This window comes from Ahrensia sp. 13_GOM-1096m, from assembly GCF_000620605.1.
Classification (GTDB): domain Bacteria; phylum Pseudomonadota; class Alphaproteobacteria; order Rhizobiales; family Rhizobiaceae; genus Ahrensia; species Ahrensia kielensis.
Genome location: NZ_JIAX01000012.1, coordinates 115343 through 297957, shown reverse-complemented (window position 1 = coordinate 297957; position 182615 = coordinate 115343). Strand labels below are relative to the sequence as shown.

Annotated in this window: 182 protein-coding genes and 6 pseudogenes (1 of these 188 cut by a window edge); 79 read left to right on the top strand and 109 right to left on the bottom strand. The window is 48.3% G+C overall.

Annotated features, from left to right (window positions below; translation table 11 throughout):
* Window positions 1-106 precede the first annotated feature (106 nt).
* Window positions 107-499: a MerR family transcriptional regulator gene (locus N530_RS0110880; protein ID WP_026480722.1), complete on the bottom strand. Its 393-nt coding sequence runs from the start codon at window positions 497-499 to the stop codon at window positions 107-109.
* A gap of 44 nt (window positions 500-543) precedes the next feature.
* On the opposite strand from N530_RS0110880, the gene N530_RS18650 reads away from it, so the two are divergent.
* The 9 genes and pseudogenes from N530_RS18650 to N530_RS0110840 all read left to right on the top strand — a co-directional run bounded on the left by N530_RS18650 (window position 544) and on the right by N530_RS0110840 (window position 7385).
* A complete protein-coding gene (locus N530_RS18650) occupies window positions 544-936 on the top strand; it encodes a hypothetical protein (RefSeq protein ID WP_051540900.1) in 393 nt (130 codons plus the stop codon).
* Entirely contained in the window at window positions 933-1145 is a 213-nt protein-coding gene (merF, locus tag N530_RS0110875) for a mercury resistance system transport protein MerF (RefSeq protein WP_051540899.1), read from the top strand. Before N530_RS18650 ends, merF begins: the two co-directional genes overlap by 4 nt.
* Window positions 1142-2046, top strand: a pseudogene (locus N530_RS19525) (NAD(P)/FAD-dependent oxidoreductase); the annotation flags it as partial. The gene merF and the pseudogene N530_RS19525, both read left to right, overlap by 4 nt.
* Window positions 2032-2550 (top strand): hypothetical protein, encoded by a 519-nt coding sequence (locus N530_RS19520; protein ID WP_371179704.1) that lies wholly within the window; start codon window positions 2032-2034, stop codon window positions 2548-2550. The pseudogene N530_RS19525 and the gene N530_RS19520, both read left to right, overlap by 15 nt.
* Window positions 2551-2995: 445 nt before the next feature.
* A complete protein-coding gene (locus tag N530_RS0110860; protein WP_026480720.1) occupies window positions 2996-3301 on the top strand; it encodes a YciI family protein in 306 nt (101 codons plus the stop codon).
* Window positions 3302-3775: 474 nt separating this feature from the next.
* Window positions 3776-4954, top strand: coding sequence for an AraC family transcriptional regulator (locus N530_RS18645; RefSeq protein WP_026480719.1), 1179 nt, complete (start codon window positions 3776-3778; stop codon window positions 4952-4954).
* A gap of 93 nt (window positions 4955-5047) precedes the next feature.
* Entirely contained in the window at window positions 5048-5479 is a 432-nt protein-coding gene (locus N530_RS0110850) for a DUF6326 family protein (RefSeq protein ID WP_026480718.1), read from the top strand.
* A 287-nt stretch (window positions 5480-5766) separates the two neighbouring features.
* Window positions 5767-6852 carry a serine hydrolase gene (locus N530_RS17925; protein ID WP_051540898.1) on the top strand — a complete coding sequence of 362 codons (1086 nt, stop codon included), beginning with the start codon at window positions 5767-5769 and terminating at the stop codon, window positions 6850-6852.
* A 107-nt stretch (window positions 6853-6959) separates the two neighbouring features.
* Window positions 6960-7385 carry an EAL domain-containing protein gene (locus N530_RS0110840; protein ID WP_026480717.1) on the top strand — a complete coding sequence of 142 codons (426 nt, stop codon included), beginning with the start codon at window positions 6960-6962 and terminating at the stop codon, window positions 7383-7385.
* A 184-nt stretch (window positions 7386-7569) separates the two neighbouring features.
* Here the strand turns inward: N530_RS0110840 and N530_RS18880 are convergent, their stop codons facing one another.
* A complete protein-coding gene (locus N530_RS18880; protein ID WP_051540897.1) occupies window positions 7570-7803 on the bottom strand; it encodes a PRC-barrel domain-containing protein in 234 nt (77 codons plus the stop codon).
* A 919-nt stretch (window positions 7804-8722) separates the two neighbouring features.
* On the opposite strand from N530_RS18880, the gene N530_RS0110825 reads away from it, so the two are divergent.
* A complete protein-coding gene (locus N530_RS0110825) occupies window positions 8723-9148 on the top strand; it encodes a type II toxin-antitoxin system PemK/MazF family toxin (protein ID WP_026480715.1) in 426 nt (141 codons plus the stop codon).
* Window positions 9149-9833: 685 nt separating this feature from the next.
* Here the strand turns inward: N530_RS0110825 and N530_RS0110810 are convergent.
* From N530_RS0110810 to N530_RS0110800, 3 genes are read right to left on the bottom strand one after another with little or no spacing between them, the layout of a single operon-like run.
* A complete protein-coding gene (locus tag N530_RS0110810) occupies window positions 9834-10610 on the bottom strand; it encodes a gamma-glutamyl-gamma-aminobutyrate hydrolase family protein (RefSeq protein WP_026480714.1) in 777 nt (258 codons plus the stop codon).
* Window positions 10611-10638: 28 nt separating this feature from the next.
* Window positions 10639-11613, bottom strand: coding sequence for an amino acid ABC transporter permease (locus N530_RS0110805; protein ID WP_026480713.1), 975 nt, complete (start codon window positions 11611-11613; stop codon window positions 10639-10641).
* Window positions 11614-11623: 10 nt separating this feature from the next.
* Window positions 11624-12460 carry a transporter substrate-binding domain-containing protein gene (locus tag N530_RS0110800; RefSeq protein ID WP_026480712.1) on the bottom strand — a complete coding sequence of 279 codons (837 nt, stop codon included), beginning with the start codon at window positions 12458-12460 and terminating at the stop codon, window positions 11624-11626.
* Here N530_RS0110800 and N530_RS17915 point away from each other — a divergent pair.
* A complete protein-coding gene (locus tag N530_RS17915; protein ID WP_081773943.1) occupies window positions 12426-13547 on the top strand; it encodes a LysR substrate-binding domain-containing protein in 1122 nt (373 codons plus the stop codon). The two genes, N530_RS0110800 and N530_RS17915, sit on opposite strands and share 35 nt — an antisense overlap.
* A 289-nt stretch (window positions 13548-13836) precedes the next feature.
* Here the strand turns inward: N530_RS17915 and N530_RS0110790 are convergent, their stop codons facing one another.
* The 6 genes from N530_RS0110790 to N530_RS0110765 form a co-directional block, all read right to left on the bottom strand.
* Window positions 13837-14865 (bottom strand): DUF475 domain-containing protein, encoded by a 1029-nt coding sequence (locus tag N530_RS0110790; RefSeq protein WP_026480711.1) that lies wholly within the window; start codon window positions 14863-14865, stop codon window positions 13837-13839.
* 28 nt (window positions 14866-14893) lie between these two features.
* Complete coding sequence (locus N530_RS0110785) at window positions 14894-16498, bottom strand: ABC transporter ATP-binding protein (RefSeq protein WP_026480710.1); 1605 nt, start codon at window positions 16496-16498, stop codon at window positions 14894-14896.
* Complete coding sequence (locus N530_RS0110780) at window positions 16495-17340, bottom strand: ABC transporter permease (protein ID WP_018690374.1); 846 nt, start codon at window positions 17338-17340, stop codon at window positions 16495-16497. The genes N530_RS0110785 and N530_RS0110780 overlap by 4 nt, the downstream gene beginning before the upstream one ends.
* Before the next feature lie 22 nt (window positions 17341-17362).
* Window positions 17363-18277: an ABC transporter permease gene (locus N530_RS0110775; protein WP_018690373.1), complete on the bottom strand. Its 915-nt coding sequence runs from the start codon at window positions 18275-18277 to the stop codon at window positions 17363-17365.
* A gap of 56 nt (window positions 18278-18333) precedes the next feature.
* Window positions 18334-19845: an ABC transporter substrate-binding protein gene (locus tag N530_RS0110770; protein WP_051540894.1), complete on the bottom strand. Its 1512-nt coding sequence runs from the start codon at window positions 19843-19845 to the stop codon at window positions 18334-18336.
* 86 nt (window positions 19846-19931) lie between these two features.
* Window positions 19932-20582: a GntR family transcriptional regulator gene (locus N530_RS0110765; RefSeq protein WP_026480708.1), complete on the bottom strand. Its 651-nt coding sequence runs from the start codon at window positions 20580-20582 to the stop codon at window positions 19932-19934.
* A gap of 375 nt (window positions 20583-20957) precedes the next feature.
* Between N530_RS0110765 and N530_RS0110760 the strand changes: the two genes are divergently transcribed.
* The 4 genes from N530_RS0110760 to N530_RS0110745 all read left to right on the top strand — a co-directional run bounded on the left by N530_RS0110760 (window position 20958) and on the right by N530_RS0110745 (window position 24520).
* Window positions 20958-21752 carry an HpcH/HpaI aldolase/citrate lyase family protein gene (locus tag N530_RS0110760; protein ID WP_026480707.1) on the top strand — a complete coding sequence of 265 codons (795 nt, stop codon included), beginning with the start codon at window positions 20958-20960 and terminating at the stop codon, window positions 21750-21752.
* Window positions 21753-21876: 124 nt separating this feature from the next.
* Window positions 21877-23118, top strand: a complete 1242-nt coding sequence (gene otnK, locus N530_RS0110755; protein WP_026480706.1) for a 3-oxo-tetronate kinase — start codon at window positions 21877-21879, stop codon at window positions 23116-23118.
* A complete protein-coding gene (gene otnC / locus N530_RS0110750) occupies window positions 23115-23765 on the top strand; it encodes a 3-oxo-tetronate 4-phosphate decarboxylase (protein ID WP_026480705.1) in 651 nt (216 codons plus the stop codon). Before otnK ends, otnC begins: the two co-directional genes overlap by 4 nt.
* A complete protein-coding gene (locus tag N530_RS0110745) occupies window positions 23762-24520 on the top strand; it encodes a hydroxypyruvate isomerase family protein (protein ID WP_026480704.1) in 759 nt (252 codons plus the stop codon). Before otnC ends, N530_RS0110745 begins: the two co-directional genes overlap by 4 nt.
* 504 nt (window positions 24521-25024) lie before the next feature.
* Here the strand turns inward: N530_RS0110745 and N530_RS18640 are convergent.
* The 10 genes from N530_RS18640 to N530_RS0110690 all read right to left on the bottom strand — a co-directional run bounded on the left by N530_RS18640 (window position 25025) and on the right by N530_RS0110690 (window position 33165).
* Window positions 25025-25336 carry a transposase gene (locus tag N530_RS18640; protein WP_081773942.1) on the bottom strand — a complete coding sequence of 104 codons (312 nt, stop codon included), beginning with the start codon at window positions 25334-25336 and terminating at the stop codon, window positions 25025-25027.
* Between the two features lie 24 nt (window positions 25337-25360).
* On the bottom strand, window positions 25361-25798 hold the full coding sequence (locus N530_RS18635) for a transposase (RefSeq protein WP_162150953.1): 438 nt from the start codon (window positions 25796-25798) through the stop codon (window positions 25361-25363).
* A 278-nt stretch (window positions 25799-26076) separates the two neighbouring features.
* Window positions 26077-27273: an N-acetylglucosamine-6-phosphate deacetylase gene (nagA, locus tag N530_RS17905; protein ID WP_081773941.1), complete on the bottom strand. Its 1197-nt coding sequence runs from the start codon at window positions 27271-27273 to the stop codon at window positions 26077-26079.
* The gene (nagB, locus tag N530_RS0110720) at window positions 27236-28018 is read right to left on the bottom strand and encodes a glucosamine-6-phosphate deaminase (RefSeq protein WP_026480701.1); all 783 of its coding nucleotides are present in this window, start codon (window positions 28016-28018) and stop codon (window positions 27236-27238) included. The genes nagA and nagB overlap by 38 nt, the downstream gene beginning before the upstream one ends.
* Window positions 28015-28914 carry an ROK family protein gene (locus N530_RS0110715; RefSeq protein ID WP_026480700.1) on the bottom strand — a complete coding sequence of 300 codons (900 nt, stop codon included), beginning with the start codon at window positions 28912-28914 and terminating at the stop codon, window positions 28015-28017. The genes nagB and N530_RS0110715 overlap by 4 nt, the downstream gene beginning before the upstream one ends.
* Window positions 28901-29590, bottom strand: a complete 690-nt coding sequence (locus tag N530_RS0110710; RefSeq protein WP_026480699.1) for an N-acetylmannosamine-6-phosphate 2-epimerase — start codon at window positions 29588-29590, stop codon at window positions 28901-28903. Before N530_RS0110710 ends, N530_RS0110715 begins: the two co-directional genes overlap by 14 nt.
* 2 nt (window positions 29591-29592) lie before the next feature.
* Window positions 29593-30867, bottom strand: a complete 1275-nt coding sequence (locus N530_RS0110705) for a TRAP transporter large permease (RefSeq protein WP_026480698.1) — start codon at window positions 30865-30867, stop codon at window positions 29593-29595.
* A complete protein-coding gene (locus N530_RS0110700; protein ID WP_026480697.1) occupies window positions 30864-31343 on the bottom strand; it encodes a TRAP transporter small permease in 480 nt (159 codons plus the stop codon). The genes N530_RS0110705 and N530_RS0110700 overlap by 4 nt, the downstream gene beginning before the upstream one ends.
* A gap of 57 nt (window positions 31344-31400) precedes the next feature.
* Window positions 31401-32363, bottom strand: a complete 963-nt coding sequence (locus N530_RS0110695) for a sialic acid TRAP transporter substrate-binding protein SiaP (RefSeq protein ID WP_026480696.1) — start codon at window positions 32361-32363, stop codon at window positions 31401-31403.
* A gap of 46 nt (window positions 32364-32409) precedes the next feature.
* Window positions 32410-33165 (bottom strand): FCD domain-containing protein, encoded by a 756-nt coding sequence (locus N530_RS0110690; protein ID WP_026480695.1) that lies wholly within the window; start codon window positions 33163-33165, stop codon window positions 32410-32412.
* Between the two features lie 195 nt (window positions 33166-33360).
* On the opposite strand from N530_RS0110690, the gene N530_RS0110685 reads away from it, so the two are divergent.
* A complete protein-coding gene (locus tag N530_RS0110685) occupies window positions 33361-34257 on the top strand; it encodes a dihydrodipicolinate synthase family protein (RefSeq protein ID WP_026480694.1) in 897 nt (298 codons plus the stop codon).
* A gap of 105 nt (window positions 34258-34362) precedes the next feature.
* Here N530_RS0110685 and N530_RS0110680 read toward each other — a convergent pair whose 3' ends face one another.
* The 4 genes and pseudogenes from N530_RS0110680 to N530_RS19515 all read right to left on the bottom strand — a co-directional run.
* On the bottom strand, window positions 34363-35064 hold the full coding sequence (locus N530_RS0110680; RefSeq protein WP_026480693.1) for an FCD domain-containing protein: 702 nt from the start codon (window positions 35062-35064) through the stop codon (window positions 34363-34365).
* Between the two features lie 128 nt (window positions 35065-35192).
* A complete protein-coding gene (locus N530_RS0110675) occupies window positions 35193-36353 on the bottom strand; it encodes an N-acetylneuraminate epimerase (RefSeq protein WP_051540892.1) in 1161 nt (386 codons plus the stop codon).
* A 136-nt stretch (window positions 36354-36489) separates the two neighbouring features.
* Window positions 36490-37150, bottom strand: a pseudogene (locus N530_RS18875) (integrase core domain-containing protein); the annotation flags it as partial.
* A gap of 3 nt (window positions 37151-37153) precedes the next feature.
* Window positions 37154-37414: pseudogene (locus N530_RS19515) on the bottom strand (helix-turn-helix domain-containing protein); the annotation flags it as partial.
* On the opposite strand from N530_RS19515, the pseudogene N530_RS19355 reads away from it, so the two are divergent.
* Window positions 37336-38022, top strand: a pseudogene (locus tag N530_RS19355) (IS110 family transposase); the annotation flags it as partial. The pseudogenes N530_RS19515 and N530_RS19355 overlap by 79 nt on opposite strands.
* 246 nt (window positions 38023-38268) lie before the next feature.
* On the opposite strand, the pseudogene N530_RS17895 reads toward N530_RS19355, so the two are convergent.
* Window positions 38269-38533 (bottom strand): annotated as a pseudogene (locus tag N530_RS17895) (transposase); the annotation flags it as partial.
* Between the two features lie 467 nt (window positions 38534-39000).
* A complete protein-coding gene (locus N530_RS0110640) occupies window positions 39001-40665 on the bottom strand; it encodes a GMC family oxidoreductase (protein ID WP_026480689.1) in 1665 nt (554 codons plus the stop codon).
* A 165-nt stretch (window positions 40666-40830) separates the two neighbouring features.
* Between N530_RS0110640 and N530_RS0110635 the strand changes: the two genes are divergently transcribed.
* Window positions 40831-41757 (top strand): LysR family transcriptional regulator, encoded by a 927-nt coding sequence (locus N530_RS0110635; protein ID WP_026480688.1) that lies wholly within the window; start codon window positions 40831-40833, stop codon window positions 41755-41757.
* On the top strand, window positions 41754-42041 hold the full coding sequence (locus N530_RS17890) for an FCD domain-containing protein (RefSeq protein WP_155851970.1): 288 nt from the start codon (window positions 41754-41756) through the stop codon (window positions 42039-42041). Before N530_RS0110635 ends, N530_RS17890 begins: the two co-directional genes overlap by 4 nt.
* Before the next feature lie 118 nt (window positions 42042-42159).
* Here the strand turns inward: N530_RS17890 and N530_RS0110625 are convergent, their stop codons facing one another.
* The 6 genes from N530_RS0110625 to N530_RS0110600 all read right to left on the bottom strand — a co-directional run bounded on the left by N530_RS0110625 (window position 42160) and on the right by N530_RS0110600 (window position 48847).
* Window positions 42160-43188, bottom strand: a complete 1029-nt coding sequence (locus N530_RS0110625; protein ID WP_026480687.1) for a polysaccharide deacetylase family protein — start codon at window positions 43186-43188, stop codon at window positions 42160-42162.
* Window positions 43189-43517: 329 nt separating this feature from the next.
* Window positions 43518-45017 carry a UxaA family hydrolase gene (locus N530_RS0110620; RefSeq protein WP_026480686.1) on the bottom strand — a complete coding sequence of 500 codons (1500 nt, stop codon included), beginning with the start codon at window positions 45015-45017 and terminating at the stop codon, window positions 43518-43520.
* 1 nt (window position 45018) lies between these two features.
* On the bottom strand, window positions 45019-46020 hold the full coding sequence (locus N530_RS0110615; protein ID WP_026480685.1) for a zinc-binding alcohol dehydrogenase family protein: 1002 nt from the start codon (window positions 46018-46020) through the stop codon (window positions 45019-45021).
* Between the two features lie 11 nt (window positions 46021-46031).
* Entirely contained in the window at window positions 46032-46817 is a 786-nt protein-coding gene (locus N530_RS0110610; protein WP_018689282.1) for an ATP-binding cassette domain-containing protein, read from the bottom strand.
* A gap of 60 nt (window positions 46818-46877) precedes the next feature.
* The gene (locus tag N530_RS0110605; protein WP_026480684.1) at window positions 46878-47819 is read right to left on the bottom strand and encodes an ABC transporter substrate-binding protein; all 942 of its coding nucleotides are present in this window, start codon (window positions 47817-47819) and stop codon (window positions 46878-46880) included.
* A 41-nt stretch (window positions 47820-47860) separates the two neighbouring features.
* The gene (locus tag N530_RS0110600; protein WP_051540903.1) at window positions 47861-48847 is read right to left on the bottom strand and encodes an ABC transporter permease; all 987 of its coding nucleotides are present in this window, start codon (window positions 48845-48847) and stop codon (window positions 47861-47863) included.
* Between the two features lie 173 nt (window positions 48848-49020).
* Here N530_RS0110600 and N530_RS0110595 point away from each other — a divergent pair, with 173 nt between their 5' ends.
* Window positions 49021-49926, top strand: coding sequence for a GntR family transcriptional regulator (locus N530_RS0110595; protein WP_026480682.1), 906 nt, complete (start codon window positions 49021-49023; stop codon window positions 49924-49926).
* Here the strand turns inward: N530_RS0110595 and N530_RS0110590 are convergent.
* Complete coding sequence (locus N530_RS0110590; RefSeq protein WP_026480681.1) at window positions 49923-50903, bottom strand: aldo/keto reductase; 981 nt, start codon at window positions 50901-50903, stop codon at window positions 49923-49925. The genes N530_RS0110595 and N530_RS0110590 overlap by 4 nt on opposite strands.
* Window positions 50900-52012 (bottom strand): D-mannonate oxidoreductase, encoded by a 1113-nt coding sequence (locus tag N530_RS17885; RefSeq protein ID WP_035266873.1) that lies wholly within the window; start codon window positions 52010-52012, stop codon window positions 50900-50902. Before N530_RS17885 ends, N530_RS0110590 begins: the two co-directional genes overlap by 4 nt.
* A gap of 108 nt (window positions 52013-52120) precedes the next feature.
* Here N530_RS17885 and N530_RS0110580 point away from each other — a divergent pair, with 108 nt between their 5' ends.
* From N530_RS0110580 to N530_RS0110570, 3 genes are all read left to right on the top strand, one after another.
* The gene (locus tag N530_RS0110580; protein WP_035266871.1) at window positions 52121-52975 is read left to right on the top strand and encodes an amidohydrolase; all 855 of its coding nucleotides are present in this window, start codon (window positions 52121-52123) and stop codon (window positions 52973-52975) included.
* Window positions 52972-53346, top strand: a complete 375-nt coding sequence (locus N530_RS0110575; protein ID WP_155851969.1) for an L-rhamnose mutarotase — start codon at window positions 52972-52974, stop codon at window positions 53344-53346. Before N530_RS0110580 ends, N530_RS0110575 begins: the two co-directional genes overlap by 4 nt.
* A gap of 246 nt (window positions 53347-53592) precedes the next feature.
* Entirely contained in the window at window positions 53593-54687 is a 1095-nt protein-coding gene (locus tag N530_RS0110570; protein ID WP_026480678.1) for a diguanylate cyclase, read from the top strand.
* A 42-nt stretch (window positions 54688-54729) separates the two neighbouring features.
* Here N530_RS0110570 and N530_RS0110565 read toward each other — a convergent pair whose 3' ends face one another.
* Complete coding sequence (locus N530_RS0110565) at window positions 54730-55212, bottom strand: DUF6428 family protein (RefSeq protein WP_026480677.1); 483 nt, start codon at window positions 55210-55212, stop codon at window positions 54730-54732.
* A gap of 78 nt (window positions 55213-55290) precedes the next feature.
* On the opposite strand from N530_RS0110565, the gene N530_RS0110560 reads away from it, so the two are divergent.
* On the top strand, window positions 55291-55611 hold the full coding sequence (locus tag N530_RS0110560; protein WP_026480676.1) for a helix-turn-helix transcriptional regulator: 321 nt from the start codon (window positions 55291-55293) through the stop codon (window positions 55609-55611).
* Window positions 55612-55721: 110 nt separating this feature from the next.
* A complete protein-coding gene (locus N530_RS0110555) occupies window positions 55722-56009 on the top strand; it encodes a hypothetical protein (protein WP_026480675.1) in 288 nt (95 codons plus the stop codon).
* 11 nt (window positions 56010-56020) lie between these two features.
* Here N530_RS0110555 and N530_RS0110550 read toward each other — a convergent pair whose 3' ends face one another.
* From N530_RS0110550 to N530_RS0110520, 7 genes are all read right to left on the bottom strand, one after another.
* Window positions 56021-57154, bottom strand: a complete 1134-nt coding sequence (locus N530_RS0110550) for a RuBisCO large subunit C-terminal-like domain-containing protein (protein ID WP_026480674.1) — start codon at window positions 57152-57154, stop codon at window positions 56021-56023.
* Entirely contained in the window at window positions 57154-58158 is a 1005-nt protein-coding gene (locus tag N530_RS0110545; protein ID WP_018689271.1) for a transketolase family protein, read from the bottom strand. The genes N530_RS0110550 and N530_RS0110545 overlap by 1 nt, the downstream gene beginning before the upstream one ends.
* Window positions 58159-58212: 54 nt before the next feature.
* On the bottom strand, window positions 58213-59139 hold the full coding sequence (locus N530_RS0110540) for a transketolase (RefSeq protein ID WP_026480673.1): 927 nt from the start codon (window positions 59137-59139) through the stop codon (window positions 58213-58215).
* Window positions 59140-59213: 74 nt separating this feature from the next.
* Window positions 59214-59657: an RbsD/FucU family protein gene (locus N530_RS0110535; RefSeq protein WP_026480672.1), complete on the bottom strand. Its 444-nt coding sequence runs from the start codon at window positions 59655-59657 to the stop codon at window positions 59214-59216.
* Window positions 59658-59731: 74 nt separating this feature from the next.
* Window positions 59732-60760, bottom strand: a complete 1029-nt coding sequence (locus N530_RS0110530) for a substrate-binding domain-containing protein (RefSeq protein WP_018689268.1) — start codon at window positions 60758-60760, stop codon at window positions 59732-59734.
* 48 nt (window positions 60761-60808) lie between these two features.
* The gene (locus N530_RS0110525; protein WP_018689267.1) at window positions 60809-61825 is read right to left on the bottom strand and encodes an ABC transporter permease; all 1017 of its coding nucleotides are present in this window, start codon (window positions 61823-61825) and stop codon (window positions 60809-60811) included.
* 12 nt (window positions 61826-61837) lie between these two features.
* Window positions 61838-63337, bottom strand: coding sequence for a sugar ABC transporter ATP-binding protein (locus N530_RS0110520; protein ID WP_026480671.1), 1500 nt, complete (start codon window positions 63335-63337; stop codon window positions 61838-61840).
* A 120-nt stretch (window positions 63338-63457) separates the two neighbouring features.
* Between N530_RS0110520 and mtnK the strand changes: the two genes are divergently transcribed.
* From mtnK to N530_RS0110500, 4 genes are all read left to right on the top strand, one after another.
* The gene (gene mtnK / locus N530_RS0110515) at window positions 63458-64720 is read left to right on the top strand and encodes an S-methyl-5-thioribose kinase (RefSeq protein WP_026480670.1); all 1263 of its coding nucleotides are present in this window, start codon (window positions 63458-63460) and stop codon (window positions 64718-64720) included.
* Window positions 64717-65847, top strand: a complete 1131-nt coding sequence (mtnA, locus tag N530_RS0110510) for an S-methyl-5-thioribose-1-phosphate isomerase (RefSeq protein ID WP_026480669.1) — start codon at window positions 64717-64719, stop codon at window positions 65845-65847. The genes mtnK and mtnA overlap by 4 nt, the downstream gene beginning before the upstream one ends.
* Before the next feature lie 2 nt (window positions 65848-65849).
* Window positions 65850-66830 carry a sugar-binding transcriptional regulator gene (locus tag N530_RS0110505; RefSeq protein ID WP_026480668.1) on the top strand — a complete coding sequence of 327 codons (981 nt, stop codon included), beginning with the start codon at window positions 65850-65852 and terminating at the stop codon, window positions 66828-66830.
* Window positions 66831-66903: 73 nt separating this feature from the next.
* Window positions 66904-68961 carry a bifunctional aldolase/short-chain dehydrogenase gene (locus tag N530_RS0110500; RefSeq protein WP_026480667.1) on the top strand — a complete coding sequence of 686 codons (2058 nt, stop codon included), beginning with the start codon at window positions 66904-66906 and terminating at the stop codon, window positions 68959-68961.
* 51 nt (window positions 68962-69012) lie between these two features.
* Here the strand turns inward: N530_RS0110500 and N530_RS0110495 are convergent, their stop codons facing one another.
* Complete coding sequence (locus N530_RS0110495; RefSeq protein ID WP_026480666.1) at window positions 69013-69873, bottom strand: DMT family transporter; 861 nt, start codon at window positions 69871-69873, stop codon at window positions 69013-69015.
* Window positions 69874-70008: 135 nt separating this feature from the next.
* On the opposite strand from N530_RS0110495, the gene N530_RS0110490 reads away from it, so the two are divergent.
* The gene (locus N530_RS0110490; RefSeq protein WP_026480665.1) at window positions 70009-71397 is read left to right on the top strand and encodes a PLP-dependent aminotransferase family protein; all 1389 of its coding nucleotides are present in this window, start codon (window positions 70009-70011) and stop codon (window positions 71395-71397) included.
* 10 nt (window positions 71398-71407) lie between these two features.
* On the opposite strand, the gene N530_RS17880 is transcribed toward N530_RS0110490, so the two are convergent.
* From N530_RS17880 to N530_RS0110460, 6 genes are all read right to left on the bottom strand, one after another.
* Window positions 71408-72316, bottom strand: coding sequence for a carbohydrate kinase family protein (locus tag N530_RS17880; protein WP_051540891.1), 909 nt, complete (start codon window positions 72314-72316; stop codon window positions 71408-71410).
* The gene (locus N530_RS0110480; RefSeq protein ID WP_026480664.1) at window positions 72313-73368 is read right to left on the bottom strand and encodes an ABC transporter ATP-binding protein; all 1056 of its coding nucleotides are present in this window, start codon (window positions 73366-73368) and stop codon (window positions 72313-72315) included. The genes N530_RS17880 and N530_RS0110480 overlap by 4 nt, the downstream gene beginning before the upstream one ends.
* A 3-nt stretch (window positions 73369-73371) precedes the next feature.
* The gene (argH, locus tag N530_RS0110475) at window positions 73372-74856 is read right to left on the bottom strand and encodes an argininosuccinate lyase (protein ID WP_026480663.1); all 1485 of its coding nucleotides are present in this window, start codon (window positions 74854-74856) and stop codon (window positions 73372-73374) included.
* Between the two features lie 54 nt (window positions 74857-74910).
* On the bottom strand, window positions 74911-75798 hold the full coding sequence (locus N530_RS0110470) for a carbohydrate ABC transporter permease (RefSeq protein ID WP_026480662.1): 888 nt from the start codon (window positions 75796-75798) through the stop codon (window positions 74911-74913).
* The gene (locus N530_RS0110465; RefSeq protein ID WP_026480661.1) at window positions 75798-76691 is read right to left on the bottom strand and encodes a carbohydrate ABC transporter permease; all 894 of its coding nucleotides are present in this window, start codon (window positions 76689-76691) and stop codon (window positions 75798-75800) included. Before N530_RS0110465 ends, N530_RS0110470 begins: the two co-directional genes overlap by 1 nt.
* 75 nt (window positions 76692-76766) lie before the next feature.
* Window positions 76767-78023: an extracellular solute-binding protein gene (locus tag N530_RS0110460; protein WP_026480660.1), complete on the bottom strand. Its 1257-nt coding sequence runs from the start codon at window positions 78021-78023 to the stop codon at window positions 76767-76769.
* Between the two features lie 121 nt (window positions 78024-78144).
* On the opposite strand from N530_RS0110460, the gene N530_RS0110455 reads away from it, so the two are divergent.
* From N530_RS0110455 to N530_RS17875, 3 genes are read left to right on the top strand one after another with little or no spacing between them, the layout of a single operon-like run.
* On the top strand, window positions 78145-79299 hold the full coding sequence (locus tag N530_RS0110455) for an ROK family transcriptional regulator (protein WP_035266868.1): 1155 nt from the start codon (window positions 78145-78147) through the stop codon (window positions 79297-79299).
* Window positions 79300-79312: 13 nt separating this feature from the next.
* Window positions 79313-81625, top strand: a complete 2313-nt coding sequence (locus tag N530_RS0110450; RefSeq protein ID WP_026480658.1) for a PIG-L family deacetylase — start codon at window positions 79313-79315, stop codon at window positions 81623-81625.
* Entirely contained in the window at window positions 81609-82496 is an 888-nt protein-coding gene (locus N530_RS17875; protein WP_051540890.1) for a DMT family transporter, read from the top strand. The genes N530_RS0110450 and N530_RS17875 overlap by 17 nt, the downstream gene beginning before the upstream one ends.
* A 33-nt stretch (window positions 82497-82529) precedes the next feature.
* On the opposite strand, the gene maiA is transcribed toward N530_RS17875, so the two are convergent.
* Genes maiA through hmgA form a run of 6 tightly spaced genes read right to left on the bottom strand, consistent with a single transcriptional unit; the run spans window position 82530 to window position 88295 of the window.
* A complete protein-coding gene (maiA, locus tag N530_RS0110440; protein WP_026480657.1) occupies window positions 82530-83156 on the bottom strand; it encodes a maleylacetoacetate isomerase in 627 nt (208 codons plus the stop codon).
* Window positions 83153-83338 carry a DUF2783 domain-containing protein gene (locus tag N530_RS0110435; RefSeq protein WP_026480656.1) on the bottom strand — a complete coding sequence of 62 codons (186 nt, stop codon included), beginning with the start codon at window positions 83336-83338 and terminating at the stop codon, window positions 83153-83155. Before N530_RS0110435 ends, maiA begins: the two co-directional genes overlap by 4 nt.
* Complete coding sequence (locus N530_RS0110430) at window positions 83339-84949, bottom strand: FAD-dependent oxidoreductase (RefSeq protein ID WP_026480655.1); 1611 nt, start codon at window positions 84947-84949, stop codon at window positions 83339-83341.
* Between the two features lie 5 nt (window positions 84950-84954).
* Complete coding sequence (locus N530_RS0110425) at window positions 84955-85905, bottom strand: MBL fold metallo-hydrolase (RefSeq protein WP_026480654.1); 951 nt, start codon at window positions 85903-85905, stop codon at window positions 84955-84957.
* Entirely contained in the window at window positions 85898-86911 is a 1014-nt protein-coding gene (locus tag N530_RS0110420; protein ID WP_026480653.1) for a fumarylacetoacetate hydrolase family protein, read from the bottom strand. Before N530_RS0110420 ends, N530_RS0110425 begins: the two co-directional genes overlap by 8 nt.
* Before the next feature lie 22 nt (window positions 86912-86933).
* Window positions 86934-88295, bottom strand: coding sequence for a homogentisate 1,2-dioxygenase (gene hmgA / locus N530_RS0110415; RefSeq protein WP_026480652.1), 1362 nt, complete (start codon window positions 88293-88295; stop codon window positions 86934-86936).
* Between the two features lie 67 nt (window positions 88296-88362).
* Here hmgA and N530_RS0110410 point away from each other — a divergent pair, with 67 nt between their 5' ends.
* Complete coding sequence (locus N530_RS0110410) at window positions 88363-88803, top strand: MarR family winged helix-turn-helix transcriptional regulator (protein ID WP_026480651.1); 441 nt, start codon at window positions 88363-88365, stop codon at window positions 88801-88803.
* A 17-nt stretch (window positions 88804-88820) separates the two neighbouring features.
* Here N530_RS0110410 and hppD read toward each other — a convergent pair whose 3' ends face one another.
* Window positions 88821-89945 carry a 4-hydroxyphenylpyruvate dioxygenase gene (gene hppD / locus N530_RS0110405; protein ID WP_026480650.1) on the bottom strand — a complete coding sequence of 375 codons (1125 nt, stop codon included), beginning with the start codon at window positions 89943-89945 and terminating at the stop codon, window positions 88821-88823.
* Window positions 89946-90071: 126 nt separating this feature from the next.
* On the opposite strand from hppD, the gene N530_RS0110400 reads away from it, so the two are divergent.
* Complete coding sequence (locus tag N530_RS0110400) at window positions 90072-90530, top strand: Lrp/AsnC family transcriptional regulator (protein WP_026480649.1); 459 nt, start codon at window positions 90072-90074, stop codon at window positions 90528-90530.
* A 1-nt stretch (window position 90531) separates the two neighbouring features.
* On the opposite strand, the gene N530_RS0110395 is transcribed toward N530_RS0110400, so the two are convergent.
* From N530_RS0110395 to N530_RS17865, 3 genes are all read right to left on the bottom strand, one after another.
* A complete protein-coding gene (locus N530_RS0110395; protein ID WP_026480648.1) occupies window positions 90532-91221 on the bottom strand; it encodes an HAD-IA family hydrolase in 690 nt (229 codons plus the stop codon).
* A 32-nt stretch (window positions 91222-91253) separates the two neighbouring features.
* A complete protein-coding gene (locus N530_RS18625; protein ID WP_051540889.1) occupies window positions 91254-91967 on the bottom strand; it encodes a response regulator transcription factor in 714 nt (237 codons plus the stop codon).
* A gap of 180 nt (window positions 91968-92147) precedes the next feature.
* Entirely contained in the window at window positions 92148-93179 is a 1032-nt protein-coding gene (locus tag N530_RS17865; RefSeq protein WP_035266865.1) for a LacI family transcriptional regulator, read from the bottom strand.
* 261 nt (window positions 93180-93440) lie between these two features.
* On the opposite strand from N530_RS17865, the gene N530_RS0110380 reads away from it, so the two are divergent.
* The 6 genes from N530_RS0110380 to N530_RS0110355 all read left to right on the top strand — a co-directional run bounded on the left by N530_RS0110380 (window position 93441) and on the right by N530_RS0110355 (window position 99568).
* Complete coding sequence (locus tag N530_RS0110380; protein ID WP_026480647.1) at window positions 93441-94673, top strand: ABC transporter substrate-binding protein; 1233 nt, start codon at window positions 93441-93443, stop codon at window positions 94671-94673.
* Window positions 94674-94743: 70 nt separating this feature from the next.
* The gene (locus N530_RS0110375; protein ID WP_026480646.1) at window positions 94744-95673 is read left to right on the top strand and encodes a carbohydrate ABC transporter permease; all 930 of its coding nucleotides are present in this window, start codon (window positions 94744-94746) and stop codon (window positions 95671-95673) included.
* Window positions 95666-96571 (top strand): carbohydrate ABC transporter permease, encoded by a 906-nt coding sequence (locus N530_RS0110370; protein ID WP_026480645.1) that lies wholly within the window; start codon window positions 95666-95668, stop codon window positions 96569-96571. Before N530_RS0110375 ends, N530_RS0110370 begins: the two co-directional genes overlap by 8 nt.
* A gap of 3 nt (window positions 96572-96574) precedes the next feature.
* Window positions 96575-97663 carry an ABC transporter ATP-binding protein gene (locus N530_RS0110365; RefSeq protein ID WP_026480644.1) on the top strand — a complete coding sequence of 363 codons (1089 nt, stop codon included), beginning with the start codon at window positions 96575-96577 and terminating at the stop codon, window positions 97661-97663.
* An 18-nt stretch (window positions 97664-97681) separates the two neighbouring features.
* Window positions 97682-98446, top strand: coding sequence for a sugar phosphate isomerase/epimerase (locus N530_RS0110360; protein ID WP_026480643.1), 765 nt, complete (start codon window positions 97682-97684; stop codon window positions 98444-98446).
* Window positions 98447-98449: 3 nt separating this feature from the next.
* Window positions 98450-99568 carry a Gfo/Idh/MocA family protein gene (locus N530_RS0110355; protein ID WP_026480642.1) on the top strand — a complete coding sequence of 373 codons (1119 nt, stop codon included), beginning with the start codon at window positions 98450-98452 and terminating at the stop codon, window positions 99566-99568.
* Between the two features lie 71 nt (window positions 99569-99639).
* On the opposite strand, the gene N530_RS0110350 is transcribed toward N530_RS0110355, so the two are convergent.
* From N530_RS0110350 to N530_RS17860, 5 genes are all read right to left on the bottom strand, one after another.
* The gene (locus N530_RS0110350; RefSeq protein ID WP_026317389.1) at window positions 99640-100527 is read right to left on the bottom strand and encodes an ABC transporter permease; all 888 of its coding nucleotides are present in this window, start codon (window positions 100525-100527) and stop codon (window positions 99640-99642) included.
* A 5-nt stretch (window positions 100528-100532) separates the two neighbouring features.
* Window positions 100533-101816, bottom strand: coding sequence for an ABC transporter permease (locus tag N530_RS0110345; RefSeq protein ID WP_035266863.1), 1284 nt, complete (start codon window positions 101814-101816; stop codon window positions 100533-100535).
* Window positions 101817-101908: 92 nt separating this feature from the next.
* Window positions 101909-103045 carry an extracellular solute-binding protein gene (locus tag N530_RS0110340; RefSeq protein WP_026480640.1) on the bottom strand — a complete coding sequence of 379 codons (1137 nt, stop codon included), beginning with the start codon at window positions 103043-103045 and terminating at the stop codon, window positions 101909-101911.
* A gap of 88 nt (window positions 103046-103133) precedes the next feature.
* The gene (locus N530_RS0110335; protein ID WP_026480639.1) at window positions 103134-104228 is read right to left on the bottom strand and encodes an ABC transporter ATP-binding protein; all 1095 of its coding nucleotides are present in this window, start codon (window positions 104226-104228) and stop codon (window positions 103134-103136) included.
* 142 nt (window positions 104229-104370) lie between these two features.
* Window positions 104371-104712, bottom strand: a complete 342-nt coding sequence (locus tag N530_RS17860; RefSeq protein ID WP_051540888.1) for a hypothetical protein — start codon at window positions 104710-104712, stop codon at window positions 104371-104373.
* Between the two features lie 55 nt (window positions 104713-104767).
* Between N530_RS17860 and N530_RS0110325 the strand changes: the two genes are divergently transcribed.
* The 4 genes from N530_RS0110325 (at window position 104768) to map (ending at window position 107969) form a co-directional block, all read left to right on the top strand.
* Window positions 104768-105772, top strand: a complete 1005-nt coding sequence (locus tag N530_RS0110325; RefSeq protein WP_026480638.1) for an RluA family pseudouridine synthase — start codon at window positions 104768-104770, stop codon at window positions 105770-105772.
* Window positions 105773-105935: 163 nt separating this feature from the next.
* Window positions 105936-106844, top strand: coding sequence for an RNA polymerase sigma factor RpoH (gene rpoH / locus N530_RS0110320; protein ID WP_026480637.1), 909 nt, complete (start codon window positions 105936-105938; stop codon window positions 106842-106844).
* 149 nt (window positions 106845-106993) lie between these two features.
* Complete coding sequence (locus tag N530_RS0110315; protein WP_026480636.1) at window positions 106994-107200, top strand: ParD-like family protein; 207 nt, start codon at window positions 106994-106996, stop codon at window positions 107198-107200.
* Between the two features lies 1 nt (window position 107201).
* Window positions 107202-107969, top strand: a complete 768-nt coding sequence (map, locus tag N530_RS0110310) for a type I methionyl aminopeptidase (RefSeq protein ID WP_026480635.1) — start codon at window positions 107202-107204, stop codon at window positions 107967-107969.
* A gap of 41 nt (window positions 107970-108010) precedes the next feature.
* Here map and N530_RS17855 read toward each other — a convergent pair whose 3' ends face one another.
* Window positions 108011-110281 (bottom strand): hypothetical protein, encoded by a 2271-nt coding sequence (locus N530_RS17855; protein ID WP_035266861.1) that lies wholly within the window; start codon window positions 110279-110281, stop codon window positions 108011-108013.
* Window positions 110282-110318: 37 nt separating this feature from the next.
* Window positions 110319-111614 (bottom strand): adenylosuccinate synthase, encoded by a 1296-nt coding sequence (locus N530_RS0110300; RefSeq protein WP_026480634.1) that lies wholly within the window; start codon window positions 111612-111614, stop codon window positions 110319-110321.
* A 181-nt stretch (window positions 111615-111795) separates the two neighbouring features.
* Between N530_RS0110300 and N530_RS0110295 the strand changes: the two genes are divergently transcribed.
* Entirely contained in the window at window positions 111796-112713 is a 918-nt protein-coding gene (locus N530_RS0110295; protein ID WP_051540887.1) for a DMT family transporter, read from the top strand.
* Window positions 112714-112933: 220 nt separating this feature from the next.
* On the opposite strand, the gene serA is transcribed toward N530_RS0110295, so the two are convergent.
* The 13 genes from serA to N530_RS0110225 all read right to left on the bottom strand — a co-directional run bounded on the left by serA (window position 112934) and on the right by N530_RS0110225 (window position 127793).
* Window positions 112934-114529 carry a phosphoglycerate dehydrogenase gene (serA, locus tag N530_RS0110290; protein WP_035266922.1) on the bottom strand — a complete coding sequence of 532 codons (1596 nt, stop codon included), beginning with the start codon at window positions 114527-114529 and terminating at the stop codon, window positions 112934-112936.
* Between the two features lie 75 nt (window positions 114530-114604).
* Window positions 114605-115771: a phosphoserine transaminase gene (locus tag N530_RS0110285; RefSeq protein WP_026480631.1), complete on the bottom strand. Its 1167-nt coding sequence runs from the start codon at window positions 115769-115771 to the stop codon at window positions 114605-114607.
* A 182-nt stretch (window positions 115772-115953) separates the two neighbouring features.
* Window positions 115954-116802: an outer membrane protein gene (locus N530_RS0110280; protein ID WP_026480630.1), complete on the bottom strand. Its 849-nt coding sequence runs from the start codon at window positions 116800-116802 to the stop codon at window positions 115954-115956.
* 310 nt (window positions 116803-117112) lie between these two features.
* The gene (gene glmM, locus N530_RS0110270; protein ID WP_026480629.1) at window positions 117113-118453 is read right to left on the bottom strand and encodes a phosphoglucosamine mutase; all 1341 of its coding nucleotides are present in this window, start codon (window positions 118451-118453) and stop codon (window positions 117113-117115) included.
* A gap of 144 nt (window positions 118454-118597) precedes the next feature.
* On the bottom strand, window positions 118598-120526 hold the full coding sequence (gene ftsH / locus N530_RS0110265; RefSeq protein WP_026480628.1) for an ATP-dependent zinc metalloprotease FtsH: 1929 nt from the start codon (window positions 120524-120526) through the stop codon (window positions 118598-118600).
* Between the two features lie 141 nt (window positions 120527-120667).
* Entirely contained in the window at window positions 120668-121732 is a 1065-nt protein-coding gene (tilS, locus tag N530_RS18620; protein WP_051540886.1) for a tRNA lysidine(34) synthetase TilS, read from the bottom strand.
* Window positions 121733-121783: 51 nt separating this feature from the next.
* Window positions 121784-122650, bottom strand: a complete 867-nt coding sequence (gene ybgF / locus N530_RS17845; RefSeq protein WP_051540885.1) for a tol-pal system protein YbgF — start codon at window positions 122648-122650, stop codon at window positions 121784-121786.
* A gap of 138 nt (window positions 122651-122788) precedes the next feature.
* Window positions 122789-123268, bottom strand: coding sequence for a peptidoglycan-associated lipoprotein Pal (gene pal / locus N530_RS0110250; RefSeq protein ID WP_035266916.1), 480 nt, complete (start codon window positions 123266-123268; stop codon window positions 122789-122791).
* Window positions 123269-123496: 228 nt separating this feature from the next.
* Window positions 123497-124780, bottom strand: coding sequence for a Tol-Pal system beta propeller repeat protein TolB (tolB, locus tag N530_RS0110245; RefSeq protein WP_371179703.1), 1284 nt, complete (start codon window positions 124778-124780; stop codon window positions 123497-123499).
* Between the two features lie 101 nt (window positions 124781-124881).
* Window positions 124882-125952, bottom strand: coding sequence for a cell envelope integrity protein TolA (locus N530_RS0110240; RefSeq protein WP_026480625.1), 1071 nt, complete (start codon window positions 125950-125952; stop codon window positions 124882-124884).
* 4 nt (window positions 125953-125956) lie between these two features.
* Window positions 125957-126403, bottom strand: coding sequence for a protein TolR (gene tolR, locus N530_RS0110235; RefSeq protein ID WP_026480624.1), 447 nt, complete (start codon window positions 126401-126403; stop codon window positions 125957-125959).
* Window positions 126404-126408: 5 nt separating this feature from the next.
* Complete coding sequence (gene tolQ / locus N530_RS0110230) at window positions 126409-127104, bottom strand: protein TolQ (RefSeq protein WP_018689218.1); 696 nt, start codon at window positions 127102-127104, stop codon at window positions 126409-126411.
* 206 nt (window positions 127105-127310) lie between these two features.
* On the bottom strand, window positions 127311-127793 hold the full coding sequence (locus N530_RS0110225) for a YbgC/FadM family acyl-CoA thioesterase (RefSeq protein WP_026480623.1): 483 nt from the start codon (window positions 127791-127793) through the stop codon (window positions 127311-127313).
* On the opposite strand from N530_RS0110225, the gene N530_RS0110220 reads away from it, so the two are divergent.
* Window positions 127792-129099 (top strand): glycoside hydrolase family 5 protein, encoded by a 1308-nt coding sequence (locus N530_RS0110220; protein WP_051540883.1) that lies wholly within the window; start codon window positions 127792-127794, stop codon window positions 129097-129099. The two genes, N530_RS0110225 and N530_RS0110220, sit on opposite strands and share 2 nt — an antisense overlap.
* Here N530_RS0110220 and N530_RS0110215 read toward each other — a convergent pair.
* The 5 genes from N530_RS0110215 to ruvC all read right to left on the bottom strand — a co-directional run bounded on the left by N530_RS0110215 (window position 129096) and on the right by ruvC (window position 132324).
* Window positions 129096-129650: a peroxiredoxin-like family protein gene (locus N530_RS0110215; RefSeq protein WP_018689215.1), complete on the bottom strand. Its 555-nt coding sequence runs from the start codon at window positions 129648-129650 to the stop codon at window positions 129096-129098. The genes N530_RS0110220 and N530_RS0110215 overlap by 4 nt on opposite strands.
* A gap of 89 nt (window positions 129651-129739) precedes the next feature.
* Window positions 129740-130783, bottom strand: coding sequence for a Holliday junction branch migration DNA helicase RuvB (gene ruvB / locus N530_RS0110210; protein WP_018689214.1), 1044 nt, complete (start codon window positions 130781-130783; stop codon window positions 129740-129742).
* Window positions 130783-131178 carry a hypothetical protein gene (locus N530_RS0110205; RefSeq protein ID WP_026480621.1) on the bottom strand — a complete coding sequence of 132 codons (396 nt, stop codon included), beginning with the start codon at window positions 131176-131178 and terminating at the stop codon, window positions 130783-130785. Before N530_RS0110205 ends, ruvB begins: the two co-directional genes overlap by 1 nt.
* A gap of 22 nt (window positions 131179-131200) precedes the next feature.
* Window positions 131201-131815, bottom strand: a complete 615-nt coding sequence (ruvA, locus tag N530_RS0110200; RefSeq protein ID WP_026480620.1) for a Holliday junction branch migration protein RuvA — start codon at window positions 131813-131815, stop codon at window positions 131201-131203.
* On the bottom strand, window positions 131812-132324 hold the full coding sequence (ruvC, locus tag N530_RS0110195; protein ID WP_018689211.1) for a crossover junction endodeoxyribonuclease RuvC: 513 nt from the start codon (window positions 132322-132324) through the stop codon (window positions 131812-131814). Before ruvC ends, ruvA begins: the two co-directional genes overlap by 4 nt.
* 273 nt (window positions 132325-132597) lie before the next feature.
* On the opposite strand from ruvC, the gene N530_RS0110185 reads away from it, so the two are divergent.
* Entirely contained in the window at window positions 132598-133362 is a 765-nt protein-coding gene (locus N530_RS0110185) for a sulfite exporter TauE/SafE family protein (protein WP_081773938.1), read from the top strand.
* 18 nt (window positions 133363-133380) lie between these two features.
* On the opposite strand, the gene N530_RS0110180 is transcribed toward N530_RS0110185, so the two are convergent.
* Both N530_RS0110180 and N530_RS0110175 read right to left on the bottom strand, forming a co-directional pair.
* Window positions 133381-134871, bottom strand: a complete 1491-nt coding sequence (locus N530_RS0110180) for a methyl-accepting chemotaxis protein (RefSeq protein ID WP_026480617.1) — start codon at window positions 134869-134871, stop codon at window positions 133381-133383.
* Window positions 134872-135006: 135 nt separating this feature from the next.
* Window positions 135007-135759 (bottom strand): YebC/PmpR family DNA-binding transcriptional regulator, encoded by a 753-nt coding sequence (locus N530_RS0110175; RefSeq protein ID WP_018689207.1) that lies wholly within the window; start codon window positions 135757-135759, stop codon window positions 135007-135009.
* 303 nt (window positions 135760-136062) lie between these two features.
* On the opposite strand from N530_RS0110175, the gene N530_RS0110165 reads away from it, so the two are divergent.
* The 3 genes from N530_RS0110165 to N530_RS18615 all read left to right on the top strand — a co-directional run bounded on the left by N530_RS0110165 (window position 136063) and on the right by N530_RS18615 (window position 137651).
* A complete protein-coding gene (locus N530_RS0110165; protein WP_026480615.1) occupies window positions 136063-136347 on the top strand; it encodes a hypothetical protein in 285 nt (94 codons plus the stop codon).
* 89 nt (window positions 136348-136436) lie between these two features.
* Complete coding sequence (locus N530_RS17840) at window positions 136437-136760, top strand: hypothetical protein (RefSeq protein ID WP_018689204.1); 324 nt, start codon at window positions 136437-136439, stop codon at window positions 136758-136760.
* Window positions 136761-136853: 93 nt separating this feature from the next.
* Window positions 136854-137651, top strand: coding sequence for a GGDEF domain-containing protein (locus N530_RS18615; protein WP_051540882.1), 798 nt, complete (start codon window positions 136854-136856; stop codon window positions 137649-137651).
* A gap of 31 nt (window positions 137652-137682) precedes the next feature.
* On the opposite strand, the gene N530_RS0110150 is transcribed toward N530_RS18615, so the two are convergent.
* The 5 genes and pseudogenes from N530_RS0110150 to N530_RS0110130 form a co-directional block, all read right to left on the bottom strand.
* Window positions 137683-138504, bottom strand: a complete 822-nt coding sequence (locus N530_RS0110150; RefSeq protein ID WP_018689202.1) for a YmdB family metallophosphoesterase — start codon at window positions 138502-138504, stop codon at window positions 137683-137685.
* A 9-nt stretch (window positions 138505-138513) separates the two neighbouring features.
* Entirely contained in the window at window positions 138514-139071 is a 558-nt protein-coding gene (locus N530_RS0110145; protein WP_035266910.1) for a 5-formyltetrahydrofolate cyclo-ligase, read from the bottom strand.
* Window positions 139072-139517: 446 nt separating this feature from the next.
* Window positions 139518-140095, bottom strand: a pseudogene (locus N530_RS17830) (glutathione S-transferase family protein).
* A gap of 92 nt (window positions 140096-140187) precedes the next feature.
* Window positions 140188-140634: an SRPBCC family protein gene (locus N530_RS0110135; protein ID WP_026480613.1), complete on the bottom strand. Its 447-nt coding sequence runs from the start codon at window positions 140632-140634 to the stop codon at window positions 140188-140190.
* On the bottom strand, window positions 140631-140951 hold the full coding sequence (locus N530_RS0110130; protein WP_026480612.1) for a helix-turn-helix transcriptional regulator: 321 nt from the start codon (window positions 140949-140951) through the stop codon (window positions 140631-140633). Before N530_RS0110130 ends, N530_RS0110135 begins: the two co-directional genes overlap by 4 nt.
* A 284-nt stretch (window positions 140952-141235) precedes the next feature.
* On the opposite strand from N530_RS0110130, the gene N530_RS0110125 reads away from it, so the two are divergent.
* Entirely contained in the window at window positions 141236-141877 is a 642-nt protein-coding gene (locus N530_RS0110125; RefSeq protein ID WP_026480611.1) for a Pr6Pr family membrane protein, read from the top strand.
* On the opposite strand, the gene blaOXA is transcribed toward N530_RS0110125, so the two are convergent.
* Together blaOXA and N530_RS0110115 are read right to left on the bottom strand one after the other, a co-directional pair.
* A complete protein-coding gene (blaOXA, locus tag N530_RS0110120; RefSeq protein WP_035266857.1) occupies window positions 141857-142657 on the bottom strand; it encodes a class D beta-lactamase in 801 nt (266 codons plus the stop codon). The genes N530_RS0110125 and blaOXA overlap by 21 nt on opposite strands.
* Complete coding sequence (locus N530_RS0110115) at window positions 142657-143046, bottom strand: hypothetical protein (RefSeq protein ID WP_026480609.1); 390 nt, start codon at window positions 143044-143046, stop codon at window positions 142657-142659. The genes blaOXA and N530_RS0110115 overlap by 1 nt, the downstream gene beginning before the upstream one ends.
* Before the next feature lie 158 nt (window positions 143047-143204).
* On the opposite strand from N530_RS0110115, the gene N530_RS0110110 reads away from it, so the two are divergent.
* Window positions 143205-145178, top strand: a complete 1974-nt coding sequence (locus tag N530_RS0110110) for a bifunctional 2',3'-cyclic-nucleotide 2'-phosphodiesterase/3'-nucleotidase (protein WP_026480608.1) — start codon at window positions 143205-143207, stop codon at window positions 145176-145178.
* 173 nt (window positions 145179-145351) lie between these two features.
* Complete coding sequence (locus tag N530_RS0110105; protein ID WP_026480607.1) at window positions 145352-146053, top strand: YoaK family protein; 702 nt, start codon at window positions 145352-145354, stop codon at window positions 146051-146053.
* A 93-nt stretch (window positions 146054-146146) separates the two neighbouring features.
* Here the strand turns inward: N530_RS0110105 and N530_RS18610 are convergent, their stop codons facing one another.
* The 3 genes from N530_RS18610 to N530_RS0110090 are packed head-to-tail and all read right to left on the bottom strand — an operon-like array spanning window position 146147 to window position 147880.
* Entirely contained in the window at window positions 146147-147244 is a 1098-nt protein-coding gene (locus tag N530_RS18610) for a pentapeptide repeat-containing protein (protein WP_051540881.1), read from the bottom strand.
* 10 nt (window positions 147245-147254) lie between these two features.
* Window positions 147255-147608: a cell division protein ZapA gene (locus N530_RS0110095; RefSeq protein WP_018689190.1), complete on the bottom strand. Its 354-nt coding sequence runs from the start codon at window positions 147606-147608 to the stop codon at window positions 147255-147257.
* Window positions 147608-147880 carry a DUF4164 domain-containing protein gene (locus N530_RS0110090; RefSeq protein ID WP_026317379.1) on the bottom strand — a complete coding sequence of 91 codons (273 nt, stop codon included), beginning with the start codon at window positions 147878-147880 and terminating at the stop codon, window positions 147608-147610. The genes N530_RS0110095 and N530_RS0110090 overlap by 1 nt, the downstream gene beginning before the upstream one ends.
* Before the next feature lie 325 nt (window positions 147881-148205).
* Here N530_RS0110090 and tkt point away from each other — a divergent pair, with 325 nt between their 5' ends.
* The 3 genes from tkt (at window position 148206) to N530_RS17820 (ending at window position 152341) form a co-directional block, all read left to right on the top strand.
* The gene (tkt, locus tag N530_RS0110085; RefSeq protein ID WP_026480606.1) at window positions 148206-150194 is read left to right on the top strand and encodes a transketolase; all 1989 of its coding nucleotides are present in this window, start codon (window positions 148206-148208) and stop codon (window positions 150192-150194) included.
* A 141-nt stretch (window positions 150195-150335) separates the two neighbouring features.
* Entirely contained in the window at window positions 150336-151349 is a 1014-nt protein-coding gene (gap, locus tag N530_RS0110080; protein ID WP_026480605.1) for a type I glyceraldehyde-3-phosphate dehydrogenase, read from the top strand.
* Between the two features lie 329 nt (window positions 151350-151678).
* A complete protein-coding gene (locus tag N530_RS17820) occupies window positions 151679-152341 on the top strand; it encodes a transglycosylase domain-containing protein (RefSeq protein WP_035266855.1) in 663 nt (220 codons plus the stop codon).
* A 71-nt stretch (window positions 152342-152412) separates the two neighbouring features.
* Here the strand turns inward: N530_RS17820 and N530_RS0110070 are convergent, their stop codons facing one another.
* A complete protein-coding gene (locus N530_RS0110070; protein WP_026480604.1) occupies window positions 152413-153012 on the bottom strand; it encodes a short chain dehydrogenase in 600 nt (199 codons plus the stop codon).
* Between the two features lie 196 nt (window positions 153013-153208).
* Here N530_RS0110070 and N530_RS0110065 point away from each other — a divergent pair, with 196 nt between their 5' ends.
* The 8 genes from N530_RS0110065 (at window position 153209) to N530_RS0110015 (ending at window position 160414) form a co-directional block, all read left to right on the top strand.
* Complete coding sequence (locus N530_RS0110065; protein ID WP_026480603.1) at window positions 153209-153802, top strand: LysE family translocator; 594 nt, start codon at window positions 153209-153211, stop codon at window positions 153800-153802.
* 346 nt (window positions 153803-154148) lie between these two features.
* Complete coding sequence (locus tag N530_RS0110055; RefSeq protein WP_035266852.1) at window positions 154149-154670, top strand: hypothetical protein; 522 nt, start codon at window positions 154149-154151, stop codon at window positions 154668-154670.
* Between the two features lie 550 nt (window positions 154671-155220).
* Entirely contained in the window at window positions 155221-155712 is a 492-nt protein-coding gene (locus N530_RS0110050) for a hypothetical protein (protein ID WP_026480601.1), read from the top strand.
* A gap of 197 nt (window positions 155713-155909) precedes the next feature.
* Window positions 155910-156476 (top strand): DUF924 family protein, encoded by a 567-nt coding sequence (locus tag N530_RS0110040; protein WP_051540880.1) that lies wholly within the window; start codon window positions 155910-155912, stop codon window positions 156474-156476.
* A gap of 59 nt (window positions 156477-156535) precedes the next feature.
* A complete protein-coding gene (locus N530_RS0110035; RefSeq protein ID WP_026480598.1) occupies window positions 156536-157156 on the top strand; it encodes a LysE family transporter in 621 nt (206 codons plus the stop codon).
* A gap of 69 nt (window positions 157157-157225) precedes the next feature.
* Window positions 157226-158428, top strand: a complete 1203-nt coding sequence (gene pgk / locus N530_RS0110030) for a phosphoglycerate kinase (RefSeq protein ID WP_026317377.1) — start codon at window positions 157226-157228, stop codon at window positions 158426-158428.
* Between the two features lie 281 nt (window positions 158429-158709).
* On the top strand, window positions 158710-159603 hold the full coding sequence (locus N530_RS0110020; RefSeq protein ID WP_026480597.1) for a fructose bisphosphate aldolase: 894 nt from the start codon (window positions 158710-158712) through the stop codon (window positions 159601-159603).
* Between the two features lie 94 nt (window positions 159604-159697).
* Window positions 159698-160414: an SGNH/GDSL hydrolase family protein gene (locus N530_RS0110015; RefSeq protein ID WP_026480596.1), complete on the top strand. Its 717-nt coding sequence runs from the start codon at window positions 159698-159700 to the stop codon at window positions 160412-160414.
* Here N530_RS0110015 and N530_RS0110010 read toward each other — a convergent pair.
* A complete protein-coding gene (locus N530_RS0110010; RefSeq protein WP_026480595.1) occupies window positions 160411-161799 on the bottom strand; it encodes an aspartate aminotransferase family protein in 1389 nt (462 codons plus the stop codon). The two genes, N530_RS0110015 and N530_RS0110010, sit on opposite strands and share 4 nt — an antisense overlap.
* 467 nt (window positions 161800-162266) lie before the next feature.
* Here N530_RS0110010 and N530_RS0110000 point away from each other — a divergent pair, with 467 nt between their 5' ends.
* The 4 genes from N530_RS0110000 to N530_RS0109985 all read left to right on the top strand — a co-directional run bounded on the left by N530_RS0110000 (window position 162267) and on the right by N530_RS0109985 (window position 165097).
* Window positions 162267-162911: a hypothetical protein gene (locus tag N530_RS0110000; RefSeq protein WP_026480593.1), complete on the top strand. Its 645-nt coding sequence runs from the start codon at window positions 162267-162269 to the stop codon at window positions 162909-162911.
* A 164-nt stretch (window positions 162912-163075) separates the two neighbouring features.
* Window positions 163076-163891: an SDR family NAD(P)-dependent oxidoreductase gene (locus N530_RS0109995; protein WP_018689173.1), complete on the top strand. Its 816-nt coding sequence runs from the start codon at window positions 163076-163078 to the stop codon at window positions 163889-163891.
* Between the two features lie 84 nt (window positions 163892-163975).
* Window positions 163976-164374, top strand: a complete 399-nt coding sequence (locus N530_RS0109990) for a VOC family protein (RefSeq protein WP_026480592.1) — start codon at window positions 163976-163978, stop codon at window positions 164372-164374.
* A 12-nt stretch (window positions 164375-164386) separates the two neighbouring features.
* Window positions 164387-165097 (top strand): YafY family protein, encoded by a 711-nt coding sequence (locus N530_RS0109985; protein ID WP_026480591.1) that lies wholly within the window; start codon window positions 164387-164389, stop codon window positions 165095-165097.
* Between the two features lie 57 nt (window positions 165098-165154).
* Here N530_RS0109985 and N530_RS0109980 read toward each other — a convergent pair whose 3' ends face one another.
* Window positions 165155-165868, bottom strand: coding sequence for a DUF1013 domain-containing protein (locus N530_RS0109980; protein ID WP_026480590.1), 714 nt, complete (start codon window positions 165866-165868; stop codon window positions 165155-165157).
* 211 nt (window positions 165869-166079) lie between these two features.
* Here N530_RS0109980 and N530_RS0109975 point away from each other — a divergent pair, with 211 nt between their 5' ends.
* A complete protein-coding gene (locus N530_RS0109975) occupies window positions 166080-168296 on the top strand; it encodes an esterase-like activity of phytase family protein (protein ID WP_026480589.1) in 2217 nt (738 codons plus the stop codon).
* A 53-nt stretch (window positions 168297-168349) separates the two neighbouring features.
* On the opposite strand, the gene N530_RS0109970 is transcribed toward N530_RS0109975, so the two are convergent.
* Window positions 168350-169348 carry an NAD(P)H-quinone oxidoreductase gene (locus N530_RS0109970; RefSeq protein WP_081773936.1) on the bottom strand — a complete coding sequence of 333 codons (999 nt, stop codon included), beginning with the start codon at window positions 169346-169348 and terminating at the stop codon, window positions 168350-168352.
* 92 nt (window positions 169349-169440) lie between these two features.
* Between N530_RS0109970 and N530_RS0109965 the strand changes: the two genes are divergently transcribed.
* Window positions 169441-169629 carry a DUF1192 domain-containing protein gene (locus N530_RS0109965; protein ID WP_018689167.1) on the top strand — a complete coding sequence of 63 codons (189 nt, stop codon included), beginning with the start codon at window positions 169441-169443 and terminating at the stop codon, window positions 169627-169629.
* Window positions 169630-169999: 370 nt separating this feature from the next.
* Complete coding sequence (locus N530_RS0109960; protein WP_026480587.1) at window positions 170000-170515, top strand: DUF1465 family protein; 516 nt, start codon at window positions 170000-170002, stop codon at window positions 170513-170515.
* 107 nt (window positions 170516-170622) lie between these two features.
* Here N530_RS0109960 and rpmE read toward each other — a convergent pair whose 3' ends face one another.
* Window positions 170623-170844: a 50S ribosomal protein L31 gene (rpmE, locus tag N530_RS0109955; RefSeq protein WP_026317374.1), complete on the bottom strand. Its 222-nt coding sequence runs from the start codon at window positions 170842-170844 to the stop codon at window positions 170623-170625.
* A gap of 208 nt (window positions 170845-171052) precedes the next feature.
* Here rpmE and N530_RS0109950 point away from each other — a divergent pair, with 208 nt between their 5' ends.
* Complete coding sequence (locus N530_RS0109950) at window positions 171053-172843, top strand: ABC transporter transmembrane domain-containing protein (protein ID WP_026480586.1); 1791 nt, start codon at window positions 171053-171055, stop codon at window positions 172841-172843.
* A gap of 94 nt (window positions 172844-172937) precedes the next feature.
* Here the strand turns inward: N530_RS0109950 and N530_RS0109945 are convergent, their stop codons facing one another.
* From N530_RS0109945 to N530_RS0109915, 7 genes are all read right to left on the bottom strand, one after another.
* Entirely contained in the window at window positions 172938-173969 is a 1032-nt protein-coding gene (locus N530_RS0109945; protein ID WP_026480585.1) for a peptidoglycan -binding protein, read from the bottom strand.
* Complete coding sequence (locus N530_RS0109940) at window positions 173970-175004, bottom strand: flagellar motor protein MotA (RefSeq protein WP_026480584.1); 1035 nt, start codon at window positions 175002-175004, stop codon at window positions 173970-173972.
* 117 nt (window positions 175005-175121) lie between these two features.
* The gene (locus N530_RS0109935) at window positions 175122-175925 is read right to left on the bottom strand and encodes an inositol monophosphatase family protein (RefSeq protein ID WP_026480583.1); all 804 of its coding nucleotides are present in this window, start codon (window positions 175923-175925) and stop codon (window positions 175122-175124) included.
* A 70-nt stretch (window positions 175926-175995) separates the two neighbouring features.
* Window positions 175996-176562: an elongation factor P gene (efp, locus tag N530_RS0109930; RefSeq protein WP_026480582.1), complete on the bottom strand. Its 567-nt coding sequence runs from the start codon at window positions 176560-176562 to the stop codon at window positions 175996-175998.
* Window positions 176563-176708: 146 nt separating this feature from the next.
* Window positions 176709-177692, bottom strand: coding sequence for a tetratricopeptide repeat protein (locus N530_RS0109925; RefSeq protein ID WP_026480581.1), 984 nt, complete (start codon window positions 177690-177692; stop codon window positions 176709-176711).
* On the bottom strand, window positions 177692-178351 hold the full coding sequence (locus N530_RS0109920; protein WP_035266849.1) for a thiamine phosphate synthase: 660 nt from the start codon (window positions 178349-178351) through the stop codon (window positions 177692-177694). The genes N530_RS0109925 and N530_RS0109920 overlap by 1 nt, the downstream gene beginning before the upstream one ends.
* A 350-nt stretch (window positions 178352-178701) precedes the next feature.
* Window positions 178702-178890, bottom strand: a complete 189-nt coding sequence (locus N530_RS0109915; RefSeq protein ID WP_018689156.1) for a YdcH family protein — start codon at window positions 178888-178890, stop codon at window positions 178702-178704.
* Window positions 178891-179048: 158 nt separating this feature from the next.
* Between N530_RS0109915 and N530_RS0109910 the strand changes: the two genes are divergently transcribed.
* The 6 genes from N530_RS0109910 to N530_RS0109885 all read left to right on the top strand — a co-directional run.
* Window positions 179049-179252, top strand: a complete 204-nt coding sequence (locus N530_RS0109910) for a YdcH family protein (RefSeq protein WP_026480579.1) — start codon at window positions 179049-179051, stop codon at window positions 179250-179252.
* A 20-nt stretch (window positions 179253-179272) separates the two neighbouring features.
* A complete protein-coding gene (gene purE, locus N530_RS0109905) occupies window positions 179273-179764 on the top strand; it encodes a 5-(carboxyamino)imidazole ribonucleotide mutase (protein ID WP_026480578.1) in 492 nt (163 codons plus the stop codon).
* A 3-nt stretch (window positions 179765-179767) separates the two neighbouring features.
* Window positions 179768-180853, top strand: a complete 1086-nt coding sequence (locus N530_RS0109900) for a 5-(carboxyamino)imidazole ribonucleotide synthase (RefSeq protein WP_026480577.1) — start codon at window positions 179768-179770, stop codon at window positions 180851-180853.
* Between the two features lie 145 nt (window positions 180854-180998).
* Window positions 180999-181124 carry a type B 50S ribosomal protein L36 gene (gene ykgO / locus N530_RS0109895; protein WP_018689152.1) on the top strand — a complete coding sequence of 42 codons (126 nt, stop codon included), beginning with the start codon at window positions 180999-181001 and terminating at the stop codon, window positions 181122-181124.
* A 92-nt stretch (window positions 181125-181216) separates the two neighbouring features.
* Window positions 181217-181900 carry a tetratricopeptide repeat protein gene (locus tag N530_RS0109890; protein ID WP_026480576.1) on the top strand — a complete coding sequence of 228 codons (684 nt, stop codon included), beginning with the start codon at window positions 181217-181219 and terminating at the stop codon, window positions 181898-181900.
* Between the two features lie 70 nt (window positions 181901-181970).
* On the top strand, window positions 181971-182615 hold the 5' portion of the coding sequence (locus N530_RS0109885) for an alpha/beta fold hydrolase (RefSeq protein ID WP_026480575.1). The gene runs 450 nt beyond the window's last position; only the first 645 of its 1095 coding nucleotides appear in the window; its start codon is at window positions 181971-181973; its stop codon lies beyond the right edge, outside the window.

The following is a 182615-nucleotide window of genomic DNA, read 5'->3' as shown; positions in this document are numbered from 1 at the left end:
GGAACTCGTAGCTAATGTGATGGAACAGACGTCAACCTGTCCTGTGTCGCATTTCTAAATTGCCCAGACCGATGCATCTGTATCTTGCCCTAACAGAATGCTTTGCCTAATCGGCAAAAAGCGCTTTTAGCATAGGGCAATCAGTCTGTCCTTTACGGCATGAAGCAACAAGTTCGGATAGCGCTCGTTCCATGCGTTTAAGGTCGTCAATTTTACCGCGCACCAATGCCAGATTATCCACTCCAATTTTCCCTGCATCATCGCATGTCGCATCATCAGAATGTGAAATTTTGAGAAGCGTTCGGATATCAGGAATCGAGAACCCAAGTTCTCGGCATCGCTTTACAAAGCGCAGTCGAGAAACGGCCTTTGCATCATAATCCCGCCGCCCTGCTGCCGTGCGGTCTGGCTTAGGAGTGGTACCTTCCCGTTCGTAGTAGCGAATAGTCTCAATGCCTACGCCACTTAATTCCGATGCTTTACCGATAGGCCAGCCCATTTTCTATTTGCCCCTGTAGTCGCTACAGATGTTATAGTAGAAACATGGAACAAACGAAACGCTCAATTTTGCCGTCACAGGCTCAAGGCAAAAAAGCCGATTCAGCTTTGACAGGCGGGGCAATAGTGCTGGCTGCACTGTCAGCTTCCTGCTACATTTTGCCATTGGGATTGTCTATCGTGGGGCTTGGTGGCTCGTGGTTGACGTTCCTAAGCCCATTCGTGCGCTGCCGTGAAATCATACTTCTAGTCGTTGGAATTTCTGTCGCGTGGTCGTGGCTGCGATTGTGGCGCTCTCCATGTGGTCTACGCGGTAATCGTAGCGGCCTAATTCTAACCAGCATCGCAACACTTGTTTTCATCGGCGCATTAACCGCGCCGCTTTGGGAAAATGTTGTTGCACGCTCACTCTGGGAAATCTTGAGGCATCAATCATGAACAACAACAAACTACTCGCAACTGGGATAGTCGGCACTGTCATTGCAGCACTATGCTGCTTCACACCCGTTCTCGTCATCTTGCTAGGAGCAGTCGGGTTATCTGCAATCATCGGATATCTCGACATTGTGCTTCTGCCCGCACTCGCAATTTTCATCGGCATTACAGTCTACGCAGTATGGCGTAAATCAAAGGCACAAACAACATGACCAAAAACAGCAAATTCGACTTAGCCGTTATCGGCGCAGGGTCGGCGGGTTTCTCTGCGGCAATCACGGCAGCAGATGAAGGTGCACGGGTCGCTCTCATTGGCTACGGCACGATTGGTGGAACGTGTGTCAATGTCGGCTGTGTACCGTCGAAGGCTTTGATATGCGCCGTTGAAACGCTGCACGTTGCAAAGACCGCTGACCGATTCAATGGCATAGAAGTCTCTGCAAAAGTGACCGATTGGCAAGCTGTCGTTCAACAAAAACAAGAACTTGTCGATGACCTTCGCAAAGCGAAATATAGCGACCTGCTGCCAGCAAATGATTCCGTTTCCTATATCGAAGGCGAAGCTGCGTTTTCAGATGATGGAAAGCTCTCAGTCGGCGACGATATCATCGACGCCAATATGGTTATTATCGCTACGGGAACGCGGCCTGCACTGCCCTCAATCGAAGGTATTGAAAGTGTCCCATACCTAACAAGCACGACTGCTCTTGAATTAGAGCAACTGCCTGAATCCTTGTTGGTGATTGGGGCAGGCTATATCGGAGCGGAAATCGCTCAAGTGTTCGCATGGGCTGGAGTCAAGGTGACGATTATTAGTCGTCGTGGACTGCTGCCAGAAGCAGAGCCTGAAATCGGCAAAGCCCTCATGGATATTTTGAAGATGAAGGCATCACGCTCATTCGTGGAATTTCCTATGACCGTATTGAAGAACGCGGCGGCTCTATTGTTCTCACTGTCCAACATGACGGCAAGCCTCGTGAGGTTTTAGCCGAAAAGGTCTTAATCGCCACAGGACGCACTCCCAATGTTGAAAGCCTCAATCTTGGCGATGCTGGCATCGATTTAAACCAACTTGGCGGGGTGAAGGTCGATGAAAGAATGCGCACCACACGCGAAAACGTCTATGCGGCGGGTGATGTCACGGGACATGACCAATTTGTCTACATGGCCGCTTATGGCGCAAAAATCGCTGCTAAAAATGCCCTGAACAGCAACTCACTTTCGTACGACAACTCAGCCATGCCCGCAGTCGTTTTCACCGACCCACAAATTGCCAGTGTTGGCCTCACCAAAGCACAAGCAAGGGAACAAGGTTCTGACGTTCGCACTTCTGTTCTCACACTCGATAACGTGCCTCGTGCATTAGCTGCTCGCGATACACGCGGCCTAATAAAGTTAGTTGCTGACGCTAAAACCAAAAAGCTGTTGGGCGCGCATATTCTAGCACCCGAAGGCTCAGATTCTATTCAAACGGCAGTTTTAGCAATCAAAGCAGGCATGACTTATGAAGAACTAGGCGCGATGATTTTCCCATACCTGACAACCGTGGAAGGTCTCAAACTTGCTGCACAAACCTTCGATATGGATGTGAAAAAGCTGTCCTGCTGTGCAGGGTAATCAACATAACAAAACGTGGAATAGCTAGATGATGGAAAACGGCATGATGGACAGCATGGGTGGTATGATGGGATTTATGGGCGGCGGTATGCTGCTCGTTGCTGCCGTGCTAATCGGCATAGGCTTCGCCATTGGCTACGCGATGGCAAAACGCCAGTAGTAGAATCCGATGTTTGTTGCAAAAACCATGGTTTTTGCAACGGTAAATGCAGACCAACAAAATCAAGTATTTAAGTGTCGCAAATATTGGTCGCAAAATTCAAGGCTAAGGTCTCGATTGGGCTCAATCCAGACCTTCGTTGTCGCATAAGATGCAGCATGGAAGGCTGCTAAACGGATGGCTTTTTTAACAGTAAAGGTCAGCTATGCGGAATTAGTTGCCAATCATATTTTCGGGTGCGATTGTTACATTTCTCGAAAACATTAAACTGAGTATGAGTATAAAATGACTTTGATCCCGTCCGAGCAAAACCTCTTTGTAGTTGACCTTCACTACGTTGCATCGTTCGATGATATTGAACCTGAGCTTGATGCCCATGTGGAATTTCTCAAAGAAAACTATGCTTCTGGCAATTTCATTGCGTCTGGCCCAAAGGTGCCCCGTACTGGTGGTGTGATCATCGCTACAGCCGAAACTCGGGAAGCTCTAGAAAGAATTCTAGCCGGGGATCCCTTTAATTCGAAGAAGCTGGCTCGATACACAGTGACCGAATTTCGCCCATCGATGACAGCTTCCCAGTTGTCAAATTAATGTAGGTAAGGGCTCAAAGCAGCCATCCAATTTTGAAACATTGTCGCATAAGATGCAATATGAAATTCAGTCCTTTTTCACCACTTAGGCGACTGTCCGTGTTGATTTTCAGTAGATTTTGACCCATTTTTTCATTTGAACCTGTCCCACCTAAGCAGGCATAACTAGTCACTGGTATAAAGATTTTCGAATTGAAGGTGGATCATGACGAAACAACAAACTGGATCAGTCTCACCGGACAATCAACAGGCCCATAATGGACTCTGGACGTGATGGCACAGAACAGTCGTCCAGGCTCAGACCCACCGTATTTCTGCCTGGGGGCGAATGCGGGAAACCACCAGTCCGTTCACAGAAGCAAGTGAGAGCATTTGGCTTTGCACGATTGAGAGTGTATCCGAAACCGTAAACTGATCGCGGTTCAATTAGTTTCCGTTCATTTTTGCACTCAATTCATGCGGCTTTGAGAACTCAATGATAGAGATTTTTTCCACTACTGTGCTTCTGTCCATGTCAATCGGTGTTGCTGTAGTTTGCATTGGCTTGGTCATCCGAGGCTGCATTGCGGATGCAAAGTGGCCCTCCCACCTAATCGCCCTCACATATTTCTTTGTTATCATTTCCGCTGAAGCTGCAGAACTTCTCAATCAAAGCTTGCCGGATGAACAACGATCACTCTGGCTTCAAAGGACAACGCTCTTTTTTGTTCCATCGCTTGGGGCATGTATCTGGTTTTATGTTCGCGGCCTGACCTCTCGGAATGTAGGGTGGGCGCTCAGGGATTTATGGCATTTGGTACCAATCGCGATTTGTATCGTCGGGGCGCTGCCCTATCTATCACTGCCCGAGCAGCAGCGTACAATCATCATGACAGCGGGTGGTGATCTTCTCGATCCGACAAGTTTCATCGCGATCATTTTTATGTTGCTGGCATGGATCGCGTGGATCACGATCTTAATCCTTTATGGCGTTGCGTCCATGAGCCGCTTGATTAAACATCGTCGCGCCGTCAGAGACCTTTATTCCAAAGTCGATGGAGTTTCACTGACGTGGTTGCACGTCCTGATAACGATCGTTGTTACATTTACCGTTTTGGTCCTCATAACTTCGGTCTATCCGGCGTTTAGCAGCGCGGAACTATTCTCGAATAAATTAGTCGCGTTGTTTTACTTCTGCGTAGTTCTGGTCGTGGGTATGTTCGGTGTTTTGCAGAAAAATACCATGCCATCTTGGAGCGAACTAGACACAGGCGAGCGGAATGGCCGTCGATACGCGCGATCTGCACTGCAAGACAAAGATCTGACGCGGATCGCGCGTAAGTTAGATGTTGCCATGCAAGATACGCAGCTATGGAAAAACCCAAACCTATTGTTGATAGATCTGGCGAACGTCACAGGTGTCTCACAAAACAACATCAGCCAGACTTTGAATGAACATTTAGGTGTCAACTTTTATGACTACGTTAACGGATGGCGTATCAAAGCTGCCTGTGCGGACTTGCGCAGCACAGACCGATCGGTTCTCACGATATCAGAAAATGCTGGATTTAATGCAAAGTCCACTTTTAATGCTGCGTTTAAAAAGGTGATGGGCCAAACGCCGCGGCAGTATCGCATCGCCGCTGCAGAGGGCGTTACTCCAAGAACTAAATAGGTACGGACCGGCTGGTTCGGTCGAACGCTACCATTTTTTCTGCACACAAGGGCGCAATTACTCATAGTCCCCTTTCAACGTTGTGGAGAATTTATGCAGGATATGGCACCCCCGATAAAAGTGTTAGACATACGCACAAAAATATCGACCTTATGGGTCATCTTACTATTCAACATGGCTTTCGCCGACATCGTCGGCTTCGCATATCCTGGTGCATTGGCCGAACTTATGGCCATCGGTACAGATGGTGTCTCCTTCGGGAATGCCGAAGGCATCGTTGTCACGCCAGAATTATTGTTGATCGCAGCAATCTTCATCGAAGTTGCAATTTTAATGGTCTACCTATCTCGCGTCCTTGCACGCATGTGGAACCGGATTGCCAATTTCGTCGCCGCAGTTTTGACGGCAGTATTTATTATTGGTGGGGGCAGTATTAAACTTCACTACATCTTCTTTGCGTCTATTGAAATTGCAACATTGTTGGTGATCGTCGTTCTCGCATGGGGCTGGCCCGATGAAGCGTAAAGGCCTCCTAAGCGTCGCATTTCTCGTCTCGATGATTGCCTGCGCTGAAATGGGCGTCAGCTATCAACCAATCTAAGGCGGGCAACCTAGTCAGATCTACCATGCCGATTTACAAACCTGCTAAAACCTTGCGCACTGCCAATCGTTTAGTGAAAACTTGCGTTTATAAGAGCCCTCTTTCGTGAATAGTGAGGTGAAATGTCAGGATAGATCCTCGTTGTCGTTTTTTGTACCGCAGATTAGGTTCATTGATAAATACGCCATTGTTGCCAACTGGATTCCTATACATGTTACTCAAATCATTATTTCTAATCGCTGCTCTTTTCGTCATGACTGTAATTTGGTCCGCTTTACCGCGTATTCCAAATCCTTCACCGGTTTATCAGACCGAAATCTCCCAAATTAATGATCATGCGGCACAAATTGCAGCAGTTTGGCCAGGCCCAGAAACTGATGACCGCATCCGTGCAAGGGTGGTTATGAAGGGGGAAAAGGTCATCTTCGAAGATGGCCCTACCAGTCAGCTCATGAACACGCATTCAATAAGAAAGTCCCTCCTAAGTCTGATCTATGGTATTGCAGTTGAACGAGGTCTGATTGAACTTGATAAAACACTGGCAGATCTTGGGATCGATGAAAACACGCCGTTAACAGATCAAGAAAAGAGGGCAACGGTCCGTGATTTGCTAATGTCTCGATCTGGAATCTATTTGCCTGCAGCTGGCGAGCATGACAGTCAAATAACGGACCGACCCGAACGCGAAAGTCATGAGCCCGGCGAGTACTTCTTCTCCAATAACTTTGATGCCAACGCGCTTGGCACAATCTTTATTCAAGAAACAGGGTACGAAATCGGCGCGTTTATGGAAGAGTTTTTGGCAAATCCTTTGGGGTTGCAAGATTTCGATGCCAACAATGTGATCATGGGTGACCCTTGGTTTTGGCCGAGCAAGGATACCCAACACCTTCAGTATTATATTTACATGAGCGCCCGCGATATGGCGCGGATCGGTGCGATGGTCGCACAAAACGGGCATTGGGCTGGTCGCCAAATTGTCCCACAAGACTGGATCGAGCTCACGACAACGTCTCACAGTAACCTTGAAGAAAGCCATGTACCCATTCAAAGGTATTCAGGCTTTGGCTACCAGTGGTGGGTTCAAGAGGAAACAGGAACAGTGTGGGCCGATGGGTATGGCGAACATTTTCTTATGATTGATCCCGCTTATGACCTTGTGTTGGTCGAGCGCAACTTTAGTGGAAACTCATTACTCAGCACAGTGCGCTGGATGTTAAGCAGTAACAAGTTCTCAGGATCGTTAGGGGGACTGATTAACGCGCATGCGATGCTCGTTCAAATCCCCAACGGCTGAGTAAATCGTGCGCGGACTTGGAATGCCCTCCTCAGCTTGGCTAAGAATCACCATGATCTGCTTTTCACTATATCGGGTCGTTTTCATTCAAAATCTCCTCGTTCATTATGCTGAGAAAAATCTACTTTGAAACACCGTTATTTTTAGGGGGGATTACCATTTCGGAAGTGCTTGAGCGGCTTTCATCCATCGGTGTTACAATCGCGTTGGATGATTTCGGAACAGGTTATGTCTCTCTTAGCCATTTACGTGACCATCCAGTCGACTGCATCAAAATTGATCAATCATTTGTTTCTGGTCTTGGCCAGGATGTGGGCAATACTGCTATTGTTCATGCCCTCGTGGCACTGGGAAAATCGTTGGACTTAGACATCATTGCTGAGGGAATAGAGACAGAAGGTCAGCTCGATTACATGACTGCAGTTGGCTGTGACTGTGGACAGGGTTATTATTTTTCAAAACCCATTTCAGCAGAGCAGATAACGGAATACTTTAATCAAGCAGACACCAACAGATTGGTGGGGGCTGCTTGATACGAATTCTTTGATAATCTGTTAGAGTACGTTTGAGCGATAAAGATAGATGCCGTTTAGGTATCAAAAAATGTCCCAATAGGGTTTAACAGCATAGAAATCATGGGTGCGTTTCTCCCAATCTCTGTCACGATGCCAGTCAAATTTTAGCTCGGGCGCCTCGTTTAATTGTTCTTTAGTTATATCAATAACATAGCCATATTTTTTTATCGTCATAGGAAAGTTTGCGCCATGGAATTGGGCGAGTTTCTTCTCCCACACCTAAAAAGCCACCAAAATGAATTATTGCATAGCTAGTTAAGCCGGTTTTTCTATCGATCATTAGATGATCTATGTGGGCTATAGTGTCGCCTTGGAGATTGAATACCTTAGTGCCTTCAATGTCATCAGAGGCTATAAGTGGTGTATCAGATATCATGGATATATCCTCCTTCACCAAGGTCAATGCAAAAACAGGCTATATGGTTCCAGTATCATTTGCATCGACTTTGAATTTAAGTCCCCTTGCCGATTAAAAATGACGACAAGGAGACCGTGATGGGCAAGCCAACATTTACAGAATAATTCAAGTTCAACGCCATTAAGACGATCATTGTACGCAGTTATTACGTAACTGTTGATTTTCAGCAGATTTTGACCCATTTTTTCATTTATAATTGTCCCACCTAAGCAGGCGTATCCAGTTACTGGTATAAAGATTTTCGAATTGAAGGTGGATCACGACGAAACAACAAACTGGATCAGTCTCACCCGACAATCAACAACGATCAGGCCACTCAATGGCAAACACTATCAATGGCGCCTAAAGCGTGTTTTCTTAGCGGTACTACGTTTAAGTTTAAGGCCACAAAAACGATATTTATGCCGCGCTCAGAATACGCTAGTCATGCCAAAGACTGGTCGTGCAATTCAGAATTAACTTGCAAAACTTAGCAGTCACAATTTATGAATTAAGATACAATGTTGTAACCAGCGTTGTATCACAGTGGATACTGCGATCTTACTGCGTACAAGCAATTTCAATGAGTTAGCCAACCATTTGGTAGCGAGAAACCTAGTCAGCATAGAGTCCCTCTCCCGCCACAAAAATTCCTCAATGAAAACAATAATTTAGAGCGCATGAACCCTAGAGGTTCATTTCTCTATGTTGCGCCTTGTTGCGTCTGATTCCCTTTGGTTTCCAAGGGTTCTCAAATAGACACCGCGAATCCATGCAACATATATGCGACATGATTCAGTTGTTCAGATATCCTCACGACTGAAAATTCAGCTATTGGAACTTGGCGATATAAAACAGTATTGTTTCGCAACTGTACGATTCGATTAGAAAGTTCGCTTTGGCAATTCATTATCATCCAGATCAAGGCGTTATTTTGCTTTGTGACTATAGCAATGGTTTCACCCCGCCAGAAATGACTAAAAGAAGGCCAGTGATTGTTCTTAGTCCGAAAATTCAAGCTAGGCCACATCTTTGCACAGTTGTCGCTTTAAGCACTACGCCTCCTCAGAAGCCGATGCCTTATCACTGTGAGATTGATCTGCCTTTCGACATGCCTAAGCCTTTTAACGCTAAAACTGTTTGGATTAAAGGCGATATGGTCAATGCAGTAGGCTTTCAGCGTCTTGATCTGATCCGTGGAAATAAAGGTAAAGATGGCAAAAGATATTATCTGAATACACCAGTTGGAAATGATATTTTGAAATGTGTCAGAGAATGCGTTTTACGTGGAATGGGTCTCTCGACATTGACAAAACACCTTTAATTGTATATGTAAACCAGTGAGAGCCGCTCTCAAGCTTCGGTTTGATCGGCATTAAGACCCTACCAAGGGCCATCATGTAAACTGGCAATTGCAAGCCTCTACATGATGCTGAATGGGCCTCGCTTCGGCGAGGCCTTTGCTTTTCTAAATACATCCATCAAAGTGGTTGTGCGATTAATTTTGAAAAAAGAAACACACTTGTCTGATAATAAACTTGAATCCCTTTCAATGTTGAATTTTCAGAAGATTTTGACCCATCTTTTCATTTGAACCTGTCCCACCTAAGCAGGCGTAACTAGTTACTGGTATAAAGATTTTCGAATTGAAGGTGGATCAGGACGAAACAACAAACTGGATCAGAATCACCCGACAATCAATAGTCCGATTTACTGGGGTCAGATCAGATGGTAAGCACCGTGATTGCCGATTTACATAGCAATCTCAGTCGGAACTTTAACTGGCGCGAAAACGCTACCATGGCGCAGCGTTGCCCATGCGATGCGAACCAATTTATTTGCCAAAGCAACGATGACCACATTGCGATGACATCGCGAGAGCATATTCCGAAGTCAGAGGGGCAAACTATTTCCTGACTTTGAAAAGGTTGGCAATGCCGCTCGCGCGCCGTGAATAAAAAGAGTTCTCAAGTAAGTATTGCCGCGCTTACTGATGCCAAAATGCAGCGTCATTCAATACGTCGAGACGCCCTCATAATACGAGAAAAATGACCAAAGACCGCCATTGAAACGGGAGAGTCTTCTGCTCTGTATTCCGGATGCCATTGCACCCCGAACATGTTGCGGTGTTTACTATCTTCGAATGCTTCGATTAGACCATCGTCAGAAACCGCTACAGAAGACAACCCTTCAGCTAATTTACCAACGGCTTGCACGTGCACCGAGTTCACGAGAACACGAGATTTTCCAATTGCACTGCCCAAGTCTGATTTCAAGTTTACAGTCACATGATGCGAATTTTTATAAATGCAGTCTGGTTCTGAGCTTTTCTCAATTGCGCAATGATCCGGAAAGCCATCTCTGCCTACGAAATCTGCCCTAAGTGTACCACCCATAGCTACATTTATCTCTTGCATGCCGCGGCAAAGGCCCAAAATCGGAATTTTACGTCTTTGTGCAGCGTTTATCAGATGAAAGGCGGCTTTATCTCTTTTCTGATCGAACGGCCCATGGCTTTTTTCACTGCCCGAAAGTCCGTAATGCTTTGGCTCAATATTAGAAACATCGCCTGTTAACATAACACCATCAACCAGATCCAGGATGACATCGAGTTGATGTGGCTCAAGCAGTGTTGGCACTATTATTGGAACCGCTCCACAGCCCAGTAGAATCGCTGTTAAATACTTATCATCTAGACATTGATTTGTAAGGCCCACGGACTTGTCAAAGCCCGAATTAGCTAGCACTGCCACTGTTAAGTGAGCATCTTTGTTTTGATTATTCACGATAAAAAGTCCTTTTATACCAAACAGGTTATCGTTTGAGTGATTTTGAGTAATGGGTTTCTATGCGCTTTTGAGCGAGCTCTAGAACAATGGACATAAGCCAATATATGATCGAGACCGTAATCAGCATCTCAAGGATTTTAAAATCAGACCGGCCCACAGTACGAGCTAGGAACATCAGATCCCAAACCCCCACGACACTAACCAAGGAGCTATCTTTGAGCATAGCAATAAATTGGTTTCCCGTCGGGGGAATAATCACCCTAATGGCCTGAGGTAGAATTACATGCCGGAAAGTCGTTAAACGGTTCAGCCCGAGAGCATCTGCAGCTTCCCACTGCCCGCTAGATAGGGATTGAATGCCCGAACGGAATATCTCAGTCATATACGCGCCATAGACTAGAGAAAGAGCCGCTATAGCCGCCGGTATGGGCGCTACAATGATACCTATCTGCGGCAGGCCCATATAAATCAGAAACAGTTGAACCAGTAATGGTGTACCCCGGAAGTACGAAGTGTAAAATGCCCCTATACCTTCAACAATTCCAACCCCTGACAACTTCGCAGTCGCACCGGCTAGAGCGAACATAAATGCCAAGCTAATTGATATAGCCGAAACGTAAAGTGTTGTGACGGCACCTTGAGAGATAAGGTAGGGTAACTTTTTTCCGATGAAAGCAAAACTAAGATTGAAAGAGTAGAACAGCAGCAACGCTGCTCCAGCCAATATTGCCCACGTCAAATAGAATTGGCGGCGACGCGGAAGACCTAAAAGGGCATATAATGTGCTCGCCGCAATTATAAATGCTACCAACGCTGTTGAAAAACGTCCCCACAAACCCGCAAGGGTTTGTGGGCTCATTGTAGCCTGAAGCAAGCTGCCAAAAGCACCAAGGTTTGCAGAGGCGATAAAAGTCATTGCGAAAATGGGCAATGCAAAAAGCAATGCAAGCCTTAGCCGTTCAGGGCCATGAGTGAAGCTGCCTTTGAAAAGTGTTATCAATGCAGTGCCCTTAGTTTGTCGTTACCAAGTCGACGCCATGCCATTTGACAGACATAGCGGCCAGTGTACCGTCAGCTTTCATCGCATCGACAATTTCCGACAAACGGGCGTTAAACTCAACGTCACCTTTATCAGTTGCAACTGCCAGAGGTTCAAAAAAGACAGGTGAACCGATGCGCTTGATAGGCAGGCCAGACCTAATGGCTTCCTCAATCACAGGCACTGATTGTAAGACGGCATGAATACGAGCGCCATCGCCCAATGCAAGATCATCAAACTCATTCACATCGCCGTAGGTTATAATTTCGCCAGGCGTTACATCATAGGTAAACTCTGGCATTCCTACGACGTCTAAATCTAGATTATGCTCTAGATAACGATTATATGTTGAAGCGGATACAACACCAATAATTTTACCATCTAGATCGCTCGGTTTTGCCGCTGGTGAATCATTGTGCACTGCAAAGGCTGCTGGGCTAAAATAGTACAGCGCAGGAAAATCAAGCACTTCCGCGCGCGCTTTTGTTGGCGTCATCGAACCTACGACCATATCCCATCGGCCCGAAAAGCGCCCGGCAGACATAACCTCCCAGCCCGGAGTTACAAATTTGATTTCAACACCAAGACGCTTTGCTATCTCTTTTGATACAGAAATATCGAACCCGTCTAGTTCGTTGCTATCATTCATAAATGAATTAGGGCGGTAGTCAGAGTTTGTCGCAACTGTCAAAACTCCCTTATCATTGACACGATCTAGTGTTTCTCCAGCTTGGGCACCAATTCCCGCCATTGTTAAACATAGTGTAGCGGCTATGCCAGCTAGAATAGAACGTTTCGAAGATTGCATTTTTATTCCTCCATTGAATGAAATCCAGACCTTACGAAAACATTCATCATTCGCTGCGGATTTGACAAATAATTTTTGTTGTCCTGCCTATAGAAAAACTCTATACTTTAACATGGTTATCGTTCGAAGATTTGTCCCTACATTGCAAGAAGCGCAATCGCTGCAGAGCGTTGCCCGCCTGCTTTCCTTTTCAGCAGCAGCTCGCGAGCTCAACCTTACTCAGCCAACTATTTCTTATCATATCAGTAAGTTAGAAGGAAAATGGGGTGCGAAGTTGTTTCGCGTTAAGGGAAAAAATTTAGAACCCACAGAATTCATGCAATCTATATTGCCTGAGATTAGAACCATTACCCACCAGCTGGAACACATAGGTCATTTGGTGGGCAGTCAATACCATCAAAAAGTCCTTTCAATAGGTATTACCCCCTCGCTAGCAACAATTGTTCTACAACGTAGAATATCTAAATTCCTTGATGAGTTCCCAGGTACGAATGTTAGAATCTGCGCGTCCAACCGCTACTCGAACCTGAAGGAAGATCGGATTGATATTGCCATTCGAATGCTGCCTCGCAATTCGGCTGCGTCGAGCAAAGACAAACCAAATATTTTGGTTCCGGTCCCAGCAGAACGAATGAGAGTTGTTTGCTCACCCGAGTATTTTGCACGCATCACCGAAGGCTTGCCGCAACACACCAAACTTAATGTGACATTCTTTTCGCAAGCCCAGTTAATTTATGAAGACGAAGCATTGTATTGGGCAAATTACTTTTCAACTTTTTGGGGTGATTTTCGGCCAAGTACACGACCAAGTCTTACATACAATAACGCTGACCTTATCCTGCAGGCTGCGATCGACGGTAGTGGTCTTGCCATACTTCGGGACATATTTGTCATGGATGCGATACGCGAAGGAAGGTTGATTGAACCTTTTCCAATGCGGTTGGAATGTGAGAGGGTGTTCCAGTTTATTGTACCTGAAACAGCGGGGGTGAACCAGCCCGCATATAATTTTATGACATGGTTTGGCAATGAGTTAACGCAGCTGGCATTAGAATCTGTTCCTCATCAAGGATCTACCGACAGATAGCGACTTAATTTATCCTACCATCTATTCCAAAACTTATGACGACGCACACATTCAATATGAGCAAACGCTGATTAAGCTCGTCATTATGAGGATGCGCTAGAAGCACTCCATAAACATCGGAATTAATCAATCTTGCAATCAACTTTGAGTACAATTCATCCCAACTATTTAAAACGAATAATGAAGCGCACACGTTTCAGCAGAACAGATCATTGGTATTTTTAAACGAGCGTCAACTGGTTTTGCTCCATGGGAACCAAATAAACTTGGTTATTCTTATATTGCCCTATTAACTATGCTCCACTCTGCGATTGAACCGAAGCGAAGACAAAAATGCCAAGCAAATTAATCCTGCTCCGATTAAGCCGGTAACAATTTCAGGTACATGGAATACCGCTTGCAAAAACATAATCATCGAAAGTGCTAAGACTGCATAAAATGCACCATGTTCAAGGTATCGATAATCATTAAGAGTTCGATTATCGACAAGCATAATTGTCATCGCCCGTACATACATTGCTCCGATACCAAGGCCGATAGCGATGATAAAAAGGTTTTGAGTTAAAGCGAACGCGCCAACGACACCATCGAACGAAAAGCTTGCATCGAGGACTTCTAAGTAAAGAAATGCACCTAATCCGCCGCTCACAGCAACATCTCGCCCAGTGCTTCGGTCTAAAAAATGACCTAAGCTCGACACAGCGAGAAAAGTCAGAATGCCCCATGAACCTGCGATGACGAAATCAGCCTGCTGGTCATCTGAAAGCGCCATGGACACGCCAAGCAGTAGCGCAAGAACAATAGCAACACCTGCTCCCTTGACGTTGCCAAGTAAAGCGCTTCTGGCTTCAATCCATAATGCCCAATGCACTTCCTTTTTCGTATCGAGAAAGAAATCCAGCGCGACGAGCATTAGAAAACTACCGCCAAAAGCAGCAATCGACATATGCGCCTGCGACATAATTTTTGCATATTCTGAAGGCTCGTTCCAAGCTAGTTGAACCGCTGCCCAAGGCGATATAGCGGCTGCTATGCATACAACAGCCAATGGGAAAATTATCCGCATGCCAAACACGGCAATGAGAATTCCCCATGTTAAAAAGCGCTGCCGCCATATCGGTGACATGTCACGCAGCTTGTTAGCATTTACAATTGCATTGTCGAATGAAAGGGAAATTTCCAGTATCGACAATATAGCCGTAATGAAGAATGCCCCGGCAGCACCTGCAAGCGTGCCGCTAACGCTCCATCCCAACCAAGCACCAAGAAATAGCCCAAGCACCGTCACAATGGCGGGCCATTTAAAATAGTCTATCATATCTCAAAATCTCCTGTCGGGATAAGCCTCACGAATACGTGAGTGCCCCGATCTCGTACTTTTCATTGCTACGGATGAGCTGTTTCGTATATTCGTGTTGCGGCGATCCGAAAATGTTTACCGGCGTATTTTGCTCAACAAGCTCGCCCGCTTGAAACACCATTATCCAATCCGCAAATGCCCGTACCAATGGTAAGTCGTGAGCAACGAAGAGATATGCAATACCCAGTTCGCGTTGCAGCGACTGTAAGAGCTCCACGATTTGTGCTTGGATTGATGCATCAAGAGCAGAAACAGCCTCATCACAAATCAAAATTTCTGGATTGAGTGCAAGCGCGCGTGCAATAGCGATACGCTGCTTCTGACCACCAGAGAATTGCCCAGCATGCCTTGTTGCATGTTCCGCACTTAAACCAACAAGCTCCAATAACTCAACAATACGGTCACGCTGACGGTTAGGCGGCAGAACGTCACGATGAATTCTCCAAGGTTCAGATATTATCGCACTGACACTCCAACGTGGGTTGAGGGATTGTCCTGGGTCCTGAAAGATCATCTGCATTCGGCGACGCACTTGACCACGCTCCGCGGCTGTGGCGTTGACGAGATCTTGCTTATCAAGATGAATTGTTCCGTGGGACGGTTTTTCCATCATCAGTAAGCTGCGTGTTAGAGTCGATTTCCCTGATCCACTTTCGCCTACAACTGCAACAGTCTCGCCTGAATGAAGGTCAAAAGAGATATCTTTCAAAACCTGCACAGTTCCATAAGTCTGCGCTAAATTACGGACTTTAAGTAGCGGGTCCCCATCTGGGCGGCTTGCATCTTTGCGCACCTGCCCCGGAACGGCTTGTAGAAGCTTACGCGTATAAGGGTGCGAAGGCGCTTTGACGATTGCCTCTGACACACCTTGCTCAACGATTTCGCCATCTTTCATAACCAGCAATCGGTCAGCGACTTTCGAAACCAACCCTAGATCATGAGAAATCATAATCATCGCCAGTCCCATCTCTTCGCGCAACTCAACAAGCAACTCAATAATTTCGCTCTGCACAGTAACGTCAAGCGCGGTTGTCGGCTCATCAGCGATCAAAATTTCAGGCTTCATCGCAAGAGCCATTGCGATCATCAAACGTTGGCGCTGGCCACCTGAAAACTGATGAGGATAAGCATCGAGACGTTTGCTAGCGTCAGGAATACGAACGCGCTTTGCTAATTCAAGCGTCCGTTCACGCGCCTCATGACGCGAGACACCGTGCAGTGTCATCATTTCCATTATCTGTTTGCCAACCTTCTGAACAGGATTCAGATAAGCAGCAGGGTCCTGGAATACCATAGCTATGCGGCGTCCATTAATATCTCGACGCGCTCTTTCGGGAATCTGCAATAGGTCTACCCCGTCAAACAGCACTTCCCCCGAAGTAATTCGCGCAGGTGGTTGATCAAGTAGCCCCATAATAGCGCTAGTAGATACCGACTTGCCTGATCCACTCTCTCCAAGGATACCGAGCGTTTCCCCTTTATTAAGATGAAAACTTACCCCTTTGACTGAGCGTGTAATGCCCCGCCCACCATGAAATTCAATGCTAAGGTTTCGAACGTCGAGAAGATGCTCCACTTTGTTTCCCATCATAATTCCAACCTCCAACGTTGTGCTGGATCAAAAGCAAGGCGCATCCAATTTGATAATAATGCCAGTGATAAAGTTGTCAGAATGATCGCAAGGCCTGGCCAGAATGAAAGCCACCAAGCTTGTGTAAGGTAAGGCTTTCCTTGCGCGACCATCATACCCCAAGTGATATCAGGTGGTTGAATTCCTATACCCAAGAATGACAACGAACTTTCAGCGAGAACAACGAATGCAAACTCAAGCGTCGCAATTGTCATTAATGTAGGCAGCACGATTGGCAGTATATGAGTCAAAATAATGCGCAGGTGTGAAGCACCCATCACCGCAGAAGCCTGCACGAACATGCGTTTGCGTATTTCCATCACTTCAGCACGCGTCGTACGTAAATAAACAGGAATGCGCGTAATTGTCAGAACGATCACAAGATTGAAAATCGATGGCTCAAGCATATAAAGAACGATGACCGCCAATAATAATGATGGAAACGACATTATGATGTCTGCGACACGCATCAAAATTTGAGAGATTGTCCCGCCCACATATCCTGCGATAAGGCCTAGCCCGCTACCGACGCCAAGTGCAAAAACCACAGAACATCCTGCAATAAGCAGCGTGTTTTGAGCAGCCACGATGATGCGCGGCAGTATAGGCCGGCCCAAAGCATCAGCACCTAGTACAAAAAGCCAATTACGTCCAAAATCAAAAGGAGGTGCATTGCGACCTCTTAGGTCCGTTGATGATGCAGCATCAACTAGAATTGGAGCGACAAAAAGCGCAGCAAGTACCAACACAAACAACAACATAGCAGCAGCCAGGGCTGCAGGGTTGCGACGCAAAAGAGCCATGGTACTCGGAGGGGTTATGTGCTCAGGCACGAGTTCGGGGGTCGAGTGCTGCATAAGATAAATCAATCAAAATGTTCATGAGAAGAATGGCGATCGCTGTGACGACAATGGAGGCTAAAATAACCGAAAAATCGCGCATAAGAATCGAGTCGATCATCAGCTTACCCACACCAGGAAACCCGAAAATTGTCTCTACGATTACGGCACCATTTAACATGCCTGCAGCTTGGTCTCCCATTACGGTAACTATTGGCAGAGCCGCATTTCGCAAAGAATGCCCGAAAATAATCCGGCGGGGGCCTGCCCCCTTTGCACGTGCTGTTTTTGTATAAGGCGCATGCAGTGCGGCAATCATGGAGTTGCGTACAACTTGTGTAATAAGCCCAAAGGGACGAATGAATAATATTGCTACGGGTAAAACCCAATGCAAAAGACTTCCTGTACCCGAAGTTGGCAACCAACCAAAACCAATGGAGAATATAAGAATTCCAACGATGGCTATCCAAAAATCTGGCGCACTAGCACCTATTAGCGAAACGACTGTAGCGACCCGATCAAAAAGACCGCCAACGTTAAATGCTGCCAGTGAACCGATCACTGTGGCCACAAGAATGACGAGTGCTATCGTTATTAATGCCAACTGTAAGGTCCAGATGAAGGCTTCAAGCACCATTTCAAGCGCTGGGCGCGAGGTACGCAGGCTTTTGCCAAAATCAAACTGCACAATATCTTTTGCAAAACTGCTGAACTGAACGATGAGCGGATCATTTAACCCATTGATTTCGCGAAAATTTTCACGAGATTCAATAGAAGCATCGAGAGGCAAGTAAAGCGCTGAAGGATCCCCCGTCAATCGTGATAGAAAGAACACGATGACGATTAGCGCAGCGAGCGATAGCAAGCTTGAGATCAACCGATTGCGAAGATGTTTTAGCATGACATTCCTAGCTTGAGGGAGAGCGCTAATGATGCGCCCTCCCGACACAACTATTTCTAGCGGAAAGAAATTTCAGCGAGTTGCAGCTCGCTATTTGTAGCGATTGATGGTTCAAAATCCAGCCGCTCTGATACACGAGTATATCCAACCATATGGAACATCACGATATCAGATATGATATCATCATGGAGACGTGCAAAGAGCTGCTTCCACAAATCAGCACGCGCTTCACCTGTAGCCACAGTCGCTTCGTCGATTAAACGATCCACCTCATCATCTTCCAGCACACTCTGAAGGCCGTCAGAATGATATTTGAAGAACATGCTAAAGACAGGATCACCTTTAGCGTTGTCATGCTGCAACTGAATGATCTGTGGTGAGCGATCTTCCGCAAACGGTTTCGTATAGAAATTTTCCCACTCTGCGACATCATACATGTTCAGATCGACTTTAAAGCCTGCATCTGAAAGCATGGCTTGCATAGCCTCCATCACTTCCGTTCCGTTTGGAAAAATCCCTGTGCGTCCAATCAACTTGATAGGAGTATCGACCGGCACTCCATCAGCCCGCGCTTCTTCGATTAAACTGCGCGCTTTTTCTGGATCATATGGATAGGGAGTTAAAGTGTCATTGGAACCGATTGTCGTTGGCGGTACGATTTGAGTAGCGCTCACCACCTCAGATGACAAAATGCTTCCCTTAAACGCTTCACGATCAATCGCTAAATTAAGCGCTTCACGCACACGTCGATCATTTAGTGGCGCAACTTGGGTATCAATACGCAAGAAGAAAGTCTCGGAGTTTGGATAAGCAAAATCCGTGTCAGTATTCGTCGCATCTTGAACAGCAATATTGGGTACAATATCTGCCTCACCATTTTCAACCATCAGTGCTGCCACTGATCTGTCCGAACGGAACAAATAGGTCGCTCCCTCGACCTCAGGAGTTTCACCCCAATAACTAGGGTTGCGTGACAAACTAATGCTCTGTCCAGCTTTCCATTCATCAAAAATGTAAGGTCCAGTTCCGACAGGACTGCGCGTATGTTCATCCATAGCAGTCTCTTCAGGTACGATAGTCATTGTTGACATCAAAACAGGCAAGATCGGCTGCGCTGGGTTGGTCGTTATCTCGATCGTTTGTGCGTCGATAACATCTGTTGAGATATCTAACCCGCCAAAATATTTAACGCCTATCTCGCAGTTAATCGCACCGGAAGTTGTACGTGCAATTGAATGCGCGACGTCTTTTGCATCAAATGCAGTACCATCAGAGAATTTTACCCCCTCACGCAACTTGAACTGCCAAGTATCATCATCAACCTGCGTCCAAGACATAGCTAACCGCGGCCGCAAGTCGGCAGAACGCGGATCTAGCACTGTAAGCGTTTCAGAGATGTTCTGTAGTACAACGCGACCGACATCTGAACGTGATGCCATACAAGGGTCAATAAGCTGAGCCTCTTCGCCCAACACAATTTTGACGCGTCGCTCATCTTGAGCATACGCCGGAAAGCTACAACCAAGCAGTAATGCAGCAACTAAGCCGCGGTGCAATGTAAATGACATCATAATCCTCCAAATGAATGTCAGCATACATTCAGCATATAATTCATTATTGTCAACTAAATTGTTAACAATTTTTCTAACAATCCTCAAGACACTCCTGAAACGCCGTACTTTAATTCATAGGCGGTACGATAAGCTTGACTGGAGGCAGGTATGTGTTCGCGTACGGCCTGAACATAAGTCCACGTGTCAGACCCACGTAAAGAGCTTACAATTGCAGCATGCTGCTGAATTACCCGTTCAAGATGACTAGCATCAAAGTACTTTACCGCTCGAACGATATGAACCTTGCGTGCATATTGCTCTATTGCATCTCGAAGCTTTTCGTTAGGACAAGCAGAAAATTGAATACTGTGAAAAGCGAGATTGTGACGAAAAACTGCCCTAAGATCCCCCTTAGCTGCAGCCTCTTTGTGTTCTTGATGCTTGATTTCAAGACTTTCAATTAATGACGGATGAGCTGGCAAAGGGGTCTGCGAAGCCGCATGGCTTTCCAACAACAGGCGGATTTCATACAGTTCATCAATCTCTTTTGGCGTAGGTTCAATTACACGCACTCCACGATTGGGAATCTTTTCAACCAACCCCTTCTCCTGAAGAATAGAGAGTGCCGAACGAAGATTATAGCGCGATAAACCAAATCTTTCACCAAGCTGATCCTCCACCAGCTTACCTCCAGGAGGATAAACTCCAAAGACTATATCTTCTTCGATTCGACTGATTATCTCGTCTGTCATGACTAAATTGACCCTCTAACGCACCAAGATCGGTAAATCTGTATTGGAATTTGATCTGTAGATTGTCAATATTATTGTTGCGCAACAACGAAACCTCTCTTCCCACATTTTTATTGCAATAAACAAACTCAGCAAGCCAAAACAAATGCCAAATGCTGGATTTGAGAGAAAGATTCAGGTTGAAATTACCTGATAACACAGCGGTAAATAACTTTTCCATATAAATAATGTTAACAATTATGTTGACATTATTTATTAAAAAAGTGAACCATGTGAGGAAATTTTGTGTGCTGCCAGAGCACCAATGAAAATTGAAACAGCGAAGAAGCCAAATGGAACTTCGTTGGTAAGCACGTCTTCTAAAGGACAAAACGCATGCGTAAGAATAAGTTGAAAGAAATTTTTGCCGAAGGACGGCCAGCAATAAATGCTTGGCTCTCTATAGGCTCTAGTTATGCCGCTGAAGGTGTCGCGCGACAAGGTTTTGACAGCGTCACCATTGATTTTCAGCATGGAATGATCGGGTTTGATACTGGCCTGACCATGTTTCAAGCTATTTCCACAACGGATGCAGTGCCCCTAGCGCGCGTGTCCTGTAATGATGCAGCTCAAATCATGCATATACTTGATGCAGGTGCTTACGGCATAATCTGCCCAATGATATCAACGGAAGAAGACGCGCGCTCATTTGCAAGCGCATGCAAATATCCAAGCCAAGGCAGCCGCTCTTTTGGTCCCTCACGCGGACTTCTATATGGCGGAGATGATTACTTCGCTAATGCCAATGATGAAATTCTAGTTATTCCGATGATAGAAACGTGCGAGGCAGTAGAAAACATCGACGCAATTCTATCTGTTGAAGACGTCGACATGATTTACATTGGACCAAATGATCTTGCGCTGGCCTATGGCGAACGCCCCGGCCAGGGCACAGACGGTCCTGCGACAGCTGAAGCTATTGCACACGTTCTGGAGCGAACACGTGCGGCAAAGAAGTTAGCGGGTGTATTTTGCGCAAATGGAGAAGGTGCACGGGCCAGAGTAGAGCAAGGCTTTGATCTTGTAACACCGGGCAATGATTTTGGTGCCTTAACACGTGAGCTTAGATCTGCGGTTGCGACCATAAGAGGTTCTGAAGTCGGCATACAGATGAAAGCTGGCGGGTACTGATAGACTGAACAGTTTGATCAACACAAAAACAACGCGTCTATAGGCGCCAACACCACTGCCATTGCTATGCAAGAATTATCTACTGCAAACATTGGCAATGGCGCTAACGACCATGGAGCACTCAATGATTTTAGGCGCAATTGGCGACGATTTCACAGGTTCATCGGATTTAGGGCTAACATTGGCAAACGGTGGTTTACGTACCACACAATATGTTGGCGTACCTTCAAAACCTGCAGACAACGAAGTGGAAGCTGGCATTGTGGCGCTCAAAACACGGACCATGCCGGTGGAAAATGCTGTAAAAGCATCCCTTGCCGCCTATCGCTGGCTTCGCGATCAAGGCTGCCAACAAATCTTACTTAAATATTGTTCGACGTTTGATTCACGCCGCGATGGCAACATTGGACCCGTTATTGAAGCGCTGATTGAAGAAGCTGGCACATCCGCTCCCGTTATCGTTTGTCCTGCCTTCCCTGCAACAGGCAGAACAATTTACCAAGGACACCTCTTCGTAGGCGATCGTTTATTAAGCGAAAGCGGCATGGAGGCGCACCCTTTAACCCCGATGGTAGATCCTGACATTAGGCGCTGGCTTGGACATCAAACCAAAAGCTCCGTTGGACATCTGACGCTTGATGATATTCGCAATGGGAAAGCAAGAGAAGCACTAATAAGCGAAACGAACTCTGGACGGCAAATTATCGTTTGTGATGCCATCTCTGACTGCGATTTGAAAGCGCTTGGAAAAGCTGCTGAGGGCTTTCCCCTTATCACCGGAGGATCGGGTATAGCGATTGGTCTACCTGAGCTTCTAATAGGCACTACACATAGCTTAGCGTCTTGGCGCGGTGAAAAAGGTCCTGCGCTTGCAATCGCTGGTTCGTGCTCAAAGACGACGCGGGCGCAAATTGCCTATCACCGTGAAAATGGAGGGGCCCAACGCAGAATTGACGTGTCAGCCCTATTCGACGGCCAAGAAACCGTGAACGATGTGATCAATTGGGCAATGGCGCAAACTACTTTACCATTGGTCTACACCTCCGATGACCCACAAGTAATTAAAAATAATCAACAAAAATTTGGAACTGAAAAGTCCGCACAAATCGTTGAAAATTTCTTCGCACAATTGGCCAGAGCGGCAGTTGAAGCTGGCTTCGTTCGACTAATTACAGCTGGCGGAGAAACTTCAGGTGCAATCGTCGAAGCGCTTGAGGCCGACACACTGGAGATTGGACCTACAATCGCCGTTGGCGTACCAGCGTTGCGCGTATCAGGTCGCAATCTGGTACTGGCATTGAAATCCGGTAATTTCGGCGCTGAAAACTTTTTTACGCATGCTGCCCAAAAATTGGAGGAAACATGACCATAGAATCCAATTTACGAGAGTCTATCTGCCGACTTGCAAAATCGATGTTTGACCGCGGACTAACAGGTGGAGCATCGGGAAACATTTCTGTGCGGCTGGACGACGGCGGACTACTTGTAACCCCGACAGGCAGCTCATTTGGAGCACTCGATCCTGCAAGACTTAGTCTTTTTGACAAAAACATGAGACATAAGAGCGGCGATGCCCCAACAAAAGAAATGCCACTTCACAGCGCATTTTATGAAACACGCTCTTCAACTGGTGCGGTCGTGCATCTTCATTCCACCCACTCCGTTGCATTGTCTATGCTACCTGACATAAACCCCGACGATGTTTTACCGCCGCTTACACCCTATGCGATTATGCGCCTCGGACGTGTGAAGCTTCTTCCGGTATTCATGCCTGGAGATACAGCAATGGGGGACGCATTACGTGGGCTCGGCGGCAGACGTTCGGCTGTATTGTTAGCAAACCACGGTCCCGTCGTTGCGGGGCATGATCTTGAAGGTGCGGTCAATGCAATAGAGGAACTAGAAGAGACGGCAAAACTAGCAATCCTAACGCGCGGCCTATCCCCTCGACATCTAACATCTTCGCAAATTGCCGAGCTCAACCGCAAATATAATCCGGAAGCTAACGCATGAACCATTATCGCTTTTCTGCCAATACCGGTTTCCTATGGAAAGAGTTGCTCTTTATTGATCGTATTCGTAGAGCCGCCGCGTGTGGTTTTGATGCCGTTGAGTTCCATGACGAAGCCCAACAGGCTGACACATTAGCGCTGTCCGATGTACTTACCGAGACTGGGTTACGAGTATTAGGGCTAAATGTACGTATGGGCGAAACAGCCGGTTGTGCAGCCATAGCCTCACGTAAAAAAGAAGCACTAAAAGATATCGACACCGCTATCGAGACCGCCCAGCGGATCGGTGCTGGTTCAATTCATGTTCTCGCTGGACGTACAGGTGATGAAGGTAATCGTAACAGTTATTTACGCGCGCTTCGCCATGCACTCAATGCAAGCGATATTACGATACTAATCGAGCCAATTTGCCGTGCCGCGATGCCCGATTATTTCCTGCATGACATTGATCAGGCCGCCGAGATTTTGGATGAGATTGATAATCCACGATTACGTATTTTGTTCGATTGCTACCATATCGAAGCCGAGCATGGAGCGATGATGGAGCAGTTCCATAAACACAAAAGCCGGATCGGCCACATCCAAATAGCGTCATTTCCAGAACGGGCAGAACCAAACCAAGGAAGTATCGACTATGGCATCGCTTTGAGAGAATTCTTAGCAGCAGGTTACGGTGGTTATTTCGGATGTGAATACAACCCAAAAAAAGCGGTTGAGGTTGGGCTGAGCTGGCGAGACCATTTTCAATTAAGTTAGAGCATTCCGAATACGGACACATGTCTCACTTGAAAAAACATCAAAACCTGATTTCTCAGGTTAGACAAAACTACAATTCCTGTCGAGTTCAGACAGCAAGTTAGACACATTTATGCTGACTAAACCACCATATTTCGCCCGCCATTTGTAAAAACTCGCATTACTCATACCGTGCTTGCCTCCAGCCGGTGCGAAACATCGGCAACAGAATGACCACGTTCAGTGATCTGCTTAATGGCGTTAAACTAGAATTCTTCGGTAAATCTTGGCTTGCCCATGACTGTCTCCTTGTCCTCATTTTTTAATGGGCAAGCTGTCTACAAATCTAGCAACTGTATTTCACGCAGTGTACCATAACTGTTTTTTGGCTATCATTGCATTGGCTATGACGAGTAACTTTCGTGCCACAGCAATCAAAATGACTTTGTGTGGTTTCCCTTTTTCTTTCAGTCGCTGTGGAAACTCTTTGAGTGGTTTATTGTGCGTGGATGCGACCAAAGCTGCCTAATACAGCAGACAACGGATATTATATCTTCCGCCTTTGATTGAACGTCGACTATCGGTGCGGCCACTGCCGTTTTTAATAGGAGCAATCCCCGCAAGTGCGGCAACTTGATTGTCACTGATTGTACCCAATTCAGGAATTTCTCCGATTAAAGCAGCGCATAAGACGGTGCCAATCCCAGGGATCGAACGCAGTATCTGGGAATGTTGCTGCATTCGAGCATCAGTTTCAATCTGGGCTTTTATCTCGTTGTCCAAAGATTTGATTTGGCTGGAAAGTGAATCAAGCAGCTCTTCATCCAACTCCATCATATGCGCATTGTACTGCTGTTTGCTCTAACACTTTACACATTTACGTACTTCCACCATCTGGCGGTGCTTGGAGCTTAAAGCATTGAGAATATGTAATTTCTTGGCAGGTAACTTTCTTCCGCTATCCGGTCTGAATGCCATAAACTTTGTGATCAGGCGGGCGTCAATGGGATCCGTCTTTGCTAAGGCACCTGTAGCGCGCGCAAATGCACGGACATGCGCAACCGATATTTGCCGTACATCGTACTCGGCTCTATCCAATGTTTCCCATACACCCCATTCATAGCTACCAGTTGGCTCCAATGCGATTATCTGAGCGCCGGGCTTGCCTATTTTATTTTGAATTAGGGCATAACCAGATGGTGTGTTCGATACTGAAAAAGCTGTCGCAGAAGTGCCAATGAATACAAAGATTTCAAATTTTCCAACATCAAGACCAACAAAGTCCTTCTCATTTATCATGATATAAATCTCTTTCTTATGCTCCGGGGTCGAAGCCCCAATCAACTGTTCGAGTTTATAAAAGAGAAGGGGCGCCAACATAGATTACGAGGTCGAGCCACAAGGGGCGAGCGGCGTAAACCTTCCCGATCAAGAGTAAAATTTTGCTGCGGATCGGTGAGAGAATAGCAAATCGGCGATACATAAGTGGCGATGCAGCACATTTAAAATCCTGCAATTGACCATCATCAGACTTTTGCAACAATTATCTTAGAGGACCAAGTGGATGCGGTATTCTATTAAATCACTTGTTCAAAATATTCACCATCAACAACTACGCCGGAAGCATGTAAATCTTCAGTCAGAAGCGACAATGATGCTCGAAAACCACGCTTCACTTGGCCAAGTTCATGGCCATACCCAATGGCTTCGGCAGGGTTTCGTGACGCCATTCTTAATGCTTGTGAAAGGGGCACGTCGGTGTTTTTCACCATGTTTCGCACGCTCTGATCCATCGCGACATGTGCCCCCGCCAATCGATCTTCTGCATTTGTTAATCGACCGTTCCTAAGCCGAATTGTTTCACCGTGTAAGGTAAATTCTTGCCTTGCACCTGCAAGTGTCAACATAGCGTCTGTTACAAGGCATAAACGCTTCGACATTTGTTTCACCGCGATCTTAATATTCATCCAATTGACATGATGCCCATCGGCAATAATGCCTGCATACAAGCTGTCGGATGATAATGTCGCGCCGACTACCCCCGGTTCTCTAACCGTTAGCTGAGACATTGCATTGAATAGATGCGTCGTGCCCCTCAGTCCATTTTCCTCAGCCTGCTGCATGACATCGCTGGAGGCATCGCTATGTCCTGCAAACACCATAACGCCTGCGTCGACAAGTGTATTCAGCGCTTTGCTCGGCAGCGTTTCGGGAGCCACCGTAACCAAAAGCGCACCATCAAAAGGTTCTGTAAGGTGCGCAATATCGGTGTCATTCATGACCCGTATACAACTCTTTTCATGAATACCCGGGCGTTCTCTTGAAAGAAACGGACCTTCTAAATGTAAGCCTAAAATCCCCGGCAACTTATTACGTAAAGCAACCTTAACTGTATCGATCGCTTTCACATATTGCATGTCTTGAGCTGTGATGAATGTTGGCAGAATATACGCCGTGCCACCCTGTCGTGCGCCATAAGCCATGCGCGCGAGCGCATCTACTGTAACGTCATCATTAAATTGTATGTCATTCGCGCCATTGATTTGAATGTCTATAAAGCCTGGAGCAACGATATCAGCCGAGATGACTCCAGCGCTATTTTCTTCGCCAGGCTCACTTGATCGAACATCAACAATCTTGCCTTGGCGAATTTCAATTATTTGATTTTCTAGGTGCGAGTCGTTCGTCCCATCAAAGAGACGACGAGCAAAAATTTTTGTAGGGGATTTGGTGGAGCTAGTCGAATGCACTATCTGATCCTTGCGGGTGGACATTATGGTAGTATGACGTCAACTTTAGTTGGGAAGCAGCCTCCTGATCGAGAACGATTGTGGCGGATGGATGCATTTGTAAGGCAGATGCAGGACAGGAAGCGCTAATTGGCCCCTCAATCATGTCAGAAACAGCGGCGGATTTAGAAACACCTGTTGCTAAGAGAACTAGATTTCGGGCTTCCAAAATTGTCGCGATTCCCATCGTGATTGAATATTTTGGTGCCTCATTCAGACTATCAAAGTAAACTTTATTGGCCTGCCGTGTGCTCTCTGTCAGCGTTTTTATACGTGTACGTGAAGCGAGGCTAGATGTCGGTTCGTTAAACCCGATATGACCATTCTGACCGATACCAAGTAATTGCAGATCAATACCGTTAGATTGCGCAATTTGGCTCTCATATCTTTTCGCCTCCTCTGATGGGTCAGCCGCATTGCCATAAGGAATCTTCGTGTTACTCAGATTGATATCTACATGATCGAAAAATGCATTACGCATATAGTGATGATATGAACATGGATGCTCTGGATTCAATCCAATATATTCATCAAGGTTAAACGTGGTGACATCAGAAAATGAAACTAAACCGTCATGATACTTGCGACAAAGCAAAGCATACAATGCCAACATAGTTCCTCCTGTCGCCAAGCCCAGGACAGAGTTTGGCTCTTTAGTCACCGTATCTAAAACAAAGTCGGCCACTCTTCGCGTCGCATTTTCTTCGTTGTCAAAAATCAATACTTTCACTTGTTACCTCGCATATAGTGTAACGCAAGAGCGCCAATAAGCGGGCTGTTCTGATCAAGTTCGGCGTTACAGATAGCAACATGAAATAGCGCAGGCTCAAGCGCCAAATGCGTTATGACTTTTTGTGTGTAGCCAGCAGCCAAGCCGATGCTGCCGCCAAGAGCAACATTATCAAGACCCAACATTGCCGTCAGATCCGAGCATAATATAGCGATGGCATTAGCTGATCTATCAATGATTTCTATCGCCCAGCCTTCACCTTGCGCCGCTACAGCAAAAACAGCACGCGCATCCATTTCATGGTGACCGGCTTTTGCCGCTGCTGCAGCAATTGCGCGTCCACCAGCAACACTCTCCACTGTTCCATTCCTGCCGCTTCCGCACAAATCGTTACCTAATGGCGTTGAGATAAAGCCAATATGCCCCGCGAGACCATTATTACTTTGAATAGGCCGGCCGTTTACAATCAAACCACCACCCACGCCGGTCGAAACAGTTATATAGGCAAAATTTTCGCTTTGACGCCCAGCGCCAAAATGAAATTCCGCTACGCTTGCGGCAGTGGCGTCGTTGCATAGATAACCAGATCCAAACCGCTCTTTAAGTGCATTACCAAGCGGCGCATTATCAATTTGCGTTAGCGTTCCATGATTCACGCTATGCCAATTACCCTCCTGGGTGACCCTACCCGTTACGGCAACCCCCAAAGGTTCGGCCTTCGTGTGACCAACTTTCTCAAGTAATTCCGCCATTATATCCAAGTGGCGTTCCACGACAAATGCACCTTCGGTATTGGTTTGGACACGCTCTATTACTGTGCCATTTTCAATGCGCGCAGCGGCGGTTTTCGTTCCCCCCAAATCAAGCGCAAAACCGGTAAGATCAGCGCGCTTCATGTTTCGCTGCTCCATCTACCGCCTGTTTGAACCAACTTGTTGCGTGTTCAAGCCGCGTTAGAGCACTACCTACGGTTATACAGTCTGCTCCCGCTTCAATTGCTGCACGAGCAAACTCAGGCGTGTTGTATCTACCTTCAGCCATAATAAAACCGCCCAGCTTACTAAACGCCCGCACCAGATCCAAATTCGGTTCAGTACTGCCGTCGCTTGTTTCTTCGGTATAGCCCGCCAAAGTTGTACCAATTAACAAAGCCCCTTCTGCAAGCGCGGTTTGGGCATCCGCGAACGTAGAGCAATCTGCCATACCTATAACACCAGCAGCGTTAATAGCGTTGATGATATCAGTTCTTGAATCGGGTCGTGATCGGTCGGTAGCATCATAAGCTATGATATCAGCGCCAGCTGCAACCAATCCTTCAACATCTCGCAATGTTGGTGTTATTCGCACAGCAGTATCAGGCAAGTCACGTTTGACAATTGCGATAATTGGCACGCTTACATGTGGACGAACTGCTTTTAAATTTTCAACGCCCTCAATGCGCAGCCCTGACGCGCCTCCCGCAACAGCGGCCCTCGCCATAGATGCAATGATGTCCGGACGGTCCATAGGCCCACCATCAACAGGCTGGCAGGAAACCACCAGCCCGCGGTTCAAATTTTCTAGAATATTCATTTTTAACCCATTAAGCTTGGTAGGCCTGTGGCCAAAATCGGGAACATACAAACCAAAATTAAAACAACAATTGGTGGAATAAGCCACGGCAATATCGCTTTAGCCAACCGCTGATATGGAATATCTCCAACTTGAGCCACAACAAACAAGGCCATGCCCATTGGCGGGGTAAGTATAGATATCATCAAATTCAAAACAACAATAATGCCGAAGTGAACCGGATCAATTCCGAAAGTTGCAGCAATCGGCACGAGGATTGGCACGACTATAAGCAAGATCACAAGAGACTCGATAAACGCCCCCAAAACGAAGATCATTAGGTTGACCGCAATTAAGAACGTGAGGGGGCTATCAGCAATGGTCAAAAACATGGTCGCGATCTGCTGCGGTGCCTGTTCACGCGCAAGGACAAAGCCCAATAGTCCAACCCCTGCAATAATTGTTGCAATGGATGCTGAGGTTGCAGTGGTCTCATAGATAGAATTCCACAGGCGCTTTAATGTAAGTTCTCTATAGAAAACTAAATCAATCAAAATAGCATATATTACGGTGACCGCTGCGGCTTCTGTGGGCGAAAAATAACCTGAGAATATACCGCCAACAATAACTACAGGCGTGAACAGCGCAGGGAACGAACGTATAAATAAAGCGCCAATTTCGCTGAAACTTTTGCGTTCATCACGTGGATATTCTTTTTTACGCGCGATTATATATACCATCACCATCAGCGAGCCTGCACACAATATGCCCGGAACAATACCGCCCAAAAACAGTTTTCCTATAGAGGTGTTAGAAATCACGCCATAGAGCACCATCGTAATTGACGGAGGAACAAGGGGACCAATCATGGAAGAAGCAGCAGTTACAGAGCCTGCGAAGTCATCATCGTAACCCGCTTTGCGCATGGCTTCGATTTCCATTTTTCCAAGTCCACCTGCATCCGCAAGAGCAGAGCCCGACATGCCGGAAAAAAACAAGGACGCGAGTACATTTACATGACCGAGGCCACCTGTAATGTGCCCAACTAGCGCGCGAGCAAAACCAAAAAGATGGTGCGTTATTCCTGCAGTGTTCAAAATCGCCGCTGCCAGTATGAATAGCGGTACGGCAAGCATGGGAAAGCTATTTAAACCATCCACCATTCTCTGCATGGCAAATGCCAAGCCAATTCCAGAATAATAAAAATACCCCATCGAAACAAAAATCATTGCGACACCAATTGGGACACCAATCAGCACCATCAAAAGCCATAAAACACCAATTGTCCCGAGTATCATAACGATGGCTCCACGTTTTTATTCAGATCAGTACGTCCAAAAATTCTGCGGAGAATTCGATTTATAATGAGAAATGATGCAACAAATGCAGACGCGTATAGTGCTGCATCAGAGGTTGGCAAGGTCACTGCCTCATTGTTCCAAGTGCGCAAAACGGTTTTATAGCCGATCCATGAAAGGTGTATCATGATGCCAAGGTAAGCAATATCTATGAGGGTGAATAAGCCCCTCTGGTATTTTGCCGGCAACATTTCCGACAAGAAACCCATCCGGAGCTGCCTGTCAGTTCTCTCGACTTCGGCAATCGCAATGAACGCCATCCATACCCATAGCCAACGCGCTAGCTCTTCAGTCCAAACCGGCCCCGCAAACAATGGCGTTCGACCGAAAATTTGAATCATCACCACGATGAGTAATGCAATAAACAATAGAGAGGCAACAACGCCTTCAAAACTATATTTGCGTTCTGGCAGCATGATTTGCCTCCATCCAGATATGTGCGGGAGGGCAAACAACGCCCTCCCATCGACTATTTAACGACCGCGAACGTCTGAGATTGCGCCTTCGCCAAACTCGGCTTCCAAAGTATCGTAATACGGCTTCATCGCAGAGCGGAATGGCGCGAGATCAGGCTCTGTAATCGTCAATCCAAGGTCTTTGAATTTAGAAACAAGTTCTTTTTCCGCTTCAAATGTCAGGTCATTAGAAAGCTTGCCGCCAGCTGCCACGGCCTCACTAACCCAACCTTTCTCTTCATCAGAGAACCCGTCCCATTTGGCTTTTGATATCTGGATCGCACCGGAAGCAATGAAGTGATTTGTCATCGCAATGTGGCTTTGCACTTCATAGAACTTCATGGCCTCAATTGTTGGCAATGGGTTCTCTTCAGCATCAACTTGGTTTGTTTGGAGTGCTAAATAAACTTCCTGAAAGGCGACTGGCGCAGGTGTTGCGCCAGTGTTTTCAGCAAATGCAATTAAAAATGGAACGTTTGGCGTGCGCATGCGCAAACCCTTCATATCTTCCATACTATTAATTGCACGGTTAGATGTAGTTTGACGTGTACCGTAATACCAAACATCCAACAATTTCACGCCTTGGCCTTGGAATTTGGCATCCATTTTTTGGCCCCAAGGCCCCGCAACTATTTCTTTCAGGTGATCAAAATCATCAACCACATACGGCGCGCCAACGAGCTTCAATTCAGGAATGACATAACTCATATCCGGATAGCCTGTTAGGACCATATCAAGTTCACTAGCTTGAACCTGAGCGACCATTGCTTTAAAATCGCCAAGCGTTGCGGATGGAAACAACTTAACTGTCATTTCTCCGCCAGAAAGTTCTGATAGCTTTTCTTGGAACTCAACAGCGCCTTTGTAGACGTTAGATACTTCGTTATCCTGCATCCCGAAAGTTAGTTCAGTCGCGTGAGATACGGAAACTGTGGTAGCCAGCGCTGTAATGCCGGCGAGTAGTGTTGCAGTTAGTTTCATCTTTTCCTCCATTGATACGATGAATGCGAAGGTAAATACCCTCTGGTTAAAGTGTTTTATCGGCGAGTGTGTGATCAATGACTGTTCGCGGCGCTGCCATTCGCGCCCGGTATGAACGGGCCAAATGCTTATCCATAACCTCAGTGGCAGCGACGACATCCCCATCTAGAACAGCCTGATAAATTGCACGGTGCTCCTCATAGGCGATCTTGTCGTACTTAGCTGGATCAGAAGTTGGAGGCCGGTGCGCGAGCATTGTGCTCACAAACATATCATGTAGCGTCAGAAAAATTGGGTTACCAAGAACAGAAACCAGAGCTCGGTGAAACGCTATATCCGTTTCTGCAAACTGAGGCGTACCTATTGCGTTGAAGTTTTTCTCCAATTTAGTATTGAGCGTGATGACTTGAAGATTACTTGCTCGGATTGCAGCTTCGCGTGCCGCACCAGCCTCAATAAACTGACGCATCTGTTCGAGATGCGCGCCACTTTCAGCGTCACCTAATATGTCACGAATGCTGTCACCCGCAGATGTGAGTATAGCCTGCAATGAAGGACGTGAAATTCGCGGCCGGGTCCCAGCCCCAGAACTGCTGATATGTCCGCGCATCTGCAATTGCGCTAATGCTTCACGCACTGTCGGTCGAGATGCATCAAATCGGTCGCATAACTCGCGCTCGGTCGGCACGACACTACCTATCGCTAATTCACCACTACGAATATCGCCTATTATAGCTTCCGCAATCGAACTAGATGCGTTCTTGCTCTTGCTTTCATGCTCATCTCGGTCAGCTAACATCATCTTCACAGACCACCTCTTTAATCGCTTACCCGTTGACTTGCAGAGCATTAAAGGCTCCATCGCTCATATTTGGTATTACTAGATTTCCTTATTGTCAAACCAAAATATGCTATTTACCAACTTTAAACTTACATATATGGTGAAGCAATCAATTCATGATTGCAGCTGACGGCTGCCAAAACTGGAGTATTTCTTTTGACGACGAAACATAGCGGGATGTATGCAGCACTCATGACGGGTCTTACCGATGAGGGGACCTACGATCCTCAGCGGCAAAAATCGCTCACAGAATATGTGCTAAAGCAGGGTCTAGCTGGGCTATATGTTGGAGGCAGCAGCGGTGAACAGGGTTTACTGGATACGTCTGAGCTTCTTGAACAGCAACGCGATGTTGCGACGCTTGCGTCAGGATCTAGCGCTCACCTTATAGCACATGTGGGAATGCCAAATCTACGCGATTCACTAAAGCTTGCTACACAAGCGAAAGAATTAGGCTATCATGGCCTTTCCGCACTTCCACCACATTCATATCCATTCAGCGATGAAGAAATCTTTCAGTATTATGAAGAATTGGCAGCGGCCACTGATCTGCCGCTACTTGTATATGAAGTACCAATCCGCACCGGACGTCCGATTGGATTAGACACGCTTGTTCGCATTCTAGCGCTGCCAAATGTGGCCGGAATTAAGTTTACATCAAATGACTTGTTCAAATTCTCTATGCTAAAACGTCGTTGCCCCGACAGTGCATTTTTCTTTGGCTTTGATGAAATTTACTTATCAGCCGCAGCTTTGGGTGCGGATGGCGGCATCGGAACGACGTATAATATCCTTGGAAAACTCTATGTAGCGCTTCACAAAGCAGTGTCTGATCGCGACCTTGCAACTGCCCAAGAGCTTCAAAATACATCGCAAATTTTCGTGGAAGCATTGCTTGAAACCGGCGTTTTGCCAGGTATGAAAGCAGCCTTCCGTGCTATTGGCATTGATTGTGGCCCGACGCGAGCACCCATGCAAATGCGAGTGAAGAACGGGGATGATATCATGGCTAAAGTCATGCAGAACCCTGAAATCAAGAAATGGGTTGCTTGATAGCACTGGTAAAAACTTAGGTGAATTGAGCGGCAAAAAGTTTTGAAATTTTGCCGCTCATTGAGCTACGAAAACGCGCATCTAACCACCCCATACTTAGAGTGTCTAAATCTCAGTGACCAAGGTGCGATCTAAATGGCCAGACATAGCCTGAACCGCGCCAAGCAAATCTCGATCCTTTATTGCCTTTAATATCACAGCATGCTCCTGATGACTTTGCGCAGGATTCTTATGTGACCGTTGCAACCTGTCTAAGATAAGCCATTCCACCAACGCCATGTGTGTAGACGTTAATATTGGATTTTGAGTAACGTTGACTAGCGCACGATGGAAACCGATATCTCCTGTAATAAACGCTTCCGGATCTTCGAGAAGCTGCTCATTTTGCTGGTGTGCTTCAGCAATTGTAGCGATCTGTTCGTCGTCTGCATGAGAAACAACATATTGCACTATACCCTGTTCAAAAATAAGCCTTGCCTGATTGAACTGACTAACGCCGCTTTGTGAAGCCATCATAAGCTGAGCCACGTGCGAAATTTGCTCAATAACCTTACTCGGTGCGGGCTTTGTTATCAGAGGCCTTTCGCCTTGCTTCACAGAAAGAAAGCCTTTCCAGCGAAGCGATGCAATGGCTTCACGGACACTGACGCGGCCAACATCGAACTCGTGCATCATTTCTTTTTCAGAAGGCAAATGATCGCCGACGGTGTATTCGCCATCGATAATTCGGCGCATTATTAGATCGGCAACAGCATCGGATACCCGTCGTTTTACTGCTAATAATTCTATTGGAGCAATATTTGCCATGAGTTCGTTCCGGTCAGCTAACAATCAATGCATAGCCAAGCTTAGCAATTTTTGTAGCTTAGCGCGACCAAGTTGACGGCAAAATACTTGATGCCTGCAATCTTTTAGGTCGATTGCAGGCATGCAGTCTAGTCGGTGACTACTACCGTTTCGCCATTCCAAGTCAACTCGAACGCTTCCGTTCGTGCATTACGGTCCCCGTCTTCACCCCCAACGGCCAAAATTCCCGTTTTAGTTTTGAATGTCGCGCCATACGCCAAACCTTCTGGCAGATCGTTCACCTCTTTCCACCAGCCGTCACGCATGACGTAAATATCAGCATTGAAAGCTTTTGGATAACCATCATGCGTAAACCACTGTTCAGCAAATGATCGCGCACGTGCGCCTTGAAAGTTCGCACCACCTGCAACGATTAAAGCATCGCCAGAGTAGCCAGCAAAAGGACTCGCAAGACCTTCTTGAAGTGCATCACCTACACGTGCCGGCAGACTAGGCCATTCGTGCCATTGCGCACCGCCCTCCTCAAACGATATATGCTTGACTTGGGGTGTGCGTAATCCCGGCTTAATCTCGCCATTGATCAGAAGAATGCCGTCGTCAACTTCAACCACCGCGGACCCTGTATTGGGTAAGAAAGGATTTTCACCTAGATCCGACCAGCTGTTTGTTGAAATAGTATAGACCAAAACCTTATTGTTCCAGTGATAGTCTCTGGGAGGCATCCCCATATACGCATCTACAATTGCTTGCCACTTTTCAGGTTCTGCGTCTTTGTCCGTTGTCACCACATCATTGAGATATTTATCGAAAAGCTCTTTGTTATAACCACCAAATATTGCAATTCGGTCATCATCAATTGCGTGCGCAGATGCACCTAATAGCCCGACCGGTGTTGAGGTTTCAATTTTCTCCCATACGTTTTCTTCTATCTCATAGCTATAAACATCTGTAAAAATTATTGGTGAAGCGTCGTCATCACTCATTTTTCCTGAACCGGAAAATACAAAGAGCTTTCCGTCCGCCATTGCAAATGTAGCTCCGCTGGTATCTGGGCCAGGAAATGAACTAAGCGACTTCCATGAACGCTCATCCGCCGCCAAATCCATTGAAAAAAGAGCCTTTCCGGCGGAGCCTAAACCAACAAACGCAACGCTTCCGTCCTGCGCAAAAATTCCATTCTTGAACCCAACCGGCAGATCCGGCCATACACCATCTGCATAAGCTGTACTGGCTGTCACTGACATGGTGGCCGCGCTAATTAGTGCACCAATTCTAATATTTAACCTCATAATATCCTCCCAATTGTAAACATTTCATACGCCTAACAGCATATGCGCATATGCATACATTGAAAATAAAGTTTACTCAATACTCCACATTGCTGCCTCCTTTGCGCACCTCAATTTGAGGCCGCGCTCAACCGAATTATTGTAAGGTACTGTTACCCTCAGGACATTTTATATCATCATTGTAGCTTTTCTTTCTCCGAGCGCTTCGTAGGGGGGCATTGAATGCCCCATGCGGTCGATGGAAGTTATAGAACCTTTCCCATTCATCGAGTTTTGCTTCGAGGTTGACATCACCTTTGTAGCTGAGAAGCTGATAAAATTCCTGCTCATCAGACCTATGTGAGCGCTCTACCTTTCCGTTTAATTGCGGTGTTGCGCGTTTGATATATGCGTGGCGGATGCCGAGATCTTCGACATACCAGTGGAACTTGGCTTGGAACTCATGTCCATTGTCAGTTCGGATTTTCTTGATGCGGAACGGGATTTTCTCGATGACATGCTCAACGAAATCAATTGCATTTGCCTGGATATGTCTTTCGTAGATTTTGAGAGCTCTGACGCGCGTGGCATCATCGATAGCGGTATATTGAAAGCGTCGTATCTTTTCGCGCGTTTTCCTTTGAATGTCAGGAATTTAACATCCATCTGGATATGATGGCCAGGAACTTGTTTTTGTAGCGTTTGGTGTGAATCTTGCGTATACGAGTCCCCCTAGGAAAACGGTTCATCCCATTGCGTTTTAGAATTCTCGCAACGGTGGCGCTGGCAATATTAATGCCATGATACCGTTGCATGTACCAGACGATACGAATTGGTCCGAGGTGATAGTTACTGCACAGGTGGAGAACCTTTTCCTCAATCTCGACCGGCGTCCAATTATAGTGCTGCTTTGGAATAGATGGGCGGTTGATTAGGTCAGCTTCGCCTTGATTGGTATAGCCTTCACGCCAACGATAAAAACTTGAGCGACCTATACCAAAATATCGACATGCAGGCTCTCCATCGTATCCGAAGCCGTGTGGTATCCAGCCGTACCCAACTGATAAATCAGATTCGGGCATTGTGCTTGGAATATGGTATCGCCATTCGCAATGGTGCGGGCGTATTCAAGGTTGATCTTCCTCGTGTATTGGCAGACGAGACCAATGACCTATCAGCAAATATGCGTAGGATATTGGCTGATCAGTTCGATGATCTTGCTGTGCTGGAGAAACGCACCTTGGCAGTAACACGCGAGATTGAAGCGCATGCTGCCAGAGATGATGTCGCGCGCCGCCTCATGACAGTTCCCGGTATTGGAGCTTTAGGTGCTACTGCACTGTTGGCCGCTGTCGGGGATGGCAAGCAATTCACAAAAGCGCGTGATTTAGCATAGTGGCTGGGATTAGTTCCAGGACAGCATTCGACAGGAGGTAAACCGACCTTGCTTGGGATAAGTAAACACGGAAACCCTTACGTTAGACGCCTGCTTATCCATGGAGCGCGTGCTTGCATGATCCATCTCAAAAGTGTCCGAGACCGTTTTGGCGATTGGATTGCTAGACTGAAGCTGCGCATGCATCCCAATAAAGTTGTAGTCGCGCTGGCAAACAAGATAGCGCGAATTGCATGGGTAATCTTGAACAAACCCGGTGCCCTCTATAAACGGGTGGATCCAGCGCACGCATAAGCCTCGACATACTGACCATCTACTAATTACGAAGATAAAACTGATGACAAAACGGAAGATCGACGAGACGTAACCCTAGTGCAAAAAAAGAGGGCTCCAAGCCCGTACCGCTAATCAGGAACGTTGCGTGCAGATCTCATCATGGCCTAGCTGCAAAAGCAGCTCACTCTGGAGAGGCCGGATACATTTGAGCAACCGTCTCATGTCAATAAATTATCCTTGCAAAAAAGGGGCAGACCATACATTTTTTGACAAAACATCCTGAAGCATGGCTTTGTCCAATGAGAGATCAGCCACAATCTTCTTCAACCGATTGTTTTCATCTTCCAACTGCCGCAGACGCTTCACCTCAGACGCCCTAAGACCGGCATATTTCTTGCGCCAATTATAACTGTTGCCACCATTTCCGCAAGCAATTGCGTAGCAAATGCTGAGAGGGGCCGGTACCGGCTTTGCGACAGACTTCGGCAACAGAAGCATCACCCTCAGCTTGCTTCAAAATAAATGCAATTTACGTTACGCAAAAATTCGATACTTTCATAGAGTTTTTCTTCTCCCTAAGCAGGGATTATAAATGGAAAATTCCAGCTTTAAATGGTCCGATTTAGTGTAGGCAGATCAGTTTTTAGCCTTATGCGGCGTGCCGATTGAACGAATACCTTGTGCCTGAACATAATCGGCAGCACCCCACCCGAACATAGCGATGAGACCGCTAATAAGCGTGATATCCATATCAGTTCTCTCAAATTATATAGTTAATTCATGTGAGCACAATGAAAATTATACAGCGCTTAATATAAGTACAAATAATAAAACACTCAAATATATAAATACATACGAAGCTTAACTTGATTAAAAGAAGAAAAAAGAACCAAGGTAATGCCAGTATCACCGAGCAGTTGCATACTCACTTAGAGGTAGTTTGAAACAGCGGCAAACATAGTATCTCCAGGAAAAAAGCAAACTCACGGCCGCGCATCACTGCCCAGACAATATCCATCCGGCAGCTTTTTCAGCGATCATCAGCGTTGGGGAATTTGTGTTGCCACTGACAATCTCGGGCATGATGCTCGCATCAACCACGCGCAATCCATCGACACCTTTGACGCGCAAATGTGGATCAAGCACCGCCGCCGGATCATCTGAACGCCCCATTTTGACCGTTCCGACAGGATGGAAAATTGTATTGGCGATATCTCCTGCGAGCTTGGCCAAATCATCATCGCTTTGATACTGAATGCCGGGCTTATATTCCTCTGGCTCATAAACCTGCATTGCGGGCTGCGCCATAATTTCGCGCACTTGTCTCAAGCTGTCTGCTGCAACTTTACGATCATCTTCAGTGGCAAGATAATTCGGTGAAATTTTAGGCGGGTCCCGATAATCATTTGAACGGATTTGCACAGTACCGCGGCTGGTCGGGTTCAAGTTGCAAACGCTCACGGTCATCGCAGGAAAATCATGTAAATCTTCGCCAAACGCTTCCAAGCTGAGCGGCTGAACATGGTATTCAAGATTAGCATGAGAACGACTAGGGTCAGAGCGTGTAAATGCGCCAAGCTGGCTGGGCGCCATGCTCATTGGGCCAGAGCGCTTGAACAGATATTCTGCGCCAATCATCGCTTTTCCAAACAGGCTTTTTGCCACTGTGTTGAGTGTGCGCGTGCCTTTAACTTTAAACACAGCCCTGATTTGAAGATGGTCCTGCAAATTCTCGCCGACAGGCGCATCAACATGAACTTCAATGCCGTGAGCCTTCAATAATGGTGCAGGACCAATACCTGATAGCTGTAAGATTTGCGGAGAATTAATCGATCCTGCCGATAGGATGACTTCGCGGTTTGCACGAATAAAAATTGACGAACCGCCATAATTTATATGTGCGCCAACACACCGCAAACTGCCATCACTTGCTGGTTCAATTTTTAATTTCTCGACCTGTGCCTCAGTCCAAATTGTCAAATTTTGACGCGCCTTTGCCGGTCGTAAAAAGGCTTTCGATGTATTCCAACGCCAACCTGAGCGTTGGTTGACATCGAAATAGCCAACACCGCTATTATCACCACTGTTGAAATCATCCGTTCTTTCAACGCCCATTTCCACAGCAGCATCAGCAAATTTATCCAGCACATCCCAATGCAAGCGCTGCTTTTCTATGCGCCATTCACCGCCATGCCCGTGCATATCTGAAAACCGGATATTACTGCCCGTTGCAGGGTCTGCGCCATCATCAAGCTTATAATGGTCTTCGTGAGCCTTAAATGCGTCGAGCGCATTTTCCCAGTTCCAAGCGTCTTCGCCTGTCAGCTTTGCCCAATTATCATAATCACGCGACTGACCGCGCATATAAATCATACCGTTGATGGATGAGCATCCGCCAAGCGTTTTACCGCGCGGATAACGCAAGACACGTCCGTTCAACCCTTTGTCGGGTTCAGTATTATACATCCAATCAGCACGCGGATTGCCTATGCAGTAAAGATAGCCAACCGGAATATGCATCCATGGATAAGTGTCAGGCTTTCCCGCCTCAACGAGCAAAACTTGATTTGCAGGGTCGGCGCTCAACCGATTGGCGAGCAGGCAACCAGCGGAGCCGCCACCAATAATGATAAAATCGAACTCTGTTTTAAATTCAGACATGCGCCGCCTTCCAACTCTTTAAAAGACAACGAAAGAAGGAGAAGAGCAGATCGTCTGTTTGAAACGTACCACGCCTCCTCCAAGCGCGTCATCTGAACCTAGAATATGGAAAATTTCGAATTTTCCTAATGACAAATGGTACATAGTGATATTACAAAAATTTATATGGAACGCTTTTTCAATCTCAACACCATCCAAGCTTTTGTTACAGTTGCCCGTGAAGGCAGTGTATCTCGCGCAGCTGAGCTATTAAATTTAACGCAGCCTGCCGTCAGTCATCAGCTAAAGCGGCTGAGCGCTGAAACCGGTGTTCAACTGTTTCAACGAACACCTAATGGCCTGCAAATCACACAGGACGGTGCGGCCATTTTGCAAAAAGCAGAAGCGGTGCTTGTGGCCATGAGTGACTTTCGCAGGACCGCACGACAACAGTTCGACCGTGTTACGGGTACCCTCAAAATTGGCACTATCGTCGACCCAGAATTCATCCGCCTTGGCCGATTGCTCCATCAATTAAGATCGGATTTTCCTGATATTGCAACGGAGTTGGTGCACGGCGTGAGTGGTGAAATATTGAACCGCTTAAAGCGCGGCCAAATTGATGCAGGCTTTTATTTAAGCGACCCAAATTTAATGGATCATATGGCTGGCGATGAACCCATTCACAGCGTCAAATTAGCAGATTTTTCTTACCGCGTGATCGCGCCCGCAGGCTGGCAGAACCGTATAGAAACGAGTGACTGGTCTGAGTTCGCGAAGCTACCCTGGATCGGAACGCCTGAGACATCCGTTCACAATCGTTTGCTTGCTTCTATTTTTGAAAAACATGGCTGCAAGCAAAACACCGTCGCGCTTGTCGATCAGGAAGCATCAATGCTGGAAATGGTGCGATCAGGCGTTGGACTAAGCCTTTGCAGGGAATCCATCGCGCTTCACCAAAGACAATCTTTTGGCCTTTCTATATGCGAAAAACTTTCCGTACCTGCTTGCCTCAGCATCGTTACGTTGGAGCGCACCAAAGACAAAGATACAATCTCCGCCCTCTTTGATGTTATTAATTCCATTTGGGATCTTCGTTTGAAAGATCGATGAACGACTATCTATTCATACGGCACAATGAACTAATCAGACTGGCCGATAATTCACGCATAAAAAGCATCGTCAATGTTTTCAACGATCAAGTGCGCCGCGCGCGCGCATTAACGCTTTATCTGCGCCCATCACCGACGAAATCGAACGAAGACCATCGCCTTCTATTGGATGCAATAAAAGCAGGTGATGCTCTTACAGCAAAGACAATCCACACAGAGCACCGCGTGCGTGCAGGTGCAATGCTGATCTCAATATTGGAAAAGCATAAGCTTATTATGGTTTAATTGCGCTTTTCACCAGCCTCCATAATATGGCTGGTGTTCTGGCTGCGCAGTTGAATGAAGCTTTCGTTCGATTCACCAAAAATCTAAACTTAGTTTAAAACGTATAGCCCTAAACCGCTTACATTAAACGAAATGGAACTCCGCTAAGAAGCGCCGCAACATAGCGTCGCTTTTGGTAGAAACCATTGAGCGAAATCCGTGGCAATAACATCCACTCATCTTGGCTATAATTTATTAAAACATCTGGCTGTGTCGTCACACCAATTCTAAGTCCGGCTCTGCGTGCAGCCTTTGCTTCGCGCGGCCCACAAGCACGCTTCCACCCATATGGATAGGCAATCGATACAGGAAGCGTTTGCGTCCATTCTTTTATCGCCTCAATACAGTCAGCCATTTCGCGGTCCAAGCGCGCAGCATCGAGACGGGTTAAACAACAATGCGAAACCGTATGTGCGCCAAAACTTGCAAGAGGGTCTTTAGCAAGCTCTCGCAGCTCATCAGCATTCATAACTTCATCTTCGATAATCTTCATCGGATCAACACCGTGCGCGATCGCCGCTTCGTTCAGACGGTTAACAGTAGCGTCTTCATCCATAGATTCAATAAATTGCGCTATGCGTAAGAACACCGCATGTTTCTGCTTGTGAGTTGAGCAAGTGACAGCCTCGGGACCATCACCAAAATCGAATTGAAATTGATCAACGGCGCGTGTCAAAACCTCTGCGGTTTCCCACCACATTGTATGCGTTCGCTCCACAAGCCCCTTGGTAATGTACAAAGTATAAGGCACGCCGTATTTTCTAAAAACCGGCGCTGCAAATTCAGCATTGTCACGGCAACCGTCATCCAGTGTGAACGCAACATAGCGCTTACTCTTGTCGCCTTTGGCAAGCAATTCTGGCAGATCAGTCAGCGCAACCGGCGTATAGCCTTTTGATATTGCCTCTTGGATAGCCTGATCGAGAAAGTCCGGCGTAATTGATAGAAGCGCATTGGGTTCATACGGTCTATTCATTGCAGGGCGCACATGATGAAGCGTGAATATGACACCGCGTCCAGCGGCCTGCGGCATCAATCGCCCTAACTGGCTTAGAGCGATAATTTCAAGACCGGCAGTAATAACCATTTTCTTAAAAATTGGCTTCATATCACTTCTCTAATTTAGCTCAGGCAAGTCGATGAATTGAAATCGGTATAAATCCAATCTCTCGTTTGAAGCCGCACTGATGTAGGCATTCATTTTGAAAGTAAAGTGGCACCAAGAATAAAAGAATATATCTTTCTTCTACCAGTATAAATATAAACTGGATATTACCAAGTGCCGTGCAGCACAAAACTTTAGGCATACTCTTTGCATATACCCATTTTATCGCGCTCTATTTGCGCGCATGTCATCGCTAAATCGCCATCAGATCAGCGGACAAAGCTTTAATCTCAGAACTGAAGCTTGTTATTCAAGGAAGGCCTTGAACTGAACTAAAGCACCGCGCCTATTTGCCAAGGCACAAATTCAACACCGCCAAAGCCAAGTGTTTCACTTTTTGTTTTTGTGCCGCTCGCCACATCAATCAGCATTTCGAAAATTTCCGCGCCCTTGTCGGCAAGGGAATGCCCTTCGGCAATCTCACCGCAATTGATGTCCATGTCGCCGCTCATGCGCGCATACATATCGGAGTTTGATGCAAGCTTGATGCACGGTGTTGGCATATAGCCAGATACAGACCCTCGCCCTGTTGTGAAGGCGATCAAATTTGCGCCCGATGCGACCTGCCCCGTGACCGAACATGGATCATATCCCGGACTATCCATGAACACGAAACCTTTTTGCGTAATCGGTGCAGCATAATCATAAACGCCTGCAAGCGGTGCCTGTCCGCTTTTTGATACAGCGCCCAACGACTTTTCAAGAATTGTCGTCAAGCCGCCACGCTTATTGCCAGGGCTTGGATTATTGTCCATTTTTGCGCCATGCCGTGCGCAATATTCTTCCCACCACGTCAATTTATCAACAAGCGCTTGACCGACTTCAGCTGTTACAGCGCGGCGTGTTAAAAGATGTTCAGCGCCATAAATTTCAGATGTTTCAGATAAAATCGATGTGCCGCCATGTGAGACTAAGAGGTCAGATGCAACACCCAGAGCAGGATTGGCCGTAAAGCCAGAATAGCCGTCAGAGCCGCCGCATTGCATACCTAGCATAAGTTCAGATATGGGCGCAGGTGCACGTTCCGCCTGATTAGCATAGGCCGCAAGCGAAGTTAGTTCCTCAAGCCCTTTTTCAATCGTGCGCTGTGTTCCGCCCATTTGCTGAATGGTCATATAACGCATCGGGCCATCAGCTGTAATTTTGCGCTCACCAACCAGCGTTGCAAGCTGCAAAACCTCACAGCCAAGCCCCACAAGCAAAATACCGCCAAAATTAGGATGCTTCGAATATCCCGCTAAAGTGCGCAGTAAGATATCATAACCTTCGCCGCGGTTCGCCATGCCGCAGCCGCTGCCATGCACGATTGGCACAATCCCATCGACATTGGGAAACGCATCCAGAATGCCAGATTTTTCCGCCGCCTCTACGATGAACCGTGCAACCGAACCCGAGCAATTGACCGACGTTAAAACACCCAAATAATTGCGTGTGCCAACACGTCCATCGGCGCGGTGATACCCTTGGAAGGTGCGCTCAGTTGCAGGCGCAGGCAGTGGGTTTACCGCAGATGAAAAAGCGTAATCAACTTTGTGACCACTCATTTCCATATTGTGCTCATGCACATGAGAACCCGCTGGTATCATGACGGTCGCTTTGCCAATAATTTGGCCGTAGCGCAGCACGTTTTCTCCCGCAGGAATGTCAACCAAAGCCACTTTGTGAGACTTGAGGATAGCCTCAACTGCTACGCTTTCACCAGCTTTAAGCGGCGCAAGCGCAATCGCGACATTGTCATCATCGTGAAGCTTCAAGATATCTGGAGCGCTCATATCAATCCTCAAGCCTCACGATTACTTTAATCAGTTCGGCACGATCCGCAGCCAAATCGCTGAACTGAGATGACAATTCTTCAAGTGACAAAATGCTGGAACAAAGCTTGTCTGCATCAATCAAATTCTTTTTGAATGAATCCACAACCCAATCAAAATCTTGTTTGAGCGCATTGCGGCTGCCAATCAAACGCATTTCTCTTTTGTGAAATTCCGGATCATGAAAAGTGATGTCATCTTTGACAACGCTGACCAGAACATAGGAGCCGCCATGCGCGACAGTTTTAAATCCAGCCTCTATCGCGCCGCTATGGCCTGTGGCATCAAAAACAACGTCATAGCCGGCACCATCCGTGCGCTCTAACGCGGCATCAATTGACGTAAAGCCTTGCTTGAAATCAAACTTCTCTGCCGCTGCATTAAGACGTGCATCGCTCAGATCAAGCAGCGATACATTGGCACCTTTAAGCCGTGCAAAAAGCGCCGCACCAATACCAATAGGACCGACGCCGGTCACAAGCACATTATCCCCCGCCTCCACTTCAGAGCGGCGAACAGCATGGGCACCAATGGCCAAAAACTCGACCATTGCGGCCTGTATTGAGCTAAGCCCCTCGGCTGAATAAAGATTACCAGATGGCACAGCGATCTGTGTCGCTAGCCCGCCATCGCGGTGAACGCCAAGCACTTCAATATTGTAACAGCAATTAGGTTTACCGCGTTCGCATGCACGGCAAGAACCGCAGGACAGATAGGGATTAACGACCACCAGATCGCCAGCATTCCAGCCATTGCCATCATGCGTAACACGACCGCTCAGTTCATGACCAATCACACGTGGATAGGCCAAAAACGGATGTTTGCCTTCCAAAATATGATAATCCGTGCCGCAAACACCAACCGCGCAAATATCAATCAGTACCCAACCTTCTGGCACTTCGGTTACGGCGGGGCGTTGCTCAATGGCAAATTTTCCAGGCTCAACAACCACACCAACTTGCATCATCTGTCCGCTCATTGAACCTGTCCTCGCGGTGTCCAATCGTCAGGCAGCGCGCCTTTGATAATCAGGCTCAAAATATCATCCTTGTTTACATCACCGATGGCGAACGTGCCGACATTACGGCCCTTGTTCATAACCATCACTCTGTCGCATAAATCGAACACATCATGCATGTCGTGGCTAATCAGAAAAATGCCGATACCTTCGGCTTTAAGACGGCGCGTCAAATCTGCAACCATCGCCGTTTCAGATGGTCCAAGCGCTGCCGTTGGTTCATCCATAATCAGCACTTTGGCTTGAAAATAAATGGCGCGCGCAATCGCAATCACTTGGCGTTGCCCGCCCGATAAATTCGACACCGCATCACGCAAATTCTTAAAATTAGGATTGAGTTGGCGCAGCGCCTTTTCAGCTTCCGAAAACATCCGCGCATCATCAAGATTGCCAAAGCGGGTCTTTAATTCACGCCCAAGGAAAAGATTGGCCGCCGCATCCAAATGATTGGCCAGCGCCAAAGTCTGATAGATCGTTTCAATACCATTGTGACGCGCATCTTGCGGCGTATCAATAACAGCCTCTTGGCCATTGATAAGGATTTTACCTTCACTGGGATTCATCGCACCGGACAAAATGCGCATAAGGCAAGATTTACCCGCGCCGTTGTGGCCCAACACGCCAACGACCTCGCCAGCATGAAGACTAACCGACACGTCTTCGACCGCATGCAATCCACCAAATCTTTTGTGGATTTTCGACATCTCGACCAAAGGAGTTTTATCTGTTGCTGTGTTTAGCATAGTTGATTTCGCCGCTTATAGGGTGAACAGCTGGCGCAAGCTGCGCCAGCTGCTGCACAATCAGTAAAGTACGTTTTGTGCTTCAGGAGAATCGATGTTCTCTTTTGTGACCATCACAACACCGTTATCGATAAAATCAGTCACCTTCTCACCAGCTAGAAGATCGATCACAGCGTTAACGCCAAGTTCGCCCATTTGGAACGAGCCTTGCACGGCAGTTGCGAGCAACGTGCCGCTTTTCACCATGTCTTGAAGGTCCGCATTACCATCAAAGCCGATTGCTGTGAGTTGGCCAGCTTTACCAGCTTGCTCAATCGCACGGCCCATGCCGATTGCCGTTGGTTCATTGGCACCAAAGATACCGATAAGATCGCCATTGGCTGCAAGCGTATCCGTTGTCTGGTTAAGCGCTGTCGCCATTTGCGATTGTGAATAAAGCGGCCCAACAATTTCGATGTCAGAATTGTCTTCGATATATTTTGTGAAGCAACCAACACGGCCGATTTCAGAACCAACACCAGCAACATAAGACATCACAGCAACCTTGCCGGAGCTTCCTGCATTCTCGATCATCATTTTGGCAGCCTGTTCACCGGCAGCACAGTTGTCCGTTGAAAGGAATGTCTGATAGTATTTCTCATTACCTTCAGCCAAACCGCTATCAATGATAGCAACCGGAATACCGGCTTCAAAAGCACGCTTAACGGCAGGCGCAAGCGCTTCTGGATCAGACGGCGCAAGAACAATCGCAGATACACCGCGGTTGATTGCATTTTCAACAAGTGAGACCTGATCGGCAACAGCGGATTCCGTTGCTGGGCCATTGAATGACATTGTGTGTTCGCTCTGCTCGCCAATAGCGGCAGTCGCACCCTTGTTCACATTTTGCCAAAAGTTAGAGCTTGTTGTTTTAACGATAACGGCAATTTCTCCCGCCGATACAGTCGATGTAGCCAAAGCCAGCACACTTGTTGCAAGCATAGTTTTCAGTAGGTTCTTCATGGTTTCCTCCCTAGATGAAGATTTTAGTTAAAGACGTTTGATCAGTTTCGATTGCGCATCTGGTCTATGAACACAGCCCCGATAACAACGATCCCGATAATGATTTGTTGAATGAATGCGGACGTTCCGGCCATGTTGAGACCATTGCGCAGAACACCAATGATAAAGGCACCAATCATGCTGCCTGAAATGCTGCCGACACCACCCATCAAAGACGCGCCACCAATGACCGATGCTGCAATGGCATCAAGCTCATACATAACGCCTTCATTGGGCTGAATAGTCACAAGACGCGACATCAAAACCATGCCTGCAAGCCCAGCCAATGCACCCGATGCAGTGTACGCCCAGATCTTAGTGCGCGTGACATTCACCCCTGAAAGGCGCGCCGCTTCCTCATTCGAGCCAACAGAAAAAATATGTCTGCCGATCTGGCGGCGCTGCAATAAAAATGCACCAAGCACAGCCATAACAAGCAGCAGAACAGCAGGGTAAGGAATGCCAGGGAAAATCACCTTCGGAAAACCATTTGCCTGCATTTCAACAACACGGAAAAACGAGCCATTGCCAAGCGCGCCAAATGTATCACCAAGTCGGCTGATCGGCGCTGCGCCTGTTAATTGCAGCGCAACACCGCGCGCAATCATCATCATGCCGAGCGTTGCAACAAAAGGCGTAATCCGCATTTTGGTAATCACCAGACCATTGATAAACCCGCACAATCCGCCCGCAATAACGCCGAGCACCATGGCAGGAATAACAGGCACGCCCGCCTTGATCGTAAGACCCGTCACCACGCCGGAAAGCGCTAAAACCGATCCAACGCTCAGATCAATACCGCCCGTGATAATAACCATCGTCATACCAATGGCTAAAAGGCCGATCACTGCTGTTTGCAGCAAAACGGTAAGACCATTGTTCACCGACAAAAAGGCAGGGCTTGTAAATGAGAACGCCAGAACAAGGAGAAGCAGCGTTATTAAAGCTGAAACTTTATGTAGCGCTGAACCAGACGGTAAAAACCGCATTTTTGATTTGGTCTGTACTTCAGACAAGATCACCCCTCCCAGAGCCACGTTCTGATTTTAATAATAATAAACCGTATAGCCGTAAAATGGCACCGTCAAATGTTTTTAATTTTTTTTGAACAATTGCAAAAAACAGTTATTATATATCTGAATGAACTGGAGCGAAGAACCTTATGGCCCGCACGAATGAACGCTTTATTGTTGCACACAAGCAGATGTTGTCGCTTTGCGATGGCATGGCTATCGGCGAGGTTTTGCCGTCTGAAAATATTTTAGCATCTAAATTAGGTGTTAGCCGAACTGTCATTCGCAGCGTTCTCAGCAAGCTCGATGAACAATCCATCATCGCTTTGAATGGCCGTGAAAAGCTCATCAAGCGGCGCTCTAAGAAATCCGATCAAATGGAATTGCCCGCAACGCTTATAACGATTGAAGAACTCGAACGCCGATTTTTAGATTGGGTTTTGCGCATGGATGTGCCGCCCGGAACAGCGCTCAACGTTGCACAATTATCGAAATATTTTTCTGTTGCGCCACATACATTACAAGAATTTTTCTCATCACTCAGCCGGTTCGGCATCGTTGTTCGGCGTCCGCGCGGCGGATGGGTGCTGAACGGTTTTACCGCAGATTACGCGATTGAACTCTCCGATTTCCGCGTTGTTCTTGAACTTAACTCGGTGCGTCATCTCGTGGCTTTGCCGCAGGACCATGCCATTTGGGCACGGCTTGACGTTTTAGAGCAAGAGCATTTGGCGCTATTGGAGAGAATTGATAAGGACTATCATGACTTTTCAAAACTGGATGAAGCATTTCACACAGCGATCAACAGCGTGGTCAGTAATCGCTTTATAAAAGAGTTTCAGAAAATCATCTCCTTGATTTTCCACTACCACTTTCAATGGAATAAAACGGACGAACGCAAGCGCAATGAAGGCGCGATCAAAGAGCACTTAATTTACATAAATGCCTTGAGAAGCCGCGACTTCAAAAAAGCAGAAGCGGCAGCCCTTACCCATCTAGCAACATCAAAAGAAACCTTGCTTGGCTCACTAGAAGCCCACAGTCACACACCTTAGCGCGTTACAAATTCACGCGCGGCTTCAGACAGTTTGATTTGCGCCGCATCAAGATTGCGTTGCAATGATTTAACTTTGCCAGTGCCGAGCAAAACCGAGCATGCAGCACGATGATGAAGCCCAAATTGCAATGCGGCCTCGGCCAAAGTCAGACCGACCTTCTGCGCATTTTCCTGCAAAATTTTGACACGGTCTATAATTTCGTCAGATGCAGGACTGTAATCAAACCATGCGCCCTCTACCGGTCCAGTCGCTAATATGCCGGAGTTAAAGATACCGCCAAGAACAAGACTTGTTCCTTGCGCTTTGCATAGATCAAGCAGCGCGTCTTCTACTTCTCTATCAAGCAATGTTAAGCGTCCTGCTAGAAGAATAACATCAAGCGTCGTCTCTTTCATAACATCAATACAAACCTGAGACTCATTGACCCCGAGGCCAATCGCACCGATACGGCCTGATTGTTTAAGGTCATGCAATGCGCCCATACCAGAACCGAGCAAATCGCTCATATGGCGCTGACCTTCTTTGGCACCATGCGTTACATCACCAATGTCATGAACATAAATGATATCGACACGCGATGTGCCCAATCGTTCGCAGCTCGCCTCAAAACTTTCAAGAATACCGTCTGCAGAATAATCATAGCGAACGGCATTGGGTAAGGGCTGAATAAAACCATCAGCTTCTTCCATTGGCTCTCCGGCAGATAAAACGCGCCCCACTTTTGTGGAAATAACGTAATCATCACGGTTTTTGCCTGCAAAGAACGCGCCCATACGCTGCTCAGATAATCCGCGCCCATAATGCGGCGCAGTGTCAAAATAGCGGATACCCGCCTGCCAAGCATAATCCAGCACTGCCGCCGCATCTGCATCGCGCACGACACCGCCTAAATTGCCGATACTCGCGCCACCAAAAGAAAGCGATGTCACGGAAACGTCGGTTTTACCAACCTGTCGTTTATCAAAATGCATCATGCAGTCTCCGTGTTTCGGTCAACAATTTCTTGTAGAATTGGTTTGTCAGATTGATCGCCCTTGGCTATCGCCCAATCAAGCATCGCCTTTATCCGGCGCTCAACTTTTTGCTGATGATTTTGCGCGATATCCGCAATTTTGTGATCCAAGAAAGGATTGGCAAAACGGTCCAAAGTCACCCGAACATAAGCGTCAAATTCATGCTCTAGCTTAGCTGCAACAAAGGCTGGTCTTACCTCACCAGAATACACTTTTTTCAAGGCGGCAAGCTCGTCCTCATCCTCCATCAACTGGCGCATCATCACATCTTTACTGCCCTTGCGAGCAAGCCAGCGATCCGCAAAAAAGCTATGTCCAAGATTTAAGACAAACAGCTTAAGCGCTTCGATTTCATCTAATGACGCAACAGTTTTAATGCTCTCATGTTTACAAGGCAGCTGCAATTTTGGCTGATCTTCAATCGCCCAAAGCGCATAGGGTTCAGCCACCGCTCCTGCTGGTTCAAGTGGTTCAGAAACAATCCTGTCCACGAGCGAATTTACCCAAACGACATCCTCATCCAAATAACGCTTAAAACCGGCACTGTCATTTTGCGCGATTTCCAGCACGCGCTTTTTCAGCACCGCACCGTTTTCAACAATTAATTCCATCGGCATAATTTGAATAGGCTTGCCATTAGCTTCAAACCGCAAACGCAAAAGCTGGGTGAGCTTGGCAGGATAAGACATCGCCTGATCAAACCCGGCATCCATATCACATGGCTGCGGCGCAAATCCTTTATCGCCAGTATTCGACAAGACAATACTGACCTCTTCAACAAAGATGCGCGCAATTTCCAGCCAGTCCGTCGCCGTTGTTAAGGCACGCACGATGCTACGCACCGTAATTGTTTCTTGAACCTTACTGCCCTCAATAAGTCCTTCCACACGTACAGGGTAAGCGCCAACCAAGCCCTCAAGACGTTTAGCACGTGCGCTATCCCCAGAACTTTGCACGATTGTAATTGGCCCTGCCGCCTGCCCGCGATCCATGGCTTGCGAAACAAACAGATCAATATGCGCTTGAAGAAAACGACTCGTTCCGAACTGTAAAATTGGCGTGGATTGCATGTCGCAATACTCCTTTTAGCCTATTGACGGCTCGATGCGTTAGTTGCATTGTTTTTAATTATACAAAACATTTTCTGTCAAGTAGTCATCAAGCCGCTGGAAAAACCGATGCCGCAAACTGCAAAAATCGACGCCCATCAACACTTTTGGCAAATCTCACGCGGGGACTACACTTGGATGACCGATGAAGTTGCCGATATTCGGCACGATATTCTGCCCAAAGATTTGGAACCCATATTAGCGCGTCACGCGATTGCAGGCACAGTGGTTGTTCAGGCTGCCGCAACGATTGCCGAAACCGAATTTCTTATCGGATTAGCCGCCCAAAACAGTTTTATTAAAGGCGTCGTAGGCTGGGTAGATCTTGACGATGAAAATGCACCAGACATAATGAAGCAATTGTCACATGCGCCAATTCTCAAAGGCGTGCGTCCGATGTTACAGGACATCTCCGACACCAACTGGATTAAGCGTCCGCAAGTTATCAAAAATCTTCACGCTCTCGCAAACCAAGGCTTGCGGCTTGATGCATTGGTTGTACCGCGTCACTTGGATGTATTAGCAGATATTGCCCAGCAAATACCGAACCTGCCAATCGTCATTGATCATTGCGCAAAACCAGTGATCGCCAATGGCGCAGATGCTGGTGATGCATGGCGCGATGGCATGGCAAAACTTGCTCTTTTGCCAAATGTTTTCTGCAAGATTTCCGGTCTAGCCAATGAGGCTGGCCCCCATTGGAACGCGGCACAATTGCAACCCATTATTGATCACGTGATCAGTCATTTTGGCGCAAAGCGTGTGATGTGGGGCAGCGATTGGCCAGTGCTAAATTTGGCCGGTGATTATGATCAATGGCGCAGCGTGTCGGATCAATTACTGAGCAATGTGAGCCAAACAGATCGCGATGAAATTTATGGCGGCACTGCCACACGTTTTTATTCATTGGAGCAAACATCATGACTTCTAAAGACGTAGACACGCCAAAGAAAAAAAAGCCCAAAATACAACGCATGGGCATGGTCATCGGTTTAAAACCTCAATATCTCGAAATGTATAAATGGCTTCATGCTGATGTATGGCCAGCAGTGCTACAGCGCTTGCGCGATTCAAACATCACCAATTATTCTATTTATCTCAAACAGCCTGAAAACCTGATGTTTGCCTATTGGGAATATACGGGTAAAAATTTTGAAGCCGACAATGCGGCCATAGCCAATGATCCTGTAACACAGGAATGGTGGGCGCTATGCGGCCCTATGCAGCGACCACTGGAGACCCGCGCTGAAGGTGAATGGTGGGCCTCAATGGAAGAAGTTTTTCACTTGGATTAGCAGATACATTCAGCTGCCAAGTAAATTGAAATATTACATCCAAACACACACTAAACGACGACAGCAGTCACTGCGAGCACCATAAGCAATACCACGCGACAGCATTATGTAAGATTTCTATACATAAAAATAGAAACAAGCTCAGTACAGGCAATTCATTAACCAAAGCAAAAGATAGCACATACACTAAACATTATATTTACCAGTATACGATATCAAGAAAGATATACTTGGGAAATGTGATTTATGTTAAAAACCGCTTTAGTTGTGGCATTTATCGAAGCAGTCGGCATCATGGCGCTGACAGCTGTAGCGTTCGGGATTATTATCCGCGCTAAATGCACACCATTGCAAAAATCGCTCATAACCGGTGTTTTGTTTTCCTTCGCTGCAATTTTCTCGATGATAACCCCTGTTGAATTTGCACCCGGTATTATTATCGATGGCCGTGCAATTATGGTTGGGCTTGGTGCCGCATTTGGCGGGTTGCCAGCCGCAATTGTTGTTTCCATCGCAACCAGTGCCGCAAGATTTTATATCGGTGGTGAAGGCGCACTGCCCGGTGTTGTCGGCATTATACTTGCAGCAATCCTCGGATATTCTTGGATTAAAATATGCAAATGTAAGGGGCGACCAAAATTCCACCATCTTGTCATTGGTGGCACAATGATTTCATTGCAGCTTGTCGGTCTTTATATTTTGCCTTGGGAATTAGCCAATAAAATAATATGGAATGTTTACCCATTTTTACTGCCTGCTTCTATTATTTCAACCGTTATTCTTGGCACACTCATTGAGCGCGAACACGCGCTTTTTGAAGCAACGATTAAACTGGAAACGGCTGCAAACACAGATGTGTTGACAGGGCTTATGAACAGGCGCGGGCTTGAAATTTCGGTTGAAAATAACACCGAAGAATCTGGAAATGTCAATTCTGTTGTCGTATTCGATCTTGATTATTTTAAAGCGGTCAATGATAAATATGGACATGACGGCGGTGACAAAGCACTGGTTTCCTTTGCCAGAATCCTGAAATTAAATGCCAGAGATTCCGATTTGGCTGTCCGTATTGGCGGTGAAGAATTCGCTTTATTTCTTCGTGACACGACTGCAGAGCAAGCAGAAACAATCACACAGCGTATCTTGCAAAATGTAAGATCCACGCCCATTCACTTCAACGGGCGAAGTTTTCCCATTACTGTCAGCGCCGGCATATCTGAATTCTTCGCGCAAGAAACTAAATATTCGCAAGCCATGCATGAAGCAGATAAAGCGCTCTATCAAGCCAAAAACAATGGCCGTGATCAGATGGTACAGGCAAGCAATTTAGCTGCCGCATAACCAGCGGAATCACGGCAATATGCGCTTTTTCAAATCAATATTTTAGCCACAGCATGCAGATTGCGATGTTGATCCTGAACAACAAGCAGAGCTTGCGGCAAGAGCCCTGACCTGCTGATCTTGAGCAGGCTTACAATAAGCTCTACCCTCGCTCAGTTGAACTTCTACCCGCCCTTCAGTCTGTACTGGCGGCGTTATGCTGTAAGTTCTCATACCGATATTACCATGAGAAAACTCCACATGCGTATCAGGGCTTGCAAGGTCTGCGATACGTTTGATTGATTGCTCCAAAATTCCGGCGAATTTACCGACACTCATATGTGTCCCTTGAGCACCATCAAGCAATTGAATGGCTGTTTCATCCCATTGGGCCTGCCGCGCACCACAATCAATGCCTGTCACCCTAGCGTGCTTAAACTCCGTTATGTGATAGCCCGGCCCAATATCGCCAACCTGTGTGACAAACACCAACGGCATATCCCCCGCCATAGATTTTAAATCGTCAAGTAATTCTTGCAGCGTCATACTAAATTCCATTATTTCAATTTTTCTTGAAACGCTCTATAACACCCATATGAATAACATTTCAAGGATATTTGAAATATGGATGAAAAAAAAGCGATCCTGTCATTTTCGGCCCTATCAAATGAAACAAGACTGCGCATTTTAAAGCAGCTCGTGGCCGCAGGATCAGATGGCATGTCAGCGGGCGATATCGCGCAGAAGGTTGGTGCGACGCCATCCAGAGCTTCCTTTCATCTGTCAGCATTGGATGAAACAGGCATGGTGACATCAACGCGTCAATCACGTCAGATTACCTACCATGTCAATTTTGAAGCGGTTGGTGGTTTGATCAAATATCTTATGGAGGATTGCTGCCAAAACAACGAAGTCGTTCGTGCATGTTGCAGCACTGGCTGCTGATGCACATTCACAAGTGGAAAGCTGTGTGTAGACCAGCAGATCAATTGCAAAGCTTAAGGCGCAATTTTACAAAAGAACCATCACGCAATTCAGCATGAAGTTCTTGCCCTATGACCAGCTTTCCAAAACTACGTGCCTATATTGATCAACTCACAAATAGCGATCATGTCGATCAAGTCATCATCAATGAATATATGCACATTGAAGCACCGAACGGCGCTAAGGGCGCAGCCTTTGCTGCCGCTGCCCAAGAAGTAAAATCATGGATTTTCCCGCTACGCGTCTCGGCTGAATTTGGCGATCAATTTGCATTAGACCGCGCAAAGCTCACCATCAACACGGCGATTGATGAGCTACATATGGTATGTGCAACCACGCCCCGAGCAGGCCTGCAATAATATTATTAGCTTCAAACAGAACTGTTTAACGCGGCACTCATCTGTTTAATCGCATCGCCAATTTTTGCGCCGTAGCGCAGCAACGAACCACCGACCAAATACACGCAATCATCGCCATAAGTGTCATACATTTCCGGCAAACGCTCAATGCTCATGCCGCCGCCCGGACTTGGCAAAATTGCCTTGCCGATACCCGTATCAGATTTACACGCATCAACGATTTCAAGACACTGTTCTTTGCTGAAACCAAAGCGGCCGCCATAGTTCGGGAAAACGCTAATATCAGCCCCCGCCAAACGCATGAGATCGCCCAAATAACAGCCGTGGGAGTACCCCGTATCTTCTGATAAAACGAAAGGACCCGCAAAGGACGGATGCGCCATGATCGGCAAACCAAAACTGTCATTGCGCGCCAAACGTTGCATCGCGTCAAAGCCAAACAATCCCGGAATGAGCAACAATCCTTGTGCACCATGCTCCTTGGCATAAAAGGCCAGCTCTTCAACTTCATCGCCGTGCCCGCCAATATTCGGCATATAGATCGCCTGACTGCTATCACCATTCGCCTTGCGTTGCGCATTGGCTTTAGCAACCGCTTCCGCACATAGTGGAATCCGGTCTTTGAAAAGCGCGTTTTTCTGGTTCGAAAGACCGTGATCTTCTTTGATAATATCAGCGCCAGCCAGCGCAGTTTGATAGCAAAGCTCGGCAAGCTCTTCTGCGCTTGAACCTTGTGGCTTGATAACCGGACAAACAAAGCCGCCAGATTTTTTGCCAATCAATTGGCGCAAACCCGCCGCACCAAATCGTGCACCCGGGAAGAGCGATCGCACATCATCATTGAACGAAAATTCGACGAGTTTAACACCCTTCAAAATCGAAGCGTTACCAAACATCACATTGAGAAGCTGCGGCAATTCTGCGCCCGCAGCATCGATGTGATAGCTGATACGTGCGAGCCAAGTTTTATCTGTCTCCGTTTCAACAGATTCCACTTTGCCCAGCACGACATCTTCAATGTAACCACTTGGCACAACATCGCGCGGAATTTCCACGGTGTTTTCCAAAGCAATCGCTGCGGCAAAATCACTTGCCTCAGTTTCTGTGTCTGCAAACAGACGATACGTTACATTGAAGCGGTCCATTACAGCGCCTCGGCTTTAACGAGCGAGTGAACATCATCAACGCGGGCAGCTTCCATGTCTTCTTCAGTGATACCGAATTTCTGCCCCATAATGTCTTCAATGCCGCCAACAAGCGCCAGCGCATCCAAGCCATAATAGCGCATAAGATAAGCACGTGATCCGCCATGCGCATAGGTGTCTTTAAGGCCCAAACGCACGAGACGTTTGCCCACACCCGCATCGGCCATTGTTTCAGCAACGAGCGAGCCAACACCGCCTTCAGTGACATGGTTTTCAATTGTCACAACACCATGTTTGACCGAACCAATATGATCGAGCAATTGCTTGTGATCGAACGGCTTGATTGTGTGCAGGTGAATATGGCGGATGGATAGACCAGCCTCTTTTAGCGCTGAGCGTGCACGCATCGCTTCTTCTGTTGTGATGCCCGATGTGACAACCAGAATATCATCGCCTTCTGACAGCACGCGCATTTCACCAACTTTAATTGGCGTATCAAACAGACGCGGCACAGAGCCGCGCAACACGCGGCACCAAACCGGACCATCAATTGAATCGGCCGCTTCGCAGATGCTTTCAACTTCGGTTGCATCGCCGGTTTCCAAGATTGTCATATTGGGAATGGAACGCATCACCGAAATATCTTCAATCGATTGGTGCGTCATGCCGCCAGGCGTCGTAATACCAGGCAAAAAGCCCATCAAACGCACTTTGCGTCTTGGATAAGCAATCGATGCCATAAGCTGGTCATAAGGGCGCCGATACATAAACACACCAAAAGTGTGGATGAATGGGCGAAAGCCAGCCAAACCGAGACCGCCTGCAAAACTCATCATATTTTGCTCGGCCATGCCAAGCGACAAGAATTGATCTGGGTGACGGTCACGAAAACCGTCGACTTCACACGACGATGTCAAATCGGCTGAAAGACATAAAATTTCTGGTTTGCCGACTGCGAACTTTTCAAAAGCGGACGCATAAGGGCGTGATACCATTTCTACCATAATAGGCTCCATTTTGCGTGCGCTCCGAACGGAACCAAACACGCATCAGTAAAATCAGTGACTGTAATCGACCGGCTCAACACCCAGATCTTTTGCAATTGAAACATTCATGCGTGAGCGTTCATCTTCAGATTTAAAGCGCACATAATGAAGACGCGGAAAGCGCTCTTCCAAAATCGGCATCGAATGAAACGGGTTGGTATTGGCCAAAATGATAAGCGGCTTGCCATCATGAGGCTCGTTAACCGCATCGCGCATGGCGTTGATATCGTGACCGTCAATGTCGACACATACCGCACCAAAATTCTGGAACTTGGCTTTAAGATCACCAACCTCCATCACGCTATCCATCGCACCATCACATTGCTGCTGGTTAACATCCATAATCGCATAAAGATTATCAATGCCGTGGAAACTTGCGCCCTGCACCGCTTCCCATGTCTGGCCTTCTTGCACTTCACCGTCCGACATATAAACCCATGTGCGGCCCGGCTCGCCTTTCAGCTTGCGGCCATAGGCAAGACCAGCGCCCGTTGATAGACCTATACCCAGCGTGCCATTGTGCACTTCCATACCCGGCGAATGTTCAGCGCCAATCATCTCAACCGATGATCCGTCCTTGTTGAACATTTCCAACCCTTCAGGTGCCATACGTCCCACTTCAATGAGCGTTGCATAGGCAACCAAAGCATAGTGCGCAGGCGCGATAAACAAGCGGTCATATTGCGGCTCAAACGGGCCGTTATAACCAGCGCCTGTGTGATAGTTTGGATTATCAGCCGAAGGCACACCTTCGAACGGTTTCGGGATCATTGGCAGCGTTGGGTCGCCCAATTTCAGCTCTTCATTATACAGCCAAGCCAATTGCTCGCCTGCCGAACAGGCTTGAGACAAATATCCGCCATTGTTGCGCATTGAATGCTCAAACACGCGGCGTCTGATGCCCAGTGCAACCTCTTCTGATGTCTTTTTATTGCGCATAGTTCAGCCCTCTTCTAGCAATTCGGTGAGCCGAATTACGTGGATATAAATTCATGATTATTTTGACCATCGACTTAAAAGATCACGCCCTTGCGCAGCAGAAAGCATCCATAGGGACGCGTCTCGCCAGTGCGAACAACAGCAAATGCTGACTTTGATCTTTCATAAAATTCTTGTCGCTCAATCGAGCCAAATTTGTCTTCATTGCCTGCAATTTTATTCAGAACAACAGATGCATCTTCATGCACAGGACCAAGCTCATCTGGCGCATTATCAATTTCCATGCGCAGCGCAGAATGTTCAACAAATGAGTCGAGCGGCATAATGCCAGCGATCAACTCAATGCACTCCACAGCATTGATACCAAGCAGATCAATCGGCTCGCCTATCTGGCAATATGCGGCAGTCGAGCTTGCCGGAAAATTTGAATCCACAATAGCGATTTCATCACCATGCCCCATGCTTGATAAAACAAAAAGCAGTTGCGGCGATATGCGTCCGTCTATGCCAATCAACATTGTCCAGTTTCCGTTTTTGTGACCAAGGCCATAAGCGGCCTTGGTTCGTTATTGTCGTTTAACTCAACGCGCCATTAGCGCTTTGGAAGTGGAATCCAGTCCGCTACAGAAACATCTGCATGTTGGAACTGAGGCATTTTTGATCCCAGATCATCCATGTTTTTGATGTCGTTTTCGTTCAGGAATTTCTGTGTGATCAATGTCGGAGGAACGATCACTGAAGCACCTGGATTTTCGCCAGCAAGCATCAATGCCAATGTGCGTACAGACACTTCACCAACAACTGATGGGTTTGTTGCAACGGTTGCAACCCATGCAGAACCTGGTTCACGCATTGCCGAAATATCAGCTGTCGAAACGTCTGCTGAATAGATGTCGATGTCATCTGTTAGACCAGCTTCATCAACCGCAATTTTCACGCCTTTTGCAAATTCGTCGTAAGGTGCAAAAACAACATTGATAGTTGGGTTAGCCTGCAAAACAGAGCGGGCTTGGTTGGCAACCGAGTTTGCAATCGGGTTGTCCATCGTACCAAACATTGCAGCTTCTGTGATACCAGGATTGGCTTCTTTTGCTTCTTTCCAAGCAACATCGCGGCGGTCAAGCGGTGCAATACCTGGTACGTAAACATAGCCAGCAGTGAAATCATTACCATTATCTATAATGGCTTGATCGAGCGCCAATTTACCAAGCTGGTAATCTGACTGTTCGATTTGCGGAATAGCTTCGTTTTCCACATTCACATCAAATGCGACAACTTTGATGCCTGCATCAACAGCGCGCTGCGCTGCTTCTTTCATGGATTCTGTCAAACCATGCTGAATGATGATGCCGTCCACACCAAGCGAAATCGCCTGATCAACCATATCCGCCTGAAGGGCAGCATCTTGGCGGCTATCAAGCACACGCAAGTCTACACCAAGTGCAGCAGCCTGTGTTTCAACACCAGACAAATATGACTGGAAAAAATCACCTGTAGACAGATAACGCACCAATGCGATTTTAACATCGCCCGGCTTGTCGAATGGTGCAGGCATGTCAGCGGCAAACGCCGATGCTCCGATAGCAAGTACCGATACTCCGGCACCAATAATTTTCAACATTTGTCTTCTCAGCATATTTAATCCTCCCATGGGTTTATCTGAGTGTTCCTAAACTTTACGAGCCGCCGAACTTTTCGACGAAAGATAGAAAGTGAATACGAGCGCGCAAACAAGCACCGCGCCTTTAACGAAATCTTGGGTGTAATAAGGGGCGTTCATCATCGTCATGCCCTGCAACAGGATGCCGACGAATAGTGCGCCCATAGCCGTGCCAAATGCGTTTGGACGTGCAGCGCCCAGAACCGCAAAACCGATAAGCGCTGCAGCAACACTATCAAGCAACAGATTGTTACCAGACGCGATATCACCGCGGCCCAAACGTGCAGCAAGCAATATGCCGCCAATCGATGCTGTCACGCCAGATATGACATAGGCCATAATTTTGTAACGCTGAACATTCGCGCCAACCAATTCGGCAGCACGCTGATTTGAGCCAATGGCATACATCAAACGTCCATGGCGCGTATATTCAAGGAAAATCCAAACAGCCAAAGCAACGAGCAAGAAGATCACCACAGGCACAGGCACAAGGCGCTCCAAAACCAGATCAAAACGGTGACGTCCAAGCCAAAGAAAAGCTGCAGAGAAAGTGCCCTCTGCAGTGCTGCCATCGCCAAGGCTCATACCGGTTGCAATTGAATTACCTTGCGTTGGAATACGCTGCAAACCGATGAGCAAAAACATCATGCCAAGCGTTGCAAGCAGATCAGGCACTTTCATTTTTACAATCAGCAGTCCGTTCACCAGACCAACAAAAGCACCCATTGCCAAACATAAAAGAACAGCCACATAGGCAGGCTGTTCAAGCACAACCATCGAGTAAGCCGACAGCATTAGCGCAGAGGTTGCTACAGAACCGATGGATAGATCAAAACCATCGACAACCAAAGTGCAGGTAACACCTAGTGCCAAAATGCCTGTAATCGCAACCGATTGGAAAACGAACACAGCCGAGCGCGCGCTAAAAAAGCCAGACGCTTCGAGGCTGAAGTAAACCGATAGGCCTACCAATAAAATGATAAAGCCATATCGTATGGCAAATGACCGCAAGTCTTCATTGCGCATTAGTGTAGTTCCTCATGCAGCTTTTTCGCCAGTGATTTGTGCAACCAAGGCGCCCAGATTTAAATTTTCATTGGTGTGCTCACCAACAAGATTGCCTTCATTGAGCACAATTATTCTGTCAGCAATTTCAATTGCTTCATCAATTTCAGCAACAAAGACAATCGTCGCACGGTTGCCCGCTGTGTCGCGGATATGGCGGCCAATATCGCGGCGCGCACCAATATCAACACCTTGAAACGGCTCATCAAGTAGCAGCACACGGCTTGGCTTTAACAACCACCGACCGATCATAACTTTTTGCTGATTGCCGCCCGAAAGCGTGCCGATTGAATCGTCTTCAGATTGGCAAACAACGCCGATTTGGCTGATCATTTCTGTCGTCGCGCGGCGCTGCCGGCGACCGCTAATAAAAGAAAAATTGCTAAAAGCGCGCAGGAACGGCAGGCTCATATTGTCCGAAATATTGAACGCACCCACAACCGCATTATTGCCGCGGTCTTTTGGTGACATAAAGACACCCGATGCAATCGCATCGCTCGCACTTGAAGGCGTATAAGAACGCCCATCAATTTTCATTGTGCCGCTTGCGGGCTTTCTCAAGCCGAAAATAATATCCGCCATCTGGCTTTTGCCACTGCCAAGCAAACCAGTCACGGCAATGACTTCGCCCTCATTGGCGGTTAGGTTAAACGCAGGCCAGTTTTTCTTAAGCGATAGATTTTCAATTTCCAAAACAGGCGCATAAGATACTTTCGGCACGATATTCACTTCGGTCATTTTATGACCGAGCATCGATGTAACCGCACCTTCATAATCAAGATTATCTTGCTCAAAGACGCCTGAAACTTGCCCGTCACGCATTGAGATAATACGGTTAGCAATCCGCCTAATATCCGACATACGGTGCGAGATATAAAGAACCGCAACACCTTGATCGCGCAAGCGGTCAATCAATGCGAAAAGTCGGTCCGCTTCAGATGCAGAAAGCGACGATGTGGGCTCATCAAGAACCAAAACTTTCGGAGAACGCGCCATAGCACGCGCAATTGCAATCATCTGGCGGTCAGCAACGCCAAGATCGCTCACACGCATCCGCACGTCCATTTTAAGACCCATGGATTTTGCAACTTCTGCTGCCTGTTCGCGCATCATTCTATCACGAACGAAAGTCTTAGCACCCGGCTTCGTCAGTTGATCCAACATCAAATTTGTCGCAACATCCAGATCAGGAATAACACCATCATCAATGCTTTGGTGAACAGCCACAACGCCAAGAGAAAGAGCATCGGCCGCTGTGGCCGGTGCATAAGGCGCATCGCCAAGCTGCATGTTGCCACTATCAACCGAATGAATACCGCAGATCGCTTTAACCAAAGTGGATTTACCAGCACCGTTAGCGCCCATAAGAACCGTTACGGTTCCAGCGTTCAATGTAAGGTCGATGCCCTTCAAAACTTCGTTTCTACCGAAGCTTTTGCAAACGCCTTCAATTGTTAAAACGGTTGATGTCATGGCCCCTCCCAGAGCACCCAATGGTGTATGTCTCATCGCTATCGTGGCTTTTATTTATTCTTATGTCAACACCCTTGACAATTGACTATTTTTATTTTCTTTAAAGATCAGGAGGTACCCATGGAAAAGGCAAGCAATTACCAAGAGCTGTCGGTTGACACTATTGCATCAAGGCTCAAAACCATTGACGCAGTGACCAGCCGTATCGGCACTGACACGTCAAAATGGCAAGTAAAAGAGGTCGGTGACGGCAACTTAAACTTGGTGTTTATCGTGGAGGCGCCAGACGCAACCCTCATCGTAAAGCAGGCTTTGCCCTATGTTCGCCTTGTCGGAGATTCATGGCCCCTGCCGCTTTACCGCGCTTATTATGAGCACGAAGCTTTGGTGCGCCAACAGCAGCGCGCACCCGGCACAGTGCCAGAAATTTATTACTTCAATAATGAGCAAGCGCTTATTATTATGGAGTTTTTGCAACCCCACATCATTTTACGCGGCAAATTAATTGCCGGTGAAAAAGTTGCTAATCTATCAGAGACAATGGGTAAATTCTGCGCGCGTACAGCGTTTCGCGGCTCTGAACTTTCCATGAAAAGCGCCGACAAAAAAGCCGATGTTGGCCTGTTTTCTGGCAATGTAGAAATTCCGGCAATCACAGAATCTTTGGTCTTTACCGATCCTTATTATGATGCGGAAATGAACCACCACACGCCGGAGCTTGAAGGCATCATTAAGAACATTCGCAGCAATACTGCTCTTAAGAACCGTGTTCAAAAAATGCTGATGAAATTTACCGCCAACACCGAGACAATGGTGCATGGCGATTTACATTCTGGCTCAATCATGTCGACCGATAATGATAGCCGCATCATTGATCCTGAGTTCGCACAATATGGCCCAATGGGCTTTGACATCGGCATGCTAACGGCAAACTTTTTGATGGCTTATTTCAGCCAGCCCGGGCACCGCAGCCAAGCCGATTTAAGCGATTACCAAGGCTGGATACTCGCAACCATTAAAGAAACATTTGAGCACTTTTATGCCGAGTTCCGCCATCTGTGGAACACAGAACGCACAGGCATGCTCTACCCTGCTTCATTGTTTGAAGACCAAGGCCAATCATCTGCCGCTGCATGCGACGACGTTCTTGATCACATTCTACAAGACGCAATATCAATTTGCGGCATTGAGATGCACCGACGCGTGCTTTCACTGGCACACAACGCAGATTTCGAGAGCATTGAAGACACGTCCATCAGAGCGCCGCTTGAAGCACGCAACATCATGATGGGCGCAGAGCTCATTCTCAATGCTGAAAACATCAAAGACATTTCTTCCCTCACCTCAATGGCCGAGCGGTTTAATACAGGAGAATACCTATGAAGGTAAACGGCAAGCACTACCGGTCGCTCTGGTGGAATTCAGAAAAAAACGTTTTAGAGATCATTGATCAGCGCTGGCTGCCTCATGATTTCAGAACACAGACCGTCGGCACGATGGAAGAATTTGCTGATGCGATCGTGGAAATGCGCGTGCGCGGTGCGCCGCTCATCGGCGCAACCGCTGCCTATGCTATGGCACTGGCGATGAAAATTGATCCATCCAATGCCTATTTGGAAAAAGCGTGGGAATATTTTAATGCAACGCGCCCAACGGCTGTTAATTTGCGATGGGCATTGAACCGTTGCAAAAATGCATTACTGCCATTGCCTGAAGATCAACGCGCTGATGCAGCCCTTAAACTTGCGCATGAAATTGCCGATGAAGATGTTGAAATCAACGCGCAAATTGGCAAGCACGGCTTGGCGATCATTCAGGGAATCGCAATAAACAAAAAGCCCGGCGAGACAATCAACATTCTAACCCACTGTAACGCAGGCTGGCTTGCAACAGTTGATTGGGGCACAGCCACAAGCCCAATGTATCATGCCCATAATGCCGGCATTCCTATCCATGTTTGGGTCGATGAAACACGCCCGCGCAACCAAGGTGCATTGACATCATGGGAGCTGGGCAGCCACGGCGTACCGCACACATATATCGTTGATAATGCAGGCGGCCACCTTATGCAGCATGGCAAGGTTGACCTTGTGATCGTTGGCACCGACAGAACCACAAGGCGCGGCGATGTGTGCAACAAAATCGGCACCTATCTCAAGGCGCTGGCAGCACACGCAAACAATGTGCCGTTCTATGTCGCGCTACCTTCTCCGACTATTGACTGGACAATTGCCAACGGTGTTGCTGATATTCCAATCGAAGAACGCAGCGCACAAGAAACAACGCATGTGCAAGGCATCATGCCAGACGGCAGCATTGGAATGGTTCAAGTAACACCAGAAGGAACGCCAGGCGGCAATCCAGCTTTTGATGTGACACCAAACCATCTTGTAACCGGTTTAATCACAGAGCGCGGTGTGACGCCCGCCACGGCCGAAGGTTTGCAAGCAATGTTTCCTGAATTTGCAAATGTGAAACCTGCGGCTAAAAACAAAAAGACAGGGTCCTAACATTGCCAGATAACAAGCCCCGCGCAAATGATGACATACGCCTTGATCGCCAAGAACGCGCGATCTTGGATGCGACATGGTGTTATTATCACGAGGGGCTTAATCAAAACGAGATAGCAAATAAACTCGATATCTCCAGAGCCTCCGTGGTCAACTATCTTTCGGAGGCTCGCAAGCGCGGCTACATTCGCATTTCGCTTGATCCTAACATCTTCACTGAACATGAGTTGGCGCGCACCGTGGCCAACACATTTGGCCTCAAAGAGGTCAGCATTGCGCCCTCCTCAAATGGTTCAACCGCAGCACGCGTTGCAAAAATGGCAGCCGATTGGTTGCCGCATCTTTTAACCAAGGGCGACCGTTTGGGCGTTGCTTGGGGCGAGACTATTTTTCAGATTTCAGAATCTGCATCCAGACAAACGATTGAAGATTTAGAGATCGTCCAGCTCGTCGGCTCGCGCCCTGCCTCAAAAGGCTTTGCCGCTGAAATTTGCTCGGCCATGCTGGCAAGACAGTTCGGTGCGCACTGCGTCAATCTTCATGTCCCGCTTTTGCTTTCCGACAAAAATCTGGTGCAACAGCTTTTGGCCGAACCTGTCATTGTTGAACAAATGGCGGCGGTGACCAATTGCAACAAAACAATCTTCGCCTGCGGCACCTGCAATGAAGATAGCCATATTTTGAAAACCGGCCTCATGGATTTCGCACTGCTTGAAGAATACAAAAAGCGCGGTGCAACCGGTGTGATTTGTGGACGTCTAATTGATGCTCACGGCAATCATATGCCAACCGATGTTGAAGAGCGCATGATCGGTGTCACGCTTGATAAGATGAAGGACAAAGAGATGAGCTTGCTCGTCGGGTCCGGACAAAAACGCGTGGAACCTATGCTGGCCGCCATTCGCGGTGGCTATGCAACACATCTGGCAACCTGTGATGAAACGGCGATGTTGCTTCTTAAAAAAGCCAATTCAGAAGCCTGACGCAAACACTTTTAAACATGCACACGCAGCTTGCTTAAAGCGCATGACAATTTGAATTTAATGAAAGAAGAAAATGCAGAATAATTGGATTGATAGCGACGCAGCAGCCCTCGTTGAAGAACTTGCAAAACAAGGCGTCAACGAAGACTTGGCCCTTAGAGTTTACACGACCAGATTACTGGGCCGCGTGCCTCAACTTGTTCTGCATGGCGGCGGCAATACATCGGTTAAAACCACTGCCAAAGATATTGGCGGGCAAGAATGGGATGTTCTTTGCGTTAAAGGCAGCGGCTGGGACATGGGCGTTATTGAGCCTGAAGGTCTGCCTGCAGTTAAGATCGAACCACTGCTACGCACACGCAACTTTGACTCCCTTTCCGATGAAATGATGGTTGAGTTACAGCGCTCAAACCTCATTCATTCTAGCTCGCCTAACCCTTCGGTTGAAGCGCTACTTCACGCATTCATTCCGCATAAATTCGTAGACCACACGCACTCAACAGGCGTGTTAGCGATCATCGATCAGGAAAATTCTTTCGAATTGTCGCAAGAAATTTTCGGCGATCGCTTTGGCTTTGTGCCTTACATCATGCCGGGTTTTGACTTGGCCAAAAAAGCCGCTGAAGTTTATGAGCAGAACCCTGATGTTGATGGTTTGATCCTCGACAAGCACGGCATTTTCACTTTCGCTAATGATGCAAAAACGGCCTATGATTTAATGATCGATGCCGTCACTGCGGCAGAAGATTATGTGGAGAAAAACAGGAAATTCACTTCTTTCTCAAAAGCCGATTTACCTGCAAATATTGAAGCGCCAGAAAATGTGCTGCCGATCATTCGCGGCGCGGTTGCTCATGCATTAGGCGGCGGCGAATATGCACGCTTTATTTGCGATTATCGTACAAACGATAAGGTCAGAGATTTCGTCGATGCTGCCGATCTTGCAGATTTTGCAACCAGAGGTATGCCAACCCCTGACCTATCCATCCGCATTAAAAACAAGCCAGTGATTTTACCTGCGCCTGAAGCAGGCAAAATGGACGCGTTTAAACAAGCTGTTCAGCTGGCGGTTGATCAGTTCGTTAAAGACTACACAGCATATTTCAATGAGCACGATGCCAAGGACGATATCGCCCGCACAATGCTCGACCCGATGCCGCGCCTTGCACTTATTCCAGGCTTTGGCCTTATTGGCTTTGGCCGCACCTACAAGGATGCAAAAATTGCAGGCGATGTCGGCGAGATCTTCATTGAAACGGTTGCAGGCGCGCAGGCGCACGGCGCATTCAAGCCGGTTGAAATGGGCGAATTGTTCAAGCTTGAATATTGGTCACTTGAACAAGCCAAACTTGCGACCGCAAAGAAAAGACCGCTCGACGGCCAGATTGTTTTTGTAACAGGCGGCGCTGGCGCAATTGGCGCAGCAACGTGCCAAGTCTTTGCCGAGCAAGGCGCTCAAATTGTTGTTGCTGATCTTGAACTCGATAAAGCCAAACATGTCGCAGCATCCCTTGGCGCAGGTCATTTAGGCCTTGCCTGTGATGTCACGGATGCAGCATCTGTTGCGCAGGCATTCGACGCAGCAATCAAGCAATATGGCGGCCTAGACATTATCGTTTCAAACGCCGGTGCAGCTTGGGAAGGCGCAATTGGCGAACTGGATGATACAACGCTGCGCAAGAGTTTTGAGCTAAACTTCTTTAGCCACCAGACCGTATCACAAGCTGCGATTGCCGTGTTCAAAGCACAAAGCACAGGCGGCTGCTTGCTTTACAACACATCCAAACAAGCCATTAATCCGGGTGCAAACTTTGGTGCCTACGGCCTGCCAAAAGCAGCAACTCTGTTTTTATCGCGCCAATACGCTTTGGAATATGGCTCCATTGGTGTGCGCTCAAACGCAGTCAATGCAGACCGTATACGCTCCGGCCTCTTGGACAATGATATGATTGCAAACCGATCATCGGCCAGAGGTGTCAGCGTTGACGACTATATGGCAGGCAATCTTTTGCAGCAGGAAGTCACGGCCCGCGATGTGGCTGAAGTGTTCTTGTCTCAAGCGCTTGCAAGCAAAACAACGGGCAATGTTGCAACGGTAGACGGCGGAAATATCGCCGCCATTTTGCGCTAATCATATCTTGCTAAAACGCGCTTTGCTCATTGATTTGAGCAGAGCGCGACTTCACACAAAGCGTTTTGCGCCTGCAACACAGCCAACCACCAGCACAGCGACGGCGATCATCGACAGGTCCACGGTTTCGCTCAGCAACATCGCTGATAAAAACAGTCCGAAAAATGGTTGCAGCAATTGCAATTGGCCAACACCTGCAATGCCGCCTAGCGCCAAGCCGCGATACCAAAAAACAAAGCCAATCATCATGCTGAACAGGGAAACATAGCCCAAGCCCATCCACGCGGGCACACTGATATTTTGCCATGTCACAGGCAGCGTTGCGGCCGCCATTACAAGCATAATGGGCAAAGATAAAACCAACGCCCACGATATGACCTGCCAGCCGCCAAGTCGCCGTGAAAGGCTGGCCCCTTCCGCATAACCAAGACCGCACACAATGATTGCCGCGGTCATAAACAAATCCCCTTTTAAAGAGCCAGCGCTGCCTTGTGAAAAAGCAAAACCGGCAACCAAAAAGCTCCCTGTGACGGAGAAAATCCAAAATGCAGGCTTGGGCCGTTCACCGCCGCGTATAACGCCAAAGATTGCAGTCGATAGCGGCAACAGCCCGATAAAGATAACCGAATGCGCCGATGTGACATGCTGCAACGCTATCGCCGTTAGCAATGGAAATCCAACAACAACGCCAATAGCCACAATCATCATAGAGCCAAGATCGCTGATTGTTGGGCGCTTCTGGCGCAGCAGCCAAAGCAATACTGCCCCCAACAACCCCGCAATCACTGCCCGTGCAGATGTTAAAAAAAACGGGTCGAATCCATCAACAGCCAAGCGTGTTGCAGGCAAAGAACCACTAAAAATAATAACGCCGAGCAACCCGCTGCCCCACCCTGCTGTCGATGATTGCATAATTTAACCCCTGATCTGAACGCTCAGCGCTAAACAAAAACCACTGGTGCAAACAGCTACAAAGCAATACAATTTTGTAAAACTGTATGGATACATAAACCAGCACAGCTGGCGATCAAGACAGGAGCAATACATATGACAGGCACACGCACGGGCGATGTTATGGCGGCGATCCGCAGCAGAATTGCTAGTCGTGCCCTCGCGCCCGACGAAAAGCTGCCCTCTATTCGCAGCTTTGCAAAACGCATGAATGTGTCACCTTCCACGGTGGTCGATGCCTATGATCGCTTGGCAGCAGAAGGCATTATTCGCTCGCGGCGCGGTTCAGGCTTTTATGTATGCAGCCCATTGGCACCGCTCGATCTGGCAACAATCGGCCCCAAGCTTGACCGTGAGATTGACCCCTTTTGGGTATCGCGCCAATCACTCGATGCTGAAACAAATATGCTGAAACCGGGCTGCGGATGGTTGCCGCCGGACTGGATGCCCAATGATGCAATTCGCAAAGCGATACGCAAACTCGCACGCGCGAGCGATGCTTTATTGTCTGAATATGGCAGCACACGCGGATCAAAAAACCTGCGACACTTTCTGGGCCGCCAGCTCTCTGATGAGGGCATAAATGCGCGGCCTGAACAGATCATGTTATCCATTTCAGGAACGCAGGCCATCGATTTAATTTGCCGCTTTTTGCTGCGTCCCGGCGATAGCGTCATCGTGGATGACCCTTGCTATTTTAATTTCCAAGCATTGCTCAAAGCCCATGAAGTTAACGTGGTGAGCGTTCCCTACACAGCATCAGGTCCCAATATGGAGCGCTTTGCGAAAGCGTTGAGCGCCCACAAGCCGCGTCTCTATATAACCAATTCTGCGCTGCATAATCCAACGGGTGCAACCATATCCCCGCAGACAGCGCATCAACTTTTAAGCCTTGCCGCAAAGCATGATCTAACGATTGTCGAAGATGATATTTTTTCAGCCTTTGAGCCTTCCGCCTCGCCGCGCCTTGCAAGCCTAGACGGCTTGGAGCGCGTCATCCGCATTGGCAGTTTTTCCAAAACTCTTTCTGCCTCCATTCGCTGCGGCTATATCGCGGCCAGAACCGATTGGATTGAAGCATTGATCGACTTGCAGGTTGCAACCAATTTCGGCGGGCCCAGCCCTTTAACGTCAGAAATGCTTTTCCACATTTTAAGCGATGGCAGTTATCGCAAGCACATGGAGGACGTGCGCCAAAAACTATCGAAGAAACGTCTGAGCGTTGCAAAAGAACTATCCGCATTGGGCATTGAGCCTTGGCTCATGCCGCGCGGTGGATTTTATCTTTGGTGCACTTTGCCAGCGGGCTTAGATTCGGCTCATATTGCCCGCGAAGCGCTGAAGCATAATTTGGTTTTAGCGCCGGGAAATGTGTTCAGCCCATCACAAACAATGGCGCACTATATGCGTTTTAATGTCAGCCAAATGTCAGATCCCAAAACGCTCACGGTGTTAAAAAATGTCATCGCATCGAGCAAAGATTAAACAATGAGATTTAATGCGCCGCACTTATATTGGCGCTGCCAAACTCGGCGCGCAATCGAGAAAGCCCGCCCGTACCACCAGCCTGTTGAACTGATGCGCTGCCGCAGCGATTACCATTTTCCAAGCACTCGCGCAGCGTCTTACCAAGCAACCAACTCGACAGGAAACCACCATTGAAAGCATCGCCAGCACCTGTCGCATCAACAACCGTTGTTTTAATAGCTGGTTCGGATACCCAAGTCCCCCTCTGCAAAGCGCGCGCACCTTCATTGCCGCATTTCACAACCGTGATTTTACTTGCACCTTCTCCAAGACCTGACTTTAGCAAATGCGCATATTCTGACTCATTAGGCAGAAAAACATCGACTTTCTCCAATAGGGGTTGAAGCGCACTGCCCTGCTCCAAAAGTGCATCATCCCACCCGCAATCAACAGAAATTGTCATGTCGTTTTTGCGGGCTTGATCAATCAGATCAGGATGCTCAATCAGGGTACGCAATTCACCAATATGGAGATGACGAAAAACACCATCAGGTATAGATATCTGCGGCAGCGCGGCACCCGTTTTGTGGCTTAAAAAGGCACGGTCCTCTTGGCCTGTGATCGCAACTGTGATTTGCGGTGAAGCCCCATATTCAGCAGCCTTGCAGTATGTTGTTGCAACACCGTTCTTTCTAATATCACGCAGCACAGTCGTGTCGAACGGGTTGGCGGGCAATGTTGCAAGAAGGTTTGTCTCCCAGCCCAAAGCATTGAGTGCAGCAGCCGTAATATATGCGCCGCCGCCTGCATGTAATGAAACACCATCGCAAAAAATTTCAGTGTTCATTTCAGGCATTTTTGGCACGCCTGTAAACACCAAATCACAATAAAGCCGCCCAGCGCACAATACTGCATTTGTAAGAACTTGAGAGGTCACTGTATCGCCATTCCCGTTTTAGCGTCAAACACATGAAGATTGGCCGGATTGGCGCAAAGAACGACCTCCTCACCTAATGCTGGCGGCGTGCGGCCAGAAGCTTTGGCGATAACTTCACCAGAGGGCGTATCAACATAAATCAATGTTTCGGGGCCAAGCGGCTCTCTCACTGTGACCTTGCCGCTAACGATAGGATCACCCTCAGCTACGCTCAAATCATCAGGGCGCACACCCACCAGAACATCGCGCTGAGTATCGCTATTCCATTTCGCTTTGATGCTGCCGCCTGCATCAAGCTTCAAACCTTTGTTGTTAAGTGCTCCGGGCAACATGTTCATAGAAGGCGCACCGATGAATTGCGCAACGAACGCATTGGCAGGTTTATGGTAGACCTCCTCTGGTGTTCCAACCTGTTGGATATGACCATCTTTCATAATGACGATGCGGTCTGCCATCGTCATCGCTTCCACCTGATCATGCGTTACAAAAATGATCGTATTACCGACCCGCTGGTGCAGTTTTTTAATCTCAAGCCGCATTTGAGTTCGCAGCTGCGCATCGAGGTTGGAGAGCGGCTCATCAAAAAGAAATACCGCCGGATCGCGCACCATCGCACGGCCAATGGCAACCCTTTGTCTTTGACCACCCGATAATGCGTTGGGTTTGCGATCAAGCAATGGCACCATATCAAGAATGCCTGCGACTTCTAAAATACGCGCTTCTTTATCTTGCTTAGATAGTTTCGAAGAGCGCAAGCCAAACGCGATATTCTTCTTAACGGACATATGTGGGTAAATCGCATAGTTCTGGAAAACCATCGCAATATCGCGCTCTTTTGGTTCCAGATTATTGACCGCTTTATCACCAATAATAACATCGCCGGATGTCACTTCCTCAAGCCCGGCAATCATACGCAGCGTCGTTGATTTACCACAACCGGACGGACCAACAAAAACGATAAACTCACCGTCTTCAACTTCAAGATTAATGCCATGAAGCACCTCGGTATTACCGAAAGCTTTCGTCAGGTTTCGCAGTGCGAGATTGGCCATGAGTTAAGACTCCAAAAGTGAATTAAAGGCCACATCAAGATAGCTCTGGGCCTTTGATTGGCGCGTTTTACGCATTGTACATTGATCAGAAATTTCACGCAGAGCGGACGTATAAGTGGCCAATGCGCTTGCAAGTGCTTCTGGCGCAGGACCACCTAATCGGTTGCGCACAGCAACAAAATTCTCAGCTGATGTAGCGAGCGCAAATTGAGCTTCATTCATTGTTAAATCGCGCCCAGTTTCTGCTTTAAATGCCGCGGCACAATCAGCAAACCCCTTACCCAGCGGTTTGCTAGCTGCAATCACAGCATGCGCCGTTGCCGCGGCGATTTCATGCGCTTGCCTGAAGGATAGTTTTTCTACGCGCACAAGCGTATCCGCCAGTTCGGTGATGGTGATGCACGCCGCATCCGTATTGCGTTTCACATTGTCGGCGTTGATTGAACAAGCTGGCAAAAAAGCAGTCAGCAGTTCAATCACACGGCCACCCGATGCAAAAGTTGCATAACCAGCCTGCTGCACTTCGCCTTCACTATCATTCATGTCTGTGAAAGGCGTATTGTGCATTGTGTTGACCATCATATCGCAGCGGCCAACTGTTACCGATGCCAGATGGCGCATATGTTCAATCGGCACAGGATTGCGCTTTTGCGGCATGATAGAACTGATCTGAACAAGCGAATTGGGCACATAAAGCTGGCCTACTTCAAAGCTCGACCAAACGCCCATATCTTGAATAACGCGCCCCATATGCAGAAACACCAGCTTCATCGCCGAGTAAAGTCCGGTGATATAATCAACCGAAGCAATACAGCCATAAGAATTGACAAGCGGGCTTTCAAATCCAAGCAGATCAGCCATTTGAGTGCGATCAATCGGAAAGCCCGATGTGGTAATCGCGGCCGCGCCCATCGGGCAATGTTCCAAATTATCCGCCGCCGCATTAAGTCGCTCCATATCGCGGATCAAAACTTCAATCACCGCGCCAAGATAATGACCAAATGTTGTTGGCTGTGCTGGCTGTCCATGTGTGTACGCAACAATCAGCGTATCGGCTTCAGCTTCAGCCTTTTTAATCAATGCGGCAATCAGCGTTTCCATCTGATCAAGCAAATGGGCCACACGGCTTCGCAGCGCAAGCTTGAACAAAGTATGATCCATATCATTGCGCGAACGTGCTGTGTGTAACATGCCACCAAGATCGCCAAGCTTGCTGCGCAATGCCGCTTCAACCACGAAGAAATAATCTTCATATTCGCCGGTATATTGCAGCGCGGCGATATCGGTTTCTTGCTCAATTTCATTTAAAGCACGCGCAATTTTTCTAACCTGCTCATCGTTGAGTATTTCGGTTTTAGAAAGCATGACCAAATGCGCTTTATTGATCGCTGCCATGTGCTGCGCATAGTGCTGCTTAACCCCTTCGAAAAGCGGCGCAAGCACCGTTTTCTTATAGGTAGGGTCAGGAAATGTTGTTGTGTCTTTCATATTATCCTCTGATGATTTTGCAGCAAATGATTGGGAAGATGCTCTTTGGAAAAATCATCCTTTCAATCCCGCCATAACCACGCCGCGAATAATGAAGCGTTGGAAAATCAAGAATACAATCAATGTTGGAATTGTACTGATCGCTGCACCGGTCATGATCAGCTCCCAAGCAACATCAACCTCGTCGCCAAAGCCCGATAGCCCTACCGGAATGGTGTACATATCAACTGAGTTGGTAACGATGAGTGGCCACAGAAAAGCAGTCCAGTTGCCAAGGAAAACGAAAATAGCGAGCGCTGCCAAAGCTGGTTTAACAAGCGGCATTGCCACCGTCCACCAGATTTGGAATTCGTTCAGTCCGTCAATTCGCGCAGCTTCAATAAAATCATCCGGCACGCTTTCAAAGAATTGCTTCATTAAGAAAGTACCAAAAGCTGTCATCAAACCAGGGAACATAATGCCCCAATAGCTATCCAGCCAACCAAATGATTGTGACATGAGATACCAAGGAATAACCAGCATTTCGGTCGGTATCATCAGCGTCGAAAGAATCGCTATAAACACCAGCTGACGTCCCGGAAAACGGAATTTACACAAAGTGTAACCAACGAGACTGTCAAACAGCAGGTTACAGATCGTCGTGACTACCGCAATGATGAGCGAGTTAACGAACCACCAATAAAAACGCCCATCTTCAAGAACGTAGAGATAGTTCTCTAAAGTTGGTTCTTCTGGAATCAAATTAACGTTATAGACTTCGTGCGGCCACTTTAGTGACGTCGAGATCATGTAAACAATTGGCATGATCATTATGATGCCGCCAATAAACAGCAGCAGCCAACGAATGATCTGGCCTAAGTTTTTAGGCTTACCTTTTGGTGCAGCCAACGCTGCATCGGCTGTTGGGCGAATGCCTGCCGGAACATCAGGAGCTATAGTCATTATTCACTCCTCAAAAGGCGTAATTGCAACAATGAAACAATGAGAAGGATCATGAAAAGAACAACCGTTTGCGCCGATGCATACCCCATATTGAAGCCATTAAATGCAGTGTCATAAATCATCAAAACAAGTGGTTTGGTCGAGTTCAGCGGACCGCCGGGATTGTTGGTTGTCATGTTGAACACATGGTCAAAGATACGCAGAAAGCCGATCGACGAAAACACAACGATAAAAACCATTGTCGGCTTTAATAGCGGCAAAGTAATTTGTGTAAGAACAGTCCACCAGCCAACACCGTCAATTTTGGCCGCCTCATAATAACTGGTTGGAATGGCGCGCAAGCCAGCCATAAATATAATGACCTGAAAACCAAGCCCGGCCCAAATAGCAGGTGCAAGAACTGCAGGCAGCGCATTGGTGGTGGAGTTCAAAAATGAAATCTGCGCAATACCCACACTGGCAAGAAGATTGTTAAACAGGCCAATTGGCACATCTTGATAAAACCAGCGCCACACCCATGCCATTGCCACAGCAGAAGTCATGAACGGCAAGAAGTAAAGCATGCGCAAAAACCCATGCATGAATCGTAATTTGTCCAAGTGATAGGCAATGATAAAGCTAAGGATAAGCGAGACAGGTGTGCCGATAAGCAAATAGGCGAATGTGTTTTTAAACACTTTCCAGAAAACCGGATCGTTCCACAATTTGACGTAATTATCCAATCCCGTCCAGCTACGCGAACCAAGCAGGTTCCACTCCTGAAACGAAATCAAAAATGCCGTCGCCGTGGGGTAGAAACGAATAAGACCATAAAACAGAACTGGCAATGCAAGGAACGTCCAAGCCCACACGATCTGTTTTTGTTTTATGGTAAGGTTTCGATAAAATGTCATCCGGTATCACCCGCCATGCTTAGAGTTTGTCACCCCTGACTGTGCGGGGTGACAGATACTGTGGTCGCAGTGAAATTACTTGTTGTAATATTCGTCGAGGATTTTCTGTTCTTCTTCTGCTGCAACAGCAATTGCATCCGCAGCGCTTTGACCCTCGATATCCATACGTGAAACCATATCCATCAACGCCTGACGCTGAGCAGATTCATTCACAAATATCGTTGTGTGCGCATATTCAAGCCCACGAATAAATGGCCCGAAGATTTCATTATTCGCATTATCATCGGTCATACCAACAGATGGTTTTGCTGGCAGCTCGCCCACTGTATCAAGCCAGATCTGCATCGCTTCATCAGAAGTAATGTAGGACATAAACTTAACCGCAGCGTCGTACTTCTCGCCTTCGGCTTTCGATGTAATTGCATTCACCCAATAGGAAGAATAGTTAGACTTCACACCATCAGGACCAGCTGGAAGTTCGGCCACGCCCCATTTCAGACCGCGTGTTTCTTCAAGCGCACCAATACGAAATGAACCATCAATATGCATACCAGCACGGCCAGCTTTAAACGCTGCTTGAGGTTCGTCCATAAAGCCGAATGATGTTACTTTGTCTTCCTTTGCCAAACCAACATAGTAGTCGAGCGCCTTTTGGCCTGCTTCATTGTTGTAATTGACGGTCTTGTAATCATCCTTGTAAGGATCGCCGCCCATTTGGCGCACCAACACTTCGCGGAACCAATGATGATCCTGCGCATTCATGCCCGCTGTGATACCAACTTGCGTGATATTGCCAGCACCATCAAATTTTGTGAGTTTTTTGGCTGTCTCGACAAGCTCTTCCAAATTTGTAGGCGGGCTTTCAACACCAGCTTCATCAAACAGACGCTTATTGTAGAACAGCGCCAAGCTGCGAACAGCAGTTGGCAGCGCCCAATAATTCTCGCCCTCTTTCATCGCCTGCACCATCGGGAAGAAATCTTTGTCAATTTGCTCAACAGGAAAGTCAGAAGCAGGCAATGGCTGAATTAGCTTGGCATCTTTGTAATCATTGAGCCAACCATAGAACAATTGAACAACATCCGGCCCTTCACCTGCTGGAATAGCAGCCGCAACCTTGGTGCGATAATCGGCGTAAGGGAAATGAGTCATTTTAACAGTGATGTCAGGATTTTCAGCTTCAAACCCCTCAATTAACTGCTCCATCGCGGCAACACGTGCATCAAAGAAATATTGCCAATACTCAATCTCAACAGCTTGCGCTGAACTGGAAAACAAAGCGGCCGTACTTGTTAGTGTGGCCAGAGCCAAAGCTTGAATCTTACGTTTCATCAGTCATTCCCTCCAATGGATAGTCCGGTTTTTACCGCACTTATTTATGACAATTATAAACTTCACTTTCTTATTAACTCAAATGACTTGAGTTATCAAGTGAGTTGAGTTAATTGAAGTCATGACCTTAATACCTTTGATCTCAGGCACTAATGCAGAACGTTCGCGCGTGTCGAACAGACAGGCGGTATTAGGGCGAATCCGTTCCGCCGGCCTCATGGGCAGAGCAGAAGTTGCCCGTACACTTGGCTTATCTACGCAAGCCGTCAGCAACATTATTGCCGACTTACAAAGCGATGGTCTTTTGGTAGAAGCAGGCACCCGCTCACAAGGGCGCGGACTGCCCGCGCTACAATATGGCATCAATGCAGAAGGCGCATACGCACTTGGTGTCGAGATTCGCCCCGATGCCATTTTCACAGCGCTTGTTGATTTGCACGGCAATGCAGTCGTAAATCTAAGACGGACATTGAAAAGCAACGAACCTGACTATTTGGTCGCGACAGTGCTCAAGCTCCGCGCTCAAATGCTTGAGAAAACAAACATTGAAACCGACAAGCTTTTGGGCGCTGGTATTGTGATACCCGGCCCCTTTGGTCAGACAGGCGTATCGGGCTTGGGGTCGGACCTAACTGGTTGGCAATATTTAGATGCGCACATGCTTTTTGAAAGCGCGTTAGAGCTACCGGTTGAACTTAGCAATGACGCGAACGCCGCCGCCATGTCTGAACAAATTGCAATGGGGCTGAATAATTTTGCTTATCTGTATTTTGGCGCTGGTCTTGGATTAGGCTTGATTAATCATGGCCAGCTTGTCAAAGGCGCGTTTGGCAATGCAGGCGAAATTGGTCACGTAAAAGTCATGACACCCAATGGGCTTATGCCTCTGGAAAGCCAACTCAGCCGTGTCGCCTTTCAAAAACACATGATGTCAAAAACACCTATCGATATCACAGCAATTGAAGAATTATTCTCCCAAGGCGATCCAAAAATGATGCAATGGCTTGATGCTGGTTCAAGCGTCTTGTCTCAAGCATTGGCATTGATCGAAAATCTATTTGATCCGCAAACCGTTATTTTAGGCGGCGCTATGCCAGCGCCTGTATTGCAACATTTGATAGCGCAAACCGTGCTGCCTGATCTGTCCGTTTCTAATCGTGACGACAACCCGCACCCCAGATTACAAATTGGCACTTGCGGCCGTATGACAGCAACTTTGGGTGCCGCATCGCTCATTCTTAACCGCGTTTTCACGCCAAACGCCACATCGCTTTGACCGAGGAAATCTCATGCCATTGACCGACCAAGCCCGTATTGCCCGCGAACAATTGCAGCCGCGCATCGTCGAACTGTGGCGCGCGTTAACGCCATTAAAAACAATTGTTTCCTTCATGAACACCGGCGCACATCCCGATGATGAAATATCCGAGATGCTCGCCGCATTCCGCTTCCGTGATGGCATCGACATTAGCTATGCATGCTCCACGCGCGGCGAAGGCGGCCAAAATGATATCGGCACAGAGGCAACCGAAGCGCTTGGCGTTCTGCGTACCGCTGAAATGGAACGCGCCTGTGATGTACTGGGGCTACGCATGTATTGGCTCTCCACATCGCCCACGGATGCGATCTTTGATTTCGGATTTTCCAAATCCGGCATTGAGACAATGGGGAAATGGGGGCGCGATAGAACACTAGCGCGCTTCGTTGATATTCTACGTGCCGAAAAGCCAGATATTATCTGTCCAACATTTTTAGATATTTCTGGTCAACATGGCCACCACCGCGCCATGACTGAAGCTGCTCACCTGGTCATGACCTTGGCTGCTGACCCTAATTATAAAGGCAGCGATCTCGCACCTTGGCAGGTAAAAAAGCTCTATCTGCCAGCATGGTCAGGCGCAGGCCAAGCCTATGACGACGACGTGCCGCCGCCGCCCGCAACACTAACGATTGAAGCCAAAGGCAGCGATCCTATTACGGGTTGGTCATATGCTCATATCGGACAACAAAGCCGCGCTTTCCATCGCACACAAGCAATGGGAAAATGGGTGCCTGCGGGTGAAGAGCGTGATTGGCCTTTGCATTTGGTTGAAAGCCATGTCGATGGACCAGATGATACGTTATTTGCCGGTTTGCCTTATGATTTAAAAGCGTTGGGTTTACCGCAAGTGCAGGATCATATGGATGCTGCCCGCGCTGCATTTCCTGATTTTGACACTGTTTTAAAACATGCCTCCGCAGCACTGACAGCGCTTGAAAACGTATCTGTTTCAGATGAGTTCTCGCATAAAATTGAACGTAAGCGAGAACAACTGGCCCACGTCATACGTATTGCAGCTGGAACGCAGCTCATCGTCCGAACCGCCAAAAGCAACTTGCGCACCAATGACGAAACAGCACTTACTGTCGAACTGCGCAAAGGCACAGCAGATAGAGTTGAAACCGCGTTTAGCCTACCGCAAGGCTGGACGGCCACAAACGATAGCATTGCACTTAAAGGCGCACCGCTTACGGATCCTTATCCGCCAGTCTATTTACCAGGTGAGCCTGACGCCCCATGCGCATTGCTGACACTTGAAACACACGGCGTTAAAAGCCAAACCCGCATAGCTTTTGAGGTCACACCGATTATTTTGCCTGACCAGGCAGCTGATATTGCCCCGCTTGGTGAAGTGGTAAACCGGCAGACAAAACGCCGATCAATACGCCTTCATGTGAGCAATATTTCGCCCACCGGCAGTAAACCAACACTTCAAACACCCGATGGTTGGAGCGCGGCATCCAGCGAGACAGGCTTTGATTTAAAACTGCCCGATGACATCGCTGCTGGCTGCCACACAATTGCATTAAGCTTAAACGGCAACCCTTCGCAAACCGTACGTATGATCAATTATGATCATATTGAGCCGCGCGCTTTGGCCCGTCCTGCACAAATGCAGGTTCAAGTCATTGATACCATACTGCCTGATGTAAAAATCGGCTATATTGGCGGTGGCAATGACCGTGTGGATTATTGGCTAGAACGCATGGGTGCGGATGTGACCGCAATCAACGATCAGGATTTACAGTCCGATGCGCAACTAGCGCAGTTTGATACCATTGTGATTGGCATATTCGCAATGAAATTCCGTAATGGTTTAGCAGAGCAAATGCCGCGCCTGCACAAATGGACGCAAGCAGGCGGCACATTGCTCACGCTGTATCATCGCCCTTGGGACAATTGGGACAAAAACAATACGGCACCAGAAATGCTTGAAATTGGTCAACCCTCCCTCAGGTGGCGTGTGACAGATGAAAAAGCTTCGATCAAACATTTAAGCGATCACGCACTTTTAACATCGCCCAACAAGATCACGGCCGAGGACTGGCAGGGTTGGCACAAAGAACGTGGCCTTTACTTCGCCAAAGCATGGTCAGATGCCTATCGCCCGATTTTGGAAATGAATGATCCTGATGAAGCGCCGCATCAAGGCGCGTTGCTAACCGCTGATATAGGCAAAGGACGACACACGCATTGCGCGTTGATCTTACACCATCAAATGGAAAAACTTGTTCCCGGTGCCTTTCGCTTAATGGCCAACTTACTTGCAAAACGTAATTAAAACACCGCCACGAAACCTATCCGGCGGCGCATGGTTACTGGCGGATATGTCGCTTAACATTTGGGCATTGACCATTGTTAAAGCCTTGGGGCTTGGCTATCCGGCAGTACAAATTGTGTTTCTGCGCGCCTGTGTCGGCTTGCTGCTCATGTTGCCTTGGGCGTGGCAAGCGCGTCATTCTTTTTCAAACATAGACCGCTGGCACCTGCATGGTTTGCGCGTTTTATTTTCAACATTAGCACTCACAACAAGCTTCTTTGCAATTTCACGCCTGCCCTTTGCGTTGGTCACGGCCATCAGTTTCACACGGCCAATCATCACGATGATTATGGCGGTCTTTTTCCTGAAAGAAGTTGTTGCAGGGCGCCGCTGGATAGCTGCCATTATCGCCTTTATCGGCGTTTTAATTGCCGTAGAACCCGGCACCCTGCCCTTCACATGGGGATTGCCAGCAATGTTTTTAACGGTGCTGTTTGGTACATCTGCCATTATCTTAACCCGCAAACTCGCTGGCACACCTACCGTGGTGATGATGGTATTTTATACCGCCGGATTAACGCTTCTTACGGCACCTCTGGCCGCATATTTTTGGACACCTATTGTAACAGAAAATTTGCTACCGTTACTTGCTATCGGCGCTTTTTCGCAATGTGCTCAATTTTGTTTTTTGCAAGCACATAGCAGAGCTGAGGCAGGTTTCTTGGCAATACTTGGCTATCTAAGCCTTCTCCTGACAACCGCCATTGGCTATTTTGTCTTTGATGAAATACCGAGCGTCACATTTGCCATAGGCGCAGTCTTGATCGTCGCATCGGCGCTATGGACAACGCTGTCACGGCCAAGACCATCGGAAACCAGAACTCGCGTTTAAATTAGCCTTACTCAATGCACCTTGGCTTTGATATTAAGCAGGCTTACACTGATCGGGGTGGGCTGCTTGAAACGCTGGAATTTCACCAAGCCGTGCAGCAATATCAATGATGCGCGGACAGTTCGAATAATCAGCGCCCCAGCGCTGCGCATTATAGAGCTGCGGCATCAGGCAAATATCCGCAAGACCGACCGCCGACCCCGTGCAATATGCGGCTTGCTCAAACGCACCCAATTGCACTTCAAAAGCAGCAAGGCCGGGCTCAATAAAGCGTTTCATCCAGTCGCTACGCGCAGGCTCTTCGCCCTTGGTTGCATAGCCAACAACCGACAGATTGCACACGGGATGAATATCGACGGCAATCGCATGGGCTAATGCCAAAGCTTTGGCGCGCTGAGCAGGTTCCTTCGGCAGCAGTTCCAAATTTCGCGTTTCATTCAGATAGTCTAAAATCGCCAGCGACTGCGTGAACGACTGTCCATCAATTTCTAACACGGGCACAAGCCCTTGCGGGTGGCGCGCTAAGTGTTCCGGCGATTTATGATCTTTTTTGAGCAAATCAACATTGACGCTCTCATAGGCAATGCCAGCCATATTGAGCGCGATGCGTACACGGTAGCTCGCCGATGAACGCCAATAGTCATAAAGAACAACACTCATTTCGCCGCCTCCAATGCAGCGGCTAAAACAGCGCGGTCACCAATATGATTGGCAAGAATAAGCAGCAAACGCGCATTGAACGCATCGCTTTCTTGCTTAGACAATGTGCTGTGAGCCGCAATCAATTCATCGTAAAAACCATCGGGATCAGCAATGTTCGGCTCTAGATTAAGTTCACGCATCTAATGTCTCCCACAAGCATGGTTGAGCGCCGCTTTCACTTTTGCTGCGTCATAGGCGGGCCAACGCGCACATATATGCTGATCCGGCCGGATCAGATAAATTGCTGATTTTTGATCGCCGAGATACCGCGCAGCAAGCGCATCATGAGGGCGATCAATCATGATGATGTTTGCAGCAATACCATCAACCTCAAGCGAATCTGGCGCAGACGTGTTGATTGCCAAAAGAGTAAAATCCCCCTTCAGCAGGTCAAGCAAATAGCCTTCGCCATGCGGCGCATCAGGGCACGATGCTCCCACACGGGTTAGGTGCGGTCCGCCGAGCTCATCATCGGCATTTAAGCTCAAACCATCATAGACGCATGGCACGGACAACCGGCCAGAATTGACCATCGTGCGTGCAAAACCATATTTGCCAGCAAGGTTTAAAACTGCATTGCGGAAAATCTTACTCATGTCGGATTTTGGCGTTAGAAAATCCGTTGCCCGCGTCGAGTTGAGAATGTTCTCATCCGCACCATGTTCGCGCTCTTCGCCATAGCTATCAAGCAGCGATTGCGGTGCTAAACCCTTGACCACGAGATCAAGTTTCCACGCCAAATTGTCCGCATCTTGCACACCGGAATTAGCACCGCGCGCACCGAACGGCGAAACCTGATGCGCGCTGTCACCAGCAAACAAAACAGGTCCATGGCAAAACTTTTCCATACGGCGACATTGGAACGTATAAATACTTGTCCATTCCAATTCATACTGGGCATTCGGTCCAAGCATCGCATCCACGCGCGCACGAATTTTTGCGGGCTCTAATTCTACCTTGCGGTCAATGTCCCAGCCAAGCTGAAAATCGATACGCCAAATATCGTCTGGCTGTTTGTGCAGCAGTGCCGATTGGCCTGCGCCCTCAAAAGATGGTTCAAACCAGAACCAGCGTTCAGGCGGAAAATCCGCCTTCATTTTAACATCAGCAATCAGAAAATTATCTTCAAATACACGGCCCTCAAACGATAAGCCCAGCATTTCGCGCACAGGTGAGCGTGCACCGTCGCAGGCAATCAGCCAGTCCGCTTCGAGTTCGTAAGGACCGTCAGGCGTATCAACCCGCAGGCGCACAAAACCGCCCTTGTCCTCAACGCTCACCACTTCATTGCAACCGCGAATTTCAATCGGTGCGCCTGCCGCCTGTTCTTTGCGAATTTGCTCAACGGCAAACTTCTCAAAAAAAGGTTGCTGCAAATTGATAAAGGCAGGTGCCTTGTAACCTGCTTCCGGCGATAGGTTAAACTCAAACACTTTGTCAGCGCCGTAAAACACTTTGCCAACTTCCCAGCGCACACCTTTTTCGCGCAGCACATCGCCAAAGCCCAAACGGTCCGCAATCTCCAGCGTGCGCCGCGCAAAACAAATCGCGCGGCTGCCAAGCCCAACACCGTCATGGTCATCCAGCACTAAAACCGGTGTCCCGCGCTGGCATAAGTCAAGCGCCAATGTCATGCCGATAGGGCCGCCGCCAACAATGACAACCGGATGGCGCACGACATGCTTACTGTCCTGCGCCGCCACCTTTTCATATGGATAAAGCTTGAAGGCTGTCTGATAGCGGCTTGCCATTACCCCTACCCTTGAAGCGCTTCCCACATTTCCAGATCGCGCTGCGCGGTCCAGATCCGTGGATGTTCGATACCGCGCGCTTCATCATAAGCACGTGCCACATTGAACGGCAGGCAATGCTCGTAAATCGCGTAATCCTTGAACTTCGGATCACAAGAAGCACGCACGGCATCCCATGCATCTTTAAGCGAACCGCCACGCGCAGCAATGCGCTCAACGGGCGCATAAGTGCTATCAACAAAATCGCGTGTGCTTTCGATTGCGCGCTCAACAGCTTGCTTGCCAACCAATGCGCCGCCGCGCCCCGGTGCAATCGCATCAACATCAAACGCCGCAATATTATCCAGCGTGTGGCCCCATTCATGGAAATGGCCATCACCGCAATAACATGCAGAGTGATCTTCCACGATATCGCCCGTAAACATGACGTTTTCATCAGCCACATGAATAACAATGTCGCCTGCCGTATGCGCACGGCCAAGATGCATCAAATCAACACGGCGGTTGCCGAGATACACCGTCATATTATCGCTGAACGTCGTTGTCGGATAAGTCAGGCCCGGAATACTTTCATGGCCTTCAAACAGACGCGGAAAACGCTGGAACTCAGAATCCCAATCTTCCTGACCACGCTCAACAACCATACCGCGCGCAGCTTCACCCATTATAATCTGGTCAGCGCCGTAAGCAGAAGCACCCAGAACACGCACCGCATGATAATGCGTAAGCACCACATGGCTGATCGGTTTATCAGTGATAGAGCGCACCTTTTCGATCACCTTATTGGCAAGGCGCGGGGTTGCCTGCGCCTCGATAATCATCACGCTATCATCGCCAATAATCACGCCGGAATTCGGATCACCTTCAGCGGTAAACGCCCAAAGGTCTTTGCCGATTTCATCAAAGGTGATCTTCTTTTCGCTCATGTCGCCTTGAGAGGCGAATGCCTTAGCCATTATATTTTTCCACTGTCTGTTCAATTGCACCAAAGATGGATTTGCCATCTTGGTCTTTCATTTCAATGCGCACCTTGTCACCAAATTTCATGAATTCAGTTGAAGGCTTGCCATTGTTGATCGTTTCGATCATGCGGATTTCTGCGATACAGGAATAGCCTGCCCCGCCTTCTGAAATCGCTTTGCCCGGCTCTCCATCCAATTTATTGGATACTGTGCCAGAGCCGATAATTGCACCAGCGCCAAGCGCCCGTGTTTTAGCAGCATGAGCAACCAGCGTGCCAAAATCGAACGTCATATCGACACCCGCATTCGCACGGCCAAAAGCTTTGCCATTATAATCAACACAGAGCGGCAAATGTAGTTTGCCGTCTTTCCAAGCATCGCCCAGCGTGTCTGGCGTCACTGCCACAGGCGAAAATGCCGATGAAGGTTTTGAATGGAAAAAGCCAAAGCCTTTACCAAGTTCAGCTGGAATAAGGCCGCGCAGCGACACATCATTAACCAGCATCACCAAGCGAATAGCGCTAAGCGCTCCTTCGCGTGTTGCACCCATTGGCACATCATCCACAACAACGGCAACTTCGCCTTCCATATCGATGCCGTAAGCTTCATCAGCCATGACAATCGGTGCACGCGGCGAAAGAAAAGTATCCGAACCACCCTGATACATGAGCGGATCAGTCCAGAAGCTTTCTGGCATTTCCGCATTGCGCGCTTTGCGCACCAGTTCCACATGGTTCACATAGGCAGAGCCATCAGCCCATTGATAAGCACGCGGCAAAGGCGACAACGCCTCGCTTTCATGAAAACGCTGAACCGGCTCTGCGCCAACGCCCAACATTTCAGCCACACGCTCAAGACGCGGCGCAACACTTGCCCAATTGTCGAGCGCTGCCTGCATGGTCGGCGCAATATGGCCCACCGCCGTACATTGTGTCAGATCATTGGAAACTACCACCAGCACACCGTCGCGTGTGCCATTATTGAGCGTTGCTAATTTCATGTATTTATCCCTTTATGCGGCGTTATTTTACGCCTGGTGAGCCATCAAACTTCTTCTCTAGGTCGCCCCAGCAGTCGATATAATCATCCTGCAACGGCGCTTCGCTCGCTGCAAACGTTGTCAGATGTTGAGGAAAGCGCGTTTCGAACATAAATGACATAGTGTTTTCGAGTTTAACTGCTTTTAAGTCGGCATTTGATGCGCCTTCAAAGGCATTGCGGTCCGGCCCATGGGGCAACATCATATTATGCAGGCTCATGCCGCCGGGCACAAAGCCTTGCGGTTTGGCATCATATTGGCCGTAAATATTGCCCATAAGCTCAGACATGACGTTCTTATGATACCACGGCGGACGGAATGTGTTTTCTGCCACCATCCAGCGCTCGCGGAACAGAACAAAATCAATATTCGCCGTTCCCTCAACACCGCTTGGTGCTGTCAGCACTGTAAAAATCGACGGATCAGGATGATCGAACAAAATTGCACCGACAGGGCAATAGGTTTTCAAATCATATTTTACCGGCGCATAATTGCCATGCCATGCAACAACATCAAGCGGGCTATGTCCGATCTTGGTCTGATGGAATTGCCCGCACCATTTTACAGTGACAGTGCTCGGCACTTCCTTGTCTTCATAAGCTGCTATCGGTGTTTTAAAATCACGGCGGTTCGCCATGCAATTTGCACCAATCGGACCACGGCTTGGCAGGTCGAATTTCTGGCCATAATTCTCGCACACAAAGCCGCGCGCCGGACCGTCAATCAATTCAACACGGTAAACCAAACCACGTGGAATGATCGCAATTTCTTGCGGCTCCAAATCAATCACACCAAGCTCAGTGCAAAAGCGTAATTTGCCTTCTTGCGGTACGATCAACAGTTCACTATCGGCTGAATAAAAATACGCATCCTGCATGGACTCAGTCACAAGGTATATATGGCTAGCCATACCAACCTGCGTGTTCACATCGCCGGCCGTTGTCATCGTGCGCATACCGCTCAGCCAATCAAGCTTCTCAGATGAATGCGGCACAGCATCCCAGCGATATTGGCCTAGGCTTACAACATTAGGATCAACATGCGGCGCGCTTTTCCAATAGGGTAGATCGATTTTCTCAAACCGGTGCGTGTGCTTGACCGATGGGCGAATACGGTAGCACCATGTGCGCTCGTTCTGATGGCTTGGCGCAGTAAAAGCCGTGCCGGACAATTGCTCGCCATAAAGACCATAATTACATTTTTGCGGACTGTTCATGCCTTGCGGCAAAGCGCCGGGCAAAGCCTCTGTCTCAAAATCATTACCAAAACCGGGCATATAACCGGCATGTGGATCAATATGCTCTGCGCTATCTTTGAGCGCATCGGCAGATGTTTGCTTGTTCATGATTGTCTCTCCATGAAAACGAGCGTATTAGTTGAAAATGTAACTAACAACAGTTTCAGTAGATAAAATGACAAAAGATGACACGTTTTATTCAACCGAATTTTTGCCTTATCTGCTCAATCAGGCAGCCGAGGCTGCAAGCCTTGGGTTTCGGCAATATTATAAAGAGCGTTACGGGATGCTGCGCACAGAATGGCGCGTGCTATTTCACTTAGGTCAATTCGGGGACATGACCGCCAAAGACATTTGCACCCGCGCTAATATTCATAAAACAAAGATCAGCCGTGCAGTCGCAGCGCTTGAACAAAAACGCTTTATCGCCCGCCGGACGATGGAAACTGACCGCAGGCTTGAGGAGTTGTTTTTAACAAAGTCAGGAAAGCAGGTTTTGGAAGATTTGCAACGCCGCGCCAAGGCATTTGACCGTTCATTGATGGAACGGCTTGGAGAGGAGGACGCCAGATCACTAAAACGCAATCTGGCGATACTCGCTGGTTTTAAGAGCTGATTAAATAAGTGGCGTAACTATTCAGCAGCTTCTGATGGCAATTCGCCATTACGCATCTGTTCCATCTCAATGCTTTCAAACAATGCGCGGAAGTTGCCTTCGCCAAAACCTTCATCGCCTTTGCGCTGAATGAATTCAAAGAAGATCGGTCCGATAACCGTTTTAGAGAAGATCTGCAGTAGAATTTTCGTCATGCGGTCGCCATTGGCATCATCAAAAACGCCTTCGCCATCAATCAAAATGCCGTGCTTTTTCATGCGCTCAAGCGGCTCTGAGTGACCGTTCACACGTTCCTGTGACAATTCATAATATGTTTCAGGCGGGCCCGGCATAAATTTTAGGCCATTATCTGCCAGCTTATCGGTCGCATCATAAATCGCGTCAGAACCAACGGCGATGTGCTGAATGCCCTCGCCCTTATATTTTTGCAAATATGTTTCGATCTGGCTTTTATCATCTGTCGATTCATTAAGCGGAATACGGATTTTACCGCATGCCGATGTAATCGCACGGCTAACAAGACCCGTCATTTTGCCTTCAATGTCGAAGAAATGGATCTGCGTGAAACCAAATAGTTCGCGGTAAAACGCCCACCATTTATCCATGCTGCCGCGATACACATTATGCGTCAAATGATCGAGATAATAAAAACCAATACCTTCTGGCTTAGGATCAGCTTCCCCAATCCAATTAAACTCAGCCTCATAGGCAGAGCCTTTCTCGCCATATTTCTCAATGAAATACAAAATAGAACCGCCAATACCCACGATAGCCGGAACGTCTAATGTGCGATCATCTTCAAGATAAGGTGTCGCGCCTTTAGAAACAGCATGGTCAAATGCATGCTGCGCATCAACAACGCGCCACGCCATGGACGGCGCACAAGGGCCGTGCTCATCAACAAATTTCATCGCATGGCTGTTTGGTTCAGCATTGACGATGTAATTGATATCGCCCTGACGCCATACGGTAATCGCTTTAGTCTTATGTTTAGCAACAGGCGAATAGCCCATTGTTTGAAACAGCTCTTCAAGCTTTTCAGGCTCTGCATGGGCAAATTCAACAAATTCAAACCCGTCAGTGCCCGCAGGATTCTTCTCGGTAATTTGCGCCTTTGGCGCATCGTGTGGAAATGGACCCATAATGTTTCTCCTCTTTTCACAATTATAGCTGAAATCCCATGCAAGGTGCTTGCATAGTGATCATCAAATTGCGAAAATACGCACGAACTGCGCTCTCAATGATAATTTTCCGCATGGAACAAGCACATGGACAAAACAGACCGGACTATTCTTGCAGCATTACAAAATGATGCAAGACTCACCAATAACGAGCTTGCCGACATTGTTGGTTTGTCTGCATCGCAGTGCTCACGCAGGCGCACGAAACTTGAAAAAGACGGCATTATTGTCGGCTATCATGCAAAACTGGACCGTGAAAAAACAGGCTTCGGCCTAACCACGATTATCTCTGTGACATTGGCCACGCATAATTCGGAAAACTCCAAACTTATACGGGAGCTGTTCGATAGTCTGCCGGAAATCATCGAAGCGCATGCAATGACTGGCGAGATGGATTATTACATCAAGATCGCAACAAAAGATTTGAAATCCTTGTCATCATTCATCAATGACAAATTGCTTGCACACGAAGCCGTTCAGCACGTTAAAACAGCGATATCATTAGAGACTTTGAAGGACACACAAAACATCCCAATCGGGCAATAGCCTAGCGTGTATTGATGATCGCAAGTCCAGTGTCAAAATCATCCAGCGTATCAATCACCGTACCAGCACCCAATCGGCATGGCTCAATAGTCGTATAGCCACCGCGCACCGCAATGGACCGCATTGACGCATTATTCGCCGAGTCTATATCAGCCGGACTGTCACCAACCATGATGGTATCACTGACAGTCACACCAAGCTGTTCACAGGCATATTTAAGCATCATGGGTGATGGCTTGCGCTCGGCACATGTGTCACCGCCAACAACAACATCAACCAGATCAGCCCAACCAAAGTGAGCGACGATTTTGCGAGATGGCTCTTCTGGCTTGTTGGTAACCACAGCCACCCTACATCCATTATCTTTGCACGCGGCCAGCAATGCATCAGCGCCCGGCATCGCCACTGTAAGCGTTACTAGATCACGGCCATAAATTTCGACCATCTGATCGGCGCGCGTATCGAGTGCATCTTTATCAAGCTGAATATCGCGTGCAGCAAAAGCACGCTCAACCAATTTCCTGACACCATTACCAACCATTGAGCGCACTTGAAGCAGCGTCAGCGGCTCCAGATCACATTCTTTCAGCAGAACATTAATTGCCGCCGCAAGGTCATAAACAGAATCAACAAGTGTTCCATCAAGATCGAACAGAATAGCTTTTGGCCACACAAGGTCATCAGTTTTCATCGTCAATCTCTTCAATGAACAGCGGTTAAACTCTAGTGAATAAAGCTGATGGGAAGAATACCCAGCTTAATTGCTTTTGCTGTTGCTTGCGCGCGGTTCGTAGCATGAAGTTTACGGCAAACATTAGCGAGATAATGGTTTACGGTATGCTCTGAAAGGTCAAGTATTTTTGAAATTTCATAACTTGTTTTTCCGTTCGCACACCAAGATAAAACATTCTTTTCGCTCTCGGTTAAAATTGACGTTAAGTCAACCCTACGAAGCTCGATAACCTTGTCCAATACCAACAAAGCATGGTGGTGAAACGCAGCCATTTGCAACAAAGCGACCACCTTTGTAGTTTCCACCACAAAACCAATCAGCTCACCAACACTATCCAGCGAAAAAATCCCGAGGATCACCGGCTTATCATTTTTTAGCACATCGATAGAGCGCAAGCGTATCCATTGGCTTTGACTGGCATCCCAATAATGCGGAAACACCGAAGCCCGCTGTTCAGCGACAGCTTGAAGAATTGCCTTAAGAGAACTGCGCACATGACCATCAATTGGGCGCGTATTGGAGCGTGCATTACACACAACAATACTGGCAGGTTCCGCGCTCATGAACTGGATGTCGACCGGCGCAAAGAAAAGTCCAATATTGTTGAAACCAAACTTATCAAAGATCGCCGAAAGCGCAGCTGAAGCTTTTTCAAGTTCGAAGCTGTCACCAAAAAAATCACTTAACGCATCATGCTTTAGCACTTTATCTCCCGCCCAGAGAATTGCTCGCCGAAGGAACAACCATGCTCACCAATGGTATATTCGCCAGCACTCAAACTTTAGCAAATTCTGCCACAACAAGGAACCAGCTTCATGCGTTTCAATCGCTTTTGAACAACTATAAACAGCAATCGCATTCAGCGTTGAACAGCTGCACCAATATCAGACAGGGTGATTTTTATGCGGCCGATTATGCTCTGCGAAATCTTCAAATATGAGACAGGACAAAGAATGTGGATCATGCCCCTGCATCAATTTAAGCGCATGTTCAGCAAGCACACGCCCCGTCTCTGGCACATCTTCAAAAAACACATTGATTGCAGGGCGAAAGCGCTCCAAAATTCGCGTCGACTGCTTGGAGACAAGCTGCACGTCTCGCCCCACTTCCAAGCCTGCACGTTCAATGCCCGAGGTAATCGCAATCGAAGCAGAACCCGCAGCGCTTAAAATACCATCAGGACGATTAGGTGAGCGCATCAGCTTTGCAACGCTCTCTTCAATTTCATCCATCGTGTTTTCAAGAACAATGTCCGGCAATCGCCGTTCGGTCATGTCAAATTCTGCCAAGCCTTTTTCAAACCCGCTCTGCAAATCACGCCAATAGGTGAGATGAGGAACAGGGAAAACCGTAGAAACACTTTTGCAACCCAAAAGACTAAGCCGTTCGATCCCCTTATAGGCAAAGCGTTCATTGTCGTAATCAACCCACGCATGGGGCAAATTGGAAAGCGTTCGCCCATGGGTAACGAACGGCATATTATTATCCATCAGATAACGCACACGAATGTCGTCCGGCTCCATTCTGGAAATGATAACAACATCCGCAGACCCCGTTTCCACGACATATTTAACCGGCTCAAGCGGGTCATCATTGTCCGAATAGGGCATGACGACCAGATGATAATTACTCCCCTTTAAATGCGCAGAAATACCGCTGACCATTTGCGAGGTCAGGCTCATGATTTTTTCATCGACGTTCAAAATCAGGCAAATCACCTGCGTTTTCCCAGTACGCAATCTTAGCCCAGCGCGGCTCGGCCTGTAGCCGATTTGTTTGGCGACCAAACGAACGCGTTCTTTTGTTTGCGCGCTAATATCTGGCGCATCCTTCAATGCCCGCGAAACCGCAGTAACGCTAAAGCCGGTCATATAAGCGATCGTTTTTAAAGTCGGCGGCCGATTTACCTTTTCCATGTCAATTATCAGGCCCCTTACCCAGCGAAAGTTCTTTTCCGTTATCGATAAAGTTAGATGCTGCACAGAAGCGAAGCAATGTTTTTCTACAAAAAAACACTTATCCACACACAGAACACCCCCATAAACAACTGATATTGATATAAAATTTGTTAAACTCGCTTCATTTCTTACATTTAATAAATTTCTTAAAGCTCATCTTGCTTTCTCAATCATAATCCGCTTACTTATTTACTGTAACGATACAGTAGGGAGGAAACTATGTATCTCAAACGGATCATGGCCGCATTAGCGGTCTCCGCAGCGCTTCCAATGGCAGCGTCTCATGCAACAGATTTAGAAGTCACACACTGGTGGACATCCGGCGGCGAAGCAGCAGCTGTGTCCGAACTTGCCAAAGCGTTCGACGCTTCGGGTGACAAATGGGTCGACGGGGCGATTGCCGGTTCTGGAGGAACGGCGCGCCCAGTCATTATTTCACGCATTTTGGGCGGCGACCCGATGGGCGCAACGCAGCTTAACCATGGCCGTCAAGCAGAAGAGCTTATCGAAGCGGGTCTGTTGACCGACCTCACCGAGCTGGCAGAAAAAGAAGGCTGGAAAGACATCGTCAATCCGCCATCACTTTTGGAATCATGCACATTGGATGGCCGCATCTATTGCGCGCCAATTAACATTCATTCGTGGCAATGGATTTGGCTTAGCAATGCAGCCTATGAACAAGCAGGCGTGCCTGTACCAACAAATTGGGAAGAGTTTGTTGCCGCAGCACCTAAGCTTAAAGAAGCTGGCATTGTTCCACTCGCTATGGGCAAACAGGGCTGGCAGCAAAATGGTGCCTTCGGCGTTATGGTCGTCGCAATTGCTGGCGTTGATGCGTGGAAAAAAGTGAACGCTGACAAAGACGCAGAAACAGCACGTGGCCCAGAATATGCAAAAGTATTTGAAGCAGCGGTTAAAGCACGTGAATTTGCAGCTGACTCCAATGTTCAAGATTGGAACCAAGCGACCAATATGGTGATTACCGGCAAAGCTGGTGGCCAGATCATGGGCGACTGGGCACAGGGCGAATTTCAAATTGCAGGCCAAGTGGCAGGCAAAGATTACACCTGTTTACCAGGCCTTGGTGATAACGCGATCCTAGACACCGCTGGGGATGCTTTCTACTTCCCCAAAGTGGACAATGCCGAGACAACAGAAGCACAAATGCGTTTGGCTTCATTGATTGTTTCCAAAGAAGTTCAAGTGTCATTTAACTTGAAAAAAGGCTCGCTTCCTATCCGCGGCGATGTTGATCTTTCTGCAGCCAATGACTGCATGCAAAAAGGTCTCAAGATTTTGGCGGACGGTGGCATTATGCCATCAGGAGACCAGAACCTTACACCGGACACCACAACTCAGATCGAAGATCTCATGGCTGAGTTTTGGTCTGGGGATATGAGTGCTGCAGACGCACAATCGCGTTATGCAGAAATCATCGAGAGTGCTGAATAAACCCAAGCTCAATATGCATCCGGCGTTCCCGAGGCGCCGGATGCTTCCCCTTCACCCAATGGAGTAGGATATGTCTGTAACGACAGAGCCCCCTGCCGCGCGCGACCATGCGCCTGCCGGCAAACCAAATCGACTGTTCAAGAATCTTAGCGCCAAGATCGCTTCTATTCCTATGATCATCACGGCGCTGATCGTCTTCGTTGGCGGCACGGCATGGACAGTTGTTTATTCATTCACAGACTCAAAGCTTCTGCCGCGTGCCAATTTTGTCGACCTTGACCAATATGAGCGCCTATGGGGTACGCGGCGCTGGATGATATCCATTGAAAATTTGGCGATCTACGGCATCTGCTCAATGATTTTAACATTGATCATCGGCTTTACATTAGCGGCATTGCTAGACCGGAAAATTCGTTTCGAAAATACATTCAGAACCATTTTCCTCTATCCTTTTGCGCTTTCATTCATCGTTACTGGCTTAACGTGGCAGTGGATACTAAACCCCGATTTCGGCATTCAAAATGTCGTGCGGAACTGGGGCTGGGAGAGCTTTGCCTTTAACCCACTTAACGATCCAAACACCGTCATTTACGGCATTCTCATCGCCGGCATATGGCAGGGTTCGGGCCTTATCATGTGCATCATGCTCGCAGGGCTGCGCGGCATAGATGAAGACATTTGGAAGGCGGCCCGCGTTGATGGCATCGGCACCGTAAAGACTTACCTGCGAATTATACTGCCCATGATGCGTCCGGTGGTCATAACATCGCTCGTCTTGATCGCATCGGGCATTATCAAACTCTATGATCTGGTGGTTGCCCAAACCAATGGCGGCCCGGGCATCGCCTCAGAAGTCCCCGCGAAATACGTCATCGATTATATGTTCCGCGCTCAAAATCTGGGCCAAGGCTTTGCAGCCTCTACGATGATGCTTGTGTCTGTGATTATCATTTTAATCCCGTGGGCATATCTCGAATTTGGAGGGCGCAAAAATGGGTGATACAGCTCTAAATAACGCCGCAGAACCGCGCGGCCCTAAGCCAAAACGTGCTTTTAGCCGTGCCAATATATTCATCTATGGAACGCTGCTGCTTGTTTCAATTTATTACCTATTGCCGCTCTATGTGATGATTGTCACATCGCTCAAAGGCATGCCGGAAATCCGCCTTGGCAATGTGTTTGGCCCACCTTTAGAGCCAACATTCCAGCCGTGGATTAAAGCATGGGCAGAGGCATGTACCGGCATTAATTGCGATGGTCTTTCGCGCGGTTTCTGGAATTCGGTGAAAATCCTTATTCCGTCGATCGTTCTGTCGATCCTCATCGCCAGCGTAAACGGCTACGCACTTGCCAATTGGAAGTTCAAAGGGGCAGAAACCTTTTTCACCATTTTGATTATCGGTGCGTTCATTCCCTATCAGACGATGCTTTATCCAATCGTGATCATGCTGCGTGAGATCAAACTCATGGGTTCGATCTGGGGCTTGGTACTCGTACATACAGTGTTCGGCATGCCGATCTTGACCCTACTTTTCCGCAATTACTTCACCTCAATACCGGAAGAATTATTTAAGGCGGCTCGTGTGGATGGGGCAGGGTTTTGGGGCATCTATTTCAAGATCATGTTGCCAATGTCTTTGCCAATTTTCGTGGTTGCAATCATTTTGCAGGTAACCGGCATCTGGAACGACTTCCTGTTTGGCGTGATTTACACCAAGCCGGACACCTATCCGATGACCGTGCAGCTCAACAATATTGTGAACTCGGTACAGGGCGTCAAAGAGTACAACGTCAACATGGCGGCAACGCTTTTGACCGGACTTGTGCCGCTCGTCATCTATTTCATCTCAGGCAAACTATTCGTGCGCGGCATCGCAGCCGGCGCTGTGAAAGGGTAAATCATGGCCACCGTTTCGGTCAAAGACCTCGTTCTAAATTTCGGTAGCGTTAAAGTGCTGCGCGATCTCAATCTTAATATCCCAACAGGAGAGTTTCTGGTCCTCCTAGGTGCATCAGGCTCCGGCAAATCGACGCTGCTTAACTGCATTGCCGGACTGCTTGATGTTACCGATGGACAGATCTTTATCGACGATAAAAACGTCACGTGGTCAGAGCCCAAAGACCGAGGCATCGGCATGGTGTTTCAATCCTATGCGCTCTATCCGCAGATGACCGTGAAAGGTAACCTTTCTTTCGGTTTGAAAAATGCAGGCCTGCCCAAAGCAGAAATCGAAAAGCGCATTGAACGTGCTGCTAGCGTTTTGCAGATCGAGCCTTTGCTGGACCGCAAGCCTTCTGCATTATCGGGCGGGCAACGCCAGCGCGTTGCGATTGGCCGTGCACTTGTGCGCGATGTGGATGTGTTCTTGTTTGACGAGCCACTGTCCAACCTTGATGCAAAACTGCGGGCAGACTTGCGTGTCGAAATTAAACGCCTGCACCAAAAGCTCAAAAACACCATGATCTATGTGACCCATGATCAGGTGGAGGCAATGACACTGGCAGACCGAATTGCGGTGATGAGCCAAGGCATCATTTTGCAGCTTGATACACCAACCACGATCTATAATCGGCCTGCAAATAAATATGTGGCGGGCTTTATCGGCTCTCCTGAAATGAATTTTCTCAATGGCGAATTGTCTGGCGCAGAAGCAAATGTTTTTGAAACATCGGACAAAAAAATCATACTCACAGGCTATGAGTTTTCAGATGAAAAACGCACCAACGGGCAACAAGCAATTCTTGGTGTTCGCCCCGAACAAGTAGCTGTCGCAGACCAAGCTACCGCCATGCCCGTCACAGAAACCGTCGAAGTTGAACTGGTGGAGCCTATGGGTGCGGACACGCTTGTTTGGTCCACTTATGCCAGCCAGCCGTTCCGCTTCCGTATGGAAGGCACAGCAAATGTTAGCCCTGGTGACAAAGTAAAAATCGGCTTTGACCCTGCAAAAGCGAGCCTTTTTGACACCAATTCAGAATTACGACTTTAAGTTATGAAAGGAACTCCCATGACCGCTATATCATATCAATTATATTCATCCCGCAACTTTGGGCCAATCAGCAAGACTTTCGAGATGCTTGCAAGCAATGGTTACAAACATGTGGAGGGCTATGGTGCATTATTCACCGATAGTCAGGCTGCGGCCGCGCTCAAAGCTGATTTAGAGAAAAACGGCCTCACAATGCCAACCGCCCATATGGGCCTTGCCAATTTAGAGGACAATCCATCTGAATGCGTGGCAATGGCAAAATTGCTCGATCTCAAAGCTGCGTTCGTACCGCACATTGAGGCCGATTTACGCCCCACTGATCTGGCCGGTTGGCAAGCCTTTGGCAAACGTGTGCAAGCAGCCCTCGCCCCGCTTAAAGATGCAGGCCTTATTGTTGGCTGGCACAATCATGATTTTGAAATGCAAGAACTTGGCGGCGGCACGACTGCGCTCGACGCACTCTTAGAAGGCGGGCCTGACTTGCAAGCCGAATTGGATTTAGCGTGGGTCATCAAGGGCGGCAAAGACCCTATCGCATTCTTAGAAAAATATTCTAGCCGCATCGCAGCTGTGCATATCAAAGACATTGCACCGCAAGGCGAATGCGCAGACGAAGACGGCTGGGCCGATGTTGGTCACGGCACCGTAGAATGGGCTCCCATCCGCGATGCCATCAACAAAACATCCAATCAATATGTCGTCGCCGAGCATGACAATCCAAATGACGACAAGCGGTTTTCCAGCCGCTCCATCGCAACAATCAACACACTTTGGAAAGCGTAATCTATGACCAAAATTGGAATCGGCATTATAGGCTGCGGCAATATTTCAGCTGCCTATCTAAGGCTCGCGCCCTTGTTCAAGTCGCTCGAAATACGCGCCATTGCAGACATCGATCATGCGGCAGCTTTAGCGCGCGCTGAAGAGTTTGACGTTGGCAGTTCATCAATCGAAGATCTGCTTGCTGCAGAAGACATAGACATTGTTGTGAACCTCACAATTCCTGACGCGCACTATGCTGTCACCAAGTCTATTCTTGAGGCAGGCAAACACGCTTATTCGGAAAAACCTGTTGTACTGACCTTTGAGCAAGGCAAAGAACTATCTGAACTTGCCAAGCAAAAAGGTCTACGCATTGGCTCTGCTCCCGATACATTTCTAGGCGGTGCACACCAACAGGTTCGCGCGCTCATAGATGACGGTGCAGTTGGAAGAATTATTGCAGGCACATGCCACGTTATGAGCCACGGCATGGAACATTGGCACCCAAATCCGGACTTCTTTTTCCAGCCAGGTGCTGGTCCGGTTCTTGATATTGGGCCTTATTACATCACCAACCTCATCCAATTGATCGGTTCGGTAAAACGCGTTGTGGCCCTTACCAGCACCACTTTCAACGAGCGCACAATTACCAATGGTGCACGCAATGGCGAAAAGGTCCCCGTAGATACACCAACCAATATTCATGCTTTGCTAGAGTTTGAAAACGGCGCGACCATTACCCTGTCCACCAGCTGGGACATCTGGGCACATCGCCATGCCAACATGGAACTCTATGGTACGGATGGTTCTCTTTTCATCCCTGACCCTAATTTCTTTGGCGGCAAAATCGAAATGGCTGGCACAGATCAAGAGATCAAAACCGTTACGCCTAGCGACCATCCATTCGGCATCGCCAATGAAGGTGATAATGCAAATTACCGCGGCGCGGGTCTTGCCGATATGGCGTCTGCCATTATTGAAAACCGCCCGCATCGCTGCTCAATGGAATTAGCGCTCCACGCGGTCGATGTCATGACAGGCATTTTGAAATCCGGTGAGACGGGCGGCTTCGTTGAAATGACGACACGTTGCGACCGTCCAGAGGCTTTAGACAGCCAAGCTGCCAAAGCACTTATGGCCTAGCAAAGCCCCATATCTATAACGAAAAACGCCGCTTAAAAGCGGCGTTTTTTATGAGCACTATGTGTGTGCATTTAGCTTGGTGTAAGACCGCGTAAGCGCTCCGAGCGTCTGCGTAAAAGTTCAAGCGTCGTGAGCAGCAAGATAGACAGCGCCACCATGATGGTCGCCACCGCGAGAATTGTCGGTGAAATCTGCTCGCGCAATCCGATAAACATCTGCCAAGGCAGTGTTTTTTGTGACGCAGTACCAAGAAACAACACAACAACCACTTCATCAAACGATGTGATGAAAGCAAATAATGCACCTGAAATCACACCGGGCAAAATAAGCGGCATCTGCACTTTGAAGAAAGTGGTGACAGGATTTGCGCCCATGGATGCAGCAGCCCGTGTCAATGATCGGTCAAAACCCACCATCGTCGCTGTTACGGTAATGATCACGAAAGGCGTACCAAGGGCCGCATGGGCCAGAACGATCTTGGCAAAATTCACCGCATCAAGCGGCAAGCCAACATCATTGACGAGAAAATTGCCAACCCGTGAATAGAAGAAATACATGCCCGTTGCCGAAATAATCAGCGGCACAATCATCGGCGAAATCAATATCGCCATAATCACTGATTTAAACGGCACATGGCTTTGGCTTAAACCAATCGCCGCAAGCGTACCCAATACCGTTGCTAAAATCGTTGCCAATGGTGCAATCGTCAGCGAATTCCACATAGCGTTTTGCCATGCTTCGCTCGTGAAGAAATCTTGATAATGCTTGAGCGAATAACCGTCCGGCGACAGACGCAGCATTTCCGGCGTGAAGGTGAAAAAGTTTTCCGCGTTAAAAGAAAGCGGAATAATCACCATGATCGGAAAGACCAAAAAGAAGAAAATCAAAGCGCAGATCGTGCGGAAACCGTAATACCATGCGATCTGTGCGTTGGATGAATATGGAGGAAGAGCAGCCATGTTGATCACCCTAGTTTCACATTGTCGATACCGACAATTTTATCATAAACATAAAAGAGCAATAGAACGAGAACCAAGAGTATGGCTCCCAATGCGGCGGCTAAGCCCCAGTTTAAGCTCGTCGAAATATGGAACGCGATACGGTTCGAGATGAAGATACCGCTTGTTCCGCCCACCAGTGCTGGCGTGATATAGTAGCCAATTGCCAGAATGAAAACGAGGATCGCTCCTGCACCAATGCCCGGCACAGATTGCGGAAAGTAAACCTTCCAGAACGAAGTCCAGTCATTAGCGCCCATGCTTTTGGCAGCACGCACATAGGTTGGCGAAATAGTTTTCATCACCGAGTAAAGCGGCAAAATCATAAATGGCAGCAAAATATGTGTCATCGCGATAATGGTGCCGGTTTGGTTGTTGATCAGAACCAGACGGTCCGCATCATCCACAAAGCCAACCCACACCAATAAATCATTGATAACGCCCTGCCCTTGAAGCAACACTTTCCACGCTGATGTACGCACAAGCAGCGATGTCCAGAACGGCAAGAGCACAAGGATCATCAACATATTGGATGTGCGCGCAGGCAAATGCGCAAGCAGATAAGCTACAGGATAACCAAGCAACAAACACATAAATGTAATGGCAAGCGACATCCACATCGTGCGAATAAACAACTGAATGTATATTCGCTCATTGTCTGCCTTCATCTGCACACCATCAACAGTGTTTTCAGCATCAACAGCGTTTAGAAAATAGCCCGCCGTATAAGGTGCTTTGAAGCTATCCAGAACTACCCATGTTTGCAGCTTACCCCAGTCCTCATCGGCTTTAATAAACTGCTCTTTATACGGGCCTTCTTTCATTTTACCCACAGCGCGACCTGTCGTACGGAACAGACCAGAAAAACCGGACTGTTCATAGTTCAGCCGGCCGCCCAAGCGCGTATGGATACGTTCTTTAACCGCAATTTTAAGGTCAGCTGCCAATGCAGCAAATGTCGCTTCGTCAGGCAGTTCCTCAGACTTTGGATCCCAACGTTTCAGCTCCTGCACGAGCGTCGGCAAAGTATTTTGCACGATCTTGTTTTCAACCGAGCGAAACAACATATCGCCGATCGGCATCAAAAAGCTTAAAACAATAAACAGCAGAAGCGGGGAAATCATCAAAAACGAGCGCAGCTTTTCGCGGCGCAATGCTTTTGCCAGTCGAGCCTTCAAAGGTGTTCCATCAGCAGCCCTTACAATACCGTCCTCAGCTTGGCCTGCGGCCAACTGTTCTTCGACACTCATGGTTTCTGAGCTGCTCATGGAATACCTTATTTTAGATTACGTTGATGTTTAGGATGCGGCGCAAGCGCCGCATCCCTCAATGTTAAGTCAGCTTACTGTGCAAGCCACGCTTGGAATTTTGCATCCAAATCGTCACGGTTGTCAGCCCACCATGTGTAATCATAGTTGTGGACGTTACCTGCGTTTGCTGGGTCAGTTGGCATATGCGGCGCCATGTCGATGCCCAGTGCCTCATGCTTGCCAACGAGCGGTGCAGAAGACTTACGTGCTGGGCCGTAAGAAATGTACTTCGCCTGATCTGCAAGACGCTGTGTGTCTGTCGCAAATTTAAGGAAGTGTTTCGCACGTTTCATGCGGGCTTCATCAAGACCGGCAGGAAGAATCCAACCATCAAGGTCAAATGACTGCATGTCCCACATCATGTCGATTGGCTGATCCTGCTCAACGATCGCAGAGAAAAGACGGCCGTTAAAGGTTGAACCCATCACAACTTCGCCATCAGCAAGAAGCTGCGGTGTTTCCGCACCAGCTGTCCACCAAACAACATCATCTTTGATTGTTGAAAGCTTGTCGAAAGCAGCCTGAACGCCTTCTTCTGTGCTCAACACTTCATAGAGTTTATCTTTCGGCGTACCGTTACAATATGCTGCCCACTCAAGGTTATCGATTGGACGTTTCTGAAGAGCACGTTTACCAGGATATTTTGTTGTATCGAAGATATCGCAAATTTCAGTTGGTGGCGTGTCGCCAACTTTATCTGTGCGGTAACCGATTGTTGTTGAATAAACGATCTGTGGCACGAAACATTCGTTCACACGAAGATTGCCGAAATCGTCTTCAGCAGATGTGCCGTCTGGCGCATTTGCCAAATCAGTTGCTGGGTCAAGTTCAGCCGCAAGGCCTTCGTCGCAAAGACGGATCGCATCAGATGCAACAACGTCCACAACGTCCCAAGTCACATTGCCAGATTCATTCATAGCACGCAATTTTGCAGTCGCTTCAGCTGAAGATTCATCAAAAGAAACTTTAACGCCAGTCACAGCAACATAGGGTTCTACATATGCTTTAAGCTGTGATTCTTGGTAGGCACCGCCCCAAGACACAATTGTCATTTCTTCCGCACAACCTTCACATGGTGCAGCAGCTAGGTCTTCGTTTTGAGCAATCGCTGTTGTTGAAAACAGTGCTGTTGAAGCAGCAGCTGCAAGTAGTAATGATTTATGTTTCATAAAATTCTCCCAAAGTTTCTACAGTTAAAAATATACGTCTGTAGTTGATTGATTGCGGCGAACCTGCCGCAAACAGGTTTCATAAAAGTTAGACGGCTTCGTCTAGAGCTTTAGCGTCGGCGGCATCCCAGCCAACCTTCACAACATCGCCTGCTGAGATCGGCCGTTTGTCACGGCGGTTTCTCACTTTGACGATGAATTCATTATTGCCAGCAACATTCATGCGCACACGAATGTGGTCGCCGAGATAGATCATCTCTTCAATTTTGCCGTCAACGAGGTTGTCCGGAGAATTATCCGGCGCAACTTCAATGCGCTCAGGGCGCAATGATACAGATGTTCTATCGCCAACATTATGCACATTGACAGGATCGGCCTTAACTATGGTTCCGTCGTCAAGTTTTACCGTGCAAACGCCTTTTCCAATCTCCACAACGGAGCCAGCAAGTTTGTTATTCTCACCAATGAACTGCGCAACAAAAGAATTGTCCGGGCTTTCATAAAGAACATCCGGCGGTGATAATTGCTGGATAATACCATCATTAAACACGGCCACACGGTCAGACATGGTCAGTGCTTCTGTTTGGTCATGCGTAACATAAACAACAGTCACACCCAGATTGTCATGAATATGCTTGATTTCATACTGCATTTGCTCACGCAATTGCTTATCAAGCGCGCCCAAAGGCTCATCCATCAAAACCAATTCAGGATCAAAAACCAGTGCGCGCGCTACAGCAACACGTTGCTGCTGACCGCCTGACAATTGCGCCGGACGGCGTGCCCCAAAGGCACCAAGCTCAACCATATCGAGCGCACGATTAATACGTTCTTCGCTTTCAGCTTTGCCCATACCGCGCACTTTAAGCGGAAACGCCAAGTTCTCGGCAACAGACATATGCGGAAAGAGCGCATAATTTTGAAAAACCATACCAATGCCACGCTTATGCGGCGGCACATTGTTGATCGGGTTTCCATTGAGATAAATTTCGCCGTGAGTGGCAGGTTCAAACCCTGCAAGCATCATCAGGCAGGTCGTTTTGCCGGAACCTGATGGCCCTAGCATTGTAAGAAATTCGCCATGGGCGATATCAAGATTTAAATTCTTTACGACGAGATTTTCGCCGTCATAACTTTTTTGGACGCCGTCGAAAACAACGGACGCACCTCTAGTGTTTGACATTCTTCTCCATTCCCGCAGCAATAAATCTTACTGCCTTTGTGGTATTTTTTTGTTATCCACAAAATCGATAGAAGCATAGAAACCAAACGGCCCACACATTCTCTCGCCCTCACGGACAACGTAGAGCATGAATTTCAGATGTCTAGTGGAGATTTAATTTTCCGCGGGCAGAACCCGAAAACTTGTCAAAAAACAGTATTTTTGCGCCATTTTCAGCTGTTTTACCGTAAATAACGATGTTTTCGCCATCAACATCCACGCTTTCTACGACGAAAGTTTCAGGTAAATTAATGTCGGCTTCAATCATTCTTTTGGTGTCAGGTGCATTATTCATCTTGTAAATAATCGCAGACAGCACGGCAAAAACCGCAATAAACAATGTGCCGATGGAAATAGCCATCAGACGCACCATTTTGCGCCGCAAGCGCTCGGCCGCCGGATCAAGTGGTTTTTCTTCTTCTTTGTCCAATTTAATTTCAGCCATAGCCCTATGTCACTTTTTCGATATAACAACGTTGACTTAACAGGGTTGGAATAAAATGGAAGAGTTCATCGCCGAAGATATACATAATGGCTTGCGGCTGGATCAGTGGCTTTCGGCTGTGACCCATGAGGATATCTCACGCAACCGCATCAAAGCTATTATTGAAGACGGTCACGTCCAGCTTAACGGCGAGACAATCAAGCAGCCCAAAAAGAAAATTGCGGTGGGCGACAAAGCGCTTTTTGTTGTTCCAGAAGCAGGTGATCCTGATCCTGTGGCAGAAGATATTCCGCTTGATGTCCTCTATGAGGACGAAGATCTGATTGTCATCGACAAGCCCGCAGGCTTGGTTGTGCACCCAGGTGCAGGCAATCTCAACGGCACATTGGTCAACGCGCTTATCTACCACTGCGGCGATACGCTATCTGGTATTGGCGGCGTCAAACGGCCAGGTATCGTCCACCGCCTTGATAAGCAAACCAGCGGCGTCATGGTCGTTGCCAAGAACGATTTCACGCACCGCCACCTATCATCGCAATTTGCAGATCATGGACGCACAGGCGCCATGCGACGTGTTTACACGGCCATCATATGGGGCGCACCGCAGCAACAAAAACTACGCATTGAAAACTTTCTTGGACGCGGCGACGGTGACCGCACCAAGCAAGCTGTGGTCAATGAAAAAAGACCCGGCGCACGCAATGCCGTCACCCATGTTCAAGTCATCGAGCGCTACGGCCCCAATGACGGTACGGACCAAGTTGCAAGCCTTGTTAATTGCGAGCTGGAAACTGGCCGAACACACCAAATTCGCGTCCACATGGCCCATATCGGCTATCCGCTGATCGGCGATGATGTCTATGGCGCAGGCTTTCGCACCAAAGCGAATATTTTACCTGAACCTGCCCAATCTGCCGCAAATAAATTCCGCAGACAGTCCCTTCATGCGCGACTTTTAGCCTTCAAACACCCCAAAACAGGTGAAATACTGACACTTGAAAGCGAACCGCCGCAAGACATGCAGGAAGTCATGAAAGCATTTTCAAACAGCTGGAACTAAACAGTTCACAGAATGTTGAAACAGTGTTCACGAGATATTACATCTCAAAATGAACAAAATGTGCTAGTAATTATTTCCTCGGTTCAGCGGGCTTTGACAGACGCAACGAACCGACGCTTGCCGCAATTGGGCGGAAGCAAAAGAGAAGAAAAGGGGTGCTGCAATGGCCCAACAAAACACTTTACCCAGCCTTTCAGGCGGCGCAGACGGCTTGTCCCGTTACATGGAGGAAATCCGCAGATTTCCTATGCTGCAGCCTGACGAAGAATATATGCTGGCAAAACGATATCATGAACATGACGACACAGAAGCCGCGCACCGCATGGTGACGAGCCATTTGCGTTTGGTTGCCAAAATCGCGATGGGTTATCGCGGCTATGGTTTGCCGATTGGCGAAGTTGTGTCCGAAGGCAATGTCGGCCTTATGCAGGCTGTGAAAAAATTCGATCCAGAACGCGGGTTTAGACTTGCCACCTATGCAATGTGGTGGATCAAAGCCTCTATTCAGGAATATGTGCTGCGCTCTTGGAGCCTTGTGAAAATGGGCACAACCGCCAATCAAAAGCGGTTGTTCTTTAATCTACGCAAAGCGAAAAACCGCATTCAGGCACTTGGCGAACATGATCTGAACGAAGAACAAGTTCAGAAAATCGCGACAGACCTGAAAGTGTCCGAAGCAGAAGTGCTGTCCATGAACCAGCGTCTTTCTGGCGACGCATCGCTCAACGCCCCTATCCGCAATGCGGATGGCGAGAGCGGTCAATGGCAGGACTGGTTGGTAGATGAATCAGACAGCGCAGAAACAATGCTTGTCGAAGAAGATGAACTCGATCACCGCCGTTCAATGCTCAACGATTCTATCGAAGTGCTGAACGAACGTGAGCAGCGCATTTTCCGTGCACGCCGCCTGTCAGAAGACCCGATGACACTTGAAGATTTGAGCCAAGAGTTCAACATTTCACGCGAACGGGTTCGCCAGATTGAAGTACGCGCTTTTGAAAAAGTTCAAGAGGCAATGGTTGCCGCTGCAGCAGAATTAGCAGCGCCGCAAAGGCAACTTGAAGCACATTAAAACCTGCCTCTAAACACATTAAAGCCCCGCTGATTTTCATCATGCGGGGCTTTTTTATATCTGGATCTCTTTGCCATATTGATCTCACCATATGAATCGTATACGTTTCATATATAGACCAGTCAGCAGATATATGAGCCAAGTGATTTATGGGTATTGTAAAAATAGACGACGAGCTTCACGAACAGGTGCGATGCGCCAGCACAGTCATGTGCCGCTCAATCAACGCACAGGCCGAATTTTGGATGAAAATCGGCATGTTAGCCGAAGCCAATCCAGCCTTATCGTTTAATGACATTGTCAAAATGCAGTTGGAAGCAGCCAGCCGCCCATCTTCAAATTTAGCGGCCGCTTAAAATGGTCAAAACACCCGAGGAACTTGCGCTCATGCGCGTGTCAGGCAAATTGCTGGCATCTGTTTTTGATATGCTGGACATGCAGCAAATGATCGGCATGTCGACATTGCAGGTCAATGATCTTGTCGAAGACTTCATAACGAAGGATTTAAGTGCCAGACCGGCAAGCAAAGGCCAATATGGCTATGCTTTCGTTCTAAACAGTTCAATCAATCATGTGGTCTGTCACGGCATACCAAGCGCCGATGAAATTATCCGCGATGGTGATATTATCAATCTTGATATCACGCTGGAAAAGAACGGCTTTATCGCAGATTCCAGCAAAACCTATATAATTGGCAACGCTGCGCCTGCCGCAAGAAAATTAGTGCGCACCGCCGAAGCCGCCATGTGGCAAGGCATTAAGCAGGTCCGCCCCGGTGCCCATGTGGGCGATATCGGCTTTGCAATCGAGCGCTTTGCTAAGAAGAACGGCTATTCAGTTGTTCGTGAATATTGCGGCCACGGCATAGGCAGAGATATGCATGAAGACCCGCAGGTGATGAATTTCGGGCGGCGCGGTACAGGCGCTAAACTGCGTGAAGGCATGGTCTTTACTGTCGAGCCGATGCTCAATCAGGGCACACGCAATGTGTCCACACAAAGCGATGGTTGGAAAGTCACCACCAATGATAACAAACTATCAGCGCAGTTTGAACATACCGTTGCGGTCACAGCAAAAGGCGTTGAGGTTCTAACACTTCGCAAAAACGAGCAATTAGTGCTCTAATTCGCATGGAGGCCGCCGACTTGCGGCGGCAATCCCCAAGCTTAATTATTAATCGGCGCTGCATCCCAAGCGGCAAACACATCTTTAAAGACACGTTCGCCCGGAATACCTTTTTCCAGCGTAATCAAAGCGCGGCGACCATTGGTGTACTGCATTGGAATATCAATCCAATTTTCCCGAGTCATCAATTGCACATTGGTTTCAACCGCTGTCTTTGCATCGGTTAATGCAATCAAGAAAATGTTCTGATCAAGCGGTGCTGGCACAGCAATCAGTGCGTTACCTGCGTCTTGCTCATTGGTCTTGAATGTCACGCGCTGAACATCAGCAATGCCGCGCCCATCAAAGTTCTCCGGTACGCGGAAGAACAGTTCAATAATGTGACTTGCCGGAAACGTACTATCGCCATTGCGGCGGATCGTCATTTCCATCTTCAACCCAAGTTCAGGGATTGATGTTTCTGCGCGAATGGCGGGCTCAACGGGCAGCTCACCGCCCGGCGATTCATTTACCACCGTCCAAACCGTTGCACCAGCAAGCGCAGTGCCATCTTGTGTGCCTGTGCGCTCTTCATAGAAGATTGCGCGTTGGCCAACGAGCGTTGCTGGCGTTTCAGCCGTCGCATCGCCTGTATCGGCAGCCGCTGTATCTTCTGCGGTCTGTGGCTCATCATTGCGCGTGCCAGCAGTTTGAGGCGAAACAGAACTTCCCTCATTAGCGCCAGCATCAGCGCCGCCAACTGGCCCCGCATCAATTTCGGTTCCGTCTTCATTCAGACGCTGCGTAAATTTACTAGGTGCTTCTTCAGGATTGCTGACATCCTCAACCAATGAAGGCGTCACTTCATTTTCAGCAGCAGCAATCTCTTCACCAGATGCTTGATCATCATTGGTAACGGACGTGCTCGTCACAGTGCGAACAGGAACGCCGCCCTCTTCACTGACAACCGCGTCGCCGCCCGTTAAACCTTGCCACCAAGGCACTGCTGTTTCACTATAAAACGCGCCTAGCTGATCTTTCTTTTCATAAGCAGCATATGCACCACCGCCCAGCAAGGCCAGCACAGCAACAGCAATGATTGCTTTCTTAGCGCCGCCGCCGCTTTTTGTTTCTTCATCAGAAGAAACCAATGGCGGAATGCCAACAGAACTATCACGGCGTTCGCCTTCAACAGCACCAAAATCAGCGCCCACAGATGCTGGAACAGCCTCAATACCCGAAGTCACATCATGCAAAACATCATCAGCTTTTTCAGCCGCTGAAACTTCAAATTCCTGCGTCCGTTCAGCAAGATTGCTTTCTTGCTCTTTTAAGAAATCAGCAAGCGGATCATTGTTTGCCGCAGACATCTCTGCCGCAGGTTCATTGTCTGTGTCACCAAACAGCTCACCAATTGTTTTATTGATATCATCAATCGATGGCTCATCATCGACAGAAGCGTCAACAGATGGCGTATCGACATATGCAGCAGCGTCAGAAAATGATGCTTCAATCGCTGCAGATGACGCATCATCAATTGCTTTTTCTGCGCTCAGCGCACCATCAGCAACAATCATTCCGTCAGAAACATTATCAACGGCTTCAGCAGCATCTACAGGCTGTTCAAACTTTGGTGGCTCAACAGCAATATCTTCAACCGGCGTCGGCTCAGCGACGGGTTCATCCAAAACATCAGCTACAACAGGCGCCGAAGAGGCCTGATTATCTGCCGCGTCCACTTCCAAGCTTGTCGGCAAAGGCGCATCGACATCACTATCCGGCGCAGACACTTCTGGCGCAGGATCGAAAGGCGGCATTACCTCAGGCTCTGGCTCAGCAGGTTTTGGCAATTCTGGCTCAGGCTCTACTGGAGCAGGTTCTGGTGCGCTTGGCACCTCCGGCTCGGGCTCGGCCGGAATTTCTGGCGCAGGCACGACAGGCACGACGGGTGCAGCTGGCACTTCTGGCGCAGGCGGAGCAGGTTTCGGTAATTCTGGTTCAGGCTCTACTGGCGCAGGTTCTGGAGCACTTGGTACCTCTGGTGCTTCTGGCACAGCAGGCACTTCAGGCGCTGGCGGCGGCGGCGCAACAGGCGCCGCTACCTCAGGCGTAATGACCGGCTCGGCAGAATATTCTACCTCAACAGAATTGATCGCATCTTCAAGCTTTGCAAATTGGCGGTCAATCGCTGCTTGCGGAGGTCTATTCTCCATCGCATCGATTTGTTTTTTGACCGTCGCGCGTGCTTTGTCATAGACTTTTGCACGCAATTCAGGTGTCGCCTCACTCATATTGCTGAGTGTTTTTCTGATTACTGCTGCAAAATCTGCCATAAATTCAATCCGGTATATTTACGTTCACAAGGAGAACTTAATCCTGAAACGGGTCCGTAACAAGTATTGTGTCGTCGCGTTCTGGGCTAGTTGACAACAAAGCGACCGGCGCACCGATTAATTCTTCGATGTGACGCACATATTTAACCGCTTGCGCAGGTAAATCGTTCCATGAACGCGCACCAGCCGTTGTACCGCTCCAGCCTTCCAGCGTTTCATAGATTGGCACAACGCGCGCCTGTGCGCCTTGGCTTGCTGGCAAATAGTCAATGCGTTCGCCGTCAAGCTCATAACCAACACAGACTTTAATTTCGTCCATTCCATCAAGAACATCAAGTTTGGTCAGCGCAATGCCTGTTATACCATTGACCGCGCATGCCTGACGCACAAGCACCGCATCAAACCAGCCACAGCGACGCTTGCGTGCTGTAACCGTGCCCCATTCGTGGCCCTTGGTGCCAAGGTGCTCGCCAACGTCGTTCAGCTGTTCTGTTGGGAAAGGCCCCTCGCCCACACGGGTCGTATAGGCTTTTGTAATACCAAGCACATAGTTGATTGCACCTGGCCCCATGCCGGAACCGGCAGCGGCCTGACCTGCAACAACATTCGATGATGTAACAAATGGGTAAGTACCATGATCAACATCAAGCAATGTGCCCTGTGCACCTTCAAACAATATGCGTTTTCCTGCGCGGCGCTTATCGTCAAGCACCTTCCAGACCTTATCCATATAAGGCAAAATCTGATCAGCAATCGATGTCAGCTCTTCTAAAATCGCTTCATGCGTCACTTCAGGATGACCAAGACCACGGCGCAGCGCATTGTGATGCGTCAACAGACGATCCACTTTGGCAGGCAATGTGTCCTGATTGGCAAGGTCCATCACGCGCACAGCACGGCGGCCAACCTTATCTTCATAGGCAGGACCAATGCCTCGGCGCGTTGTCCCAATTTTCGTGCCCGAATTTGATGCAGCATCTTCGCGGAAACCATCCAGCTCGCGGTGCAGCGACAAAATCAGCGGTGTGTTTTCGGCAATCTTCAAGACCTCAGGTGTGATCTTGACGCCCTGCTCTGACAAACGCGTTACTTCGGCCACAAAGGCATGCGGGTCAAAAACCACACCATTGCCAATTACGGATAATTTTCCGCGCACAACACCAGAAGGCAAAAGTGAGAGCTTATAGACATTGCCATTCACAACAAGAGTATGGCCGGCATTATGACCACCTTGAAAACGCACCACAACATCGGCACGTTCAGAAAGCCAATCGACGATCTTGCCTTTGCCTTCATCACCCCATTGGGAGCCAACCACTACAACATTTGCCATCAAAAACTCCGGCGTAAGAATTCTAGTAAAAAAGCTTAACGCGCGGTCTATAGCTTTCATTGACGCAAAGCGTAAGACCAATGCGCACGTTCTGTCACTTTCAACACTGTTTTTTCTGGCAAAAACAGGCATAAACAACATTTAATTCGCTTACAGCCCCCAATTCACCCAAGGTCGCACCGTGCAGAACAACAAAAACGCTTATATTTTCCTGTTTTTGACAACATTATTTTGGGGCGGCAATGCCGTTGCGGGCAAACTGGCTGTGGGTCATGTGTCCCCTATGATGCTCACATCCATACGCTGGGGCGTCGCTGTCACTTTATTATTATTGATTGGCGGCAAGCAATTTTGGCAAGACCGCGCGATTATCAAGCCGCATTTGCCGTTGCTTTTCATCTATGGCGGTTTAGGTTTTGCGGTGTTTAACGTGACGATGTATTCCGCGCTCAATCACACATCGGCCATCAATGTCGCGATTGAACAGGCTGCGGTGCCTGCGGTCATTTTTATCGGTAATTTTATCCTGTTTCGCATGCGCGTAAGTGCACTGCAAATCTTTGGCTTTTCGCTATCGCTTATTGGCGTTGCTGTCGTTGCTTCTCACGGCAGCTTAGAGCGCCTAGCAGCGCTAGAAATCAATAAGGGCGATATGTTCATGGGCATTGGCGTTTTGGCCTATGCCACCTATTCCGTCATCTTGCGTTACAAACCCGATCTACATTGGAAATCGCTCATGACCACAATGGCAATCGCGGCTTTCATCGTGTCCTTACCCTTTGCCTATTTCGAACTTAAAGGCCCGAACGCTATATTGCCGGACGCGCAAGGCTGGGCGATTGGTTTTTATACAGCAATTTTCCCTGCCATTATCGCGCAAGTGCTTTGGATAAAAGGCATTGACCTTATCGGTGCAAACCGCGCAGGCGTGTTCATCAATCTCGTTCCTATTATCGGAACAATATTAGCCGTTATCATTCTTGGTGAAGTCTTTGGTCTGTACCACGGCATCGCAATGGCCTTGGTCGTTGGCGGCATTTGGATTGCTGAAAGCAGCGGCCGCAAAGCGCATAGAAATGCGCCAGATGTACCGCGGTAATTTGTAAAAGTAACAGATGTAATGCAGCGTTAAGCGCAGTCATTTTTTCATAAAGCTAGAGCTTGGCGGCTGACGTCAGACCGCAAACTGAGGTAGTATATTATGCCCATTTTATTTTGCGTCCGGGCAACCACCAAGCACCTTAAACATAGCACAAAAAAGGCGCCCCTAACATAGGAGCGCCGATCACTTTTTTGCTGCAGTGCGAAGTCAGCAGCGTTTAAATCTCAAATTGCAATGCTTTTGCAGATGTAATCTGGTCATGTGAACGCACTTCATCGAGCACGGCATCTGGAACAGGGCCATCCACATAAAGCAACGCAATGGCATCGCCGCCTTGATCTTTACGCCCAAGCTGGAAGTTGGCGATATTGACGTCATTTTTACCAAACACCGTGCCGAGCATACCGATGGTACCCGGTGTGTCCTTATTGGTTAAATAGATCATGTGTTGGCCAATTTCCGCATCAAGGTTGATGTCCTTGATCTGAATAAAGCGCGGTTTACCATCGACAAAACATGTTCCAGCAACTGAACGCGTCTGGTTAGCGGTTTTAACAGTCAGCTTGATATAACCATCAAAAACGCCGGATTTATCACGCTTGACTTCAGATACTTGAATACCACGCTCTTTGACCATGATTGGCGCAGAGACCATATTCACATCAGAAACCTGAGGGCGGATCAAGCCAGCCAATGTTGCGCTGATAAGTGCCTTTGTGTTCATGTGAGCAACAGAACCATCAAACAGGATTTCAACTTCCTGAATCGCGCTTTCCGTTACCTGTCCAACAAATGAGCCAAGCACTTCAGCCAGTTTCACAAATGGCTTGAGCACAGGCGCTTCTTCAGCAGTGATCGACGGCATGTTGATCGCGTTAGATACCGCACCTTTCAGCAAATAGTCAGACATTTGTTCTGCAACTTGCACGGCAACATTTTCTTGAGCTTCAGAAGTTGAAGCGCCCAAATGCGGCGTACAAACAACGTTCGGCATGTCAAAGAGTGGGTTTTCCGTTGCTGGCTCTGTTTCAAACACATCAATGCCTGCACCAGCCACTTTGCCAGATTTCAAAGCTTCAACCAAATCAGCCTCAACGATCAAACCGCCACGTGCACAGTTAACAATGCGAACGCCAGTTTTCATTTTAGCAAAGGCTGCTGCATTGATAATGCCGCGTGTTTTATCAGTCATTGGCGTGTGCAAAGTAATAAAATCAGCACGGGCCAGAAGCGTGTCCAGATCAACTTTTTCAACGCCAAGCTTTACTGCGCGCTCTTCAGAAAGGAACGGATCGAAAGCAACGACATTCATTTTAAGACCGATAGCGCGGCTTGCAACAACAGCACCGATGTTACCACAGCCAATAACGCCAAGCGTTTTGCCCGTGATCTCAACACCCATAAATTTGGATTTTTCCCATTTACCAGCACGCGTTGATGTATCGGCAGCAGGCAGTTCACGTGCAACCGCAAAAATCAGCGCAATCGCATGTTCAGCCGTCGTGATTGAGTTGCCGAACGGCGTATTCATCACGATAATACCTTTGCGTGATGCAGCCGGAATATCGACATTATCAACACCGATACCAGCACGGCCGATGACTTTAAGCTTCGCTGCAGCTTCAATCAGCTTTTCAGTTGCTTTTGTCGCCGAGCGGATCGCCAAACCATCATACTGATCGATAATGCTCAGTAGCTTTTCTTTGTCTTTGCCAAGCTCTGGCATAAAATCAACATCAATTCCGCGATCACGGAAAATCTGGACAGCAGTTTCAGACAATTTGTCAGATACGAGTACTTTAGGTGCAGCCATTGTTTTGGCCTCCATTACAAAATTAATCTTGGGAGAAAAACGGTGGCCTCTCAGCCACCGCAGTAATTACAAAGCTTAAGCAAGCTGGGCTTTTTGAGCTTCAAACGCATAGCCAATCCATGGCATCAGCGCTTCAAGGTCAGCGGTTTCTACCGTTGCACCAGCCCAAATACGAAGGCCCGAAGGCGCATCCCGGTAAGCACCGATGTCATAGGCAACGCCTTCTTTATCCAGCGCAGAGACAATTGCTTTGGCAAAGGCTGCCTGTTCATCGGCAGGAAGCGCCTGAACCGCAGGATCAGTGATTTTCAAACAGACTGATGTGTTCGAGCGCGTTGCAGGGTCAACCGCAAGATTTTCGAGCCAATCAACACTGTTGACATAGTTTTGAATAGCGGCAAAATTTGCATCTGCGCGGCCCATCATGCCTTTAAGACCGCCAATGGACTTTGCCCATTCAAGTGCATCAATCGCGTCTTCCACGGCCAGCATAGAAGGTGTGTTGATGGTCTCGCCTTTGAAGATGCCTTCAATTAGCTTGCCGCCCTTCGTCATGCGGAAGATTTTAGGCAGCGGCCATGCAGGTGTATAATTTTCAAGCCGTTCAACAGCGCGCGGTGACAAGATTAGCACGCCATGCGCACCCTCGCCGCCAAGCGCTTTTTGCCAAGAAAATGTGATAACGTCGAGCTTATCAAACGCTAGATCCTGCGCAAATGCAGCAGACGTTGCATCGCAAATCGTCAAGCCTTTGCGGTCAGCAGGAATGAAATCTGCGTTGGGAACACGCACGCCAGACGTTGTGCCGTTCCAAGTGAACACCACATCATTGTCAAAATTAATTTGGCTAAGGTCCGGCAATTCGCCGTAATCAGCTTCGATCTTGCGGCAATTATCAAGCTTTAGCTGTTTAACAACATCGGTTACCCAACCAGAACCAAAGCTTTCCCACGCAACCATATCAACGCCGCGTTCGCCGAGCATTGACCACATGGCCATTTCAACAGCACCTGTATCAGATGCTGGAACGATGCCGATGCGATAGTCATCGGGTACTTGCAAAACCTCGCGCGTCAGATCGATTGCCTGAGCGAGCTTTGTCTTACCAATTTTAGAGCGGTGGGATCTTCCAAGGGCCTGCGCATCAAGTTCTGCAGCTGACCAACCAGGACGCTTAGAGCACGGTCCTGAAGAAAAATTAGGGTTAGCCGGACGGATGTCCGGTGTCGTCGTATTTGTCATCTTCTATCCTTCCAGATAGTAAGCCTCTCGTTAGGGAGAGGTGGCCTGCCCTTGCGATACTGCGAAAGCACAAGCGCCGTCAAGATGACTTATTGAATTATTCATAAAAGATTTTGTCGCATGCATTAAACGAAAAAAAGCCGACCCATAAGGCCGGCTTTCCACGTCAAACAGTAACGTTATTATTTGTAAATCGGCTCAGGCTGATAATCTGGAATCGGGTCCTGGTAGCTGGTGCCGCCAAATTTATAGCGAAGACCGGCACGCACCTGATGCTGTTCAAAGCCATGATCGTAGCCGCGGCCAATACCGCCAGCTGACGCGAACTGATAGCCGCCTTCAATCTTTTTATAACGGTAACCCAAATCCAACGCGAGTTTATGCGAGATGTCATATGAGAAACCAGCCATCAAAGCATAAGCAAAGCGCCAGCTGCTTGAGCCACCATGCGTTACAGTTGGATCACAGTTCGTTGGGTTAGCAGCATCACAGGCTGTATTTTTCAAAGCGCCCCATTTTACATTCGCGCCACCGATACCGGCACCAACATAAGGCGTAAAGCCTGCATATGTACCAAGATCGATATAAGCGTTCGCCATAACGGTTAGAGCAGAAAAAGTAGATTTATCCGTTGAGATACAATTCGCACCTCGGCCACATGAACCGCGTGTGACACCTGTAAAATCAGAGTCAAAATCATAATCAACAGTCAAATCAGTACGCAAATAGCTGTTGGCCTGATAACCAATACCGCCGCCGAGCGAAAAGGCTTCATCAATTTCACCAAACAGATTGTTCGAGCCGACCGATGATCCCGGTGTGCTATAGATTGCACCGCGATATTTGCTCCATGAATAGCCAACATCACCGCGAATGTACCAGCCTGATACGGCTGCAGGCACACTTTCTGGCACTTGGTAAACCGGTGTTTCAATAACCTGCGGCTCATAAATATCCGCTGCAAATGCAGAAGCTGTCATAACCATTGCAATGGCTGAGCCTGCGGTCAGTAATTTTACTGCGTTTTTCATAATCAATTCCTCAAAAGCCCTAAACTCTACAAATGGGCAAATAGCTGCGCTTGAGGCTATAATGATGGGGAATGGTTAAAACGCACTTAACCGTGTTTTTTTACCGTATATCTTCACCACGTTTGTTTGCGATTTATAATCCAAGATGGTTTTTTGCGCGTAATTACAAGAACTTGGAAAATGAAGAATAAGTGTTTGGCGGAGACAAAAAACTAAAATATTGAACGAACAACGCCCAAAACCCATGCTGCGCAATGTCAAACGCAGCATCAGTCTCGATTTAGAACAGATGAAAAATTAGGTCTGGAATTTAAGATTCACCGATTAAATCGGCAAGGGAAGTGACAACCTTATTGACCAAAGCACGGTTATCACCTTCCGCCATAACACGGATCAGCGGTTCTGTTCCCGATGCTCTGATAACCAATCGGCCAGAATTACCTAGTTCAGATTTGGCAGTTTCAATCGCATCCATGACCACTTTATCTTCAAGTGGTTTACCGCCATTAAAGCGCACGCTCTTTAGAAGCTGTGGCACCGGTTCAAATTTTCGGAAAGCTTCGCTTGCTGGCTTATCAGAATTTTTCAAACAGGCCAGCATCTGCAACCCAGCAATAAGGCCGTCACCGGTCGTCGCATAATCCGTTAGAACGATATGGCCAGACTGCTCGCCGCCAACATTATAGCCGTTCTCGCGCATATGACTAACCACGAAGCGGTCGCCCACTTTGGTGCGCGCAAGGTTCATGCCCTCGTCTTTCAAGAAACGCTCTAGACCAAGATTAGACATGACAGTGGCCACGATGCCGCCGCCCTGAAGTCGGTCAGTCTTATGCCAGCTTTGGCCGATAGTGGCCATAACCTGATCACCGTCAATAACAGCGCCCTTTTCATCCACCAGAACAAGGCGGTCTGCATCACCGTCAAGCGCGATACCAAGATCGGCACGAACTTCTGTCACCTTGCGTGAAAGAGCTGCTGGTTTTGTGGAGCCGCAATCTTCATTGATGTTAACACCGTTCGGCGTAACGCCAATCGACACAACTTCTGCGCCCAACTCCCATAGCGCAGCAGGCGCCGCCTTATAAGCAGCGCCATTGGCACAATCGATCACAACGCGCATGCCTGCGAGTGTCATTTTGCGCGGGAATGTGCGCTTGGCAAATTCAATATAACGGTAAAGGTCACCCTCAACGCGTTGCGCACGACCAATATCGTCGCACTCTTTCATTTGGCTAGAAAGGTCTTCATCAAGCAATTGCTCGATTTTTAACTCCAACTCATCCGACAATTTATAGCCGTCAGGACCAAAAAGCTTGATACCATTGTCTTCATAGGAATTATGAGAAGCTGAAATCATCACGCCAATGTCTGCGCGCAGGCTTCGCGTTAGCATCGCAACAGCCGGTGTCGGCACAGGCCCGAGCAGAAAAACATCCATGCCTGCTGCGGTAAAACCAGCAACCAAAGCATTCTCGATCATATAGCCCGAACGGCGCGTATCTTTACCGATAACTACACGGTGGCGGTATTTGCCACGCTGAAAAGCAACGCCAGAGGCCATACCGACCTTCATCGCAACTTCAGCTGTCATGGGAAAAGTATTGGCCCTGCCACGAATACCATCCGTACCAAAATATTTGCGCGACATATACATCCCCAAAGTGCTTTTAAGTTTTTGCTATACGAGAGTTCGCACCAAAAAATCAAGTTCGGTCAGTATATATGAAAAAGGCCGCTTTCGCGGCCTAATTCAATCAACAAGGTAAATATCAATTACAATATGTAATCATTCTTAGCTTTGTGGCTGTGGCTCAAGTCCTGCATCAGGCTCATCACCTTTGCGGCGGCCCTTACCAGCTTTAGGAACAGCAGACCCGCGCGACGGTGGTGAATCATCACCTTGGTCACGTGAAGGCTTTTCACCAGCCATGATTTGCTTAATCTCAGCACCGGTTAGCGTTTCATACTCAAGCAGACCTTCTGCAATCGCGATCCACTCATCTTTATGATCCGTGAGAATACGGCGCGCTTCTGCATAAGCATCATCCACAAGGCGGCGCACTTCACTATCAATAATCTGAGCCGTTGATTCAGACACATTTTTAGTTTGCGCAACAGAATGGCCCAAGAACACTTCCTGCTGGTTTTCACCATAGGAAACCTGTCCGAGCTGATCAGAAAAGCCCCATTGTGTAACCATGGCACGCGCAAGTTTCGTTGCCTGCTCGATATCTGATGATGCACCAGATGTAATATTCTCTTTGCCGAACTTAATTTCTTCAGCAACACGGCCACCCATCAAAATGATCAAACGTGAGATCATATATTTGTAGCTCATCGAATATTTATCGCCTTCAGGCAATTGCATCACCATGCCGAGCGCACGGCCGCGCGGAATGATTGTTGCTTTATGCAGCGGATCAGCAGACGGCACTTTTACCGCCGTAATCGCATGACCTGCTTCATGATAAGCCGTGAGTGTTTTTTCTTCTTCCGTCATCGCGTTGGAGCGGCGTTCCGCACCCATCATGATCTTATCTTTAGCGTCCTCGAACTCCTGCATTGTCACAAGGCGCTTGTTACGGCGCGCTGCTAGCAAAGCAGATTCATTGACGAGGTTCATAAGATCCGCCCCCGAAAAGCCTGGCGTGCCACGTGCAATCACTTTCAAATCAACATTCGGTGCAAGCGGTACATTGCGTACATGCACTTTCAGGATTTTCTCGCGGCCTTCAACATCCGGATTAGGCACAACAACCTGACGGTCAAAACGGCCCGGACGCATAAGCGCAGGGTCAAGAACGTCTGGACGGTTAGTCGCAGCAATCAGAATAACCGATTCATTGGCTTCAAAACCATCCATCTCAACAAGCAGCTGGTTGAGCGTTTGTTCACGCTCATCATTACCGCCGCCAAGACCGGCACCACGATGACGGCCAACCGCATCAATCTCATCGATAAAGATGATACATGGCGCATTCTTTTTGGCTTGTTCAAACATGTCACGAACGCGGCTTGCACCAACACCGACAAACATTTCAACAAAGTCAGAACCTGAAATCGTAAAGAACGGCACTTCCGCCTCACCTGCAACAGAACGTGCAAGCAAAGTTTTACCAGTACCTGGAGGACCAACGAGCAAACAGCCACGTGGGATTTTACCGCCAAGGCGCTGGAACTTTTGCGGATCGCGCAAAAATTCTACAATTTCCTCAAGGTCCTGCTTGGCTTCATCAACACCAGCAACATCAGCAAATGTGATGCGGCCATGCGCTTCGGTTAGCAATTTGGCTTTAGATTTACCAAAGCCCATCGCTTTTGATCCGCCGCCTTGCATCTGGCGCATGAAGAAAATCCAAACACCAAGAATGACAATCATCGGCAACCAAGACAATAGGATGCTTGTGAAGGAGCCCGAACCATCGTTTTCAGGCCGCGCACGTATTTCTACACCGCGATCTTCCAAACGCTGCACAAGGCCCGTATCGCCAGGCGAATAGGTCTGGAAAGTAATATTGGTATCGCCGTAAGTACCAACGATACGCTCGCCGGTAATCGTCACAGATTTCACGCGACCCGTTGAAACCTCTTCCAAAAATTGTGTGTAAGAGATGTCACGTGTTGCAGTCGTCTCACTGGGCGATTGAAACATGTTAAACAGGGCGATCAGCATAATTGCGATTACGGCCCATAATGCAAAATTACGGTAGTTGGGGTTCATTGCTTTTCCAGACTTGCACGCACGCGCGCACTTGAACTTCATTGTTTACATCAAGATAGGAGCCAGAAGCCGCTTTGCCAAGCGTTGAGACCACAAAATACACGATATTGGTCAACGCGTCGCAGGAAAACGGCTCAATGGTTAGCGCATTGGTAAAGGCGGCAGGAGTGATAATCCGCGGCGCTCACGCAAAACCGATGCGATCTTATAGTTATGACTTGGCAAAATATGATCAAAACCAAACCGGTTTTCGCCACGATTGCGTTGTTCTGGTTCGATAATTACGCCATCCTTGTTCTTCGTAAGTAAGCACCCGTTTAAGGTGAATTTACGGCCATTATCCGAAAATTGATAAAGATTGATCAGCGCTTCTTGCACAGCACTTGGAGAAGGCAGATAAGCAGTTGCGCCAACCATAGCCAATAAAACGCGCAGCGCTTCATGATATATCGCATCGCGCAGGCGCGCATTATGCATGATCGCGCCCCCGCCATTCTCAAAAATAGAAACATTGTTCGCATCGGCCAGAAACGCAGCAACGTCGTGTTCTGACGTTAATTCTACCTCTGTTTCTACCGCGCTAGGCAGCGCCTCACCTAAATCTTGGCGTGTACGCACACGCTCAAAACGGCGATCCTTATTGGATGGGTCTTCAACCCATGTCACCGCATTGGTTTGCAAAAACGTTTGAAGCTGAGACTTCTCTAAACTCAAAAATGGCCGCGCAAACCACGTGCGGCAATCATAAAGCGTGGCATCGCTGATACCATGCGCGGTCCCGCCGTGTCGTTGAGCGCGCATTGTTTTGGTCTCAATGTCATCGCCTTTATTATGGGCGATAAGCACCAATGACGTATTATGGCCCTGTGCCGCTTCGCTCAGCAATCGGTAGCGCGCTTCGCGTGCCTTTTGCTGAATACCAGTCTTGGGTTTTTCGCCCTCCCAACGGGCAATCTCATGGGCAATACCGTAAGTTTTGCAAATTTGCCCGACATGTAATGCTTCTTGATGGGATTCTGCCCGCAAACCATGATCCACAGTCACGGCTATCAGTTCGCATTGGGGATAATGTTCAGCCAAATAAGAATGCGTCGCCAGCGTTAGCGCAAGGCTGTCACTGCCACCCGAAAGTCCAACAATAATTTTCTTAAAATCAACAAACCGAAAGCGCTCAAACTGGGCATAAAGTGCGTCCAGATGTTTCATGTTCTCTTGTTGCGCACGCGCCTCTAACACTTGATCACCAGCACTTGGCCTCTAACATTTGGCCTTCGCGCGTTCCTCATCGATCTTGTTGCGCAATGGCTGTGACATGCCTGTATGCGTTTGAAGCGCATCGGTGAATGTCACACAGGCAACTTCGCGGTTGCCCAAAGCCGCCATGATCGTGCCGATCTTATACATCGTTTCAGGTGCCTTGGAGGCATTGGGATAAAGCGAGCGCACTTCGATAAACTCATCCGCCGCATCTTCATATTTACCTTGCGCAAGCAGGCTTTCGCCAAGCCAGAACCGAGCATCGGCAATCAATGGATCATTGGGATACGTACTTGAAAATGTCGAAAACACGCCTTCTGCCAGCTTGTAGTCGCCGGACAAAATATAACCGTAACCTGCTTTATAAAGGTCTTCAGCATTCATCGTGCCTGAAACGCTGGCAACCTGAGTCCCGTCAACTGATTTTTCGACATTTTCTGCCGAAAAATCAATGGACGTACCCACCACATTGCCGCTCTCATCAAGCGTAATCGCACCTAAATTGCGTGGCGGTGCACCAGCATCCGCAACCGAAGAACCGCCAAGGCGCGGTTCTGTGTTCGTTGTAAGTGTTGGCTGTGCAGCCTGCGCAACATCCGTTGTTTTTTCGTCAGCAGAAGGCTGAACAGCACCCTGCTTTTGATCTTCAAGATCCTGAATACGGAATTCCATATCTTCCTGTTGCTTGCGAACAGTTTCCTGCATTTGCAAAATCTGGAAGTTAAGTTCTTCAATCTGCCCGTTCAATTGGCGAATTTGTTCTTGAAGTTCGGTGACGCGCGGGTCACCCATCTGTGCAAATGATGGCCCACTTGCAAACAATGTTGCGAACATTGTCAATTTTAGAATTAAAAAAACGCGATACATTAAATACTAACCCTCAATTTCATCCCTTAACTGACGTCCGAAAGTGAACGCCGATACCACGGCAAAACTATGTCATTTTTTCCGTCAGCATAAATAAAAAAAGCGGCCTAAGCCGCTTTTTTCGATAATTTTTGATATTTAAGTGCCGCTTGGGCCACCCAAATTGGTAACCGCTCGTCTATTCTGTGACCAGCAGGAGATGTCATCACACACAGCAACTGGACGTTCCTTACCGAAGGAAAGCGTTTTGATGCGGTTGCGTGTAACACCCTGCGTTACAAGATAATCACGTGTAGCAGCGGCGCGGCGTGCGCCCAGTGCCAAGTTGTATTCGCGTGTGCCGCGTTCATCGGCATGGCCTTCAACCGTGATTTGGTAGTTAGGGTAACGGCCAAGCCACTGTGCCTGACGCGCCAATGTTTGCTGTGCATCACCGCGAATAGACGATGAATCCGTGTCAAAGAAAATACGGTCGCCAACATTCACTGTGAAATCTTGTGTCGTGCCCGGCTGTGCGCCGCCATTAGCACCAAGGCCAAGATCGCCAGCATTGTTTGGCAAAGTGTTTTTCTTTGCACAGCCAGCAAGAGCAAGTGTTGTCATAAGAACCAGTGCCATTGTGCGCACTGTAGATGGTGTCGTGAATTGTTGTGTCTGGGTCAGGCGCATGGCCTTTTCCTCTTCAATCTTATTGGTTTGGGTTATCTTTTGATAACCTTATTTGCGTTAACGGCCACTCAAGAGAGATGGTTACCGAGAAATTAAGTAAATCAGTCAAAACCGATGTTGCCGCATGCCCCTGTGCGAGAAATGCGGCAAATTAACGGCACACGGCAAATTTTTGCCTCAATCAAGCAAAGGCGACCATGCCGGATCAGAGCCGTAGTTCGGTGTTTCGATCTTCTGTTCATTGCGGCCAGTCAGATCAATTGAATAAAGCTGTGGCCCTGCAGAGCCCGAACCTTGACGGAAGAACATCAACACACGGCCATTGGGTGCCCATGTCGGTCCTTCATTGTGAAAGCCGGATGTCAAAATACGCTCGCCTGAACCATCAGGACGCATAACCCCGATAGAAAACTGCCCGCCGGACTGTTTGGTAAAGGCAATCAGATCGCCGCGCGGTGACCATACTGGTGTCGAATAAGAACCATTGCCAAACGATATACGCGTTGCACCGCCGCCACCGCCTGCGCCCATAACATAGAGCTGCTGACGGCCGCCACGGTCAGATTCAAACACAATCTGGCTACCATCTGGCGAATAAGAAGGTGATGTATCAATCGATGGTGAGTTTGTCAGGCGGGTTGTATTGCGCGAACCCAAATCCATGGAATAGATATTGGCGTTACCATCTTCCTGCTGCAAGCTCATCACAACTTTTGAACCATCAGGAGAAAAACGCGGGCTAAATGTCATGCCCGGAAAATCACCCACAAGCTCGCGCTGGCCGGTTTCCAATTGCAACAAATAAACTTTAGGTTGGCCGCCCGCGAAATCCATATAGGTGATTTCTTGGCGTGACGGTGAAAAACGCGGTGTTAAAACAAGATCGCCGCCATTGGTCAGATTGCGCACATTGGCACCATCCTGATCCATAATAGCCAGTTTTTTAACACGGTTAGTTTTCGGGCCAGATTCATTGACGAACACAACACGCGAGTCAAAATAACCTTTTTCCCCTGTTAGCCGCTCATAAATCGCATCGGCAATAATATGCGCCACACGGCGCCAATTTTCACCTGTTGTAAAAAACTGCTCGCCTGCCATTTGTTCACCAACAAATGTATCCCAAAGGCGGAATTCCGCTTTCAAACGGCCCCCTTCATCGGTCACACGGCCAGTAACAAGCGCCTGCGCATTGATAACTTTCCAGTCTTCAAAACGTGGCGCTGCATCAGGATTGCTGACTTTTTCAATAAAAGCCGCCTGATCAATCGGTGCAAAAAGCCCCGAACGCCGAAGGTCGGCTTCAACCACTCGGCTAATTTTTGCGCCAATGCCATCACCAGAAATAAAATCGGTAATCGCAATTGGTAGCGGTTCGATATTACCCTTATTGATGTCGATCTCGACCAGCGCACGTGCTGGGAGCGTAAGCATAATGATCGCTGCGATGGCCATAGCCATCGGGCGTAGCAAACGGATCGATGCTGTATTCAACATTAAACTATTCCTCTTTAGACCAAGCGTTTTATCACGCATTTTGATTTTTGTAGCGGTCAATTGTGTCATCTAAACATTTCGGATGGATCAAAGTTCACGACCACATCGCGCCAGCTGTCATATTTGTCGCCCGGCAACTGAAAACCTTTACTACCACAACGTGCCACAGCGCGCACGGCACTGTCATCAAGTTGGCGGTTGCCAGATGATGTCGTCACCCGTGGTTTGCCTTCAAGTTGCGCTGATTGGTTAAGTTGGAACTGAACGGAAACTTTCAAGCCCACTTCGCCCTGCGCACTGGCTGGTATGCTCCAGCATGATTGAATCTGACCGCGCAGAGAATCCATCTCGCTTTGCGTCAACGTATTGCCGCTTGTTGTTTTCTTGCCGCCAGCAGAAGCTTTTTGATTATTGGCTTTCGAACCACCGCCTGAACCCTTTTCACGGTTCAAGAGTGATGCCACTTCATCAGACTTTTCTTCTGTCTTTTCTTTTGTTGTCGAAGATTGCGCTTGCTGCGTTTCTTCTTTTTTGCGCTCTGGTGTTTTCGCCGTTTGCGCTTGTGGTTTTTCTGGCCGTGCTTCCGGTGTCGGCAATTGATCTGGCAATTGCACGCTTTTCGGCGCTTCATCTGGCACAGGCTGCGGTTCAGCTTTCGCGATCAATTCTTCAACCGCGTCTTCGACCACTTCTTCTTTTGGTTCAGGTTTTGGCGCAACTTCAGTGGCAGGTGTCGCCACCGGCTCAGGTTTTTCTTCAACAACCGGCTTTGGTTCTTCGCGCGGTGCAGGACGCGGCACAGGAACCTGCGACGGATCTGGCAAACGCGCCTCTTCGACTTCCACTGCTTTTTGCGTTTCAGTTTCAGGCGTTGACTGATCTTTTTCCTGATTGCCCGTATTCACGGCATCAGGGTCAGGTTTTGGCGGTTCAGTTGGCGCAAGCGAAGCTGGCCCATCCTTGGGCGCATCCTGCGCCCCTTCCTGAATCTGCGTTAATTCCTGAATCGTAACCAGCTCAATCGGCAATGCTTCAACATCATCAACTTCAAATGATGCAGGCGCACTGAGGCTGACCAGCCCCCATCCAAGAACCAGTACGTGTAGTGTAACCGATGAGGCTAAACCCGCGCGCATCTTATTACCTGTCGCTTTCCTGAAGCGTCACAAGGCCAAGGTTTTTGTACCCAGCCTGATTGATGCGGCCCATAACTTTCATGATCGTGCCGTAATCTGCCGCTTGATCACCGCGAATATAAATACGCTCATCATAACCGGTTTCAGCAATCGCTTCGAGTTTCGGCACAACTTCCTCAATCGCAATGGCTGTTTCTTGCAAAAAGATTTCGCCGTTCTGATTAACCGAAATTGTAATCGGCTGTGTGTCAGAATTAAGTGCTTTTGCCTGTGTTTCAGGCAAATCAATCGGCACGCCAACGGTTAGCAAAGGTGCAGCCACCATAAAGATGATAAGCAGCACCAGCATAACGTCCACGAAAGGCGTTACGTTAATTTCCGCAATTGGACGCGCGCCGGCTGAGCGGCGGTTGCGTTTGCGGCGAGATACGTATCCGGCAGAACCAGCCATAAAATTTACTCCGCAGCTGTTCGCTGTGATGCACGCTCATCAATCTGGCGTGATAAGATGCCTGAAAATTCATCGGCAAAAGCTTCTAAGCGCGAACCGATTTTTCCAGCGTCAGTTGTCAGCTTGTTATAAGCAAGCAGTGCCGGAATAGCGGCCAACAGACCAATAGCCGTTGCCAATAGCGCTTCTGCGATACCAGGCGCTACGACGGCAAGGTTGGTTGAATCAGAACCCGCGATCGCTTGGAACGATGTCATAATACCGATAACCGTACCGAAAAGACCGACATACACAGCAATCGAGCCAACCGAAGCCAAAAAGCCAAGGCGCGCCTCAAGCTTGTCCATCTCGCGCATCAATGCGACATCCATTGCGCGGTCAATACGGCTTTGCAGACTGATCGGCGAACGTGCACCGCGCTCATAGGATTTTTTCCATTCGCGCATTGCAGCAACAAATAAAGACCCCATGCCCGACGTTTTACGGTCCGCAAGTGTGCGGTAAAGCTCTTCAAGCGATTGACCAGACCAAAAGGTTTCCTCAAAGCGGTTGAGCTGTGAGCGCATACGCTTAAAGGCTATCGATTTATCAATAACAATCGCCCAGGTCCAAATAGAGGCCCCCAGCAAACCGATCATCACCATCTTCACGATCAAGCCGGCCTGTAGAAATAGGCCTAGAATCGAGACGTCGTGTTCCATTTCAAAGTCCTTCGAATCGAAACGCCCGGCGTTTAACGTCACCGGGCGGCAAATTGCGCGCTATGTGAAGTAAGTCGCCTAAGCTTAATTATGAGCAGGCACTTCGAGCACAAATTAGGTGAAACAATGGCACAAGCGTGACACAGCCTCATTCAGGCGCATTAATAACTCATTATCCTTAAAAGAGTCTTAGGATTCTAACTTATTCAATCAGAATCACTCACCACAAGCGCGCCAAAGCTTTCTTTCCAATTTTGCGGAAAACGCCGTGGCTTGCCCTCATTATTAATCAGAGCGGCGGTTACTTCAGCCTCAATCAGCACATCATCGCCGCGCAAAATCTTTTGCGACATCATACAGCGCGCACCGCCAACAAATGTCAGCTGCGTTTCAATCTGCAAAATATCGTCGATGGATGCGCTTGCTTTAAAATCAAGCTCCATGCGCCGCACGACCCAGAACAAAGCGCCCTCATCATTGTTCAACAAATCACTGTGATGCACACCAATGCAGCGCAAAAAGTCTGAACGCCCCCGCTCCAAAAACTCAAGATAGCGCCCGTGATAGACCGCGCCAGAGAAATCAGTGTCGGCAAAATATACCCGCGCGATCAGCCGATGCGTTTTTTCGTCGATGATACCGCAAAGCGAGACAGCATCGCCGCGTTCACCATTTTGAGAGTTTGTCATGTCAGCATCCAGTTTCGCGTGGTATTTACCCGCCATGATTGACTTTAAACAGATATTAATTGCAAGATTTATTGCTGCGTTGCTCGCTGTAACATTGATATTCAATGTCATACCGACTTATGCAGCCACCTTTAAAGCTGGCCGCGGCATTAGCATGGATCAATGGGTTACATGGCCCAATGAAAGCCGCTGGAACGATGACGATGTTCTCACAAACTTCCCCGAATGGCAGCAATTTGTCTCTGACGATGCATTAAAAACGCTCCGCAGCGATGGCCTATCAACAATTCGCATGCCCATTGACCCAGCAATATTTCTGCATGATGAAGATCAAAACCGGCGCGAAACGCTGCTCAAGAATATGCACCGCGCTATTGATCGCATCTTAAATGCCGACCTCAATGTCATCGTCGATCTGCACACCATCGCTTACAGCGCCGACAGACAAGTTATCGGTCTTGATCAGATTTTGAATGATGATTTGAACTTCGTAAAATACAAGGCATTGATTGCATCAATCGCGAAATCCCTATCTGATTATGACGCAGAAAAAGTCGCGCTCGAAATCATCAATGAACCGAAATATGACTGCGGCGCATCTGACGAGATGAAAATTTGGCAGGCCCAAGCAACACAGCTTCATGATGCTGCGCGCAAAGCCAATGACACGATTACCTTGGTCGTTCCCGGTGCCTGTTATGCCTCTGCCCAAGGGCTTATCAATCTTGACCCTAAAGCGTTTGGCGATAAAAACATCATCTGGACTTTTCACTCCTATGATCCGTTTATCTTAACGCACCAAAGCGCAGATTGGGTCGGCAGACCGGTCAGTGCGTTTATAAACCTGCCCTATCCACCTTCACAGCTCAGCTCTCCGGCCATTCGCACATTGCCAGACGACAATGATCGCTACATCGACAGAACATTGAGCGGAAATGAGCGCAGCAATGCTGGCTGGTATATCCGCAATGAATTAGAAGAATGGGGCAGCGGCGAAGATTTAGTCGAACTGCTCGAAGAGCCATTTGAGAAAGTTGCCAAATGGGCTGCCCGTCATGACATTGCGCCAGACGAGATATTCCTAGGCGAGTTTGGTTTTATCGCGCAGGAATATGGCAAGGATTTCAAAATCCCGTCTGAATGGCGCATTGCCTATCTAAAAGACATGATCGCATTGGCAGACAAATATCAATTTGGCTGGTCAATGTGGTCGTTTGGCGGTGCCTTCGGCATGGTACAAACCTTTGGCGGGCAGACCATGCCGGGCGATCTGATAAAAGAACTCGATTTGCCTAAAAACAATTAGTCCAGCGTGATAATTTCACCGCGCGCAGGATAGTTCTTATTAACAATGAAATCGATCGTGTTGAGGAATGGTTCAAGCGCTGGACGACCCCATGGCGCACTTTGCACACTGGAATAGAACAATGTGTTGTCCGGCTTAATCAGGAAAAATCCCGGTTCAGCAAATTTAATCGGCTCTTCAACATTCACAGATGTCAAACCGCGACTTGTCGAAATGAACAAGCCCCATTGGCGCGCTTGTTCTAACGTCAAACCATAGGCAAGCTTCAACTTATCAAGCTTGGCAGAGGCGTGCATTTCCTTGGCGCGGTCTTCCCCATCAACAGAAATCGCGGTTAGCTTTGCGCCCTTTTGTTCGAATTGTTCAACCAGCGCTTCGGCTTCTTCAAGCTGTTTGCGGCAAACAGGACAATGCCAGCCACGATAAAAAATCAAAATTGAAAATGTATCGGGCGCTTCATTCGTAAGGCTCCACTCACCGCCTCCAACAAGCGGCAATGTAAGATCCGGAACCGGTTGGCGCGGAATCAGCGTTTGAATATCGTTCTGCATGGCTTTCTCCTTTGCCCAGACCAACGTTCTTTGGGGAATTTTACGCCCAAGAGCCAATCACAAAAACTTGTGTACGCAAATGATGCTGATTACGCATCACCATCATCAAACAGGCCCGTCTGCACTGCGGCCATATCAGACGGCGCTTTCAGCCCCATATGGTCCCAAGCGCGCGGTGTCATAACGCGGCCGCGCGGCGTGCGCTGAATAAAGCCCTGCTGAATAAGATAAGGCTCAATAATATCTTCAATCGCATCACGTGGCTCTGAAAGCGCCGCAGCAATCGTCTCAATACCAACTGGACCACCGCCAAAATTGCGCGCGATCTGATTGAGATAGCGCCGGTCAAGCGAGTCCAGCCCAATCGTATCTACTTCGAGCCGTGAAAGCGCCTTGTCGGCAATATCTTTGGTCACAACACCGGATTTGGCAACATCGGCAAAATCGCGCACACGGCGCAGCAAGCGCCCTGCTATACGCGGCGTGCCGCGCGAGCGCTTGGCAATTTCCATCGCGCCTTCATCATCAATGTTGAGGCCCATAATCCGCGCACCGCGCCGCACTATTTTCTCAAGCTCTTGCGCTGTATAAAACTCAAGCCGCACAGGTATGCCGAAACGATCGCGCAAAGGCGTGGTCAAAAGCCCAAGCCGTGTGGTTGCCGCAACAAGTGTAAATTTCGATAGATCAATCTTGACCGACCGCGCCGCAGGCCCCTCGCCGATAATCAGATCAAGTTGATAATCTTCCATCGCTGGATAGAGAATTTCTTCAACCGCCGGATTAAGCCGGTGTATCTCATCAATGAACAACACATCGCGCTCTTCAAGGTTTGTCAAAAGCGCAGCAAGATCACCCGCTTTGGCAATCACCGGACCAGACGTGGAGCGAAAATTGACGCCAAGTTCCTTGGCCATAATCTGTGCAAGCGTTGTCTTGCCAAGCCCAGGAGGGCCAACAAAAAGAACATGGTCCAGCGCCTCGCCGCGGTTCTTAGCCGCTTCGATAAACACTTTTAGATTTTCGCGCGCAGCCTTCTGACCTGTAAAATCATCAAGCGTTTGCGGCCGTAGCGAAGTGTCAAAATCTTCGCCCTTTTTCTCGGCATCGATAATACGGTCAGCGTCGTTCATCAAAGTCCCTTTAATCCGAACATGCCACGGCTACACCATAGGATAAACGCTGTCACGGCTCCCAAACTGCTAATCATCAGTGTTCCTGACCAGAAAGCCTCGGGCAAAACCAAGCCGACAATAAGTACTGCGGGTATAAAACCACCTAAAAAACCACTGATAACGGCTCTTATAACGTCCATTGAACCCGATCGCCTGCGCCATTCAACCATGATAAATCCACCGATTAATCCACTTGGCACAAACCACACGGCTAAATAGATGAGCGATAAAAAGTACACAAAATGAAACGCGATAAAGTCAACATAGATGGCGTTATATATCAATGTGCCGATAAGCGGACCCAGAAAACCTGCGACCAGAACACATCTGATTTTTTCTGAAAATGTCATCATTTTACGATAGCTGAAAAAACAATCACCGCGCCAATTCCTTCAAGCCAAGACGGATAAGCTTTGCGCTATCGGCATCTTCACCTGCATCACGCAACGCTGCGCCAACAGCATTGGCTGCCTGCTCGCGTGAATAACCAAGATTGGAAAGCGCCGACACCGCATCGGTTACAGCACTGGAGGCAACACCTTCGCCAAGCTCTTGTTTTAAGCCCATCGTGCCAGCCGCTTCGCCAGAAAAAGCAGGTGCTTTGTTTTTAAGCTCGGTGACAATGCGCTGCGCAACCTTTGGTCCAATGCCGGGCGCGCGCGCCACCATGACTTTGTCTTGCAGCGCAATGGCGTTTGCCAGATCAGATGGTGTCAGCGTCGACAATATCGCCAATGCGACTTTTGCACCAACGCCTTGCACAGATTGCAGCAAACGAAACCAATCGCGTTCCAAAACCGTTGAAAAGCCAAAAAGCTTGAGCTGATCTTCGCGCACATAGGTTTCTATGTGCAAAATGGCCGCCTCGCCCGCCGTCATTTTAGAGAGCGTGCGCGCTGAACAAAATGCAACATAACCAACGCCGTGCACATCTAAAATAATGTGGTCTTCGTCAATTTCATCAACTGTGCCTTTGAGTTTTCCGATCATGCCGATGCAAACCTTTTTTCCAAACGTCGCGCTTTGCGCATATGCGCATGACATATTGCAATCGCCAATGCGTCGGCAGCATCTTCGGTTGAAAACTGCGCGCGCGGCATCAATACTTTCACCATCATAGCAATCTGCTTTTTATCGCCGTGGCCGACACCAATAACCGATTTTTTGACTTGGTTCGGCGCATATTCCTCAACCGGCAATCCTGATAAAGCTGGCACCAACATCGCAATGCCGCGTGCCTGACCGAGCTTCAAAGTGGAGGCTGGATTGGCATTTGAAAAAGTATTTTCCACCGCCGCCTCTTGCGGCATATTGGTGTGAATAACTTCAACCAACCCGTCGTGCAATTCGCGCAAACGCGAGGCCAAATCGAACTTTGCGGTCGAAGTAACAGTTCCAGAATCGATAAACTTCAATGAATTGCCAAGAGATTCAATAATCCCCCAACCGGTGCGCTGAAGCCCGGGATCAATGCCGATAATGCGAATCGCTTCTGTCATGCTCAAACCTGTTTTATTCTCTTTACCGCAATAATCGGCAAAAGTGAACAAACCAGAAACATTTTACAGACTTACATTTAAGACACCCAGTGCATGGGCATTCAATTCATCAAACCGACCGATGCAGACCACGGCTTCTATGCTTGAAGATTTTTATAATCTGGCACCAAACAACAGTGGCATATTGTTTAAAGATCATATCATAATCTTCAAGAATGGCAGCGGCGCGTATATCGATATCATGATTGCCGACAGAATTTAGAAAGCAATGATTTGATCGAACTGATTTATGCGCACCTAGCCAATCCCGCTAGCCAGATTGTCCTATGTGTGGTGTTCATAACGGGCATTGTGCGCGGCTTTTCAGGTTTTGGAACTGGAATGCTTGTTGGTCCTGTTACAGCCGCACTCTTCACGCCTAAAATTGCACTAGCGCTTATCGCGATTATTGATAGCGTGCCAGCAATAGCGCTTGCTTGGTCAGCGCGGCACAAAACACAATGGCGCGAAGTGCTGCCACTGGTTCTTGGGTACTTGGTTTTGATGCCGCTCGGCATTTACGTTTTAAAGACAGCCGAACCAATCGCAATGCGCTGGTTCATTTGTATTTCTATCGCGCTGGCTGTTACTCTTTTGTGGGGCGGTTTTAAATATCGCGGTCCACGCAGCAAATCGGTGTCCGTTAGCGTTGGTGCAGCCAGTGGTTTTATGGGGGCTGCCGCAGGACTACCCGGCCCGCCTGCCCTGCTCTATTGGATGGCGGGCGATAACAAAGCGGCACAGGTGCGCGCCAATATGATTTTCTATCTGTTCCTGACAGATATCATTATTTTGATCGGTTATTACTTCGGACAAATCTTCACAGCTGAAGCGATAGCGCTCGGCATATTGGCAATGCTGCCTTATTTTATCGGCCTTCATATCGGCGCAAAATGTTTTATTGGCGCCAGCGAAGTGTTGTATAAGCGCGTTGCTTTTTCTCTAATTTTAGCCGCTTCCATTTTGGCATTGCCATTGCTCGACAATGTGCTGCGCTAACAAACATAGTGTAAGCACTTAGTTCGCAATCTTGCAGCCCACTCTAAGCGCGCCCCAATGCCTGCCTTGAACAAAGATCGGTGCGGACAAATCTTTCATAAGTGAAAAAACACCGCCCCCCATATCGCGGCGATAGGTCTGCATTAGAAATGGCTTTGTATTACGTCCTGCTGCCAGTCCAGTGCGATCATTAAATATGCGCCGATTTCGGCAATTGGCAGCATTCCAAATCGGATCGTTCGATTGTGGCTTCGAATAGATATTATTATGCGTCGGCAGATAGCCGTTACGGTCAATCGCAGCACAAAACGCAATACGCGTATCAAGTTCTAAAAACGGTTCTTGAATATCCGGCATCACGCGGTCGGTAAAATCGGTAAACTGCGTGCGCACTTGCTGCGGGTTACTATTCAGGATCGGATGATAATTTTCATCAAACAGCGCGGAGATACTCATTGTCCCCTCCGCTATAGCTTGTTCAAAAAGCGCAGCGGTTCGCTCTGCAGCATCAACACAGTGACGTATGATCTGCGAATCTTCGGTTTCCACACCGCTTTGCTCAATCAGCAAGATCATTTCTTCGGTAAAGCTAACCAATGTATCAAACTTGTTGGATGTGTCGCTCAGTGCGGCGGTATTGACCTTTACTTCACCATTGAGCGTGCCCATCGTATCAATGATGCGCCCGCAAAGCTCTGAATTGCGGTTCACAGGACCAACAATCTCTCCGATTGAAGCCGTCAATGTATCGACTTGATCACCAAATTCGCGAAACCGCCCAAATTCAGCGTCAATTTTCTCAGAACGCACCATGGCTTCGGCGGCCAGTTTGCGGCTGGTTTCACCATGTTTCACAAGTTCGCTAACGGTCGCTTCAAGCGCGTTTAAACGGGCCGTAATATTTTTTGAAACTTCTGATGTTTGCACCGCCAATTCGCGCACGGAACTAGCAATAATCGAAAACCCTTTGCCCGCATCACCGGCTCTGGTGGCAATAATGCCTGCATTGATCGCAAGCATTTGTGTTTCGCTTGCAATTTTCTGAATTGATTCTGAGTAATTATAGACTTCTGAAATTTTCTCTTTAACGCCAGAAAACTCGTTCGTGACCGTATCGGCCGATTGAGCCATCGCTGTGATATCACTTGAGGCGGCGGTAAAAATCTCTTCAACCGAGGCTGTCGTTGATTTCAAACCCTGCTGCACACCATCAGCAATACTCGTTGCTTGGCTCAAAACGTCAGACAATTGAACATTGGCAACCGCAATTTCTTCGGCGGAGGAATAAACATCTGCAAAAGCATCGGATTGCTTGGCCATAGCACTGGCAACATCCCCCACAATACCGGAAGTATCGGCAATATTAACCGCCAAAGTGCTGATCTGCCCGCCAACATGGGCAATCACATCGGCCATACCTTCGGGATTTAGATTTTCAGCAAGCTGTTCAGCATCCAAATCGAGGTAAGCGTCCTCCGCTTCCTCGGCCTTCAGCATTGGTTCAATCATCGCAATTGCCTCCCCGCAACGTCGCATAAGTTAGAAACTATATGCAAACGATTGCGTGAGGCTTGCCATATGACGTAGCGGAATATTGCACTTTAGTAGTACAACATTCCAAATCAAACGATAAAAGCGTGAAACCTATGCGTCGAGTTTTGCCAGAACGTCTTCAGCAATATCTTCGTTTGAGAAAACATTCTGAACATCATCATCTTCATCAAGCACATCAAGCAGACGCATCAATGTCGCGGCTTTCTCTTCATCAACAGGCGTTTGGTTTTGCGGACGCCAGATAATGTTGACAGATTCTGCTTCGCCAAGCGCAGCTTCAAGCGCCTTTGAAACTGAACCCAGATCCTCAAAGGCACATGTAATCGTGTGACCTTCTTCCTCAGAAACAACGTCTTCGGCACCAGCTTCGATGGCAGCTTCCATCACAGCATCAACATCACCAGCTTCTGGCTTATAGGTGATTTCGCCAACACGGTCGAACATGAACGAAACAGAACCTGTCTCGCCAAGGGCACCACCGTTTTTAGCAAAAGCTGAGCGAATGTTAGAGGCTGAACGATTGATATTGTCTGTGAGCGCTTCAACAACAATGGCAACGCCGCCTGGGCCATAGCCCTCATAGCGCATTTCTTTATAGTCCTCGGCATCCCCGCCAGAACCCTTGTTGATCGCACGGGCGATATTGTCCTTGGGCATGGATTGACCCTTGGCGTTCTGAATAGCCAGACGCAAACGTGGGTTCATATCCGGATCGACAGTACCGCCGCCCATTTTCACAGCAACCGTGATCTCCTTGGAAAGACGCGAGAAAATCTTAGAGCGCAGTTTATCCTGACGGCCCTTACGGTGTTGAATATTTTTAAATTTCGAATGACCAGCCATAAAAGTCTCTTATTTTAGCGATTGGTTTTGATGCCTGCTTGTAGAAAAGAACAAGCGAAACGTCCAGCGCCCAAACGAGGATTTTAAAGTGAGCCGTTTTAGAAGAGTATGAGGCTGCCAATGTGGCGCGGTGTGTCACGCGTTTAAAAAGCAGCTTTAGAAGCATCTTGGATAAAACCTGCTGGTCATATATGGATCAAATCCAAGCAAGATTGGGTTGTGCTGCCGCAAGGCGATTTAACCTATGAAGGCCAGCCTGAAAATTATGATGCGCTCATTTGCGCCTACCAGCGGACTTAAATTATGCTTTCAAAAATCGCCCTAACAATCATTGTTATCGGCATCTGCATCTGGTGGTTTTTAAAAGAAAACACCCGCCGCGGCCATCTCACTATACGCGGTTATATTTTTCTGACCGCGCTGGAGAGCGGAAAAACCAAAGATGAAGCCAATCATGCTTCCAGTGCACCGTTTGACCAGATTCCACCGGTGATCATTCATAGCACAATGGATTATCTTGATAAAAACTATGGCGGCAAGCAAATGAAGCTCATTGCAGCAGCGCGTAAAAAAGGCATGAAGCACTAGTTTCTGCACATCGTTGCGCCCAGCCTTTGCATAACATTATTTCGCCTCAAAAACGCGGCTTTATGCAGCATGGATTGAGGAGGTTGATAATGAGTAACACGATAAGCCGTATAGCACTCACAATAACGGCGTTGGCATTAACGACGCCGGCATTTGCAATTGAGCGCGTCGACACGCCCCAAACAACATGTGCGAATATTCAAAACATTCTAAACCGTGATGGTGCAGCTATTCTGCGTTATCCATCAAAACGCGTTGCAAATTATACGCTCTATGATCGCTATGTTTCGGGCGATCGGTTTTGCAAAAGGGATGAAAGAGCTGAACCTGCGCTCGTGCCGTCAAAGGATCGCGCTAACTGCCACGTCCGACTTTGTAAAACCTACGAACCGATCATCGACTTCTTTGACTAAGTCGGCATTTTAACGATTAAATAGCAATTAATTTACCTTATTGATTAAACTGATATTCAAGACCTTACGTTACGTTCACTCTAAAGAGGGTGAATGATGTTTAGTCTTACAAAACAAATGCTTCTCGTTATGGGATGGGCAGTAGTCGGTGCACAGGTCGTCACCTATGCTATTGTTCAGGCACTTATGCCGCACATGTTAGAACCCGCAATTATGCTTGCCCCAATCATATCTACGATTGTTGCTATCCCTCTTGGATTTGTATTTTTCAAGCAAAATGAACGGCTGAACAAAACAAATCTCCAACTATTATCGACCAATGAAAACTTAGAACGCGAGACTGCAATCGCCCGCTATGAGGCTTCAATTGATCCGATGACACGCGTCTTCAACCGTGTGCATTTCGTTCGCAATGTCGAATCTTGCCGCCAAGAAGAAGTGCAGGAAGGCTATTTTCTGATGTTGGATGCAGACAACTTCAAGAAAATCAACGACACATATGGCCATGATGTTGGCGACGCCGCGCTAATGACGATTACCAATGTTATCCGCGACACGATCAGAGAAGACGACTTCGTGGGTCGTTTGGGCGGCGAAGAATTTGGTATTTACCTGCGCCTGCTCAACAAAAGACAGGCCTATGAAATTGCAGAGCGTATCCGCGAAAAAGTTGCTAAATCACCGATTGATGTGGGTGCCGATAAACCTTTTAACTTCACCGTGTCTATTGGTGCAGTGTTTGCTGCCAAAGAGCAAAACGTTTCAGAGATCATGAAACACGCAGACAAAAATCTTTATCATGCCAAACACAGAGGCCGTAACCGCGTTGTGTTTGATGCCATCACGCGATCAGGCAAAAGAGCTGTCGAACTTATGGCATTACGAGCCTAAAGCCCCCGCCAAACGCAATATATCACGCCCTTTACCACCATTCTGGCATTGTCTCGCTTAAACGCGGCCCAATCCGCAGTGGCGCAATTTTTTCTGCCAAGCCCGTGCGGTCTGATGTTTCCACACAAACACCGCATAGCGTTGCAGGCCCATCAGCAGCCTCAAATCGGCCTTTTGGCACTTTCGTCAAAAACCGATTAAGCGGCTCTTCTTTGTCCATGCCAAGTGACGAATTATAATCGCCGCACATGCCAGCATCACTCATATAGGCCGTACCGCCTTCCATAATATGGTGATCAGCCGTTGGCATATGGGTGTGCGTGCCAACAACTAGGCTCGCCTGCCCATCAACAAAATGTCCAAAACACATCTTTTCAGATGTGGCTTCTGCATGAAAATCAAACACCACCGCATCAAAAACCGAGCCCAATGCACCGCCTTCAAGCTGCGCGGAAGCACATGCAAAGGGGTCATCAAGATCAGGATGCATAAACACGCGGCCCATGATGTTGGACACCATAACGCGTGCGCCATTGCGCGCTTCATAAACGCCCATGCCGCGCCCAGGCGTGCCAGGCGGATAGTTTCCAGGGCGCAGAAAACGATCTTCACGCGCCGCAACGCCCAAAGCTTCCTTCTGGTCCCACACATGATTGCCAGTCGTCACCACATCGGCGCCAGCATCAATCGTTGCCTGAAAAATAGCACCGGTAATACCAAACCCTGCGGCGGCGTTTTCGCCGTTCACAATCACAAAATCGAGTTTATGGTCCGAAATCAAACCAGGAAGCTGATCAAAAACCGCTGTGCGGCCAGATCGGCCAACCATATCGCCTAGAAATAAAATACGCATCTGAGCGTTCTACTTGGCAGTGCTAATAACTTGCAACCCATTTTCTGTCAGCACAGCATGCAGCGCAATATCATGGGCTTCAGCCTCTATCTTGACGACACGCTGGCTTTCAAACGCAACACCAATCAGTTTTGGCGTTTTGCCTTTAATGTGCAGCTTTTCAATGGCGCGGTCATAATATCCCCCGCCATAGCCAATCCGGTTGCCCTGACGATCAACAGCAGCAAGCGGGATCAGCAAAACATCAGGGTCAAGCACGTCTGCATCTTCGCTTGGCCCATAGGTTCCAAAACCCGTTGGCACCAATTCAGCACCGTGCAAATAATGGCGAAATTCTATCGTCTGTTGATCAATCACAACAGGAAGACAAAGCTTGGCGTTAAACTTTGTCGCCAATTCAGCCATTAAAGGGCGAATATCAATCTCTGATCGTATGGGGAAAAAGCCAGAAACAATCTGGCCAGCTTCAATGTCCAGCGCATCGCTATAGCTTGTGAGCGCTAATCCGGCCTCAATGCGTTCAGCATTGAGCATTGCATCACGTGCAGCTAAAGCCGCTTTTCGCATTTCATTTTTGGTAAGTGGTTGATTGATTGCCACCTTAGTACGTCCTGATAATATGGTTAGAATAAGCACAGATAGTGCACCCATACCGGACGAAAATGCCAACCACAACAATCGGTGAAGAGATGCATCCCGGTGAACCTAACTGTGTAGGTGGGTGCCAGTTGAAAAAGCCCACGAGCCTAATCAGCGCCAGCTCCCTTAGAATGCGTAAGGTCCCGAGAATTTTGTCTTCTGCCGCAAAGCGCAGTCAGCTCAACAGATATAGGGATATTTGTAGCCTTATGAAAGGGCTAAACTTAATGAATTTTTGCCCGATACGTATCAAGCTTTAAAGCTGGTAGCGCGGTCACCTATGGCGCCGCCTTTTTAATGGATGAATGGGTAGAAGCGTTGTTTTGGCAATTATATTACCACGCTAATCTACTGAAGATTCAACTATGTGGTTTTCAATCAGTTTCCGCAAAATGCGCCATCTGGTCGGCATAAGCTTTTTTAAATGCCGGCCGCTGCGTTAGCCGCGCCACATAGGCCTCTGTTGCAGGGCGCTCGCCGAAAGAGCGAATCTTACCAATGCGCAGAATGTCGGCCATGAGCAAATCAGCAACCGTAAAACGGTCAGCGGCCAACCATTCCCGCTTTTTAAAAACACTTTCCATGTGACCAAGTCGGCTTTCAAGCCAGCCGGTGAGATTATTCTCCTTAGCGCCAGCGACTTCCAACAGCCACCAAGGAACTGTCAGCATCTCCATAGAATTGAGCGCGGCATCAATGTTTCGCTTTTACGGGCAAGATACAGCAATCCAGCACCGCTTTCAAAAATCGAAATATCGCCATCGCTAAGCCATGGAACCTGCCCGAAAGATTGGTGCTTAAAATGCGCGTCACCTCTGTCTTTAAACGGCGTAGTCTCCACCTTGTAGGGAAAGCCAGCTTCCTCACATGCCCATCTTAGGCGCAGATCGCGTACAAAACCACGCGGACCTTCGGGAACCCAATCATATGTTGTTATCGTAAGATTAGTCATCAATTCCTCGCAGTGTTTTATCGCCAAACGGCGCTCATTCCCAGTGATCTTAATTATCGGATACGGAAGATCATCCAGAGACGGTGCAAAAATTAAAGATCAAAGCCTTGTCCGGTTTCAAGAAAGGATTTCATGCTGGACAACACCAGCGGCCAGCCCTGTGTAATACCGCTTTGCATTTTACTATCCGGCTGCAATTCGTCATGTGATACGGTGAGTTTGACCATACCGTCCTTGTTAGACTCTATATCGAAAGTAACACGGCTATATTGGTCAGCGTCATCAGCTTGCGAAGCCGCAGCCCAAGTCATAACCAAGCGTTTGGGTGGATCATGTTCAACAACTTTGCCAACAATATCCGATATCGTTGCATCACTATTGCGCACATGTTCCCACTTTGAACCGGGCGTCCAATCAGATACATTTGAATGACCCCAGTACACGCGTGCAATTTCTGGCTTTGTGATGGCTTCAAATATTTTTTCTGCTGTCGAACGTATATAAGTCACATAGACGAAGCTTGCTCTTTGCGCGGTCATTGTGTGTTCCCTTCCAGTTCGGTTTTAAGATCATGCAGAAGGCCAAGCCTCTGCACTTCGAATTTTTGAACCCACCGCACATAAACGTCATGCAGTGGCACAGGGTTGATGTAATGACGCTTCTCTCTGCCTCGCTTTACCGTGCTGATCAGATTGGCGGCTTCTAGCAAACCAAGGTGCTGTGTCACCGATTGCCGCGCCATCTCCAAATTTTCACAAAGCTGCCCTAGCGTCTGGCCGTTTTCCGCACATAACAAATCAAGCAATGTGCGGCGACTTGAATCACTCAGCGCTTTGAAAACCTTGTCATCATCCATATGTTTTTCCATTCAACATCAAATACGCAGGCATTTACCTGCATGTCAAGTGTAACTTCAGCGTGCAGCAAAGGGTAAATATAAGAGGTTGTCGCAGTTGAATGAACAGCGCAAGGACGTTTTGAAGGCGCAGTTTCGCAGCATACCACCACTTACAGCTTCGCCAAAGAAGGTCGAATCCAATCCGTTGACCTTACCAATATTATAACGGATAAATACGCCACGGTTGAAGGCGGCGCACCAGAGCTGGGCCTGAACAGAACGCTCAACAAGGTTGAATGCTAATGCGTATGCCTTTGGAAAAATCAGTACCAGCCATGACGGCGATAGTCGTCTGGTTTTGCCTCGGCGTGCAGCTCGTTCTGATTATCAATCAAATGACTGGCGAAGGTGCCACTGTTCTTGAAGCGGTTTGGCGATATTTCGGATTTTTCACCATCCTAACCAACATTGCTGTCGCACTTGTTGCCACTGCCATGGTGTTTTCAAAGCCTTCCTTTTTAAACAATGCACGCGCCAGAATGATCACCGCCGCTTCAATCGCATTGGTCGGCTTTGTCTATTCGGTCGCCTTGCGCTCGGCCTGGTCCCCCACCGGATGGCAGTTGGTTGTAGACCGCGGCCTGCATGATGTGTCCCCCATCATGTTCTTACTGGCATGGTATCTTAGCCATCATGGAAAACTTGTTTGGCGCGATGCACTTTTGGCCGTCGCAGCCCCAATGGCTTATCTTTTATATGCCGTAACGCGCGGTGCGCTCGACGGTTGGTATGCCTATTGGTTCTTGGATTTAACCCAGCTTTCGACCTTCGAGTTCATCCGCAACACGCTGCTTATCGCATTTACCTTTTGCCTGTTTGCACTTGCACTCATTGCCTTGGACAAATGGTTGGCGCGGCGGCAATCACTCGATCAGCGCGGATAAATCATTCAGCAAGCTGGCTTTCGCGCGTGTTGAAGGCGTTTCCTTCTGGCGTTTTTCGTCTTGAAGCAATCGTGCAAACACAACTTGCTTGCCATCCTTTTCGGCCCAGCCGACATACCAGCCAAAGCCGCGTGAGCGGTTAAAGCTGCGATCTGCATTGCGCGGAAAGGCAAGACCTGTCTTGCCGTGAACTGTCCAGCCGTTCTGTGCCTGATCGATCTGCACAATGCTTTTCGTCAGCTCCACAGCCTTGGCGCTCACCGGCAATTCATGGTTCAGCATGCGCGATAAATAGTGCACTTGTTCGCGCGGTGAAATCTCAAGCGACGAGGCAATCCATGCCCGCTCAAGCCCGTTGTTAAAGCCTTTATCGCCTGAAAAATTGGCATTGCCGAAACCGATCTTCTGCAAATAATCACTTATGCGTTGAGCGCCCAAAGCATGGGTAATTTGCTGTGAATACCAAACAACTGAATAGCGCATCCAACGCTCCGGCGTTGTGTCTTGCCGCCATTGTTTTCCAGCCCAATCCACGTAACCTTCTTTAAATGGCAAAACAGGTGATTGCGCCGACTTCAAATAGCCAGCATCAAAACCAATCAAGGCAAGCGCAACTTTGAACGTTGAAGCAGGCGTAGCGCGGGTATCGCATTTGCCATCCTCATGCAAAATGTCAGATGAAGCAGCATCGATCACAATAGTGCAAATCGTCTTTGCGCTTGCTGCTTGTGGCACGATCGCAAAAATAATCACGGTGAAAAGAAGCGCTAATCTGCTCATTATTTGCCCTTAAAATTGGGAAGTTCTTTGTTCTCATCGCGGCACGTAAAAGGCGGAAACGTGCTTGCCGTTCCCGCATTCATGGACGCGACAACCATCGCATTGGCAACTTCTAAATCATAATCTGACACCGGACAAACGCGAATATCATGGTCGCATTTCGCTTTAATGAAGCGCTCATGTTCGGCTACAAAATCCGCACTCATTTTGTCTTTATCGTAAAGCGTAATCGCCTTGTCCCATGCATCCGAATAACGCACGCACTTTTCTTGCTTCCAAGAAAGTGCCTGCCCATGAGCAAGCGGCGGGGAAATTAGCGGAGAAATCGACGCTAAGACAACAAGCCCCGCGAAGGGCTTCACAAATTTAATGGTAGATAAAACACGCATAAAGCTGCGCTAAACAGAACTTATGGCGGAATTATGGGACCGCCCTTTTTCACTTTGCTGCCTGTAATACACCTGTCACACAACTTGCTTAGGCGATTGACAACATCAAGAATGCCGTGCCCAACTTGCACCAGCAAAACACTCATCAGGAGAACACTATGTCCCAAATCATGCTCATGAAACGTCGCCAGTTTTTAGGCGGCGCTGCTGCCGTGACAGCGCTTGCCGTGTTGCACCCGTTTTCCGCCAATGCTTCAGCAAACCAGGTGCATTTGCGCTTTATGGAAACAACCGACCTTCACGTCCATGTTTTCCCGTATGATTATTATAGCGACATGCCAACAGACACCGTTGGCCTTGCGCGCACGGCTTCCATCATCAAGGAAATTCGCGCTGAATCCACCAACTCAATGCTGGTCGATAATGGCGATTTTCTGCAAGGCAATCCGATGGGTGATTACATCGCCTATGAGCGCGGCATGAAAGAAGGCGACATGCATCCGGTCATTCAGGCCATGAACACGCTTGGCTATGAAGCCTCAACGCTCGGCAATCATGAGTTCAACTATGGCCTCGACTTTTTGATGAAAGCGCTGGCTGGTGCTAATTTCCCTGTCGTATCGGCCAATATCGCCAAAGAAATGGGCGCTAATCCACGCGCCGACAAAACGCTGCTTAAGCCCTATGTAATCCTCGACAAAATGGTCAAAGACGGTGCTGGCAATGAGCACGCCATTAAAATCGGCCTTATCGGTTTTGTGCCGCCGCAAGTGATGAACTGGGACCGCAAACATTTAGAAGGTAAAGTTCAGGCCCGCGATATTGTGGAATCAGCTGAAGCCTATGTGCCTGAGATGAAAGAAGCTGGCGCAGACATTATCATCGCGCTTTCCCACTCTGGTATTGGCGATGCAAAACGCACAGACGGCATGGAAAACGCCTCTGTACCACTTGCAGAAGTCAAAGGCATTGATGCGCTGATGACGGGCCATAACCACCTCGTATTTCCAAGCGAAAAGTTCAGCGACTTTGCTGGTGTGGACGTTGCCAAAGGCACCATTCACGGCAAGCCTGCCGCGATGGGCGGCTTCTGGGGATCGCACCTTGGCCTGATTGATCTGATGTTAGAGAAAGACGGCAATGAGTGGAAAATCGTCACCAGCACCACCGAAGCGCGCCCAATTTCCATGCGCGGCGATGATCGCAAAGTGACAGCCCTTGTTGAAAGCCAAGAAGATGTACTCGCCAGCGTTCAAAAAGAACATGACGAGACGCTCGCCTATGTGCGCCGCTCTGTCGGCAAAACCGATGCGCCACTCTATTCTTACTTTGCGCTGGTTGCCGATGACCCATCGGTGCAAATCGTCAGCCAAGCCCAGCAATGGTATATTGCTGAAATGATGCAAGGCACAAAATGGGAAGGCCTGCCAATTCTATCGGCAGCAGCACCGTTTAAAGCTGGAGGCCGCGGCGGCCCTGACTATTATACAGATGTTGCCGAAGGCGATGTGGCGATTAAAAACGTGGCCGACCTTTATCTTTATCCAAACACGGTTCGCGCGGTTGAAGTTTCTGGCGCAGAGGTCAAAGACTGGCTGGAGCGTTCAGCAGGCATGTTCAATCAGGTAGAACTTGGCAAAGCAGATCAAGAACTGCTCAACCCTGAATTCCCATCTTATAATTTCGATGTGATGGACGGCGTGACCTATAAGATTGATCTGTCACAACCATCAAAATTCGATGGTGATGGCGTCGCGGTTAATCCAGATGCAAACCGCATTGTCGATTTGCAATTTGACGGCAAGCCGATTGATCCAGAAGCACGCTTTGTGGTGGCAACCAACAATTACCGCGCCAGCGGCGGCGGCCAGTTTCCAGGCGCATTGGGCGATACAATCATCTTTGAAGGCCCAGACACCAACCGCGATGTGATCGTGCGCTATATTGTCGAGCAAGGCACGATCAGCCCAAGCGCAGACGGCAATTGGACATTCAAAGAACTGGAAGGCACATCGGTTGTGTTCGATACAGGCCCGAAAGCCAAGCAATATGCCGCCAATGTCAAAGGCGTAAAAATCGAAGAAGCTGGCGATGGCGCAGACGGTTTCGCCCGCTTCCGCATCAACCTTTAAAACATAAAGCGGGGTCAGCATTGGCCCCGCCTAAAACATCCCATAAACACCCTCGCAAAATTCTGCGGGGGTGTTTTATTTTTTGCAGCACACGCTTGTCACCGCCGCACAGCTTTACAAAGCCTATCGCGGAGTTCTAACACTTTGCTGATAGAAATTGAAAAGGCCACGTAATGCTAATCAGCGTTGGTGATGAACGAACCGCGAGTGTTGACCTGCTTTTAGCAGGCCTTCTTTCCTCCATTGCAGGCGCGCTAAACGCGGTAGGTTTCATGGTTGCCGGATCATTCACGGCAAATATGACAGGCAATATATCCGCCTTTGCAGACTATCTCGCACATGGCTCGATCATGATTGCACTGTCTTTTGCAGGATTAACATTAGCCTTCATCTGCGGCGCAGGCATAACCGCGCTTGCCATACAAACGGGCGAGCGTTTCCAGCTCAAATCTATATTCGCCTTAGCGATTGCCGCTGAGGCCATTATTCTGTTGGGCTTGAGCGCGGTCTTCATCTTGCTGGCAGACACAACACCAGAAATGTTCCTCCTCATCATCTTGAGTTTTGTGATGGGCCTTCAAAACGCTGTCACCACGATGATAACGCAGGCGCGCGTGCGAACGACCCACGTGTCAGGCATGGCAACCGATATCGGCATCGAACTCGCCGCGCTCGCAGGAAGCGACCAGTTAAAACGCGAAGCCGTGCCAAAGCTCAAACTACACAGCTTAACCCTCGCTTGCTTTACCATCGGCGGCATTTGCGGCGTGCTTCTGTTCGGCCTTATCGATTATTGGCTGTTTGTGATTGCCGCGATGATGCTGCTGTTTATCGCATTACCCGAAGCAATACGTGCCCGCCGCAATAGGCGGTAAGTGGGTGGAGATGGTTTAGTTTGTTTCCGTGCAATCTTTAAACATGAGAACGGGGTACATAATTTTCTTCGTGTTCAATGTGTGAAGTTTAGCCTATGACTTTCCTATCGCTTTACCAATGTTCTCCGCAAGATCACGCCCCCCTATAGCAGCGGTAACAACTCCAAAGGTCATATTTGTATCAACACCTGTAATTGCTGAGACAGCGTAAGTGGCTCCCGTAATCACAGATAGCATCCCCACAGATTTTCCAGTGCTACTGACAAACCCACTAAAATCATCTAGCCACTTTTCAAAATTGCTCTGCACGACAATAGCGCTGTTTCCAGCCTGCTCAATTTCGGTACTCGTAGTTTGACCTGATAGAGATGCGACTGTTTCACTTAATTCTGACAACGTGCTCGTGGCACTTTTTAGAAACTCGTAGTGTTTGGTCCACTCAGCATCGTCTTGGTTAGGCTTTTTGCTTTCCCACCACGCTACCTGTTCAGACATCCATTCTGCCAACTCATTTAATTGAGCACTGTAAGCAACAGGTTTCGCGGCTAGTCGCTGACCAACTTTAAAATCAACAGCTTCTTTTTGAGTCTTTTTTTCTGTAATAGGCGTTGAAATAGTTTCCTGATTTATTTCTTCAGCATTGACCGCAGTGGAGCTCAACGCTGCCCCATTTACAGAGCCACTATCAGTTTTCCGCGCATGTAAGTGTCCCCTCGAATACTCGTACTCAGAAAAAACAGAGTCCTTAGACAATGATCTATGCATCTGAACATGATTAAATTTTGTATTCGAATTAACTTTAGCATCAACAAAAGTGTTACCTTCTTGGAAAACAGATTCTGAAAAATCAGCATTATCCAGAATCGCCTCATTAAAATTACAACCAATAAAAGTACAAGTATTAAGCATTGCATTTGAAAGATTGGAATGGGAAAATATCACGCCCGAAATGGCCCACATAAACTTTGCTGATGTTAAATTCGATTTTGAAAAATTTACACCGTGAATTGTAGCACTTCTTAGATCACAAGCTTCAAGATTGGCATCTGATAAATTCGCGTTCCTCAAATTACAATTATCAAAATTACACCCAGCAAAATCGTGGCCAGATAGATCAGCACCACTAAGATCAAATGATGCTAAATCTTTTTCTCCAGACAATGCGTCCTTTAAATCTTTTTCATCCGCCATAATCCCCCCCCTAAACCAACTTGCCCGCAATCTCGTCAATTTTATCGGCGGCAGTTGTTAGGCGCTCAACGAGCGTTTCATCGCGTTTGTCGGCTTTGCTCAGCGCATCGTCGCGGGTGCGGCGCAGCGATTCCATTTCGGTCTCAATGCCTTTAACGCGCTTTTGCAGTTCGGTGAGTTCATCCATCACCATAATGCCCGCCATAACGGTGAGCCGTTGGTCGCCAATTTCGCCAAAGGATGATTTTAAATGGCCGACATATTTGTCGAACTTGGCCGCCAGCGCTTCAAGATGCTCTTCCTGCCCCGGGTCGCAGGCCATTCGGTAGCTTTTGCCATCAATGGTAACATTAACCTGTGCCATTACTTATCCAATACCGCGCGGATTGTTTCCATCGCCGTAACCAGACGGCGCGACACTTCCTTATTAACTTCTTCAAGGCGCTCGCCGCGGCCTTCTGATATATCAAGCTCACCAGCCAAGCGTGCACGGTCGGAATTCAGACGTTGCACTTCTTCTTCTGCGTCCTTGAATTCAGCGCGCACTTCGACATTGCGGTCTACCGCATCTTCTAATTTAGCCAGAGCTTTATCCAAGCGGTTGAGCGCTTGGGTTAATGTTTGAGGCGCAGCCATTGTCGAACGATCATATCCCTTCGGCGTAACGTCAGCAGATAGTCGGTGCTGGGCATCCATGTTTCTTGAATGGCAATAAGGCCTTAGCATGGTCCCATAACACAGAACTTCAACTAGCCTTTGATCGACGCAGATTTCAAGCTATCATTGGCTTGATCAACAATTTTTGTGGTTTTATAAATCAATACTGTATCAAGACTTCACAACCAATATGATGCGTCGCAACACGCATTTGTTGACTCAAACACCCCACCTGCTATGTCTCGCACGAAATTTGAGTAGGCAGCCTTAAACTTGCCGCCCCCACTGAAAATGGACCTAAAAAATGACACGTGAAAAACATGACCGGATGGCCAATGCAATCCGCTTTTTGTCTATGGATGCTGTACAGGCAGCAAACTCTGGGCACCCAGGATTGCCGATGGGCGCAGCCGACGTTGCGACTGTCCTTTTCTCCAAGTTTTTAAAATTTGACCCAACCAACCCAAAATGGGCAGACCGCGACCGTTTCGTGCTTTCTGCGGGTCACGGCTCAATGCTGCTTTATTCCCTGCTCTATCTGACAGGCTATGAAGACATCACGATTGATGAGATCAAGAATTTCCGCCAACTCGGCGCAAAAACAGCTGGCCACCCTGAATATGGCCATGCCGCTGGTATTGAAACAACAACTGGCCCACTTGGCCAAGGCATTGCCAATGCTGTGGGCATGGCGATTGCAGAGCGCAAGCTTGCGGATGAGTTCACTGGCGACCTTGTTGACCATTACACATATGCATTGGTGGGCGATGGCTGCCTTATGGAAGGCATCAGCCAAGAGGCGATTTCCCTTGCAGGACACCTCAAGCTCAACAAATTGATCGTTCTATGGGACGACAACAAAATCACCATCGATGGTGCTGTTTCATTGTCAGATTCAACCGATCAGCGCGCGCGCTTTGAAGCCTCTGGCTGGGCAACCGAAGCTGTTGATGGTCACGATCCTGATGCAATTGCTGCAGCAATCGAAAAGGCAAAATCATCGGACAAGCCAACAATGATTGCCTGCGCCACGACAATCGGTTTTGGTGCACCAACCAAAGCTGGCACATCAGGCGCACACGGCTCGCCGCTCGGACCTGAAGAAATTGCAGGCACACGCGCAGCGCTTGGCTGGTCAGCAGAACCATTTGAAGTACCGTCAGAAATTCTTGACGATTGGCGCTTGGTTGGCCTTAACGCTGCCAAAGAACGTGTCACTTGGGAAAAACGTCTTGCTGGCTCAAGCCAAAAGGCCGAATTTGAACGCCGTATGCGCGGTGAATTGCCAACTGGTTTTGTCTCTGCGATTGCCGATTACAAAAAGCAGCTTGTTAAAGATTTGCCAAAAGTGGCGACACGTAAAGCGTCTGAAATGGCGCTTAATGTCATCAATGCAGCCTTGCCAGAAACCATTGGCGGCTCTGCCGATTTGACAGGCTCAAACAATACCAAAACACCGCAAATGACGCCAATCACACCGGACGATTTCTCCGGTCGCTATATCTATTATGGTATTCGCGAACATGGCATGGCAGCGGCAATGAACGGCATGTCATTGCATGGCGGTATCATTCCTTATGGCGGCGCATTCCTGATCTTCTCAGATTATTGCCGCCCGTCTATGCGCCTCGCATCCTTGATGGAAATCCGCAATATTTTCGTCATGACGCATGATTCAATTGGTCTTGGCGAAGATGGTCCAACCCACCAGCCGGTGGAGCAATTGGCGTCGCTACGCGCTATTCCAAACCACAATGTGTTCCGCCCTGCCGATGTAACCGAAACAGCTGAATGCTGGCAGCTTGCATTGGAAAGCGAAAAGACACCGTCCACATTGGCGCTCACACGTCAGGGCCTTCCAGCGGTTCGCAAAGAATACAATGAAGAAAACATGTGTGCTTACGGCGCTTATGAATTGGCAACAGCATCTGATGATGCGGTTGTGACATTGTTTGCATCTGGTTCAGAAGTTGAAATCGTATTGGCTGCCCGCGAAAAGCTTGAAGCAATGGGTCATCCAACACGGGTTATCTCTGTGCCATGTATGGAACTGTTTGAAAAACAGTCTGCTGATTATCAAAAAGCGATTATCGGACAAGCGCAGGTTCGTATCGCGGTTGAAGCGGCGATCCGCCAAAGCTGGGATCGCTTTATCGGCTGGGACGGTGATTTCATCGGCATGAACTCATTCGGCGCATCTGCCCCGATTGATGATCTCTATAATCACTTCGGCATCACAGCAGACGCAGTTGTGGCGGCGGCAGAAGCAAAGCTTCATAAAAAAGAAGCATAATTTCGACGAATACATTGATCGGGGGACAAGATAATTCTCCCCCGACAGTTGGCTTTTTCTGCGACTAAGTTTACTAATCGATTGAATTCCTAAAATGGTGGTTTCGCCACCATGCGTGACTCCCACACTTATGGAGGCTTTATGTCTAAGAAACTTCGAATTGCCATTAACGGTTTTGGTCGCATCGGACGCAATGTCGCGCGTGCCATTTATGAATCAGGCCGCACAGACATCGATATCGTTGCGATCAACGATCTTGGTCCTGTTGAGACAAACGCCCATTTGATGCGTTATGATTCAGTCCATGGCCGCTTTCCGGGTGTCATCACAGTTGAAGGCGAGACCATCAAAGTCGGCGATGATAGCTTTAAAGTTCTTGCCGAGCGCGATCCGAAAAACCTTCCTTGGAAGGAATTGGACATTGATGTTGTTATGGAATGTACCGGCATTTTCACATCAAAAGAAAAAGCCTCATTCCATTTAGAAGCTGGCGCAAAACGCGTTCTTGTTTCAGCGCCATCATCGGGTGCAGACAAAACCATCGTTTATGGTGTGAACCATGATTCATTGACAAAAGACGACCTCGTTGTCTCCAACGCATCATGTACAACAAACTGCCTGTCACCGGTTGCCTTCGTTCTTAATAACGAGATCGGCATCGACAAGGGCATGGTCACAACGATCCATTCTTATACAGGCGACCAGCCAACGCTTGATACAATGCACAGCGATTTGTACCGTGGCCGCGCAGCAGCGCTTTCCATGATCCCAACATCAACGGGCGCAGCCAAAGCTGTTGGCCTTGTTTTGCCAGAACTAAACGGCAAGCTGGACGGCATTTCAATCCGCGTACCAACACCAAACGTATCTTTGGTTGACCTGAAATTCTTGGCCAAACGTGACACGACAATTGAAGAAGTCAACGCGGTTATCAAGAAAGCATCTGAAGGCGCGCTCAAGGGTATTTTGGGCTATACAGACGAAAAGCTTGTGTCTTCCGATTTCAACCATGATCCACATTCATCGATTTTCCATGCGGAAAAAACAGCCGTTATGGATGGCAATATGGTGTCTATCTTGACTTGGTATGACAATGAATGGGGCTTCTCAAACCGTATGGCTGATACAGCCATTGCAATGGGCAAATTGATTTAAACTACCAAGCAATTCCAGCAAGTTGAGCGGAAAAGGAAACCATCCGGCGAATGGTTTCCCTGCGAAACGGGAAGCGGTTTTGCGTCCGGAATTGCGACAATAAATAATTCAAAAAGCCGCTTGAGCAATCAGGCGGCTTTTTTGTTTATATGCGTCGATCCACTCACCAGTTAACGCGCTTACCGTGCAAAAGTCCGGCTAGGCTTCCAGTGTTTCCACTCGGACAATCTGCTTAGACAGCCCAATTTGGGCACTTTTTCGCCCTCATAACGCCCATCTATTTATTTAAATCATGCACGCTTGCCTCGCTAAACTGGACAAACATGCACATGAAAAAGATATTTATATTTATAACAACCAGCATCATTTTGCTCATCATTGCAGCCTTTAGTTATGGGGCCGTTGGTTATTTTGATGCTGTTCGTGATGCAGACAATTTGGAACAACGAGCTGCCAAACTTATGCGCGAAGGACGAAGCGGTGCCTCACTAGGAGAAATCAGATATCGCCAGCTTCTTGCGGTTCAAGACCCGCAGTTTGAGCATCACTCTGGCGTTGATATGATGACAGCGGGCGCAGGCACTACAACGATTACGCAGTCGCTCGCCAAGCGTGTCGGCTTTGAAAACTTTACGCCAGGAATTACAAAAATAAGACAAACGGGCTACGCGCTTGGCCTTGAGAGCACACTTAGCAAAGAGCAGATAATGGCGCTTTGGCTGGACACACTTGAGATGGGCACTGGGCCTAACGGCTGGATCACGGGTTTTCATCAAGCCAGTCAGACAATCTTTGAACAGCAACCAAACGAGATTGACGAGCAACAATTTCTCAGTCTTGTTGCGGTCCTGATTGCGCCATCACGATACCGACTAGGCACTGATGATGATAAGCTCAAAGAGCGCGTTGATCGAATTAGCAAGCTGGTTTCAGGATCATGCGCACCAAAAGATAGTTCAGACGTTTGGCTGGAAGCTTGTGCAGATAGCTAGAAGCGCCGCCCCCACCCAATACAATTTCTTTAAGCCGCTTGAGCAACCAGGTTAGGTTCCAGATAGTCTGATTATGCAACGATAATCACTTGGCCTGTGAGAGCGCCCTCAATACTTTTAACGTAGGCAAGCCCAACGCGTTCAGAAGACACCATTTCATGACCTGGAAAAAAGCTTCCGTATCTTGGTTTTGATACTTCAAGAAGCCCTGGACTAACGACATTCACACGAAGGCCTCTTGGCATCTCTATAGATGCACCTTTTACAAACCCAGCCAGTGCGCCATTTGCGGTGGCAGCTCCAGTAGCTTGTTTAACGGGGTCACGATCAAGGACGCCACTGGTCAAAGTAAAAGAACCACCGTCGCTAACATAATTCATACCGACCAAGACAACATTGATTTGGCCCATCACCTTATTTTGCAAACCGAGCATGAATTGCTCTTCAGTAAAGTCCGTGAGTGAGCCAAAATGCACGCTGCCTGCTGTCGAAATCACAGCATCGACCTTCCCAACTTTACGGTACATTTCCTCAATCGATGCACGGTCGGAAATATCTGCGTGAATATCACCACTGCTTCGGCCTACTTTAATTAGCTCATGGCGTTCGGATAGTTCGGCACATGCCGCACGCCCGATATCGCCCTCAGCTCCAATCATAATAATTTTCAAAATGTCTCTCCCATGATGTCGTCGTATCGAGCAATTTAAGAGCAAGTAGCCTAGAGTAACTCAAGGTCACCCAAAACACACCCGCAATCAATTAAAATTCCAAACACCAATCATGCGACTGTTGAGCCGAATTTAATTATCTAAATTTTTTGACAAATTTGTGCTATCAAAACGCATCAATCTGGAAAGATAAACGATGTTGCAGATTTACATTCCATTGGTGACATTCGCGATAGCTGCCACAATTTCTCCAGGTGGTGCGACCTCGCTTGCGACTGCATCGGGCTTGCAATTCGGTTACATTCGCTCTCTTCCCTTAATTTTTGGCATAGCCACGGCTCTTGCACTTTTGGTTGCAGTCTCTGGAACGGGTCTAGCCACCATAATTGTTGCATGGCCTTCGATTGCGTTGGCAATGAAAATTGTCGGCTCTGCTTATCTTCTTTGGCTCGCATTTTTAATCGCCCGCGCAGGCACACCTAAAGACATTGATGCGGCGGCAAAACCAATTGGGTTCATCGCTGGTGCAATGTTGCTGATTATCAATCCAAAAGCTTGGGCAATGGCTCTTGGCGTCGCTGGCTCGTTTTCAGCACTTGCAAATGACCCTATTGTTTTAGCGACCATTCTGGCCGTAACTTTTGCTGTATGCGCAACGCTGTCATTAACGGTTTGGGCATTGCTCGGTTCATTCCTTGCACGAACGTTGAAAACAGATTGGCAGTGGACAGCGGTAAACTATTTTCTAGCGGCCCTACTCATTCTCTCAATCGCAACATTCTGGCGATAAAGGCACGCAGCACCTGCCGCCGTAGCAACGCTTTCTAGACCGCATTAAATCAAGCATTCACTGTCGCAAAATCAAAAATGCGCTTTTTATCAAAGCCTATTTCGCCTTCCTTCATAAACATGTCCGCAATCGGCATGAGCAAGTAACCCTCAAGCTAACGCTCTAGGCAGTGACGCAAATAAGGTTATACTCAATTATCGCCTAAAATTCATGCTATATTGCAGCTCACCAGAGCGAAGGGGTTCCTATGAAATTTGAATTATGTCGTGACCTCGACAAACTTCGCGCCAACCAAATGACAGCGCAGTTTTCCAATGTCTGAAATGATCATTTCAAGGATAGGCGAATGAACCAACTACTCTCAAATTTTAACGAAATGAATGATGAGGAATATACTGCGATTGGCCGCTGTGCTCGAACATTTGGTGCACTCGAACATGAATTACTAAGAACCTTGATTGATTATTACGGAGGTCCCCTTGAAGCAAAAGATAAACAAATTAAAAAGTCGGCGATGTCTAGTTTCAGAGGCCGCCTTAATGCTTTGGTCGAGGCTTTAAAAGATCATCCTGGCATAGAGGCGAATTGGCTCAATGGCTTCCATACGAAGCTATCAGAAACGAATGATGTAAGAGATCATTTTTCTCATGGCCTTTGGAGAAAGAACAGAAACGGTAAATTGGATTGTATTTTTTACGCTAGATTTAAGGACAACGACAGTCTTGGTGTCGACAAACGTACCATCTCGATTTCCTTGGCTAGAATGCAGGAAATATTTGAGATAAACCTCCATAACATTGCGGTGCTAAAAGAATTGCAAGACTTTTTGCGGAAACACGCCTCTGAGTCTAATACCCCACGTGAATAGTCACGATATACTAGGCGTGTCGGTAAAACTAGAACTGAAGTAGTCGCGGCGAAGTATCGCCATGGCCCACACTGCCGCCATTCATATTACCGCTGCAAAAACCATACCTGTTGCCGCGCTTTCCATTTGAACCAACCCCATCCCGCACTATCCTCAACGCATGCAAAATGGCCCGCCTCTTTTTATACTAATTGCGATCGCACTTGCGGTTGCTATGTTGCTTATATCCTAGCTTGTGCGAAGGGCAGCAAAGGGCAAAAGCCACTAAAAACATGGCTTCAATCTGAATACTGTAAAGAACGCTGCATAAGTGCAGACACAGTTGCACCAATTATCAAGCAAGCTCTTAAGCTTACTCCCACTTAAAGAATATTGACCTGAGTTAATGACATCCCTACTTCAGCGCGTGTAAATGTCTACGAAATCGATCATTTCACTATTGCGAAATAGAATTGCTGAGACCTCTATAAGGTTTATTTTATTAACCCTACCCGTGAACGGAAAATCAAAAATATTACGCTAGAACTGTGCATCAAGAGCAGGAAAAGCCATGAAACATTTATTAAACAGACCCATCATTACCGTTGTCGCTGGCTACTGGGCCATGTTTTGGATGATGAATGCATTTGACAAAATCCTTGCACGGCAGGACCTTGGCTTTGTCTTTTGGTATGGCAATCACCGCATAGAAAAGTTTACCATGTATTTTGACCGTCTAGGCTATGGGCCAGAGGGCGTATGGGGAACTTTGATGTTTGCCGGCATCATCGAAGCGGCCGTCGCCTTTATGTTTCTTTGGGCAATGTACAAAATTGCCAAAAATCAGCCCGGCGCCATCCGTCTTAATGACCGTGCAATCGCTGTATCCATACTTGTGTTTTTTGGGTTCGCCGTTTTCGACGTGGTCGTGGGTGACCGTGCAGAGCTACTAGAACACTCAACCTATGTTGGCGTGCTACTCATTTCCTATTTGGCTGGTGCAATCGAAGGCGTGTTTATGCACCTACGCAAGCAACAGTCTATGGTTGAGCCTGCCGAATAAGTTATCTATTACCAGGCCATGCAAAATGGCCCTCTCCTTTTTATTATAATTGCGATCGCACTTGCGGTTGCTATGTTGCTTATATCGTGGCTTGTGCGAAAGGCAGCAAGGCGGCAAATGCCCGGCTCGCATGAACGCGGCACACATTGGATCGGCCAAGCAAATCGGTGCGATGATGATTTTGATGGAGATGGACTATGAGACCTGAAGACATTGCAACGAATTCAGACGCGCAAGCGCTTCTTGATTTCTGGTTCAAAGAACATGACGGCAAAGATTGGTTCGGCGGCAAGGCGGAATTTGATGCGGAAGTCTCTAGCCGTTTCATGCTCACCTTGAAAAAGGCCGAACGCTGCGAATTGTTTGAATGGCGCGACACGCCGCAGGGCCGCTTGGCCGAAATTATCGCGCTCGACCAATTTTCACGCCAGCTTTACCGCGGCCATGCCGATGCCTTCAAAAACGATTCTTTGGCCCTCGCACTGGCGCAAGAAACGATCGCGCAAGGCCTCGACATGAAGCTCAACGAAAAAGAGCAGCAATTCCTCTATATGCCCTATATGCATGCCGAAAGCCTCGCCATTCAAAATGAAGGGCTGAACCTTTTCCGCAAACTTAGTGATGACCTTTATGAGTTTCAGCTAAACCATACCAAAGTCATCGAACGTTTTGGCCGTTTTCCCAAGCGCAACGCCGCCCTTGGCCGTGCATCAACACCCGATGAAGTGGCCTATATGAATGAGCGCGGCGACTCGATGTTTTGATTGCAAGCAATAGCGATTCCATTTAGGTCAATATAGCTGACCTTTTAGGAATCGCTGCCATGCTTGAACTTTTCACTGTTATCTCGATCACCATAATCGTGGCCATTGTGCCAGGCCCAGACTTTGTGGTTGTGGTGCGCAACGCGCTCATGGGCGGGCGCCTTTCAGGCATTATGACGGCGCTCGGCATCGCGCTGGCCCTTGGCGTACATGTCACCTACGCGCTGGCAGGCATCGGCCTGCTCGTGTCTCAATCTATCTTTTTGTTCAACACACTTAAGCTCATTGGTGCTGCCTATTTAATATTTCTAGGCGTCACCATGTATCGCACCGCCTCGTCCAAAATGGATAATGTTGAAACAAAAGCTGCCATTTCGCCCTGGCGCGCTTTGCGCTGGGGCTTTTTAACAAATGTAACCAACCCCAAAGCGACAATGTTTGCGCTATCGGTTTTTGTGCAGGTCACATCGCCCGCCACCCCGCTCCTCACACAAGTCGGCTATGGCTTCATCATGGCAGGCGGTGTATTTTTGTGGTTCGTTCTGGTCACGATGTTTTTTACGTTCACACCAATACGCGAAGCTTTTCTTAAAATTAAAAAGTCGCTTGAACAAAGCCTCGGCGTGTTGCTGGCAGCCTTTGGTATCGGTATAGCATTGACAACAAGTTCAACGCGCTAACAAGAGCTTTTCGCGTTTAACATGGTACAAAAAGAATCAATTAACGCGAAACGCTTTAACGGACACAACATGACCTTCAAAACGCTAGACGATCTTCCAAACGATATTGCCGGAAAACGCGCCCTCGTCCGCGTCGATTTGAATGTGCCCATCGTCGACGGTGCGGTTTCTGATAGAACCCGCCTTCAGCGCATTGCGCCAACAATTGAAGAACTGTCACGCAAAGGCGTCAAAGTTGTTCTTCTTGCCCATTTTGGCCGCCCAAAGGGCAAAGTGGTTGAAGAGATGAGCCTTCGCCCCATCGCGCAAGCGCTGGAAGAAGTGCTGGACCACCGTGTTGATTTTGCCCACAATTGCATTGGCGCAGAAGCTGCCAAAGAAGTTGGCGAAATGACAGGCGGCGATATTGTTCTGTTAGAGAACACACGCTTCCACGATGGCGAAGAAAAAAACGATGCGGCATTTGCCAAAGCATTGGCTGAAAACGGCGATATTTATATCAATGATGCGTTTTCTGCAGCGCACCGCGCCCATGCCTCAACCGAAGGTCTTGCCCATTTGCTACCAGCCTTTGCTGGCCGCACAATGGAAGCCGAGCTTAATGCGCTCAACAAAGCCCTTGGCGATCCAAAGCGTCCGCTTGGTGCCGTTGTTGGCGGCGCAAAGGTTTCAACCAAGATCGATCTTTTAGAAAACCTCGTCGGCAAACTTGATGTGCTCATCATTGGCGGCGGCATGGCCAACACCTTCATCGCTGCCAATGGCGCTGAAATGGGTGCCTCGCTGCAAGAAGCCGATATGCATGACAAAGCCAAAGCGATCATGGCCGCAGCAGAAAAAAGCGGTTGCCGCATCGTGCTGCCCGTTGATGGCCGCGTAACAACAGAGTTCGCGCCCAATGCTCCAACGGAAAGCATCACCTTTGATAGCGAAACAAAACTGCGCGACGACCAAATGTCGCTGGATGCAGGCGACGAAGCGGTCAAAAACGTAATCGCTGAATTCGACAAGCTCAACACGCTCATCTGGAATGGTCCGTTCGGCGTGTTTGAAATGCCGCCTTTCGACACGGCAACAATGGCAACGGCGAAAGCTGCAGCTGCATTAACAAAGTCCGGCCGTTTGATTTCCGTTGCTGGCGGCGGTGATACCGTGTCCGCACTCAATCAGGCTGGCGTTGCAGGCGACTTTACCTACATTTCCACCGCAGGCGGTGCGTTCCTTGAATGGATGGAAGGCAAAGAATTGCCAGGCGTTAAAGCGCTCGGCTAAGCCCCATTCAATTTCACCAATTTTGCGGCCATCATGGATTTGTCATTCATGGTGGCCGTTTCGATTCGGTAATCAGCTGCATCGATGCACAGAATTTCTGTGGACATATCCAAGCCTTCTTAACCTTACTTGAAAAATTCTAAGCACTTAAAACGATTGAATAAAATTTAATCGTTTTAAGTATTTTAAAGCCTGTTTAAATTTTTGAAATCCACTGTTATGGCGTTCCAACAGCTCATTTTGAGCAACACTAATGTTGATGTCACGATAGGGAAAATCGCATGTCTGATAATTTGATGGCTCAAAAAATTGCCAAAAATGATGGTTTTATTGCTGCGCTTGATCAGTCAGGCGGCTCAACGCCCAAAGCGCTCAAGCTTTACGGCATTGAAGAAAACGCCTACCGCGACGAAAACGAAATGTTCGCGCTCATTCACCAAATGCGCAGCCGCATTGTGAAATCTCCTGCCTTTAACGGCGACAAAGTTATCGGCGCGATCCTTTTTGAACGCACAATGGACGGCGATGTCGACGGCAAACCAACAGCCGATTACCTTTGGCAAGATTGTAATGTCGTGCCATTTCTAAAAGTCGACAAAGGCTTGATGGCAGAAGAAAACGGCGTTCAGCTGATGAAGCCGATGGACGATTTAAGCACGCTTCTTAAACGTGCTGCGTCTAAAAATGTTTTCGGCACAAAAATGCGCTCGGTCATTAATGGGGCCAATGAAACAGGCATCGCGGCCAATGTCGCCCAGCAGTTTGAAGTTGGCCGTCAAATCCTTGACCATGGTCTCGTGCCAATCATTGAGCCAGAAGTTACAATCTCAATAGCTGATAAAGCCCAAGCCGAAGAAATCCTGCTAGAGCAAATCGCCAAACAGCTTGATAGCGTGCCGCTTGGCCAACAAGTTATGCTAAAGCTCTCATTGCCAACAAAAGCCAATATTTACCGCCCATTGATCAATGATCCACGCGTCATGCGCGTTGTCGCACTTTCCGGCGGCTATTCACGCAACGAGGCCAACAGCCTCTTGAGCCTCAATGTGGGTATGATCGCCAGCTTCTCACGCGCATTGACAGAAGGTCTGTCCGCCCATCAGCCTGACCCAGATTTTGACGGCGCACTGGCGCAAACAATCGACAGCATTTTTTCAGCTTCTAAAGCTGCATAAGTGTAACTGACAAAACTGAGACAAAAGGCCCGTAGCATTGCTGCGGGCTTTTTGCTTTATGGGCAAGTAACCAAAACAACGCGCCGGAACTCCCATGTCGAACACCAGATCATCACTTCTTAGCTGGCTCATGTTTCCGGTCTATGCTTGGCAAGGCATTCAATTGCGCAGACGCATCGAGCGCTTACTGCCGGCTTTTCTGCCCCATAGCGGTCAATTGGGCGACGGTGATCCAGCGTTCAAAATCCTCACCCTTGGCGACAGCACCGTTGCCAGTGTCGGCATGGAAGAGCTGGAACACACCCTCACCTTTAACATTGCAAAAGCGGTTCACGACAAAACTGGCAAAAGCGTTGCTTGGCGCTCGGCTGGCGGCAATTCTGCAACCGCAGATCTGGTGCGCGATTATATTTTGCCGCATATTGAAGAACGTGATTTCACCCATGTGATTATCGCCGTTGGCACCAACGATATGAAGAATTTCCACGCCATACCGACTTTCAAGAAAAGCTTTGGCACATTGCTTTATGCCATACGCACGCGCTTTCCGCAGGCGCAAATCATCTGGACGCCCGTTGCCGATATGACGAAGTTTCCCTCGCTTCCAAGCGGCCTTGCAAAAGTGCTGAGCTACCGCGCAGCGCTGATTAACGCCAAGGGCAAACAATTATGCGAAGAGCGCGGCGCACTCTATTCCGAGCCCATCCCGATTGAAGATGTAAGCGGCTTTGCCCGTGATGGCTTTCATGCTGGCCCCGATGGTTATCGCATCTGGGGCGAGCATTTAAGCCGCTACATTGTAAAAGATTAACCAGCCGCAACGCGTGTCAACGCGCCATCAACCGCATGAATAATCTCGTCAATATCTGACTTGGTGGCAATCAGCGCCGGTGAGAAACACAGCGTATTGTTAAAGCCTTTGAGCGAACGGTTCGTCGCGCCAATGATAACCGCATTTTCCTTCATGCAATCAGCAACAACGGCCTGCGCCACGCTTTCCGGCACGGGTTCTTTGGTGTCGCGGTCGCTCACAAGTTCGGCGCCAACAAACAGCCCCTTGCCGCGCACATCACCGATCAGCACATGCTTGGCTTTCAGCTCTTCGAGCCTTTCCAGCATATATTCGCCCATCTTGGTGGTGTTTTCCAAAAGGTTCTCGTCTTCCAGAATACGCATATTTTCAATCGCCGCCGCAGGGCCAGCCGTACAGCCGCCAAAGGTGGAAATATCGCGGAAATAGTTCAGCGGGTCAGCAGCATCAGACTTAAACTCGTTAAACACTTCTTCGGTTGTCACGGTACAAGAAATCGCCGCATAGCCAGAAGCAACGCCCTTCGCCATCGTCACAATGTCAGGCTTCACACCATAGTGCTGATAGCCAAACCATGTGCCCGTGCGACCCATACCGCAAACCACTTCGTCAATGATCAGCAGCACATCATATTTCTTGCAGATTTCCTGCACACGGTCCCAATAGCCTTGCGGTGGCACAATCACGCCGCCGCCCGCTGTCACCGGCTCAAGAATAAGCCCGCCCACAGTGTCCGCGCCTTCACGCAAGATCACTTCTTCAATCGCATTGGCGGCGCGAATGCCATAATCGTCCACATCGCCCCACTGCGAGCGATATTCAAGACAATGCGGCACAGACACAAAACCTGGCGTGTAAGGGCCGTAAAGATCGCGGCGCTCGTCCTGCCCGCCCGATGATAGGGCGGTAATGGTCGTGCCATGATAATCGCGTTCGCGATAAAGAATCTTATGCTTTTTGCCGCCATATTTTTGATGCGCGATTTGGCGCACAAATTTATAGGCTTTCTCATTGGCTTCAGAACCAGAGTTTGAATAATAAACGCGGCTCATGCCCGGCATTTTGGCAATCAGCATTTCAGCAAAATTTGCCCCCGGAATAGAGCCGGTTGTGCCGCCAAAGAAATTCATTTTAACAAGCTGGTCGCGCACTGCATCGGCAATGGTTTCGCGGCCATAGCCCACATTCACAGTCCACACGCCGCCCGATACAGCATCAAGGTGCTCGCGCCCCGCTTGGTTCCACACCCGCAGGCCCTTGCCCTCAATAATCATCAGCGGGTCAACGGTTTCAAATCTCTTGTGCTGGCTAAGGTGATGCCAGATATGGGCTTTGTCCGCCTCAACGACAGATGTGTAATCGTTGATATTAGTTGGCTTATTCATTGTGATCTCCCGATTACGCGGCCCTGCGCTCGCGACTTAAATTGATACTGAAGCATCACGTTAAAACAAGCAAAAGGTTTAGGTCCAGATATTTTATGAATAGGGGCCAGATTGTTTTTTCTCGAACTGCTTTGGTCATTTTGAATGGGCCAGTATTCGAAATTCAGCTTTTTGGTAGTTAAAAGGGCTAAAATGAGTAGCATCACGGAATGGGTCCTAGGCTCAAGGTCTAGGATGACGGAGGGTGGGCCACCTTCCCTTCTCCCGCGAGCGGGAGAAGGTGGATACGAGTGATAACGAGTAGACGGATGAGGGGCCGCATCCAATTCCCCTCACCCAGTTGCGGCTAACGCGCAAATGCGCGAAGCCTCACATCCCTCTCCCGCCAGCGGGAGATGAAAAGGTGCACCAACTTATCCACCCCCACACGCCCGCCCCCATAATACGTCCCAAACAATGGGGGCGGTATGAACTGGCAGGCGGCAATCAATCTTAATCGTGATGCTTTGCTGCGTGTGCTGGCCGCACTCATTGCGTTGGCCACGCCGCACCTATCGCGTCAAAGCCGCAGTGCAATTTTGCGCGTGCTGCGTCCGGCAGAAAGCGCGGCGCGGCGGCTCATCGTCATTGCGGCACGGTTTTGCAACGCCAAGGTCAAAGCCAGTACGCGCACCCTGCCCAATTTTGCAAAATTTCAGCCAAGTGCCGCGCAACACACGCCGCGCTTCAAACTTTTTGATCCCCGCAAGCGGTTTGCTGCGCCCCATCCGCAAGCGTTCAAACTGCCGAACAAATCACTGCCGCGCATCAGCGTTATCGGCGTGTCCACTCCGGCTTTTGCACCGCGACCACAAAATCGCCCGCTTAACGCAGCTGCCCTCACCGCACGGCTCAAAGCACTGCAAGATGCGCTCAGTGATTTACCCAAACAGGCAAAGCGTTTAGCGCAGCAACTCGATAAACGAAAAACGGCCCCCGCTGGCCCAAGGCGCGTGCCGCCGCTGCGTCCAGGATTGCCGCCCAGCACCCACGCAAACCCCGCTCATGAAGTCGATAATATTTTAAAAGAATGTCACGCACTGGCGCTTCAGTTACCGGCAGCGCCGCCATAAATGTTGGATACTTTTCCGCAAACGCAACCTACTCTTATCGGGCGGGAACGCACACGCATGTCTATAATGTGAGGTAAAATCCACCTTAATATAAACATTGCCGCCGCCCTTCCATCCACCGCCACATTCCCTTAGTTTCACAGCCAGTAATAAAGGAAATTAAAATGGCACTTGATGGTAAAATCGCAATCGTAACCGGCGGGGCGCAAGGCATCGGCTATGCCATTACAAAGCGCCTGCTTTTAGATGGCGCAAAGGTCGCCATTGCCGATATCGACAAACAGGCAGGCCGCAAAGCCGTCGATGAATTGTCCGCGCTCGGGCCTGTGCATTTCATCCACACCGATGTTGGCAATCGGCTTGATGTGCATAATTTGATCGCCGCGGTTGTCGAGCAATTCGGCGACATTGATATTTTGGTCAATAATGCGGGCGTTGTTCACGGCGAGGATTTTCTGACAGTTTCCGAAGACGATTTCGACCGCGTCATGCGCGTGAATATCAAGGGCGGATTTTTGTGCGGCCAAGGCGTTGCAAAATTCATGGTCGACAAAGTGAAAAATGGTGGTCCCGCTGGCGCAATCGTCAACATGTCATCGATCAATGGACACTTCGCGCTGGCCGATCAGGTGCCTTATTCAATCTCCAAAGGCGCGGTCAATCAGCTAACAAAAGTCATGGCGCTTTCGCTTGCACCCCATGGCATCAGGGTAAACGCCGTTGGGCCAGGTTCAATCATGACCAAGATGCTTTCATCGGTAAACAATGATCCAGAAGCGCGCGGCCGCATCTTATCGCGCACGCCTTTGGGCCGTATCGGCAAAGCGTCAGAAGTCGCTTCTGTGGTCGCATTTTTAGCCTCAAACGAGGCATCCTATATGACCGGCGAAATTGTGCATGTGGACGGCGGACGCATGGCGCTCAACTATACCGTGCCAATTCCCGATGATGATGCCGCCGCAGATGACGACGAAGATTAAAAATATTTCCCAACCCTCCTGACATGATGTTGTCAGGAGCCCTGTGCCAATGTGCGTTCATCATCAACCAAAAAGGAAATGAACATGAGCGCCCCAACTGACACAAAGAGTAAATCTGGCGAAGCTTGCTGGTTTGAAATCCCATCCACGGATTTAGACCGCAGCCAGAAATTTTATGAAGCTGTTCTCGGCATTAAAATGCTCAAGACAGAGAAAAGCGACGATCAACCAAACGATGTTGTTTGGTTCAAAAGCTTTGATTCAGAAGGCGTATTTGGTCATATTTACCCAGGAAAACCTGCCAAAGAAGGCGAAGGCAACACAATCCATTTAACCAGCGTAGACACATTGGAAGATGCAATGCCGCGCGTTGAAAAAGCTGGCGGCAAAGTCGTCTCACCCATCATCCCAATTCCGGCAGGCCGGTTCGTGTACATCACAGATCCAGACGGTAATTCTATCGGCCTGTTCAATTTGAATTAAGGGAGTACTGACATGCGCCGCGCAGATCGCCTATTTCAAATCGTACAGCACCTGCGCGGTGGCAGGCTTGTCACTGCTGCCAAACTAGCGAACCGATTGGAAGTTTCCGAACGCACAATCTACCGCGATATTGCCGACCTGCAATCAACTGGCGTGCCAATCGATGGCGAGGCAGGCGTTGGCTATATTATGCGCGAAGGTTTTGACCTGCCGCCGCTAATGTTTACGCGCGATGAAGTCGTGGCGCTTGTCGCGGGCGCACGCATGACCAGAGCTTGGGGCGGCGCGGCGATGGCGCGTGCAGCAGAAGAAGCCCTCATTAAAATTGAATCTGTGCTGCCAATAGACCGCCGCAACAATTTGAACGCCGTCGAAATTCATGCGCCGACACACCGTATGAAGCAAAATGATCGCGAGATGATTGACGCGCTGGAAAGAGCCGCCGACAAGCGGCAACGCATCCAAATTATTTATACTGATGCAAATAATCAGGAGACAACCCGTCCCGTGCGCCCTCTTGGGCTTTGGTTTTGGGGTGGCGGCTGGACATTTGTTGGTTGGTGCGAATTGCGCGAGGATTTTCGTATGTTTCGCATCGACAGAATTTCAAAGTTTATCGACACCGGAAGCATATTCAAAGTAGAGCGCGGCAAAACGCTGCGCGACTTTTATAGCAAGATGGAAGCATGCGGCGATATTCCGCCAGATCAAGGAAAGCTTTAGACAACAAAAAAGCCGGGCGTTTATCCACCCGGCTTTTAAATATTCTATACTGACAATTTAGTCTTCTGATGAATCGTCGTCGCTGGATTTTAGCGCGTTCAGTTTTGCAAAAACTGTATCGACATCAATCTCATCTTCTTCTGGCTTCGCAGGTTTGTAGTTGCGAGATTCATCCTCAAGCGCCATGCCTTCGGTTTGTGACGCAGGCAACAATGCATCACCAGCAACTTCAACATCGAGTTCCGCTGGACGGTTTTTAGCAGCTTTGTTGACTTCAAAATCAAGATCGATCTGCGATGAAAGACCAAGAGCAACCGGATCAATCGGCTGAAGGTTTGATGAGTTCCAATGCGTGCGCTCACGAATTTGCTGGATCGTATTCTTGGTTGTACCAACAAGACGAGAAATCTGTGAGTCTTTCAATTCTGGGTGGTTACGAACCAGCCACAAAATTGCATTTGGACGGTCCTGACGTTTTGAAACCGGCGTATAACGCGGGCCTTTTTTCTTGAGCACAGGAACGCGCACTTTCGATTCCTGCATTTTCAAAACGTGGTCAGGATTTTCTTCTGCCCGAGCAATCTCATCACGCGTCAACTGGCCGGTATTGATAGGATCAAGACCTTTAATGCCCTGCGCTGATTCGCCATCGGCAATCGCTTTGACTTCAAGCGGGTGCAACGTACAGAACGTCGCAATCTGATTGAACGTCAGTGCAGTGTTATCGACCAACCATACGGCTGTCGCTTTTGGCATTAGCAAAGTTGCCATGAGATATACCTTTCCTGTTCGTCCGCGCCGGTGCCGCGGGCGTGGTTCAAACCACTAATGTCCGGAATATGCCTTCCGCATATCAAAACCGCGCGCCAAGCGCAACCAATTTACGCATTTGTGGACCGTCATCAAACTGTCATTGGAGTGTCATGCAACATTCACCGATATGCGGCAGAGCCTTGGCAACAATGAGGGCTAGGAGATAAACATGCCAAAACTAGGAAAATTATTAAGCAGCGTTGCCATTATTGCGGTCGCAAGCGCCGCCGCAACAACTGTTAATGCTGAAGAAACGAGCGCAAAAGTTTTTAACCGCATCGCTTCATTTCCGGTAAACACGAATATTCCTGAGAATATGGAACAGACGTCTGAAAGCTCTGCCGAGATTATCGATGTGAGCGAAGACGGCATGATGCTTGTTTATTCCGATAGTCCTCTAGGCGGCATTGGCATGGTTGATATTGCCGACCCTAAAGCGCCAAAGCCAGCAGGTTTTATTGCCACCGATGGCGAGCCAACATCTGTTGCTGTTCAAGGCGGCAACGCACTTGTCGCGGTCAATACATCTGAGAGCTTCACGCAGCCAAGCGGCAAATTATTAAGCATCAATCTTGCCGATCAATCGATCGCGCAAAGCTGCGATCTTGGCGGACAGCCAGATTCAGTTGCCATATCGCCAGATGGTTCTTTGATCGCCGTTGCGATTGAAAACGAGCGCGACGAAGATTTGAACGATGGCGTTATTCCGCAAATGCCAGCGGGTTTCGTTTTGACGTATAAATTGAACAATGGCGCGGTCGATTGCGACAGCAAAGTCATGGCCGATATGACCGGTTTGGCAGAAATTGCACCGACCGATCCTGAACCAGAATTTGTAACCATCAATGACGCCAATGAAGTGGCAGTCACATTGCAGGAGAATAACCATGTGGTGGTATTCAATGGATCTACCGGCGACATCATTTCCCACTTTTCAGCGGGCACTGTCGACCTTGAAAACGTGGACACAAACGAAGAAGGCGCGCTGACTTTCGACGGCACATTAAAAGATGTTCCCCGTGAGCCAGATGCAATGAAATGGCTTGATAATAATCGCCTCGTTATGGCCAATGAAGGCGACTATAAAGGCGGCTCGCGCGGCTTCACAATCATGAGCAAAACGGGCGAAATTCTTTTCGACAGCGGCCTTTCGTTCGAATATGAAGTTGCGATGGCTGGCCATTATCCTGAAAAACGCTCAGGCAATAAGGGTGCAGAACCAGAAGGTTTGGAAGTCGGAACATTTGACGGCCAGCAATATATTTTCATTCTGTCTGAACGCGGATCAATTGTCGGCGCATACAAAGATATGGGCGAAGGCAAAGATCCTGAATTGGCGCAGCTTTTGCCAACGGCGCTTGCACCAGAAGGCGCTGTCGCGATCAAAGGTCGCAATCTTTTGGCCATCGCCAATGAAGCAGATTTAATCGAAGATGGCGGCGTGCGCAGCCATGTCACACTGTATGAATATGCTAAAGGCGAAGCATCCTATCCGATGATTGTGTCGGGCATGGATGATGCAGGCAGACCAATCGGTTGGGGCGCTCTATCAGGCCTAACCGCTGACCTTGAAAAACCTGGCATTTTATACGCAGTCAATGACAGCTTCTATGCGATGCAGCCGACAATTTTCACAATTGATGCCAATCAGAAACCGGCAAAAATTACCAAAGCAACGCGTGTCACGCGCGGTGGTGCAAATGCTCAATTGCTTGATTTAGAAGGCATCACAACAGACGGTGAAGGCGGTTTCTGGCTCGCATCAGAAGGACGCACTGACCGTATGATCCCGCACGGTCTTTACCATGTAAACGCTGATGGCGAGATTAAAGAACAAGTTGCGTTCCCGCCTGAATTGCTGGCTGTGGAAAAGCGTTTTGGCGCAGAAGGCGTGACCAAAATTGGCGACACATTATGGGTGGCTATCCAGCGCGAATGGCAGGACGACAAAGCCGGTTTTGTTAAGTTGGCAGCCTATAACACTGCCGATAAAACATGGGGCGCTGTCAGCTATCCGCTGGATGAAAAAGGCGCTGGCTGGGTTGGCCTTTCTGAGATCACAGCATTTGGCGATCGCGTTTATATCGTCGAGCGTGACAACCAAATCGGCGAAGCTGCTAAACTCAAGAAGCTCTACAGCGTTTCTATTGATCAGCTAAAACCAGCCAAACTTGGCGAAGAACTTCCTGTTATGGAAAAGACATTGGTACGTGACTTCCTGCCCGATCTTAAATCAACAGGCGGTTATGTCGTCGACAAGATTGAAGGTTTTGCAATCGACAAAAATGGCAACGCATTTGCAGTGACCGACAATGACGGCATCGATGATTCCAATGGCGAAACATTGTTCCTTAATTTAGGCCCACTGGAAGTTTCCACAAACTGATTACACCATACCAACTTAAAGGCGGGGCTTATGCTCCGCCTTTTATGATAGGTCTATGTAACGTCCAAAACGATTTTACCGATATGCGATCCTTCTTCCATTCGGTCATGGGCGCGCCACGCTTCTGCCAGCGGGAAAATCATATCCATCACGGGTGCAATCTGGCCGTTTTCAATCAAAGGCCACACATGTTCTTCAAGTTGCTTGGCAAGCAAGGCTTTAACCTCAAGCGGACGAGCACGCAAAGTTGAACCCGTATGGGTCAATCTCTTCATCATCAGTTTTGAGAAGTCGGCTTCTGTTTTAGCACCGCTTAAAAATGCGATTTGAACAATGCGGCCATCCATAGCAGCACAAGAATAGTTGCGGTTGATGTAGCCGCCGCCAACCATGTCCAAAATAACATCGGCACCGCGTCCGTCCGTTACCTGTTTGACGACAGACACAAAATCTTCGTCGCGGTATACAATAACATGATCAGCACCAAGTTTTTTGCATGCTTCTGCTTTTTCAACCGAGCCAACAGTCGTGATGACGATCGCGCCAATCGCTTTGGCCAGTTGGATAGCGGTCGTGCCGATGCCAGAAGTTCCACCATGCACAAGAAAGACCTCACCTTTGCGCAAACCGCCACGCTCAAAAACATTGTGCCAAACGGTAAAGAAGGTTTCAGGCAGAGCAGCGGCCTGCGTCATTGTTAAACCCGCAGGCACAGGCAAAACGCTCCCCTCATCCACGCTGACATATTGAGCATAGCCGCCACCGGCAGTGAGCGCGCAAACCGAATCACCCACACGAAAGCGCGTCACATCATCGCCGACCGCTTCAACAATACCTGCGACCTCTAGGCCCGGAAGATCTGATGCGCCCTTTGGCGGCGGATAAACCCCCATTCGTTGCAACACATCGGGACGGTTCACGCCAGCGGCCCTCACCGCAATCAATATTTCATGGGATGAAGGCTGCGGTTTATCGCGTTTGCAAACACTCAGCGCTTTTGGACCACCCGGCTCAGTGATTTCTACTGCCGTCATCTTTTTTGAATTGGTCATCGCATCTTCCTTTTAGTCACATGCTTATTCGCTTGGCACCGCATTGTGGCGAGTTTAATCTTACGACAGTTTTTATAAGTGAGGATAACATCATGTTTGACGACGAAAACGAACCTAAGAGAAAAAAGCCTTATCAGCTGGGCCAAAAGATTGATGAACTTTCCGTCGGCGATTTGAAAGAACTCATCGGCGATCTAAAAGCAGAAATTACGCGTCTTGAAAATGAAGCAGATGCAAAAAATAAAAGTTTGGGTGCAGCAGAGGCTCTGTTCAAAAGCTGAACGGGCCTAAATAAAAATGATTGCCTGCGCTAACGCCATATTAACCCTTATAAGATATTAACCATTTTGTTCGGATTTATTCGAACTCAATCAAGGCTTTGGCTTTGTTTGACGCCTCCCCTGTATATCTTCAAGAGCCGCTTTTGCGGCTCTCTTTTTTTGCGCTGTTTATTCCTGTTAAAATACAGACATTAAAACGCAAATCCCCTTAAAGCAGCCATTTTCACGCTGAACAGTGCTTATCAGGCATGCGGCCGTTAACCTTGCATTAAGTATGTTGTTGCGCGATCCTGTGGGAATATGGAATGTGGTCGTGCAACACGCGCAGCGAAGCGCTATTGAGCAACTGCAAGTATTCTAAGGGTAGGTAATGAACAACAACGCAGACCATAAGAACACCATCCAATTTTCGAGCCGCAAGGCTGCGTCACCTGCCTTCACAAAGCTTTACTCTGAGGGAATGGCGCTTGTTGAAGAAACTGCCGCCTATTTGGAAACTGAAGGCCGTGAAGAGGCCAAAAAACTTAGCCGCGTTGCCGCAACGCTTTATGCTGCAGAATCAATGCGGTTGACGACGCGCCTGATGCAACTTGCCTCATGGCTGTTATTGCAACGCGCGCTAAATTCAGGCGAAATGTCTGAAGACCAAGTCAGATCCGAGAAGGATAAAATTCGTCTCGACACAAATTCAAGCAATAAAGACGTGACCGCTTGGAATGAACTACCGGAAAAGTTTACTGATTTGGTGCGCCGTTCGCTGAGGCTCCAAGCGCGCGTGCGCACAATGGACGACGGCAAGGATGTGTCCGAATATCCAAGCTACAGCCAAGACAATCCGGTTCTTAATCAGGTGAACCTGCTTAAAACAGCATTCGGGTCTAACTAGACCCGCATTTCGCTTAAAAGCGCGACTATTTAATCGACATCATTAGAACAAACAAAAACCCCGCTGATTGCTCAACGGGGTTTTAATGTCTTTAAAGCTGTAAAAGCTTAGAGGCCAAGACCATCGAAACGCTTCTTGAACTTAGAAACGCGGCCACCACGGTCCAGCATAGACTGGTTACCACCGGTCCAAGCCGGGTGTGATGATGGATCAATATCAAGGTTCATAGTATCGCCTTCAGAACCCCACGTTGAATAAGTCGTGTATTCTGAACCGTCAGTCATGACCACTTTGATCATGTGGTAGTCAGGATGGATATCTGCTTTCATGTCGAAAACTCCAATATTTAATAGTGCTATTGCGGACATTTCGTCGCGCACCCACCAAAGTTTCAAAGGAAAAGCCGCGAACTCAACGCCCACGGCTTTGAAAATTGTTGAGGTGCCTATACATCAGGGATAATTCTGACACAAGACTGTTGGCAGCGATTCATAACAATGAATTTAAATTGTCTATAGAGCAAACAAGCGAGTGACTATGAGTAACGATGTTAAACGCGGCCAACGTGCCAAATCGAAATCTGTTCGCCCTCTTGCTGCTCTACTGCCATATCTGACCCGCTACAAAAAATTGGTCGCTGGTGCGATTATTTCATTGTTCATGGCAGCCATTACCACATTGGCATTGCCGACAGCTGTGCGCCGCGTGATTGATCACGGTTTTAGCGGTGAAGACGCAGCCCTCGTCAACAGCTATTTTACGATGCTGCTTGCCATTGCAATGGTTTTGGCTGCCGCAAGCGCATGTCGCTATTTCTTTGTGATCACGCTTGGCGAGCGCGTTGTTTCTGATGTGCGCCGCGATGTCTTTCAAAATGTGATGACGCTTTCATCCACTTTTTATGACACAGCCCAGTCTGGCGAAATTGTCTCGCGCCTGACCGCGGACACCACACAGATCAAATCCGCCGTTGGTGCAACAGCATCGCTTGCCCTGCGCAATACTATTTTGGGCGTTGGCGCATTGATTATGATGGTTATCACAAGCCCGTCACTGGCCGGTATTGTCGTTGGTGTTATTCCTCTTATCGTGCTGCCGCTTATCGCCTTTGGACGGCGTGTGCGCACCAAGAGCCGAACAGCACAGGACACTTTGGCAAACGCTTCGGCCTATGCATCCGAAGCAATTGGCGCTGTGCGTAGCTTTCAGGCATTTACCAATGAAACCGCGGCCTCAAATCAATATTCAGATGCCGTCGATACAGCTTTTAGAGCCGCACGTTCTGCTATTGGTGCACGGTCCATCCTCACTGCTTTTGCCATTTTCATGGTCTTCTCATCCGTGGTTGCTGTTTTGTGGATTGGTGCAAACCGCGTGCTTTCTGATGAAATGACACCCGGAACCCTTGGCCAGTTTTTGCTTTATGCCATTTTTGCAGCAGGCGCATTGGGCGCATTGTCTGAAATATGGGGCGAAATGCAATTGGCTGCCGGTGCCGCAGAGCGCTTGAGCGAATTGCTAGTTGAACAAAGCGACATCAAAAGCCCAGAAAATCCATTGCCCTTGCCGCAACCTGCGCTTGGCACTGTCGGCTTTGAAAATGTAACCTTTGCCTACCCAACGCGGCCGCAAGATAGAGCACTAAAAGGCCTTTCATTTGACATTAAATCCGGCGAAAGCGTTGCGATTGTTGGTGCGTCGGGCGCAGGTAAAAGCACGCTTTTCGGCCTTTTGATGCGTCAATATGATCCGCAAACAGGCACTGTTAAAATTGATGGCCTTGATGTGCGTGACCTCGATCTAAAACAAGCCCGCGAACACATGGCAATTGTGCCGCAAGATGTGACAATTCTATCAGGAACGGTGGCGGAAAATATCGCCTTTGGTAAACCGAATGCCACAGCAGAAGAAATCAAAGCAGCTGCCATCGCAGCGCAGGCCCAAGGCTTCATTGAAGCCCTGCCTGAGGGATATGACACGCAAGTTGGTGAACGCGGTGTAACGCTCTCTGGCGGCCAAAGACAGCGCCTTGCCATTGCACGCGCTATCCTGCGCGATGCGCCGATTCTCCTGCTGGATGAAGCAACATCAGCGCTGGACGCTGAAAATGAAACGCTTGTTCAAAAGGCATTAGAAAAACTGATGGAAGGACGGACAACTTTGGTTATCGCCCACCGTTTGGCAACAATTCTAAAGGCAGACCGAATTCTTGTCATGGATGATGGGCAAATTGTTGAAACAGGCAATCACGAAACGCTGTCCGCCAAGGAAAATGGGGTTTATGCGCGGCTAGCACAATTGCAGTTTAACGCTGGCAAAGCTGCATGATGAAAAACCGGAGTACTGATATATAATATCGGCATTGACCGGTTGATCGGTTACGGCCTCAAACGTTCAAATAGAATATTGCCTTGTCGCGAACTCATCGCTCGGTGAGTTTTAGCTCAATGCGGCGGTTACGGCTGCGAACGCTATCCGTATCACCCTCAACAAGCGGCTGAAACTCGCCAAACCCAGCCGCCACCAAACGGCGCGGTGTCACGCCTTGCGTAATCAAGAATTTGACCACAGATGTCGCACGCGCCGATGAAAGCTCCCAGTTATCGCGGTAGCGTCCATTGCCCGATAAAGGCACATCATCGGTGTGACCATCAACACGCAGAACCCAATTAATCTCTTCGGGAATTTCGGCCTCTAGCTGCTTGATAGCATCGGCCAGCTTTGCCATTTCTGTGCGGCCTGCATCATTGATTTCAGAGCCGCCTGAAGAGAAAAGCACTTCGGATTGGAAAACAAAACGGTCGCCAACAATGCGAATATTTTCGCGGTCTGACAAAATTTCGCGCAGTCGTCCAAAAAAGTCCGAGCGATAACGGTTAAGCTCCTGCACCCGCTGGGCCAGAGCAACGTTCAAGCGCTTGCCAAGATCGGCAATTTTAGCGTTCGCGGCATCATCACGTTTCTCAGAAATATCAAGCGCACTTTCCAGCGCAGAAATCTGTTTGCGCAAGGCAGAAATTTGCTGATTGAGAAGCTCAACCTGACTAAGCGCACGCTGGCTAATTTGTTTCTCGTCATCCAGCTCTTCTGATAGCAACCCGGCGCGTTCATTGGCTTCTTGCGCTGCACCTGCACCGCCAGCCAATAATTGCTGTAGGCGCGAGCGCTCTGCTTCATTGGTTTGCAAAGAACTTTGAAGGCTGAGCAATTGATCTTCAATATCCTGACGATCAGATCGCTCAAGCGCTAATAAGCTGGTCAATTCATTGATTTGGGCGTTAAGCCGGTTCAGAACAGCGTCTTTTCCGGTAATTTCTTGGCTGAGTAAAAATTGCGCCAGCACAAAAACAGACAGAAGAAACATGATCGCAAGCAGCAATGTGGATAAAGCATCCACAAAGCCTGGCCAATAATCGACCTGAGAGTTACCGCGTCTTCTGCGTGCCAAAGCCATCTATTTGTCCTTTGACAGCTTCTGAATTGCTTGAGATAATTCAGTCAGTGTTTCACGAATTGCTTTTTGCTCTTTGGCTTGCGCATCGGCCCAATCACGCATCATCTGCTGTTCACTGCGCATCGACTTAACCAGCCCCTGTATGCCCTCTGCAAGCGAACCAAGTGCTGCATTCTGGCGTTGGTTACCGCCGCCGCTTTCACTTTGCATTGCAGTCAAACGTTCAGTAATCGCTTTCAAGTTTGAAGTATCGCCGCCTGCAACAGCAAGGGCTGCACCTGAATCGGGGTCCGTGACCGAAGAAAGCCAGTTTTCAAGCTCTATGTAGAAACGGTTTTGTGCGCGCCCCGCTTGCAGATCAAGAAAACCAAGAACCAATGAGCCAGATAGACCAAACAAGGATGAAGAAAACGCTGTGCCCATGCCCTCTAAAGGCGAAGCAAGACCAGCTTTCAGCGCATCCAAAATATCATTGGCATCGCCAGAGCTAGGATCAAGCGACTGAATGGTTGCACCAATCGAACCAATCGTCTGCAACAAGCCCCAAAACGTGCCCAGAAGGCCGAGGAACACGAGCAAGCCAATGAGGTAGCGTGAGGTATCGCGGCTTTCATCAAGGCGCGTACCGATGGAATCCAGAATGGAGCGCATCGAAACTGTGCTGATGGACACAGATTGCTGGCGGCTTAGCAACGAACGCATGGGCGCTAAGAGCACAGGTTCTTTGCGTGCTGCATTCACCGTATCGCCAGATTTGAAAGAATTGACCCAGCCAACCTCACGGAAAAGCCTGACAACTTGAAGAAATGCGAGAACCACACCAACGAAAAGAACGCCAAGAATAAGGCCGTTCAAGCCGGGATTGGTAACAAAGGCTGTCGATATTTGGCGATATAATATGGCAGCTAAAAAGCCAACAATAACGAGAAATATCACCATCGACAGCAGGAATACCTGCGGATTTGAAAGCCTATACGGATCGAATTTACGGCGCGTATCTATCGCCGCCTGATCGTCAGGACCATTGATCGCCATCGATCATCGTCTCCCACTCTTAGAGGTGCCGAAGCACCTGCACCAAATTCACAAACCAACCATAGTAGAAACTATGGCTAAATTGAAAGCGTCAATGGCAAGAGAAGGCGATAATTACTATTTTGCTGTTTTGAGCGGTTTGCGAACAGTTTCACCAAGCTGCTTGTGAATATATTCATTGCCTGCAAGAATATTGCCTGCATCCAGCATCGTTTGCCCGCCATTGACGTCAGAGACGAAACCACCGGCTTCACGCACCAGAATAATACCTGCAGCAACATCCCAAGCACTTAAATGGTTTTCCCAATAGCCATCATAACGGCCAGCGGCAACATAAGCCAAATCAAGTGAAGCTGCGCCGCCGCGCCGCACGCCAACACAATTGTTCATAACATTGCGTAGCTCAATCAAGAATTTTCCGTGATCGCCGCGTCCAAGATGCGGCAAGCCACAAGCAACAACGCAATCTGTTAGTTCACGTCGTGCGGCAACGCGAAGACGGCGGTCATTCAAAAATGCCCCGCCCCCACGTTCAGCGGTATACATTTCGTCAGTAACTGGATTGTAGATAAGGCCAGCTGTAATAACCCCGTGCCGCTCTAGCGCAATGGAAATGGCAAAATGCGGAATACCATGCAAAAAGTTAGTGGTGCCATCAAGCGGGTCAATGATCCAGCGGCTTTGAGGATCGGTGCCTTCTTTAACACCGCCCTCTTCCATAAGAAAACCAAATGCAGGACGAGCTTTTTCTAATTCTTCAAAAAGAATTTTCTCAGCGCGTGTATCCGCCTGACTAACAAAATCGCCCGGTCCCTTCACGGACACTTGCAAATTTTGCACTTCGCCGAAGTCGCGTGATAGTCCGCGGCCAGCTTTCACAGCGGCCTGGACCATTACATTCATCAGGGCAGAACGAGCCATTTTATATTCCTAAAACGTTTTTAAGTAAGTGGACACCGAGTAACCGGCATAAAGATATCAGCAGGCAAGCTTAACTTTCAGCACGCTTTACATAAGTAACATCCGTCGTATCCACGATAATTCTTTCGCCAGCAGTGATAAATGGCGGCACCATAACACGCACACCATTTTCCAACACTGCAGGCTTATATGATGAAGACACTGTCTGGCCTTTAACAACAGGATCAGCTTCGGTGATTTCAAGCGTCACTTGGCCCGGCAATTGAATACCAATTGGCTTTTCTTCGTGGCTTTCAACCGTAACAATCATGCCGTCTTGCAAAAATGCTGCGCGGTCACCAACGAAATCACGTTGAAGTTCAAGCTGCTCATAGGTTTCAGAATCCATGAAAACCAATGCGCCGTCTTGTTCATAAAGAAACTGGTAGTCCTGTTGCTCAAGGCGAACTTTTTCAACTGTTTCACTAGAGCGGAAACGTTCATTGAGTTTTGAGCCATCAATCAGGTTTTTCAATTCAACCTGATTGAACGCGCCGCCCTTGCCCGGTTTCACCGCATTGGTTTTAACCGCGACCCACAGGCTTTTATTGTGCTCAATAACATTGCCCGGCTTAATTTCGTTGCCGTTAATCTTCATAGCTCATCTCGTTTATGATTAGCAGAGTGACGCTGCGCACTCTTACGTTAAATTGGTCAATGGTGCTTCAGCACATCATTTTGCGGTTCATGACCATAAAAGCCGCAAATATGCAAGATGGGCACGCATTTTTGAGTTGCCTGAATTTATCGCAAACGGTTCGCCCGTTCGATAGAAGCCTGCTGAACCTCGCCCGATATGCCTTCCCAAAAATCATCCAACACTCGGTCGCGCATGCCAGCGCGGCGCGCAAGAACATACCATGCTGCTGCTTCTTTTGAATCAGCCTCAACACCAATGCCGGCCCAATATAGTTTCGCCAACGCAACCTGCGCGGCGACATTTCCGGTCACAGCAGCACGTTTTATCCAGCCAAAACCAGCTTTTAAGTCCCGTTCACCGCCAACCCCGCTGAGCAGCATGTTACCCAGTTCTAATTGTGCAGAATCGAAATTGTGAACGGCTGCGCGTGCCAACCATTTGCGTGCTTCGGTAAGATCGACCTGCACATCACCCGTTCCAGCGGTGTAATATTGAGCAACCGCATATTGTGCATCGGGCACATTGCGCTCTGCAGCACGGCGATAATATTTAAACGCATCAACCTGCCCCTTAAAGCCAGGGCTGTGCGCAATAATAAGCTGGGCATAATTGAATTGCGCCATCGCATTGCCAGCATCAGCCGCAGCTTTCATCAAGCGCACCGCTTCTTCGCGCGGTACTGAATCTGCATCGCCGCGTTCCAACAATAAAAGAGCATATTGAAATTGCGCTTCGGGCACACCTTGAGCCGCCGCTTTTTCATACCACTCTCCAGCCAATTCTGGATCACGCGGAATACCAAGGCCGCGCGAATAAATCTCCGCAAGAAGTGTCTGTGCGGCAGCATCGCCTTTTTCAGCGCGCGGAAGCGCAAGATTGCGCGCTGTTATATAATATCCGCGCTGAAAAGCGCCGTAGGCTTCATCCGCAGGTTTTTCACCAAACCGCGATAACGCCGGTTCATTGCCCTTAGGATTCTCAACGCCCACAGGTGCAGGTTCAAAAGGGTTTTCGGCAGCAAAAGATGGCTGCGCGACAAGGCACAAAGCCACAAGATACAAACGAACCTTTGGAACCAATTTGATCATTAATCCTCACCGTCAGCAAAAACAAATGTCTGTAAAACTTCATTCGCTTGCGCACATGCAGCCTTGGCATCAATGCCATCGCCAAGAATGGCTGACGAAAGCGCAACGAAATCCGCACCTGTTTGCGCAGCCATTTCAAGCGACGCCAAATCATTGCCGCCCATAAGAATACACGGCACTTCAACAACCGAAGACCACCATGTCGCCAATTCCAGATTGCGCTTATGCGGTTCGCTATGTGTATCCTGCCCAAATCGGCCAAAGAAAACATAATCGGGATTTTCTTCACCCATCATCAAAGCGGCATGCTTGGTTTCAGCACCACCCGAACCAACAATCCACTTATGGCCAAACTCCTTAAGCGCTGTGCGCACCTCTGAATATCCGCCAAGAACATGCGTACCATCCACTTCGCAGCGGCCCGCAATGCGCGTGTCACCAGCAGAAACAACAGCAACACCTTCCGCTTGGCCATCGCGCACGATCGCGCTGAGCAAATTTTGGTAGCGGTCTTCATCAAGCTCATATTGAGGCACGATAATTGAAGCGACATCACCGCCCGATAAAGCTGCCTGAATTTGTGTAATTAATACATCATCGCCAATATCTGACGGTGTAATTAACACCAGACGTGGGCGGTTTTCGATGCTGTCTGTCATAGTCAATCTCACAATTTGTTACGCAATATTTTGCAGGTCAATCTCGACCGCAATGCGGCGCGATGACGTTTTGCTCAAATTTAGAGCTTTGGCAACGTTAGAATGATGGACTGTAACCACTGGCACGGCCAATCAGCTTCATTTTATGGATGAATTAAGCCGCCACGGTGTGGTTTGGGGTGATATTTGAAGGATTGGCGATTTATGCCCAGCGGGTTCAGCGCACAAAGCTTACATTCAGCTTGATCTATAAATCTAAAGAGAAACAGCCGCATATATGAAATCATTGATCTTAGATATATGCAGCTGCACGTTATATGTGACCTAGTTCGGTCTACATGTTTTAGGAATTAGTGTTTCGTTTCATCCATTTGTGATGATTTTAGTTTTTCGATTTGCTCTTTCAAATGGAGTTTTTTCACTTTCAGTGCACTGACCCGCGTTTGGTCCGGTAAAGGACTCGCGCTAATGTCTGCAATCTCCGCTTCCAATGCCCCGTGTTTACGCTGCAATGAATCAAGATGGCCTGATATAGACATATAAATACCTCCAATTGTGACGTTGATAACACTAAAATGTTGTCAGATAATCCGCACTTTGTCGAACCCTTCTTAGTAGGATTTTCTATTCTCTAATTCTATGATAAAGGAGCACTTAACAGTTACTGAATCACAGCAAGCCAAGCAGGAAAACAACCATGTCATATCAGGAAGAAGCTGAGCTGCGCTTGTCTCATGCACGTCTCAAAACAGAACACTCTGACTTTGATGCTGCTATTACCGCCATGGTGGCTGCAGGCTGTAATCCACTACAAATCCAACGCATGAAGAAGAAAAAACTTGCCATAAAGGACAAGCTTACGCAGTTGGAAGATCAAATCCTGCCAGATATTATCGCTTAAAGCCAGAAAGACCGCCTCTTATGACTGAACACAAAGTCGCGATCATTATGGGTAGCCAATCTGATTGGCCAACCATGGAACATGCCGCCAATATGTTGGACGATTTGGATGTTGCTTATGAAGCACGCATCATTTCGGCCCACCGCACGCCTGAGCGCATGTATGAATTCGCCAAAACAGCCAAAGAAGAAGGTTTTTCGGTTATTATTGCGGGTGCAGGCGGCGCGGCGCATTTGCCGGGCATGACAGCTGCGCTCACACCTCTTCCTGTTTTTGGTGTTCCTATTCAAAGTAAAGCGCTATCGGGCCAAGATTCGCTTCTCTCCATCGTTCAAATGCCGGCCGGCATTCCGGTTGGAACACTGGCAATCGGCAAAGCTGGCGCTATTAATGCAGCATTATTAGCAACCGCCGTTCTTGCGATCACCGATGATGAATTGGCTGACCGCCTCAACGATTGGCGCGCCGCAAATACTGCCCGTGTTGCACAATATCCATCAAACGAAAGCTAGATCATGACAAAGCCCCTCCCCGCCGGTTCAACAATCGGTATTATTGGCGGCGGTCAATTGGCACGTATGCTGGCGCTATCAGCAGCACGCCTTGGATTTAAGACAGTTGTGCTCGAGCCGCAGCAAGATTGCCCCGCTTCACAGGTAACAAACACCCATATCCAAGCTGCTTATGATGATGCAGATGGTTTGGCACGTCTTGCTGAAATGAGCGACGTAGTCACTTATGAGTTTGAAAATATCGATGTTGCCGCTGTCGAAGCCCTTGCGAAAAACATTGCGGTTTATCCAGCCGCACGCGCATTACGCATTTCTCAAGACCGTTTGGTTGAAAAAGAATTTCTAAAACAATCAGGTCTTAAAACAGCACCTTATCGTGACATTGAAAACGCAGAAGCGCTCGAAGCAGCACTGTTAGAGTTTGGTGGACGTGGTATCTTAAAAACCCGCCGTTTCGGCTATGATGGCAAAGGTCAAATCCGCTTTTCAGGTGAGAAAAGTGACTTATCTGCTGCCCAAGCGATCGAAGACTTTAAAGGCGCACCGGCGATCCTTGAAGGTTTTGTTGATTTTACCTGCGAAATTTCTGTTATCGCGAGCCGTGGTCGCGATGGTAGCGTGACGTGTTTTGAACCGGCAGAAAATATCCACAAGAATGGCATTCTGTTTTCGTCCACCGTTCCCGCCTCTGTATCTCAAGCCACAAAGAATGAGGCAATCGGTGAAGCAACGCGCCTGATAAACGCGCTCGATTATGTCGGCACGCTGGGACTAGAATTCTTCGTCATGGCCGATGGCAGCTTGATTGCGAACGAATTTGCACCGCGCGTGCATAATTCCGGCCATTGGACAGAAGCTGCCTGTAGCGTTTCCCAATTTGAGCAACATATTCGCTGCTGTATCGGCTGGCCGCTGGCAAAACAGCACCGCCATAGCGATTGCGTCATGGAAAATTTACTTGGCAACGACATTGAAAAATTGATCACATTGGCCAACGAATCGAACGTTGTTTTGCACAATTATGGCAAGGCTGAAGCACGTGAAGGCCGCAAAATGGGTCATTTCACACGGCTGCTGACTCATAAATAGCGGTAAATTCAGCTATATTTTCAGCGATACCGGTTGACATGTGCCATCAAATATATGTATCCACCAGCAACTTAATTCTGCGCGCCAATGGCGCGTTTTTGTTTGGCTTGACCCAAGTCAACTAAACCAAGACAGAGCAAAGAAAATGAAAATTACAAATTCGCTCAAAGCGTTAAAAGGCCGTGACCGCAACAACCGTTTGGTTCGTCGTAAAGGTCGCGTTTACATCATCAACAAGCAAAACCCGCGCTTTAAAGCACGCCAGGGCTAATTTGTTATTTTAATTGCCGCAAAGTACCAACTTTTGCGGCGATCACAAATATTTGCATTTGACGAAGCGCATCTAAACCATAGATTGGTTTTATGCGCTTTTTTGCTTTGCCATTTTCGATTTGCTTTTTATCACTGGTTTCAATCACCGGTAGCCCTGCCTATGCGCAGGAACGTGATGATGAGCTCACCCTGCCATTTGATGAACCGTTAGAATCGGTTCAGCCACCCGATGATTCGATCATACCGCAGGTCGACGATGTTCCCCTTGCTAGCGAAGCGGTAAAATCAGAGCGCGAAAAGCGCATAGATGATTTTTTTACCCAATTGAAAAAGACGCGTTCACCGGGCGCAGCAAATCGCTTGGCCAGCAATATTTGGTCCGAATGGTTTCGCTCTGGAAGCGCCAGCATTGATCTTCTGATGCACTGGTCAGATGAGGCAACCAAGCGCAAGGATTTCAACATTGCGCTCGACCTCCTTGACCAAGTCATAACGCGCCAGCCCGATTATGCAGAAGGCTGGAACAGGCGCGCAACGCTGCACTATGCGATGTCAAACTACAATAAATCGATGGCTGACATTCAAAAAGTGCTTGCGTTAGAGCCGCGCCATTTCGGTGCCCTGTCAGGCATGGCTAATATTCTTGAGCAATCAGGCAACAAACAAGCCGCGCTTGATGCTTGGCAGCGTGTACTTGACGTATATCCAGCCATGCGCCCTGGCCAAAATGCCGTTATCCGCCTTTATGATGAACTGAGCGGCGATCCAGCTTAACCTGATAAAAGAAACTATTTGGCCGTACCAAGCGTAACCACTGCGCCCATACATAAAATAAGTGACTGATATGAATATTATATACGCCCTCGCATTCTTCCTTGCGGCGCTTTTGTTTTTGCTCGCAGGCATAACGCGGTTAGGCGTTTGGCAGATCGAACGCGCTAACCCGCCCATCGGTAGGTTCAAAACCGTCAACAACACGAAGCTGCATTATATTCACATCAAAAACGATAGTGATGCAGATCTGCCGCCTATTGTGTTTCTCCACGGCGCCAGCGGCAATTTACGCGACCAAATGTCGATCTATGGCGAAGCTCTTAAAGGCCGCGCCGAGATGCTCTTTATAGATCGCCCCGGCCACGGCTACTCAAAGCGTGGCCCCTCAACCAATGACCGCCCTGACGGACAAGCTGCCACCATTGCAGCATTGCTCGATAGCCTTGGCATTGAAAAGGCGATAATCGCCGGTCATTCTTTTGGCAGCATTGTCACGCTCAGCTTTGCGCTTAATCATCCAGACAAGACGATTGGCACATTGTTGATGTCACCTGTCAGCCATCCATGGCCAGGCGGCGTAAGCTGGTATTACAATTTAACAGCAATGCCGATCATCGGACATATATTTAGCGAAACATTGGCCCTGCCTGCCGGACGACGCCAATTGGCAGGCGGCACGGCCTGTGTGTTTGCGCCAAACGAGCCAACGCCAGAT

Excerpts from the sequence above, each read along its gene's own strand:
- N530_RS0110880 (WP_026480722.1), bottom strand. The coding sequence starts at position 499 with ATGGGCTGGCCTATCGGTAAAGCATCGGAATTAAGTGGCGTAGGCATT.
- N530_RS18650 (WP_051540900.1), top strand. The coding sequence starts at position 544 with ATGGAACAAACGAAACGCTCAATTTTGCCGTCACAGGCTCAAGGCAAA.
- merF (WP_051540899.1), top strand. The coding sequence starts at position 933 with ATGAACAACAACAAACTACTCGCAACTGGGATAGTCGGCACTGTCATT.
- N530_RS19520 (WP_371179704.1), top strand. The coding sequence starts at position 2,032 with ATGCGCACCACACGCGAAAACGTCTATGCGGCGGGTGATGTCACGGGA.
- N530_RS0110860 (WP_026480720.1), top strand. The coding sequence starts at position 2,996 with ATGACTTTGATCCCGTCCGAGCAAAACCTCTTTGTAGTTGACCTTCAC.
- N530_RS18645 (WP_026480719.1), top strand. The coding sequence starts at position 3,776 with ATGATAGAGATTTTTTCCACTACTGTGCTTCTGTCCATGTCAATCGGT.
- N530_RS0110850 (WP_026480718.1), top strand. The coding sequence starts at position 5,048 with ATGCAGGATATGGCACCCCCGATAAAAGTGTTAGACATACGCACAAAA.
- N530_RS17925 (WP_051540898.1), top strand. The coding sequence starts at position 5,767 with ATGTTACTCAAATCATTATTTCTAATCGCTGCTCTTTTCGTCATGACT.
- N530_RS0110840 (WP_026480717.1), top strand. The coding sequence starts at position 6,960 with ATGCTGAGAAAAATCTACTTTGAAACACCGTTATTTTTAGGGGGGATT.
- N530_RS18880 (WP_051540897.1), bottom strand. The coding sequence starts at position 7,803 with ATGATATCTGATACACCACTTATAGCCTCTGATGACATTGAAGGCACT.
- N530_RS17915 (WP_081773943.1), top strand. The coding sequence starts at position 12,426 with ATGCCAGCTAGAATAGAACGTTTCGAAGATTGCATTTTTATTCCTCCA.
- N530_RS0110800 (WP_026480712.1), bottom strand. The coding sequence starts at position 12,460 with ATGCAATCTTCGAAACGTTCTATTCTAGCTGGCATAGCCGCTACACTA.
- N530_RS0110790 (WP_026480711.1), bottom strand. The coding sequence starts at position 14,865 with ATGATAGACTATTTTAAATGGCCCGCCATTGTGACGGTGCTTGGGCTA.
- N530_RS0110785 (WP_026480710.1), bottom strand. The coding sequence starts at position 16,498 with ATGATGGGAAACAAAGTGGAGCATCTTCTCGACGTTCGAAACCTTAGC.
- N530_RS0110780 (WP_018690374.1), bottom strand. The coding sequence starts at position 17,340 with ATGGCTCTTTTGCGTCGCAACCCTGCAGCCCTGGCTGCTGCTATGTTG.
- N530_RS0110775 (WP_018690373.1), bottom strand. The coding sequence starts at position 18,277 with ATGCTAAAACATCTTCGCAATCGGTTGATCTCAAGCTTGCTATCGCTC.
- N530_RS0110770 (WP_051540894.1), bottom strand. The coding sequence starts at position 19,845 with ATGTCATTTACATTGCACCGCGGCTTAGTTGCTGCATTACTGCTTGGT.
- N530_RS0110765 (WP_026480708.1), bottom strand. The coding sequence starts at position 20,582 with ATGACAGACGAGATAATCAGTCGAATCGAAGAAGATATAGTCTTTGGA.
- N530_RS0110760 (WP_026480707.1), top strand. The coding sequence starts at position 20,958 with ATGCGTAAGAATAAGTTGAAAGAAATTTTTGCCGAAGGACGGCCAGCA.
- otnK (WP_026480706.1), top strand. The coding sequence starts at position 21,877 with ATGATTTTAGGCGCAATTGGCGACGATTTCACAGGTTCATCGGATTTA.
- otnC (WP_026480705.1), top strand. The coding sequence starts at position 23,115 with ATGACCATAGAATCCAATTTACGAGAGTCTATCTGCCGACTTGCAAAA.
- N530_RS0110745 (WP_026480704.1), top strand. The coding sequence starts at position 23,762 with ATGAACCATTATCGCTTTTCTGCCAATACCGGTTTCCTATGGAAAGAG.
- N530_RS18640 (WP_081773942.1), bottom strand. The coding sequence starts at position 25,336 with ATGATGGAGTTGGATGAAGAGCTGCTTGATTCACTTTCCAGCCAAATC.
- N530_RS18635 (WP_162150953.1), bottom strand. The coding sequence starts at position 25,798 with ATGATAAATGAGAAGGACTTTGTTGGTCTTGATGTTGGAAAATTTGAA.
- nagA (WP_081773941.1), bottom strand. The coding sequence starts at position 27,273 with ATGTCCACCCGCAAGGATCAGATAGTGCATTCGACTAGCTCCACCAAA.
- N530_RS0110715 (WP_026480700.1), bottom strand. The coding sequence starts at position 28,914 with ATGAAGCGCGCTGATCTTACCGGTTTTGCGCTTGATTTGGGGGGAACG.
- N530_RS0110710 (WP_026480699.1), bottom strand. The coding sequence starts at position 29,590 with ATGAATATTCTAGAAAATTTGAACCGCGGGCTGGTGGTTTCCTGCCAG.
- N530_RS0110705 (WP_026480698.1), bottom strand. The coding sequence starts at position 30,867 with ATGATACTCGGGACAATTGGTGTTTTATGGCTTTTGATGGTGCTGATT.
- N530_RS0110700 (WP_026480697.1), bottom strand. The coding sequence starts at position 31,343 with ATGCTGCCAGAACGCAAATATAGTTTTGAAGGCGTTGTTGCCTCTCTA.
- N530_RS0110695 (WP_026480696.1), bottom strand. The coding sequence starts at position 32,363 with ATGAAACTAACTGCAACACTACTCGCCGGCATTACAGCGCTGGCTACC.
- N530_RS0110690 (WP_026480695.1), bottom strand. The coding sequence starts at position 33,165 with ATGATGTTAGCTGACCGAGATGAGCATGAAAGCAAGAGCAAGAACGCA.
- N530_RS0110680 (WP_026480693.1), bottom strand. The coding sequence starts at position 35,064 with ATGGCAAATATTGCTCCAATAGAATTATTAGCAGTAAAACGACGGGTA.
- N530_RS0110675 (WP_051540892.1), bottom strand. The coding sequence starts at position 36,353 with ATGAGGTTAAATATTAGAATTGGTGCACTAATTAGCGCGGCCACCATG.
- N530_RS0110640 (WP_026480689.1), bottom strand. The coding sequence starts at position 40,665 with ATGTCTGAATTTAAAACAGAGTTCGATTTTATCATTATTGGTGGCGGC.
- N530_RS0110635 (WP_026480688.1), top strand. The coding sequence starts at position 40,831 with ATGGAACGCTTTTTCAATCTCAACACCATCCAAGCTTTTGTTACAGTT.
- N530_RS17890 (WP_155851970.1), top strand. The coding sequence starts at position 41,754 with ATGAACGACTATCTATTCATACGGCACAATGAACTAATCAGACTGGCC.
- N530_RS0110625 (WP_026480687.1), bottom strand. The coding sequence starts at position 43,188 with ATGAAGCCAATTTTTAAGAAAATGGTTATTACTGCCGGTCTTGAAATT.
- N530_RS0110620 (WP_026480686.1), bottom strand. The coding sequence starts at position 45,017 with ATGAGCGCTCCAGATATCTTGAAGCTTCACGATGATGACAATGTCGCG.
- N530_RS0110615 (WP_026480685.1), bottom strand. The coding sequence starts at position 46,020 with ATGCAAGTTGGTGTGGTTGTTGAGCCTGGAAAATTTGCCATTGAGCAA.
- N530_RS0110610 (WP_018689282.1), bottom strand. The coding sequence starts at position 46,817 with ATGCTAAACACAGCAACAGATAAAACTCCTTTGGTCGAGATGTCGAAA.
- N530_RS0110605 (WP_026480684.1), bottom strand. The coding sequence starts at position 47,819 with ATGAAGAACCTACTGAAAACTATGCTTGCAACAAGTGTGCTGGCTTTG.
- N530_RS0110600 (WP_051540903.1), bottom strand. The coding sequence starts at position 48,847 with ATGCGGTTTTTACCGTCTGGTTCAGCGCTACATAAAGTTTCAGCTTTA.
- N530_RS0110595 (WP_026480682.1), top strand. The coding sequence starts at position 49,021 with ATGGCCCGCACGAATGAACGCTTTATTGTTGCACACAAGCAGATGTTG.
- N530_RS0110590 (WP_026480681.1), bottom strand. The coding sequence starts at position 50,903 with ATGATGCATTTTGATAAACGACAGGTTGGTAAAACCGACGTTTCCGTG.
- N530_RS17885 (WP_035266873.1), bottom strand. The coding sequence starts at position 52,012 with ATGCAATCCACGCCAATTTTACAGTTCGGAACGAGTCGTTTTCTTCAA.
- N530_RS0110580 (WP_035266871.1), top strand. The coding sequence starts at position 52,121 with ATGCCGCAAACTGCAAAAATCGACGCCCATCAACACTTTTGGCAAATC.
- N530_RS0110575 (WP_155851969.1), top strand. The coding sequence starts at position 52,972 with ATGACTTCTAAAGACGTAGACACGCCAAAGAAAAAAAAGCCCAAAATA.
- N530_RS0110570 (WP_026480678.1), top strand. The coding sequence starts at position 53,593 with ATGTTAAAAACCGCTTTAGTTGTGGCATTTATCGAAGCAGTCGGCATC.
- N530_RS0110565 (WP_026480677.1), bottom strand. The coding sequence starts at position 55,212 with ATGACGCTGCAAGAATTACTTGACGATTTAAAATCTATGGCGGGGGAT.
- N530_RS0110560 (WP_026480676.1), top strand. The coding sequence starts at position 55,291 with ATGGATGAAAAAAAAGCGATCCTGTCATTTTCGGCCCTATCAAATGAA.
- N530_RS0110555 (WP_026480675.1), top strand. The coding sequence starts at position 55,722 with ATGACCAGCTTTCCAAAACTACGTGCCTATATTGATCAACTCACAAAT.
- N530_RS0110550 (WP_026480674.1), bottom strand. The coding sequence starts at position 57,154 with ATGGACCGCTTCAATGTAACGTATCGTCTGTTTGCAGACACAGAAACT.
- N530_RS0110545 (WP_018689271.1), bottom strand. The coding sequence starts at position 58,158 with ATGGTAGAAATGGTATCACGCCCTTATGCGTCCGCTTTTGAAAAGTTC.
- N530_RS0110540 (WP_026480673.1), bottom strand. The coding sequence starts at position 59,139 with ATGCGCAATAAAAAGACATCAGAAGAGGTTGCACTGGGCATCAGACGC.
- N530_RS0110535 (WP_026480672.1), bottom strand. The coding sequence starts at position 59,657 with ATGTTGATTGGCATAGACGGACGCATATCGCCGCAACTGCTTTTTGTT.
- N530_RS0110530 (WP_018689268.1), bottom strand. The coding sequence starts at position 60,760 with ATGTTGAAAATTATTGGTGCCGGAGTATCGGTACTTGCTATCGGAGCA.
- N530_RS0110525 (WP_018689267.1), bottom strand. The coding sequence starts at position 61,825 with ATGCGCAATGAAGACTTGCGGTCATTTGCCATACGATATGGCTTTATC.
- N530_RS0110520 (WP_026480671.1), bottom strand. The coding sequence starts at position 63,337 with ATGACATCAACCGTTTTAACAATTGAAGGCGTTTGCAAAAGCTTCGGT.
- mtnK (WP_026480670.1), top strand. The coding sequence starts at position 63,458 with ATGGAAAAGGCAAGCAATTACCAAGAGCTGTCGGTTGACACTATTGCA.
- mtnA (WP_026480669.1), top strand. The coding sequence starts at position 64,717 with ATGAAGGTAAACGGCAAGCACTACCGGTCGCTCTGGTGGAATTCAGAA.
- N530_RS0110500 (WP_026480667.1), top strand. The coding sequence starts at position 66,904 with ATGCAGAATAATTGGATTGATAGCGACGCAGCAGCCCTCGTTGAAGAA.
- N530_RS0110495 (WP_026480666.1), bottom strand. The coding sequence starts at position 69,873 with ATGCAATCATCGACAGCAGGGTGGGGCAGCGGGTTGCTCGGCGTTATT.
- N530_RS0110490 (WP_026480665.1), top strand. The coding sequence starts at position 70,009 with ATGACAGGCACACGCACGGGCGATGTTATGGCGGCGATCCGCAGCAGA.
- N530_RS0110480 (WP_026480664.1), bottom strand. The coding sequence starts at position 73,368 with ATGGCCAATCTCGCACTGCGAAACCTGACGAAAGCTTTCGGTAATACC.
- argH (WP_026480663.1), bottom strand. The coding sequence starts at position 74,856 with ATGAAAGACACAACAACATTTCCTGACCCTACCTATAAGAAAACGGTG.
- N530_RS0110470 (WP_026480662.1), bottom strand. The coding sequence starts at position 75,798 with ATGACTATAGCTCCTGATGTTCCGGCAGGCATTCGCCCAACAGCCGAT.
- N530_RS0110465 (WP_026480661.1), bottom strand. The coding sequence starts at position 76,691 with ATGACATTTTATCGAAACCTTACCATAAAACAAAAACAGATCGTGTGG.
- N530_RS0110460 (WP_026480660.1), bottom strand. The coding sequence starts at position 78,023 with ATGAAACGTAAGATTCAAGCTTTGGCTCTGGCCACACTAACAAGTACG.
- N530_RS0110455 (WP_035266868.1), top strand. The coding sequence starts at position 78,145 with ATGACCTTAATACCTTTGATCTCAGGCACTAATGCAGAACGTTCGCGC.
- N530_RS0110450 (WP_026480658.1), top strand. The coding sequence starts at position 79,313 with ATGCCATTGACCGACCAAGCCCGTATTGCCCGCGAACAATTGCAGCCG.
- maiA (WP_026480657.1), bottom strand. The coding sequence starts at position 83,156 with ATGAGTGTTGTTCTTTATGACTATTGGCGTTCATCGGCGAGCTACCGT.
- N530_RS0110435 (WP_026480656.1), bottom strand. The coding sequence starts at position 83,338 with ATGCGTGAACTTAATCTAGAGCCGAACATTGCTGATCCCGATGGTTTT.
- N530_RS0110430 (WP_026480655.1), bottom strand. The coding sequence starts at position 84,949 with ATGGCAAGCCGCTATCAGACAGCCTTCAAGCTTTATCCATATGAAAAG.
- N530_RS0110425 (WP_026480654.1), bottom strand. The coding sequence starts at position 85,905 with ATGGCTAAGGCATTCGCCTCTCAAGGCGACATGAGCGAAAAGAAGATC.
- N530_RS0110420 (WP_026480653.1), bottom strand. The coding sequence starts at position 86,911 with ATGAAATTAGCAACGCTCAATAATGGCACACGCGACGGTGTGCTGGTG.
- hmgA (WP_026480652.1), bottom strand. The coding sequence starts at position 88,295 with ATGAACAAGCAAACATCTGCCGATGCGCTCAAAGATAGCGCAGAGCAT.
- N530_RS0110410 (WP_026480651.1), top strand. The coding sequence starts at position 88,363 with ATGACAAAAGATGACACGTTTTATTCAACCGAATTTTTGCCTTATCTG.
- hppD (WP_026480650.1), bottom strand. The coding sequence starts at position 89,945 with ATGGGTCCATTTCCACACGATGCGCCAAAGGCGCAAATTACCGAGAAG.
- N530_RS0110400 (WP_026480649.1), top strand. The coding sequence starts at position 90,072 with ATGGACAAAACAGACCGGACTATTCTTGCAGCATTACAAAATGATGCA.
- N530_RS0110395 (WP_026480648.1), bottom strand. The coding sequence starts at position 91,221 with ATGAAAACTGATGACCTTGTGTGGCCAAAAGCTATTCTGTTCGATCTT.
- N530_RS17865 (WP_035266865.1), bottom strand. The coding sequence starts at position 93,179 with ATGGAAAAGGTAAATCGGCCGCCGACTTTAAAAACGATCGCTTATATG.
- N530_RS0110380 (WP_026480647.1), top strand. The coding sequence starts at position 93,441 with ATGTATCTCAAACGGATCATGGCCGCATTAGCGGTCTCCGCAGCGCTT.
- N530_RS0110375 (WP_026480646.1), top strand. The coding sequence starts at position 94,744 with ATGTCTGTAACGACAGAGCCCCCTGCCGCGCGCGACCATGCGCCTGCC.
- N530_RS0110370 (WP_026480645.1), top strand. The coding sequence starts at position 95,666 with ATGGGTGATACAGCTCTAAATAACGCCGCAGAACCGCGCGGCCCTAAG.
- N530_RS0110365 (WP_026480644.1), top strand. The coding sequence starts at position 96,575 with ATGGCCACCGTTTCGGTCAAAGACCTCGTTCTAAATTTCGGTAGCGTT.
- N530_RS0110360 (WP_026480643.1), top strand. The coding sequence starts at position 97,682 with ATGACCGCTATATCATATCAATTATATTCATCCCGCAACTTTGGGCCA.
- N530_RS0110355 (WP_026480642.1), top strand. The coding sequence starts at position 98,450 with ATGACCAAAATTGGAATCGGCATTATAGGCTGCGGCAATATTTCAGCT.
- N530_RS0110350 (WP_026317389.1), bottom strand. The coding sequence starts at position 100,527 with ATGGCTGCTCTTCCTCCATATTCATCCAACGCACAGATCGCATGGTAT.
- N530_RS0110345 (WP_035266863.1), bottom strand. The coding sequence starts at position 101,816 with ATGAGTGTCGAAGAACAGTTGGCCGCAGGCCAAGCTGAGGACGGTATT.
- N530_RS0110340 (WP_026480640.1), bottom strand. The coding sequence starts at position 103,045 with ATGAAACATAAATCATTACTACTTGCAGCTGCTGCTTCAACAGCACTG.
- N530_RS0110335 (WP_026480639.1), bottom strand. The coding sequence starts at position 104,228 with ATGTCAAACACTAGAGGTGCGTCCGTTGTTTTCGACGGCGTCCAAAAA.
- N530_RS17860 (WP_051540888.1), bottom strand. The coding sequence starts at position 104,712 with ATGGCTGAAATTAAATTGGACAAAGAAGAAGAAAAACCACTTGATCCG.
- N530_RS0110325 (WP_026480638.1), top strand. The coding sequence starts at position 104,768 with ATGGAAGAGTTCATCGCCGAAGATATACATAATGGCTTGCGGCTGGAT.
- rpoH (WP_026480637.1), top strand. The coding sequence starts at position 105,936 with ATGGCCCAACAAAACACTTTACCCAGCCTTTCAGGCGGCGCAGACGGC.
- N530_RS0110315 (WP_026480636.1), top strand. The coding sequence starts at position 106,994 with ATGGGTATTGTAAAAATAGACGACGAGCTTCACGAACAGGTGCGATGC.
- map (WP_026480635.1), top strand. The coding sequence starts at position 107,202 with ATGGTCAAAACACCCGAGGAACTTGCGCTCATGCGCGTGTCAGGCAAA.
- N530_RS17855 (WP_035266861.1), bottom strand. The coding sequence starts at position 110,281 with ATGGCAGATTTTGCAGCAGTAATCAGAAAAACACTCAGCAATATGAGT.
- N530_RS0110300 (WP_026480634.1), bottom strand. The coding sequence starts at position 111,614 with ATGGCAAATGTTGTAGTGGTTGGCTCCCAATGGGGTGATGAAGGCAAA.
- serA (WP_035266922.1), bottom strand. The coding sequence starts at position 114,529 with ATGGCTGCACCTAAAGTACTCGTATCTGACAAATTGTCTGAAACTGCT.
- N530_RS0110285 (WP_026480631.1), bottom strand. The coding sequence starts at position 115,771 with ATGACAAATACGACGACACCGGACATCCGTCCGGCTAACCCTAATTTT.
- N530_RS0110280 (WP_026480630.1), bottom strand. The coding sequence starts at position 116,802 with ATGAAAAACGCAGTAAAATTACTGACCGCAGGCTCAGCCATTGCAATG.
- glmM (WP_026480629.1), bottom strand. The coding sequence starts at position 118,453 with ATGTCGCGCAAATATTTTGGTACGGATGGTATTCGTGGCAGGGCCAAT.
- ftsH (WP_026480628.1), bottom strand. The coding sequence starts at position 120,526 with ATGAACCCCAACTACCGTAATTTTGCATTATGGGCCGTAATCGCAATT.
- tilS (WP_051540886.1), bottom strand. The coding sequence starts at position 121,732 with ATGAAACATCTGGACGCACTTTATGCCCAGTTTGAGCGCTTTCGGTTT.
- ybgF (WP_051540885.1), bottom strand. The coding sequence starts at position 122,650 with ATGTATCGCGTTTTTTTAATTCTAAAATTGACAATGTTCGCAACATTG.
- pal (WP_035266916.1), bottom strand. The coding sequence starts at position 123,268 with ATGGCACTGGTTCTTATGACAACACTTGCTCTTGCTGGCTGTGCAAAG.
- tolB (WP_371179703.1), bottom strand. The coding sequence starts at position 124,780 with ATGGCTATGGCCATCGCAGCGATCATTATGCTTACGCTCCCAGCACGT.
- N530_RS0110240 (WP_026480625.1), bottom strand. The coding sequence starts at position 125,952 with ATGCGCGCGGGTTTAGCCTCATCGGTTACACTACACGTACTGGTTCTT.
- tolR (WP_026480624.1), bottom strand. The coding sequence starts at position 126,403 with ATGGCTGGTTCTGCCGGATACGTATCTCGCCGCAAACGCAACCGCCGC.
- tolQ (WP_018689218.1), bottom strand. The coding sequence starts at position 127,104 with ATGGAACACGACGTCTCGATTCTAGGCCTATTTCTACAGGCCGGCTTG.
- N530_RS0110220 (WP_051540883.1), top strand. The coding sequence starts at position 127,792 with ATGTCAGCATCCAGTTTCGCGTGGTATTTACCCGCCATGATTGACTTT.
- N530_RS0110225 (WP_026480623.1), bottom strand. The coding sequence starts at position 127,793 with ATGACAAACTCTCAAAATGGTGAACGCGGCGATGCTGTCTCGCTTTGC.
- N530_RS0110215 (WP_018689215.1), bottom strand. The coding sequence starts at position 129,650 with ATGCAGAACGATATTCAAACGCTGATTCCGCGCCAACCGGTTCCGGAT.
- ruvB (WP_018689214.1), bottom strand. The coding sequence starts at position 130,783 with ATGAACGACGCTGACCGTATTATCGATGCCGAGAAAAAGGGCGAAGAT.
- N530_RS0110205 (WP_026480621.1), bottom strand. The coding sequence starts at position 131,178 with ATGATGACATTTTCAGAAAAAATCAGATGTGTTCTGGTCGCAGGTTTT.
- ruvA (WP_026480620.1), bottom strand. The coding sequence starts at position 131,815 with ATGATCGGAAAACTCAAAGGCACAGTTGATGAAATTGACGAAGACCAC.
- ruvC (WP_018689211.1), bottom strand. The coding sequence starts at position 132,324 with ATGACAGAAGCGATTCGCATTATCGGCATTGATCCCGGGCTTCAGCGC.
- N530_RS0110180 (WP_026480617.1), bottom strand. The coding sequence starts at position 134,871 with ATGATTGAACCAATGCTGAAGGCCGAGGAAGCGGAGGACGCTTACCTC.
- N530_RS0110175 (WP_018689207.1), bottom strand. The coding sequence starts at position 135,759 with ATGGCTGGTCATTCGAAATTTAAAAATATTCAACACCGTAAGGGCCGT.
- N530_RS0110165 (WP_026480615.1), top strand. The coding sequence starts at position 136,063 with ATGCTTTCAAAAATCGCCCTAACAATCATTGTTATCGGCATCTGCATC.
- N530_RS17840 (WP_018689204.1), top strand. The coding sequence starts at position 136,437 with ATGAGTAACACGATAAGCCGTATAGCACTCACAATAACGGCGTTGGCA.
- N530_RS18615 (WP_051540882.1), top strand. The coding sequence starts at position 136,854 with ATGATGTTTAGTCTTACAAAACAAATGCTTCTCGTTATGGGATGGGCA.
- N530_RS0110150 (WP_018689202.1), bottom strand. The coding sequence starts at position 138,504 with ATGCGTATTTTATTTCTAGGCGATATGGTTGGCCGATCTGGCCGCACA.
- N530_RS0110145 (WP_035266910.1), bottom strand. The coding sequence starts at position 139,071 with ATGCGAAAAGCGGCTTTAGCTGCACGTGATGCAATGCTCAATGCTGAA.
- N530_RS0110135 (WP_026480613.1), bottom strand. The coding sequence starts at position 140,634 with ATGACCGCGCAAAGAGCAAGCTTCGTCTATGTGACTTATATACGTTCG.
- N530_RS0110130 (WP_026480612.1), bottom strand. The coding sequence starts at position 140,951 with ATGGATGATGACAAGGTTTTCAAAGCGCTGAGTGATTCAAGTCGCCGC.
- N530_RS0110125 (WP_026480611.1), top strand. The coding sequence starts at position 141,236 with ATGCGTATGCCTTTGGAAAAATCAGTACCAGCCATGACGGCGATAGTC.
- blaOXA (WP_035266857.1), bottom strand. The coding sequence starts at position 142,657 with ATGAGCAGATTAGCGCTTCTTTTCACCGTGATTATTTTTGCGATCGTG.
- N530_RS0110115 (WP_026480609.1), bottom strand. The coding sequence starts at position 143,046 with ATGCGTGTTTTATCTACCATTAAATTTGTGAAGCCCTTCGCGGGGCTT.
- N530_RS0110110 (WP_026480608.1), top strand. The coding sequence starts at position 143,205 with ATGTCCCAAATCATGCTCATGAAACGTCGCCAGTTTTTAGGCGGCGCT.
- N530_RS0110105 (WP_026480607.1), top strand. The coding sequence starts at position 145,352 with ATGCTAATCAGCGTTGGTGATGAACGAACCGCGAGTGTTGACCTGCTT.
- N530_RS18610 (WP_051540881.1), bottom strand. The coding sequence starts at position 147,244 with ATGGCGGATGAAAAAGATTTAAAGGACGCATTGTCTGGAGAAAAAGAT.
- N530_RS0110095 (WP_018689190.1), bottom strand. The coding sequence starts at position 147,608 with ATGGCACAGGTTAATGTTACCATTGATGGCAAAAGCTACCGAATGGCC.
- N530_RS0110090 (WP_026317379.1), bottom strand. The coding sequence starts at position 147,880 with ATGGCTGCGCCTCAAACATTAACCCAAGCGCTCAACCGCTTGGATAAA.
- tkt (WP_026480606.1), top strand. The coding sequence starts at position 148,206 with ATGACACGTGAAAAACATGACCGGATGGCCAATGCAATCCGCTTTTTG.
- gap (WP_026480605.1), top strand. The coding sequence starts at position 150,336 with ATGTCTAAGAAACTTCGAATTGCCATTAACGGTTTTGGTCGCATCGGA.
- N530_RS17820 (WP_035266855.1), top strand. The coding sequence starts at position 151,679 with ATGAAAAAGATATTTATATTTATAACAACCAGCATCATTTTGCTCATC.
- N530_RS0110065 (WP_026480603.1), top strand. The coding sequence starts at position 153,209 with ATGTTGCAGATTTACATTCCATTGGTGACATTCGCGATAGCTGCCACA.
- N530_RS0110055 (WP_035266852.1), top strand. The coding sequence starts at position 154,149 with ATGAACCAACTACTCTCAAATTTTAACGAAATGAATGATGAGGAATAT.
- N530_RS0110050 (WP_026480601.1), top strand. The coding sequence starts at position 155,221 with ATGAAACATTTATTAAACAGACCCATCATTACCGTTGTCGCTGGCTAC.
- N530_RS0110040 (WP_051540880.1), top strand. The coding sequence starts at position 155,910 with ATGAGACCTGAAGACATTGCAACGAATTCAGACGCGCAAGCGCTTCTT.
- N530_RS0110035 (WP_026480598.1), top strand. The coding sequence starts at position 156,536 with ATGCTTGAACTTTTCACTGTTATCTCGATCACCATAATCGTGGCCATT.
- pgk (WP_026317377.1), top strand. The coding sequence starts at position 157,226 with ATGACCTTCAAAACGCTAGACGATCTTCCAAACGATATTGCCGGAAAA.
- N530_RS0110020 (WP_026480597.1), top strand. The coding sequence starts at position 158,710 with ATGTCTGATAATTTGATGGCTCAAAAAATTGCCAAAAATGATGGTTTT.
- N530_RS0110015 (WP_026480596.1), top strand. The coding sequence starts at position 159,698 with ATGTCGAACACCAGATCATCACTTCTTAGCTGGCTCATGTTTCCGGTC.
- N530_RS0110010 (WP_026480595.1), bottom strand. The coding sequence starts at position 161,799 with ATGAATAAGCCAACTAATATCAACGATTACACATCTGTCGTTGAGGCG.
- N530_RS0110000 (WP_026480593.1), top strand. The coding sequence starts at position 162,267 with ATGAACTGGCAGGCGGCAATCAATCTTAATCGTGATGCTTTGCTGCGT.
- N530_RS0109995 (WP_018689173.1), top strand. The coding sequence starts at position 163,076 with ATGGCACTTGATGGTAAAATCGCAATCGTAACCGGCGGGGCGCAAGGC.
- N530_RS0109990 (WP_026480592.1), top strand. The coding sequence starts at position 163,976 with ATGAGCGCCCCAACTGACACAAAGAGTAAATCTGGCGAAGCTTGCTGG.
- N530_RS0109985 (WP_026480591.1), top strand. The coding sequence starts at position 164,387 with ATGCGCCGCGCAGATCGCCTATTTCAAATCGTACAGCACCTGCGCGGT.
- N530_RS0109980 (WP_026480590.1), bottom strand. The coding sequence starts at position 165,868 with ATGGCAACTTTGCTAATGCCAAAAGCGACAGCCGTATGGTTGGTCGAT.
- N530_RS0109975 (WP_026480589.1), top strand. The coding sequence starts at position 166,080 with ATGCCAAAACTAGGAAAATTATTAAGCAGCGTTGCCATTATTGCGGTC.
- N530_RS0109970 (WP_081773936.1), bottom strand. The coding sequence starts at position 169,348 with ATGACCAATTCAAAAAAGATGACGGCAGTAGAAATCACTGAGCCGGGT.
- N530_RS0109965 (WP_018689167.1), top strand. The coding sequence starts at position 169,441 with ATGTTTGACGACGAAAACGAACCTAAGAGAAAAAAGCCTTATCAGCTG.
- N530_RS0109960 (WP_026480587.1), top strand. The coding sequence starts at position 170,000 with ATGAACAACAACGCAGACCATAAGAACACCATCCAATTTTCGAGCCGC.
- rpmE (WP_026317374.1), bottom strand. The coding sequence starts at position 170,844 with ATGAAAGCAGATATCCATCCTGACTACCACATGATCAAAGTGGTCATG.
- N530_RS0109950 (WP_026480586.1), top strand. The coding sequence starts at position 171,053 with ATGAGTAACGATGTTAAACGCGGCCAACGTGCCAAATCGAAATCTGTT.
- N530_RS0109945 (WP_026480585.1), bottom strand. The coding sequence starts at position 173,969 with ATGGCTTTGGCACGCAGAAGACGCGGTAACTCTCAGGTCGATTATTGG.
- N530_RS0109940 (WP_026480584.1), bottom strand. The coding sequence starts at position 175,004 with ATGGCGATCAATGGTCCTGACGATCAGGCGGCGATAGATACGCGCCGT.
- N530_RS0109935 (WP_026480583.1), bottom strand. The coding sequence starts at position 175,925 with ATGGCTCGTTCTGCCCTGATGAATGTAATGGTCCAGGCCGCTGTGAAA.
- efp (WP_026480582.1), bottom strand. The coding sequence starts at position 176,562 with ATGAAGATTAACGGCAACGAAATTAAGCCGGGCAATGTTATTGAGCAC.
- N530_RS0109925 (WP_026480581.1), bottom strand. The coding sequence starts at position 177,692 with ATGATCAAATTGGTTCCAAAGGTTCGTTTGTATCTTGTGGCTTTGTGC.
- N530_RS0109920 (WP_035266849.1), bottom strand. The coding sequence starts at position 178,351 with ATGACAGACAGCATCGAAAACCGCCCACGTCTGGTGTTAATTACACCG.
- N530_RS0109915 (WP_018689156.1), bottom strand. The coding sequence starts at position 178,890 with ATGTCTATATCAGGCCATCTTGATTCATTGCAGCGTAAACACGGGGCA.
- N530_RS0109910 (WP_026480579.1), top strand. The coding sequence starts at position 179,049 with ATGTCATATCAGGAAGAAGCTGAGCTGCGCTTGTCTCATGCACGTCTC.
- purE (WP_026480578.1), top strand. The coding sequence starts at position 179,273 with ATGACTGAACACAAAGTCGCGATCATTATGGGTAGCCAATCTGATTGG.
- N530_RS0109900 (WP_026480577.1), top strand. The coding sequence starts at position 179,768 with ATGACAAAGCCCCTCCCCGCCGGTTCAACAATCGGTATTATTGGCGGC.
- ykgO (WP_018689152.1), top strand. The coding sequence starts at position 180,999 with ATGAAAATTACAAATTCGCTCAAAGCGTTAAAAGGCCGTGACCGCAAC.
- N530_RS0109890 (WP_026480576.1), top strand. The coding sequence starts at position 181,217 with ATGCGCTTTTTTGCTTTGCCATTTTCGATTTGCTTTTTATCACTGGTT.